The organism is Actinosynnema sp. CS-041913, from assembly GCF_050942485.1.
GTDB lineage: Bacteria > Actinomycetota > Actinomycetes > Mycobacteriales > Pseudonocardiaceae > Actinosynnema.
Genome location: NZ_CP192037.1, coordinates 8018334 through 8249019 on the forward strand (window position 1 = coordinate 8018334; position 230686 = coordinate 8249019).

Sequence of the window (230686 nt, forward strand, 5' to 3'; positions counted from 1 at the left end):
GGGCGGGTGTGCTCGTGGATGGGGTCACAGCACTGGGTGACCAGTCATTGAAGTAGTCCGGTCCGACTGCGTGGAGATCGTCACGCAGGTGCTCGGCGACGACCCGCTCGCCGGTGTCCTTGTACGCCAGAACACGACAGTCCGGTAGGACAAGTAGTCTTTTGAACATCGAACACTTCTCAGAGCGCCGCATGATCTGGCGCTCCACCCTCGTTCGGGCCCGGCAAGTCACTGACGTGACTTCACCGTGACCAGGTGACCGAGCCCTTCGCCCTCGCCGTCGCCCGCATGAAGACGATGCCATGGGCGATCTACCGCGTAGGTAGGCTCTACTACGCGCCAGCCACCGCAGCCCGATCCGTGGATAGCGTGCTGCTCGCTGGACACCGCACCGTCCACACCGCGCTGACCGAAGTCAGCCGACTCGTCGACATCCCGCTGACGAAGAACGAGGAGATCACCGGAGCACCCGCCCGCGATGGTGATCGAGATACCCACCGCCAGCTGTGGCCGTGCAGGCGCGGCGACAAAATCTATCCGGCCCAGGAGGAGTTCTACACGGTCGCGCCCGCCCAGGCACCAGACAAGGAGCTCGACAGAAGGGATCGTGGTCGGACACCTCACCGTGGCCCGGGTCGCCGAAGGGCTCGGGGTCACGTGGAACACCACCAACGACGCCATCCTCACCGACGGCAAGCGGGACCTGATCGACGATCCAGCACGGTTCGACAACGTGTTGGTCGTCGGTGTAGATCAGCACGTCTGGAGGCACACCCGTCACGGCGACAAATACGTCACGGTCATCATCGACCTCACGCCGATCCGCGACGGCACCGGTCCAGCACGGCTGCTCGACATGGTCGAGGGCCGCTCAAAGCAGGTGTTCAAGGCGTGGCTCGCTGCACGCCCAGAGGCGTGGCGCGACGGGATCGAGGTGGTCGCGATGGACGGGTTCAGCGGGTTCAAGACCGCCACGAGCGAGGAGCTGCCTGATGCAGTCGCGGTGATGGATCCCTTCCACGTAGTCCGCCTGGCCGGCGACGCGCTCGATCGGCGCCGGCGCCGGGGTCCAGCAGGCCATCCACGAACACCGCGGCCACAAGGGCGACCCGCTCTACTCCGCGCGCCGGACGCTGCATACCGGGGCCGGGCTACTCACCGACAAGCAGATCCACCGGCTGCGTACTCTGTTCGCCGTCGAGGAGCATGTCGAGGTCGAGGCGACCTGGGGCATCTACCAGCGGGTGATCGCCGCCTACCGCCACGAGGACGCCGCCGTGGCCGGGTTGTAGCTAGGGTTCAAGGTTGACCACTGACCGCTGACTCGGCGGCTTATGAGATGCGCCATGCTGTCCAGTCATGGTCGGTCGACAGCAGCCTCCGTCGCGCGGAGTCCAAATTCCGTTAGTGCTCGTGGGCGTAGTGGTCCTCGGTTTTGCCCTGCTCGTTGGCTGGTCCCTCTTCGCCTGGATCGACGACAGTGAACAGGGGAATCTGGCCAGCGGCCTCACGGCCGCCGTCGCCGCCGTCGGCGCGATCACCAGCTTGATCATTTCGATCCGACAACGGCGTGTCGAAGAGGGAATGGCCTGGCGCGGGAGGAGCGACGCCCAGCGCGCGAACGAGGTGCGTGCTCACTTGTCGGCCGCAACGCGGGTGCTCAAGGAGCTTGAGGGCGAGTTGGGCTTGCGCATCCGGGTGCTGGAGCAGCATCAACGGGATGCCGAGCGGTATGAGCAGTTGGCGTCGTTGAACGCGGAGCAGGCCAAGGCGATCGAGAACCTGGTGGGTAGGCAGTTCGCGCGGCAGTCCCGCATGACGTGGGTGCAGTGGGTTGGGTCGCTGTTGGCGGCGTTTGCTTTGGGATTGGTGGTGAACTGGATCTCCGCGCCGGCTCTGGACTGGGTGCGTCAGTTGCTGTCGTGATGGAGCGAGTGCCGTCTGAGCGTGTGACCTGGTGGTTCAGTGTCGGTCGGGTTCGATCCTGGTGACCTTGGTGGCGGCCTCCAGTTCCCGGCGAAGTTGCCGGTTCTCCAAGGTCAAGCGCATGACGTTCGCTGCGGCAAGCTGGAGGTGTTCCTCAAGTGTCTGCTTGTCCTGCCGCAGCCGGGCGTTGCGCTCTTGCAGAGTGAGGTAGTGCTGAGCTGCCGTCGAGCCTGCGACTTCGAGGCTGTGGGCGGTGCGTCGCAGTTCGCCGAGCTGCCGAGCGATATCGGGGAAGTTCCTGCGGAACGTCGTGTTGGACAGCCCGAGCCGCCGGGCGACCGCCAAGACACTGGGTCGACGACCCGTCTCCTTGGCTTGGTCAGTGATCTCTCGGATGGTCCGACGGACCATGTCCTCGCTGGGCAGGCTCACTGGTTCTCCTGCTGGGAGTGACGGGCGAGGAACGCGATCAGGTCCGACTGACGGTCACGCAACTGACGCTCCAGCAGCGGCGGCGGCGACGGGCGCGCCGCAAGTTCCCGGTCGATGCGGTGTGCCTCTTGCCGGAGGTTGTCGATGTTGTCGGTGGTGAGGGCGACGTTGCGGCAGGCCAACGGCTTGCAACTGGCCTGGTCGGGGCGTGTCTGGCCGCGGCTGTCCGGGCGCTGCTGGCAGAGGGCGGTGGCGTTTTTGTGGACGCAGGTGACGTACTTGCCTGGATAGATCGCGGGGTCATGGCGCCTCATGATCTTGTCCAGTCTGCGCTGGTCGGTCGCGACCATGCCCTGGAATCTGGTTCGGTCGCTGAAGTTCTCCAGTCGGAGGGCTGCCTCGTCGGCGGCAGGGCCGCAGAGGCTCTTGTGCTCGTGCTGGTCGACCATGTCCAGTAGGTGTTCCCCGCGTGCGAGGGCCTGTTCGGACTCGACTTCGGCGCGGAAGCCGGAGTCCGAGGTGCCGGCGTAGCCCTCGAACATCTGAACGCTCAGGTGGCGGAACGCGATGGCCCCGGCGATCGCGCCACCGGGTCGACGAGCGATGAACCACGCGAGCGTGCGACGGAACTGCCGGTTGAACAGCCTCCAGACCTTGCCCGCGACGAGGGGGATGCCGTCGGAGCGGTCGTGGGCGGCGCAGTAGTCGTTGACCCACTGCACGAACTGGTTGAGCTGGCTGTTGGTGGTGCCGCTGGTCAGCGTGCGGGTGTCGGCCGCCGAGCGGGTCTTCGTGCCGTTGCTCGGCCCGTGATCCAACGCGTTGAACAGCAGGTCGACGCCGGCGGGTTGCAGTCTTTCCAGGATCTGAACGGCGCGGCCAGCCGGCGCTCCGACAACCCAGGTCGCTTCGACCCCTCTCGGGTCATCCTCTCCCTTGAACGCCAGGCTCGCGATCTTCCAGCGGTAGGGCCGGTCCTGATCGTCGCGTTGGACCCGTAGGCAACCCCGGCGCAGATGCTTGATCTCGCTGTCGCGCATTCCCGACAGGAAGGCGATCACGGTGTAGGCGGCGACGTGCAGCATCCGAGCCAGACGGCCGAGGCCGTTGGCTGCCGTGTGGTCGGCGACGATCCCGTCGATCCACGGTTCGTCGTCGAGTGTGCCGGTGATCGGGATGTCGAAGTAGGAACACGGACTGAGCCCGACGACGGCGGCAAGTTCCTCGATCTCTGCCCGACGGCGGGTGTAGGCGGTGCGATGGCAACCGATCTCGTCGGCCAGGTGCGAGTAGTTGATCTGGCCCTGGTAGCCAGGCAACGGGCGCTGACGGGCGCGATAGCTGTCCAGGTGTCGAGTGACCTTGCCCGCTGTGGCGTGACGGGTGCTCAGCGTCGCGTGACGCGCCGGGTCGCGTTGGTGGCGCCATGTGCGGTCCGCGGCCAGGATGTCCTCGGCGAAGTCGTCGAGGAATCGCATCGCCCAAGCCAGCATGGGGCCGTGGACGGCTTCGGGGATTCGGTCGGTGGCGTTCTCGGAAGACCGGTGCTTCTTGCTCTCCTCGCCCCAGCCGTCGACGTGGTGCGGATCGAAGGGGAGATGGTCGGCGGTCAACACGGTGCGATAGCGCCAGAACAGGCGGACAACGGCTCGATGACGTTCACGTGTCGGCGGGTGTGGCACGGCAGTCTTGAGGTGCCGCTGATAGGCTGACAGGTCGTCTCCGACGAGGTCGACCAGCGCCGGGCCGTTCGCCCCGGCGCCGGGTCTGTCGTCGAGCCAGGCGAGGAACTTCCGCAGGCAACTGAACATCGAGAGGATGGTTTCCGGCCGAGGTCGCGACTCACCATGAGGCAACTCGCCGGACAGCATCGCGTAGCACAATTCCTTGGCCACCGGCCGATAGCGGGCGGGGAGGGTGTCGAAGTCCAGCGACAGGCGGCGCTGGTGCTTCTGGAACGTGGCCGAGAACAACTCCCACTTGTGGTCACGAAACCGGGATGTCTCGTGCAGGATCGCGCCGTCCCGCAACGGGCGTGCGTGCAACACGAACGTGTTGTCGAGGGCCGGGGACGACGCTTGAACAAAAGTGCTGGTCACGGCTGCTCCCAGGGGTTCTCGACGAGGTCGAGCAAAGCGTCGTCGGGCTTGACCGCCTCAGCGTGCTCGATCTCGGCTGGACTGAACTTGACCAGCACGTCCAGTCGGAGCGCGGCCCAGACGCTGCCGTAGCGGTCCCACCAGTCGTTCTCGGAGAGCAGGTGGCGGCGGGCGGCCAGCGCGTCGAGCAGTCCGAGCAGGTCCGGCAGGTCGTTGCGGGTGATCAGGCAGTTGCCGCAGTGGAAACAGTCCAGGAAGCTCGCTCGGCAGCGGGTTCCGGTGGCGGGGTGGTGATCGTGGTCGACGCATCCGGTCCAGGCGGTTCCCAGTTCGCCGTCTGCGGCTCGGCGTGCGGTGTCCCGGTCGAGGCCCGCCTGGTGCAGGTGCTGCGCGTCCGCTGGTCCGGAAACGACCTTCGGGTGTCCGCCGTTGGTCTGTGCGGCGCGTCGGTGGGCCGCCAATGCCGACTGCTCGGCGTCGGCCAGGGCGTCGCCGACGATGTCCTGTGCCCACTCGACGACGGTGGGGTCGTCGCGCAGGTAACTGGCGAACAGCGTAGGAATGGTGTTGGTGCGGATGGACGAGGGCAGGTGCCCGCCCATCTGCCGTGTGCGACGGACTTCGGTGCTGGTCTTGAGCCGGTTGAAGTCCACCAGTAGCGGGACCGCCTTCGGTGGATCCGCGGCCTGACCGTCCTGGTTCCGCTCGGGGACACCCGGCGGTGGCCGATCGGCGGTCAACCCGTGTCCGGCCGCCCAGTCGCTCGCGTAGAGGTTGCGGGCGAGGGTGCCCTCGAACATGCCGTAGTGCTCCGCGGGACCGCGGGAGCCGGTGTCGAAGGCATTGCGCCAGACCGCCCAGAGCGAGTTCGTTTCGCCGAAGGCGCGGCTGCGGGCCGTCAGCTCAAGGACGAGCAGGTAGAGCCCTCCGGCGGTGTGCAGTTCCCGACCCGGCTTCCCGATCTCCCAGGTCACGGTCTCGTGCCAGCGCCGCTGCCCACGGCGGCGCTTCACGACACGAAGTTCGACAGCCCTGTCTTCCAGGACACGGTGCTCGACCGACAGTTCCTTGATGGTCTCGACATTGCGGTCGGTGACCTCGACGAACAGTGTCAGCAGCGGGGCGAGGTCCGCCCGGCTGAGGAACAACCCGCCGGCGACGGCCAGGCGTTGACGTACCCAATCCTTGGACGGGCCGGCACCCCAAGTGACCATCCCGGTTCGGGCGGCTTGGTCGAGCAGCGCGGCACGATCGCGTTCCGTGGTCTCCAGAGACGACGGGTCCTCACGGAATCGGGCCAGCAACCGCTCCCCCGCGCGGACGCGGTCGCGAATGTTCGCCGCGTCGGACCTCGCGGCGGACACCAACGCGGTGAACTCACGCTCGCTGTAGCCGGGCTTGGACTGCCGGCTTCCGATGCGCAACCGTCGACCGCAGTAGTCCACCACGTCGGTGGGGACATGCTCACGCAGCGGCGACAAGACAAGCAGCCGTTTGAACTCGCGCAATTCGTGCCAGCTCGCGATCTCGCCGATCGAGGCGCCGCGGAACCGCTGGAACGCCTCCATGTGCGAGACAGCCAGCCGCACCGGGGTCGCCGGCGGGGCCGGCAGGGTACTGAGAAACCGCACCACCCGGCCGGCGACGCCCCAGACCGTCGTAGCCGAAAGCCGTGTCCGCCGCCCTCCCGCCGGGCCCATGCGTGCGGCCAGCGCCGCTGCCAGCGGCAGGTGCCAGCCAGGAAGGGGCAGCAGATCGACCCGAAAGGTGATGCTGCGGCGATCCTCGCCATGAAAGCGCACCACCGGCCCGTCATGCTCCTCGACGGCGGGCACGACCAGCGGTGGAGCGTCATAGGCGCCTTCGGGCAGTACCGCCGACCGTCCCGTGCGTGTCGTGCCGCGCCTGCTCACGCTCGCTCACCGGCTTCTTCGGGAACCAGTTCCCGCGGAGGCTCGACGTCGTCGCTGATCGCCTCCAGCGGGGTGTCGCGGGGGTCTTCCCACCGGTCGGGCACCAACGCCATCCGCGTGGCCATCTCCAACTCGGCCAAGGCGTGCAGATAGGTCTGGGTCGTGACGATCGAGGCATGCCCGAGGCGACGACGGACCCAGTCCAACGGGTCACCGAAGATCCGCGTGTAGTGACCCCGTTGTTCTGGGTTCAGCTCCGCCAACGCGGCGATGTGCCCGCGCTGCAACTGCTCCAGAGTGATCACCGCGAAGGTGTGGCGGAGGAGATGGGCGTGAGCCGCGAGCGTCACCCCCTGCCCGCTGCACCGCTTGTTGGCCTCGCTGAACACGGTCTTCCAGGTCGAGATCGCGACCGGCAGGCCGTACTCGGACAGCCAGAACGCGGCCGGCTCCAAGCCGTCCGGGCCGTCGATCAACAACCTCCGCCGTTCGGTGATGTCGAGCTGCGCGACTTTCGTCCGGTGCACCGTCCCACCTGGTTGGCGCCGCATCACCACCGGCCGAGCCGGGTCCTCGACGACCAGCGGCCGGTGAAGCCGCTGGTAGCGGCCGCCGGCGCGTGCCTGGTCGACGACCTCGGCCCGGTCGATCTCGACGTAGTCGATCAGGTCGGCCACGACCGTCGCCGGCGAGTAGATCCATCGCGCCGAGCCGCCCTTGGCGATCATCGGCGGTAGCCAGAACCGCTGGTAGCCGCCCAAGCCGTGGTCCATCGGCACCTCGAACAAGCTCAGCGCCGCCTGCTCGGACAAGCGCATCCCGGTGCGCACCATCAAGTCGCAAAAGGTGGCATTGCGGGCAGCCCATCGGCCCCGGAACTTCGAGTTCGGCAGGCCGTCGACGGCGTATCCCCGCACTCCGATGTCGCGCCAGCGGCGGTAGGAGGCTGCCGGCAGCCACTCGATCCGGTCGCGTCCGGCACCGTGGCTGTAGGTCGCGGGCCGCTCGCCCGGCTCACCCCGCCGTCCCAGATGGGCCGGCATCACGCGGGATTCCCGCTGCGGGATCGGGTTCACCCGGACGTTCCCGGCCTTGACCTGCCACTTGTAGAACCGGTTGACCGCCGCGACCTCCCGGTCCCAGGTGGCGCCGTCCACCCGTGGCCCCCGCTCATCGCGGCGTCGCCAAACCAGGTAGGCGGTGTGGTCGGCCTCGGCCGCGTCCCGCCAGGACTTTCCGCCGCGCGCCGTCCAGAGAAAGGCCAGGAACGCCGCCACGTCCCGTGCGTACCCGGCCTGTGTGTTCCACGCATCTCCGATCATCCCTGCCGACCGGAAGAACGCATTCAACTCGACGTCGTACTCGAACGTCGGCGAGATCAAAAACGGCGTGCGCTCCGGTATGCCATCCTCGGCCAACCACCGGTCCCAGTCGCCGGGCAACTCGGCCACGAACGGCAGCGGCGAGCGCAGCGTGGGCAACTCGCCCGGTACGTAGTGCACCCGCCACCCGGTCTTGACCACCGGCGGACCGTATCCGCCCGACCGCATACCCAGCCTGATGCGGATCCCGCGACGCGCGACAACCACTCGATCCGGTCACTGCCCGGCCGCCGACAATCCCATACCCGGCTCGCGGGAACGGTCCCGACGGACCACTCATTCTCGCTGGCTCGGCGGCATGCGCAACTGTTCGAGCGCCTCCCGCAGAGACCACTGCGGCCGGTCACGCAATCGGGTGCCCAGGATGGCAAGGGCTAGCGCAAGGCCGCCGCAGCATTGCACCAACTCCCTGATGGTGTTAAGGCCTTCGCCGCCTCGATCAGCACCGAGCAGGCGTTGCAAGTAAGTGGCACCCTCGTGCTCACTGAACACGTCCAGCCGGAGGCGTGCGACGTCGGTCAGCGACCCCAGTTTGCGTCTGCTGGTCATCAGCACCATCGACTTCGGGCTGGTAGGCATCAGCAGTTCGACCTGGTCGACGCTTGCCACGTCGTCCAGCATGATGAGCAGACGCCGTCGAGCAGTCAGCGTCCGGTAGAGGACCACACGTTCGTCCAGCGCTGCCGGGATGTGGGCGGCCCGGATACCCAGCGAGCGCAGAAGCAGGCCGAGTACTTCCCACGGAGTCGCCGGCTCAGAGGTTTGCAGACCGATACCCCGTAGCCATACGTACAGATTCCCATCGGGAAACCTCTCCCGATTCCGGTGCGCCCACTGCCGGACCAGGACGGTTTTCCCGACCCCGGGCGCACCAACCACCAGCACCGCCGGTGTACGGTGCCTCGCCGACTTCGTGCGACCGTGCACAAAAAGATGATCACCCAGACACGCGAGCGCTTCCTCACGCCCCACGAACATCCTGGTCTCGGCCCCAAGGTCATCAGGACGTACGTTCAGCGGGACAGGACCTCGTCGAAACATCCGCCTCATCCGCGGGACGACCAGCAGATATCCTAATGCGGCCACCAGCGGAGAAAGCTTGCCGGGCACCTCCTGGAGGTTGGCGACCCATTCCTCCTCGTACCGTGCGCACGCCTGCGGATCCCCCAGCCTCCGTGCACACCACCGGACCAGACGAACCGCCAACCACGGCCACCAGTCCTTGAACTCGTTCACCAACAACGGCAGCAGCACTGCCGCCAGCAACCACGGCACCACCCCGGCGCTCACGACGCACCATCCGTCCGAGGCAGCAACGACCGCCCCTTCCGTATACCCGAGGTACGGTGTCCGGCACGACGCCCATCCAGCATCGTCCTCGCTCCGGCCACTCCGTCAGGGCTCAACCGGTAGAACCGACGCCGCGGACCACGAAGCTCCGGATCCCCCTGCTCCCACTCGCTCACAACCCAGCCGAGGTCCTCCAGCCGGGCGAGAATCGGGAACACGCTGCCCGTCGGCCTCTCGATCATTTTTGCGATCTTCAGCCCGTACAGCTCATCGTCGGGCCCAAGCAGCGCCTCCAACACGTCCAGTGTCGCGTCGGTGGCTCGCAGCGTCCGTCCCATGCGGCAAGTCTAGATGTGTAGAGATAGCGACACAACCAACCGTTTCCCACTTGATCTGGTCATTGACCGGCCATGCACAAGGCGACACCTGCTGACCGCACTGATCGACTCAGTCGGCCATGGTGTCCCGGCCGCTTCTGTCGAGATCGTCACGCTCGGTCGGACACTGAAGAAGCGTGCCGATGACGTGCTCGCCTATTTCGACTGGCCCGGCACCAGCAACGGGCCCACGGAGGCGATCAACGGACGCCTCGAACACCTCCGCGGCTCAGCACTCGGGTTCCGCAACCCAACTACAACGCCAGAAGCCTGCTCGAGACCGGTGGGTTCAGACCACGACTACATCCTCAACCGTGAAAAGCCACATTCCACGGCATCTGATCAAAAGATTACTCACATATCATTTAGGCGCGGAACATGTCATGTTCCTCCGCCGAAACTACACCGAGAATCGAACAGTCGGGCGCGACGCCGCAAGATAGTCATCCCCGTTCCAACGGTAGTTGCTGACCTGGACCGGCTCGCCGAACGTCGGCGCGTGCACCATCTTTCCCGCGCCGATGTACAGGCCAACGTGGTGGACATCGTCGGGTGTTCCGTAGAAGGCCAGGTCGCCGGGAAGCAACGGTTGGCTGGCGGGCACCAGTGGACCTGCGGTGTACTGGGTCTGCGCGGTACGAGGCAGGTTGATTCCGGCGGCGTTGTAGGCGGCTTTGGTGAGGCCGGAGCAGTCGAACCCGGCGTGTCCGCCTGCTGGCCCGTTGCCGCCCCAGACGTAGGGCAGACCGAGTTGGCCGCAGGCGAAGTTGATCGCCATGAACGCCGTCGGGTTGGGTGCCTGGATCTTGTTGCAGTCGCCAGTTCCGACGGTGGCGGTGCCGTAGCGTTTTGCCTGTGCCAGAACGCCGTTGACGTACTCTTCCGAGTGGTTGTACGCGAAGAGGGCCTTGCGGATGTCTTTTTGTGCTCCGGAATCGCACAGGTAGAACGCGGCGGCGTAGATGGCGTCGTGCGGGTTGTAGCGTGACGGCGGGTTCGATCCTCCGGGCGGGATCGTGTGCCGCGCGATCACGTCGTCGAAGGTGGGCTTGAGGAACTGCATGGGGCCGCCGGCCCCCATGTGATTCTCGCCTTCCTTGATGCCCTCGCCGGATCCCCGGCCGTACTTGGATTCGGCTTCGCCGATGGCGGCGAGGATCGTCCAGTCCAGCCCTGGGCACACGGAGGCTGCGGCTCGGTAGAGCGATAGGTAGTCGCTGGGGATCTCGGCGATCGCGGCTTGGCTCGGCTCGGTGCCACCGGTGCCGAACAGCGCACTGACGATGGCTTTGCCGACGCCCCCGATGAGGATGGGGACGGCGATGATGGCCGCGACAGCGGCAACGGCGATCTTCATGGAGTCACCTCCGGAAGCGGCTGGTGGGAAGGGGCGGCGGGAGCGGGTCCGGAGCGACCAGGGCCACGGGCGCTTGCTGGGCTTGGGCGGCGGTCGACGACAGCGCCGCCGTGGACGGGTCGGTGTGAGGCCAGAGCTGGACGAGTTCGACGAGCCGCAGCCGATCCGGCCGTCGCGACACCGAACCGGAGACCGGCAGCCACCGGGGAACGGCGGGGTTGTTCTCGCCGGCTAGGCCCGCGACATCCGCAGTGCTGGTGGCCACGGGCACGAGCGCAGGACGGTCCAACTGGGACAGTGTGTCGGCGAGCGCCCTGCGTGCGGTGGTTTCGCGGCGGTTGGTGGGCAGCCACACCAGGACTGGTGTGGTGATTCCTGTTGCGGTGGCGAGCTTTTCGTAGCCGTGCAGCTTGCGGCCGAGCTTGCCGAGATCCTCGGTGCCGAAGTCGAATTCGAGGAAGAACTCGACCTGGTGACCGTCTTCGCGCCAGCGGCCGTAGGCGTCGGGGCGCACCATGTCGCCGAAAAGCCGGCCGCAGCGCAGCTCGGACCACCACGCGGTCAGTCGTCCACGGGCACCGGGCCGTCGGCTGAGTGCGACGAGGGCGGTGAAGAAGCCGTTGACGCCCACGGTGTACGCGAGGCGCAGAGAGTGGGCGATACCGATGGCGTCTTCGTGGCGGTAGCCGAGTTGCTTGGGGTCGAGACCGTCCTCGTAGGCCAGAGCGACCGCTCCCGCGATGTCGAGCACGTAGTGCATCGGTGCGGTGCCGGAGCTGACGAACGGCTGGAAGCGGTCGACGACGCGCCACTTGAACAGGTCGAGCAGGCGGTGGTTGGCCGCGCGCATGGTCGGGTAGCAGAGTTCGACGATCTGCTGGGTGGTGAAGACCTTGTGCTCGTGCAGCATCCGGGCCAGCCAACGGTCCCGGAGGGTGAGCCGTCCGGCGAGCTGGGCGTGGTGCTCCCCGGTGGTGGCCGCCCGTGGCGTGGGGCGTTGGGGCATGTGCCCGCGCAATGCCCTCTGAGGCGTGGGATTCGGAATCATGGGTCGGCACCTCCCAGTCGTTGGGCCGGAATGGGGAAGGTGAAGGCAATGCATGCGGGATCACCGGAGCGGAAGTGCGCGATAGGCGAGCCCGCATGCGTTGTGGGAGAATGAGATTCGACGGTTCAGACCGCGCGGCGTGGGTCCACAGTGGGCTGACCGGAGCCACCTGCGGCGGTGTCGGCGTCGGTGACGGGCGGGCGTGTGTTGGCCCTGGCCGCTTTGCGGATTTCCTTGGCTCGTCCGGGAATCGCGGGTGGGAGTTTTTCGGTGACCGCAGTGAACGGTGGTACTTCTTCTCCGCCCAGGACGAGCCGGGCGGCGACGTGGTACACGCCGAGATTGGACGGGTCGTGATCACTCAGCCGCGGCATGGTGTGCCGAGCCAGCCTCTTCGCGTCCTCGGGCGAGGCGTTGAAGAAGATCTTGCTGCGGGCGTTAGTGCTGATGCCCTCTTCGAGCTCTTTCGGTAGCTGCCCGAGGTACTGGTGCGCCAACGCCATGGAGAGCCGGTAGCCGCGGGCCTCGGCGAGCATGTCCTCCAACGGGTAGGCCAGGTTCAAGAAGTTGTGGCACTCGTCGACGTACAGTCCGCAGTCGCGGCGTTGACGCTGCGGAACGCGAGCTCGGCGGGTGGCGGCTTGCCAGGTGCGTGCGACGACGATGGAGCCGACCAGCCGCGCGGTTTCCATCCCCAGCGCATCACGAGCGATGCGCACCAGGCAGATTCCGCCGGTGTTGAGCACCTCGTCCATGTCCACAGTGGACGTACCGCCTGCGATGGCGGCGCGGACGAAGGGGCGCAGGAGGAAGCCGCGGATTTTGTTCATCAGCGGCGCGATGACTTGTGCGCGGCTGGCTTCGGACAGGTCGTCGTACCAGGACCAGAAGCCCTTGAGCACGTCGTCGTCGATCTGGTCGCAGGCCCGTTGTCGGAACGCCGGCACGGTGAGCAGCTTGGGCAGGTCGACCAGGGTCGGGGTGCCGGGCATCGCGGTCAGGGTGAGCAGCCCGGCGCGGAGGATGTCGTCGGTGCGCGGGCCCCACGAGGAGGCGTAGATCCGAGAGAAGATCGACACCAGGTTGTCGACCGCGCGGGCCTTGTCCGCGCCCTCCAGGGGGTTGAGCACCGGCGGGCGGGCTCGGGAGTCGGCGTCGAACAGCACGACCTTCTCGCCGAGCTCCTCGGGCAGGCGCATGAGGATGTCGCTGACCAGGTCGCCTTTCGGGTCGACCACGACGACACCGCGGCCGGCCTCGGCGTCGGCCAGGATCATCCGCGCCATCAGCTCGGACTTGCCGGAGCCGGTGGCGCCGAGGATGTGCAGGTGGTGGCGGGCGTCGGCGACGCGCAGGCCGACCGGGCGGGAGTGCCCGGAGTCCGACAGCCCCAGGGGCTTGATCTGCTCGCCGATCGTGGCGATGCCCGGCGGGGGCGGCACAGCCTTCGCGCCGGCCCGCTGCAGGCCGGGGGTGGACTCGTCGATCGGCAGGTGCGCGATCGCGGCCAACTCCGGGATCGAGAGCAGGTCACCCTTGCCGAGCCGACGTTCGGCCAGCACGGCGACCGGGTGGCGGCGCAGCCGGACCCGGCGGTAGTAGTTGTGCTCGGAGTAGGCGGCGAACGCCGAGGCGATCGCGTGCCCGCGACCTCGCAGCACCGCCCGTACCGCCTGGACCTCGCCCGAGGTGGCGTCCTCGGGGACGGTGGTGGCCACGGCGTAGCGGATGCGGGTCTCGAACTGGTTCGCCCGCAGCTTTCCTACGACCGCGCGATCCTGGGCGGCGTACTCCAAGCTGGTCTGCCGATCCAGCCCTGGCGTCCGTGTGCTGGTCGACGGCTTGGGCATCTTGCCGGGCGTGATGACGTCGAGTAGCCGGCCGACCAGGTGGGCGGAGCCACCCGCGTGCACCCGCCGGGCGGCGCGGCGTGCCTTGGTCACCCGGTGGCCGGCGACCGGACGGGCAAGGATCTGCACGCAGGCCCGCTCGTGCGGGCCGAGCCCGACCGGCGCGCCGAGCATGGCCCGGATCGGGTCGGCCGGGTGCTCGGTGCGGATCGGCAGGGCTTCCGAGCGCGCCAACCGCAGCTCCCCGCCGACCGCTTCGACTCGCCGGCCTGCTGCCGCCGTGGTCGGAATCGGAGGCTTGGCGGGGGTGGTGCGGGTGTGTGTGCCGGGCCAGGCGGCCTCGATCGCGCGCTCGACCATGCCGGGTGGCACCAGGCCGGGCACCCAGAGGCGGATCTGCACGCCGTCGTCGGTGAAGGTCAGCTCGAAGGCCAGGTGTGGCTGTCCGCCGAACCGACGCAGCCATCCCGGCCGCAGCAGGCCGACGAGGTTGGACCACACGGTGATCGCGCCGGACGGGTCGACGGTGGGTGGCGCGAGCACGGTGATCAGGCGGGCATCGGTCATCAGGCGTTGGTGGTAGCGGCGGCGCCACCGGCTCCGCGTGATCACCGCGGCGGTGACGGCGATCGTGAGCGCCGGCCCGACGATCGGCCCCCATGTCAGCGCGAGGTCGCGCAGGTGAGCCAGCACGTTCTGGAACGCGCCGAGCGGGTCACGGAGGTAGTCGCCGACCGGAGAGGCGAGCACGTCCACAGCCTGCTCGACACGCGGAGCGACGCAGGTCGACAGGGATGTGGCGGTGAATGGCCAGGACATCGGGAACCTCCTCACGGAAGCGGTCGACGGGACCGACGCGAACTGCGCTCAGGCCGCACGTGGCTGGTCAGCCGGCTCGGCGGTGGGCCGCTCGCTGAGGTCGGGGCGGGTGTAGTCGACGACGAGCCGCAGGTGCTTGCGTTCCCGGCGGTTGGCGTGTTCGGCGTCGACTTCCGCTTGCCACTCGGAGAACCGGCGCCCGGCCTGGCGACGCAGGAGGTGCGGAACCCTGCGTGCGGGCGTTCCGATCCGATGCGGACCGGATACCGCGTCGGTGTCGCATTCCTCCTGCGAGGTCCAGCCGGCCTGAGTGATGCCGGCCTCGTCGGCGAAGACGTCGGTGACGTGATCGCGCTCGGGGTCCAGGTCGGCGTCCTGGGTGCCCCCATAGCTGTAGGTCCAGCGGAAGTTGGCCGGTGGATCCGTCTCGACCAGGCGGCGGAACCTCTCGACTTCCTTGGTGTAGCAGTAGAAGGTGACGTTGGGCCGCTGACGGATGATGCGCAGCCAGGCCAGCAGGTATTCGTCGCTGAAGAAGTCGCCGGAGTCGTGGATACGGACCCACCCGTTGTCGTGCCGCGGGGCGGACAGTTCGGCCAGCATTGCCGTCTCCCAGCCCGCCATGTCGTCCAGTACGAAGGCCAAGTTGGCCTGGTGCTTGGCTTTCACGGCCGGGAACAAGAACCGGCCGGTGTACTGGTAACCGCGGATATTAAAACTTGCGGAATAGGTCGCCGCGTGGCCGAAGGCTGCAGTGACCGATCGCAGTTGGTGGGGTCGAGCAGACGCGGTCGAAGCCAACGCTACCCAGCTTCGCCGCTACTGGCCACTGTCCGCAGCGGCTGATCACAGCTAGGGCAAGTTGGCTGTAGATCGAGGCTGCATAGTTGAACTTGGTTGCCTCCGCGGCCTGGCTAGCCTCGGATCTATGCCTGGCCATCTTTTTATGCGCTCAGCTGTCACTCGCGTCGGCACTCTCCGAAGAGTCAGTCTGCTTTAGTTCGGCTGACGCGATCTCAATGAGATTATTAACAGCGCTATGGAGTGCCAACTTCTCACTTTCGAAATCAAACGGTGCGGGCTTGTGCTTTGATTCAAGGAAGGAACGAGAGCCGAATACGAATGCCGTCGTCGTGCTACGTTCAATGGCCTTAAGTACGGTGCCGTAAAGCGTGGCGGCGTGACGACTCACTTCTTCGATCGCGCTGTTCCTGTTATTTTGGCCATAAAGAATGGTCAAAGTTTGCGTGGATACTGTGATCTGCATGTATTGGCGAGCTAACTCACTTCCTGCCTCTGGTTGCGGGCCAATACGTAAATATTCTGCGCGGGCGCTCTCGGCTGAGTTGGTCAAGCAGTGCGCGTGCTCAACAACTTGTTGAATTGATTTCCAATGGGCCTCGCGTCGATGCTCTGCGCGCTCCTTACGATCCTCGATGAGTTTTTGTTCGGCCACGGCCGTCTGTCGCCTTGCACTGTCTGCTTGGATTCGTGCGTTGCGTGCTTGCCAGCCGGCAATCGTTGCCGATGCCGCCGAGATGACCATCGCCGCAATCGCTAGCCATACAGATGCGTTCATGGAGAGAGTATGGCCTGAGGCTTCAAGCCGCGCAATCGTTAGTGTATTTAACTAGCGAGTTTGTCGAGTCATCGGTTTAAGATGTGTCTAGGTGAAATGTGCGACCTCTCATTGAAAATTCCGCGCAGAGTACTGGAAACCCCGGGTATTGGAACTTGCGGAGTTCGCTCGGCTCCGCTGTCGGCCTCCTTGTAGGCGGCGGTCGTCGGCGAGCGTCGCGTCCCTTGTTGGTGTGACGTTTAGGTTCTACTCGTCAAGGAGTTCGCGAGGTCGGCTCGATATCAAGATTCGAGAGTGCTCGATGTGCGATCCACATGCGAGAGCTTCGTTGCTACTCGGGCAGATCGGCAAACGGGTACTCGTTCCTCACATGTGAGGTGGTGGCTCGAACTCATATTTTCGATTTATTCGCCGCAGCATTGCCTCGGCGTCGACCACCTTTGGCATATAACCGGATTCTCGAAGGAACTCGTGAACGGAGTCCAGGACGCGAAAACATGCGCCCTTATCGATGGCGGCGACGGCTGCGTCGAGATGGCCTTGGCAGATAACGCCGAGTCGGATGAACTCTGAGCTGTCTTCCAGCTCAGTCCAACTCTCTATAGCTTCCGCCGCTCGATAGGCGCTGCGGACTGCTAGGAACACGCCTTGACGGAAGTAGACATAAGGATCCTCATCCCAACCGCATTCGGCCGAATTGAAATCGAGCGGCGCTGCCCGCGCTGCGTGTCGCAATATTACCATGGGAATTTTTGGCGTTGCGAGTGCTTGAACGGCTTGGCCAATTGCGTCGAAGCCTGATCTGACTCGCTCGTAACCTGCATGGTTATCTTTGATCATCTTGCGCCAGCCAATTCGGCATTCTTGCCAAGCATGCAGCAATCTGCCGATTCCATAGTCGAAGGAAACCTCTGCTGGCGTCCCGTAATCTGTTTCATCCGGAGCTTTTAGGCTGCTCGTCCAGGTTGACTCTAGTTCTCGCCAAGCCAGCCTCTCGTCCGAGATGCTCAAGAGCCTATCTTCCGATGGGGAATGGTGCTTGATGTAGTTGCTCATGCTTGAGCCACTCTTGCCGAGTGCGGTTGCTAGGACTCCAGGTGGGACTCCAGCTGCGCGAGCTTCTGCGACTAGGTCCTCCACGAGGGTCGTCGCAGTCGTCACGATGCGTCCTGCGGCGCCGACCATCTGTAGCAGCCTCTCCGCGTCAGGAAGTTCTTGAAGTCCCCGCAGCAAGTGGCCTGAATGCGTTGCGCCAATGCGGCGGACAGTGCGACGGACTTCGAACATCACTTCGTCATCGCAGTGGACCCACCCTGGCCTGGTGGCTGGGTGTGAATGGTCGGACTGGTCCTCGCCGTGTCTCTCAGACATCCGTCAACCATATCGCACTTTTGCGGTTAGCATCTGCTGGGACCGCTTGTCAAGTGGTCGGTTTCATGATCAGTGAAACGTCACGGTTGTGGTGTTCTTCTGTTTGGACAAGACTGCGTGTCGGGCCGGAAATCAGCCGAATTGGCATAATAGATTTGTAGATGATGAGGAGGGCGTTAGTGTTCAGTTTGATTCGCGAAATGGCGCAGATTGTTGTCTGTCACCTTAACCGAGTCTTGGAGTCGGACGGCTCGTGTCTTGCTTCTGATTCTTTCAGTTGCGATTCCCACTTGTTTCATTGCGGCAATTACCTACGGTAGGTGACGAGCGGCTTGCAGCTTGCGGTTCACCAGGCGCGCGGTGAGGTGTTGAATCGGCTGCCCTGCTGATCACATTTTCCGCACCAAAAGTACTTCTGTCGAAGTCGAGCGACTAAGTGGTCGCTTTCGGAAGTTCTTCGGGGGTCGTGACGACCTGATCAGAAGGGGTTGTCCAGGTAGAGGCGGCAGGCGCAGTCGAGGGCTTCTTCGGGGCTGCCGCTGGGGAACCCGGAGGGCAGAATCTGGTTCTCGTAGCGGTCGCTGCTGGCCAGGTAGAGCCCGAAGCCCCAATGCCGGGCCGAGCCGCCATACCGCAACCGGATCAGGGGTTGCACCCTCCCGTCGGGCAGGTGTGCCTCGACATAGACGAACGCGCCGCGGTAGCGGAATTCCAGGTCGCCCGCCTGTGGCCAGTGCGTTGCGGCGTGGGCGCGCAACCGTTGCCCGACAGAGATCTTGGTGGACTCCGGTGGGGTGGCCATGACCGACATCGTGCCCGATCGGCATCCTGGACGCCGCCCCTGACCGTCGATCATGAAACGAGCCGGTCGCGATGCCCGTGGTCCAAGCCTGTCCTGTGACGGTGACCGGTGCGGTGCGGCGGGTGCTGACCCGGCGTGCCCGGGGCCGGAAGACGCCGTATCGGGACAAGGTGCGGGCACGGATGGTGCTGCTGGCCGCCCGCCGGTGGTCCAACGCGGCGATCGCGGCGGAGGTGGGAGTCACGGTGGACACGGTCCGGACCTGGCGGGGCCGGTTCGCGGCGCAGGGGTTGGCGGGGTTGGCCGATCGGGCCCGGTCGGGTCGTCCGACGCGGTTCACCCCGGTGCAGGTCGCGCAGGTGAAGGCGCTGGCCTGTCAGGTGCCGGCCCGCGCGGGGGCGCCGTTGTCGCGGTGGTCGTGTCCGGAACTGGCCCGCGAGGCGGTGGCCCAGGGCGTGGCCGAGGCGATGTCGGCCTCGACGGTGTGGCGGTGGCTGGCTCGGGAGGCGATCAGACCGTGGCAGTACCGGTCGTGGCTGTTTCCGCGTGACCCGGACTTCGCCGCGAAGGCCGGGCGGGTGCTGGACCTGTATGAACGTCGCTGGGAGGGCAGGCGGCTGGGGTCCGGGGAGTATGTGATCTCCAGTGACGAGAAGACCTCGATCCAGGCCCGGTGCCGCTGTCACCCGAGTCTGCCACCCGGTCGGGCGCGGATGATGCGGGTCAACCACGAGTACGAGCGGGGTGGCGCGGTGGCGTATCTGGCCGCCTACGACGTGGAGCAGGCGCGGGTGTTCGGGCGGTGCGCGCCAACGACGGGGATCGTGCCGTTCATGGCATTGGCCGAGCAGGTCATGACGTGTGAGCCGTATGCCTCGGCGAAGCGCGTGTTCTGGGTGGTGGACAACGGATCCTCCCATCGCGGCAAGACCGCGATCGATCGGCTGGCCGCACGGTTCCCGAACGCGGTCATGGTGCACACCCCCGGTACACGCCTCGTGGGTGAACCAGGTGGAGATCTTCTTCTCCGTTGTGCAACGCAAGGTCGTGTCGCCCAACGACTTCACCGACCTGGCCGAGGTCGAGCAACGACTGGCCGACTTCGAGAAGCGCTACAACGCGACCGCCAAGCCCTTCCAATGGAAGTTCACTCGCCGGGACCTGCACGATCTCCTGACCAGGATCAGCGAGCACGAACGCCAGGACGCCCCCGCCGAGCTTCCACACGCGGTATGACCACCCCCGAAGAACTTCCGAAAGCGACCACTAAGGTATTCCTTGCGCGGGGCAACCGCTGCTGCGTAGCTGGGCGAGTGTTTCCGACGGTCCGAGTCCAGCGTGTTGCTCGGTCGACGCTGATGCCCAGCAGTCCACTGATGACGGCGGCTGAATTTCGTTCGCCGGCTCCATCAGGCGCTGTTACGGTCGATAGTGGCAGGAATCCCGATCGTCGATAGTCGGCGGAGAAGGGCTTTCGACTGAAGAGGTTGTCCTCGACGAGGGCCGGGGAGCAGCCATGTTTCCGCGCAGAGTACTGGTAATCACGGGTATTACAACTTGCGAAGTTGTAGCCGGGTGTTGCACGTTCGACCGCTTGGCAAGACCATGAATGGCCGATGCGTGGGACGATCTCGAAGCGCCAGCTACTAATCTTCAACAATAGCGATGATCAAGGCGAGCCGACTGGTCCCAAGATCGAGTCTATGTCTGCTGCCGGCCCGCCTTGACCTGTCGACGCCGGTGTTTGAGCTGTTCATGGTCTGCGGCCCGCCTAGCTCGGCGATCAAGTAACCACAGCGGCACCGACAACTGGAGATCCGAGGTCGTAACGGTTTGTCGGTCTGGCGCGACTAGAAACGTCGAAGGACGCAACTCGCGGAAAACTGTATCTCAGGTAGGCAGGGGGGCAACTGAGATGAGTTGTTGCGGCTGGGCGGACGATTCGACACGTGTCGCACTCGCGAATATCTACAGAGTTGCAGCGCGGCTTGGCCAGATGGCGTCGAGTGTCGATCAGGGAGGCGACTGAATTGAACGCGACACTCATTGCCCTGCTTGGCGCCGCAGCTGGAGCAGTGCTCACTATTATGTTCAGGATCATTGTCGAGCCATATATCGAGGGAAAGAAAGATCAAAGAAAACGCAAGGATAGATGGTTGGAAGATTCCCTTAAGCATTCCGAAGACGTGCTCGCGCGCATGAATGAAGTTCGAAGGGTCAGAACCACGGAATTGGCATTTGATCTAGATAAAATATCGCGCGCCATTCTCCGAACGTTAACGTCCGGTGACGGTCCATCTCCCTTGAAGGCGGCCGCCGAGCATTCGAATTCGGAAGAAGTGAAGGAATCTGCTGCTGCGGCAGAGAAGGCGTGGATTGTGCTGCGAATAGCGACTATGGATGACGAGCACAGTGCCGAAGCTGCAGAGGAAAAATACGAGCCAATTTACGCTTTGCAGCGGTACGAAACGGCCTTACGTAACTTTGCATGGTCAGCAAGGCGTGCCCTGATCTAAATGGTGAATAGCCAACATGGCAGCCGTCCAGGCTGACCACGCGTTGCGAGTCTCGAAAGCTGCGTCGATAATCCGGGACTCGGAACTTGCCTAGTTGATCACTGCGGGTGATCCCTCCGGTATAGCGGTGTGGTGTCGCGGATTGTTGGTAATTTCGGGTATTGAACAGTGCGGAATTCCATCGTGGCTGGTGGATCGCACATGGGTCCGGCATTTCGGGTGAGGTCGGCCTAGAACGTCAAGTCGAGCTCTCCCATCCGCAGACCGATTGCGAATGGGAGTTCACGCTCAGCATGAAGGAGGCCGCGTCGATCTTGGAGTTGCAGGCAAACGGCTTCGTTCTCGGCGCCGATGATCCATCTCTGCCATGGTCGTCTGCATTCCCACCCCTCAGGGCGGCCGGGCAGGGTGGGGAATCGGTTCAACCAACAGATCCACATAGCTGGTTCAGACCCGGGATTGCTGGCCTCCAGTAGGATATTCAATCCAGTGTATGGGTGACATGGGCGTTGTAGGTGAAGGTCGAGAGACCGGATATAAAGGAGCCAGCCGCTCGCTTCCGGTGGCGCTTCACCAACCAGCGGTTGCTCAGGCGCGCATCCTTTGGCCTCGGCGGCATCGAGAAATCGGCGGATCAAGGGATGTAGCTCCGCGACGAGTGCCGTGCGAGCTGCGGCTTCCTCCTGGGCTGCTAGCCGAGCTTCTTCACGCTCGCGTTCTTCGTGCTCCTGCTGCTGTGTAAGTTGCTTTGCTTGCTGCTGCGCCGCCTGTTGGCCAATTTTCATACCAGCACGGATATCGTCTTCAATTCCCATTTCTCTGTCTCCTTGGAGAGTGGTAGTGGTGGTTGCCGCACGAGTGCTCAAGTGTCGCGACGGCCCTCCTAGGTGTCAGTCGAGAAACATTTTTTGCGTGTTATTTAACTCCTCTTTGATCAGCCGGCCGCGAAAGTGCGTCACTGGCGTTTGGGCGTGCAGTAGTCCTGTCGAGTCGATCGACCACGGGCCGATGATGAGATTCTCGCCAAACATGTGTCCGTGGAAAGGTGGAAGACGGTTCCATCGTCGCACCTCGATTTCAACGCCGTGTGAACGTATTAGTGAGTCCTCACTAATCGCCCGCAGGTTCACTTCGAGCCTCTCCTTGAACTTCTGTGCGATCATTTTGTTCACTAGCAGTACTTCTGTTAGTTCGGCGGACAGGCACTTGAAAATAAGTCTCCTGATCTTGGGTGTTGGACCTCTGCTGATCTCGGCGCACCGATACAATCGTTGCAGCCAGGGGACAACGAAGTCCGCTGTTCCGGCGGACACGTAGTAGTCGTCAGGCGCCGAGGTGCGGGTTACCAGCTTGATCAGCGCCTTGTCGCATTCCGCGGTGGACGCGTACGTGCGCCCTCGGTCGCGCCTGAACCAGCTTGACCCTGGGTTGGCTTGAGCGATATTGATCTCGGGCTGAAATTTAACTTCGAGAAGTCCCACTCTTGATCACCTTAGCCCCGTGTAGGCAGGCCTGTTCTGGTGCGTACATCCAACCGCTGCGTGTGTGTCGTCAGGAGTCAAGGATGTGTTACTGCTTGCTGGAAACTCGGCAGATAAGTCGCCCAGATAGAGTAGAGCTGCATTGCCTTGCGATATTCTTGTTTGCTGCTGTCGATGCTGCGATTAGGTGCTGCGAATGTGGTTCCGTCGGGCGACTTCCGCGGCGTAGCCGGGGCGGGTGTTGCCTGCGTCGTGGTTCCATCGGGCCGCTCGGTCGGTGCTGATGCCGAGGAGTTGGCTCAGGACGGCAGCGGGCATCTCGGCTGCGAGGTCCATCAGCGCGGTGTTGCGCCCGACTGTGGCTGGGATTCCGATGGCGTGTAGCCGGCGAATGAGGGTGTTGGGCGTCAATGGGCGGCCGGGTCGGGCGCCCGGAAACAGCCAGTTGTTCGCGCTCATTGCGTACGCGCGGTGGGTGGTGAGCTGGGTGATCAGGTTGCCTAGCTTGTCGGGCAGGTGGATGGGCTGCGCGCCAATGAGCAGCTTGCTGCTCGTTCCGGTGCGAGTGATCTGTTCCGTAGTGAGTTGGGTGATATGGATCGCGCGTTGGGCATAGAGCAGGACCAGAAGGCCTGCGACTCGGTCCATGGTGGCGATGGTGTTGTCGTGTAGGAGCTGGCGGGCCAGCGACCATCGCTTTTCGTGATCGTCGAAGACCTCGCGGGTGGGTTGGTTGTTGTGAGGCGGGACTTTGATGGCGTTGGAGTGGCCGCGGTTGACGGCCCAAGTGACGAATCCGCGTGAGCGGGAGAAGGTGTCGATGGTGAGCCAGTCGTCGATGTCGGCCTGAGTGCAGGTGGCGAGGCGTTGGCCGCGGGCCTGCAACCAGGTGAGTAGGGTGGCCGCCGCCGTGACGGAGTTGCGGGCGTAGTCGACCTGGGTGGGCGTGATCGAACGGCGGTTGGTGAGAGCGCGCAACCTCCGGAGGTGGTGCCAGGTGGCGAAGCTGCGCAGGATCTTGCGTTCATCTGGATCGCTGACGCGTTCGATACGGCGGTCGATGGCACGTTCGAGACCGACGAGGCGCTCGTCGCGGGGCGGAAGCGCGCCGGCGTTCACGAGCAGGGCGCGGAGGTGCGCGGTTGCGCTGGATGGGTTGGTCCGGTCCAGCAGCGAGTGGCTGATCGGTTCGTTGGCGGTGGCCAGTGTGGACAGTAGGGTGCGCGTTCGCGCCCGAGCGGCCCAGTTCAGTCCGGTATGAGGATCTGTGGCGGTCAGTGCGGTGAGAACTGGTTGGAGTTCGGGGCGCATCGTTCCGCTGGACGGGGTGAGCAGCTCGCGGATGACTTCCGGGTAGGCGCAGGTCGGGCAGAGTCCGCGGTGGTGCAGGCGTTCGATGGTTCCGCAGCGCTGGCATTCCGCGTGAGAGCTCTCGTGGTTTTTGTAGCAGGTCTGGCAGAAGCTGCCTTCGTCTGTGCGAGCTCGCACCGGTTGCTGCCTTCCGCAACGGATGCAGATGTCGTCGTCTTGTGCGCACCCGCGGCAAAGCGGGGCACCGGTCGCGGTGCGGCGCGAGACGATACGGTGGTGGCCGCAGTGAGAACAGGATTCGGCGCGCTGCTTGTCGGAACAGGACTTGCAGCGTGGAGCACGCGTGCCGGCACGCAGGCAGGGCTTGCGTCTCCCGCAGATCGAGCAGGTCGTCACCGGTGGTGTGCAGCAGGCTTTGCACAAGACGAGATCGCTGTCGCGACGTGCGGCGACGCGCAGACAACCGCAGCTGCTGCATGGCTCCTGAAGTGACGGCTCCGCACGGCAGCACACTGAGCACAGCCCTCGGCCGTCGAGAGTTCGCCGGTCGATTCTGCCGATCTTTCTGCAACGGGCGCAGGGTGCGGCGTGAGCCGTGTTCCAGCAGCTCTTGCAGCACCGCAGTCCGTCACGACCGCGGGACAGGACAACGAGCCTGGCGCAGAACGGGCAAATCGGGGCCACGACATCAGCCACGCCGTCGGCCAGGAGCATTTCGATGAGCTTGATGACAGCCGGAGTGCCTTGCGCACCCGCTCCGGTGAGCAGTTCCGGCTGGGTTGCGAGCTGTTCGGCCAGCGCCGCTCGGCGTGCTCGCTGGGGCGCCACGTGGACGATCAGGACTGCCAGCCGTGCGTGATCGGCGAGTGGATCGAGCCTGGCGATGGCGTCGATGACCGCGCTGGTGGGATCAGACGATCGAGACGACGGAGGCCGCGTGTCAGGAGTTGTCATTGGTCGGAGATCCGCGCACGCTTGGGTCGGAACTCTCCTACGCCGGACGCGGCTCCGCTCGTTGGGCCGACGGTCTCGCCGACAGCCTTCGGCCTGCGCTTGCCCTGCACGGCAACAGGTTCGATCAGGTCGTCCATCCGGCAGTCCAGGATGTCCATCAGCGCTATCAGGACCTTGAGGATCAGCCGCTCTGGCTTCTCCGTGACCAGTCGCCAGATCTGGGTCGGTGACAGCACGACGTCTCGCTCAGCCAGCAGAGGGCGGATGTCGGTGGTGTTGAACATGCCACGGGTGGCCATGACCTGGCCATGACCTCCCGCGGTTCCACCTATAGTCGAGCTTCGACGTCATGTCTTCTCCTCTTGTGCTGGCTGCAATCCGCGGTCGAGATGCCGGCGCAGCATCGTGTTCATGAAGTCGCCGTTCACGCCTGTGTAGATCGCTGTCGTGCTGGCGAACCGGTGTCCCACTTGTTCCTGGACGAACTTCGGATCGGTTCCGTCCTCGACGAGATGCGTGACATGGCTGTGGCGCAGGCAATGGGGCGTCAGATCGGAGTCCATGCCGAGAGCATCGCGATAGGTGGCGAAACGCTTCTCGATCTCCCGTGGACGCAACCGGCCGCCCCGCTCGGTGATCCACATCGCCGGGTGATCCTCGAACCCGAACCGCGGCCTGATGTTGGCCAGGTAGTCCTCGACTGCCTCCGCGGCCCACGGCATCACGGTGGCAACCATGCGCCGTTTGTGCAGGGAGCCTCGGGAGCGTTTCCCATACCGCACATGCAGCGAGCCGAGCTTGCCCAGTTCCGGCGCTTTCGGGTTGCGGTACCAATCCGTGCGATCCAGCTTGCTCGCCTCTGTGCAGCGCAGACCCCATGCGTAGATCACCTTGAGCACTGTGGCGTCACGGTAGGCGGTGAGTGCCCCCTTGCGCTTCAGCAGGACGGCACGCTCGACATGCTCATCGGCGTAATCGAAGAGCGCCTGACACTCCTCGCGGGTGAGCGGACGCCGGCCAGGCCGTCCCTCGTAGTCGGCCAGGTGAGCAGTGGTGTTCCACTCGTGACAGATCTGCACTGGATGCGTGCCGAACCGGGCCTGGCACTCCTCAGCCCAGTGGTAGTGCGGTGAGGTGATGAAGTCACAGAACAGCCGGATCGCACCCTGGTAGTTGAGGATCGTGGACTTCTCCAGCCGCCGCTCACCGATCAGGTGTGCCATCCACTCGTCCACGTGCGCTGCGGTCCAGTGCCACGGATATTCACTGGTGAACTCGACCAGCCGCCTCACCCGGCTCACGCGAGAGTCGATTGTGGACTGCAACAGCCGCCTGCCACCGCGCTGTTGCTTCCCCCAGCCCACCAACATCGCCTCCAGCACAGCATCTTCGGCGTGCAGGAGCACCAAGCCGCTGACCAGCTCCAGCCGCGCGGAACCTGGCTGCTCCCCGTCCAGCGCGCCCATCAACGCTCCTTCCGTTCGATGAAAGATACTTTCATCGAACGGAAGATCCTCGGCAAGTCGCCTGTTCAGGTGGTTACACTGGCGCCGCCACTGTGGACCGCGATGTTGCTGGTACCGAGGCGAACTGATCGAAAGCCTTGCATCAGACGAAATTCCGCGCGGATCGGGCGTAGCAGACTTCTCGGCAGATTCCCGCGCTGGGGCATGTGTTGTAGGTGCGGCCGTCGGGGAGCCGGCCCGCCCAGGCGGGAAGAGTCCAGTTCCACACGCCGATCCGACGAAGGCGTGAGTTTTGGGTCAACAACCGTTTCGGGCGCTCAGGGTTGACGTGTTCTGCACTGCGTGGAGACATGGGTATACCTCGCTCGGATGTGTGGGGTTGGCCGGAAATGTGATCAGCGGGTGTCCAGTTCGATCTGCGATGCGTCGCCGTCGCCGAACGCGTCCTCGGTTCCGATGCCGTCCGCGGCGATTTCGACGAAGGAGTCTTCGATTTCCGATGAGGTGTCGGAATGCTCGGCGATCTCGGCGGGGCTCGACGTGACCAGGTGGTGCTCGACCGGGGATGCGATCGACTGGAAGGCCACCCGCTGCGTCCCGGTCGACAGGAGCCCCTGGCCGCGGTCGGCGGAGAGCAGGAACTGCCGCTCGCCCATCGAGAGATCGAAGGTGCGGGTGATCTCGTCGATCGCCTGCGAGGCCTGCCGCAGCAGGATCTGCGTGGCGGCGTTCGCCACGACCGCCTTGCCCAGGTCCGAGCCGAGTACGTCAGCGGTGTCCTGGGTGGCCACGCTGAGACCGGCCCACTGCTTCCGTGACGCCTTGGCCATGCGGAACAGGAACTCGGCCCCGGCGGGCTCCCTCATCAGCAGCCACGCCTCGTCGACCACGACCAACCTCGGCTTGCGGATTGCGGGATTGGAAACCTGTCGCCACACCGCGTCGAGTGTGAGCAGGGTGCCGACCGGCTTGAGTTCGTCGGCGAGATCCCGCAGGGAGAACACCACCAGATGCCCCTCGGGACGGGTCGAGGTGGGCCCGGAGAACAAGCCGGAGAACGCGCCCGTGACGTACGGGTGCAGCCGCGCGGCCAGTTCGACCCCGGCGGGATCACCGGTCTCGGGGAGGACCTCGGCGAGGTCGGCCAGCAGCGGCGCCGGGCGTGTCCAGGTCCTTGGGTCAGACGTGATGCCCGCTCGCTGGTAGGTGGCGGTGACCGCTCGGTCGAGCGCCGCCCGCTCGGTCGCCGCCAACTCCGCGCCGAGCAATACCGGGATGACGGTGTGCAGGAACAGACTGCGTCGGATGAGCGCGTCGCGGGGCGCGGTGCGTCGTCCGTCCGGGCGGGTGTGGATGGGCAGGTCCATCGGGTTGAGGCGGACCTGTTCGGCGCCGAGGTGGACGTAGGTGCCGCCGACCGCGTGCGCGAGGCGGGCGTACTCGTCCTCGGGGTCGATGACGTGGATTTCGATGCCGCGGTAGAGCGACCGCAGCAACTCCAGCTTCACCAGGTAGCTCTTGCCCGCGCCGGAGCGGCCCAGGATCACTGAGTTGTGGTTGTCCAGGGCGAACCGGTCGTGGTGGACGAGCCCCTGGCTGCCGACGTTGAAGCCGTACAGCACGCCACTGGGGGCGCCTACCGACGTCGGGTCTGGTGGCGGCAGGTCGGGCGATGTGAACGGGAACGCCGCCGACAACGCCGAGGTGTCGAACGTGCGGCGCATCCCCACCAGGTCCAAGCCCATGGGCAGGCTGGTGATCCAGCCTTGCAGGCTGCGGTACGTGGTTGGTTTGCAGTCCAGCAGCAGTGAGGCGGTCAGCGACCGGATGGCCGCGACTTCGTCTGCCAGTGCGTCCTCGGTCGGGGCGTGCACGGTCAGGTACAGGCCGAGGCGATAGAGCTTGCCTTCGCCGCGGGCGACTCGTGCGGACAGGTCGTAGGCGTCCTCGGTGGCCGCTTCGACGTGCGGGTCGATCAGCCGTCCTTTCTCACTGGCCTGCCGCCGCCCGGACTCCAATTTGGACAGCTGCTTCTTGAGCCGGTTGGCCGCGGTGACGGGGTCGATCGGCTCGATGTGCAGGCTGACGTCGACCCGTCCTGGGTAGGTCAGCAGTGGCTGGAGCCAACCGGGGTGGACCTCGCGTGGGTAGCCGACGACCGCGAACGAGGCGACCCATTCGCCGCCGACCTCCAGTGCGCGGGGACGGACAGAGATAGCGTCCGGCGTGAACGCGCCGGCCCGCCCGAGCGGCGGCTGCACGGCCTGTGTCTTCCGGCTGCGGCGCTTGGCTTTGGTCTTCATCGGCGGTACCTCCCCGCTGTGTTGTCGTAGTCGTCGGGGTCCTCTGTGCTGTTGTCGAAGCCGTCGGCCCAGGTGTCGTCCCCTTCGGGGAACTGGTCGGCGACGGTGAACGCGGAGCGGCCGAAGGCACCTGCGTCCCAGCTTTCGCCCGGGGCGGTGGTGATGACCTCGTCCGCGCCGGCGAGACCGGAGTTCGGCGGAATCAAGGTGTCGGGGTTGCAGGCCGCGGCCAGCACTGCGGTGGCTTGGCCGGCGTCCAGTGGGGTGACCACGATCCCCGAGGGGGAGAGCAGTTCGACCGCCTCGCCGAGCCGGCGGACCAGTCGGGCTTCGGCGGCCCGACGGGTGGCGTCGTCGACGAACGCGGCCTGCTTGGCGGCCTTGCGCCTTGCAGACAGCGCGGCCAGCGGGGACGTCCCACCGAGGCCGTCGACCGGGCGGCCGGCGAGCAGCGGTTCGCGCAGGATCAGCAGGACCTGGCGGCGCAGCAGGTCGGTGGCGCGGCCGAGCTGGTCGAGGTACTCGGCGTGCTCGCGCGCCGCCTGTTCCAGCGCTGGGTGCGGCAAGCCACCGGCCTGCTCGCGAAGCTCGGCGATCTGCCCCGACAGGTCCAGCCGTTCCGCGCGCACCAGTATCTGTACCGGTGCGGTGAGCGAGTGCAGATACCGCCCGAACGAGGCGACCAGGGACTCCTGCTCGGCCGGGGTGCGCAGCCCGAAGTTGACCGTGGAGCAGACCGCCACCACGGCGACGCCGTCCTTGCCGAGGTCGATGACACCGGTATCCGTGACCGCTTCGGCGGGCAGCCGCAGCGCGGCGGGTGACACCGTCGATGCCGCGACCCCCGCCCCTTCCTTTCCGGTGGTGCCGCCCTCGTCGGTGCTCACCGCGTGGGTCAACCACTCGGGGGCGGGGCGGATGCCTTCCGGTGCGGCCACTCGGTGCTGCGGGCTCATCCGCTGCCGCAGCGCCGCCAATACCAACCGGTCGAGGGTGATGCCGTCGCGCTGACCCAGCGCGAGGAACGCGGCGGTCACCCCGATCGGGATGGCGGCGATGAGGGACGCCACCAGCGGGATGAACTCGCGGGTGAGCGTGTACGTCCCGTACAGCACGATCCCGGTGGTGGCGAGGATGAGCAGCTGCCGCGCGGTCAGCGGACCGATCACCCGGTCCTCGCGGTCGACGTCAGCGGGAATCCTTACCGGCCGACTCATTGCCCTCACCTCCCCTTGGGGCGGGTTTCGGTGCGCGGAACACCGGCGGCGGAGCCGACTGGGTGCGCCGGTAGGCGTCGCCGATGCGCGGCTCGGGCTGTGCCTGTCGAAACTTCGGCGCGGCACGAGCGGACGCCGGCTTGGGTGGCGACGGCTGCGGCGTTGACGGCGTGGCAGGTCGGAACTGCAACTGCGGGGGCACTGACGCGGTGCGGAACCGGCGCGCCGGTGGTGGGGTGGCACCGCGTCGACGCAGCCCTCCGGCGGCTTGGAACTGTGGTGCCGATCCCGGCCGCCGGTCCCGCCGTAGGGTGGGCGTGGCGGGCGTGGGTTCGGAGCTGAATTCGGGCACGGTCGGTCCTGGTGTCGCCGGGATGATGGCGGGGTCGTGGGTGGGCTGCTGGGGTTGGGGCTGGAGGAACTGCGGTGCCTGTGAGGGCAGCCGCGACCGACGGGCCGCGCGGGCACGCTCGGCGTCATAGGCGGTCTTGAGTCGCTTGTTGACCATCTCCGGGGTAGGTGCGAGGCGCGGTTGAGCGGGCAACGGTGGGTTCGTCGACCCACCACCGCCGCCGCGGCCAACGCCACCCGCGCCCCCGCCGCTGCTCTTCGCTCCGACGGCGCCGCCGGCTCTGCCGAGCGCACCGGCCTTCCCCGCGACCATGCCGAAGGTCTTCGCCGCGATGTAGGCGCGGGCCAAGCCGCCGAGGAACGAGCCGCCAGAGCCGACCTTGACCGCCTTGAGCAACCAGAACGGGATCTTGAACAGGATGAAGAACAGGGCGATCGCGGCGACCAGCGTGCCCAGTGCGGACAGCGTCGAGCCGAACAGATGCACGCCGCCGGACAGGAACGTGCGCACTGCGGTGATCAGCACCAGCGCCTGCGCGACCTGGATCGCCAGCGTCGCGGTGATCGCCTTCCACCACCAGCGCGCCAGCGGGTCGGTGTGCGGCAGCGCATGGAACATCAGGAACAAAGGGCCCGAGATGATCAGGACCAGGGTGATGACGATCCGGACCACGTAGACGACCAGCAGGCCCAGGCCCACCACGACGAGCACCAGGCCGACCAGGATGATGAACAGCCCACCCGAGGCGACGCCGGCGACGGCGTCCTTGAGGGTGTCGCCCAACGAGGGCGCGCCCACCCCGTCCCCGAGGATGTCCAGGACCAGACCGTTGGCCAGCCGGATGAACTTGTCGGCGAAGAACAGCGACAGCGCCGACGCCAGGAACGCGATCGGGATCCGGGGCCCGATCTCCTTGATCGAGTAGCGCGTCTGGACGCTCTCGTGGCCCATCACCACGATGCCGCCGAGGAGGATGAGCAGGCCGTAGGCAGCGACCACGAGTTCCCACGAGTTGTTCCACAACTCGCCGATGCCGGGCAGGTCACTGATCGTCGGCGTGGACAGCACGGTATGGCCGATCAGCTCCAGAATCGGCGCGAGCGCGGCGTCGACGATGCTGCGGAATGCCGAGTTGACGGCCTCGGTGATGCACGCGCCGACGTCGGTGATTCCGCAGCCCGAGTCGCTGTCGTCGGTGCCGGTGCCGGGCTGCTGCGGGCTGGTGCTCGGTGGCGGTGTGGTCGGCTGCGGGATGCAGGCCTCACCGGTGCACGGCGTGCTCGGCGTCGTCGTGGGCTGGCCGGGCGTGGTCGGCGCCGGCGACGTCGGCTGCGTCGGTGTGGGAGCCGGCGCGCAGGGAATCGGCCGCGGCTCGGGCCCCGAGCAGGGGTCGGGATTCGGCGTGGTCGGCTGCGCCGAGGCGCTCACAGCGAGAACGCCGGACAGGAGCACGACGATGCTCAGCGCCAGCATCCAGCCCGTCCGCCGGCACCGCGGCCGACCAGCCGGCGGTCGGTCGGCACCGGCGCTGTGGACCCGGCAGAGCGTCGCTCGGTCCGCAACGGCAGCGGTCGCGACCGGGCCGCCGGACCGGCGGTACGGGGAAACCGTGGGCAGGGTGCAGGCAGCCATCGGTCAGGCCCCCACAATTCCTTTGAGGATCTCCACGACCAGCGGCGCGAGCGCCGCCAAGGCGTAGCCCCACCCTGCGGACTTGAACGCCGTCTTCGCTTTCTCGACCTCGCCGGGGTCGCCGCCGCCCATCACGTAGCGGACGCCGCCGATGGACAGGAACACCGTGGCCAATCCGGCCAAGATGCCCATGATCCAGTTGCGGATGTTGTTCAGCACGTCGGTCACCGAGCCGGCGATGGCGAGCACGACGGTGTCGGCGTAGGCCGAAGAGGTCGATGCCAGCAGCGCGAGGGCTGCCAGCTCCACGATCAGCGCCACGTGCGCCCAGCGCTTGTGTCGCATCAGGGTCCAAAACTTCCGCGTACGGATCGGAGCAGTGGTCGGCTCGCCCGTTGCGAACTCGGTCGGCTTGCGCGATGCCGTGGCCTCGACCGGCGGCTTCAGGTGGTCGTCGAGGCGGGCGTTACGCGGCCCGCTCGCGGCGGCGAACCATCGATCGATCAGGCGCATTGGGGCACCTCCGAAGGCCGGGCTGAGCGCGGGTGTGTCCCGCAGCCCTGAACTCCCAATTCCGCGTCCGTTTTGGACACGCGACCCTGAACTTTCTGCCCCGATCCGACCGCAGTGACCGACACGGACAGTGACGCCCTGGGGAAGTCGTGAGCCGGTGTCGCCGGGCGCGACAGGGCCACTGCGGTGGCCACCTGATCGGTCAACGGATCGGTCGGATCGGTCTCGGCGGCACCGTCGCGCAGGTAAGCGGCGAGCCGGAACTCGGCGCGTTTGCGCGTCTTGTAGACCGCCCACTCACCTGTCTGGTGCTGCGCGGCCCACTCCGCGACGGGCACCTGTTCCAACCGGGTAGCACCGATCAGCGCGGCCTCGGTCTGGGTCAGGGCTCCGTCCGCGACCGCGCGGGCGAGAACCAGATCCGGGTGTCCCCACGGCGTATGCGGCGGGGTGGACCGGAAGCCCGGGGCGACCGGAGTCGGACCCGACAGCGCCTCGGCGAGCGCGTCGTAGCCGGACCGGTACGCGGCCCACCGCAGCCGCAGCATGATCCGTGGCCGACGCAGATCGATGGTCGACAACGCGGTCAGGAAGCCGCGCAACACCTCGGCGTGAACATCGGCCGGATCGCCGGCGAACCGATCGGACAGGGTGGCCGCGACCGAGGTCAGCGCGGGCAGTGCGACGCCGACCGCGGCGACCGTCCAGGTCGCTCCTTCCGTACGGGAGCGCAGCACCAGATGCGCCCACACCGCGTCCCGCGTCGCCTGCGGGCATCGGCGCGCCAGCAACCGGTCGCGGACCTCGTCCAGCGCGATGTGCCGGTCCGGCAGACCCGGAAAGAGCCGGCCGTTCAACGACACCGGATGCGGCCCGGTCACCAGCCAGGTAAACGTGTCCCGCGCGATATCCAACGAGTTCGGGACAGCATCGTCGCCACCGCGACGAAAAATGGATTGCGCTGCCATGTCGTGACTCCCACGGCGTCGATGCGAACAACAACGACGCCAGGAAACCAAGACCGGTACCATGGAAATACCACGCCGCTACTAGGCACCAACTAGCAAACCGTGCCGGGGCTACTAGCGAACTACTATTTCACCCACCGACGCGGCCCGGAAAGACAACAGGGCAGGCTCGCCGCCAGGACGCTTGATCGACTCTAGTAGTCATTGAGCTATAGTTATAGTCGCTCGCTAGTACAGCGTTAGCCACACAGTGCTTCGACGGGTCGGTACAGAAGATCAACAAAGCGAAGCCGGAAAATCTTGAAGATCTCCGCGACTGATCCAGGAGACGGTTCGCGGCGGTCGAAGTCGACCGAACAAGCGACGCCTCGGCAGAGGCTCTGGCGAAACTGCCCGAATGGCTTCGAGTCGCGATGAACGCGAACCAGCTCGGTGTAGAGAAATCTGGCGAGGCGTGTCCAAAACGGGGTCGAAATACGGAGTTAAGGGGCGTCAGAACGCACGGTGCCCACCTCTCCGGAGGAGACCCGCATGACCCCGACACACGGCAACGACTTCCCAGGAGACGACTCCCAGGAGCACAGCCCGGCCAACCCGCCGACCGTCCCGATCCCGCTACCGCAGAGGTGGCGAACACCGCGCCTGCGCACCCCGCGCCTCACGCTGCGCCACCCCCGCCCCGCCCGGCCGAGCACCGTCTGGCCGTGCGCTCAAGACGACCTCCGCGAAGGAACCGGACTGCTAGCCAACTGGCTGCTGACCGTGGTCATCAAGCTCGTCACCACCTACACCCAGCCCGGCCAGCGAGTGCTCCTGCTCGACCCCGCGCCCTACCTTGCGCCGCCCGCTTCGTGGTCGCCAACCGGGGGCCACAACCAGTCCCGGCCCAGCCCGTATGCCGGACTGCACGAAGCGGGCTGGACCGTGGTCCGACTCGGCCGCGGCGTCCAGATCCAGACCGCCGTCGCCCACCCCGACCCACTCGGCGAACACCCCGGCGACGCGTCGACCGAGTCCGAGTCCGGACCCCGACCGCGCACCGACAGTCCGACCACCGACCAGCCCGCCGGACAGTCGACACACCGCCGTCCCGGACCGGACTCGGCCGCGACCGGTGTCGGTCCGAACCGCTACGACCTCGTCATCACCACGGCCGAACCGCGCGCATTCGACTGGTTCCGTCCGGCCGACTGGGCCGGTCTGCTCACCCCGACCGGCACCCTCGCCGTCATAACTCACAGTGACCGTTCCCGTGATCGGCTCGCCGACCCCGCCGGCTCGCTGGTGCGCGCCGCGCGCCGCGCCGGACTGCGGTATCTCGATCGCATCGCCGTGTTGCGCGTGCCCGTCCGCGACGGCGCGCTCGCCGTCGCGGCCCCGGCCACGCACGTCCGACCTCAGGCTCCAGGGCGACCGCCCGCGACGCCGGCTCGGCACACCCAGGTGCACGACGACCTCTTCGTGTTCACCCGCCAGCCGACCCCGACCGACGCCTCCGACGGGGAGGAGGCCTTCGATGATTGACCGCCTCACGTCGTCCTGGCCGCTCCCCATGCCGCCGGGGGCGGAGCCGCCGAATCCGCCGCTGTCGGTCTGGCCGACCGGACAGCGCGACCCTCTCGCGCAGCTGCGCGACGCCGGCTGTGTGCCCGGCACCGAGACCGACACCGAGCGGATTCCGCCCGCCGTCGCCGCCCACGCGATCGCCACCTACGCCCGTCCCGGCGACCTCGTCCTCGACCCGGATTGCGGTGCCGGCACCGTCCTCGTTGAGGCACTGCGCGCCGGCCGTCACGCGCTCGGACTCACCGCCCGCACCCGGTGGTGGGCGGTCGCTCGCGCCAACGTCACCGCCGCCAAGACCGTGGGCGCGTGGCGCGACGGCTCGGTCCTCGACGCCCGGCCGAAGGTGCTCGCGACCGTCCGGGCCGCCGGGTTGATCGGGCGAGTCGGACTCGTCCTGACCACCCTGCGCACCGCGCCGGACCGCGCGAACGGTCCGGACCGCGACCCGGTCGAGTCCGCCCTTGCCGACCTCGCCACGACACTGCTCTACTGCGAGCCGCTGCTGCGTTCCGGCGGACACGTCGCCGTCATCGCGCCACTTCGCCAGCACCCGGACGGCGCGCTGGTCGACCTGACCACCCCGCTCATCGCCGCCGGAACATCGGCCGGGCTGGCGCCGGTCGAGCGGTGCATCGCATTGACCGCCGGACTGCGCGGCAACCGACTGGTCACCCACGCCTCACTGGCCGAGCGCCGCGGTGGCGCCCGAGCCCGCGCCGCCGGTGCGCCGACCGCGCTCACCGCGCACCACGAGGTGCTCGTCTTCCAACTCGCCCACGACGCCGAACTCGCCGCCGCCGCGGCAACCGGCGCCGCTTGGCCGACCGAGGATGAGGTCATCCGGCCCGCCGTCAACGGCGTCGAGTACCCCGGCTGGAGGCGAGCCGCATGACCGCCCGCCTGTACTGCCGTGAGTGCGGCCGGCACACCGAGTTCCGCCGCAAGCGCGCCGCGCTCCGCGCCGCCGGTCGTCACCACTGCACCGGCACACCGGTGGCCGAGACTTGTCCACCGTGGTGGTCCCGCCTGTGGACAACTCTGTGGGCAATCCCGTCGAGCACCCTCGCCGTCGAGACCGAAATCGACGCGGACAGCCAGACTCCTGACGACGAACTGGCCGACGCTCGCGGCAACCGAATCCAGTGGGCAGCACTCGCCGCGCACCACGCCGAAACCACCCGCCGCGCCCGTCAGGCGATGGTCGAACTCGTCCGCGCCGGCTACCAGATCGGGCCGCCGCCCTACGGCTACCGCGCCCTGCGCATCCGCGTCACCGACCCCAGCGGACACAGCGGACACAGCAAACTACGCGCGGTCCTCGTCCCGGACTGGCAGACCGCCACCGTCGTCAAGCAGATCTTCATCTGGCGCGCCGACCACGGCCTGGCCTTCGCCGTCATCGCCGCCCGACTCAACAGCGACCCGAGCCAGTACCCAGCCCCTGTGCCCAGTGGGCGATGGACCGCCAAGGGGGTTCGGCGGATCGTCACCAACGTCAAGTACACCGGCCGCCAGGTCTGGGCCCGCACCATCGCCGGCCGCCCGACGCCTATCGAGCAGTGGGTCACCTCGGCGTCGAAGGTGCACGAGCCGCTGGTTGACGAGCGCACCTTTCACCAAGCGCAGCTTGAGCGCGTGGCCGAGGAAGGTGGTCATGACAGTGCTGCGTGACCGCTTCCCTGGACATCTCGAAGCGAAGCCCGACCTCACATTCGGCTCGCTCTGCACGGGATACGGCGGCCTGGACCTCGGCGTGGCGACCGCGCTTGGCGGCGGACGAGTGCTGTGGGTGGCGGATCCGGACCCACACGTCAGCAAGATCCTTACCGCTCGTATGCCGGACGCACCCAACCTCGGCGACATCACCACCATCGACTGGCAGGAGGTTGAGCCCGTCGATGTCCTCACCGCCGGATTCCCATGTCAGGACATCAGCGCAGCCGGCCGTCGAGCCGGCATCAGGAAAGGGACCCGCAGTGGAATCTGGCGCCAGGTCGTCGCAGCCGTTCGCCATCTACGACCGACGCTCCTCATCGTGGAGAACGTCGCCGCCCTCCGCTGGTGCCGAGGCGGCCTCGACATCGTTCTCGGCGACTTGGCCGAAGTCGGGTATGACGCGCAGTGGACAAGCGTTCGAGCGTCAGACATCGGCGCACCCCACCGACGCGAACGGGTGTTTCTGCTCGCCTATCCGGCCGGAACCGTCCTCTCCGCGCGGCCGATCGACCAAGACGGCGACCGCGACGGCAGCGCGCCCGAGACGGAATCCGTGCGAGTCCGTCAGGTTGCTCCCGACACCGCAAGCACGGGACGACACGCGCGGCGGATGCTCGCCGGAATCGCGTCTGGCAGGGGGGCACCAGGTAAACCTCCCCGACACGGTGACGACCTTCCTGCCGACACCGGCGAGCAGCAACCCCAACGATGGCGAGGACCCCGAGGGTTGGTTGCAGCGGCAGGCACGGCACCGTGCGCGCGGGATCAACGGCAACGGAATGGGCATGCCCCTGTCGATTGCGGTAAGGCTGCTGCCGACGCCACGAGCGAGCGACACGGGCACAGCCGGCAGGAGAGCCGGGGCAGGTTTCCGTCCTCCCCTGTCCCAGGAGGTCCTCCCGCTGTTCCCCACACCGCCCGAACCGTAGACGCCCGTCAGGCCAAGCCCGAGACCGAGCACGTCGACTGGGGACCGTATGCGCCAGCCATCCGGCGATGGGAACTCACCCGCGGCATAGCAGCCCCGCATCCAACAGAAGCTGGCATGAGGGGGCGTCCCCGCCTGTCACCCCTGTTCGTCGAATGGCTCATGGGCCTCGCCCCAGGCTGGGCGACCTCCGTCGGGATACCTCGGGCCGCCCAGCTGAGAGCACTGGGCAACGGCGTTGTCCCCCGACAGGCAGCGTTCGCCGTCCAACCATGCTGGACGATCTTCTACGTCTCGGTGTGCACGACGACGAGGCTCAAGCCGCATGAAACGGCCACCGCAGCCCTCAATGGGTACTCGTCACCGGCTGGTCGGGGAATCGTTCGTCCCCGGATCGTCGGCGAGCGAGACCTCGCGCGGAGGTCTGACCCCGTACAGCTCGTCCGGCGTGCACCGCAGCGCGGTGCACAACGCTTGCAGGGTCTCGGTCTTCATCTGGACCGGCTCGTTGTTGATCAGCGCGTACACGGACGGCGCGGACAAGGTGAAGTTGGCGCGTCGGGCGAGGAGTTCGCGCAGCTCCTTGCCTGTCCACACTTCGCGGGAGGCCATCACCTGTCTGAGCCGCCATCGAAGCTGCACCGCCACGCCTTCCCACGCTTGCCTGTCTGCGGTACCCCTTCTGGGTACCGATCGCAGCCCAGTCTTCCCGATGGGCGGCATGAACCCGACGGGCCTCACGGCGTGTTCAAGCCGCCGCAGCTTCGGAGGACACATGCCGCCTAACTCAGGTAGGTTGCTCCTAGTTAAGTTAGGAGCTACCTTATTTGAGTGGCAGGCTGCTGTCCGTTGCGCCGCGCGGGAGCGTCGACATGGGCAGCCGCGTAGCGCTCGACGGCGGCCGGTCTTGAGTCGCGCACGAGGTCTGCACAGCGCCCAAGGGAACGAGAGATGAAGCGAACCGTTGACGCAGACGCACTGAACCTCGCTCGACAGTTGCGTCGATGCGAGGAGGTCCTTGATTGCGGTGCCGAGATCGACAGGTTCTTCTATGAGCTGCCCGGCCCCGTCGACGACCTCATGGCACTGGCGGTTCGCGGCGCCGGTGGTTCATCGCACCACGACGGCGGTTGGGATGACCTGGCAGCGGTTCTGCCCGCCGCTAGACACGGCTTCGAGGCGATCGTCTGCGCGCGCGTCGATCGTCTCAGCCGTATCAGCAGCCGGTTCCTCTGGGTACGCGAGTGCGACTACGCCTCAGCTACCGCGATCCTTCCTCGTCCAAGGCGGTGCGCCTGTGGCTAGCGCACGCGACCGCGACCAGAGTTCCGGGCAGCCCAGTCCGGATGAAGCCCCGGACATGATCTTCGAGATCCGGATCGCTGACGGCGCCGAAGCCGAGCGGCTCCGACTGGAACAAGCACAAGTGTTGTGGGAGGTGACGACATGGGTGGCCCAGAAGCGCTCCGAGAATGGGCAGGACCGCGCCGCGTAGACCGCGCGCATCCGCTGGCAGGACCGGCTGCACGCGCGAAGCCCTCGTTCATCCGCGTTGCCTTCGCCGGACGGACCTCGACCTACGACCAGCAAGACCCCACGCTGTCGATCCCGCGGCAGCTGCGCACCTGCCACGGCGTTCTCCCGGACACCGCGGTCGTCGTTGCGCACTTCTACGACATCGAATCCGGCCGCAAGGACCTGTCCGACCGTGGACGCGGGCAAGCACACGAACTGTTCCAAATCCCCGTTCCCCGCGACGGCGGCATCCAGGACCTTCTCGACGAGGCCGAACGACCGGACCGCCGCTTCGACGTCGTGATCTGCGAGGACATCTCCCGCGTCGGCCGCCGCTCGTACGCCTCCACGGAGATCGAGCACCGGCTGGAGAAGGCCGGCGTCATGCTCATCGCCGCGGACGAGCCGTTCCGGCTGGACAACACGGGTCGTCGTACCAAGACCTCGACGCAGGTCCTGACGCGTCGGGTCAAGCAGGGCGTGGCGGAGTGGTACGTCATCGAGATGCTCGAAAAGAGCTGGGACGGCTTCGAGACCCACACCGAGCAGGGCTACAACGTGGGCAAACCGTGCTACGGCTACCGCGCGAACAACATCCCGCACCCCGTTCCGGCCAAGCGCGCGAAGGGCATCAAGAAGACCCTGCTGAAAGTCCATCCAATCGAAGGACCCGTCGTGCGGAAGTCCTTCGGCTGGCGGGTCGCCGAGCGGCTCGGCTACCAAGCCATCGCCGACCGGCTCAACCAGGACCTGGCGACCAACCCGCCACCCACCCCGGTCGAGCCGGACCGGGCCGTCGGCATGTGGACCTACTCCAACGTCCGCGACATGCTCACCAACCCGAAGCACACCGGCCACATGGTGTGGAACCGCCGGGCCCGCAAGGGCACCGGCAAGAACCGCATGAACCCGGTGTCGGAATGGGTCTGGTCGCCCGAACCCACCCACGAGGCGCTCGTCGACCTGGAGACCTACGTCCTGGCCCAGCAGGTCGCGGAACGACGCGAGCGGTCACGCACCACCACCAAGAGCCGGAACCCGCAGGCGAAGCGGATCTACAGACTCCACAGCTACCTCTTCTGCGTGCTCTGCGGCCGGCGCCTGTACGGCAAGTCGAAGTGGGGACGCGCCTACTACGTCTGCGCGCCGAAGAAGGCATGGATCCCGGAAGGACACCCGCCCTCCACCTACTGGGTGCGGGAGAGCAACCTCCTCGACGGCCTCAACGCCTTCCTGGCCGACCACGTCTTCGGCCCCTACCGACGCCAACTGCTCGACGCGAGCCTTCGAATGATCGACCAGAACGCCCGGCAAGAGCACCAAGCCAAGATCATCGCGCTCCGCCGCTCCATCACGGAGACCGAGACCAAGAGCAAGCGCCTCGTGCGCACCCTCGAAGTCGCCGACGACGTCGACCAAGCCTTCATCCGCGACATCAACGAGCGGCGAGCCGACCTCCGGTCCCAGCGGGACGAACTGGCGCGTCAACTCGCCGAAGCCGAGGACGAGGTTCAGCGAGCACCCAACCCGACACTGCTCGACCACCTTCCGATCACCCCGGTCGACCTGGTCGAACTCCCGGACGAACTTTCACGCCGGCTGTTCGAAGCCCTCCGCCTGGAGATCCACTACGACCACAGCAGTCGCACCGCCACGTGCCGGGTGACGCTGCTGGGCGACACCATCAACGCCGTCTCCAGCACGACCCAGGAGGCGGTGGTCATCCTCTTCCCGAAACAGAAAGGCCCCGCCATGGAGATGCAAGATCTCCCCAACGGGACCGTCTGTGTAGTGCCCCCGGCAGGATTCGAACCTGCGCACCCGCCTCCGGAGGGCGACCGCCAGCGGCCACACCATCATCTACCTGCTACAACGCTATCATCGGAGATCACATCAACCTCGTGAACCTCCTCGCTTGACCCTGTTCCGCGTCACGCGCGACGTCACGGCCGCGGTCGCATCGGAGATCGACATCGCCTTGCGAGAACCACCCTTTTGAGTGAGAGGTCCCAACACCAAATCGCCGGTTATGCGGTTCCTACCTGTCGCACAGTGCCAGCGCTGAGGTCCCGGCCGTCACTTCGTGCCGGCCTTGCCGTACGTTGCAGGTCCTCACCGGGGGTGTCCTATGTGGTTGTCAAGCCGCAGCCGGGGCGGGAGTGGTCTCCGGGTGCCGGTAGTAGGTCTTGTTGCGGAGCATGGCGAACAGGACGTCGCAGCGGAGCCGGGCCAGGCAGATCAGCGCGGCGTTGTGTTTCTTCCCTTCGCCGCGTTTCCGCTGGTAGTAGGCCCTGCTGGTGGGGTCGGACAGGGCGGCGATCGCGGCGAGGAAGAACGCCCGCTTGAGCTTGCGGTTGCCGGTGCGGGCCGGGTGCTCGCCCTTGATGGAGGTGCCCGAGCTGCGGGTGACCGGGGCGATGCCGGCGTAGGCGGCCAGGTGGCCGGAGGACTTGAACGCCGTGGCGTCGCCGATCTCCAGCAGGATGCGGGCTGCGGTCCTGACCCCGACGCCGGGCATGGAGGTCAGGACCCCGGCAAGAGGGTGCGCTTCGAGTATCCTTTCGACCTCGGTGGCGACCTGTTTGCGTTGCCGGAGAACGGTTTTCAGGCTGTCGGCCAGGCGGGGCAGGACGGTGTCGGCCGCCGTTGTGCCCGGGACGACGACGGTCTGCTCGTCCAGCGCCGCCAGGATCGCGGTGACCAGCTTGTCGCCCATGCGGGGCGCGTGCGCGGTGGCGATCGCGGTGAGCTTGCGGCGGCCGGCGGCGCGGATGCCGGTCGGGCCGCCGCAGCGGGACAGGATCTCCAGCACCGCCGGGTGACTGATCCTCGGGCCGATCGCGCGTTCGAGCGCGGGGTGGACGCCGGTAAGCAGGCCGCGGATGCGGTTGCCGATCCGGGTGGCCTCGCCGGCCAGGTCGTCGTCGAACCCGGCCAGCACGTCCAGCTCGGCCAGGGCGTCGTCGCCGACGTCGACCGGGCGCAGGGTGTGCGGCAGCGAGCGGGCCGCGTCGGCGATGACGAACGCGTCCCGGGCATCGGTTTTCGCCCGGCCGGGGTAGAGGTCGGCGATGCGGCGCATGGCCAGGCCGGGCAGGTAGGCCACCCGGTGACCGGCCGCGCGGGCACCACCGGCAACGGTCCGTGCGCGGCGAGCTTGTCGAACAGCGCCCCCAGCCTCGGTTCGCTGTTGGGCAATGGCGCGTCGTGCAGCCGCTTGCCCGCCGGGTCCAGGCCGACGGCGTGGTGTTCGCCCTTGCCGACATCCAGGCCGAGGAACACCTCGTAACCGCTGGTCATCCGTCCTGCCGTTCGTTCATCGCGGGTGGTCGCCGGTCGGGCATCGACGGCCGGCACCCACGTTACGACGAGACCTGCCCGGCGGCCGGCCGTGTCCCTGTCAGCGGTCCCTCGATGCCACCAGGCCCGGTGACACCACCCCCCGGGATCATGCGCTCGACTGGCGGCGTCAGTCATGCCGGACCTGGCGACCACGACTCCTTTATCAGGAGCTACGAAAAAGGTAACGGGGGGAGTGCCACCAGTCCGTCCTCCAACAGGTGCAGCGGCCCGCTCAGCCTTGTGCAGCCCATTCCACCGAGGACGCCCGCCCACCGAACGAGCATCATTACGACACCGTGACAACTCGAATCAAAACCGACCTACGGCGTTGTAAACTCGCTGGTCAATAAGTGTCTTCCCCGCGCAAGCGGGGGTGGTCCATGGCCCCCGACTCCCTGTGAACGTACAGCCACGTCTTCCCCGCGCAAGCGGGGGTGGTCCACGAGCGCGAAGCCGTACCGACCGCGCCAGTCGGTCTTCCCCGCGCAAGCGGGGGTGGTCCGAACCACGGCGTGTTCCTCGCCGTCCGCACGGCGTCTTCCCCGCGCAAGCGGGGGTGGTCCCTGGCCGGTGATCTTGTTGTCGATGGCGATCCGGTCTTCCCCGCGCAAGCGGGGGTGGTCCGCGGTGCGCCCTGCTGCTGCTCCCTGAAAGCCGGTCTTCCCCGCGCAAGCGGGGGTGGTCCCGTGGGGCCGTGGTCGTCGTCGTTCCGGTGTCCGGTCTTCCCCGCGCAAGCGGGGGTGGTCCCCCCACACCGCCGTGCAGCCCGCCCGTCCCCCGGTCTTCCCCGCGCAAGCGGGGGTGGTCCCGCCCGCGAGTCCTACGGCCGCGGGTTGAAGGAGTCTTCCCCGCGCAAGCGGGGGTGGTCCGAAGCGGAAGCCTGCCGTGGCGACTGCTTAAATGTCTTCCCCGCGCAAGCGGGGGTGGTCCAAGCGGAACCAAATGCCTTCGGTGATTCTAGCCGTCTTCCCCGCGCAAGCGGGGGTGGTCCCACGGCGCGCAGGTTCGCCAGGTAGTCGCGGGGGTCTTCCCCGCGCAAGCGGGGGTGGTCCGCCGTCCTTGGCTGCCGCCGTACTGGCGGTCACGTCTTCCCCACGCAAGCGGGGGTGGTCCCGCAACCAGAAGCAGCGTGCGGACCTGAGGGACGTCTTCCCCGCGCAAGCGGGGGTGGTCCCCAGGGCCCGGTAAACCCATCACCGCAGGTCACGTCTTCCCCGCGCAAGCGGGGGTGGTCCCGCCACGTGACGGGCGTAGTCCTCGCCCGGTTCGTCTTCCCCGCGCAAGCGGGGTGGTCCCGCCCGGCCCCGGTGGATGGCGACGACGCCGCCGTCTTCCCCGCGCAAGCGAGGTGGTCCCCGGTGCCGGCTTCACCGACATCGAGCCGCCCAGTCTTCCCCGCGCAAGCGGGGGTGGTCCCCAGTTCTGGCGGTTGACCGACCGGTTCGGCAAGTCTTCCCCGCGCAAGCGGGGGTAATCCGAAGTTCCGGCCGCCGATGTCGTCAGTGACGTAGTCTTCCCCGCGCAAGCGGGGGTGGTCCGCAGTCGAGTCCAGAATGGAGTCCTGCTGTTTGGTCTTCCCCGCGCAAGCGGGGGTGGTCCCCAGGCCGGCTCGATCCACAACAACACCGACGTCGTCTTCCCCGCGCAAGCGGGGGTGGTCCGCCCGCCTGCTGGTCGCGATCCGCTCCGCCGGGGTCTTCCCCGCGCAAGCGGGGGTGGTTCCGCGACGTGCCGGACGTACTCCTCGCCGCGCTTGTCTTCCCCGCGCAAGCGGGGGTGGTCCCGCCAGGGCGCTGGTCATCGCCGTGCCCCGTTCGTCTTCCCCACGCAAGCGGGGGTAGTCCGTCGGCCGCGCAGGCGTCGCGCCAGGGTCCTCGGTCTTCCCCGCGCAAGCGGGGGGTGGTCCGTTGTAGGCGTTGATGGTGCAGTCCGGCGCGACGTCTTCCCCGCGCAAGCGGGGGTGGTCCGCCGTTCAAGCTCGGCGAGTCGGCGTCCTGCGAGTCTTCCCCGCGCAAGCGGGGGTGGTCCCTCGTCGACCTGCTTCACGGTGGCGAGTTCGTTGTCTTCCCCGCGCAAGCGGGGGTGGCCCGCCGATACCCGCAGCGGCAGTCACCGAGAGCAGGTCTTCCCCGCGCAAGCGGGGATGGTCCCGAAGGACACCTTCATTCCCGTGGACTCGTCGAGGTCTTCCCCGCGCAAGCGGGGATGGTCCCGGGTCGAGCTACGCGACGCCGTTCGGCAAGGTGTCTTCCCCGCGCAAGCGGGGGTGGTCCTTCGGAGTCGGCGGCGAGGCGTGGCGTCCCTGTGTCTTCCCCGCGCAAGCGGGGGTGGTCCAGCGCCGCGCCCGCCGCGTCACCGCCGCCAGTCTCCCCGCGCAGCGGGGGTGGTCCACTCGTGCCGCGCTGCGGCGGCTTCCCGGTCCAGTCTTCCCCGCGCAAGCGGGGGTGGTCCCCGGTTCTGGACATCTATGCGCAGGTCTCGCGCGTCTTCCCCGCGCAAGCGGGGGTGGTCCCACATCCCCGTCTTCCCACTCCTGGGTCTGCGGGTCTTCCCGCGCGAGCGGGGGTGGTCCGTCCTTGGGTATGGACTTGGCCATGTCGAGCATGTCTTCCCCGCGCAAGCGGGGGTGATCCTCGATCTGTCCCCACGAATATTCAGTCCTCGTCGTCTTCCCCGCGCAAGCGGGGGTGGTCCCTGACGCGCCATGACGGCGGCGGCCTGGACCTCGTCTTCCCCGCCCGAACGGGGGTGGTCCCGCGCCGGAGAAGTCCGCGGCCGTGGTCCGGGCTTCTTCCCCGCGCGAGCGGGGGTGGTCCCGGCAACCCGAAGTTCGCGGTCCCACCCATGGGGTCTTCCCCGCGCGAGCGGGGGTAGTCCGCCAAGCTGACGCAATCGTCCACAGTGCCGCTGTCTTCCTACGCGAGCGAGGGATGGTCTGTGCGGTGCGTATGTACGTCAGCGTCCGGACGGTCGGGCTCCGGTGCGCCTGTGGTGTTCGTGCCGGTGGATGGGTCGTCCGAGCAGGTTTGGCACCGTGGTTCGGATGTTGTCGACGGTCAGCGGAAGTCCTGTGTGGATATCCGGGTGGTGTTCGAGGTCGTCGAGCATGGTGAGGAGGCGGATGAACTCGGTGATCACGGTTTCGGTGTCGGTGTGGGTTGACTGGTGGCTTGGCGCCGCAGGCGGGTGAGGAGTATGAACTGTTGCGGTCGACAGCGGAGCCTGCGTCGTCGGATCGTCGTCGGCGAACACGTGGTTCTCCACGGACATGCTGGAGATCGTTGGAGCCGGTTTTCCTTCTTCGGGGCGTTGTCGCGTCTTCACGTGCTCCACGTCGAGGCGCGGTGAGCGGCAGTGCACCGCAGGGTCGAGCACGCGAGTGCGGTTTCAGCACAGCTCACCTGAGCCGCTTAGACGAGCACACGCCCTGGCCCCGGGTGTCGAGGGCCTGTCGCCCTGTCGGCGGTAGGTGGGGGTGCGCTTGCCGGGCATGTTCGGCAGTGCTGTTCGAACAGGGGAGGTGTCGTGGTGAACGATCTGTCGTTTCTTTGGTTGGAGATCACAGGCAAGTGCCAGTTGCGGTGCACCCACTGCTATGCGGAATCCGCTCCGAGTGGCACCGACGGCGCAATGGCCCTGTCGGACTGGGAAGGTGTCATCGAGCAGGCTGTCGGACTGGGAGCCGGAATGGTGCAGTTCATCGGTGGTGAGCCGACTCTGCACCGCGGTCTACCCGATCTCGTGAACCGCGCTCTCGGCTTCGGTATGCAGGTCGAGGTGTTCAGTAATCTGGTGCACGTGCCGTCGGGGCTCTGGGACGTCTTCGCGCAACAGGGCGTGCAGCTCGCCACGAGCTACTACAGCGACCGCGCCGACGAGCACGAGCACATCACCCAGGGGCGCGGTAGCCACTTGCGCACCAAGGCCAACATCGTGGAGGCAGTACGCCGGTCGGTCCCGCTTCGCGTCGGGGTGGTCGACCTCGGCGACGGGCAGCGTGTCGAGCAGGCGCGCGACGAACTTGCCGCGTTGGGAGTCGTGGGTGAGGTGCGGGTCGACCGTCTGCGCGGTGTCGGGCGTGGAGCACGTACCGCGGCGCCCGACGCATCGCAACTGTGCGGGGCGTGTGGCGATGGCAGGGTCGCCGTCGCTTCCGACGGCTCGGTGTGGCCGTGCGTGTTCTCGCGTTGGCTGCCGGTCGGTAACGTGCGGGTCGACCCACTCGTCGAGATCCTGAACGGGCCGACCATGCAGGCGGCCACGGCGGCGTTGGCCGGGCAGTTCGCGCGCGTGTCGCCGTGCGTGCCGACCATGTGCGACCCGCAGTGCGGGCCGAGCTGCAGCCCGGCGTGCGCGCCGGCGAACAACTGCACACCCAAGGGGAAGTGCGTCCCGACCGAATACTGATCAAGGACACGCCCATGCTCGCCCGCCGCGCGTACATTCCCGACGAACTGCTGTCTCCTGACGTGTCCGACTCGTGGCCGCTCACCGTGCCGTGTGTGGCGCAGTTGGCCGCGGAAGGCATGGAGTTCCAGCGGCCGATCACGTTCCTGGTCGGGGAGAACGGTTCGGGCAAGTCCACCCTCGTCGAGGCGTTCGCCGAAGCGTGGGGACTGGACGCGCGCGGCGGACGAGCGGGGCGCAAGTACGTCAACGACCGGCCGAAAACCCCCCTCGGCGAGCTGCTGCGCTGGGACACCACCACCGCGGGCGCCCGCCACCGGAGCGGGACGCGGACCAAACGCCGCGGGTACTTCCTGCGCGCCGAGACCGCGTTCGGTTTCATGCAGGCCGTCAGCGGGATGCGCGGCTACTGGGAAGAGGACACCAGCGAGATGAGCCACGGCGAGGGCTTCCTCACCGTGCTGTCGTCCATGGTCCGCGAACCCGGCTTCTACCTGATGGACGAACCCGAGGCGGCACTGTCGTTCACCTCGTGCCTGCGGCTGGTCAACCTGCTCTACGACCTCGGCCGATCCGGCGCGCAGGTGATCTGCGCGACGCACTCGCCGATCCTCGCCGCCACCCCCGGAGCCGACATCGTCGAGGTAGGCGACCACGGGTTCCGGCGGACCGCGTGGGAAGACCTCGCACTGGTCGACCACTGGCGCCGGTACATGAACCATCCCGACGCCTACCTGCGGTACACCACCGACCAGTGAAAGGGGGCAACCGTGCCGGTCGACACCAGCGACGCCGACGCACGATTCCGGCAGTGGATGCGCGACAACCTCGTCCGCGCCGCCGAACACTTCGGCGTGGTCGTGACCGGTGAACCGCTGCACGGGTGGCTCGACCGGTCGATCAGCGCGCCCGTCCGCCGCGGTGGCGCCGAGTATTGGCTGCGTGTCGTGTCCGAGGACAAGCAGTGGATCGGCGGCGACTTCTGGACCGGCAACCTCGACGCCAACGGGTTCGCCGGCCTCTCCAAGCCGTACGTGCTCGACGTGTTCGAGTGGGAGCAATGGCGGCAGCAGCGCGCCGAGATCACGACCCGGATGCCGGGCTCCCCCTGCTCACCCACCGACGCGCTGCGCACCGGGATCGACCTGTCCGACCAGTGGTGGGCCGAACTGCGCCGGACCACCGACACCGTCGCCGCCACTCCGACACAGCGCGTCAACAGCAGTCAGGACAAGGTCACCCAGCGCCTTGTCCAACGGTTCGGCGATGCGGTCGACCCCACGGTGCCCGAGTGGGAGACGGTGCACGGCGACGTGCACTGGGCCAACCTGCTACGCCCACGGTTCGGCCTGCTCGACTGGGAACTATGGGGACGCGGGCCGGTCGGCACCGACGCGGCGACCCTGCTGTGCTACAGCCTCCTGGTCCCCGACATCGCGCAGCGCGTGCGCGAGGTCTACGCCGACGTACTCGACACAGACGCGGGTCGGTTCGCGCAGCTCTACGTCGTCGCCCGACTGTCACGCCGAATCGACGGCGGCGAATACCCCGACCTCGCCCAACCACTCGAACAACACACACGAGCACTGCTCGACTCCTGACCACCCCGAGGCGACCCGCACGCCCGACAGCAGTCACATGAACACCAGCACACAGAAGGTGCGCCAGCCCCGCGTTACGTCCACGGTCGACACTGACCACTCGCCCCGTACCTCAGCGCCACCAGCCCGTCCTCCGACACATCCAGCGGTCCCACACCCCATACCGGGTCAAACCTCGCCGTCGCCAAGTCCACCGGACGAACACCAATACGACACCACGGCAAACCGAATCAAAACCGACCTACGGCGTCGTAAACTCGCTGGTCAAGAAGTGTCTTCCCCGCGCGAGCGGGGGTGGTCCGTACGACAAAGAGGCGGGCTCGGGCACCAGGTTGTCTTCCCCGCGCGAGCGGGGGTGGTCCCACCGACAGGTCCGCCGCCGGAGACTGCGCGGCGTCTTCCCCGCGCGAGCGGGGGTGGTCCCGCCTGGGCGCGAGGGCCGTTCGGCCGCGCGCTGTCTTCCCCGCGCGAGCGGGGGTGGTCCGCCGTGACCGCCACCGCCGAGGCCACGCTGCTGGTCTTCCCCGCGCGAGCGGGGGTGGTCCCTCCTGGCTGCCGTCCTCGCGCACCGGGGTGCCGTCTTCCCCGCGCGAGCGGGGGTGGTCCAAGCCCGCGATCCCCTAGAACTTCCTTCAGGCCGTCTTCCCCGCGCGAGCGGGGGTGGTCCCGTCTGGGCGTTGGCGGCGTCCGCGTTGGACACGTCTTCCCCGCGCGAGCGGGGGTGGTCCCCTGGCGATCGTCGGCAGCAACATCGCCCTGTGGTCTTCCCCGCGCGAGCGGGGGTGGTCCGGGCGCGTGGGAAGGCCTGAAGAGTCAGGCCGAGTCTTCCCCGCGCGAGCGGGGGTGGTCCGTCGACTGTGGAAAACGAGGCCACCGGCGAGAAGTCTTCCCCGCGCGAGCGGGGGTGGTCCCGGGTCGAGCCACTGCCCGACCAGGTCGTAGACGTCTTCCCCGCGCGAGCGGGGGTGGTCCGTTCCCGAGGAGCTGGCGGAGCGGCGGCAGTGGGTCTTCCCCGCGCGAGCGGGGGTGGTCCCAGTCCGCCGCGGACCTCGGGCAGCTCCCATCCGTCTTCCCCGCGCGAGCGGGGGTGGTCCCCCACGAGCGTTGGTGATCCAGGTTTCCGGGCCGTCTTCCCCGCGCGAGCGGGGGTGGTCCCGCTCCGAGCACGGTGCCCGTGGCCGAGGTGCCGTCTTCCCCGCGCGAGCGGGGGTGGTCCGCGTGGTCGTTCACTTGCCGAGCCACTTCCGCAGTCTTCCCCGCGCGAGCGGGGGTGGTCCGGGTGACAACGAGTGGCTGGCCGACCACCTGGAGTCTTCCCCGCGCGAGCGGGGGTGGTCCGGAACGCATCCAGCGCTTCACCAAACTCGTCGGGTCTTCCCCGCGCGAGCGGGGGTGGTCCCGCCGCCGCGACCGAGATCACCACACCTGCCACGTCTTCCCCGCGCGAGCGGGGGTGGTCCCCAGGCAGGTCGAGCTTTCCTCGGGTGTGAGCGGTCTTCCCCGCGCGAGCGGGGGTGGTCCCTGCCGGAGTGGTCGATCGCGGTGGTGGTTTGAGTCTTCCCCGCGCGAGCGGGGGTGGTCCCTCTGCGATCGAGCCCCTGAAGTTCTCCCAGGTGTCTTCCCCGCGCGAGCGGGGGTGGTCCCGCGATGTACGGCGAGGCCGCGTCGTCGATCAAGTCTTCCCCACCTCGGCCGCTCCGGAACTCCACCCTTGAACAGCGAGAACATCGACCTTTCCGGGAACTACAGGGCCGTGTTCGAGGTGGCCCCCGCGCTGGAGCGCGTGTTCACCGAGGAGGTCATCGGCAACCACGCCGAGAGCGGGGTGTACGAGCTGTAACACGAAGCCTCGCCCACCAAGACGATCGTCATAGCCCCGTTGACCGCGACTTGCACCGGAGGCGCTGCGGCATCGGCCCGATCCGCATCGCGGCGAACCACTTCGCCGAATCCGGAGCCCTGGAGAAGCGCCTCCGCCAGGAACTCCACCGCGAGCCGGGTACCGCCAGGCAAGCCGGTCGTCCGGCTCACCTGGCGACGTAGCAAGCCGGAAACCGGCAGGGCTCTCAGGGACGTTGCTGTGGTCAGTCGCGTTTGCGCAGTGCCGTGGACGGGAGGAGTTGGTCGGCGAGTTGGACGTGGGCGCGTCGTCCGTCGGCGTAGCGAATCGGATAGTTGACGACGCCGTACCAGTCACCGTCAACGCTGCGGAACCAACCCGACAACACCCCGGGCACCGAACCGGTCATGTCCAGGCCGTCAGCCACCACCCGGCGCGGGACGCCGGACGGTCTGGGAAACGCCGCGGCGAGGTCGACCCACACACCGGTCAGCACCGGATAACGTCCGTGCAGGACGTCGCCGTCGTAGCGCGTGTAGGGACTGTCCAGCACCAGACCGCTCCCCCTACGGTGCCGGTGTTCGCCGCAGCGTAAAGGCGACCAGGTCCCGGTACGGTGCGTCGTCGAGTTCGGCGCGATCGCACGCGGGACCGTCGGTCGTCAGCCTCCAGTGGGGCGCGGCACCGTGCTCGGCGGTGCAGGCGGTGCAGACGACGTCCAGCACGCCGTCACGGAGCACCGCTCGATACCCGGTCGCCGCCAGGGCGTGCCGTTGTGGCCGGCAGGTGGCGGGCAGGATCGCGACCCACGTGTTGGTGCTGTCCAGGCGGCGACGCAGCGGGCCCTGCGGTTCGGCGGTCGGCAGTTGCGGCACGTCCATGACCCGCAACCTAGCATCCCTTCGCACACATGTTCGAGTCGACGTGGAATCGTCACACAGGTCGGGCAGCGTGTCCGGACTTCGGTCCAGGGCCGGCGACTCGGTTCCCGCCCCGACGACGCCGGTCACGATCGTTCCCGGCGCCTCGGCCGCCGTCGTGCTACTTGATCCAGAAGAGTTGGTTGAACCTGCGTGGGCCGAGTGTCGCCAGTGCCGCCGCGATGAACCTGTTGCCCGGACGCATCCGGCCGTCGAGCACTCGTTGCACCGTCGACCGGTCGACGCCCATCGCCTCGGCCAGTGCGTAGTCGGAGTCGTATCCGGCCTCACGCGCGACCCTGCGGAAGCTGTCCCGGACCGCCACACAAGGATCACCACCCACAGTGATCCTTCTTTCACCTGGATCCGCAGTCACCGTCGAGATCCTCCTCAAGCACAAGCGCGGAGGCCCCCGCGCGACACGCAGCCCTACCGCCACCATCGGCACGCGCCGTCGGACGCTGACGACAGACAGCCGCCTTCGAGCGCCATCTCGAAGCACGGCGCCGACCGTGGCGGCGAACCGTTGCCTCCCAGTGCCACTTCCCGACCAGACCGTTCTCAGACGGGCAGCCAGGCGACGGCGCGGACTCGGCATCATCCGGCCGGCATCGCCGTCGCCAGGTCATCCAACCCTCATGCGCCGGCACCCTCTCAGGTGCTGCCGGCACCTCACCAAGTCGGTTATGGGTGGTCCTACTTCGTCGTGGACGTCGTCGGCGTCCACACCGCAGGTGCTTCACCGAGGAAGTCCGACGCTGCGAGCGGCTTCGTGTGGTGGTCGGGGTTGACCGGGTGCAAGTGGACTTCGGTGTTCTCCATGCGGCCGATGGCCGCCAGTGCGCTGGTGGCGTCGCTGGTGACGTAGGTGGATGCGCCGTCGTCCATGGCCAAAACGACCTGGGACGGGTACTGCGTTCCCCAGGCCACGACCTCCGGAACCCCACGGGGCACACCGGTGCCGGGAAGGTCCTGCCTCACGTACCGGACTATGGCGAACCGGGGAGGGGCGCTCGCCGTCACGTACCAGTTGACGGCATGGTCGCTGTTCCGGGTGGTGTCTTCCTGGTCGGCGGTGGTCATCGCTCCTCGAATCTTCATGGGGCCATTTGTCGGAATAGTTGGTGAGTAGCCTGGTGTGTAAGGCCGACGCGTTCCATGTGTTCCCTCACTCCAGGGCCAAGGAACGCCACGCGATCACGGTCCCGGGTGACGCTCGGGGTGTTCAATTGCGGTCACTGCGGTGACGACCACCCCGGACAGTCGGGTGCCGAACATCTCGTCGGCGTAGTCCTTGCCCATGGCCTGTGCGACTGCGGCATGCCCTTCGGCCAGGACCTGATCGGTGCCGAGGAAGAAGTCGGTTTCCTCCGGAACACTCGGAAGGTCGGGCTCGGGGCCTACAGTGAGGTATCGCGACGCCGCGGCTGTCAGGTTCTGCGCCTCGCCGAGCTTGATCGACAACAGGTGCAGTGCCCGGTCGAAGGGCACCTCGTAGTCCACTGTGTCGTGTCCGCTGATCTCGTCGTTCACCCTCCTGATCACGCGGCTGAGGTCGTTGGAGAGTTCGATCAGCTGCTTGCGGAAGACTCGGAACTCCGTGTCCATGGCGGCTCCACTCACATGACGGCAGGGGTATGGAAGGTCCGTGGGTGGCGAGCCCGGAGAGTCGCCCTGCCGGTGGGCCGTCCTCCGGCCTCGCCACCCCGGAGGCGTGCGCACTGCGGAGCACCGCGTCCGACTGGACGCGTGCTCGAACACAGCCGCCCGCCGCCAACCCCGACGCGTACGGTTCGCCGGGGATGGCACAACACGGCCTCGCGGGCGATCACGCCCCCTGACCGCACGGTTCGCGATGCCTCACAACCGGTGGAGCCGAATCCCACAACGCGACGCCGAACTCCCCCACCCGCAACACACCCGGCTCCGGCAACCCGCCGACCCCCGGCACCCGCATCACCGCCAGCAGGTCACGCCCCTCGACATCCGCGCCGTCCTCGGCGCCGTCCAACGCCTGGACCGCCTGGGCGACAAGACGCCGCGCAGCCTGGTGATCGCGGCCCTCGGCCCAATAGGCACGGGCCTGCAACACCCAGCACTCCGCACGACACCGGGCAACCTCCGGGCCAAGCTCCAGCCGCGTGTAGAACTGGTCCGCGCGGCCCGCGTAGTACACCGCCCTGCCATACCGACCCGCCTCCGACATCAACGCGGCCAACTCGCGAAACGCCCACGCCGCACCCTCTTCGTGACCACGGGCGAGCAGCATCTCCACCGCCTCGTCCAGACAATCGATCATCCGATGCCACCGCGGACCCTGCGCCCGATACACCGACGCCAACGAACTCAACGCCGACACATACCCCTCCCGCGTCCCCTCCGTCCAAGCCTCCGTCGCCTGCTCACACCGGTCCCGGTTCCTCCACACCGCCAACCCGCAACGCCCCGACCACAAGGCGTCCCGGAACGCGCCACGGCGGGCGAAGAACGACACGGCGCACTGGAACATCACCGCCACCTTCTCCGAGCACGGCCCCAACGCCAACAACCGTCCCGCCAACGACCTCGCCTCCACCAGCTCCCGCCGCTCCACGTCATCAGGAACCTTCATCCACACACCGGACAACGACCTCGCGCCGACATCCACCCGCCCACACGCCACCGCCTCACGCACAGGCACCAACAACTCCCCGAACGCCGACACGATGATCACCACTCGTCCAACGGCAATACGACCGGCTCGATGGTCAGAATGTCGACTACTGCGGTGAACCCGATCCGGCCATCCACCTGGTCGCCGGGCACCCCGCGGTCGACCGCTGTCCGCCAGAGCGGGTGGCCTCGTTTCCGGCAGTACCGCGCAATGTCGTGGCGCAACGCCTCCACCGTGATGTCGGAGTCCACGACCTGCTCGTTCCGCGCGTGGCGGACCACGCGAGAACGACCACAACCTCGGCTGCTCCGTCGCGACGGAGCGGTCACGAGGATCGCCACCTGTTGCCTTGCCAACCGGCTTGTGCCGGATTGCGGTTTCGGGGCCCTACCCATACCCGGCACCCCATCGCGCGATGGGCTGTGACTTAGCCGGAGGTCCGTGTGATCGAGTGGTGGAGATTGCAGGGCGAGGTTGGCCGTCAGCGTCATGGTGTCTCCGTCAGGCCCGAGCGGGGGTTGGTTGCTCCCACAGAATCCATGGGCGATGCAATGGGCCCGATTAGTTGAACACCGCGGAAGCGACCGAGGTACCAGCCAGCGCCCCTCCATCGACCCTCCAGATGCCGTCGACCGTCGACAATGGTCAGACGTCTGGCCCCGTAGGCGACGCACGCACCGACGTCCGGCACCATGACAGGCGGTGGCAGGTTGACGGAGGGAACTGAGCGTGGCGAAGCTTGAGGCGGTCTTCTTCGATGTGGGGGAAGTCCTGGTCGACGAAAGTCGTGAGTACGGGACCTGGGCGGATTGGCTCGGCGTTCCCCGGCACACGTTCTCCGCTGTATTCGGAGCCATCATCGCGCAGGGGAAGGACTATCGCGAGACGTTCCAGGTTTTCCGGCCGGGATTCGACCTCGCGGAGGAGCGTGAGCGCCGTGCGGAAGCCGGGCAGCCGGAGAGCTTCTCCGAGGAGAACTTGTACGCGGATGCGCGTCCCTGTCTTCGCGAACTCCGTGACTTGGGTCTGCGCGTGGGTGTGGCCGGGAATCAGACAGCCAGGGCGGAACGCATCCTGAAGGCGTTGGCGCTACCGGTGGACGTGGTCGGCACGTCCGACGGGTGGGGGGTGCAGAAGCCCTCGCTCGCCTTCTTCGACCGTGTCGTCCGTGAGGCCGGAGTGCCCGCGGAAGCGATCCTCTACGTCGGGGACCGGTTGGACAACGACATCCGACCTGCTCAAGAAATGGGTATCGCGACCGCTTTGATCCGCCGAGGGCCCTGGGGACACATCCTCAGCGCGGCCGAGGTCGAGGACCGCTGCCTGTTCAAGCTCGACGGACTGTCCGACCTTCCGGCGCGCGTGGCCGAGCACAACGGCCGAAGCTGATTCAGATCATGCCCACGGTGCTCTTCAATGCATGGACCTGCTCGCCCAGCTCGGCCGCGTATCGGGTTGTGCTCACGGCCTGCTGGACGGCGGGAACCCGCTTGAGCGCGGTCGCGTAGCGGTGGTCGACAAGCACATCGCACGCCTGACGGGCAGTGGCGCATGCCTGTTCCGCGTCGGTGGGCGCCTGCGCCGCGGCGAGGTCGAGCAACAGGACGGCTCGTTGCTTGCCCGCGTTGTCGGCCAGGCCGCCGAGGGAACCCTGTAGCCGAAGCTCCGCTGCGCGTGGCCGGCCGGCCAGCAACAGGGTGGTGCCGGCGAACCCGTCCAGTCGCGAAGGGTCGAAGAAGTCGAGCCACACGGGGTCGGTTCCGGTCGTGGTCAGGGCGTCTTCGGCGGACCTGATGCGAGCGACGCCCGTCTCGGTGTGTCCGATCCGCACCGACACTTCGCTGTCGACGCAGTACAGCCATGACCTCAGCAGCGGTCCGGCGTTGTAGCGCGCGTGCGCGTGGGCCGCCTTCAGGAAGGCACGCGCGTCCTGCTCTCGTCCGGCGAATCCGGGAACGAACGCGCGGTGTGCCAGCACGGCCGCCGTGAGGGTGTGATCACCGGACAGGTCGGCTGCGTCCTGGGCGAGTTGGAAGAACGACTCCGCCAGGTCGGTCTGGTCCAAGTCGAAGAAGGCGAGCCGCGCTGCGAGCAGGGCGCTCTCGGCTACCGCCGCGCCGAGCCGGCGCACCGACTCGTCGGTGCCGGACGTCGCCTTGAGCAGGTTCTCGCCGAACTGCGCGTGGGACACCACCGACGGCAGGAGGCCGACGGCCGGACTCGACCAGTACAGGTCGCGGTGGGACGCCACGATCATCGAGAAGGCATCCACGCCGCCGGGATCGAGTCGGTTCCGATGCGGTCGGGTCAACGCCTCGACACCCTCCGGGATCGCCATCCCGCGCGAGAGCAGGGGCGCGAGGCTCGCACCGAGCAACCCTGTCAGGAACAGCTTCCGGTTGAACTCACCACCGGCACCCAGCAGCACCATCGTCACCTTCCTCACGATCGCGTCGACGAGTTGTTCGTCCAAGGCGCTCGGCGTCGCAGTCGAGGTGGGACGCAGCACCATCTCCTCCGACGAGAGCAGACCCAGCTCGCTGGCCGGCAGCTCGAAGACCAGCACCAGGTGCTTCTGGTATCGCGGCTCGGGTTTGCGGTCACCGGACTCCCACCGCCGAACGACTTCGACGTTCAGGCCGGACGCGGGCTCACCCGCATCCTGCATGCTCCGCTTGATCTGCTGCACCAGTTCTTCGCGACTCCAGCCCCGCTGGAGCCGTTCCCAGGTGAGACGTGCGTTCGGCGAGTGCTTGGGCGGCGAACTGCGGCGTGGTCCCACGCGGTCCTCCTCGTCCGACCATGTGGCGTCCACAAGACCGAGGGTAAGGCTCCACACGCCGAGCGCGGCATTGGCAGGGCAGTGGAGGGCTTGTGGAGGGTGTGTTCCGGGCGTGTGTCGGGGTTTGATCAGTTGACGACGCCGACCAGCGGGAATACCAGAGGCGCGGAGAACGGTGACCAGCGATCGCAACGGTTGGGCGATGGGGCGACGGTTGGGCAACCGCCGCCCAACTGCCCTACTGAGCGCCGGGCAACCGGAAGCTGCCGGACACCACGCCGCGGAGGAACGCCTCCCACTCCCCGTGGGTGAATACGAGGACCGCGCCGGCGGGCTTGGTGCTGTCCCGCAGGCCAACGGCGTTGCCGGTGATGCTGACTTCGACGCACTGGTTGTCCGGGGGCCCGCTGAAGGGCGACTTCTGCCATTCGACGAAGTTGGTGTCGAGGTCGCCCTTGTGGGCGTTCTGGATGTTCATCGACTGCCTCGTGCCCTTCTGTTCTCCTGCCACGGTCTGCCTACAGTGAAGCTGCGAGGTCGAGCAGGAGTCGTCGGCTCTGCTCGGGACCGTTCGCGGCTGCCCTCTGGTAGTCCCAGCGCGTCAGGTACCGCGTTGTTCGCTTGCTGTTGTCGACGTACTCGCCGCCCTCGTCGTGCTCCAGGTAGATGATGTCGACTGCCGGCTTCGTGTCATAGCCGAAGATCGTGTAGTCCCGCCCCTGGCCCATGTAGAAGCCGACGCCGAACGGCACCACCTGGAACTCGACGTTGGGTCGGTCGACGATGTTCTCGACGAGGTGCAGCAGCTGTTCCTTCAAGACGCCCGGATCCGCGGTGCGACGCAGGGCCGCCTCGTCGACGATGAACCAGAAGTGCTGGTCCTCGCTGTCCAGAACACCTTGACGGGCCAACCGGTTGGCGGTGTTCGCGTCGGCCTGCCTGGGCGTCAGCGAGGGCCTCCACGCGCGGAGGTTCATCCGCATGTACGCCTCGGTTTGCAGCAGACCCGGTACGAACAGGGTCTGGTACGAGGAGTACCGGTTGCAACTGGGCTCCATGTCGACCAGCAGGCGAAGGTGCTCGGGGAACCTGGTGCTGAACGCACCCTTCTTCCTGCGGTTGTCGCTCTCGGCTTGCAGCGCCCGCGCGTAGCTGCGGTCCCCGTCGTCGGCGCTGTAGCGGTCGAGCAATGCGTTCAACTCCAGCAGCGAGATACCGCTGCCGCCTTCGATGTGCGAGATCTTCTTCTGGGTGCAGCCGAGCACCTCTGCCGCATCGTCCTGGGTGGCGTCCGCGTCTTCCCGGAGGCGTGCGAGTTGCCTGCCCAGCACGACCTTCATCACTGCCGGCGGCAACTGCAGCCTCGGGTGCTCCGTCACGGCGTCCTCCACGTTGACAGGGTGACGTGTCACGCAGCGTATCTACAGTTCACCCGTTCGAACACGGCCATAACTTGTCTACTCAGATTATCGTAGGCCTTGAGTTTGAACAAACTCGCAGGCCAAGGGGAGCGTGGAGCGATGTCTACTCAAGTTAACGTCGCCGCTGCGGTGGCCGCGCTCGATCCCAGTGTCATTGATGCCCCCTCGTCGATGATCTGGAGGTCCGGGTTGGCGGTCGCAGCGACGCTCCTTCTCATGGTGGGCTGCGTGGCTGGACTCGGTGCTGTTTGGTGGTGCTTCGGCGAACGACGTCGCATCGCGCGATGCCGCCAGGAGCCCCCAACACGCCCCGAAGCACCGAGGATGTCGGACCGTCCGCCCTCCGCGCCCCAGGGTGTTGACGGTTCCGGCGCCCCAGCCACGCAGCCCCCGATAACGAGCGCGCATTCCCGACTCGACGTCCAGCCCGGCTCGACTCCCCAGGAACGGTGCGCCTTCTACCGTCAGGAGTACGGGCTTCCCGCCTGCGTTGATCCGGTTGGTCAGCGCATCCTCCTGTCCATCGGCGGGCTCATCGGTGCTCTCACCATGCCTCTGGCTCTCGGTCACCGAGTGCTCGCGGGCCCGGAGGTTCGGATGATCGCCGGCCCGGTGGTCGAGCGCCTTCCCGCCAAGCGCTGAACCTTCATCACCGGCCTCGGCCACACCCCTTTGGAGGGGTGGCAGCCGACCTTCTCCGACTCAAGGTGCCGGTAACCACACCGGGCAACAGATCGTTCTGCCCGCTCTGAGTTTTCTCCGGCATCCGTGGCGAGCCTCCATCTATCCGGACTTGGTTAAGGAGCGATCATGATTTCCGTTGTGCGGGAACAGATGTCAGCAACAGGCGATCGTTGGTGCGTCACGGGAACGTCCCGTCGGCCCGTGCAACGGTGGCGGGACGCCTCGGTCGGTCCGCCCAGGCTGTTCGGCGGAGCCTGGCTGGCTCGGCTCGTGGCGCACGTCGGCCTGCCTGTCCGGCCATCGGGTGCGTGGTGGTGAGAGATGGCGACAACGCGGACGGTCCGGACGGTAGCGACCGGTGTACCGAGGTCCACGGATCGATGTCGTGACGTGCACTTCGAGGTGATGCCTCCGAGGCAACGCGGCCGTGACCGCGGTCGCTGCGGCGACGACATGGCGTTCCGTTCCGCGCGTGGCGTCGTGCATGGGCTGGCACACGGGTGGGTGCGGTGAGCGTGATGTCCGTCGACCAGCTCCCACGCTTTCGTTGGGTTGAGGTGTTGCAGAACCGCCACGCGGTCGCGTTCGTGATGTGCCCGGGTCAAAGCGGCAGGACGCTGTGCGGCCGGTTCGTCACGCTTCCGTATGTCCTGCGGCGCCTGGGGTTCGCCCCGGAATGCCAGGTCTGCGACGACGCATGGCGTCGCGAGATCGGCGTACGCACGCGTGCCGAGGTGCTCGCCGGTTCCCCGCGTCGATGCCACGGACGCACCGCTCGGCCGACACCTCGTGCGACACCGTCAAGCGGGAGCGGGTGATCAGGATGCCGTCTCATACCGGGCTGAACGCTGTCGCGACCAGCGCCCTCGCGAGCGGCTTCCGGGCCCATCTCGACGCCCTTGCACGCATACTGAAGCAAGGAGACGACAAGACGTGGGCGACGGTGGCTGCATCCGAGATGCCGCCCCTTCTCAGGACGCTGAACGTGCTGCTCGACGGGCACCAGCCGGATGACGGCGGCCGGTGCGCGGGCTGCCGCGATCGCGGTGTCTGGCGCATCGGTCTGGGGAAGTGGACCATGCGGCTGCGGTTCGCGCGTCGCGAACCGAGCCCGTGCAGGGTCGTGGTATCTGCGTGGATAGAGCTCAACCCGTTTGGTCGTCAGGAAGTGAGCGGCCGGCATCACCTGAGAGACGTGCCCTGCTCATCGGCACGGACAGCACCACAAGCCTCGTCTCGCCGTCATCGCCGATCTTGAGCGTCCACGCCGAGGCGCGCCAGCAGCGCCTCGCTGGCGGACAGGATCTCCGCGTCGACGGTGACCGGCGCGGGCCAGGACGGCATCGGGCTTCGGCCTGTTCCATCAAGTTGACGCATTGTCAACTCTTGAAAAGAGTGCGTACACCGAAAGAATGAACCATCCCCCGACCAGGGAATCATATGCCAACATCGATACTTCGCCGCCGATTCCACCTATGATCAAATTCTCGGATGTGTTGCCGGAAGGGACCAACGTGACGCCACCGGAGCCGTCTGGGATACGACGAGGGGGCGGTGAAGTCGGGTGGAAGAGACTACGAGTACCAGTTCGGCAACACATGCGGACCACGGGTCGTTCGCGGAGGCGTTGCGCAGGCAGCGGGGGCGGGAGTCTCAGGGCTCGGTGGCACGCCGGATGGGGTACAGCCCGAGCCACTATTCCAATGTGGAGAATGGTCACAAGCCTCCTACCGAGGGCTTCGCACGAGCGTGTGACGTGGCGTTCGGAACCGACGGCGTCTTCGTGGCGCTGTTCCTCAGTTCGGTCGGAACGAGTTCCAGGGTGACGGTGAAGCCTGCCCAGTTGCCGCCGTCGCCGCACCTGGTCGGCCGTGTCGCCGTGCTCCAAGAGCTGGATCGGTTGCTGGATGGGAAGCGCGACAACCCTTCGGCTGACGTGGTCGCGCTCGACGGTGAAGCGGGTGTGGGTAAGACGACACTCGCCGTCGCGTGGGCGCACCGGATCAAGAGCCGCTTTCCCGACGGCACGCTTTTCGTGGATCTGCATGGTTATGCGGCGAATGGTGATCCTGTTGGTCCCGGAGAGGTGTTGGAGGACATGCTCAAGGCCCTGGGCGTGCCGGCCCAGGACATCCCCACGACGCTGGACTGGCGCGCGGCGTTGCTTCGCACGGTGCTGAACGGCACGCGGATGCTTCTCGTGTTCGACAACGCCGCGCGTATCGAGCAGGTCCGCTCGCTCATTCCGGCGTCGCCCGGTTGTCTGGTGATCGTCACGAGCAGGCGGCGCCTGTCGGGGCTCGCCGTGCAGTACGGGGCCCGCTGTCTGACGGTCGACAGGTTCGGCCAGGACGACGCCGTCGCCCTGTTGCGCGACGTCGTCGGGTGTGAGCGGGTGGATGCGGAGCGCGAGGCCGCAGAGTGGATCGCGAGGTTCTGCGGCGGCTTGCCATTGGCGGTCCGTGTCGCCGCTGAACGTGTTGCGGCCAGCCGACATCTGACTCTCGCGGGTCTGGCCGAGGATCTGTCCACGGCCGATCATCGGCTGGACGCCCTGTCGCCCTATGACGCGGATGAAGCGGTGCGTGGGGTGTTGTCGTGGTCGTTCCGCGCGCTGGAGCCCGCTGCCGCACGGCTGTTCCGGCTGCTGAGCCTGCATCCTGGACACGAATTCGGTGTCGACGCGGCGTCGGCCCTGGCCGGCTGCGAACGGTCCGTAACGTGTCGGCTGTTGGACATGCTCGCCGGCGTCCACCTTCTGCACGAAGCGGGTCGTCGGCGGTACCGGTTCCACGACCTGGTGCTCGACTACGCGGTCGAGCTTGCAACTACCGAAGAGTCGCCCGCCGACATCGAGAGCGCGTCTCGACGCCTTCTCTACTGGTATCTGCGCACAGCGGCTACGGCGAACCTGGTGATGTCCCCCAACCGGCCGCAGGTTGCCGTCGAGGGCCTGGTCATGTTGTCGATGCCGCAGCCCATGTCGTTTTCCACGGTCGACGAGGCCGTCGCGTGGTGCGAAACCGAACTGGCCAACCTCGCCGCGGCGACACAACATGCGGCTCTGCACGGTATTCACGACGTCGCGCTCGGTCTGCCGATGGTGCTGTCGGACTACCTGTACTGGCGTCACCCCTGGCGGGTCTGGATCGGCCCGTTGGAACGTTGCCTGGACGAGGCACGGCGATGTGGCGACCGTGCCGCCCAGGGCTGGATCCTGAACAACCTGGGGAACGCGCACTTGGCACAACACCGTCTGGTCGAGGCCGGGAACTGCTTCGGCGAAGCGATGGCGCTGCGTACCGAGGACGGCGACCGCGCCGGCCAGGTGTGGAGTCTGTTGGGGGTCGGGCGGGTCCTGCAAGCCCAAGGCGGTTACGAACCGGCCGCCGACAAGTACGACCATGCGCGGACGTTGTGCTCCGAACTCGGGGACGAGTGGTCTTGGGCCATCGTCACGGCCTATCTCGCCGACGCCCATCGGGCGCTCGGCGACCACCGATATGCCCTGGACCTGCTGGCGCAAGCGATCACCGTGTTTCGTGCGCGTGGCGACCGGCAAGCCGAGAGCTGTGCGTTGGACAAGGTCTCCGACGTCTACCGCGACCAGGGCGACGAGGTCGCGTCGCTGGACCACCTCAACCGTGCGTTGGCCGCCAGCTCGGCCGTGGCCGACCGGTGGAGTCGGGCCGAACTGCCGCGCAAGCTCGGTCACCGCCACCGGGACCTGGGCGACTGCGAACGTGCACACCGGGCGTGGACAGAGGCGCTCCTGCTGTTCGAAGCGCTCGGCGACGTCCGGGCCGCCGCGATTCGCACCGAACTCGATACGTTGGAATGGAAGGCCGTTCCGGTGCCTCGGCGGGCCGGATGACCGGACGCGCAGACCCCTGAGGAGACGAGTTGCCCTCCGGAATCACCTGCTTCGACCCCGCGCAGCGTCGTTTCCTCAGCGGCCCACCCCAACCCGATCACATTCCGGTGCCGCCGCTGGACGGAGTGCTGTCGACCGACGACGCCGACCTCACGTGGGCGGCCGAGGACTTCGGTCGCGTGGTCCGCCACCGGCCGCTCGCGGTCGCCCGTCCGCGGTCACTGCGCGACGTCTGCGCCATCCAACGCTTCGCCCATCAACACGCGATCCCGGTCGTGCCTCGTGCCGAAGGCCACTCCACCGGTGGTCAGGCCCAGTCTCCCGACGGGATGGTCCTGGACATGCGCGGTTTCGACACAGTGGGGCCCGTCGCCGCGGACCACGTCACGGTGGAAGCCGGAGCGCGCTGGAGCGACGTGCTGACCGCGACCCTGGCCCACGGCCTCACGCCCCCTGTCCTGACCGACTACCTCGAACTGTCGGTGGGCGGCACCCTGTCCGTCGGCGGACTCGGCGGCACCAGTCGACACCACGGCGCCCACACCGACAACGTGCTGCAACTGGACGTCGTCACCCCCGACGGCAGCCACCGCACCTGCTCCCCCACCGTTGAACCCGCACTGTTCGACGCCGTCCGGGCAGGCCGCGGCCGGCACGGCGTCATCGTCCGGGCCACCCTGCGCCTCATCCCGGCCCACACCCACGCCCGCAGACACATCCTCCGGTACAACCGCCTGTCCGACCTGCTCGCCGACCAACGCCGACTGGCCAGCGACCGCCGCGTCGACTACCTCGAAGGCAAGGTCAAGCCAGACGACAGCGGCACGTGGACCTACCAACTCGAAGCCACCACCTACTTCACACCACCGTCCACACCAGACAGCCCTCGTCTTCTGGAGGGTCTCGGTCACATCACGGGCGGCGACACCGTCACCGACACCGGCTACCGGGACTTCCTCGACCGCATGGCCGACGACGTCGCCCTGCTCCGCACCCTCGGACCGTGGCAACACCCACACCCGTGGAGCAACACGCTCCTCGCCGATCACACCGCCGAAGAACTCATCACCCGGACACTGTCCGAACTGGACCGACAAAGCCTAGGCGGCACAGGCCTGGCCCTCGTCTACCCGATCCTCCGCACGCGACTCGCCACACCCCTGCTCAAGGTGCCCGACACACCGATCGTGTTCCTGTTCTCCGTACTCCGAACCGCCGACTCCCCCGACACCCTCACCGGCATGGTCGAACACAACCACCGCATCCACGACCGCGTGACCGCCTCAGGCGGCGCCACCTACCTCGACCCGATCCCGGACACCGAGCAGTCCCCGACGACGTCTATTCCTTAGCATTCGAAGCCTCGACATCATTCCCGGCGACCGTCGCCCCGACCGATGCTCGTGACCGCAAGCCTTGTCCCAACGTGAGGCGGTCACCATGCAACACAGAAACCTATGCCCTGCAACGATGTCCAGCGTCATCGTCGCCACACTCGCGGCGGCGCTCATGACAGTGGCACCACCGTCGGCGTCAGCCAATGACGACCGACTTGCCTCCGGGTGCGGCTTCGTCCACGTCAACCCGGACCACAACAACGGAGCAGTCTCCCGCTACAGCCACTGCGTGGACTCGTTCATCCTCATCCGCGTCGACATCGCCAACGGCAAGCGCTACGGCGCCTGTGTCGGACCATGGGGCACGAAGTACTACTGGCCACAAGAACAGGTCGCCAACGCCTACTACGTCACGACACCCCCCAGGCTCCTGGTCGTGGAGGGCCGCGTGATGTGCTCACTGACCCAACCCGAGGTGTAAGGGCACGTCCATCTCGTACCGAGCGCGGCCTGCGCCCCATCTCCTGTCCCAGGAGAGGTCACCGGCCGCGCTCGGTCCACGCTGCGTATCAGGCTGTACGTCCGCTGGTACGCCCCAACATCGGCAGATAGGTGTCGATCTCAGAGAGGAACTGATCGCCCTCCTTGTGGTCGGCAACCATGTCGAGGGGTGCTGGGCACGGGCATGACAAGATCGCGACACTGACCCCCTGCCCCAGTGCCACCAGCCCATCCTCCGACAGACAGATCCAGCGGCCACGCACCCCGTGTGGGGGCCGGCCCACCCCACCGTCGCAAGCCCACCAGACGAACACCCATACGACACCGTGATGAACCGAATCAAAACTAGCCTATGGCGTTGTAAACTCGCTGGTCACGAAGTGTCTTCCCCGCGCGAGCGGGGGTGGTCCCCACATGCGGAACATCGACAGCAGACCCACCATGTCTTCCCCGCGCGAGCGGGGGTGGTCCCTCCACCGCGAGCGGTCCGGGCTGGCCGGCCAAGTCTTCCCCGCGCGAGCGGGGGTGGTCCGGGCAGTCCGAGGAGTCCATTGCGAACATCTCGGTCTTCCCCGCGCGAGCGGGGGTGGTCCCAGCCACCTGGTCGCGAACATGGACCTGGCGGCGTCTTCCCCGCGCGAGCGGGGGTGGTCCGTGCTGCCGGTTCGTGGCGACGCGGACGGTGTCGTCTTCCCCGCGCGAGCGGGGGTGGTCCCACGGGGGCCGGCGGAGACGTGCCGCCGGACCGGTCTTCCCCGCGCGAGCGGGGGTGGTCCCTCGTACAGCGCGTGTGCGCGTTTGCAGTCGGGGTCTTCCCCGCGCGAGCGGGGGTGGTCCCAGGCCGAACTCGTACGACGTTGCCCCGCCCTCGTCTTCCCCGCGCGAGCGTGGGTGGTCCGGGCCGGCCGGCGCTGCGGGCAAATCTGTGGGTGTCTTCCCCGCGCGACCGGGGGTGGTCCTGGGCCAGGCCGGGAGGTTACGTCCGCATTTGTGTCTTCCCCGCGCGAGCGGGGGTGGTCCGTGGGATCCCGGCTATGCCGACGGCCGGACCATGTCTTCCCCGCGCGAGCGGGGGTGGTCCCGGGATCTGAGGGGCTTTCGTGGCGAGGTGGTGTCTTCCCCGCGCGAGCGGGGGTAGTCCCAGTCCGACGCCCGCGCCTACCCTTCATCCGGGGTCTTCCTCGCGCAAGTGGGAATGGTTCCTGGGGCCGGACCGCGGGGTCGTCATGATGCGTCGTTGCCGGAGTCGTCCGGTTCGGTGATCAGGGCGACGAGGCGTCCGCCAAGCAGGTAACGCCGCCTGTTGTCTCGTTGCAGGACTCCGGTTTTCCACAGTGCCACCAACAGCCTGTGGACAGTGGTCATCGGCAGTGACAGTTCCCGGCATATTTCGGAGAGGGTGAGTGGCCGGCGAGCTTTGGCGACGGATTCCAGTACCTGGAGGAGGCGGTCGAGGTAGTCGCCGCGCGCCGGGGCGTCGTGGCCGTCCTGGTGTTGATCCAAGTGGTTGGTGGGAACTCTCGGCTGCACGACGTGTCGACGGGGCCAGGCGGCGGGGCTGAGTAGTCGGATGGGCGTTCGTGGGTCTGGGTTGTTGCCGTTGTGTGGGTGGTTTGGCATGTCCTCGACTCCTTCGAAAGCTCGTCCGGGCGCCGGTCGCTGTCTCAGTGTCAGGATTGATTGCCGGGTCGGACAAGGGGGTGGGTGTATTCGAATGAGTGGAATGAAGAATACGCGATTCAGGCGGCCTGGGCGTGCGGAGATGCGGCGCGGCGGGATGCGAGGAAGGCTGCGGAGACGATCTCGGGGTTGGTTCGGAGTGCGCGGGCAAGGCGGTGGGCGAGGGGTACGGGTAGTTGGCCGGTGTGTTCGTAGTCGCGGACGGAGGCATCGCTGATGCCGAGTAGGGCGGCGAGCAGTGGTCCGTGTTCTGGGCCGAGGTGTCCTCGTTCCCAGTGGGCTAGTCGTTGGGGTTTGACGGCGAGTCGGCGCGCGAGTTCTGTGGGTGTGATGGCGAGCAGGCTCCTCAGGTCGGTCAGTGTCGGTGGGCTGTCGAGTGGGCGTTGTAGTTGTGCTGGGACAACTCGCAGTTCCCTGGCCACTCGGCGGAGGTCGTCGGCGGCGATGGGGGTGATGCCCTTCTCCCAGCGGTAGATCTGGTTATCGTGTACGCAGAGGCGGCGACCGAGTTCGACTTGGGTGATCCTGGCTCGTCGGCGGTGGTGGATCATCGCGTCGGGGTCGAACCTCGGAACTTCCCCGTTGTAGGTGCGCATGGGTTCCTCCGGTGGGTCGGGCCGTCTCACGGCGAGCCGCGGTGACGGGAGCGGGTGAAGTGATGGGCGGCACCTGCCTTGAGTCGGGCGTCGGGCAGCTGCGTCGCGATACCCGGCTACGAGGCGCACCGCAGGCGGTCCGACAGCACTGTGGGAGGTATTCGGGGAATTTCTTGGAGCCGGTCGGTGTCTCTCATACACCCTCCCTGCGTCAGTTCAGAACACCGAGGCGAGATGACATTCGGCGGATCGATGAGGTAGTTCGGCGATAACAGTGACCCTAACCCGATAATGCCGGGTGGTCCATTTTTACCAGGACACGGAAACCATCTGTCCGCACTACGGAAAGCTGACGCACGCCATTGCTGTCTGCTTCCGCAAATCGGGAAACCCAGTAATCGGGCTGGCGATCGACTGCATAGCCCGTTTGTGGAGTCATTCTCGTCTCTCATCGGTTACTTCGAGAGGGGCGGTGCGGGATGAAGGCTCCGGCGATCGGACGGCGTGCGGTTCGGCTGGTGGTGATCTGCCTCGGGCTCACGGCGTGTTCGCCTGCACCTCAGGTTTCGTCGACGTACCAGGCGGCGGTGCCACCGAGTGCGGTCCCGTTGTCCTCGACCGTCGGGGCGGGCGGTGTGCTCGTCGTCTCGGCGCGGGTCGTCGCCAAGGTCGGTTCGGATGGTGCGGCCGGTCGTGGGTTGGCCGCAGCCGGCGGGGTTTTGGTCGAGGCCGTCGATACGGCGTCGGGCAGTGCGGTGAGGGTGGTCCGTCCTGACAGTGGCCGGGTGGTTCACCAGGTCGATCTGCCCGGTGGGATGCGTGCCGGCGGGCTGGCGCTGGTTCCGGCGGGTCTGTGGCAGTCGACCCTCGATGGTGGCGTGGCGGTTCTGCGTGATCCGGTGACGTTGCAGGAGACGCGGCGGGTCGGGTTCGTCGGTGAGGGTTGGGGGTTGTGCCACACCGGGGAGGTCCTGGTCCACAGCGACGGGGCGAACCGGTTGGTGTTGCGGCATCCCGAACGCTTCGTCGAGGTCGGTTCGGTGAGGATCACCGGCCATTGGGCGGCGGCGCAACGGTTGGGCGGGCTGGCGTGCGTGCACGCTGACGGGCGTCCGCAGGTGTGGGCGTTGGTGTCGGGGTCGGACTGGGTGGTCCGCGTCGAACTCTCCGGTGGTCGGGTCACCGCGGTGGCGAGCATCGCCCGTATCCGCGCCGAGGTACCGGGTCTGGCCGGCACGGCTTCCGGGATCGCGCCCGCCGGTGAAGCGGACCTGTTCTGGGTCTCCGGCCCGTTCCCGTATCGCTTCAAGATCCGGTTGCGAGCGGGCTGATGAAAACCTTCTCGATGGTCGTCGTCGCCCTGCTCTTGACCGTGATGGTCGGTGGAATGCTTGTGGTGTATTGGAAAGCGGACGCAGTCTCCGGACCGCTGTCCTGTGTCCTGGCCGCCTCCGACGAAACTGCCGGGAGCACAACTAGCGTGCGCCTGTCGGCGTCCCAGATGGCCGTCGTGACCGCGATTGTGGCTACAGCCAGGGGAATGGGCACCGAGCGGCGCGGCGCGACCATCGCGTTGCAGACCGCGATGCAGGAGAGCACCTTGCGGGCCGAGGTCGTTGTCGGTCAGGCGGTCGGTGCGTTCCAGCAGATCGCGCCAGGCCCGGATCACGCATACGCCGGGTATGACCGGACCGACCCGGCGGCAGCGGCGAAGGGCTTCTTCTCCGTGCTGCTCACGCGGGTGCCGCGCTACGCGGTCGATCCGCGACCGAATCACGAGCTGGCACAGGTGGTGCAGGCCAGCGGCGCGGGAGCCGTCGAGTACGCCAAGCACCAGAGTTGGGCCGAGGCTGTCACCGCCACGATGTTCGACCGCGCGACGGCGTGCGAGGAACAGTCGGTCCCGGGGCCGGTTCCGGTGCGTGTCAGGGGAAACACCGTGGAGCTTCCGCCGGAGGCGAAGGTCGTCGGGACGGTGGTCGCTGCCTCGCCGCGGATCGCGCAGGCGATCGGTGCGGCGTTGGCGTGGCTGGGCACGACGTATGCGTGGGGTGGCGGCGATGAGCACGGCCCGACTCAGGGGGCCAGGGATCACGGTGTCGCCGACGCGCACGGTGATTTCGCCAAGGTCGGGTTCGATTGCAGTGGCCTGACGTTGTACGCCTACGCGCAGGCGGGGGTGCGGCTCACCAGGCCGTCGGACGCGCAGTTGACCCGCGCGACGTCGGTGGTGGCGTTCGCGCAGGCACAGCCGGGGGATCTGCTGTTCTGGGGGACTCATCACGTGGCCATGTACCTCGGTGTGTTCGACGGGGTGCATCGGATGGTCGAGGCACCGGCGTCGGGTGATGTGGTGAAGGTGTCGTCGGTGCGGCTCGGCGGCGACTTCCGTGGCGTCGCGGCACGGCCCATCCCAGCGGGTAGCTGACGGTCGACGACAGGAGGTTTCCGGTGTCCAGTCCGGAGTTCGGCGAGTTCGCCGGGGTTGACGGTGCTCGGGTGACGGGTGCGCCAGTGGTGACGCCTCCGTGGGGTGGTCGGCCTGTGCCCGTTCCTGCGTCGTCTGCTGTCCTCGGCGAGATCCACCAGGTGCCGGAGCCGCCACCACCCGTCCCGGTGCTGCCGCCCGGCGGAGATGCCCTGGGTTTGTTCGCGTCCCCGGTCAGGCTTCGTAGTCGTTCGGCGGCGACGGAGATCCTTCGTCGAACCTCTACCACCAGCCATGTGGTCGCGGTGGTCGGGGTCGCAGGTGCGGGGCGGTCGACCGTGACGGCGCAGTTGGCGGTCTCTTCTGCTCTCTACCATCCGGGACCGGTGGTCGCGGTCGACGCGGCGGCGTCGTTGTGGCCGGGCCTGGCGCGGCGGCTGCCCTTGCGGCAGGCGGGTCGCGAGGTGGACTGGTGTCAGCTCTGGCGGCTGCTCGATGCCGGTGATGGTGTCGCGGTTGTGCGTTCGATGCTCCATGAGACCCGCCATGTCGAGTTCGGCCGCTCGCTGCCCGGTCGGCAGTCCTGGATCACCAGGCTCGGCGGAAGTGCCCATCCGCAGCCTTTCGCGACGATCAGTCCCGACGAGCTGTTGCGCGTGCTGCACCTCAGCGCCCAGGCGTGTCGGGTGACCTTTGTGGACTGTGCGGCGGACATGCACGTCCTGACGAGGGTCTGCGCGACCGTCGCCGATGTGCTCGTCGTGGTGTGCCGGGCCGATGCGGATGAGCTGCGCCGCTGTGCTTGTCTGGTGGAGCTGCTGGCGGTCGACACCCGCACGGACCTGTCGTCCAAGGCCGTGATCGTCCCGGTCCAACACCGTCCTGGGAAGTGGCCGCATGCCGCTGCGGCGGCGGAAGCCGCGGCCGGTGACGCGGTGGCAGGCGTGATGCGGATGCCCTACGACAGCAGGCTGGCCCGCTCCTGCCATTCGGTTATGGGCAGCCGTACCGCCCGTCACACGGCGACGCAGCTCGCCGCGACAGTGGCTTTGCTTGCGCGGCAATCGCATTGGAGGAGTGTGTGATGAGGATTCTGTCCGTACGGTGGCGTCCTCGGCAACCGAGCGTCCCGCCCGACGGTCCCCTCGCGCCGATCGACATCGAGGACGGCCGCAACGCTCCGGGTTTGGACGCTATGGAGTCGTTGGTCAACTCGATCGCGATGTACGTGTTGGTGGGCGGGTTGGCGGCCGTGGTGATCGGTATCGGGATCGCGGTGGTCGGCCCTCGCCTCGGTTTCCAGCATGCCAGGGCGATCGGTATCGGTGGCGTGGTGGGCGGAGTGTTCCTCGGCGCTGTCGTCGGAGCGGCGGCGATGCTGGTCAACTTCACCTACTCGGTCTTCTCCGGTTGAGAAGGGACGTCGTATTCCGATGGTCGACTACACCACCTCGCACCGATCCCGCACCGCAGTCACGATCGTTGTGTCCACTGTGGCTATTGCTGCTGTGTTCGCCTCCGGCGTCGTGGTCGGACGTCAGGCACCCACGGACCGGCCTGTCGAGGGCCCCGATCTGGCCTGCGAGCGTGGAGATGAGGCGCTTGCCGCTGCGGCTGCGGCCCAACTGGCTGTCCTGGTCCCCCAGCGAGTCGCCGGCAGGCAGGCTGCACGTGACGCGGCACGGGCGTTGGGTGCGGCGCTGGAGGTCGCCGAGCGGTTCGGGCAGTGGGCGGAGCAGGAGAACCCTGTGTATCGGCACGCCTTGTTCGGCGCGACGGCGGTGAAGGTCGGAGAGCGGGACGGAGATCGGGCGCAGGTGACGGTCGACGGATACTGGTTGCGGTCGGCGGACGCGGCGAACGGTGCGGGTGAGTTCGCGAATGCCCTGTGGACGTATTGGTTGGTGTGGCGGGACGGACGTTGGGTGCCGTCGTCACCGCCGGAGGCGACGACGTTGCCCGGCGACCACACCGGCAAGGCCGCCGCGTTCATCCGGATCAAGGACGGGTTCGCGGGGGTGCCCCATGTCCGCTGCTAGCCAGGCTCGCCGGATCGGCTGGACGGTCACGGCGGCGCTCGTGGCGTGGCCGCTGGTGGCGGTGACGCTGATGTCGCCGGCGACCGCCCAGCCGGGTGGGCCGCAGGAGACCGAGGACATCGAGCTGGTCCGGATCGGTGATCGGCACCATCCGCGGCTGAAGGTGTCGGACGGGCGCTGGTGGTATCTCGCGCCGAGCTGTCCCTGGCCGCCGGCTGACGTTCCCGTCGATGCCGTGTGCGGTGGGGATCAAATCATCCTGCGCGACGACGCCGACCTGCGTTGCACCTTCGTGGTCAACCACCGCAGGGAACTCACGCCACCGCGTGCGACGTGGCGGTTCTGCTTGACCCGGCCTCCGTTGTCTCCGGCCTACCACTGGGACGAGAAGCAGAACCAGGCCCGGATCAGTCAACTGCGGTATGCGGTCGGTGCGTGTGTCGGCACCGACAAGGGTTGTATGCCGATGCAGTGGTGGCCGCGCAACGGCGACGGCACCATCGACTGCGCCGCGATCCCCCGTGACAAGCTCGGCGACTCCTTGGCCGCCGCGAGCAGGCAGGGCAGCGACAAGGCCGTCCTCGACCGGACCTGCGCGGTGCTCAACGCCTACCTCGCCGACCGCCCCTTCCCGCCGGGTACGTCGGCGGCGGATCTCAACCTCGCCGGGCGGACCGTAGCCGACGGGATCCCGATCGGCACCTCCACCGCGCCGACCGTCGCGGTGGTGGACTGGGACAAGGTCGGTGACAGCGTCCAGGCCCTGTGTTCGATACCGGCGAATCTGGCGACGATGGGGGCGCTGTGCGTCGGGGCGTCGGCGATGCGGGCGGGGGTGAAGCTGTGGGGCGCGATGGACTGCGCCACCGAGTTCGACAAGTGCCTGGCGGAGGCGGCGGCCCGCGCGATGCTCACCGGCCTGGAACTGACCCTCGCCGCGATGCGCCACCCCACCTCGATCGACTTCGACGACCCGGGGCTCCGGTCGGTCCTGGGTGCGATCGGCACGGTCAGCGCCTACCTGATCCTGACCCTGTTCCTGGTCAACGCGGTGATCGCGGCGGTGCGGATGCGGACCCGCGAGCTGGCCGAGAGCGGGCTGGGTGTGGTGCGGTGGGCGTTCGGTCTGGGTGTGGGCTTGACCTTGGTGGCGTTGGCGATCTTCATCTCGGATCGGGTCGCCGACTGGTTCGCCGGCGAGACGGCCCGGACTTCGGAGGCGGTGTACGCGAAGTTCTTCTCGCTGATGCACACGCTGGCCGCGTCGGGGCAGGTCGCGCAGACCAACGGCTGGTTGTTCGTCATGGTGGTGTGTTTCGTCGGGGCGTTGTCCTCCGGTGTGGCCTACCTGCTGTTGGTGTTCCGCAAGGGGGCCATCGTGTTGGCGGTCGCGTTGATGGTGCTGCAACTCGCCGGCGGCGCCGGGCCGCCCGGCACCCGCAAATGGGCGCGCAAGGGCGCGTCGATCCTGTGGGCGTGTGTCATCGCCAAGCCGTTGACGGTCATCGTGTTCCGGCTCGGCGAGAGCTGGATCGGCCAGAGCCGGGGCCTGGGTGATCTTCTGATCGGGGTCGGCACTCTCGGCATCGCGGCAGTCGCGCCGTTCGTGGTGGTGAAGTGGTTCCCGCTGCACGGCGACCACACCGGCCCGGCACGCGGATCGTTCGCGATGACCACGGCCGCCGCGTTGGCCATGATGTCCTCCCGCAGCTCCACGACCAGTGCGACCGTCCGGGCCAACGCCCCATCCACAACCGCAGGCACCGCTACGTCCACGTCGGGCGACAGGACGGCACCGACCTCGGCCGGGAGCAGGCCCCCGTCGACCCACGGCACCGTTCCGCCGCAGCAGGGCGCACCGGAGCAGCACACGGGCCGAAGGACACAGCCGGCGTCGTCCACTGGTGGTGTGCGGTCGGTGCTGACCGGCGCCGCGATCGCCGGGGCGGTCGCGGGCCAGGTCGCCATGGACGGGGTGACCACCGGTGGCGCGGACGACAGCCCCTACCCCGACCACCTCCCCTACCTGCCGCCCGCCGGCGGGTCCGGTTCCCAGCCGCCGGTGAAGACAACCGCACGTCGCCGCCCGAACAGCCCGTCGGGTCCGGCGGCAGGAAGGGGGCGGTGGTGACCGCGTCCGAGATCCGCGTGCGCTTCTCCAAGCGGCGCAACGAAGGAGTTCTCTGGGGCAAGACGCCCGCCCAGCTGGTCTGCCTGGTGGCGGCGCTGTTCACCGCGGTCGGCGGCCTGAACACCGCGGGTGTGGCCAAGGTGATTCCGCTGGGTGTGGCCGGGCTTCTGGTCGCGGCGGCTGTGGTGCCGGTGTTCGGGCGGCCGTTGGTGGACTTCGGTCCGGTCCTGCTGGGTCGTCTGGTCACCAGGCTGCTGGGCGAGCACGAATATCGTGGCGGGCCGTTCCGCCTCGGCCGCCACGAGTTCGTGCCCGACGGGCCCCGTCTGCCGGGGGACTTGTCGCGGCTGCGGTTCCAGACCTACCAGGTCGGCGAGGACCGCACCCGGGACCTCGGGGTCGTGAAGGACCTGATGGACGGCAGTTTCGTCGCCGTGCTGGAGGTCCGCGCCGACACGTTCACGTTGCTCGACTCCGCCGAGCAGGCGCAGCGCGTGGTCGGGTTCGGCGCGGTGCTGAACTCGTTGTGCCGCTCGGACAGCCCGCTGTCGCGGGTGCAGATCCTCCAGCGGGTGATCCCCGAGTCCGGTGACCCGGTGCGACGGGAGTGGAACGTCCGGGGCAGCCACGACAACCCGGTCGCCGCAGCCGCCTACGAGGAACTGATCAGCACCCAAGGCCGCACCGGACAACGCCACGAGTCGTTCCTGGTCCTCAAACTCGACCCACGGCGGGCCGCCGCGCGGATCACCGCGTCCGGCGGTGGTGACGACGGCGCGGCGGCCGTGCTGTTCTCCGAGATCACCAGGGTCAACCGGGGTCTGCGCGCGGCCGGCGTCGCCGTGCGCGGCTGGCTTCCCCCGCGCGGCCTCGCCTACGTCATCCGCACCGCGTTCGACCCCGCTGCGACCGCGATGCTCGACCGACGCGGCGGCGGCCAGGGCGACCAGCTCGGCGGCGACCCGGGAGCCCCGTCCGGGGTGGATCCGGCGGTGTGCCACCCGATGGCCACCACGACCACCCGCACCCACTACGCGACCGACTCCGCGGTGCACCGCACCTGGTGGATCGCCGAATGGCCGCGCGCCGACACCGGCGTGCCCGTGGGATTCCTGGAACCGATGCTGCTGCGGCTGACCACCCGCCGGACCCTGTCGCTGATCCTCGAACCGCTGCCCGCCAAGAAGGCCCAGACCCGGATCGACGTCGAGGCCAGTGCCGACGACGCACGCGAGACGCTCAACCGCCGCATCGACCGACGCACCAGACGCGCCGACCGCCGCGAAACCGAGGATCTGCACCGCCGCGAAGCCGAACTCGTCGAAGGGTTCGCCCACTTCCGCTTCCTCGGATTCGTCTCCGTCACCGCCACCACCCCCGAGGAGTTGGAAGTCCACGCGGGTGCGGTCGAAGCCGCCCTCAACGAGTCCACAGTGGAACCGCAAGTCCTGCAATGGGAGCAGGACCAGGGGTTCTGGGCCGCCGCCCTGCCGCTGGCACGAGGCCTGCGATGAGCACCCGACGCCAGGCATCCGTGGGGTGGGCCCTGCCGGACCGCGTGCCCCGGCCGTGGCTCGGGCCTCCCGGTCGGCGCGCGGGGCGGGTCCTGCACCGGATGACGCTGCCCGCACACGTCGAGTCCACCGCGCAACTGCGCGGCATGTTCCCGTGGCTGGCCGGGGTCGGGCTGCCGACCGCAGGCACCTACATCGGGCAGGAACGCTTCTCCGGCAGCCCGTTCTGCTTCGACCCGTGGCGGCTGTACTCGCTCGGCCTGCTGCACGACGCGGGGATCTTCATCGCCGGCGTCATCGGCAGCGGCAAATCCGCCCTCGCCAAATCCCTGTGCACCAGAGGCGTGGCCTTCGGCCGCAGATTCGCCGTACCCGGCGACATCCGCGGCGAATGGGTACCCGTCGTGCAAGCCCTCGGCGGCCGGGTGCTGCGCCTCGGGCCCGGCATGACCGAACGCCTCAACGCCCTCGCGATGCCCCCGAAACCCGACGGCATGACCGACGACCGGTGGTGGCCCATCGTCCGGTCGCACTGGGAAGAACTCCTCGTCGCCCTGGTCCGCACCCTGCTGCCCGAACAACGCGCCCTGACCATGGACGAACGCACCGCCCTGGAAACCGCCCTCACCACCGCCACCCGCCGGCACGACGTCGGCGGCGACCTGTCCCGCCTGCGCCCGATCCACCTGGGCCTGCTGGTCGACCTGCTACTCGACCCCACCCCCGACATGGCCGAGCAACACCACCTCGACCCGGCCACCCTGCGCGACCGCACCCACGACATCGGCCTCGCGATCCGCGCGCTGACCCGGGGCAGCCTGGCCGGACTGCTCGACGACGACCGTCCCGACAACCAACTCGACTGGCGCGACGCGGCCACCGTGGTCGACATCAGCCGCGTCAAGACCAGCGACACAGCGGTGGCCCTCGTCATGGCCACCACCCAGTCGGTCATCGAACTGGCCTTCGCCCACCGACCGGGCCACCGGTTCACCGTCTACGACGAAGCCTGGCGCCTCAACCGCTTCCCCGCGCTCATGGCCCGCACCAACGCAGGCCAGAAAGTGTCCCGCGCCACCGGCAACGCCACGCTCCTGCTCTGCCACCGCGCCACCGACATGCTCGGCGGCACACCCGAATCGCAGTTCCACGGCCGCGCCCTGCTCGCCGACTGCGGCACCCGAATCCTCTACCGACAACGCTCCGACCAACTCGCCGTCACCGCCGCCGAACTCCACCTCGACGACAACCAAGCGTGCCTGCTTCCGCTGCTGGAACAGGGAACCGCGCTCTGGAAAGTCAACGACCAGCCCTACCTGGTCGACCACCTGGTGCTGCGCGGCGGACGCGAATGGCACTTGATCGACACCGACCAGACCATGCGCGACGACTACCCCGAACCGACCGGAGCGGCACCGTGACACCGCGACGCGACCCACACGGCGACGACCAGCTGCTCACCCTGGCCCTGACACTCGTACTCACCGCGTCGACGGCAGGCGCGGTGACCGGGCTGGTTCTCGGAGGCGCGCTCACCGCGCTGCTCGACGGCCACGGCTGGACCTGGCGACCCACCGGCTGGATGCCCGCACTCGCCAGCCTGCTCCGCAACCCCGGCCACCCAGGCCGGGCATTCGGCCACCCCGACTCCGACCCTTTGCTGTGGTGGACCGTCACCGGCGTGGTCGAACTGCTCGTGGTCGCTTCGATCGTCACCGCAGTGGTGTTCTCCGCACGGCTCCTGAGCCACGACACCACCCTCGCCACCCGGCAGCAACTCCGCCGCACCCTCGGCGCGGACGCCGCCCGAGCACGGGCCCGACGCACCCGCCCCTCACTCGCCGGCACCGAACACCACCGCCCGATGGCGGACATCGCGGTCCACATGGGCCGATCAGTGCACCACCGCATCGAACTCTACGGACAACACGAGGACGCCGAACTGGTCATGGTCGGCACCAGACAAGGAAAAACCAACCGCCGCATCATCCCCCGCGTCCTCGACGCCCCCGGCCCCGTCGTCACCACCTCCACCAAAGGCGACGTCCTGGCCGCCACCGTCGGCATCCGCGAACAACTCGGCCCCGTCCACGTCTTCGACCCCGAAGACATCACCGGCTGGCCACAACCCCTGCGCTGGAACCCCATCAGCGGCTGCCACGACCCCGACGAAGCCATCCGCCGAGCCCGCGAACTCGTCGCCGCCAGACCCATGGACGGCACCGTCACCAACACCGGCTTCTTCACCGACTCCGCCGCCCGCGTCCTGCGTGCCTGGCTCCACGCCGCCGCCCTTGCCGGCAAAACCATGCGCGACGTCCTCGTCTGGGCGTCCCAATGGTCCGACGACGAACCCGTCACCATCCTCCGACACTCGCCCACCTCGACCCACTGGGCCACCACCCTGCGCGACCTGACCACCAACACCGCAGGCGAAATGCTCGGCGGCATCGCCCAAACCCTCAACCTCGTCCTGGACCCACTCAACTCACCACGCCTGCTCGACGCCTGCTCGCCACCACCCGAACTCGAATTCGACGTCGAAACCTTCCTCCGCTCCCAGGCAACCCTCTACATCATCAGCGAAGGCGGCGTCGGCTCCGCCGGACCACTCGCCTCAGCCCTGGCACTTCACGTCCACCACCAAGCCAAACGCCTCGCCACCCACTACCCCGACGGACGCCTCGACCCACCCCTGCGCTGCCCCTGGGACGAAATCGGCAATGTCGCCGCACCGGAAAACCTCAGCCAACTCGTCTCCGACTCCGGCGGCCGAGGCATCCACATGATCCTCGCCTGCCAAGGACTCGGCCAACTCCAACGCCGCTGGGGCAAAGACCAAACCCGCGAAATCTGGAACTCCGTCACCACCCGCCTCATCCTCGGCGGCGTCGCCGAAGCCGACACCCTCGACGACCTCTCCCGCCTCGTCGGCGACCACAAAACCCTGCACACCAGCGCCAGCACCGGCGAATTCCGCCGCACCCGCTCCACCACCTACAACTGGGAACGAGCCCTCCGCATCGACCAACTCCGCACCCTTCCCGACGGCCAAGCCCTCCTGCTCTACCGCAACACCCCCGCCACCCTCGTCCACCTCGACGCCTGGTTCGAACAACCCGACGCCCACCACCTACAAACCCTCAAACACCAAGCCGAAACACGCATGGGCCGGACGTCAACATCATGACTACCCCGCCACCACACGACCCCGCCGCGGAACTGGCACACCTCCGCGCCGCCCACGATCAACTCACCGACACCGTCGAACACCTCGTCAACGCCATGGAAACCCTCCACCACCACACAACCCACACCACACCCGGCGACTGGTCCTGGCAACACATGAACGCCGACCGAGCCGCCACAGTCTGGAACTGGCTCAACGACTTCGTAGACCACCTCAACACCCGAGAAGAACTCAACACCCGCCACCGCATCCCACCCTGCTGGCACCTCCACACCCGAACAATCGAAGACCTCACTGCCCTCCTAGCCGCCTGGCAGGACGCCTACCACAACACCACCGGCCCCACCCAAACCCTCATCAACTACCGCGACCGCTGGCTCTGGCCCACCCTCAACCGCCTCACCGAACAAAACACCCCACTCCGCCGCTGCATCGACAAAAACCAACACACCCCCTGGACCGAACCCACCGACAACACGTACCTCGACCCCCAAGGCCAACCCCTCGACCGCAAAACCCACCTCGCCCAACACGCCGCCACCGACACCCACCAACGACCACCCAAACACGACAACACCTAAACCCACCGCCCCACACGGACCGACCGAGCCCCCAGCCTCCACAGCGACAACATCGCAGAGTCGTCCACGGCGCAGCCAGCAGCTCCTGCCACCACATGCACAGGAACATCACCCACTCCGCGCACAAGTCGAAGCAAAAACGGCCCAGGACGCTGTAAACTCCCTGGTCAAGAAGTGTCTTCCCCGCGCGAGCGGGGGTGGTCCCAAGAAGAACTCGGAGAACCGCAACCTGCGCAAGTCTTCCCCGCGCGAGCGGGGGTGGTCCTCCAACTGGAACACCATCAGCCTGTACTACAAGGTCTTCCCCGCGCGAGCGGGGGTGGTCCCGCTCCAGGGTGCCTGGGGTGAAGCGGCAGCCCGTCTTCCCCGCGCGAGCGGGGGTGGTCCCGAGCGGTACCCCACGGGGTTCCGACAGCCGCTGTCTTCCCCGCGCGAGCGGGGGTGGTCCCAGGTCGAAGGCCTGGACGACGACGAGCACCAGGTCTTCCCCGCGCGAGCGGGGGTGGTCCGTCCGGCTGCTTCTCCGGCCAGGCGTAGCGGTTGTCTTCCCCGCGCGAGCGGGGGTGGTCCCGCGCGCCGGGGATAGCGCCGTACTGCTCGGCGGTCTTCCCCGCGCGAGCGGGGGTGGTCCCCCCCACGATCTCGCCGCCGCACTCCAGCACGAGTCTTCCCCGCGCGAGCGGGGGTGGTCCGCCGGTCGGCATGCGCGGTTCGCTGATCCCGCAGTCTTCCCCGCGCGAGCGGGGGTGGTCCGCCCGGATCCGGACCGAGGTGGAGGAACGCATGGTCTTCCCCGCGCGAGCGGGGGTGGTCCCCAGGTCAACCGGCTGATCCCTGCCGACTTGGCGGTCTTCCCCGCGCGAGCGGGGGTGGTCCAGCTCAGTCTCAGCCGCCGGGGGTTGGACCCGGGTCTTCCCCGCGCGAGCGGGGGTGGTCCGGGCGTTCGCCGACCAACCTGGCGGGCGCCCTTGTCTTCCCCGCGCGAGCGGGGGTGGTCCGTCGTCCGAGCTGTCCGCCGGTGCTTGTTGGATGTCTTCCCCGCGCGAGCGGGGGTGGTCCCGCACCGACCAGCACCAGCACCGGGAACGCGGAGTCTTCCCCGCGCGAGCGGGGGTGGTCCGCACCTCGTGCCCGGCGAGTTCGACAAGCAAGAGTCTTCCCCGCGCGAGCGGGGGTGGTCCCAGCCCGAAGCGCTTCACCGCCATCACGCCTCCGTCTTCCCCGCGCGAGCGGGGGTGGTCCGCCCCCACCGCCGGCTGGCGTGGCTGCACGGCGTCTTCCCCGCGTGAGCGGGGGTGGTCCCGTACCGGTGACCTCGATGAGGTCCACGTTGCCGTCTTCCCCGCGTGAGCGGGGGTGGTCCGCGCGGGCGGTCGCACGGGACAGGGCCGCCATGTCTTCCCCGCGTGAGCGGGGGTGGTCCCTCGCCGCCACTCTGGGGCTCCAACGACAGGTCGTGTCTTCCCCACGCGAGCGGGGTGGTCCTGCTCCGATCGGGTGATGCCAGTCGTTGTCGGAGTCTTCCCCACGTGAGCGGGGGTGATCCCTAGCCGTCCAGTTCTGTGATGCCTTCCTCGCACACGCCGGGGTGAAGCGCGACCGCAATTATCGGAATTCCACGCGACGTGGCCACACGCAGAGAAAGGGCCGCCTTCTCGGATAACCAGGTACGCCAGAACTTCAAACTAACTCTAGCGTCGGTAGCAACATGTCCACATACGATACCGCCCTGTTCCCACATGCGCTGCGGCAAGCCGCAAACTTGCGGGCTAACGCTCATCGCTGGTCTGTTCGAGCGAACCTTCAGGCTGATGGCTAACGATAGTCAGATCCGTACGTATGTCCCCGCAGTGGTGTAGGCGGTTCGACTGTTCGCAGGAAGGGTTTCATGTCGGACGGGTTCGACTTGGATGTGGTGTGGGGGAAGTCCGACCCGCAGGTTTGTCCCACGCATTGGTTGCCGCTGTACCAGCACTTGGCGGATGCGGAGGCTGTTGCGGGTGCGTTGGTGGACCGGTGGGTGTCGCCGCAGGTGTCGGCCCGGATCGCGCGTGATCTTCCTCATGGGCTCGACGGTGTTCGGGCGTTGGTGTGCTGGTTGGCGGCTGTGCACGACGTGGGCAAGGTGAGTCCGGCGTTCGCGGTCCAGGTACGTCGGTTGGCGGACCGGATGCTTGACCACGGGTTGGGTGCCAGTCCGCAGTTGCAGTTCGATCAGAATCGGTCGAAGGTTCGGCACGAGCTGGTCGGGCATCTGGCGGTGCGCAGGTACCTCGTGGATCACCACAGGTTTGATCGGGTGGCTGCGGAGCAGTTGGCGTGTGTGGTGGGCAGTCACCATGGTGTTCCGCCGGAGCATCGGCAGCTGAAGTTGGTCCGCGAGGAACACGCGTTGCGTGGTCAGGGTGTATGGGAACAGGCTCGGACGGAGTTCCTGCGGCGGGCAACGGCGGGAGTGGATCTCGGTCGGTACCGCTCTGTTCGGTTGAGCAAGCCGAGTCAGGTGTTGTTGACGGCGATCGTCATCATGGCTGACTGGATCGCGTCCAGTGCCGAGTTGTTTCCTTTGTTGGAGTTGCACGAGGAGCGTGGCGGGTTCGACACGTCGGCTCGTGTGGAGCGTGCGTGGCGGAAGCTGGCGTTGCCGGAGAGGTGGCGTGCGGGTCCGGTCGGGACGGTGTCGTCCGATGTGGACGCTGCTTTTCGTGCCCGCTTCGGGATCGAGGGTGCGTGTGCGCGGCCGGTGCAGGTTGCGGCGGTCGAGGTGGCGGCCGGGCAGGGGTGTCCGGGGCTGATGATCGTCGAAGCGCCGATGGGAGTGGGGAAGACCGAGGCCGCGTTGTTGGCCGTCGAGGAGCTGGCTGCGCGGTCGGGTGCGGATGGGTGTTTCGTCGCGTTGCCGACGCAGGCGACGACGGACGCGATGTTCGACAGGGTTCGGCGCTGGGTGGAGGCGCTGCCTGGTCGTGACGGTGCGGTGAGCGTGACGTTGGCGCACGGCAAGGCGTCGTTGAACGACGAGTTCGCCGGGTTGGTGCGTGAGGGTTGGTTCCGGTCGATCGGTGAAGGGTCCAAGGAGGAGCAGGACGCCGCGGCGGCGGTCGCCCATCACTGGTTGAGCGGTCGTAAGAAGGGCGCGTTGGCGGCGTTCGTGGTCGGCACGATCGATCAGGTGTTGTTCGCCGGGTTGAAGAGTCGCCATTTGATGCTGCGGCACTTGGCGTTGGCCGGCAAGGTCGTGGTGATCGACGAGGTGCACGCCTACGACGTGTACATGTCGCAGTATCTGCATCGGGTCCTTCATTGGCTGGGGGCGTACAAGGTTCCGGTGGTGTTGCTGTCGGCGACGTTGCCGGCTGATCGCCGTGCGGAGTTGCTTGCCGCCTACGAGGGTGGGCAACCGTCGGTGTCGAGGGACCTGGGGTATCCGGTGGTCGTGGCGTCGGGTGGTGTGGATCCCCGTCCCGTCCCGGCGCCGGACGGTGTCGGGCCTGTGGTGTTGGACCGGTTGCCGGATGATCTGGACTCGCTGGTGGGGTATCTGCGGAAGCACTTGGTCGAGGGTGGTTGCGCGGTGGTGGTGCGCAACACGGTGACCCGTGTGCAGGAGGCCGCGCAACGGTTGGAGCAGGAGTTCGGTGCGGAGGGGGTGACAGTGACGCATGCCCGTTTCCTGGCGTGTGACCGGGCGCGGAAGGACTTGGAGTTGCTGCGTCGGTTCGGCCGTGCGAAGGGACACCGGCCGGAGCTGCATATCGTGGTCGCCTCCCAGGTGGTCGAGCAGTCGTTGGACGTGGATTTCGACGTGATGGTGACCGATCTGGCGCCGACGGATCTGGTGTTGCAGCGGCTGGGCCGGTTGCACCGGCATGAACGCGGGCGGCCCGGCCCGCTGGCTGTTCCGCGGTGTGCGCTCGTGGGTGTGGACGACTGGGCGGCGCATCCGGTCCGGGCCGTGGAGAAGTCCCGCCGCATCTACGGTGATCACCTTCTGCTGCGGTCCGCGGCTTTGTTGTTCGAGGCGGAGTCGGTACATCTGCCGTCGGACATCGCGCCGTTGGTGCAGCGCGCCTACGGTGACGAACCGCTCGGCCCGACTTCCTGGCAGCCGGCGATGCGCGAGGCGGAGCAGGATGCGCGGACGCGGGCGACGCGTCGGATGGAGGAAGCCCGAACGTTCCTGCTCGGTGAGGTCGGAACGGACACGGATTCGTTGACAGCCTGGGTGCGTGCCGGCGTCGGCGATGTCGGTGACACCGAGGACCGGCACACGGGTGCGGCGCAGGTACGTGACGGCGAGGAGTCGTTGGAAGTGCTGGTGGTGCAGCGTGACGCCCATGGTGGGCTGTTGACGCCGCCGTGGATCGAGCGTGGCGGCGGCGAACAGATCCCGCTGGACATGTCGGTCGATTCCAGGCAGGCCAAGGTGATCGCGGCATGTGCGCTGCGGTTGCCGGTGGCGATGTCCCAGCCCTGGGTCATCGACGACGTCATTGCCGCGCTGGAGCGCAACGTTTTCACGAGTTTCAGCCTCGCTCCCCTGCTGAAGGGACAACTGGTCCTGGTGCTCGACGAGAACCGCGAGGCGGTGGTCGAGCACGGCGTGACGTGCTTCCGGTTGCGCTACGACGAACACAAGGGGTTGACACATGAGCGGGGATGAGCCGCTGTCATTCGACCTGATCGACCGCCCCTGGCTGCCGGCGCGGACGCTGGACGGTCGGGAGCGGGAGCTGTCCCTAATGGAGGTGTTCCGCCAGGCGCACCACCTGTCGGGTCTGGCCGGTGACGTGCCAACGCAGGTGTTCGCGTTGACCCGGCTGATGCTGGCCGTCCTGCACAGGGCGGTCGGGGGGCCGTGCGATGTGGCCGCGTGGGAGCGGCTGTGGCGGGCGCGGACACTTCCGGTCGGCGAGGTGGAGAGCTACCTGTCCGGGCATCGTGCGAGATACGACCTGTTCGACCCGGTCACGCCCTTCTTCCAAGTCGCCGGGCTGCGAACCGACAAGGGCGAGACGTCGGAGCTGAGCAAGCTGATCGCGGACGTGCCCAACGGGCTCCCGTTCTTCACCAACCGGCTGGGTGGCCGGCTGTCGCTGTCGTTCGCGGAGGCCGCCCGGTGGCTGGTGCACTGTCAGGCGTACGACCCGTCGGGCATCAAGTCCGGCGCGGCCGACGACACGCGCACCAAAAACGGCAAGGGATACCCGATCGGCGTCGCCTGGTCCGGTCAGCTCGGCGCGGTGCTGCCCGAGGGGCGCACGCTGCGGGAGACGCTGTTGCTGAACCTGATCCCGTGCGGAGTGGGGGTGATCGATCGGCGTCACGAGACCGATCTGCCGTCCTGGGAACGCGCGGAGGCCGCCGTCTTTCACGACGAGTCCCTTCCCGATCGGCCGCCGACGGGCCCGGTGGATCTGTACACGTGGCAGGCGCGGCGCGTGCGGCTGTTCGCTGACGGTGGCCGGGTCACCGGGGTGCTCATCTGCAACGGCGAGCGCATCACCCCGCAGAACAAGCAGACCGCCGAGCCTCACACGGCGTGGCGGCGCAGCGGCGCCCAGGAGAAGAAGTTGGGGGCGCGGACGGTGTACATGCCCCGTGAGCACGAGCCGGAGAAGGCGGTGTGGCGGGGTTTGCAGTCCCTGTTGCCCGGTGGTGTCGACCGTCCCCAGGATTCGGATGCGGCGGCTTTCCTGTCACCGGAAATCCTGGAATGGCTGGCGCAGGCCGAAGAGGTGATCGGCGACGACTACATCGTGCGGTTGCACACCATCGGCATGGTCTACGGCAGCCAGAACTCCACCACCGCCGACATCATCGACGACGTACTGTCCGTGCACGCCGTGCTGTTGCGGCACGACGCGGCACATCTGGCCCGCACGGCCGTCAGATGTGTGGAGGCCTCCGAACGTGCGGCGAGTGCGCTCGGCAAGCTGGCGCGCAATCTCGCGGCGGCAGCGGGCAGCGGCAAGGACGAACGCGAAGCCCCACGGACCCGCGCCACGGAACTGGCGTACGCCGAGCTGGATACCCGTTTCCGTGCGTGGTTGGCGTCGCTGACGGCCGACACCGATCCGGAGTCGGCCGAGAGCCGGTGGCACCACACGGCGGCCCGTGCGGTGCGCACGCTCGGCCAGGAGCTGGTGGACGCGGCCCCGATGACCGCGTGGGCCGGCCGCGTCGGGGACAAGCGTCTGATCAACACTCCGTTGGCCGAGACATGGTTCCACTTCGAGCTGAGGAAGGCGGTGCCCATGGCATACCCACAGGAGAGCGTGGCGATTCCGTGACAGCCGTGGAAGAGACCCGAAAAGCCGCACCGGCGCAACCCCGGTGGAAGGAGCTGACCGCGGTCGGTACCGAAGTGCACAAGCGGATCGTGTCGTTGCAGGCGAGGGTGATCGCCGACGAGTCCACCGCGGTCGCCACGTTGGCGAAGCTGCGACGTGGAGTCGGGAAACCGGCGGGCAGCGTCAACGAGATCCTGCAATACACGGTGTCGGAGGTCTTCGCCGGACCGGACGCCGACGACGGGCCGACCGCGGCGGAGACCGCCGCGCACATCGCCCTCACCCTGTACGCGTTGCACCAGCAGTCCCACCGCACTCGCGTGCACCTGCGCGGCTACGGCCTCGGCCGATCCGTCCGGCTGCTGCTCCCCGAGGAGCCGCAAACCACCCTCTCACCGGTGGCACGCCGTTTTCTCACGCTGGGGACCTCGCAGAGCCTGGACGAACTGGTGCATCACCTGCGCGGCATGGTGCAGCTGCTGCGGGCCAAACCGGTACCGCTGGATTACGGCCTGCTCGCCGACGAACTCACCCGTTGGCCGCAGCCCGACAGCGCCAACCGCATCCGGCTGCGGTGGGGCCGCGATTTCCACCGCACCACGCACCCGACCGATTCCACCACCGACGACCACTGACCTGCCTCGCCCCGAAGGACGTCATCCATGCCTCGCACCATCGTCGACATCCACGTCATCCAGACCGTGCCGCCGAGCAACATCAACCGTGACGACACGGGCAGCCCGAAAACCGCCGTCTACGGCGGGCGGCGGCGGGCGCGGGTGTCCAGCCAGTCGTGGAAGCGCGCCACGCGGGACGCGTTCGGGCAGTTGCTCGACCCCGACGAGTTGGGCGTGCGGACCAAGCGCGTGGTCGAGCTGCTGGCCGGGGAGATCACCCGGCAGGACAGCGGGCTGGCCGAGCGGTCGACGCAGTTGGCAGAGATCGTGCTCAACGCGGCCGGCATCAAGACCAAGGTGCCGCGCAAGGAGGAGGCGCTGCCCGAGTCCGGCTACCTGTTGTTCCTCAGCCGCCGCCAGATCGCCGCCTTGGCCGAACTGGCCGTCGAGGCCGCCCGAGCGGCCGGTGACGGCAAGCCCGAGGTGAACAAGCAGGACGCCAGGGCCCGCGCCGACCGGGAGCACTCGGTGGACGTGGCGTTGTTCGGCCGGATGGTCGCCGACGCGACCGACCTCAACGTCGACGCCGCCGCCCAGGTCGCCCACGCGCTGAGCGTGCACGCGGTGGACAACGAGTACGACTACTTCACCGCCGTGGACGACCAGAAGAACACCAGCGAGGCAGAGGACTCCGGAGCCGGTATGATCGGCACGGTGGAGTTCAACTCCTCCACCCTCTACCGCTACGCCACCGTCGACGTCGACCGGCTCCAGGACAACCTGGGCGACGTGAAGGCCACCCGCCGCGCGATCGAGGCGTTCGCCCGCGCGTTCGTCACCAGCATGCCCACCGGCAAGCAGAACACCTTCGCCAACCGCACGCTCCCCGACGCCGTCCTGGTGGTCGTGCGGGAAACGCAGTCGATCAACCTCGTCGGGGCGTTCGAGGAAGCCATCGGCGACGACGCTCCCGGCGGCCGGCTGATCGCCGCCATCGAACGCCTGGCCGCGCATGCCAGGGAATTGCACGAGGCGTTCGACGAGCAGCCGGTCGCGGCCTGGGTCTTCGGAGTCGGCGACAAGCGTGTGGCGCCGTTGACCGAGCTGGCACGTCGTTGCACGCGCGACTCGGCCGTCACCGAAGTGGGCGCGCTGGTCGCCGATCGGCTGGCGGTGCAGGCGTGACCACCCTGCTGCTGCGACTGGGCGCCCCACTGCAGTCCTGGGGCACCAGCAGCCGCTTCGTTCGCCGCAACACCGATCGCGTCCCCAGCCGCAGCGGCATCATCGGACTGCTCGCCGCCGCTCAAGGCCTCGACCGCACCACACCGCTGCGCACCCCACCCGACCAGCGGCCCGTCGACCCGACCGAGGATCTCCTCGGCCTGCGCATCGGCGTGCGCATCGACCAGCCAGGACGCCTGGAACGCGACTTCCAGACCGCACACACCCGCGACGGCGCGAACTCCATGCCCCTGTCCTACCGGTTTTACCTCGCCGACGCCGTCTTCGCCGTCGCCCTCGAAGGCCACCCCCAACTGCTGGACACCCTCCACCACGCCATGCGCAACCCGAAATTCCCGCTCTACCTCGGCCGACGCTCCTGCCCACCAGCCGGAAAGCTCCTCCACGGCATCCGCGAAGGCACCCTCCGCGACAGGCTGGAGACCGAACCCTGGCTCGCCTCCCCCTGGGTGCAACGCCAACACCGCAACGCCACGAAGGACCTCGAAGCCGTCGTGGACTGCGACCCCACCGAACCCGACGCCGAACTCGTCCGCGACGAGCCGATCAGCTCCGACCCCCGCCACCGCCAATACGGCTGGCGCACCGTCCACCGCATCCCCGTCACGGTGCCCAACCTCAGCCACCGCGACCACCCGGCGACGGTCGACCCACTGGACCCGTTCGCCGCGCTCGTCGAGGAAACCCTGTGATGCACCTGACCCGCTTCCAGTTCAACACCGCACGCCGCGCCACCCGCGCCTTGCTGGCCTCACCGCAGAAGATCCACGCCGCCGTCATGAACGCCTTTCCCACCACCTCCGGCGAGGGCGAGGGCCGAATCCTGTGGCGCATCGACCACCGCGAACACCAGGTGATGCTCTACCTGGTCAGTCCCCACCGGCCCGACCTCACCCACCTGGTGGAACAAGCAGGATGGCCCACCACCCACACCTGGGACACCCGCGACTACCAGCCCCTGCTCAACCGCCTCGACCTCGGCCAGGAATGGGCTTTCCGACTCAAGGCCAACCCCGTCGCCACCCGTCGCAAGACCCCCGAGTCCTCGCGCTCGCAACGCTTCGGCCACGTCACCGTCACGCAACAGACCGACTGGCTGCTCACCAGAACAGACAAGTGGGGCTTCACCGTCCCCACCGGCGAGCACAAGGAACCCGATGTCGCGGTCCGCGGCAGGGAGAACCTTCGATTCCAGCGCGAAGGCCGCGACGTCACCCTGAGCACCGCCACCTTCGAAGGCCGCCTGGAGATCACCGACCCACACGCACTGCGCGCCGCACTCATCAACGGCATCGGCCCCGCCAAAGGCTACGGCTGCGGACTGCTCACCCTGGCACCGGTCCGCCGTGCCTGACATCCCCGGCGCCCGTCCCGTCCCCCTGTCCCAACTCCTGCGCGCCCAGGACCGCATCTCGTTCCTCTACCTGGAACACTGCATCGTCCACCGCGAAGACAACGCCATCACCGCCACCGACAAACGCGGCACCGTCCACATCCCTGCCGCCACCCTCGGCGCGCTGCTTCTCGGCCCCGGCACCAATGTCAGCCAACAGGCCATGGTCCTGCTCGCCGAGAGCGGTTCCACCGCCGTGTGGGTCGGCGAACACGGCGTCCGCTACTACGCCCACGGCCGATCACTGGCCCAGACGTCCCGACTGTTGGAGATCCAGGCCAACCTCGTGTCCAATCAGCGCACACGTCTCCGCGTCGCTCGCGAGATGTACGCCATGCGCTTCCCCGGCGAAGACACTACAGGCCTGACAATGCAACAACTCCGCGGACGCGAAGGCGCACGCATCCGACGCCTCTACCGCGACCACGCCCGCCGAGTCGCCATCGACTGGGACCGCCGGGACTACGACCCCGATGACTTCGACGCCGGCACCCCCATCAACCAAGCCCTCTCCGCCGCCAACACCAGCCTCTACGGTGTCGTCCACGCCGTCATCGTCGCCCTCGGCTGCGCCCCCGGACTCGGCTTCGTCCACACAGGACACGTCAAGTCCTTCGTCTACGACATCGCCGACCTCTACAAAGCAGAGATCAGCATCCCGGTCGCCTTCGACATCGCCGCCCGCGAAGTCGCCGACATCGGCGCCGAAACCCGCCGAGCCGTCCGCGACCGCATGCGCGACGGCACCTTCCTCGAAACCTGCGTACGCGACATCAAAACCCTCCTCACCGAAGACGACGGCCTCGTCGAATACGGCCCAGAGGCGTTCGACGAAGCCTTCGACTCCCGCAACGTCGTCATGCTCTGGGACGACAACGGCCGCGCCGTCGCAGGCGGCACCAACTACGACGAGGACGACCTGTGACACCCCCTGTGTCAACCTCACGATCGAAATCAGGCCGCGGCAGGTGTGGCAGTGGCGTTCTGACGGGCTCCGCCGTGGAGTTCAGGGTCGTAGGGCGTGTTGTTCTGCCAGCAGCGCCAGATGACGCGGGTCCAGGCGCGGGCCAGGATGCGGATCGCGTGGGCATGGTCCTTCCCGGAGGCGCGGGCCCGGGTGTAGATGTCGGCGGCCCAGGGGCTGGCACGGCGGCTGTTGTCGGCGAACGTGGTCAGGGCCTGGCGCAGGCGTTTGTTGCAGGCCCAACGGAAGGACACGCCGCGTTGCCTGCCGGACTCCTTGGTCACGGGGGTGATGCCGGCCAGCGCCGCGACGGCGTCGGGATGGGTGTAGGCGGCGCGGGCGTCGCCCCACTCGGCCAGGACCTGGGCGGCGTTGACGGTCCCGGCACGGGGCAGGGACCGGAAGACGGCCCCGTCGGGGTGGGTGTCCATCTTCTCGCCGATCGAGCGGTCCAACGCCTTGATCGCGGTGTTGAGTGCGGTCAGGACGCCGACCTGGGCGAGCACGGCGTCACGGACGCCCTCGGACAGTGCCGGGTCGGTGACCCCGGCCGGGGCTTGACGCAGACGGGTGAGCAGGTCGGCGGCCGGTTTCTTCCCGGAGTAGTGCTGCCGCCGCAGGAACGCGGCCAAGCGTTTCTCGGTCAGTCCGGCGGCGGAGGCGGCGGTGGGGTACTCGGTCAGGAACGCCAGGGCGATGCCCGAGGTGAGACGCGCGAAGATTTTTCCGGCGCCGGGCCAGTGGGCATCCAGCAGGGCGGCGAGCTGGTTGGTCGCGGCGACGCGGGCGTGGACCAGGTCGGTGCGGGTGCGCACCACCGCCCGCAGCGCCTTGGTCGCGCCGGTGTAGGGGGTCGCGGGTCGCAGTCGGTGGTGACGAACGCGCAGGTAGTCCGCGATCACGGCGGCGTCACCGCGGTCGGACTTGGCCCCGGAGAGCACCTCGGACTCGCGCCAGGTCTTGATCGCGTTGGGTTTGACCGGCATCACCGGGTGCCCGGCGGTCAGCAGCGCGTCGACCAGGCGGCCGTCCGGGCGCTCGATGGCCACCGCGACATGTTCGGGCTCGGCGAGCCGGCCCAGCCTGTCCGCCAACGACCCGAACCCGGCGGCGGTGTGGCCGACCGTGAACGCCGTCACCCGCCTGCCTGCCCGGTCCAGGACGCACACGGCGTGCTCGGCCGTGGCCCAGTCGATCCCGACGAAGAACAACGGCTCGTTCTGCAGCGACACCCCGGTCGCCTTCCTGCTCGCAGCGCGAGGCGGTCACCAGGCGGAGGCGAGGGAACCGACAGTCGAGTGGTCACTAACCGGCGCTCTGCGGCGCGTCCCTCTGTCATCGATCAACGGTTCCGGGGAAGCCGGGGGCGGCAGTGTCACAGAGGCCCTCGAAGGGCGACCGACATGGGCCGTCACCCCGACTTCCGCCTGGTTCCTACCACAAACGCCATCCAGGCGCCTGCATGGAAGAGGGTGCACTAGTGACCGTCCTCGTCGTCGCCGCCTGCCCCGTCGGCCTCCGCGGCCACCTCACCCGCTGGCTCCTGGAAATCTCCCCCGGCGTCTTCGTCGGCACCATCAACGCCCGCGTCCGAAAACTCGTCTGGCTCCGCGTCATCGAAATGGTCCGCACCGGCCGAGCGATCATGGTCCACCGCGCCGACAACGAACAAGGCCTCGACTTCACAGTCCACGACCACAACTGGAAACCCGTCGACTTCGAAGGCATCCAACTCATGCTCCGCCCCAACCACGACCCAAGCGACGACACAGCCTCCGCAACACCCGCAAAAGGCTGGAGCAACGCCGGCCGCCGACGCCGCTACGGCAAACGCTGACCACCACACCCCTGCGCCTTCCGAGCAACCCGACACCACCGGAACCGGCACATCCGAGACTCGACAAAGCCGAATCAAATACCACCCCGACGACTGGGAAACGCCTGGTCAACAAGTGTCGTCCCCGCGCGAGCGGGGGTGGTCCCGCCCCGTCGAGCAGCACCGTCCACTCGGGCCGGGTCGTCCCCGCGCGAGCGGGGGTGGTCCCGTCGTGATCTCGTCCGCCGGCTGTCCGTCCAGGTCGTCCCCGCGCGAGCGGGGGTGGTCCCGGTGCGCTTGCCGGAGCGCCACTCGCGCAGCTCGTCGTCCCCGCGCGAGCGGGGGTGGTCCGCCCTTCCACACCACCGTGTACGGCACGCCGCCGTCGTCCCCGCGCGAGCGGGGGTGGTCCCTCCACCAGCAACGCCGGCGCGGCCGGCAGGTTGTCGTCCCCGCGCGAGCGGGGGTGGTCCCGGCCTCCACGGCGTGTTGGCGGCGGGGAGCGGGTCGTCCCCGCGCGAGCGGGGGTGGTCCGTCGTGATTCCGATGGCCGACGAAGAGGCCCCCGTCGTCCCCGCGCGAGCGGGGGTGGTCCCGACCTGTGGACAGACCTGCTCGACCAGATGCGGTCGTCCCCGCGCGAGCGGGGGTGGTCCCGGCCGCCAGTTCGTGTTGTGGCTCCGCGAGGAGTCGTCCCCGCGCGAGCGGGGGTGGTCCCAGGGTCGTCGCGGACACGTCGAGGTCGCTGTCGTCGTCCCCGCGCGAGCGGGGGTGGTCCGTCCTCGGCGAACGCGACGGCTTCGGCGAACTCGTCGTCCCCGCGCGAGCGGGGGTGGTCCCGCCGTGGTGACCATCACGGACCGCCTGGTGGGGTCGTCCCCGCGCGAGCGGGGGTGGTCCGGGCGACGACGGTCGTCGGCCCGCCGCCGATTTGTCGTCCCCGCGCGAGCGGGGGTGGTCCCTGCTGTATCCACGGTTACGCGGATGTCGCCAAGTCGTCCCCGCGCGAGCGGGGGTGGTCCGCCGCCGAGCTGTCCCAGGCCATCCGCCGCGAGGTCGTCCCCGCGCGAGCGGGGGTGGTCCGTCGGTCAGGTAGTCGTTCGCGCGTGCGGAGGTGTCGTCCCCGCGCGAGCGGGGGTGGTCCCGGGTTCGTCTACGACGTGGTGGTGGCGATCGGGTCGTCCCCGCGCGAGCGGGGGTGGTCCCCAGGCACTGCTCTCGACGGCCCGGTGCCCGTGGTCGTCCCCGCGCGAGCGGGGGTGGTCCCTCGCCCGTGCGCATGGCCACCCACCGGTTCACCGTCGTCCCCGCGCGAGCGGGGGTGGTCCGGTCGATTCCGCGTGGAGGCGCGTGGCGGAGTCGTCGTCCCCGCGCGAGCGGGGGTGGTCCCTCGCCGCGCTCTTGCGGGCCGCGCCACGGCATGTCGTCCCCGCACGAGCGGGGGTGGTCCCCCCCGCGTGTGGAAGGTGGGCGATACCCGCCCGTCGTCCCCGCGCGAGCGGGGGTGGTCCCCGGAACTCCGCAAGCGCCTCGTCCGCTGGCACGTCGTCCCCGCGCGAGCGGGGGTGGTCCCGAGGCCCGTGGGCCCGGCCCGGCCTTGGTCGTCCCTGCGCGAGCGGGGGTGGTGCCAGGAACAGGCCCAGATCGGGAGCGTCCGCGAGGTCGTCCCCGCGCGAGCGGGGGTAGTCTTGCGGCCAGGGCGAGGCTGGCCACGCCGAACGCGTCGTCCCCGCGCGAGCGGGGGTAGTCCCTTCCCCCGAACCGCAGGCGGGCACAGCCCGGGTCGTCCCCCGCGCGAGCGGGGGTGGTCCTAGAGCGAGCCGTTCACCGATGGCCTTCGGGTCGTCGTCCCCGCGCGAGCGGGGTGGCACGGCCCAACGCGATAACCGTTAGTGAGCCGTCCGGTCGTCCCCGGCGCGAGGGAAATAATCCGACGTTGGCTGCGCTTTCGGTCGGCTATGGGTTTGCCGTCCCTGACATAGGGTCGGTCCTGGCGTGGGTTGCCACCGAGGCCCGTTTGTATGCGAGTCGCCGCTTCGATCAATTTCACATCGGTAGAAAGTCTATTAGATCAGTGTCGCATGCGGGGCCCTTGGTTTGGGTCGTCGTTTCGTCGTGCGACTCTCTGGTAGTCGTGAGGGCGATGTTCCGGCAGTGAAGCGTCTTGGCGTTGTCGATTCAGTCCTGCAGCCCGGGACAGAAGGTCGACAAGCCGTGCGCGGACTGCGGTGGCGGGTTGGGTGTTGTTGTCTAGTTGGTTGACGGAGTTGAGGTTGGGCTCGATGCCTTGACGGGAGAGGGATGGGTTTTTCCGTAGGTCTGCTTGTCCGTTTCGAGGTGTTCGAGGTTGTGTTTCGGTGGCTGTGGCTGATGTGGGGTTGACTTCGGTGGGTTTTTTCAGTCCCAGGTGGTTTTGGAGCCAGTGGTGGGTGCGTCGTTGGGTGCCGCGTCCTTGTGGGCCGAGGGGTGTGGTCTCGGTGTCGGGGATTTGCCAGCGTTCGCGGTAGGCGGCGATCTGTCCGAGCTTGTGTAGCCAGGTTTCGTGTTCGGTGGGGTTGTCGGGTGGCGGTCCGAGGTGTGTGGTCCATGGGGGTTGTGTGTGGGCGGCGCGTTGCGCGAGTAGGTGTATGCGGTTGGCGATGGAGTGGGCTTTGTGGTGGAGCCAGTCGTGTAGTTCGGCGTGGGCGGCGTCGGGTTCTTGTTCGCCTGGTGGGGGTGGGCTGGGGATCCAGTGCGGGAATCCGTCCGGTCTACGTCCATCCAGGTCGGCACCGATCTGGTCGTGTGGGAGTGGGTCGAGGGTGTCGAGGTGTTGGGTGATGCGGTGGTGGAGGACTTTGGTGATGCTGTGGGCGGTGTCGAGTTCGCGTTCGTTGATGCTGTTGGTGAGGATTGTGACGGGGTCGTGGCCGAGGTCGTGGGTTTCTTGGAGTGCGTCGAGTAGGGCGGGCCAGGCGTCGTCGGTGAGGATGGTGTCGGCGAGGTGTGGGGCGGCGTCGCGGACCCATTGTTCGGCGTGTTCGCCGTATTCTTCGCCGCGGTGGAGGCGGAGTGCGTGTTCGTATTCGGGGATTTGGTGGTCGAGCCTGTGTGGAAGTTCGAAGGCGTCGCGGAGTTCTTCGGTGGCGGTTTTCTCGGTGCCTTCGTGGCGGAGGATGGCGGCGAGGGCGTTTGCGGCGGCTTGGGTGTTGCGGTGTTTGTGGAAGAGGTCGCCGGGGAGGGTGTGGGGTTCGTCGAGGTTGAGGGTTTCGGTGGTGTCGAGGTAGAGGTGGTTTTCGTGGGTTCCGCGTGAGACGGCGACGGTGGCGAGTTCTCGGGTGGCGTGGGGTGAGAGGGCGGCTCGGCCGATGTCGACGGTCATGCCTTGGGTGCGGTGGATGGTGGCGGCGTAGCCGAGTTCGACGAAGTGGGTGACGTAGGTGGCGGGGAGGGTGATTTTGCCTCGGTGTTTGAGGTGGCGGGCGGTGAGGCTGCCGTCGGGGTTGCGGTGTAGGACGGTCCAGAGGTCGCCGTTTTTGACGTGTTCGTTCAGGCGGGGGCGCATGGTGCGTTTGTTGAGGCGGGTGACGATGGTGTCGCCTCGGCCGGCGTGGTTGCCGTCGCGGAGGAGTACGCCGGTGTGTTCGACCTGGCCGGTGGTGCGGAGTTCGGTTTGGGCGCGGGCGGAGAGTTCGGCGGCGATGTCTGCCCGGTCGGCGGACATGATGCTGGTGTGGCCGTTCTCGCGGTCGGTGCGCCATGCTCGGTAGAGCTGGTCGAGGACGGCTGCTTGGGGGCCGCCGTGGAGTCTGTGGTGGGTGGCGTACCAGCGGGTGGCGCGGAGGTCTCCGACGCGGACCTGGAGTATGGCTCGGGCTTCGTCGGGGTCGGTGAAGCGGTGGAGTTCGGTGAGTTCGGTGCCGCCTGCTTCGGTGTGGATGAGGCGTAGTGCGCCGCCTGCTTCGACGGCGGCGAGTTGGCGGTAGTCGCCGACCAGGCGGACAACGGCGCCGCGTTCGGCGGCGAGTGCGCGGATGCGGTCGAGCATGCGGGTTCCGGCCATGCCGGCCTCGTCGACCAGCAGCATGTCGCCGCGTCGGACGTCGATCGCGTGGTGGGTGTCGTAGGCGTGGACGAGGCTGTGGAGGGTGTCGGCGCCGATGCCGAGCACGTCGCCGAGGACGCTCGCTGCGGCGGCGGAGGGGGCGAGGCCGATGACGCGTCCGCCGGTGGTTTTCCAGGCTGCGGCGACGGCTTTCATCGCGGTGCTCTTCCCCGCTCCGGGTGGTCCGATGGCCACGGCGAGCGCACGTCCGGAGGACACAAACGAGCGGACCAGGTCGCGTTGACCCGGGTTGAGGATGGTGCGCTTCTTCTTCGGGATGGTGCGTCGTAGACGGCGTAGGACGTTATCGAGGGTCTGCTCGGTGACGACGGGGCCGTGCCGGATGCGGGTGGCGTGGACGAGTCGGTGTTCGGCGTCGAGGATGTCCTGGCTGGTGTAGCGGGTGAAGCCGCGGCATCGGAATACCGGCTCGCCGGTGGCGCGCTGCAGCATCACCGGGTGCGGTTCGGCTTCCTGGTCCAGCCGGACGGAATCGTGTCGGAGTGCGTGTCGGGTGATGGTGTCGGCGAGGATCTGGTGCTGCTGCTCGGACACGGTCCGCACGCCGCGCAGTTGTCGTTCCACTTCGCTGCGGACGTGGTAGACGGTCCAGGTGGCCCGGTGCTCGGAGACCTGGTCGATGACCCGTGCCGACACCGCGGCGAGGTCGAGATCGGCGGCGGACAGTCGTGTCGGGGCGGCGTGGGTGGCGGCGTGGACGACTGCGGCGATGTCGAGGTCCGGTCGCATCCGCTGGGCCCGGTCGGCCCAGTCGGCGAGTTGTTGGCCCAGGCTTTTGAGGCCGTCCTTGCTGGGGCGGTCGGTCACGGCGGCTTGCTGCGCCAGCTTGAGTTGGACGGTGCGGGGTGGGGTGACGCCGTACTGCCTGACGTACCGGGCGATCAGCGTGTCGTAGATGTTCTCGACCTGGGTGCGGCGTTGGGCGAAGCCGACGATCCACTCGTCGGGTAGTCCGGCGATCTCGCGCACCGGGCGTTTGCCGGGGCCGCGTCGGGCGAGTTCCCAATGGACGTCCAGGCGTCGGCTGACTCCGCGTTCCCAGGCCGCGTTGTAAACCTCGGAGGCGGAGACCGCGACGGTGTGCAGTTGGCGGGAGTCCAGGGTGCGCCATCGGCCGTCGGTGCCCAGGGCGGTGTTGGCGACTGCGACGTGGGTGTGCAGGTTGGGGTCTCCGGCGCGGGATTCGCGGTGGGTGAAGGCGGTGGCGATCAGGCCGGTGGTGTCGACGTGGGCGATGCCGGCTTTGCCGGTGCGGCTGAACGCGGCTTCCTGTTCGAGGTAGGCGATCGCGGTGTGGACTGCCTCGTGGTGGGCGTGTTCGAGGGCGGTGCGGACGCGGTGGTCGCCCAGGGCCCACAGGATGTCGCCGGTCTTGGTGGGTTGGCTGAACACGAGGTCGAAGCCGGAGACGGGTTGGCGGGCCTTGCCGAGTTCGTTGGTGATGTAGGTGCGGATCTCGGTGTCCGACCAGGTGCGGTCGGGGTCTTTCAAGGTCAGCAGGGCGGCTGCGGTGTGTTCCTTGATGCGGCGGCGTTCCTGGATGCCGGGGCGGCGGTGGTGTTGCTGTTCGAACCGGTCGTAGGCGGCGCGGAGTTCGTCGAGCAGCGGGATGTCGTTGTCGTACTGGGCGAGTTTGCGTCCGAGTCGGACACCGGTGAGGGCTTCGGTGAAGCTTTTGCCTTCGGCGATCGCGGCGGCGATGAGGCGGTTGGCTTCGGGGTGGAGGCGTTCTCCGTAGAGGGCCTGCATCTGGTCTTCGCGGACGTGGCCGCTGACGCCGAGTGCGGTGGTGCCGGAGCCGATCCATTCGCCGGGTGGGTTTCCTTCGGCGTGGTAGTAGGCGGTCAGCGGGTCACGGCCTTGGCGCGGTGCGTCGCCGGTGACGACCTGCCGCATCAGGTACTGGTAGCCGTCACCGGCGTGGAGGACCTTGAGCGCCATCACGGCGTGCTTCCCGCCATGCCCGGACGCTAGGCGGCCGGGGTGAGGGAAGTCGTTGTTCTGGCGGTGGATTCACGGGTCGGTGGGCGGGCCGCGCACTGCGTAGTGCCAGAGGTGTCTCTTGTTTCTTGTGCCTTCCTGGGCCTCAAGATCATAAGTGGGTGGGTACGGGTTGGCGGATGGGTTGGCCCGTGAATCTGTGGCCTGGGAAGGGGGTTGTGTCAACGTGGCGCTTAGCGTGGGGTTATGAGTGGTACGTCGGCGAGGGTTGAGGCGCGGCGGCGGGCGCGGCTGGCGCAGGCGCGGCGGCGTGAGGTGTTGCGGGAGCATGAGAAGCGGGTTCGGCGGTGGGCTGATGCGTTCTACGAGCACGAGGAGTTCCGGGCGCGGCACGAGCGTGCGTGTGCGGCGTGTGTGGCGGAGCTGCTGGGGCTCGGGGAATCGGTCGACGGGGTGGCGGCGTTGCTCGGGGTCGACGTGGGTCGGGTGCGCGCGTTGAAAGCGTTGGCTCGCCTGGACGCGCCGCACGAACCGGATGGGCAACCAAAGGTGACCTGATGGTCCGCACCGGATCGGTGACGTGGTGCCGGTGGTCGCCGATGGCGGGCGGGGGCCCTGGTTGCCGGTGCGGCGATGAGAAAGAGTGCGGTGTCCGTGAGGAACGAGCGGGCGCGGCTCGATGTCCGGCCGGCCACGGCCGGGCGGGTGCGCGAGGGCGGCAGCTCTCGCCGAGGTGGGCGGCGCTCGATGCGCCGGCCGCCGAGGCTGCGCGCGCCGCGCGCCCGGCGGCGGCCGAGACGGCGCGCCGCCGGGGGCGGGGCGTGGTCAGGTGGTGGTCACCATCTGTTCGACTTCGCGGCAGTCGGCGCACAGTTCGGCGGTGGTGTCGCGCGGGTCTCCGCATTGGGCGCACTTCGTCGCTTCCTCGGGCCGGTGGTCAGGCTTGGCCGGTGGCGCGGTGGCGGCGGGTGGTTGTGGGAAGGGGTTGCGGTGCACCCAGTCGGTGATCACGGCGCGGTCGGCGGGGGTGGCGTAGGCCTTCCACCAGCGGGCCAGCAGGCCTCGGGCGTTGGTGTAGGTGGCGGTGATGAACGCGCATCGGGCTTCGACGGCGTCCGCGCGGGTGTGGCCCTCGGGGAGTGCGGGGATGCCGGGGCGGCCCTTGTCGCGGCATTCGCCGCACAAACCGTCGTCGCTGATGGCGCGGTGGTCGGCGGGGACACGTTCCAGCCAGCAGCGCACGCACGGGGTTCCGCGCAGTGCGGGGACGGCGGCGCGGTCGTAGTCCAGGCCACCGGCGTAGACGGTGTCCGGTGGGGGTTGGTCGTCGACTCCGGCGCGGTCGGCGTAGTCGGCCACGACGGTGTCCTGTCGGTCCTGTTCGCGTAGCCGGGCGCGGCGTTGGGGCGTGAGGACACGGCGGGCGTCGGGCCTGATCTCGGTGCGCAGGTCGCGTGGTGCGGTCTCGCCGGTGCGCCCGAGGTGAGGGTCAGGGGTGCGGCGGGGGGCGCGTTGGACGAAGGCTTCGCCGAACGTGGCGATGAGCGACCGGTCGGTGTCGCTGGTGGCGGACTTCCACCGGGCGCGTAGGTGGACGTCGGCGCGGTCGGGGTAGCGCTCGATGGTGTTCACGCAGTCGGCGACGATGCCGAACGTGTGCGGATCGAGCTCGGCCAGCAGGTGGCCGGCGTAGCGCTTCGCGGTCGTGATGTCGCCACCCTGGACGGCGTTGACGATGTTCACCAGACAATCAGAAAAGCTGGAATTCTCGGCCATGGGTTTCGGCTTTCTCGATACGGTTCGATGGTGCCGGGCTTGACGTTCCCGGCGTTTCCTGCTATTCGATCGTATCGAGCATTCCACTGTGGTGCAACCATTCGGAGCAACCCCTTCGGGTGCTTCCTACTTATTCCTTTCTTTGCTTTTCGGTGACCATTGTGGAGGGGATTCCGGGAGGGGCGGCGCGACGACAAGGGCAGGCCCCCGGCCTGCCCGCTCTTGCCTGTCCGCGGGTCGGTGTCGTCATGTCAAATCGCGCGTTTTGGCCGAAAGAATTTCAGCAAAATCCTTGGGGTGGGGGGCCCCGAGGATTTTGTGCGCTGTGAAATTGTTTCGGACAGCGATTTGACATGACGACACCGACCCATACACTGCGCCGCCCCTCCTGGGATCCCCGGAGGCGAACCCGACCGACCAGGTCCGGAACACAAAAGTTCGTGGAGCACGTACGACGACGGGCCGCTGCACGGGTGGGATCGGCTGGGGGCGACCGGGGTGCCGGTCGCCCCCAGCTGTGCCGAGGCGGAAGCCCCGAGAGGCTAGCCGCACGCCGAAGCGGACGGTCCGTCAAGACCGCCTGGACACCGGAGCCCGGTGCCCATCAAGGCCGTATCGATCCTTAAACACCCGGCTCCGACGCCAGTTTAGCCGCAGGTCGGATCAAGAGGCGGTTGCCACTCGCTCACGACGAAAACTCGTCCGCGGCTGTATCAGCGGTGCCTCCGCCGGATGCGGCCGTGGTGCCGTTGCCGTTCTTGGTGATCTTCACGGTGGCATAGCGGAGGGCGGCGCCGATCTCGTCCACTTCGAACTCCATGGTGGTGCGTTTTTCGCCGTCCTTCTCGTAGGACCGCTGCCGTAGCCGTCCTTGGGCGATGACCCGTGCGCCGCGTCCGATCGATTCGGCGACGTGGTCGGCGAGTTGGTTCCAGCAGGTGCAGCGCAGGAACAGGGTGTCGGCGTCCTTCCACTCCCCCGCCTGCCGGTCGAAGGTACGCGGGGTGGAGGCGATGGTGAAGTTCGCGACCGACGCGCCCGCCTGGGTGTGCCGCAGTTCGGGGGCGGAGGTCAGGTTGCCGATGATGGTCAGTGTCGTTTCGCCGGCCATGTCACATTCTCCTTGTTCGTACCGTGTTGTCGCGGTCGACCTGCGTTACTTGCTCGGGCGGTGGTGGACGGCTTCGCGTGAGGCGTCGTGCTGGTCCCCTACGGCGCGTTCGGCGATTCCCCGGATGGTCGCGGGTGGCATCCCCAAATCCATCGCTCCCCGGACCATCGAGGCCAGTCGGTGGTGGGGATGAGCGGCTTCGGCGCGGTCGAGTGCGAGGGCCGCGAGCGTCCCGTCCCCGCGGAGGTAGGCGGATATCGCCAACAGGGTCGCGGCCTCGGCACGTTCGGGTGCGGGACTCTGCCTGGTCAGCTCGGTCCACAGGCGTTCGGCGGCCGGGGCGTGCTCGCCGAGTGCGAAACCCAGGCACCGGTCGCGCACCCACAGGTCGGCCAACGCGATGGACAGTTCGGCGATCTGCTGGTCGGTCAACGGCTCGGTCCGGTCCGGTACTTGTTCGACCTGTCGTCGGACAAGGTGGAAGGACTGTTCCGTTTCCGCTTGCATCGTTCCCGGGTCGGCGGAGGAAGGGCGGGCTGCGAGGGTGTCCATCAGTGCTTCGCGTCGCTTGAGGACGTCGTCGGGGTCGGGTTGCAGCGTCGCGGCCAGAGCGTCACGGTCCGGGTAGGTGACCAGGCCCCGGGCGACCGCCGCCGCGTGCATCGGGGAGTTCTCCGGGTCGGGCACGGTGCCGGTGCGCTCGGGAAAGCCGTAGTCGAACCAGCGCGCGCCTTCGGCGATGGTCGGGACACCGTAGACGTCGACGACGAGGCCGTGGCGGGCGAACGCGTCCCACAAGTGCACGGCAAGCCGGTGACGTTCGCCGCGTCCGTTCCCGTCGGCGTCGTCGCCGACGAGGAACGCGATGGCGTCGACGTCGGCGTACTGGCGCACGTCGTTGGCGACCTGTGCCGCGAGCTGCTCGTCGTGCAGGGTGGAGGTGGGCAGGTCGATTCGTTGCGTGAGGAACACGAGGTTGTTGCGGACGAGGATGAGGACGATCGAGTCGGTCGGGTAGAACCCGAGCAGGTGCGGTATCGCCGCGATCAGTTGTCCGTGGTCGGACAGGCGCATCGGCCTGCCCGGCGCACTCTGGCCGGGCCGCGCGTGCCGGTCGGTGCTGCTGTCGTCGGTCATCGAGGATCACCCCTTCACGAATGGGCACGGTCGAGAACCGGACGACCTTCGGGCCTGGTTCCTCGACCGGGTGCCATTGCCGGTCGGCGCGGGCTGGGTGTTGTGCCCGCCGCCTGGGGTGCGAGGACAGGAGGGGAGGGGGTGGGGCAAACGCTGTTTGTTTGCGCCACCCCCTCCCCTCCTGTAGACCCCTGGCGGGCGGCGGGCACAACACCCCGACACGAACCCCACCAACCCCGACCCGGCTACTCGCGGTCGCCCTGGTGTTCCGCCAGGAAATCCCGGCGTGCCGCCTGCGCGCGTTCCGCGAGGTGCCGCACGGTGGTGGGTGGCAGTCCCTGGGTCAGCGAGGTCCGTAGTAGTGAGGCCAGTTTGTGGTGGGGTAGTGCGGCCTCGGCGCGGTCGAGGGCGAGTGCTGCCAGTGCCCCGTTGCCCCGGAGGTAGGCCGATATCGCGAGCAGGGCGGCGGGCTCTGCGCGTTCGGGCGCGGGGGTCGCCCGGGTGAGTTCGGTCCACAGCCGCTCGGCCGCGACAGCGTGCTCGCCGATCGCAAAGGCGATGCACCAGTCCCGCACCCGCAGGTCCACCAACGCCAACGCCAACTCGGCGACCTCCCGGTCGGTCAACGTCCCGCTACGGTCGGCCGCCCGTTCGATCTGCCCTTCGACCAGCCGGAAAACGTGCTCCACCGCCGCCGTGGACAGCGGGTCCAGATCGAATGGGAACTGCTCGGCCGCGGCGGCGATCAGGGCCGCCCGCCGATCCAGCACGTCGGCAGCGTCGGGTTCCAGCGTCGCGGCGACCGCCGCCCGGCTCGGGCGGGTGACCAGGCCACGGGTCACCGCCGCCACGTGCGACGGCGAGGACTCCGGGTCCGGGACGACACCGGTGTGGTCGGCGACGCCGTACTCGAACCACCGCGCACCGACCGCGATCTCGGGCACCCCGTAGACGTCCACGATCACGTCCAGGCTCAACGCGAACGCCACCGCCAAGTGCGCGGCCAACGAACTGTGCACACCCACCCCGTTCGCGCCGAGGTCATCACCGACAAGGAAGGCGACCACACCCGCAGCGCCGCAGCCGGCTACCGAGGCGACGGCCTCCGCCGCCACCCGCCGGTCGCTCCTCGCGTCGGCGGGCAGATCGAGCCGTACTGTCACCACCAGCGAATCGGCCTGCCGCACCACAAGGATGATCGAGTCGGTCGGGTAGAACCCGAGCAAGTGCGGAATGGCCGCGAGCAGCTTCCCCGGATCGGACACCACGATCGGCGGATGCGGCCCGGACCCGCAGTGCGCCGGCTCCCGCCCGGTACTGTCGTCATCGGTCATCGGTGATCACCCTTTCGTGATTGGTTGGGTCGCAGGGTGTGGCGGATCGTCCGCTCTACAGCGTGAGGCGGCATCCATTGTCCTTTATGGACCATGCCTGGGAGCCTCCGTGCGAACGTCATCTGGAAAGGACGGCAACATGGGTGAACAGAAAGATCGGATGCTGCGCGGTGACTGGTACCTCGACGAACCAGATCTGGTCGCGGAACGACGGCGCTGTTGGCGAGTACTCGACAGGTTCAACGCGACCGGAGCGGACGACGACGTCGAGCGCCGCCGGATCCTGGAGCAACTGCTCGCCGGGTTCGGCCCCGGCGCTTGTGTCCTGCCACGTTTCCAGTGCAGCTACGGCTCGCTGATCAGCATCGGCGCCAACAGCTTCGTCAACAACGACGCCGTTTTCATGGATGACGCCCCGATCACGATCGGCGACGACGTCCGGATCGGCCCGCGGACACAGTTGCTCACCGCGCTGCATCCCGTGGAAGACCACGAACGCCGCCGCGCCGGCTGGGAACGACCCGCCGCGATCACCATCGGCGACAACACGTGGCTCGGCGGCGGCGTGATCGTCTGTCCAGGCGTGACCATCGGCGAGAACACGGTGATCGGCGCAGGCAGCGTGGTCACCCGGGACATACCGGACCACGTGTTCGCCGCAGGCAACCCGGCACGGATCATCCGGCGGCTCTGACTCATCCCGAGCCACTGCGGACCTTAACCCTCGACTTCGCCAGTGAAATCCGAACAACTCGGCTCGGGGCTTGTCCGGATTCACCCGGCTCCCAGCCCGCGCTGTCCCTGCCGGATCACCTCGTCGTATCGGCGACGATAGGCAGCGTTTCGGATCGCTGTCCTCCTCTACGGGAAGTGACTGCCTATCCTTTCCGGACCGCGCTCACCGTCAGTTGGAGCGAATGTCAGCAGTCGCGGATGTTCGCGTCCCCACGCAATGCCGTCGGCGATGGCGCGTTCACGTTCGGTGAGGCTGTACGCGCCGTCGGCCACGTGCCGGTCGGACGCCGCGCGCAGGGCGCTGGTGATTACGGCGTCGCCCAAGCCCGGTAGGCGTCCCATGCGGCAAGCCGCGCGCAACAGCGAGTGGCGGCGGGTTCCCGGCGGGGCCGTGCGCACTCTGCGGGTCTCGTCTGCGAGAGCAGCTCGCAGGTAGGCATCGCTGTGAGTCGCTTCCACCGTCGTTCGCGTGTCGAGGTGGAGGCGGGGTGCCAACGCGTCGACAAGCCAGTCGGGCAGCGCCTGCACCGGCACGTCGTCGATGATCTCGTAGTGGCCTTGGCGGGTCTCCGCCCCGGCGGCGAGGACGTAGCCGCCGTGGGCACGGGTGTCGATCAGCGGACCCAGGCGGGACTGCGTGTTGTGCAGCTCGACGCCGGCGGGTGCGGCGAAGTACAGGTGCATGCCGTTGTTGGGTGTACGGACGGTGAACGTGCCCTCCGACACCTGCGTCGCCGCGTTCTGCGAAAGCTGCGCGAAGGCGTCCTTCCCGTGCCGCACAGTACTGGGTTCGCGAGGAACGATGTGTCCGTGCCGCACGGCGTCGTCCAGGTCCAGCACGACCAGACCGGCCGGTCCGGTGGCCACGGCGGGGTTCGCCGTCGGCCGGCGCGTCCACCACCGCTCGATCCGGTCGATGTCGGTGCTGGCGCGTTGCTCCCACTCCGTGAGGGCGGGTCGTTTCGACCTCGGATGCGCAGGAAAGACCGGCCACCCGCGGCAGGCGGCGGCCATCGCGGCGTCCCGGAAAAGGTGTGTCGCCATGACGCTCCAAGTCCTCGGTCGAGCGACGGTCAGCGGCCGTGTCGGCGCAGTGCGTGCCGGATTGCGTTGGCGATCGCCCGGCCGTTGCAGTGCGGCGACGCACCCGGATAGAGCGGCCAGGACCACACGCGGTCGCGACCGTCGCGGATGATGCGGATTCATCCGTCCTCCCGTTCCTCGGGCACCATCCGTTGAGCCTTTCCCTCGCCTGGCACGCCTGAGGTCCGCCTGTGCGGACCTGGTTCCAGCGCGGCGACGGCTTGTGTGCCGGGCAGGCTGACGCGGTGAATGGCGGGCCGGCCGGTCTGCTGCGGCCAGTGGTCCCGTGGGTGATCGCCGCAGAGGGGCCTTGGTGAGGTTGGTTGCCACCTGCTGGACGACGTCGTCCCATGTCGCATCGTCGGCGGTCCGGTAGCACAGGTCTGCTTGCATGCAGTTCCGGCAGGGGAAATCGGGGCTGTGGAGACATCCGTTGCCCCACAGGAGGTTGCCGTCGCCGTCCTCGATGCCGTCGATCTCCACCCCGACGGGGTCGATGTGGTGGAAGGTGCTGTCGACCAGGACGATGGTGGCGTTGGGGAATCGGTCGCGCAGCAGGTATGCGGCGGTGAGCAGGCGCGCTCGGGGGGTGAGGGCATGGGCCGCCTCCCGGGCCTGGTCGGCGTGGTCGAGCAGTGCGGCAAGTGCCCCGTCCGGGATCAGCGTGATGGACATGGCCAGAGGATTCCTTCCCTGATGGGTCGAAGACAGCGGTGCGGTCACGGTTCACGCCCCGCTGGTGGGGCGGGGTGAGCCGTCGGGGACGTCGATGTGCCCGGCGGTGGTGGCGATGGTGGCCTGGCCGGTGCGCAGCAGTTCGTGGACGCCGCCGGACAAGGCGGAGGTGACCGGGCCCGGCACGCCGTAGACGGGGCGTCCGAGCGAGGAGGCGACCTGCGCGGTGAACAACGTCTTGCTGCGTTTGCCCGCCTCCACGAGCAACGTCGCCGAAGCCAACCCGGCGAGCAGCCGATTGCGGGCGTAGAACCGCCTGCGGGCAGGTACCGTGCCGACCGGGTACTCGCCGACGACCAGTCCGCCTCGCTCGACCACGGACTCGAACAAGTACCCGTGCTCACGGGGGAAACGCTGGTCGATACCGCACGGCATGACCACGACGGTGGCGCCGTCACCGGCCAGCGCGCCCCGATGCGCGCAGCCCTCGATGCCGTACGCACCTCCACCCACCACCGTCACCCCGCGACGCGCCAAATCCGCGGCGAACTCGGACGCCACGAACGATCCGTACTCGGTGGCCGCACGCGCACCGGTGATCGTCACTGCCGTGCCAAGCAGTTCGGCAAGCGACGATCGACCGCGCACCCACAGCGCCAACGGCACACCGAGACCGTGGACCGCCATCGCGTCGAACCGATCCCGCGGCCACTCCCGGTCCTGCGGGGTGACCAGCCGGGCCGTACCGGCGTCCAGCGCTGTCAGGTCGCGGGCGATGTCGACGTCCGGACGGACGATCTCGGCGAGAACAGCCGATGGCGCACCGCCGCTGCGGATATGGGCCACGGCCTCCACCACACCGCACACGGCCACGTAGTCGTGCAGGGCCGGAGACGGTGCTTCCGCCGCACGGAGCAGATACAGCAGGGCACGCAACTCGGCTGATGTCAGCGACATGGTGAACTCCTGGAAGTGTCGGGTGGTTCGGTTGTGGCGCAGGCGTTTCCTTGACGGGCGTCACACGGGCGGACTCGTGGTAGTCGGTCATGCGGTGAGCAGGTCGAAGGCGTGCTGTTTGCGGCGCAGAACCGTCGTGCTGGTCAGCACGCGTCCGGCACGGGCGGCTTCGGAGGTGGCGGGCTGGTAGTGGTCCAGGTATTCGGTGACGGCCTGGAGACCGGCCCAGCGGCTACCGCGGATGGAGGCCTGGGTGGGTGCGTCGGTCCACAGGCGCAGCAGGTGGGTGCGGCGGCGTTCGGCGTTGGCCCGGGTGCGTGGCGGGGCGTTGTGGCCGACGGGCCAGAGCGTCTCGACGAGGTCGCGGAACCCGTCGGTGGTCAGCTCGGCGTGGATCATCCGCTGCGCCTGTGCTTCGAAGGCGTCGGCGTAGTCGTACATCAACCGCAGCTTCGAACGGATGCCGGCGACGTCGATCCGGGAGTTGCGGGTGTGGCGGATCGCCACCGACGACACCGCCGTGGCGACGGCCAGGTCGAGCTGGTTGGCGCACGCGACACGGAACGGCACCAGGCCGACCCGGAAAGCGGCGGTGCCGTCGTGGGAGTTGAACGCCACCAGGTACAGATCGACCGGGTCGGTGCCGGCGACCGTCATCGTGGTCGGCAGCTTCATCGTCACGAACGTCCGCCGACCGTCGTCGATCGCCCCGGCGTGCGCCAGGCCAGGCGCGCCGGCTTCCGCGACCAGTGCGTCGAGCACACCGGCCTGGTCCTCGTTCTGCTTGACCCCGTACCCCTCGCCGACCGAACTCAGATAGCGGGTGCGACCGGTGCGCGGGTCGGTGCGCACCAACATGACCTGGTCGGGGTTGTCCACGGCGGTCACACCATCGCCGGTGATGTCCATGCCGGTCTGACGGACTTTGCGGATGTTCCACCCGGTCAGACCGGCGGCCCTCATCGCCGACAGAGCATCACCCCGGCCGGCGACAGCGGTACCTGCCAGTTCCCACGCGCTCCTGCGCCGGGAGTACAGCGAAGTGGATGAATCAACGAGGTCGGTCATGGTCTTCTCCTTGCACAGTAGAAAAGGGTGTGACCGGACAAGGGTCCGGTCACGCCCTCGGGCGGGTGTCGTGGCTGACGGGGTCAGCCGGCGCGCGGGATCTGCGGAGCGGGTTCGGTGTCGGTGCTGCCGCCGGGGTCGGCGGTGAGATCGACCTCGACACCGACCCCGGCGTCGGCCGCGGGGTCGTTGACGAGTCGCTCCACCCAGTGCAGGCGTACGCCCCAGTCGGCCAGTGCGGCGAAGTAGCGTTTCTGCTCCTCGGTGGGGCTGCGCCAGGTCTCGGTGCCCGTGGAGGCTTCGAACGCGGCCAGCAGGACCGCAAGGCTGATCATGGTGGCCTGGTTGGCGTTGGCCTTGCGCAGCCTGTCCGCCAACGGGTGCGGCTTGCCGTACTGGGGTTCCTTCAACCCCAGCAGCGTGCACGCCAGCCGGTGCCGGCGCTCCATCGCCCGCCGCAGCTCCTGGCCACCGGCCACCAGACTGTGCGCGATGAACTGCCCGGCCAGACGCGGCGGCGTCCTACGAGCCAGCAATTCCCGAAGCTTCTTGTGCCGCGCCGTCTCCGCAGCACGCCACGCCTTGTTGTTGCGCACCACCCGGGCACGCGCAGCACTCTTCTCCCCGGTCCACGGCTCCGGCGCGGCCGACGAGCGCACACTCCACACATCGACATGGCCGTGCTTGGCCCATTCGCGACACACGTACACGGCGGTCGCAGCGCCCTCGGCGTTGTCCGTGGTGACCATCGCCGCGTGACCGGGACAGGACGCGTGCGCCGCCGGGTCGTCCATCCGGGTCCGGTTCTTGTCGCTGCGGTACAACCGATCCAACCGCTGCGTCCCCACCGGCAGCACGTCACCCACGACCGCGACACCGGACTCGCGCAGGGTGCGGCTCAGCTCCTCACGCTCCTCGCGCAGCCGGAACTCCAGCTGCCACTCGGCCAGCTCGTGGTCGAACGCCTCCGGATCGTCGGCCAACGTGTTCACCAAAGCCTGGTAGACCTGCTCGTCGTCCTCGAACGCGGCAAGCTCGGCGGCGTGCGCCAGCGACAGCTGCGGGAAGTCCTTCAACGTCCGGGCGACCGCCGTGCTGCGCCGGGCCGTCAGACCCGCTTTCACCGTGGCCACGTCCACACTGAGCTCGGTCGCCACGTCCTGAGGGCTGAGCCCGAACAGCGTCATCTGCTCGAAGATCCGGATCGTGTCGGCGGTGGTGTAGCCGCTGCGCACCTCGTTGGCCACCCACTGATCCCGCAACCACGCCCACTGCTCCTCGTCCTCGGACCCGGTCACGATCGCCGGAACCACCGGATACCGGTCCACCAACGGGATCGCGATCAACGTGCGGCAATGCCCGTCCCTCACCCGATAGCCGCCGTCCTCGGCAGGGTTGACGATGATCGGGACACGGACACCGTGCGCACGGATGCTCGCGCACAACGCCGGATTCTCCACCTCCACATCCGTGATCGTCCGCGAATTCCGATCCATCACAAGCGAACGCGGATCGAGCAACTCGATACGCGCGTTCCTCCACGCCAGAGCGGTCACTGGAGATTCCCTCCCACTGGTTCCGGCCGCCGGGCCACTCCGCTCCACAGCCTCCTGACACTCGACCGAGCACCTCAGCCGATGCCGATGGCATGGCTGAAACGCGAGCGGACAAGTGCCCGAACCGGGCGGTGACTCCGGCGGTTCTGAATGCGCCCCAGCCGAAACGGTGTTGTGGTCCGTTCCGGACGGGGCTCACTCGTCCCGGGTGGCGGCGGGGACCGTGTCACACCGCACAGGCGCGGTAACGGGTTCTGCCCGACCGAAGGGAGGAACAGCAGAACCCGTTACCGCGCAGCGGTTTGACACGGGCACCGACGTCGCCCAGAGTGAAGAGCCCCGCCCGGCACGGACCACGACAGAGCGCTAATACGAGGACTTCTGCTGCAACTGGCTGCCGTCGTCCCGCACGTCGTCGATTCCACCTCACCACCGGGCGGAAGCCGCGTGAACCACGCCCGCAGCGTGTCCTAGTGCCGACGATCCCGGATCGCCTGCCCCGCAGACCCGCCCCAAGACCCAACAGCGCGACCACCGGGCCACCCCACACCCACACCAGCACCGCCCACACCGCGCGGCCTTCACCCCGGCAGAACATCCACCATCACCTCGTGGGGTGTCATCCGGAGGAAGCTTGTACAACCGGAAGAACAGCGCGCACGGAAGTGGTCTCTTTGTCACCCATTACGAGCACATCGGGTCGCTATCGGTAAACTTGATCGAGAGGCAACTTCGTTTGGGGTGTACGGCGCGATCAGTTACCTACAGGTTCCTCCACCCAGACACGAGCGCGGCACGTTTCCGCAGTATTGCGGTTGTCGAGCTATCGTCATCTTGCGGTCGTCAGTCGAACAACGGACGGCCTACTGTGGTTTGCTAAGCGCATCCGTTAAGCGCGCCAGCAGAGATCGTGTCGACCAGTAGGCGCCAAGATCGCTATTAGAGGTGCGAGTGTCGATCACTACGAAGAGTCCCGGCTGGTTGCGGCACATCTGGACGCTCATGCTCCATAGACCGTTACTGGTTGGACTTGGTGCAGTAACGCTCGGTGTTGCAGGGCTTCTTTTCAACCTCGACCGGTATCTGGCCGGGGCACTGGTCCTGACTGTCGGTGGACTGATCAGCGCCTTTGCCGAGAGAGGCACCAAGCGGACGGCGCCTGCGCTCGACGAGGCTTCACCAGCAGTCGTGTCGTGGGCTGCCGGGGATGAGGGCACGACCGGCGCACGGGTCTGGAACATCCCGCAACCGGTCAGAACGTTCATGGGACGTTCTGCAGAACTGACACGGCTTCATCGGCAACTGTCACGCGACTCCCGGTCGGTGGCGGCGGTGGCGCTGCACGGCCTGCCGGGATTGGGCAAGACCCAACTCGCCATGGCCTACGCCGAGCGGCATCGGGACAGCTTCGACATCGGCTGGTGGATCACCGCCTCTGACCGCCTGTGGGTGGTGGCCGGCCTCGCCGAGCTCGCCCGACGCCTGGGCGTGGCGCGAGCCGACCAGGAACAGGAACTCGCAGCCCAGGCGGCGGTGTCCGAACTGGGGCAACGAGGCCGATGGCTGTTGGTCTTCGACGACGCGGCCGAGCAGTCGACCCTCGCCGGGCTCATTCCGAACGGCGAAGGCCAGGTCGTGATCACTTCTCGCAATCCTGTGTGGGACACCGTGGCGGACACGACCGAGGTGCCGTCGCTTCGCGAACGGGACGCGGTCAAGCTCCTGTTGGCCCACAGCGGTGACACCGACACGACGGCGGCGAGCGCACTCGCTGCGGAGTTGCACGGTCTGCCCTTGGCGGTCGCCCAAGCCGGAACCTACTGTCGCTTCCGAGCCGTGACTTTGGCCGACTACCACCACCGGTTCCTGGAAAGCCAGGCTCGCCTGATGGCCGAAGGGACCGCCGGCCCGTATCCGGTCCCAGCGGCTGTCACCGTCGGTCTTGCGGTCGAGCAGCTTCTACTGCGCAACGTCGCGGCCGTGCAACTGCTGCGGATGCTGGCCTTCCTCGCTCCTGTGGCGACACCCCGTGACCTGCCGACGTATGGCTGCTCCGTGTTGCCGCGCGAACTTGCGCTCGCGGCGCGCGACCCACTGGGCCTGGACGACTTGGTCGAGGCCCTGGTGGGCACCTCGCTGGTGAGTCTCGATCAGCCAGGCTTCATCCGTACGCACAGCCTCGTACAGGCGATCGTGCGAGACGCGGTGCGCCACCGACGAACCACCTGGCCCCTGCGATTGGCACGACTGTTCCACGCCGGACGCGACAGCAGTGCGGACTGGACCGAGACGCACTGGGCGGACTGCGTTGGTGCCGTCCTGGAGCGCGCTTTCCCGGACGATCCGGGAGACCTTCAGGTGTGGAGCAGGTGCGCGGCACTGTCCACACACGTAGACGCCTACATCACGCACGCCACACGCCTCACAGGTGATGCGGTCATTCTCGACGCGGTCAGCAGCAAGATTGTCACATTCCTTCACGACCGCGGCGAGTACGCCGCCGCTCAAGAACACTGCGAACGGATTCTGTCGAACCGGGTAACTGCGCACGGGCCAGACCACCCAAGCCTGCTCGCGCCAACACACCAGCTTGGCCTAATGGCCTACAGGCGTGGCGAGTTCCTACGCGCTAGGAGCCTCTTCCTTCAAGTCACGTCGTCGGCGAGGATTATTCGTGGTCACGACCACATGGAGACGCTCGGTGCCGAACTGTGGCTCAGTTTCGTGTTATGTGAGCTCGGTGAACTCGACTACGCGAAGCAATTAGCCGAGCGCGCGTTGGCGATCCTGGTACCTACCTCGGGTCAGGATCACCCGAAGACACTTCGCGCCAAAGCGACTCTGGCCTTCGTGATGTCTGAATTGTCCACAGATCGCGGCGAAGTCCTTGACCACTTCACCCAGGCATACGAAGGTCACCTTCGCAGGTTCGGGCTGGCACACCGCAACACCCTGAGAGCCTGGCACAACTTGTGCCGAGCCCAGGCGGAAGCCGGCAAGTTCGACGAAGCCAAAGCCGGACTACAGGTCATCATCGAGAACACGATGGATACCTACGGACTCCATCATCCGTTCTCGCTGTTCGCGCAACACAACTTGGCCAGGGCCTTCTGGCTGGAGGGCGTGGATCTGTCCACGGCACGGACCCGTTTCGAGAACGTCCTCGCCACACGCCGGCGAACCATCGGCGCCGACCACCCCAAGACACTGACGACTTGCCATTACCTGGCACGCGTCCTTGCCAAGCAGGGCCACACCACGGCTGCGGAACACCATCTCCGTACCGTTATCGAAGCCCGCACCCGCACCCTCGGGGCCGACAATCCACAGACGTTACTGGCACATGAGGACTTGGCCCGGCTGATGACCGACGGCACCACGAGCCTGCACGGGCAGGACGCCGCCCGACGACTCCGACCCGATCTCGCCTCCGCCCACCGGCGGGTGCCTGACGGCCCGTCGCCATTCCTTCAGACACCCTGACAACGCAAGACCATCACGTCGGTACTTGAAGCCCTGCCCAATGCGCCGATCACACTCGCGCACAGCGCAGCGGCCAGACGAGCACGGTCAGCCGCATCCATTCCCCGGACAGGGAGCATGTCGGATCCGCATGTCCGATTGAATGTTCTGTCAAAGTTCCGGGTGGTCTTCGCTTCTCGTCGAGAACACCGTGCCGGCAACGGCCGCAGCGAGCCGACCGAGCTCGGCCGGTGCAGCAAGTCGTCCAAGGCGGACCATGGCCGACGGCGTCGAGCCGACATGTATCCCAGCCAGCCGAGAGAGCACAGTACTCAGCCGCCTTCGACCCTCATCTATGACGGTGGCGTCAGGCGACCGCACCGGGCACCCACGCGGCGGCGTTGACGCAACTACCTTGTGATAGCGCCTGTTCAGCCATCTCCTCGACGGCCCGTGCCGGGACGATGATGCGCGCCCGGACTCGGATCGCGGGGAACTGTTGCGCCTCGATGGCGCGGTAGAGGGTCATCGTCGACATGCGAAGCAGTGCTGCCGCTTCGGCCACGGTGTAGAACCGCGGGCTGACCGAGGGTTCGGATCGGATAGTGGAGTCGGAGCCGTTCAATGCCATCAGCGCACCTCCGGTCTCAGGACTCCATTGTGGACCCCATACGATCCTGCCGTCAAAGTTCCCATGGCACGGAGGATTTAGCCCGACCCCGACGTGGTGAGTCCCGACTCGGCCTTCGTGAGCAGTGGGCTTTGGTCCTCGTCTGTGTCTGTGACGGGAGCCCGCTAGGTGGCTCAGGCGACGAATGTCAGGAGGAGGTCGTCGGTTCCGAGGATGCGCACGTTCATCTCGAAGTCGCCATGGGAGTCGTCCTGGTATCCCCTGCGACGCAACGCTCCCGCGAACAACCGGCGCAACTCGTCGAGGTTCGCCGGATCGGCGGACGTGACCACCTTGGTCAACGCCGCCCCGGAAGGGCCGATGATCTCCAGCTGCAACGGACGGTTCCCACCCGGGACAGCGGTCGTTCCGATGAAGACGGGAGGCTCTGCGGCTCCGGACGGAATGGGGATCACGCTCGCCGGCGGCTCTTCGTAGAGCGGCACACCCTCGTCGTCGCCGTCCGCCCGGACGATGACCGGCTGCACACCGCGTCCGGTGCGCGAGACGAGGCCCCACTCCTTGAGCAGCCCCAGTGCGCGGTGGGCGGTGCCGACCGAGACGGCGTGGCGGTCGGCGAGTTCCTTCACGGTGGGAGCGGGTGTGCCGTCGGGGATGTCGTCGGTGACGATGCGGGTGCGTTCCAGGGCGGCAATGGTCTCGTAGGGGCTGCGCGGGGCGGCTTTGGGTCTGTCACGTGGTTCCGGGATGGGGGCCGGGGTGGTGGGCATCCGGGTCATCAGGGTCTGCGAGGCGCGCTGGTCGGCTTCCTCGACCCACGCCGCGTACATCTTCAGCGTGGTGGTGCCGCCGCCGGAGTGGCCGAGGCGACCGGCGACGGTGCGGATGTCCACGCCACCGCTGATGAGGTCGGTCGCCGAGTAGTGGCGCAGTTTGTGGAAGGTGGTGTTGATGCCGAGTGTGTCGACCATGCGTCGGTAGCGTTGGCTCACCGCGCGCGGCTTGAAGGCCACCAGCCCGTCCGGGGAGGCCGCGAAGATGAACGCCTCCGGCGACAGCTCTACACCGAGTTCGCGGGCACGGTGCTCGCAGCATCGCTTGAGCTGGGACAGGATCGCGGTGGTTTCGGCGTCCAGGGCGAGGATGCGGTGTTGGTGGCTCTTGGTGTCCTTCTCCCAGATGTCGGTGTTGCCCTGGGCGATCGACGCCTCGACCCGGAGCCGCTGCAGGCCGGGCTGGAAGTGACGCCAGCGCAGCGCGCACATCTCGCCGCGTCGTGCGCCGGTGGTGGTCGAGGTCCACACCAGAGCCCCGAAGTCGAGGTCCCGGCGCCACGCCTCGTCCAGTATGGTCGCGATCTGCTCCGGTGACGGAGGGCTCGGCTTCGGCGGCGGGGGCGGTGGCGGGTCGGCATGGGCCATGGGGCTGCGGGTCACCCAACTCTTGCGGCCCGCCCGCTTGTACGCGCCCGTCAGGATGAAGTGGATCTTGCGGACGGTCCACGCGGCCAGGGGCTTGCAGACGTGGCGGCGGCAGCGGCGGTCGCAGGTGTGCTCGCCCGGTGTGCGGTGGTCGATCTCAGGGCCGCCGGAGCAGTGCTCGCGGCAGCGCTCCAGCTCCTCGTAGTAGGAGTCGAGGACGTCGACCGACAGCGATTCGGCTTTGAAGTGGCCGATGATCGGGTAGATGTGCTTGCGGGCGTAGCCGTCGTAGCCCTCGCGGGTGGTGCGTTCCAACCGTGCCGCGGTGATGTGGGTGGCGACCATGAAGCCGACGGTCGCGTTGGTGCGGGGGTGCGAGCGTTCGTCGATCTCGCGGAGGAAGCGGTCCCGGGTCTCCTCGGCCGTGCGCTCGGCACCCGGGCCGGGCGGGACGACCTCGGTGAGGTAGTGCCGCTTCTTCGTGATCACGTCCAGCCCGGCGTACACACGCACACGCAGAGCGCCACTGGGCAGCGTGTCGATGCTGCCGCGCTCCCTGCGCGTTGCGCCGTCCGGACGAGTCACGAGACGGACGATAAACTGAAACCCGCGTCACGTGTGATGTCACGGCGCGGGTTTCACGGGACGCTCGAATCCTCGAAGCGCCTGGTCAGACGGTGGTGCCCCCGGCAGGATTCGAACCTGCGCACCCGCCTCCGGAGGGCGGTGCTCTATCCCCTGAGCTACGGGGGCCGTAGCTATGGCTGGAAGCTTAGCAGGGCTGTCCGGACAGGATCGCACCCCCTACCCTCCGGTCTATGCATCCGGCACGCGAGCGTTTCGTCCAGGCTGGTGACCTGCGGATTCGGGTTGTCGAGGGTGGGTTGAGCGGGGCGCCTGTGGTGGTGTTGGCGCATGGGTTCCCGGATGACCTGCGGGTGTGGGATGGGGTTGCCGCTCGGCTTGGTGAGAGGTTCTGGGTTGTTCGGTTCGATCTTCGTGGGGCTGGTGGGTCGGAGCGGCCTTCCGGGCGGGGCGGGTATCGGATGGAGTGGTTGGTTCGGGATGTGTTGGCCGTTGTCGGGGATCGTGGGCCGGTTCACCTGGTCGGGCACGACTGGGGGTCGGTGATCGGCTGGCAGGCCGTCGCCAGGCACCCCGACGCGTTCCTGTCCTTCACCAGCATCTCCGGGCCCGACCTCGATCACGTCGGCGCCTGGGTTCGGCGTCACCCCCTCCAGGCACCGAACCTGGTGCGGAAGTCCTGGTACATCGCCGGGTTCATGGTTCCCCTCGTCCCAGAGTTGGTGTGGCGGCTCCCCCACGTCCGCCGCCGGCTCCGGGCGAACCACCGCGAGTTGGTCAACGGGCTGGAGTTGTACCGCGCGAACATCGGACGGGGTGGGGCTCCGCTCAAGGTGAGGGTCAAGGTCCACCAGATCGCCTTGCGGAACGACCCCTACGTGTCCGAGAAGCACCTCCAGGCCGCCGAGCCGTGGACCGACGACCTCACTCGCAGCCACCTGTTCGCCGGGCACTGGGCTCCTCGTACCCACCCTGACCAGGTCGCGAGCCTCATCGAGGACTTCATCGCCGGCACCACCCGCCGGAAGCTGGTCGTCGTCACGGGCGCGGGCAGTGGCATCGGCAAGGCCACGGCGGTCAGGTTCGCGCGGGAAGGTGCCGAGGTGGTCGCGCTCGATGTCGATCCCGTGGCCGCCAAGAAGACGGCGGCCGAGGTGAACGGGCACGCGTACGCGCTCGATGTGGCGGACAGCGTGGCCACCCACGAGGTGGCCGCGCTGATCAAGGAACGGCACGGCGTTCCCGACGTCGTCATGGCCAACGCCGGGGTCGGGTTGGCCGGGTCGTTCCTCCGCACCTCCGAGGACGACTGGCGCAAGGTGGTCGACGTCAACCTCTGGGGCGTCGTCCACACCCTCCGCGCCTTCGCTCCCCAGCTCGTCGAACGCGGCCAGGGCGGTCACCTGGTCGTGACGGCCTCGATGGCCGGCTTCTTCCCCACCCCCGCCCTGCCCGCCTACTCGACCACGAAGGCCGCCGTCCTCATGCTCGCCCAGTGCCTCGCGGCCGAGTTGAAGCCGCACGGGATCGGGGTCAGCGCGATCTGCCCCGGTGTCGTGGACACCAACATGGCGGCCACCACCCGGTTCGCCGGGTCGGATGACGCCGAACAGGCTGAAAAACAGCGGAAAGCAACCACCGCGTACCGGCTGCGGGGTTTCGGGCCGGAGAAGGTGGCCGATCAGGTCTTCCGGGCCGTCGAGCGGAACGAGGCCGTCGTGCCGGTCACCGCCGAGGCCAGGTTCGTCCACCTGCTGAGCCGGGTCTCGCCGCGGCTCGTCCGCCTGTTGGGACGGGTGGTCAACCCCACCTGACGGCCGGTTGCACTCATGCGCATGTGACTATATGTTCCGTCGTATGGGTCACGGTCACGGCCACGGGGTCTCGTCGGGGAGCGCCAAGCACATCGGCCGGTTGTGGGTCGCCTTCGTCATCGGGGCGGCGTTCATGGTGGTCGAGTTCGCGGTGGGCATCGCGACGCAATCGCTTGCGCTCATCTCCGACGCCGCCCACATGCTCACCGACGTCCTGGGCATCGGCATGGCGCTCACGGCGATCCTGCTGGCCCGCCGCGCGTCGTTCAAGGGCAGCCGCACGTTCGGCCTCTACCGGGCCGAGGTGCTGGCCGCCCTGGCGAACGCCGTGCTGCTGTTCGGCGTGGCCGGCTACGTGGTGGTGGAGGCGGTCGGGCGGTTCGGCAACCCGCCTGCCGTGCCCGGTCTGCCGGTCGTGCTCGCCGCCGCGGCCGGGCTGGTCGCGAACGTCGTCTCGTTCCTCATGCTCCGCGAAGGCGCCAAGGACAGCATCAACGTGCGCGGCGCGTACCTGGAGGTGCTGGCCGACCTGATCGGCTCGGTCGGCGTGCTCGTCAGCGGCGCGGTGACGCTGGTCTTCGGGTGGCGCTACGCCGACCCGATCATGGGTGTCGCGATCGGGCTGTTCGTGCTCCCCCGCACGTGGAAGCTCGCGGCGGGCGCGTTGCGGATCCTGTTCCAGCACGCCCCGGCACGGCTCGACATCGACAAGATGCAGGCCGAACTCGGCCGGCTGGACGGCGTCGAGGAGGCGCACGACCTGCACGTCTGGACGCTGACCTCGGGCATGGAGGTCGCCTCCGCGCACCTCACCACCCGGTCGGACGCCGACCCGGCCCAGGTCCTCAAGGCCGCCCAGGCGCTGCTCGCCGACCGGTACCACATCGAGCACGCCACGCTTCAGGTCGAGCCGCGCGACTCCGCCGAACGGTGCCGCGAGATCTCCTGGTGATACCGCCCGGCGTAGCAGGTCGGGGTCTCCCCGAACATCGCCGTGAAGTCCCGGACGAAGTGCGCCTGGTCGGCGTACCCGAGTTCGGCCGCCAGCACCGCCCAGTCGACCCGCCCGCCGGCCGCCATCCGCTCGGTGACCTCGTGCAGCCGGTAACGCCGGATGACCCACTTCGGACCGACGCCCACGTGCTCGGCGAACAGCCGCTGCAGTTGCCGCGGACTCCGCCCCGTCTCCTCGGCCAGCGCCGACACCCTGGTGATGTCCGGCCGGGCGATGATCGTCTCGACGGTCTCGGCGGCCGACTCCGCCGCCGGGTCGGGCTCCGGCAGGCACGCGCGCAGCATCGCCTCCACCGCGGGCACGTCGACCTCGTCCGGCAGCTCGGGGAACATCGACGGAACGCTCCGGTCCGTGATCGACCGGACCGGAGCCCCCAGGAACGCCCGGAAGCGCCCCGGGCGGAACGCCACGCCGAAGACCCGGCCGTCGCCGTCGAGTTCCCGGAACACGTGCCGGCTGGACACCCCGCTCACCGTCGCCACCCCCTCCCGGAACGTCAGGTGCACGTTCGGATAGGGCACGATGAGCTGCCGGTACGGCCGGTCGTACGACCAGTGCACGATCCAGTACCGCGCGACGTACGGCGCGAGATCGGGCGACGGCGCCGGGAAGGCGTGCCACTGGTGCCTCCGCCAGTCCAATTCCCGCTCGTCCCGCACCGCCCCAGCGTATGTCGCGTTTGTTCAATACAGCCGGCGCGCCCCGCTCGTACGGTCGCGGCCATGCACACCGAACAGCTCGTGGCACGGGCCGTCGCGCCCGTACTGGAGATCATCGACGACATCAAGCCCGACCGGCTGGACGCACCCACGCCGTGCGCGGAGTTCGACGTGCGCCGGCTGATCCGACACCTGTTGTTCTGGGGGCCGTCCCTGGAAGCCGCCGCCCGCAAGGAACTCGTCACGCCCGCCGGCGCGGAGGCCGAGACCGACCTGGACGACTGGCAGGCCCGGCTGACCGCGCAGCTCGAACGCACGGCGTCCGCGTGGAGCGCGCCCGACGCGTGGACCGGCGTGACGAGGTTGGGCTCGCCGCAGGAGATGCCGGCCGGGGTGATCGGTGGCATGACGGTCGGCGAGATGTTGGTGCACGGCTGGGACCTGGCCACGGGCGTCGGCCGGCGCGTGGAGTGGGACGACGACGTGCTGGCCTTCGTGCACCACGACCTGCTGGGCAGCGCCGAGATGGGCCGCGAGATGGGCCTCTTCGGCCCCGAGGTCCCCGTCCCGGCCGACGCGCCGCTCCTGGACCGGATCCTCGGCCTCACCGGACGCAAGGCGTAGCGCGGCCCGAGCTGACCCGGGCCGCGCCGGGAGCCTCACAACTTCGCGCACTGGCCGGCCTTCGGCCCACGCACCTCGTTCGCCCATCCGTTGTTCACCGGCGGCGGGTTGCTCGTCAGGCAGGACAGCGGCCCGCCGACGGTGTTCGCCGCGACGGCCGTGCCGCCCTTGTTGGCGACCAGGTTGACCGGCCCGCCGACGGTCGTGTGCTCGACCGCCACCTCGCCGGACGTGCCCGTGACCGTCACCGGACCGCCGACCTCGGTGTCCACCAGCACGACGGCCGCCGCGCCGGCCGCGGACACCGGGCCTTGGAGCTTGCCGCCGAAGACGTACAGCGACGCGCCCGCGGTCACCACCACCGGGCCGGTGACCGTGCCGCCGTCCACGCACGTGACACCGCGGACCTGCAACGGCCCGCTGTGCTTGTCGGTGATGGTCGTGCCGCAGGTCGTGAACGGCTTGGCGAGCAGTTCGACCTCGGCCACGGTCGCCGCCGACGGGAACTCCAGCCGGTAGTGCTGGTAGTGCCCGGCCCGGGGGATCTTGAAAGCCCTGGTCTGCTGTCGCCACTGGAACGTCTCACCGGACCGCTCGTCCACAGTGGACCAGTGCGTGCCGTCGTAGGAGCCCTTCAGCACCCAGGAAGTCGGATCACCGGAACCCTTGCCGGAGGTCAGCGTGTAGAACTCCGCCTTCTCCTTCTTGTCCTTCCGGTCGACTTGGAGCCACGACACGCTGCCGGACGTCTGGGAAGTGTCGTCCAGCAACGAGGTCACCGGCCCGGAACCGGTGACGGTCGACGACGAGGTCACGTCCCGCAACGGCTTGGCCGGTTCCGTGCCGGTCGTCAGCGACGGCGGCGCGGCGTCCGCCCCGGTGGCCCACCTGGACGGCGTGGGGCCCATCTCGAAGTCCAAGGTCCCACCGGCGGCGATCTCCGCGTGCGGCAGGTAGGCCTTGTCCCACTTCTTCCCGTTGACCTTCAACGACTGCACGTAGATGTTGCGCGCGTTGTTCTTCGGCGCGTTCACCACCAGCTTGCGGCCGTTCTCCAGGTTCACCGTCGTCTTGGTGAACAGCGGGGAGCCGATCGCGTAGGACGAGTTGCCCATCTGCAACGGGTAGAAGCCCAAGGCGCTGAACAGGTACCACGCCGACTGCTCGCCGTTGTCCTCGTCACCGGGGTAGCCCTGGCCGATCTCGCTGCCCAGGTACAGCCGGGACAGGATCTCGCGGACCTTCTCCTGCGTCTTCCACGGCTGCCCGGCGTAGTCGTACATGTAGGTGATGTGGTGCGACACCTGGTTGCTGTGCCCCAACTGCCCCATCCGCACGTCCCGCGCCTCGGTCATCTCGTGGATGATGCCGCCGTACGAGCCGGGGAACTTCGCCGTCTCCGGCGTGGCGAAGAACTCGTCCAGCTTCTTCGCCAGCGCTTCCCGCCCGCCGTACAGGTTCGCCAGGCCCTGCCCGTCGTGCGGCACCGAGAACGCCATGTTCCAGCCGTCGGTCTCGGTGTAGTCGTGGCCCCACTCGCGCGGGTCGTACTTGTCGGCCGGCGCGCGCCACGTGCCGTCGGGCTTGCGGCCCTGGAAGAACTTCGTGTTCGGGTCGAACATGTGGATGTAGTTCTGCGCCCGGTTCGCGAAGTACTCGTGCTGCGCCAGGTAGTCCGCCTGACCGGTCTGCTCGTACAGCGCCTTGGCCATGTTGGCGATGCCGTAGTCGTTGACGTAGCCCTCGATCGCCCACGACATGCCCTCGCCGGTGGCCGTCGACGTGTAGCCGGTGAAGATCGAGGTGTCCAGGCCCTTGCGCCCGACACCCGCGTTCGGCGGCGCGACGGTCGCGTTCTTCACCGCCGCGTCGAACGCCGACTTGACGTCGAAGTCCTCGACACCCTTGACGAAGGCGTCCGCGAACGCCACGTCCGAACTGGTGCCGGTCATCAGGTTCGCGTAGCCGGGCGACGACCACCGCGAGATCCAGCCGCCGTCCCGGTACTGCTGCACGAACCCGTCCGCCAGCTCGCCCGCCTTCCGCGGTGTCAGCAGGCTGTACGCGGGCCAAGTGGTGCGATAGGTGTCCCAGAACCCGTTGTTGACGTAGACCTTGCCGTCCACGACCTTCGCGCCGGTCTCCGTCGGCGTGGACGGCCCGGCCGCCTGCACCGGCGACGCGTACCGGTACTTCGGCTCGGCGGCGGTCCCGACGTTCTCGAAGCCCGAGTTCGGGTACAGGTAGAGCCGGTACAGGTTCGAGTACAGCGTGGTGAGATGGTCCTCGGTCGCGCCTTCGACCTCGACCATCCGCAGCACCTTGTCCCAAGCGTCCTGCGCACGGTCGCGCACCGACTCGAAGGTGTCCGAAGTGGACACTTCCAGTTCAAGGTTGCGACGTGCCTGGTCCACGCTCAGCAGCGAGGTCGCGATCCGCAACGTCACCGTCTTGTCGACCGACGTGTCGAACCGGAGGTAGCCTGCGACGTTGTCCCGACCGGCGCCGGTCAACCGCCCGCTGTCCGTGACCGGCCGGTCCACCACGCCGTACACGAACAACCGCGTCGCGCCGGTCGACAGCCCGCTCTTCACGTCCGAGAACCCGGTCACCACACCGGAAGCGGGGTCGAGCGTCAGACCACCGCTGTTGTTCACGTTGTCGAACACCAGGTTCGACGCGTCCTCGGTGAACGTGAACCGGAACAGCGCCGCGTGGTCGGTGGGCGCGATCTCCGCACGCATCCCGTTCTCGAACTTCACGCCGTAGTAGTGCGCCCGCGCGGTCTCGTTCTCGTGCTTGAACGGCAACGCGCGGATCGCCCGGTCCGCGGTGGGCTTGCCGGTCGACGGCATCACCTGGAACGTCTGCCGGTCGCCCATCCACGGACTGGGCTCGTGGCTCGCGGTGAAGGCCTGCAACGTGGGCAGGTTGTCCCGGTTGTTGGCCTTGGCGTACTCGTAGAGCCAGCTCGTCGAGCCGGCGTTCGTCATGGGCGACCAGAAGTTGAACCCGTGCGGCACCGCCGTGGCCGGGAAGTTGTTGCCCCGCGAGAAACTACCGCTGGAGTTCGTGCCCCGCGTGGTCAGCACGTAGTCCGTGGGCCGCGCCCGGTCGACCACGGCCGGCGCGGACTTCACCGCGATGTCGTCGACCCAGCCGTTGAACGAGGTCGGCCCCTTCGGGTTGTCGTACGCCACCAGTATCCGCTTGACGGTCTTCCCCGCCGCGACCGAGCCCACCACCGAGGCGACCCGGTTCCACTGGTTGGTGTACAACGACTTCGCCAACCCCTGCCCGCGCGGCGACAGCTCGAACCCGTGCTGGTCACGGGCGCCCAGGTCGCTCAGGTAGGTGCCGTCCGAGAACGCGAGGTCGACCGAGACGTACGTGCTCGGGTAGTTCAGGTCATCGGTGACGAACGACGGGAACACCAGATACGACAACTCGGTGGAGGCCGTCACCGGGATGTCGACCTCGAACACCTTGTTGTACGAGTACCCGCGGTCGCGAGCCACGTGCGTCCCCTGATACCGCAACGCTCGGACGCCGGTGAACCCCGCGCCCGCCTTCGCGTTGTACCCGCCGGTGGCGCCCTTGCCCACCACGGTGCGCATGTTCTGCGCGGGCGGCGTCGTCGAACCGTCGGAGAACTGCACCTCCGCCAACTGGATCAGGTCCACGCCACCGAAGGTCGCCGTGATGTCCAACTGGTAGTAGCGATAGGCGACGTCGTTCGAGGTGTCGTAGACCTTGGTCTGGAACCGCGACCCGAACGCCTCACCCGCCCGTGTGTCGATCACCGCCCACTCGGACTTGTCGTTCGAGCCGCGCAACGTCCAGTTCTTCGGGTCGCGCACCGGCTCGTCGTTGGCCGAGGTCAACGCGTACCGCTTGACCGCGACCGGCTCGGGGAAGGTGAACCGCGCCCAGCCGGTCGGCGTGAACGCCAGCCACTTGGACGCGGTGCTGCCGTCGACCAGGTTCTCCTTCACCTCGCCGGCTTCGGCGTGCTCGGAGTTGGCCTCCACGTCGACGACCCGGTCCGTGACGTTGCCGGGGAGGCCGGTCGAGTCCGTGCCGTCGACGCCGGCGGTCTTCGGCGTGCCGCCCGCGTCCGTCTCCACCGTGCTCAGCCACTTGGGCTGCGGCTGCCCGTCCTCGAAGGACGAGCCGAAAAGCGTCTCGCTCACGGTCTGCTCCCCCGGTGCGGCGGTCGCGGACGACCAGCCTGCCACGCAGCCCAGCACCACCGCCGCGCTCGACAGGACGACCAGGCATCTCCGACCTCGCATGTGCCCCATTGCGCACGCCTCCCGCATTGACCAGCCGACTCGCGGCCAGCGAAACTGCAGGCTGACATCGTTGTCAAGGCCGACGCGCCGGCTTGTCCGCAAGCCTGTCCGATCGCTGCTCCAACCGATCTAGACTCACTCGCTGTGACGGTCCGCAAGTCGCCCCAGGTGGGCACCCCCGCTGGTATGCGCGTGCTCAACCAGCGCGCGGTGCTCGACCGCCTGCGCCGGGGCGGCCCCGCGACCAGACCACAGATAGCGAAGGACACCGGACTGTCCAAACCGACCGTCGGCCAGGCACTGCTGGACCTGGAGCAGCACGGCCTGGTGCGCCCCATCGGCCGCACGACAGCAGGCCCAGGCAGGTCGGCGATGGTCTACGAACCGAACCCCGCCGCCGGCCACGTCCTGGGCATCGACATCGGCCGCCAACGGATCCGCGCCGCCGTAGCGGACCTCGCCGGCTCGGTCATCGCCCGAGTGGACGAACGCAACCGATGCCGAACAGCCGGCGCGGTGGTGCGCACAGTCCGCGAACTCGCCGCCCGGACCGTGTCCGACGCGGGCCTGTCCCTGGACGACCTGGTGGTCAAGGTCATCGGCACCCCGGGCGTACCCGACCCGCACAACCGCACCCTGTACCACGCCCCCAACCTCCCCGGCTGGGAACGACCGGGCCTGCTGGACGACCTGGCGGCCGAACTCGGCCCGGACCTGGTGATCGAGAACGACGCGAACCTGGCGGCAGTAGGCGAACGCGCGTACGGCGCGGCACGGGACGTCGACGTCTTCGTGTGCGTGATGGTCGGCACCGGCATCGGCATGGGAATCGTGGTGGACGGCCGCCTGTTCCGAGGCGCACACGGCGCGGCAGGCGAAATAGGCTACCTGCCCTACGGAGGACAGTCCGAAGTGGATGGTCCACCACGCGGCCAACTGGAAGCCGCCGCAGCAGCGGAATCCGTTGTGGCACTGGCAAAGACCAGAGGAATCAACACGGCGAAGTCGGCCCGCGAGGTATTCGCCCTGGCCAAATCGGGCGACACCCGAGCTCTCTTGGCAGTGCAGGACGAGGCCGAACGCCTGGCCTTCGTCGTCGCCTCGGTAGCCGCCGTGATCGACCCGGAACTGGTCGTCCTGGGCGGCGGCATCGGCAGCAACACCGACCTCCTGCAAGCCCCCTTGGAGGCGGCACTACGCCGAATGACCCCACTGACACCACGAGTGGTGGCCGGCGAACTGGGCGATGGGGCGGTACTCAGCGGCGCCATCGCCATGGGCCTGCGCTCAGCAAGAGACCTGGTATTCGACCGCAGAGGAGCAGTCACTCTCTGAGAGTAGTCGAGTGGCCATCAGCAGGTAATTCACTCAATCGTCGTAGGTGTTAACCGGCCAGTAGTGGCATAGCGTTACCACAACCTCCACCTGGAGGGTGTGTGTCCTTCCGTTGTTGCAAGGGGAGCCGGACGGGGAGTACGGGGGACGTGGTCCCCTCCGGCCGTACACGGGGCAGGTGCCGCGCCCGCAACACACCTGCCTCGTGTAACAACGACCACACCTCCCATCCAAGGTCGAGACGAACCCACGCGCGCGCGTCCCCCACGCCCTTCGCAGTAGGCGCGCGCAGCGCGCACACCCCCGGTTGGGCTGCGTGTCATCCCCGTATGGCCTGCCCGAGTCCTGCTTTTGTGATCATCCTTGGCGGCCAGCCCAGCGGCGAGCGCCGCTCTTCGACCCAGAGCCCGCGCGAGACCGCTCTTCGACCTCACCCAGCAGCGACCGCCGACAACCACCCCACCCACCGGGGATAGATTCCCAGAAACGCCGCTGGAGGACCGAACCCCGATGATCGACTCGTTGGCCATAGCGCTGACCACGCTGGCACTGGCAACAGCCGCCTGGGCACTACTACTGGCAGTGCTGAACAAACCCCTGACCCTGGAAACCAAGCTGACCCTGGGCATCGCCGGCGCAGTAGTACTACTGGAAGCCGGCCTACTGACCCAAGCCGTGATCGGATTCATCAAGCTGGCCGGCGAAGACCGGGACATCGAAGGCCCAACCTTCATCGGCTACCTACTGGGCCCAGTACTGGTACTACCACTGACAGCCTTCTGGGCCCTGGCAGAACGCTCCCGCTGGGGCGCGGCGGTCCTGACGGTCGGCTGCCTGAGCATCCCAGTAATGATCCTGAGGCTGAACCAGATCTGGGCAGGCCATGGCTGACACCCGCTCCGGCCCAGGCAGACTGCTGATAGCCATCTACGGAATCTTCGCGATCGCAGCGACATCAAGATCCGCCGTGCAGATCGCGACGCGCTTCGACCAAGCCCCAGCCGCCTACCTGCTGTCCGCCACAGCCGCCGTGGTCTACCTCCTGGCCACCATCACGCTGGCGATCGGCAACCAAACCTCGCGCCGAGTCGCCTTCCTGTCGTGCACGGTGGAACTGGCAGGCGTCCTGGTAGTAGGCGCGATCAGCCTCCTACAACCATCGTGGTTCCCAGACGCAACGGTGTGGTCCAACTTCGGCAGCGGATACGTCTTCATCCCGCTCGTGCTACCGGTACTGGGCCTGTGGTGGCTGCGCAAGACCCAGCGACATGAGCCGATAAACCCGGCTCAGCCCTGAACGTCGCCAAGTGACTCCAGCACAACCCGCAACGTGCCGGCGAGCGCATCCCGCTCAGCCGGACCCAACGCCGCGAGCAGCCGATGCTCGGTGGCCAGATGATCGGGCAACGTCTCATCGACCAAGGTGTGCCCGTCAACAGTCAGCGCGACAACCACTCCCCGCCCGTCGACCGAACTCGGCTCACGGCTCACCAGGCCGCGTGCTTCCAGCCGGTCCAGCCGCTGGGTGATCGCGCCGGACGTGACCATCGAGGAGCGCATCAGCTCGGTCGGCGTCAGCCGGTGCGGCGGAGCGCTCCGGCGCAGGGTCGCCAGCACGTCGAACGACGCGCGGTCCAGCCCGTGCCGCGCGAACGTCCTGCCCAGCTCACCGTCGACCAGCCGGGCCAGCCGCGACAGCCGCCCCAGCACCGCCATCGGGGAAACGTCCAGGTCGGGCCGCTGCGCGTGCCACTGGTCCAACACGAGGTCGACGTGATCAGCCACGGCTTCGTACCTTAGCGGTGAGGCAAATCACCCACCACTTACCTTAGCGGTGAGCTAGTTTGACTTAGTGCTAAGCAACCGCCTCGTCACCGCGCTGGCCCCGGCCATCTGGGGCACGACGTACTTCGTCACCACCGAGTACCTGCCGCCGGACCGGCCGCTGCTGGCGAGCCTGATCCGGTCGCTGCCGGCCGGTCTGCTCCTGGTCGCGGTCACCCGGCGGCTGCCCGCCGGCGACTGGTGGTGGCGCTCGCTGGTGCTGGGCGCGCTGAACATCGGCGCGTTCCTCCCGCTGCTGTTCCTGGCCGCGTACCGGCTGCCCGGCGGGGTGGCCGCGACCGTGGGCGCGGTGCAGCCGCTGATCGTGGCCGGGCTCGCCGCCGGCCTGCTCGGCCAGCGCATGACGCTGCGCGTCGCGCTGGCGGCGATCGCGGGCGTGGCCGGGGTGAGCCTGCTGGTGCTGCGCGCCAACGCCCAGCTCGACTGGCTGGGCGTGGCGGCGGCCCTGGGCGGCGCGGCCGTCATGGCGGCCGGGACCGTGCTGGGCAAGCGCTGGCGCTCCCCCGCGCCGCTGCTCGCGTCCACCGGCTGGCAGCTCGTCGCCGGCGGGCTGCTGCTCCTGCCGGTGACGCTGCTGGTGGAAGGCGCGCCGCCGGCCCTGACCGCGACGAACGTGGCCGGCTACGCCTACCTCACCACCATCGGCGCGGCACTCTCCTACAGCCTGTGGTTCCGGGGGATCGGCCTGCTGCCGGCCACCGAGGTGACGTTCCTCGGGCTGCTCAGCCCGATCGTCGCGACGGCCGTCGGCTGGCTGTTGTTGGGACAGGACTTGACCGTGGCGCAGGCAATCGGCGCCGTCATCGTGCTCGCGGCGCTCGTCGTCGCGCAGAGGCAAGGAGGAAAGACCGATGCGGATCACCGTGTTCGGAGCGGCGGGCGGCGTCGGCAGCCGGGTGGTGGCCGAAGCCGGGCAACGCGGGCATGAGGTCACGGCGGTCTCCCGCGGGCCACGTCCCGGGTTCGAGGTCGGCGACGCGAGCGTGGCCGCGGACGTGGCCCGGCTCGCCACCGGCCGCGATCTCGTGGTCGGCGCGACCCGACCGGCGCCCGGCCGGGAACGGGAGCTGGCCGTGACCGCCAAGGCGTTGCTGGACGGCCTGCGCGGCACCACGACGAGGCTGATCCTGGTCGGTGGAGCGGGCAGCCTGATCACGCCCAACGGCGTGCTCGTGCACGACGAGCCGGACTTCCCGCCGGACCTGCGGCCGATCGCCCTGGCCTGCACGGAACAGCTTGACGTGGTCCGGGCCGAGTCCGAAGTGGACTGGACGTACCTGAGCCCGCCCGCGGTCCTGGAGCCCGGTGAGCGGACCGGCGGCTACCGGCTGGGGCGGGACGACCTCATCGTCGACGCCGAGGGGAAATCCGCCATCTCCCTGGAGGACTTCGCCGTGGCGCTGCTCGACGAGGCCGCCCTGCCCCGACACCGCCGGACCCGGTTCACCGTCGGCTACTAGTCCGCTAGCCCAGCTCGGAGCACTTCCGCGCATCCGGGTCGAGCGCCGCCTTCGGCGCCCACCGCACGTTCGCGAGCGACGCCTGGAACGCCCCGTCCGTGTACACCAGGAACGGCGTGTTGACGTTCTCCAGGTCCAGTCCCCCGGCCGCGAAACACGACACCGGGATCTTCACCGTCGTCTTGGCCCCGGCGGGCAGACCGCTGAACAGGTTGGTGGCATTGACTTCCGCGAAACACGGGTACACGCAGTGCGCGCTCACCACCGTCCGGTTCACCGGGGCCTGGTGCACGATCACGTCGAACACCAGCGCCCCGTCGGCGTTGAGGTAGCCCCGGAGATCACTGCCACCAGCCGTGTTCTGCAGGTAGACCTGCCCGGGGCCACTCCCGGTCCACGTCGTCTTCAACGCGTCACCCTGCACGTTGACGTCCGACGGCAGCACAGTGAGCGCGCTGTGCGCCGCCTCGCCGTCGGGGCCGATCTCCGTGCCGCCCCAGTTGTCCGCTGATCCGATGAATCCCTTGTAGGGAGCGATGTCCTGACGGTTGAACAGCTCCAGGTCCTCGGTGGCCGTGCCGCCGCCGCCGTCGCCCGAACACCCGTGGTCCGGCGAGGTCTCGTCCAGCCGGCCGACCTTCCCGGTCTGCCACGAGCGCAACCCGTAGCCGGGCTTGAACAACGGGTGGTAGCCCTCCATGCCGGGGTTCAACGGCGTCTGGCAGGCGCCGCGCGGCCACGAGTACGACAGCGTGCCGGTGAAGCCGGGGTACGTGTGACGCCCGCGCACCAACAGGTCCGCGACCCCGCCGCCCTCGGTGCCCGGCAGCCACGCGGCCACGAAGGCGTCCGACCGGTTCAGCTCCCTGTTGACGTGCAGCGGACGCCCGGACACGAAGACCGTGACCACCGGCGCGCCCTTGCCGCTCACCTTGTCCAGCACCGCCAGGTCCTGGGGGTGGAGCTTCGCGGCCTCCAGCGTGCGCTTGCCGAGGTCACCGACACCTTCCGCGTACGGGGTCTCGCCGATCACGGCGATCACCGCGTCGAACCCGGCCGGGTCGACGTCCCCGGTCTCGGAGAACACCACGTTCGCCGCCCCCAACGCCTCCCGCAGACCACCGAGGATGGTGGTGCCGTTGGGGAAATCGGCGTTGGTGTTGCCCGTGCCCTGCCAGGTCAGCGTCCACCCGCCGGTCTGGTTCTGGAGGCTGTCCGCGCTCTTGCCGACCACCAGCACCCTGGACCGCGGCTTGAGCGGCAGCACCCGGCCGTTGTTCTTCAGCAGCACCTGGGACTTGCGCACCGCCTCACGGGCCAGCTTGCGGGCCTCCAACGCGCGCGCCGAGCCCGCGTGCTCCCGCGAGGAGGGCTTCTCGCCGTCCAGCACGCCGCTGCGCAGCTTCACCCGCAGGATGCGCGTCACCGCGTCGTCGATGCGGGCCGGCGGGATCTGACCGCTCTCCACCTGCGCGACGGTGTTGGCGATGAACGCCTTCCAGTCGTTGGGCACCATCACCACGTCGATGCCGGCGTTGATCGCCTGCGGGCAGCTTGCGTTCGTGCAGCCCGGGACCTGCCCGATGCCGTTCCAGTCCGACACCACCAGACCGTCGAAGCCGATCTTGCCCTTGAGGATGTCGTTGAGCGCCAGTGTGCTGCCGTGCAGCTTGCCTTCGTTGATGCCCAGATCGTCGTTGGTCCAACTGTTGAACGACACCATGACGGTCTGTGCGCCGGCGGCCAGCGCGCCGTAGTACCCCTGGCCGTGGATATTGATCATGTCCGCGACGGAGGACGGGTTGACGCCCTGGTCCTTGCCGCCGATCGTGCCGCCGTCGCCGATGAAGTGCTTGGCCGTGGCCAGCACGTCCACCCGGCGGCGGCCGTCGCCCTGGAGGCCCTTGACCGCCTCGTACCCGTAGGCGCGGGTGATCCGGGGGTCCTCGGAGTAGCCCTCGTAGGTGCGGCCCCAGCGGTCGTCCCGGACCACCGCCAGCGTCGGCGCGAACGCCCAGTCCTGCCCGGTCGCCCGGATCTGCTCGGCGGTGGCGTCGTGGACGTCCCGGATCAGGCACGGGTCGTGCGCCGCGCCCAGGCCGATGTTGTGCGGGAAGACAGTCGCGCCGTAGACGTTGTTGTTGCCGTGCACGGCGTCGATGCCCCAGATCACCGGGACCTTCGTGCGGGTGGACGTGGAGGCGTTCCAGTAGGCGTCGGCGAGGTCCAGCCAGGCCCGCGGGGCGGCGTGCTTGTCACGGCCGGGCCACGACCCGCCGCCGTTGAGCACGGAGCCGATGCCGTGCTCGCGGACCTCGTCGGGGGTGATCGCGGCGATCTCCGGCTGGGTCATCTGGCCGACCTTCTCGGCCAGGGTCATCGACGCGACGATCGTGCGGATCCGCCCTTCGTCGGCCGGGTTCGACCCGACCCGGCTGCGGACCTCGGGCCAGTCGGCGAGCGTGGGCAGGCGGTGCTCGATCCGCGCGCAGCCGTGCTCGGTGCGGGGCTCCCCGATGACCGGCCGGCGCGGTGACGCGTCGGGCGCGGCGCTCGCGACCCCGGTGACCAGCCCGGTGGCGAGCAGCACGGCCAGCGCGGTGCTCAGGTGTCTGCGGGACATCTCTGGGCCCTTTCCTCGGCGGGTGCGGCGGCGTTGTCCCGCCCGATCCTGACCGGGCGCACCCCCTCGGTCAAGGACTTCGTGGAAGCGCTTCCACGCAGGTCGGCGGCAACGACCCGGCCGGGGTGGCGGGGACCGGACCGACATAGCCTCACCACGCAGGCAACACTTCCGCCCCGGCTGGACACGAAGAGGCATGACGACCGAAGACCCTGACGACCGCGCGCTGTGGTCCCAGGCCGCGGCGGGCAGTGGGTTCGCCTTCGGGGTGCTGTTCGACCGGCACGCGAAGGCGGTCTACAACCACTGCTTCCGGCTCACCGCGTCGTGGGCCGCCGCCGAGGACCACTTGCAGAACACGTTCCTGGTGGCGTGGCGCAAGCGGGACCGGCTGCGGCTGGAGCGCGACTCGGCGCTGCCGTGGCTGCTGGCCGTGGCCACCAACGTGGTGCGCGGCGAACGGCGCACGGCGGCGCGGCGGCTGCGGCTGTTCCACCGCGTGCCGGTGGAACAGCCGGTGCCCGACCACGCGGACCTGGTCGCCGCCAGGGTGGACGACCAGCGGCGGATGAAGGAGCTGTTGGCCGCGGTGGACCGGTTGCCGCGCAACGAACGCGAGGCGCTGGCGCTGTGCGTGTGGTCGGGCGTGTCGTACTCCGACGCGGCCGGCGCGCTGGGCATCGCCGAGAGCAGCGTGCGGGCTCGGGTCAGCAAGGCCAAGGCCCGGCTGACCAAGCTGCTCGACGCGCGCCGCGAGGTCGTCCCGCTCACCGCGCTCACCGTGGAGGACCGATGAACAGCACGCTGCCCCCGGCCCGCGACCTGCCGCCAGGCCGCCAGGCCGAGATCCGGGCCGAGGTCGAACGCGCCGTCACCGCCCGCCGCGCCGTCCGTCAGGCGCCGCTGATCACCGCCGCGGTCGCCGCCGTCGCAGTGGTGGCCGCGGTCGTATTCCTTGCGCCGTGGCAGCGGAACAACACCGTCGCGCCCGCCCAGAGCACCACCACGACCGCGCCGACGATCTCGACGGTTCCCACAACGACCAAGCCGGTGATCCGTGGCCTGTCTCCGCAGCGGGTCGTGGAGATCGAGGAGGGCTGCCCGACCGTCGCGGGCGTGTCGAAACAGGCCACGCTGTATCAGTACATCGAGGACGAAGCGGGCAAGTTCGGTCTGCTCTACACCGACGACACCGTGCTGGGCTGCACGATCGACGGCCCAGCGATGCCGTACAACTCCGGCTTCGGCTCCGGGCTGCCCCTGGACTGGCTGCCGGGCCACTTCTCGGTGGACGACAACAGCAGCGTGGCCGGCGGCGACAGCCCGGGGAACAAGGACGTCTACCGGGGTCGACCCGGCCTGCGGTCGGTGTCCGGCCGGATCAGCTCGAACGTCGCCCGCGTCACCTACACCCACGACGGCCGGACCGTGGAGGCCACCATCGCCAACGGCACCTACGTGGCCCGCATCGCGCACCCGACCACGTGGACCATCCCGGACCACGACGCCGCGGGCGTGGTGCGCGTGTACGACACCGTGAACCGGGAGATCGGCTCCAGCGACGATCTCTACGACCGCTGCTTCGTCACGCGGGACAAGCAAATCGTCTACGGCGCGCGGACGGGAGTGGACCCGGCCACCTGCCTGCCCGCGAACCCCTGGCGGTGACGGGGATCAGGAGGGCCGCTCCGGCGGCCTTCCGCCCACACCCCGATACGGCAGCGTCTGGCTGTAGACGATGCTGGTCGTGGTGCTGCCGAACGCCGCCAGCTCGTTGACGACCTGCTCCAGGTGCGGCATCGAGGTGGCGGCGATCTTCAGCGTGTAGCAGTCCTCGCCGGTGGTGCGCAGGCACTCCAGGACCTCGGTCCGCTCGTCGAGCAGCCTCCGCAACGGCTCGTGCCGGCTGCCGGGGTATTTCAGGCGCACCACGGCCAGCACGCCGAACCCGACCTTGTCCAGGTCCACGGCGGCGCGGTAGCCGGTGATCACCCCCGCCGACTCCAGCCGTTTGACGCGTTCGGTGGTGGCCGAGGCGCTGAGGTTGACCCGGCGGCCGAGTTCGGTGAGCGCGACCCTGCCGTCCCGTTGCAGCTCGACCAGGATCGCCCAGTCCGTCGCGTCCAGGGTCTCGGTCATCCGGCCAACCTACCGGGGAATCCGTGGCGCGACACGCCCGATGCCGTGAGGAATCCCTTCAGCGGCGGAGCGTTCGGGCCTAGCCTTGATCACGTGCTGATCGGTGTGAACGTTCCGAACTTCGGGCCTGGCACGTCGCCGGGCGTGCTGCGCGACTGGGCGCGGACCGTGGAGGGGCTGGGTTTCGACCTGCTGATGATGTCCGACCACGTGGCGGTGACGCCCGATGTGGCGGAGCAGTACCCGGCGCCGTTCTACGAGCCGTTCACCACGCTGTCGTGGCTGGCCGGCGTCACCGAGCGGATCACGTTGGGCACCACGGTGCTGATCGCGCCGTACCGGCATCCGCTGCTGGTCGCCCGGATGGCGGCGAACCTCGCCCAGCTCAGCGGCGGGCGGTTCGTGCTCGGCGTCGGCGTCGGGTGGGCTCGGCAGGAGTTCGAAGCGCTCGGAGTCCCCTTCCGGCAACGGGGAAAGCTCACCGACGAGCTGATCGTCGCGGTGCGCTCGGCGTGGGAGGCCGAGGCCGACTACGGGCCGGCGCGGACCCCGATCTGGGTAGGCGGGCACAGCGATGGCGCACTGCGGCGGGCGGTGCGGCACGGGGACGCGTGGCACAGCCTGCGACTCACGCACTCGTCGTGGCGCGATGCGTTGGCACGCCTGGAAACCATCGCCGCCGAGGAACAGAAACCGGTGCCCGCCTTGACCCCGCGCATCCTGCTGCGGCTCACCGACCGACCGCTGGAGGACCGGCGGATAGGCGAGGGATCGGTCGAGCAGGTGGTCGGCGATCTGACGGAACTGCGTGCGCAGGGCGCGCAGGCCGTGGTGCTGGACCCGTACGCGGGTGATCCGGACGAGACCCTGCGCCCCGAAGTGGCGTGGCACGCGCTCGCCACCGTGCGAAAGGAATTCCGTTGAACGAACAGCATCTTCGCCGCGCGATCGCACTGGCCGCCGAGGCCCGCGCGGGCGGCAACCCGCCGTTCGGGTCGCTGCTGGTGGGCCCGGACGGGACGGTGCTGGCGGAGGAGCGCAACTCCAGCCTCACCGACGGCGACATCACCGCGCACCCGGAACTGAAGCTGGCCCGTTGGGCGGCCCGCGAACTCGACGCCGAGACCGCCGCCGGCACCACGATGTACACCAGTTGCGAGCCGTGCGGGATGTGCGCGGGGGCGTTGGCGCGCTCCGGGCTGGGGCGGGTGGTGTTCGCGCTGTCGGTCGAGCAGCTCAACGGGCTCAAGACGACCGGCGGGTTCCCGGAGGTGCCGGCGGAAGGCCCTGCGCTGTACGACGAGGCACGCGTGCCGGTGGAGGGCTACTACGTGTAGCCGAAGCCGGCCGCCGGACCGTTCTGCTACGTTCCCGAGAATGCGTGGAGGCTCGACGCACGGCCGTGCCATGGTCGCGATCGGCAAGGCGTTCGCGGCGCTCGTCTACCTGGTGGTGGTAGCGCTTTTCGGCTCAGGGGCGGTCGCTCACGCGTCCGAGGCCCGGAGCTGCGAGTGCGCGACCCCGTCGATCGACCGTTACCAGCAGTGGCTTGCGTCCGGCGAGGGCACCACCGTGCCGCCGACCGGCAGCCTGCTCGTCCGCGAGCGCCACGGGTACGCGGCCAAAGTGGACTTCCTGAACGCCGAGTGGCACGTGGTCGTCCTGTGGCTGGGCAACAAGTTCGAGGCGCAGGCCGACCTCTCCCGGTCGGCCGGCTTCTGGCTGACGTACAGCGCGACCGACGACCTCTACGTCCAGTTGCGCCCGGCCTCGCACTGGAGCGGCGGTGACAAGTGGCTCACGCTGGTGCCGTCGACCGGCGGCAGGCTGGTGCGGAAGTTCTTCCGCTTCGCGCCGGACAAGTGGACGTGGCTGCCGGAGTTGGGCGAGCCGTCGCACTCGTTCGCTTCGGCGTTGAGCGAGGCGCGCGGTCTGGTCTTCGTCGGCAAGACGCCGAACAGGCTCGACTTCCGCGGACTGCGCGTCGACCGGTACCGGCCGCCCTGCCTCTGAGCCCACCCGCTCATCCTGCGCGGAGAGCGCTTGGTTCACCGCCAGCTTTCGCGCTTTCGCTGTAGCCCGTCGAGGATCAGGTCCAGCCCGACGTCGAACTCCTCGGTGTACGCGTAGCCGGGCTTCAGGACGCGGTCGGCGATCATCTCGGTGAGGTGTGGGAACTCGCCGCCGGGCAGCTTTTCCAGGATCGAGCCCGCCACGTTCGCCAGGTCGGCGGGTGACGCGAACGGCAGGCTGAGCTCCTGGAGCGTGAACCCGTAGATGTAGCTGTCCAGCACGGAAAGCGCGTGGGCCGCGCCCGGGATCGAGAAGCCTCCTGACCGGAGGCGGCCGATCACGGCGTCGTGGTGGCGCAGGGTCGCGTGGCCGGGGTTCGTCCGTGAGTCCATCAGGCTGATCGCCCACGGGTGGCGGGTCAGCGCGCCGCGCATCGAGCCTGCCCGCTGCCGCATCGCGGTCCGCCAGTCGACGTCGTCCGAGGGGAGTTCGATCTCGCCGAAGACGAGGTCGACCATGCCGTCGAGGATCACGTCCTTGTTGCGGAAGTGGTGGTACAGCGACATCGCCTCGACGCCGAGCCGCTCGGCGAGCTTGCGCATGCTCGGCACACCGGTGCCGGCTTCGTCCGCCATCGCGACCGCCGTGCGCAGCACCGCCTCCTTGCTGAGCGAGTTTCGGCGGGGCGGGTCGGCCGGCTCCGGGGCCACGCGGTTCTCCTGTCTGCGGTGCTTGCGCTACTTGACAACCTTACACTGCAAGGTTGTACCTTACGGCGTAAGGGCAGGCCGTCGCGAGCCGAGGAGATGGTTGTGGAACCGATCGTTGTGGACGGAACCGGGGCGTCGGGCACGGGGAAGCGGCTGTGCGTCGTCGGCGCGTCCGGGAAGCTCGGGCGCTACCTGGTGCGGCACGCGTTGGACCGCGGGTACGAGGTCGTCGGTGTGTGCCGGGAGCAGAGCGTGGCCAAGCTCGCCGAGTTCGAGGGACGGATCACGGTGATCCCCGGAGCGACCGACGGCCGCGCGGCCATCGCCCGGGCGGTGACCGGGTGCGACGCCGTGCTGACCGTGCTGGTGCCGTGGGGAAGGAACCACTACGCCTCCGGGACCGCCCAGGCGGTGCTCGACCACGCACGTCCGGGCGCCCGTCTGGTGTTCTCCTGCGGCTGGCACATCACCCGTGACGGGAAGGACGTGTACTCCCGGAAGTTCAAGGTGTACGCGGCCGTGTTCGGGTGGCTGGCGAAGGCGGTCCGCGTGGTGGACGTGGACGACCAGGTGGAGGCGTGCCGGAGGATCTTCGCCAGCGACACGGACTGGACGGTCGTGCGCGGCAGCGACCTGGAGGAAGGCGACAGCCAGGGCCTGCCGGTGTGGAGCAGGCACGTGGGCGACCCCGTCCTCGCGAGCAACCTGACCCGTCGCGTGGACTACGCCCGGTTCATGGTCGAGGCGGTGGAGGACGACGCCCTCATCCGCGAGGCCCCGGCCATCGTCGGCCGGCAGACCCCGTCGGCTCTCGCCCACGCCGACCGGCCGGCGTGACGGTCCGACCCGCCGACGCCGGCCCAACCGGTTGTGACGAGCCGACCCCGCTGCTCGCCGACCTGCGACACAGGCGTGCCGCCGGCCGGATGCATCGATCCACGATTCGGTTCCCGATGGAATTCGACCACTTCGCGGAAGCGCTCTACTCGATTGGTCGTCCGCCGATCGAGTTAAGCGTTTCCGTATGGCAGACAACCGCGCCGCGTTAGCCCTATCCAGGGCGGATGTCGCTATCCGCGCCGACCGCGTACCCCAACCGGTTATATCTCCGCGAAATCCGCAGAAGGTCGGACGACTTCTCCCCCCGCCACTGCCAATATGGCTCCCGGCCGAGGGGGAAGGCGGGGTTCCCGGGTGGCGAGGGAGATCGTGTGTTCATTCGCCGAATTGGACGCGATCGGCGAGGCGCTGCGCATCGACGTGCGCCGGTTCCCGTTCACCATCGGCCACCACGGATCGACGCGCGACGAGCGGTTGGCCGTGGTGGCCGCCGTGCACCGTGACCTGGTGGCGCGCGACCTGGTCCGGGGCGACGAGTTCGCGCCCGAGCTGGTCGAGTCGCTGCGCCTGTTCGCCGGGGGGCGCGTGGCCGTCGCGCTGGTCGGCACGTCGGGAGGCAGCGCGCCGGTGGCGCTGGCCGTAGCCGACGACCGGAACGGTGTCCTCGCGGTGCGGCGCGGTGAGTCGATCGCGTTCCAGCAGCGCCACCCGGACACCGTCGTGCGGGCGCTGGTGGACCTGCTGCCGCCGGTCCCGCCGGGCCCCGGCTCGTCGGTCACGGTGTCGGCCACGGCTCCCCCGGCGGACGAGGACTTCTCGGAGTTCCGCTTCACCACCAGGCTCAAACCCGCGGCCCGCCCGTCTCGGGCAGTGGTGGACGACATCCTGCGCCGCCCCCGGCTCGGCGCGGGCTACTTCGCCGTGACGTCGGGCCGGACGGACCTCGGCACGCTGAACTACCTCGACACGGACGTCGGGCGGTACGCGGTGATACCCGGCGCCGACCGGAACGGCCTGCTCTCCGCCACCTACACACCGGCCGACCAGGCGACCTTGACCCGGCACCTGGCCCGTCTCGTGGATTCACCCGAATGACGGGGAACGGGCGTTGGGGGCCACGCATCCGACCCACCGGACCGCGCCATCACGCTTTGTCACAAGCTCTGTACCGAGCGTCAGATCAGGTGTCCTCCAGGGGAGTGAGATCACCATGGCGGTAAACGGGTTCTTCGCCGGCCTGAGCGGCATGTCCACCGCGGTCGACGGCTTCCGCGCGGCCACCGCGGCCGGCTTCGTCATCAGCCCGAGCGGTGGCGCGGCCCTCCTCGGCGCGATCGACGAGATGTCACTGGCGACGGAACTGGCGCTGGCCGATGCCGCCGTGCTCAGCCAAGAGCCTCCGCTGGGAACGACACCCGCGGCGGAGGTCTACAAGCCGTTCCTCGCAACGATCGCCAGCGACCCCGTGCAGGGGTTCCTCCCGGCGGTCGAGAAGTTCGCGAAGGACCTGGCCCGACTCCGCACCGACGTGCAGCAGGCCATGGACCGCTACCAGTCCACCGACGAAGACCGCGCACAAAGCCTGAAAACCATCGGCGGCACGACCCTCAGCGCTTGACCGACCGGGGAGCACCAGTGAACTCTCGACGGGGCCTGGCCGGCCTGATGATCGCGCTGCTCGCCGTCACCGCCTGCGGCACAACGGTTTCCGGCGTAGCCCGGCGTGCTTCGACCACCTCCGTCAGCGCCACCGGCAGCCCTCCCGGCGGCGTCACCGGAAGCACGTCGCGCACTGCCGACCCGAGCGAGTTCCTGGAGCGCACCGATCCGTGCACCCTGGTCACGAGGGCCGAAGCCGAAGGTGCTCTGGGAACGCTGCGCCAGGAACCCCTGGCGCGTCGCCTGGGAACGGCGACGACGTGCGCGTTCTCGCCCAGAACCGCCACTTTCATCCTCGCCATCCGCACCAACGTGGGGCTCGCCGGCGTGCTGCCCAACGGCGGCACGATCAAGGAGATCACCGTCGGCGACCGGCCCGCGAAGGAACTGCCGGACGCGAGCACCGGAAGCTGCGGCGTCTACCTGGGCGTCACCGAGCAGTCGCGAGTAGACGTCGTGGTCAACGCGACCAGCAGCGGCGAGGACCCGTGCCCGATCGCGTTGCGGGTGGCCCAGTGGGTCGAACCGAGACTGCCGTAGCACCGAGCCGGAAGGGGCAGGGAGATGAACCAGGGACCTCCGGGGAAGCCGTCGGACGTGTACGGCCGCTACCACCTGGACCGGCACACCGAGGCCCGCACGGGTCGCGAACTGCAGGAGCGGGTCGATCGCGAGCACGAGGTCCAGTACGGGCCGTTCGGCCCCTACATCGGCGAGTTGATAAATCCGGGCCGAGTCGACGACCTGCTGGACCGGCAGGCGGCGCAACTGAAGGACGGAGTGCTCACCCGGTCCGCACCGGACCAGCCCGCCGTCTACTACCAGGCGATCCCGCACCAGGACCTGTACGACGGCGTGCACCACGGCGTCGATCCCGGCCAGGTCGGCGACATGGGCACCGTGTGGACCGACCTCGGCAACAAGCTGGCCACGTTCAACCAGGCCATCGCCACCGCCATCGGCAACAGCGAGGCCGACTGGGTGGGCAGGGCCGGCGACGGGGCGCGGCAGGCGTTGGCGGACATGGGGAACCGTGCCGGCGAGACCGGTGTGTCGGCGCAGTTGGCGGGCACCTTGTTCACCCAGCAGTCGCGGGCGCTGACGGACGCCAAGAACACCGTGCCTCCGCCGCCCGCCGTGCCGTTCGACGTGCGGGCGGCCAACGACCGGCTGATGTCGATCACCGATCCGATCCTGCTGACCCAGCAGGCGGCTGCCGACCGGGCCGCGTTCGAGCAGCAGCAGAAGGACCACCGGGAAGCCGCACGGGTCGTGGAGACCTACGACCGGACCGTGGCACAGACAGCAGCCGCCCAACCCGCCTTCGCCCCCGCGCCCGTCGCCCCGGCACAACGTGTCGAGCCCGACCCCGTCACGCCGCCGGGTTCGGGTGACCCGAGCGGCCGGAAGTCCGCGCCGGTCCCGGCCGTCGGCGGCACCACCGAGACCTCCACGACCACCGCGCCGCCCGGTGGTCACAAGGCGGAGGTCGGGCCGACCGGCGGCAACACCGGTGGCACAACGCAGACCAGCGGCACCGGCGTCGGGCAGGTCGGTGGCCACGCTCCTTCGCCCGGCACGGGAAACGGTCCGGGTGGGCCGTTGCCGACTGCCGTCCCCGCCTCCGGCCGAGCCGGGCTCGGCCTTCCAGCGAGCAGGGTCGGTGGCGGCAAGGCCGGCGGCGGCCGGTCGGGCGGCATCCCCGGCGGCGCGGCGGCGGCCAAGGGTTTCCGTGGCGGCGTGCCCGGACCCGGTGTACCGGGTGGTGGGGCCGGATCCGGTGTCCCGGGCGGTGGGGCCGGGACAGGTGCCCTGCCGGGCGCCGGGTCGACCACAGGCGGCACGGGACGCGGTGGTCCGGCCGGCGCGACGACGGGTGCCGGCCGTGGCGCGCCAGGAGGACCGGGCGGCATCCCCGGCATGGCCGGCGTGGGGCCAGGCGGCGCACGGGGCGAGGAGGACATCGAACACCAGACCCCTTCGTACCTGGTGGAAGCCGACCCGGACGAAGTCTTCGGCGCCAACGAAACCACCGCACCACCAGTGATCGGCGACTGGAGCCAGTGAGCGCCCTCTGAAGCTGCGTCGACGCGACCGCTCGGTCCGCGCTGAGCCATGGGCTGGTGCGCGACGGGCTCGCGCCGGCAGTCGACGGCGACCCGCAGCCAGCCTGCCCGCCGAGCGGATCGTGTTTCTCAGTACCTCGCTGACCTGCGGAAACAGAAACTTTGAAAAAAGTTCGAGGTCCGTGTCGATCCAGCGGTCCCCCCGATCGTCGCGTTGGCAAGACGACCGAGAAGGGACCGCAGAGATGACCACCACCACCGTTCCCCAGACCGCCGCCGACCGCGCCACCGACAAGACCACCCGCCGCAACAACCTGGTGCTCGCCGCCTTCCGCGTCGTGGTGTCCTTCCTGTTCGCCTGCCACGGCCTCCAGGGCTTCGGTCTGCTCGGCGGCATCGACGGGCAGGGCACAGCGGTCCCGTTCGGGTCGTTCCCCGGCTGGTGGGGCAGCGTGCTCGAACTGGTCTGCTCGGTCCTGGTGCTGGTCGGCGTCGCGGCGCGGCCCGCCGCCGTGCTGTGCTCCGGCGCGATGGCCTACGCCTACTTCGTCGTGCACCAGCCGACCGGGCTGCTGCCCCTGCACAACATGGGCGAGCTGGCGGCCGTCTACTGCTGGGCGTTCCTGCTGATCGCGGTGCTCGGGCCGGGGTCGTTCACGCTGGGCCGCGCGTTCCGCCGCTGACCCCCGAACTGTCTGACAAATCCTCACCGCCGAGTAAAGATAAGCACGTCAACACTCCGAAAGGGACACGAAGATGCGTTTCATGGTGATCGTCAAGGCCACTCAGGACTCCGAGGCCGGCGTCATGCCCAGCGACGACATGCTCCGCGAGATGGGCGCGTTCAACGAGGAGCTGGTGAAGGCGGGCGTGATGCTCGCCGGCGAAGGCCTGCACCCCAGCGCGAAGGGCGCCCGGGTGTACTTCAACGGCGACCAGCGGACCGTGGTGGACGGTCCGTTCACCGAGACCAAGGAACTCATCGCGGGCTACTGGCTGCTGGAGCTGAAGTCCCTGGAGGAAGCGGTCGAGTGGGTCAAGCGGGTGCCGAACCCCACCGGCGAGGAGTCGCAGATCGAGATCCGCCAGGTCTTCTCCATCGAGGACTTCCAGGCCCCGCAGGACATCGTGGACCACGAGGAGAAGCTGCGGGAGCAGGTCGCCGCCCAGCGGGGCGAGTGACCGGCGGACACCCCGCCTTGCCGACGCGCGTCGGAAGCTGATCTGATGACAGATCATGACAGCTTCCGATGCGCGTCGTGCTGTCGAGGCGGTCTGGCGGATCGAGTCGGCACGGCTGATCGCGGGTCTCGCCCGGATGGTGCGCGACGTGGGCACGGCCGAGGAACTGGCCCAGGACGCCCTGGTCAGCGCCCTGGAACAGTGGCCGGAGACGGGTATCCCGCGCAACCCGGGCGCGTGGCTGATGACCGCCGCGAAGAACCGGGCCGTCGACCAGATCCGGCGCAGGCAGAACTACCAGCGCAAGCTGGAGGAGATCGGGCGCGGCCAGGAGCAGGACCACGCTCCCGACGCCGGCTCGGCGGTGGGCGACATCGACGACGACCTGCTGCGGCTCGTGTTCACCGCGTGCCACCCGGTGCTGTCCACCGAGGCGCAGGTCGCGTTGACCCTGCGGATGCTGGGCGGCCTGACCACCGACGAGATCGCGCGGGCGTTCCTGGTGCCGGAGTCGACCGTGGCGCAGCGGATCGTGCGGGCGAAGAAGACCCTGGCCAAGGCGAACGTGCCGTTCGAGGTGCCCGCCGAGAACGAGCGCGACGCCCGCCTGGCCAGCGTCCTGGGCGTCATCTACCTGATCTTCAACGAGGGCTACTCGGCCACCGCCGGCGACGACTGGATGCGCCCCGCGCTGTGCGCGGACGCCCTCCGGCTGGCCCGCGTGCTGGCCGGCCTGATGCCCCGCGAGCCCGAGGTGCACGGCCTGGTGGCGCTGTTGGAGATCCAGGCGTCCCGGTCACGGGCCCGGATCGGCCCCAACGGCGAGCCGGTGCTGCTGATGGAGCAGAACCGGGCGCGCTGGGACCAGTTGCTCATCCGGCGCGGCCTGGCGGCGCTGGAGAAGGCGGGCGGCGGGCCGTACTCGCTGCAGGCGCGGATCGCGGCGTGCCACGCCCGTGCCCGCACGCCCGAGGAGACCGACTGGACCCTGATCGCCGGGTTCTACGAGGCGCTGGCGCTGGTGGCGCCGTCCCCGATCGTGGCGCTCAACCACGCGGTGGCGATCGGCATGGCGTTCGGGCCGGAGGTGGGCCTGGAACTGGTGGACGAGCTGGTGGACGAGCCCGCCCTGAAGGGCTACCACCTGCTGCCCAGCGTGCGCGGCGACCTGCTGGCGAAGCTCGGCCGCCCCGCCGAGGCGCGTGAGGAGTTCGAGCGGGCCGCCGCCATGACCCGCAACGAGCGCGAGCGCACCCTCCTGCTGGACCGCGCCGCCGCCTGCGGCTGAGGCACTATCGGGAGGTGGATCTCCGCTACCGCCCGATGACGCCGGCCGACCTCCTCGCCCTGGACGACTCGTTCACCACGGACACCGTGTTCGACGTGGTGTCGAACCCGCTCGGCTTCGCGTTGGAACCCGTCCCGGTCGACCCTCCGCTGGTCAAGGTGTACCCGCCGGACGAAGATGATCTGCCGACAGACGGTTTCGTCGCCGTGGACGACGAGCTGCGCGGATTCGTCTCGCTGGAGATCGTCGGCTGGCACCGCAGGCTGGTCCTGCGGCAGGTCACGGTCGCCCCGAGCCACCGCGGCCGAGGCATCGGCCGCAGGCTGGTGGAACTGGCGCTGGACTACGGACGGGCGAACGACGCCCGCACGGCGTGGCTGGAGACGTCGAACGTCAACGTGCCGGCGATCCGGGCCTACCAGCGGATGGGTTTCGCCCTCTGCGGCCTGGACACCACCCTCTACCGGGGCACGCCCGCCGAAGGCGAGATCGCCCTGTACCTCGCCAAGGCGCTCTGACCGGGGCAGCACGCTCCAACAAGTGGCGAGGGCGCTCCAGCAAGGCTGAGCGTCGGGGAAGCGTCCGACCGCGAACGCGCCGGGCACGACGCCCACCGCGCAGAACCTCCGTATGCCGACCGATGTCTCCGCACCAGTGCGGAGAGCACCGTAGAACCATGACCGACCAGTGGAACGCCTCAGAGCGCAACGAGACCCCTGCCCAGCGCAACGACCGGAACTACGCGGAGATCCTCCAGGAGATGCGGGTCGCGCAGACCGGTGTGCAGTTACTGCTGGCGTTCCTGCTGACGTTGGCCTTCACCCCGCGGTTCGGCACGCTCAGCGCGTTCCAGCTACAGATCTACGTGCTGAGCCTGGTGCTCGGCGCGACCTCCACGGCCCTGCTGATCGCGCCCGCGCCGTTCCACCGGCTGGTGTTCCGCCGCCGCCTGAAGAACGAGCTGGTGCGCACGTCCAGCCACCTCCTGCTGGCGGGACTGGTGCTGCTCAAGCTGGCCCTCGCCACCGCGCTGCTGCTGATCCTGGACGTGGTGCTGGGCCTGTGGCCGGCGGTGTGGATCACCACGGGACTGGTGCTGTGGTTCGGTTTCTGGTGGTTCCTGCTGCCGCTGCGCTACCGCTCGCGGTCAGCCCACGCGGTGCCGGACCGCCTCGCGGGCGATGTCGGTGCGCGACCGGACGCCGAGCTTCGCGAGCACGTGTGACACGTGGGTGGCCACCGTCCGGCCGGACAGGAACAGGCGTTCGCCGATCTGCCGGTTGGACAGGCCGGTGACCACCAGCTCGGTGACCTTCAGCTCCATCGGGGTGAGGCTGTCCCAGCCGTGCGTGGCCCGCCGGTGCTTGGCGTGCGGGCCGCGCCGGATGCCGAGTTCCCGCAGCCGCGCCAGCAGCAGGGTCGCGTCCCAGTCCGCCCCGAGCGCCGTGTGCAGGTCGACGGCGTGGCTCAGCGCCGCGCGGGCGGACGTGCGGTCGCCCGCCGAGGCGAACACGACGGCCGCCGCACCCAGCGCCTTGGCCCGCGGCAGCGGACGGCCCGCCACCCGGTACTCCTCGGCGGCGTGCAGCAACCCGACCGGGTCGCCCGCCACGAGCGCACGGCAGTAGGCGGCGGACGCGCGGCGGTGCGGCACGTCCATCTCGGCGGCCAGCCGCTCGGCGCGGGCCACCGCCGCCGACGCGTCCTCGCCCAGCTCCACGGCCAGCCGCACGGCGTCGGGCAGCAGGTCCTCCACCGACGCCATGCCCTCGACCAGCACGGCCAGCGCCTCGCGCGGCCGGCCCGCCTGCTCCAGCGCCATGCCGGTCGCCAGCGCCAGCGGGCCGACGACGTGCCCTTCCACGCCCGCGCCCGCCGCGTCCAGGTGCCGACGCGCGCCCTCGGCGTCGCCCCGGTGCAGGTGGATCAGGGCCGCCACGCCGTGATCCAGCGGGACACCATGGGGTGCTTGAGGTCGTCGGCGAGCAGGTCGACGTCGACCAGCGCCTCGTCCCACCGGCCCGCGTCCAGCAGGAGCTGCCCGAGGGCGCTCTGCGCCTGCGCGAGCCGCACGATGTTGCCGACCTGGTCGGCGGCGTGCCGGACGACGCTCGCGGACGCGATGGCCTCCTCGCCCCGGTCCAGCTCGCCCAGCGTCACGGCCTGGTTGATCTGCAACAGCAGCCGGAGGTCGGCCGTCGCCGGGTCGCCCATGGCCACCGCCAGCGCCCGGTCGAACAGCGGCAGCGCCTCGGCCATCCGACCGCGCGCCATGGCCACGATGGTGCGGACGTGCAGCGCCCAGCTCGTCGCCCAGCGGTCGCCGATCTCCTGCGCCGTGTCGGCGAGCCGTGCGGCGGCGTCCAGGTCGCCCTCGTGCCAGTGCGCGCGGGCGGCGAGCACCAGCAGCCGCGCGCGATCGCCCTCGGTGAGGTCGGGGCCGGTCAGGGCGCGGTCGAGGTCGGCCAGCGTCTCGGCGGACCGCCCGGTCATGGCCCGGCACTGCGCGAGGGTCCAGTGCAGGTCCACCAGGGTGCCGTGTTCGAGTCCGGCCAGCGCCACGGCTTCCGCGCCGTGGTGGTCGCCGAGCCGGAACCGGGCCTCCGCCAGGTGTGCCAGCAGCACACCGCGCCGTGCGGTGGCGTTCGGCGTGACGACGACCCGGCCGAGCAGGTCGACGGCGGCCTCGGGGGCGTGCGCGACGAGCGTCGCGCCGTGCTCATCCAGCCACCGCCCCACCCAGTCGGGCACGTGGTCGTCGGCGGCGAGGAGCTGCCGGGTGACCCGGTCGACGCCCGCGCCGCTCTCGGCCAGCGCCCGCGCGGCCTCGCCGTGCCAGGCGCTGCGGGCGGACTCGGGCACCTCGTCGTACAGCGCCGCCCGCACCAGCGGGTGGCGGAAGCACAGGCCCGCCGGGCGGTCCTCCAGCACGCCCGCGACGGTCGCGTCCTGCAACGCGGGCAGCAGGTCGACCACCCGGCGGCCGAGCACGGCGGCCAGGTCGGCGACCGGGAAGCCCACCCCGAGCAGGGCGGCGGCGACCAGCACGCGGCGCACGTCGTCGCTGAGGAACCCGATCCGGTCGGCGATCGCGGCGGACAGCGACGCGGGCAGGTCGGTCTCGGTGAGCCGGGCGGTGCCGGTGGCGTCGACCTCGATCGCGTTGCCCCGGACCAGGGCTTCCACCAGCTCGACCAGGTAGAGGGGGTTGCCGCCGGCGTCGGCGGCGAGCGTGGCGAGCGCTTCGTCCGGTGTGCCGCCGGCCAGCACGCCGACCAGTTCGGACACCGCGGCGTCGGGGAGTTCGGGCACGGTGAGGCGTTCGACGCCGTGCCGCAGCGCGGACAGGTCGTCGCGGCGCGGCAGCGGCCGGAGAATGCCGATGAGCAGCAGCGGTAGCTGCGGAACGAGCCGGGCGAGCCGTTTCCAGACAGCCACACTCGCGGCGTCCGCCCAGTGCAGGTCGTCCACCACGAGCACCACCGGGCCGATCGCGCACAAATCGTCCACGCGGGCCAGCAGGCGTTCGGCGGTGGCGTTCGCGCCGGGGTCGGAGCGGGCCGTGGACAGCGCGTCGAGCAGCGGCAACAGCGGCAGCGAGCGGCCGAGTTCGTCGCCCGCACCCTTGCAGACCCGGAACCCGCGCGCGGCGGCGGCCTCGCAGACGGCTCTGACCAGCGCGGTCTTGCCGATACCCGGCTCGCCCTCGACGACCAGCGCGGCGCCCCGCCCCTCGGCCAGGTCGTCGACCCGGGTCAGGAGGCGGGCCAGCTCACGCTCGCGGCCTACGAGTCGCAGGGTGACGGCACGCACACGGAGAGAATACAAGGCAAACAGCAGGTTAACAAGATGTTTCGCTATTTCAAATCAACCAGGCGTTCGCACAGTTCGCCGGTTGTTCACCGCAATCACTTCCGCGTTTCACTCGCCACTGCCACGGTAGCCGCGGCGCCGAATTTGCCTGAATTCCCTCCGACTCCGTGACTGGAGCGCACATGCGAATCGGACGAGTGCTCATCGCCGTCCTGGTGGTGGCCTTCTTCACCACCGCCGCCGGGATCGCGTCCGGCCCGCTCGGCGGAATGCCCTACGACTAATCCGCTACCGAATTATTCCACTCGATGCGGTGTCGGTAGAACGACCCCGCGCCGGTCGCGAGGATCTCGCCGCGCGCGAATGGTCCCCGCGACCGGCGCGGTGTCGTGGCCAGGTCGAGCACGCGACCGACCGGACCGGACCCGACCGCCGTTAATCACGTGGAGCGGGCGGGCGGGTCGGGCTACCCTGCGCCATGCCTTTCGGTTGACGCCCTGTTCCGCCCCCGGCCCGGCCGCTGTCCCGACTCGTCGTCGGATGGGCGCTGCTGGCCGACATCGTGCCCATCTACCCGATGTACGCACTGCTGTTCGCGGACACGGGCATGTCCGACGGGCAGATCTCCGCGCTGTTCGCGATCTGGTCGACGGTCGCGGTGGTCGCCGAAGTGCCGTTCGGCGCGCTCGCCGACCGCTTTTCCCGCCGCTGGGCGCTGGTCGCCGCAGGAGTGGCCCAGGCGTTGGGCTACGCGCTGTGGACGGCGTCCCCCGGCTTCTGGGCGTTCGCCGGCGGTTTCGTGCTGTGGGGATTGGGCGGCGCGCTCGCCTCCGGTGCGCTGGAGGCGTTGCTGCACGACGGCCTGACGGCGGTCGGTGCCGCCGACTGCTTCGGCCGGGTGCTGGGGCGCGTGACGGCGGTCGGCCTGCTGGCGCAGATCCCGGCGGCCGTGGCGGCGACCTTCCTGTACTCGTCCGGTGGCTACGCCCTGGTCGGGTGGGTGAGCGCGGCGATGTGCCTGGGTGCGGCGGTGGTGGCGGCGCGGCTCCCGGAGACCCCGCGCGGCGAACCGGAGAACTACCTGGCGGTCCTGCGTTCGGGCCTGCGGGAGACGGCTGCCGTGCCCGCCGTGCGCCGGGCCGTCCTGGTGGTCGCCTTCCTCACCGGGGTGGACGCGCTGGAGGAGTACTTCCCTTTGCTGGCACGGGAGTGGGACGTGCCGGTCGGACTGGTCCCGTTGGCCGTGCTGGCGATCCCGTTGGCCGGCGCGGCGGGGGCGGCGTTGGGTGGCAGCCGGCTGCCGCTCGGCGGTCTGCTCGCGGTGTCGGCGGTGTTGCTCGGTGCGGCGGGTCTGCTCCGCCACCCGGCGGGTCTGGCGGCGGTCGCGGTCTTCTACGGGCTGTACCGGCTGGTGCTGGTGGTCGCCGAAACCCGTTTGCAGGAGCGGATCACCGGGCCGGCGCGGGCGACCGTCACGTCCGTCGCGGGCTTGGGCAGCGAGGTCGCCGCGTACGGCGTATATGCGGCGTGGGTGTTCGGCGGTGTGTCGCTGGTGTCCGCCGCGATTCTCGCGCTCGCACTGGCGTTGCCCCGGGCCCTGGGTCGTCGCGGTCAGCTCCCGGCCAGCCCCTGCACCTCGTCATAACCGGGCACCTCGCCCACGGGCTCACCGTCACGCACCGCGCGGGCGGTCGTCACGGTGGCCTGGAGGGCGGCCCGGAACAGCAAGGAACCGGTGCTGACGCGCCGCACGCCCAGTTCGGCGAGCCGGTGGATGTTCAACTGTGCCAACACGTTCAACGGCACGGGCACCGCCGCGACGACCTGCGCGATCTCGTCTTCCGGCAGGCCGGGCACGAAGATCCCGTCCGCGCCCGCGTCGACGTACCGCGCCGCCCGCTCGATCGTGCTGCCCTGGTCGACGTGGAGCCAATGCGTGTCGACGCGGGCGTTGACGAACAGGTGCGGCGCGGTCTCCTTGAACGCCCGCACCAGTTCCGCCTGCTCCACGGGATCGGCCAGCCCCTCGCCGCGGCCGTCCTCGATGTTCACCCCCGCGACGCCGAGGTCCGCCAGTTCCGCCGCCACCCCGCGCACATCGCCGAACCCGGCCTCGACGTCCACCGTCACCGGCACCGGCAGCCGGACCAGTTTCCGTGCCAGGGCAAGGGTTTCCTCGCGCGCCAACCCGGCCGCGTCCGGGATGCCGTTGGCCGCGGCGACGCCCAGGCTGGACGTGCCGATCGCCGCGAACCCGGCTCGCACCAGCGCCGCCCCCGACGCGAAGTCCCAGGCGTTGGGCAGCAGCAACGGTCCCGGGCCGTCGTGGAGGCAGTGGAACGTCCCTTCGGCCAAGGCCGACGCGTGGGCCCGCGCCGGGCACTCGTGCCGCCCGGCGCCGAACGGCGCCGCGTCCAGCGCAACCTCGACCAGGGCGCCGTCCGGCGCGATCCGGCGGGTCACCGGCACCGGCGGAACCCGTCCGGCGATCATCGCCTCGGTCGCCGCACTGGCCTGCACCAGCAGCCCGATGCGAGCCGCCGTCACCTCGTCCCACGCGCCACCGCACGCGGCCACCAACCGGGCCACGGCGTCGTCCGCCGCCGCGCCGGCCGACGTGTGCGGCTGGTAGGACCGGGCGATCACCGACACGTCCGCGACGACCGTCCGGGGCAGTCCCAGCTCCTCGGCCAGCTTCGCCACCGCGTTGCCTGGCCGGCGCAGCGCATCCAAGTCCACAGTGGACAGCAGGTCCAGGGTGAGCGCCCGCCGGCGCTCGCGGTCGGCGCCCTCGCTGAACCGCACCACGTGGGAACGCAGCCAGGCCACGCCCCGTGAGGCGTAGGGCACGGCGGGAACGGTGTAGGCCGGGTCGAGTAGCACGTCGTGGTCCATGCGGCCCACGCTAGCCGCCGGACGGTTCGGCGCACGCCGAAGTGTCGAGAGCGCACAATGGGCCTCATGGCCGCCGACGAAGTAGCGAACCTGGCCGCGCTGCTGGCCGACCGCACCCGCGCCCTGTTCTGCCTGTCCCTGCTGGACGGCCGGGCGTGGACGTCGAGCGAGCTGGCCAAGGCCGCGCGGGTCTCCCCCTCCACCGCCAGCGAGCACCTGACCCGCCTGGTGGAGGGCGGGCTCCTGCGCGAACGCCGCCAGGGCCGCCACCGCTACCTCCAACTGGCCGGGCAGCGGGAAGCCGACCTCCTCGAACACCTGCTCGGGTACGTCGGCCCGACCCCGTCCGGGCACTCCCTGAGGGCGTCCACGGCGTCGGCCGCGCTCGCCCGTGGCCGCACCTGCTACGACCACCTGGCCGGACGCCTCGGCGTGGCCATCACCGAAGCCATGACCGCGCGGGGACTCCTCGAAGCCGACGCCTTGACCGTCACCCCGGAGGGCATCGATTGGCTCGCCGACAATCTGCGGGCGGACTTCACCGGAACCCGCCGCCCGATCGGCAAGGCGTGCCTGGACTGGACGGAACGCCGCTCGCACCTCGCCGGAGCGGCCGGGGCGCACATCCGCGCCCATCTCCTCGATCAGGGCTGGATCCGCAAGGTGGGCACGGGACGCGCCGTGGCGCTCACGCCGACCGGCGGGCAGGCGCTGGACGACCTGCTGGGCCTCTCAGCGGTGTAGCCGACTCAGCGCTGGAGCCACTTCGGCAGCCACGCGGAGTTGCCCGCCGGCACCACGTCCACCAGCACGCACGTGATGTTGTCCGGCCCGCCCCGCGCGTTGGCCGCCGCGATCAGCGCCCGCACCGTCTGGTCGCCGTCCGGTTCGGCGGTGAGCAGTTCGCCGATCTCCGCCGAGGTCACCACGTCGGACAGGCCGTCCGAGCAGATCAGGTACCGGTCGCCCGCCTCGACCTCCTGGAAGAACAGGTCGGGGTCGTGCGCGCTGCCCGCCTGCAACGCCCGCATCAGCATGGACCGGCCGGGGTGCTCGGCGGCCTGCTCGGCGGCCATCCGCCCGTCGTCCACCAGCGCCTGCACCATGGTGTGGTCGCGGGTGAGCTGGGTCAGCTCGCCCTCGCGCACCAGGTAGCAGCGCGAGTCGCCGATGTGCCCGACCGCGAACCGCTCGCCGTCCCACAGCAGCGCGGTGAGCGTGGTGCCCATGCCGCGCATGTCGAAGTTCTCCTCGGCCAGGTCGGTCAGCCGGATGGCGATCTCCCTGGTCGCGCCGGCCAGCGCGGACAGCGGGTCGTCGGCGTCGACGTCGAGTTCGGCCAGCACCGCCACCGCGATGGAGCTGGCCACCTCCCCGTACGCGTGACCGCCCATGCCGTCGGCGACGGCGTACAGGCGCTCGTTGAAGTACACCGAGTCCTCGTTCGCCTCACGGCGCTGGCCGGGGTCCGTCCCGACGGCGTGGCGGAGCGCATACATGACGGATAGTGAATCACCCGCACGGGTGCCGGCGAGCGGCGCTGTCCCAAATCGGTTACCTGGGGCGTCCGTAGAACTCGCTCAGGACGAGCATCGCCGCCCCGGCCGCGACCACGTCATCCGCCAACGGGGTGATGCCCACGTCCACCGGCAGCCACTCCGCGGTGGGCAGCTTCGCGCGCACGCCGGCCAGGTACTCGGCGGGCGCGGCGAGCACCGCACGGCCCGCCAGCACCACGTGGTCCACGTCCAGTAGCTGCACGAGGTCGGCCACCGCCGTGCCCACGACGGACGTGGCGGCGGCGAGGTCGCCGGCCCGCGCGGCGGCGTTGTGCACGGCCTCCACGCACCCGGTCCGCCCGCACACGCAGCGCGGCCCGTCGAGCTGGATGGTGGTGTGCCCGAACTCGCCCGCGTTGGTGCGCGCGCCCCGGTAGACCTGCCCGTCCAGCAGCAGCCCCACGCCCAGGCCGGTGCCGACCAGGACGAGCACCGCGTTCCGCAGCTCCTCGCCGCTGCGCCACGCCTCGGCGAGGATCGCGGTGTTGGTGTCCTTGTCGACCACGACCGGCAGCCCGAGCTGCTGCTCGGCGACCTCGCGCAGCGGCACGTCGTGCCACTTCCGCAACGCCGTGGCGTCGTGTATCACGCCGGTCCGGTGGTCGAGCGGCCCGACGAACCCGATGCCGACGCCGAGCAGCCGGTCGTTGCGCATCTTGTCGACCAGCCGGGTCAGCTCGGCGACGAACGTCCCGGGGTCGAAGTCGGCCGGCAGCGGCGCGACCGCGCGGTCCAGCACGCCACCCGCGAGGTCGGTGAGCACGACCCGCAACTCGTCCCGCTCGACCTGGGCGCCGAGCGCCAGCCGGCTGTCGGCGACGAGCTTCAGGAGGGTGCGCGGCTTGCCGACGCCGACGTTGCGCGTGCCGGTCTCGGCCAGCAGGCCGTCGGCGATGAGCCTGCCGACCACCTTGGACACCGCCTGCGGTGTCAGTCCGCTGCGCTCGGCGAGGTCGACCCTGGTGACGGCGCCCGACCTGGCGAGGCCAAGCACCACCGCGTCGTTGTATCCGCGCAGGAAGCGCAAATTCGGCACGTTCGCATGATGGCACGACCCGTCATTACTAAACACTGTTGATTTAACGCTGCGCCTCTCCGCACTGGGACTGCCGGGGGCCTATGCGGAGTTCTACCGGCTCCCGGGGGAAGCTCTGACCTCCGGCGGCCCCGTGCCCGTCGACCCGGAGTCGGCGGTGTGCGCGCTGGAAGTGATCAAGGCGGCTTTCACATCCGCCCGGACCGGACAGGTGGTGACGGTATGAGCCTGCTGGAGGCGTTGGCCGAGCAGGAGGAGCGGTTGGTGTTCACGTCGTTCACCAACGAGGACGCGCTCGCACTGGGCACCCTGATGGTCGACGCGGCCAGGGAGCAGGGCCTGCCCGTGGTGGTGTCCGTGCGCCGGGGCCGGCAGCGCTTGTTCCACGCCGCCCTGCCGGGGACGTCGGCCGACAACGACGGGTGGATCGAGCGCAAGAGCCGGGTGGTGGACCGGTACGGGCGCAGCTCGTTCTGGGTCGGCGAGAGCTTCCGCGCGCAAGGCAAGTCGTTCGAGGCGGACTCCTACCTGGACCCGCGGGAGTACTCGGCCCACGGTGGTGTGTTCCCGGTGAACATCGCCGGGGTGGGCCTGGTCGGCACCGTCGGGGTGTCAGGGCTGCCGCAGGCCGACGACCACGCGTTCGTGGTGGCGCAGGTGGAGCGGTTCCTGACCACGGCCGGCCAGTGATACCCCAAGGCACACTTCACCGGGTCTGCGATACTGAACCGCCGGTTAGGTAGCACAAGCGGTGTCGAATCGGAGTTGAGTAGCACTGTTCCGCGATGGATTCTCGGCAGCCCAACGATCACACGTCGTACGTTCGCTGGGCGGCTTCGACGCGTTCGTCCCACCGCCGCTCCCACCAGCCGTGACGTTCAATGGTGACCTCGTTCGAGCGCTGTCGGCCGCCGACCGGGCGTTGGGTGAACTTGCCGGCGTCGGCCGGACCCTGCCCAGTCCTCGTCTGTTCACACGTGCGCTGCTCCGCCGCGAAGCGGTGTTGTCCAGTCGCATCGAGGGGACTCAGGCCACCTTGTCGGATCTGGTGCTGTTCGAGATCGAACGCTCGGACCACCCGGACAACGACGACGTGCGCGAGGTCGCCAATTACGTCAAGGCCATGGACTACCTCTTGGTCGACACCCACCAGGACGCCCGAGTCGGTTTGTGGGCGCTGCGAGAGGCCCATCGCATCCTGCTGACCGGTGTGCGAGGCGAACTCGCCGATCCAGGCCGGTTCCGCGACTCGCAGAACTGGATCGGATCGCCCGGCGACCCGGTGGAGAACGCGTCGTACGTCCCACCGCCGCCCGAGCGGCTGCGCGACTGCCTCGACGCCTTCGACAGCCACCTCGACGGCCCGCACGACCTGCCGCCGTTGGCGGAGATCGCCTGCCTGCACTACCAGTTCGAGGCGATCCACCCGTTCCGCGACGGCAACGGGCGGGTGGGGCGGCTGCTCGTGTCGCTCCTGCTGGTGAGATGGGGTCTGCTGCCGGGTCCGATGCTCGACTTCTCGGCCTACATCGAGCGCCGACGACAGGACTACTACACACGGCTCCTGATGGTGTCCACCCGCGGCGACTGGGAGAACTGGATCGCGTTCTTCCTCGAAGTCGTCGCCGCGCAGGCAAAAGACGTGCTGCGGCGCGCGAACAGGCTGCAAGAGCTGCGTGAGCGGTACCGGGCGAAGGTCACCGGAGTCCGTTCGTCCAGCCTGCTGCCGAAGCTGGTGGACGCGCTCTTCGAGACCCCCGCGCTCACGATCGGCACCGTGCAGGAAGTCCTCGGCGTCACCCACCGCGCCGCCACCGTGAATGTCGAGAAGCTGGTCGAGGAAGGCATGGTGGTCGAGTTGGCGCGCTCCAGCCGGGTGCGTCGGTTCCTCGCCGACGAGATCATCGCCGTGGTCAACGGGACCAAGCGGTGAGGGGGCTCCCCGAAGTCCGGAAAGCCCCCTCGCCCCGCACATCCGATCAGCAGAAGACCTCGTTCAGCAGGTCCTCAAGCCCGGCGCCGTTGCCGCCGTCCGGAGAAGTCGTGAGCGAGCCCTCCAGGCGCGTCTTCGTGTCCTTCGTGCTGCCCAGGTACGTGTTGTAGCCGGGGATGGAGCCGCCGTGGCCGTACACCTTCACGCCGCACGGCAGCTCGACCTCCTCGAAGCCCAGTCCGTACCCGCCGGTGAACGGCAGGGTCCGGGTCAGCTCCGCCTGCTGCGCGGGCGCCAGCAGGCGGCCGTCCAGCAGCGCGTCGATGAACCGGTCCAGGTCAGCGGCGGTCGAGATCATCTCGCCCGCCGCCCACGCGACCGACGGGTTGATCTTCGTGACGTCCACGACCTTCCCGTCCACGCGGTAGTAGCCGTGCGCGTGCGGGCCGGGCACGGGCACCCGGTCGCCGGGCACCGACGTGTCGCGCAGGCCCAGCGGGCGCAGGATGCGCTGCCCGATCGCCGCCTCGTACGGCCGCCCGGTGACCTGCTCGATCAGCATGCCCGCCACGATGTAGTTGGTGTTCGAGTAGTTCCACGACGTGCCGGGCGGGAAGTCCAGCGGCTTCGCCGTGGAGATCGCCACCATCTCGCGCGGCTCCCAGTGCTTGTACCGGATGCCCTCGAAGCCTGCCGGGTCGAGCGGCAGTGCCGCCGTGTAGTTGTACAGCCCGCTGGTGTGCTGCAGGATCATCCGCACGGTGATCTTGTCGCCGTCCGGCAGCAGCCCCGGCAGGTACTCGCCGACCGGGTCGTCCAGCCCGACCTTCCCCTCCCCGACGAGCTGCAACACCACGGTCGACACGAACGTCTTGGTGACGCTGCCGACCCGGAACCGGCCGTCCAACGGCACCGGCCTGGCCTTCTCCCACTCCGCGACCCCACTGCGCGCGGTGAACTGCTGCCGCCCGTCGGTGATCCGCACCTGCGCCCCGGCGGCGCCGCCCTCGGTGGTCAGCCTGTCCAGCGCCCGCTGCACGACCTGGCGGTCGATCCGGCCGTCGGCGCCCACCGGCTCCGCGACGGCCGTGCCGCCGATCCCGAGTGCCGCCAGACCGACGACGGCGACTAACGCGATTCCCCTCTTGCGCATCAACGCTTCCTCCCTGTCAGACGTTGAGGTGTCCGAGTCTGACCTTTCCCCGGGCGCCCGGCGACCCCCTCTGGTGGGACCGCGAAGGCGACTTTCGGCGAAGCGCACCCCTAGTGGTCGACCGCTGGTGAAAGCGCTTTCACAGGCCGATCCATTAGTCCATTCGAGTGACACAAGTGGTCTAGACCTTGACCGTCAAGTGGTCTGAACCACATGTTCTTCTCAACCCTGCACTCCTTCCCTGACGAGGAGCACGATGTCCAAGATCCGATGGCATCTCACAGCGCTGGTCGTGGCGGTCGCCACGATGGTCCTCGGTCTGGTCCTGGTGCCCGCGGCGAGCGGCGCGGGCGGACTGTCGGCCACCTTCACCAAGGGCTCGGACTGGGGCTCCGGCTACGAGGGCAAGTACACGATCCGCAACGCCTCCGCCGCGGCCATCTCCGGCTGGACCGTGGAGTTCGACCTGCCCGCCAACCACAAGGTCAGCTCCCTGTGGGACGGCAGCTACACCACCAGCGGCCAGCACGTCACGGTGAAGAACACGTGGAACGGCAGCCTGGGCGTCGGCGCCAGCCTGAGCTTCGGCTTCAACGTCGTCTACTCCGGCGCGTTCTCCGGTCCCGCGAACTGCAAGCTGAACGGCGCCTCCTGTGACGCCGGCGGTGGCACGACGACCACGACGACCACCACCACGACCACCACGAGCACGTCGACGTCGACCAGCACGTCCACGACGACCACGACGCCGACCACGTCCACCACGACCACGACCCCGCCCAGCGGCTACAAGAACCTGGGCTACTTCGTGCAGTGGGGCGTCTACGGCCGCAACTACCACGTCAAGAACATCCACACCTCCGGCTCGGCCGCGAAGCTCACGCACATCAACTACGCGTTCGGCAACGTGACCGGCGGCCGGTGCACCGCGAACGACGACACCTACGCCGACTACGACAAGTTCTACGGCGCGGACACCAGCGTCGACGGCACGTCGGACACGTGGGACGCGGGCGCCCTGCGCGGCAACTTCAACCAGCTTCGCAAGCTGAAGAAGATGTACCCGCACATCAAGGTGCTGTGGTCGTTCGGCGGCTGGACCTGGTCCGGCGGCTTCGGCCAGGCGGCGCAGAACCCGGCCGCGTTCGCGGAGTCCTGCTACAAGCTGGTCGAGGACCCGCGCTGGGCGGACGTGTTCGACGGCATCGACATCGACTGGGAGTACCCGAACGCCTGCGGCCTGACCTGCGACACCAGCGGCCCGGCGGCGCTGAAGAACCTGGCCCAGGCGCTGCGCAGCCGGTTCGGCTCCACCAACCTGGTCACCGCCGCCATCAGCGCGGACGGCAGCGACGGCGGCAAGCTCGACGCGGCCGACTACGGCGGCGCGGCGCAGTACTTCGACTGGTACAACGTGATGACCTACGACTTCTTCGGCGCGTGGGCGGCGCAGGGCCCGACGGCCCCGCACTCCCCGTTGACGTCCTACGCGGGCATCCCGACGCAGGGCTTCACCACCGAGGCGGCGATCCAGAAGCTGAAGGGCAAGGGCATCCCGGCGTCCAAGCTGCTGCTCGGCATCGGCTTCTACGGCCGCGGCTGGACCGGCGTCACGCAGTCCGCCCCGGGCGGCACGGCGACCGACGGCGCTCCGGGCACGTACGAGAAGGGCATCGAGGACTACAAGATCCTCAAGTCCAAGTGCCCGGCCACCGGCACCATCGCGGGCACCGCGTACGCGCACTGCGGCAACCAGTGGTGGAGCTACGACACCCCGGCGACCATCAACAGCAAGATGCAGTGGACCAAGCAGCAGAACCTCGGCGGCGCGTTCTTCTGGGAACTGACCGGCGACACGACCAACGGTGAACTCATCACCGCCATGGGCAACGGCCTGAAGTAACACCTCCCCACCGGAAGGGCCCCTGCGGGCGTCTCCCCCGCAGGGGCTCTCCCCTTCGTCAGTCCTCGGCTCCGCAGCACCGCCTGATCAGCTCGGCGGTCAGCGGACCGTGCCGCACGACGGCCCGGAACCCGTCGTCCCGCGCCAGGTCCCGCAGGTGCTCGGGGAAGCACTCGGACACCCACAGCGAGTCCACGATCCCGCGCAACGCCTCCGGGTGGGCCTCCAGGTGGTCGGCCATCGCGGGCCACCGGACCCGCAGGATCGACCACAGCGCCAACGCCTCGCTCGGCACGGTGTTGTTCTCCAGCACCCGCACGGACCGCAGCACGCTGTAGGTGTTGAGGAACTTCTTGACGTTGCGCGGGTTCGCGTCCAGCAGCGGCACGAACCGGCGCAGGGCGTGCTCGGTCCGGACGCGCGTCCGGGTCGACGCCAACGCCACCGCCGCGTCGCCCACCAGGTCCTCGCGGGCCGCCTCGCTCGCCTCGTCCAGCACCCGCAGGATGCCCGCTTCGTCACCGGCCGCGATCCGTTCCCGCGCCCGGCCCACCTCGGCCTCCAGCCGCTCGTGCTCGTCGGCGGGCCCGACCTTGAGCAGCCGGTCGAGATACGCGGCCCGCAACCGCGTGGTCGGCGCCGGGACGGGGACGGTGAGCTGGAAGAGCTTGTCCAGGAACAGGTGCCCGAGCGGGTAGCCGGGCGACGCGACGGCGTCCCCGAACGTCCGGTAGGCGATCTCGTAGCTGGTCCGCAGCCACACCCCGTCCGCCGCGACCACGAAGTAGGCGGCCGTGCCGGAGTCCCGGACGAGCGTCTGCACGGAGTCGAGCAGCTCCACGACGTAGGTGTCCTGGCAGCGGTCCAGGTCGTCGATGAAGAACAGCACGGGCTTGCGTGACTTGCCGAGCATCCACCCGAAGTGCGCCGCGACCTCGTCCATCGGGTTGGCGGTGGACTGCTCGAACAGCCGCGCGCCGCGCGCGGAGTCCCACAGCAGGAACCGGCTCACCACCCGCGACACCGCCCACAGCGCCCCGACCGCGGCGACCGCCGCCGTGACGCCCTTCGCCACCGAGCCGACCGGGTCGCCCGTGCCGCGCGGCCACCACAGCACCACGGCCGTGGCCGTGGCCGCCACCAGCACGAGCGCCAGCAGGTACGGCGCCCCGGTCCGACGGGCCCGGAAGAACGTCTCCTCCAGCCGCAGCCACCACGCCGTCCACGGCCCGCGCTGCCGCGTGATCTCCTTGCGGGTCGCGCCGAGCAGCGTCCACCACGGCGGCGCGATCCGCGCCTGCCGCCACGCGTCGAACCGCACCAGGGTGAACTCCCCGGCCAGCCGCTCGCCGAGGAAGTTGAGCAGGCTGGACTTTCCGGCGCCCCACGGCCCGTCGAGGTGGACCAGGAACGACGTCCCCGGCTCGTCCCGCCGCACCTCCCGCAACCGCGCCGCCATCACGTCGGCCAGCGCCACGCGGTTGAGGTGGTCCCGCCGCGCCGGCGCGTCGGTCGCCCACTCGACGTCCGCGTCGGGCTCGTCCACCTCTTCCGCCGGTTCGTCCGGTAGTGGCTCAGGCCTGCGCGCCGGCACAGGGTCGACAGCCAGAGTCGGGTCGTCTATGAGTATGCGCCCATGCAGCTCTCGCAGAGCCGAGCCGGGATCGAGGCCCAACTTCTCGGCCAGCAGCTTCGCGGCATGGCGGTACCGCTCCAGAGCATCGGCCCGCCGGCCCAGGCGGTGCAGCGCCAACATCAACAGCCCCGCGAGCCGCTCCCGGAGCGGGTATTCGGCGGACAGACCGCGCAGTTCTGACAGCACCTCGGCGTGTCGCCCGGCCTCGACCTCCGTCTCCAGGAACAGCTCGCGCACCGCCAACTGCTCCTCCGCCAACGCCTGCCGGACGTCATCCAGGCCGGGGACATCGGCCAGCGGAGCACCCCTCGGGATCTCCAACGCCCGTCGGAGCAGCGCCGTCCGCGCGTCGCCGGATGCCTGGCGGGCCGCGGCGACCAGCGACCGGAACCGGTACAGGTCGACCTGTTCCGGATCCACGTCCAGCAGGTAGCCGGAAGCCGTGTGCGGCAGGCCGACACTCGGGTCCGGCCCCAACAGCCGCCGCAGACCCGCCACGTGCGTCTGCACCACGTTCCGCGCGGTCGCCGGCTTTTCCATGGGCCACAACTGGTTGATCAGGTGATCCGACCCCACGGGCCGGCCGAGGTTCAGCAGCAGCGACGCCAGCACGCACCGCTGCTGCGCGCTGGTCACCGGGATCTCCTGGCCGTCACGCCGGACCGTGATCGGCCCGAGCACCCCGAACTCCACCGCGCTGCGCTCCACGCCCGGAGATCAGACCCGCTCCCGACCGGTGAAGCAAGCCCAGTCGCCCGTTGGGACGGACACGAAGAGGCCCCGCAGGCGGCAAGCGCCTGCGAGGCCGGTTTCGAGAGGGGCGGAGCCGGGACTACAGCGTCAGGCTCCAGGTATCGATGTACCCGCTGTCCGCCGCGTACACGTCCTGCGCCTTCAGCTTCCAGGCGCCGTTGCGCACCTCGCTGGACACGTCGGCCGTGTAGGTGGTGTCGATGTTGTCCGCCGACTCGTTGTTGGACGGCTTCAACCGGTACGCGGTGCCGTCCGGGGCCACCAGGTCCAGCACCACGTCACCGCGGTAGGTGTGCTTGACGTGCACCTCGACCTGCGAGGTCGCCGAAGCGTTGCCCGTGCAGCCGGCGATGGTGATCGTGCTCGTCACGGCCGCGCCGGCGTCCGGGATGGCCACGTCGCCGTCGTTGGTGGCCTTCGGGCACGGTCCGGGCTGGTTCGCGCCGCCGTACGGGTTGGACGCCTTCTTGGCCGAGTACAGCAACATGGACTTGACCTTCGGCCAGAACATCGACGTCTGGCACGAGTACGCGGGGAGGAACCCGCTGCACGTGCCGGACCCCGGACCGATCTCCCACACGTACGAGGCCACGCCGAGGTCGTCGTAGACCCAGTCGTCGGTCGCGCCGGCCGCGTTGTACAGCACCTCGCCGGGCTGCCCGTACTGCCAGCCGCCCGCCAGTTGCGCCATGTCCCGCGCCATGCCGCGCAGCGCGGCGTCGTTGCCGGTCTTGTACTGGGTCGTCCAGCCCCACGGGAACAGCACCAGGTTCGAGTAGCTGTGCATGGAGACCACGAGACCGGTCGTGTCGGCCGGCGCGGCGTCGGTGTTGCCGGTGCCGCGGCGGTCCTTGTACAGGTTGCGCCACAACGCCTGCAGCGAGCGGGTCTCGACCTCGGAGTTGGCCGACGGGCCCTTGAAGGTCTGGTCGCACGGGTTGGAGGACGTGCCCTCGCCGCCCCAGTGCGAGTTGGTGTTGCGGTTCAGGTCGATGCCGACGTGCGACGCCGACGTGCCCGAGCAGCTCGCCCCATGCGTGGTGTTGGCGTTCTTGCGCTGGTAGCGCGGCGAGTTGCCGCCCTGCTGCACGATGTTCACGCCGTCCGGGTTGGCGATCGGCACGACCCACACCTCGGTGGTGTCGAGCAGCGCCGTGACCTCGGCGTCGGTGCCGTAGCCCTGGGTCAGGTGGTCGATCCAGCGGTACGCCACGTCGCCGGTGGTGATCTCACGGGCGTGCAGTTGGCCCATCACGAAGAACCGCGGCTTGGGCGCGGAGGTGCTCAGCGCGCAGTCGCCGGCGTTCTTCTTGGTGATGCAGATGGCGCGCAGGTCGTAGCCGCCCGAGCCCTGGGTCTTGCGCCACGAGTCGCCGTAGTCGACCACCGAGGTCAGGTTCGGGTACTGCGACGACACCGCGTCCAGGTGCGCGTACTGCGCGTTGATCGTGCGGTAGCCGCCGTAGTAGGTCTCCTCCAGGGCGGCGGCGTCGAGGGACTGCGACTTGCGGGCCGGCGGCTCCCACTGCGGCGCGGGCAGCACCTCGTCGATGACGGAGGTGAACCCGTCGGTCTTCAGCTTCAGGCCGGTGGCCTGATCGCCGAGGACGAACAGGTACTCCCCGTCCCGCTGTTCCAGGACGTCGAAGCCACGCTTGAGCAGGTCTTGGGCGGCTTTGCCGAGCGGCGCGTGCACCTTGTAGACGTACGTCGGGCCGGCTTGGACGGCGGTCACCTCGGGTGCGGGGCCCGCGGTGCCGGGAACGCCGCCGTGGATCACCGCGGCGGCTGTGACACCCGCTATCGCGAGTGTCACTAGTGAACGTCTTGTCGACTTCACGGTTGTTTCCTCCTAGGCAGGGTTGAGCAGGAGGATGGGGCAAAACCGTGGCGGTGCACACCCTCCGACCGGCCATACCTGGAGCTTATGGGCGACAGTTGTGCCGCGCGCATCAAGCGCGGGCGGACATCCGGCGCAACCCTTGACCCTGCCCTTGGGGCACGCCTCAGGGTCGACGGCGTGGAGGAGGTGTGGATGGACCGACTGTTGCGGATCGGCGAATTCGCCCGCCGGTCCCGGCTTTCGCTGAAGGCGCTGCGCCTCTACGAGCGGCAGGGTTTGCTGAAGCCGGCCGTGGTGGACCCGGCGAACGGCTATCGCCGATACCACGAGGACCAGTTGGCCGACGCGCGGCTGGTGCGGTCACTGCGCAGGCTGGACATGCCGTTGACCGTTGTCAGTCAGATCATCTGTGCCGACACAGAGGACCGGGCCGGTCTGCTGGCCGTCTACTGGGACGCAGTCGAGCAGCGCATCGCCATGCAGCGGGACCTGGCCGCACACCTCCACGCAGTGATGACCGGAGGAAAGGGACTGTCGAAGATGTTCGAGGTCAAGCAGCGGGACGTGCCGGCGCAGGTCGTGCTGACCGAACAGCGGCACGTGGTGCAGTCGGCACTGGTCGAGTGGATGGCCGGCGCGATGGACCGGGTGGAGAAGGCCACCCACAAGTACGGCGGCATGTCCGCGCCGGGACTGGTGATCTACCACGGCGAGGTCAGCGAGGACAGCGACGGCCCGGTGGAGGTGGCGCTGCCCATCGCGGCGGACGCCCCACCCGCCGGGTCGGCCGCGCGGATCGAACCGGCCCACCGCGAGGCTTACGTGCGGTTGAAGAAGCGCGAGGTCCAGTACCCGCAGATCCTGTCGGCGTACGACGCGGTCGCCGTGTGGTTGAAGGAGAACGGCTTCGCTGAAGCGGGCGCGCCGCGCGAGGTCTACTTCCGGGAGTGGGAAGGGGCCGGGCCGGAAGACGAGGTGTGCGACATCGCGTACCCGATGAAGTAGCCGGGGCGGTGAGCTAGCCGGAGGGGAGCACGAAGCCCGCTGGGCCACCCAGCGGGCTACCCCCGCAAGGCCTGGAGGAAGGCCCGGAACGCCCGAGCCGGCACCCGGACCTGCCCGCCACCCCGGTTCTTGGTGTCCCGCACCGCATAGCACCCCGACACCACACCGACCTCGACACAGGTGCCGTTGTCCTGGGTGTAGCTCGAAGTCTTGAAGGTGGCAGCAGAGAAGTCCGGAGCCATGGCGGGGACCACCTTTCACGATCACGCGTACTGCCGGGCAACGCCCTTGATGAACCTCCTCGATTGTTCCAGGCCGAGCGCGTCAGCCGTAAGACGGCTCCACAGGTTCCCGTAGTCGGCCACCTCGGGCAGGCCGTCCAGGTAGTCCGCGTCGTGCAGGTTCTCGACGTAGACCATCTCCAATGGCGGCGCGGAGGTGGGCGCGGGGATCCGCAACATCGTGAAAGCGAAGGTGTTCCCGCCTCCTGGGGAGTCGAACGGCAGGATCTGGAGCCTGACATTGGCCCGCTTGGCGACCGCGTCGAGGTGAATCATCTGCTGGTGCATCACCGCGTTGCCACCGAAGATCCGCCGCAGGCAGCTCTCACTCAACACAAACCCCACTTCGGCGGGCCGTTGGCGAAAGATCACCTCCTGCCGCTCCAACCTGGTCGCCACGATGTCATCGATGGACGCCGGGTCCACCCGCGAGCTGCGTTCGAGCATGGCCCGCATGTAGGCCTCGGTCTGCAACAGGCCCGGCACCAACTCGGCTCCGTAGTGCTGGATCAGGTTCGAGTCGACCTCGAAGTCGTAGTAGGGCCGCTGTTCGAGCGGCACCGTGGCCCGATGCCCCAACCAGCGCCCGCGCTGGCTGCGCGTCCGAGCGAGTTCGACGATCTCCGCCTTCTGCTCCTCGGTGTGGACGTCGTAGCGGTCCAGCAGCATCTTCGCGTCGCCCGGTGTCAGGCCCTCGCGGCCTCTCTCCATCTTCGTGACGCGGGTGGTGTCCCGGCCGAGCAGCTTCGCGACCTCCTTCGGGTCAACCTCTGCCTTGATCCGTGCCTCACGCATGTACATCGACAGGAATTTCAGCCGCACCGTAGGGGTCAAGGGCATGAGGGTCATCCGATCGTGTCATTTGCTTTACAGCAGTTGCAAAGTAGCTCCGCCTGGGTCCAGGCTAGCAACCGATCACCCGAAACCGACCTGGTTGACCTTCAGACCACTCAAAGGGGGACAACAATGTCCGCGCCCATCCCCGACAGCATCCCCGGCAACAGCCACGACCTCTGCCATCCGCCACGCGAATGGCTCGTGCGCTGCTCCGACGACAACCACCATCCAGCCGTCTGCTCGATCGCCGTCACCGACGGCCACCTCGAAATCTGGCTGGACGAAAAAACCATGATCAGCCTGGAGGGCATCGAGATCGCCCAGTTCGAAGCCGCCTACACCAACGCCACGGCCCTCGCGACCGAAGACCGCGCTCGCGCTCTGACCACCGAGCCCGGACCGCCCAACCCCTGACCCCCGACCCCGGACTCAGCCCTGCCTCAACCGGTGGTCCAGCGCCGTGTGGCGTCGTCCGGCGCTCACGGTGCGGACCGCCTGCCCGATCGCCTTCCTGGACCCGACCAGCACTACCAGCTTCTTGGCCCGGGTCACCGCCGTGTACAACAGGTTCCGCTGCAGCATCATCCACGCGCTGGTCGTGATTGGAATGACCACGCACGGGTACTCACTGCCCTGTGAGCGATGAATCGTCATGGCGTAAGCGTGGGTCAGCTCGTCGAGTTCGCCGAACTCGTAGTCCACTTCCTCATCCTCGTCCGTCTTCACAGTCACCTTCTGGTCCACCGCGTCGATCGCGGTGACGACTCCCAGCGTGCCGTTGAAGACGCCGTTCTCGCCCTTGTCGTAGTTGTTCCGGATCTGCGTCACCTTGTCGCCGACCCGGAACACCCGTCCGCCGAACCTGCGCTCCCGCAGGTCCTGTCTGGACGGTGTCAGCGCCTCCTGCAGCAGGACGTTCAACCCGCCCGCCCCGGCCGGTCCGCGGTGCATCGGGGCGAGCACCTGCACGTCGGTCCGCGGGTTCAGGCCGAACTTGCGCGGGATGCGTTGTGCGACAACGTCCACGGTCAGGGTCGCAGCTTCTTCCGCTTCCTCCGCCGGGAACAGGAAGAAGTCCGGCAACCCCTGCACCAACGGGTAGTCGCCGGCGTTGATGCGGTGCGCGTTCGTCACGACACCGGACTGCTGCGCCTGCCGGAAGATGTGCGTGAGCCGGACGTTCGGGATCGGGCTGCCCTCCGCCAACACGTCCCGCAGCACCTCGCCGGCGCCCACCGACGGCAACTGGTCGACGTCGCCGACCAGCAACAGGTGCGCACCGGGCGCAACCGCTTTCACCAATTTGTTGGCCAGCAGAAGGTCCAGCATCGACGCCTCGTCCACCACGACGAGGTCCGCGTCCAACGGCCGGTCCTTGTCGTAGGCGGCGTCGCCACCCGGCTTCAGCTCCAGCAGCCGGTGCACGGTCCGCGCCTCGTGCCCGGTCAGCTCGGTGAGCCGTTTCGCGGCCCGGCCGGTCGGGGCGGCGAGCACCACCTTGGCCCGCTTCGCCACCGCCAGTCGCACGATCGACCGCACCGTGAAGCTCTTGCCGCACCCCGGTCCGCCGGTCAGCACCGCGACCTTCCTGGTCAACGCCAGCTTGACCGCGTCCCGCTGCTTGTCCTCCAGTGACGCGCCCAGCCAGGCGAAGGCCTGGTCCCAGTCGACGTTCCCGAACGCCGGCATTCGTTCGACGCCGGTGTGCAGGAGTCTCAACAGTTGGTTCGCCAACGCTATCTCCGCCCGGTGGAACGGAACCAGGTAGACGGCCGCCTCGCCGTCCGGCATGACCTCCCGGACCACGCCCTCCTCCGCCACCAGCTCGGCCAGGCACTCGATGACCAGGCCCGTGTCGACCTGGAGGATCTTGATGGCCTCGCCGATGAGCTGGTTCTCGGGCAGGAAACAGTCGCCGTTGCCGGTCGCCTCGGACAGCGTGAACTGCAACCCGGCCTTGACCCGCTGCGGGCTGTCGTGCGGAATCCCGACGGCCTTGGCGATGGTGTCCGCCGTCCGGAAACCGATCCCCCAAACGTCTGTGGCGAGACGATATGGCTCCCGACGAACGACGTCGATCGACTTCTCGCTGTACTGCTTGTAGATCCGCACGGCCAGCGACGTGGACACGCCGACGCCCTGGAGGAAGACCATCACCTCCTTGATCGCCTTCTGCTCCTCCCAGGCGTCCGCGATCAACTTGGTCCGCTTGGGCCCGAGCTTGGGCACCTCGATGAGCCGTTCCGGCTGGTGCTCGATGACGTCGAGCGCGTCGACCCCGAAGTGCGTGACGATCCGGTCGGCGAGCACCGGCCCGATTCCCTTGATCAACCCGGACCCCAGGTAACGCCGGATGCCCTGGATCGTCGCCGGCAGGACGGTCGTGTAGTCGTCGACGTGGAACTGCTTGCCGTACTGCGGGTGCGACCCCCACCGCCCGCGCATGCGGATCGACTCGCCGGGCTGCGCGCCGAGCAGCGCGCCCACCACCGTGACCAGGTCCCCGCCCCGGCCGGTGTCCACCCGGGCCACTGTGTAACCCGTCTCCTCGTTGGCGAACGTGATCCGCTCCAACACCGCTTCCAGGACCGCCTCCGCCACGGGGACACCGTAGCCTCCACAGGACGTTCACAACTCTCACCAGGCCTCTCCACCGGGGGCACATAGAGTCGGTCGCATGACACGCCGGGTTCTGGTGGTCGAGGACGACCTGACCATCGCCTCGTCCGTGGCCGCACGGCTGCGCGCCGAGGGGTTCGAGGTCGAGTTGGCGCACGACGGTCCGTCGGGGGTGGCGAAGGCCGCGGACGCCGACCTCGTGGTGCTGGACGTGATGCTGCCGGGGTTCGACGGCCTGGAGGTGTGCCGGCGGATCCAGGCGGACCGCCCGGTGCCCGTCCTGATGCTGACCGCGCGGGGTGACGAGACCGATCTCCTGGTGGGCCTGGCGGTCGGGGCGGACGACTACCTGACCAAGCCGTTCTCCATCCGCGAACTCGCCGCGCGGGTGCACGCGCTGCTGCGGCGGGTCGACCGGGCCGCGACGCCGTCCGCCCGGATCACCCTGGCCGACCTGGAGATCGACCTGGCCGAACGACGGGTCCTGCGCGGCGGAGAGGAGGCGCATCTCACACCGACGGAGTTCGAGCTGCTGGTGCACTTCGCCGAACGGCCGCGGGCCGTGCAGTCGCGGGAACGCCTGCTCAACGAGGTGTGGGGCTGGCACGAGGGAACGGGGACGCGGACCGTCGACAGCCACGTCAAGGCGTTGCGGCGCAAGCTGGGCACCGACCTGTTCCGGACCGTGCACGGCGTCGGGTACGCGCTGGAGGTGCCGCGGTGATCGTGCGCTCGGCGTTCGACCGGACCATGGAGTTCCTGCCGCGCCCACTGGACCCGGTGCGGTCGATCAAGCTGAAGCTCGGCATCCTGCTGGTGGCGTCCGGCGCGGTCGGCTACACGTACTTCTGGTCGCAGATCGGCTGGCTGCCCGTCGGCACGACGACCGGCGCGCTGCTCTCCGCGCTGGTGACGTCGCAGGTCCTGGCGCACGGGATGACCAAGCCGCTGCGCGAGATGACCGCCGCCGCGCGGGCGATGCGGCGCGGCGACTACAGCCGCCGGGTGCGGGCCACCGCCCGTGACGAGGTGGGCGAGCTGGCGGGGGCGTTCAACCAGATGGCGGCCGATCTGGCGGCGGCCGACCGGCAGCGGCGGGAGCTGATCGCCAACGTCTCGCACGAGCTGCGCACGCCGATCACCGCGTTGCAGGCGGTGTTGGAGAACGTCGTGGACGGCGTGGCGGAGCCCGACGCGAACACCATGCGCACGGCCCTGGCGCAGACCGAACGTTTGGGGCGCCTGGTCACGGAGCTGCTCGACCTGTCCCGCATCGACGCCGGCGCGCACCGGCTGACGTTGGCCGAATTCCCGGTCGCGCCGCTGTTGGCGGACGTCGTGGCAGAGGCTTCGGTAGCCGCCCGGGGGGTGCGGTTCACCGTCGACGTCCACCCGCCGGACGCCTCCGTGGTCGCCGACCGCGCCCGGCTGCACCAGGTGGTGGTCAACCTGCTCGACAACGCCGCCCGCCACGGGCCGGCCGGTGGTGAGGTCCGGGTCACGGCGCGGGTCGGCGCCGAGTTGGTGCTGGAGGTGTCCGACGACGGGCCGGGGATCGCGCCGGAGGACCGGGAACGGGTCTTCGAGCGCTTCACCCGGGGTGAACGGGCAGGTGACGGAGGCACCGGGCTCGGCTTGAACATCGCCCGGTGGATCATCGACCTCCACGGCGGCACCATCGCGGTGGTGGACGCGCCGGGCTGCCGGATCCGGGCCACCCTGCCCGCCAGTCCTGCGCCGACTCAGGCCGCCGCGCTCCACCCCGGCTTGGCCGCGCCGAGGACCGAGGCGACCCCGGCGGCGACTTGAGAGTTCGAGCCGGACCTGACCGGCTGGTCGCGACGGGTGTTGCGGGAGGTCGGGCTCGGGCGCTCGAAACAGCCCCGATTACCTTCTTTTCGGGTCGGGCGTTCGGAGCAGCCCCCAATTCCATCCTTCCACGGGGCACCGACAGTTTCATGAGCAAAAGCTGAGACACGGACACCGGCTGAGCGGTCGGCGCGGTTGTCTGTTTTGGCGCAAACCATTCGTTTACAGATCGTCGGCCTGGCAAGTCGGCGTGATGGCGCATGCCCTGGAGGCCAAGTCGATGTCACCGAACCGTGTGCTGCTCACCGCCGTCGGGGCTGGTGGGGCGGCTGCCGCCCTCTTGCCGCTCGACCGGCCCGGTATGGGGTGGGGGTTGACCGCCTTGGTCGTGTTCGGGCTGGTCAGGAGGGTTCGGTGGGGGTGGGCCGGGTTGTCCGTCGCGCTCTTCGCCACGGGAACGTTGGTCGCGTCGCAGTGGTTGTTCGGGTTGTGCGCGATTGCCGGGTGTGCTGCCGCGTCGCTTGCCGTCGCGGGTGGTGTTACCGCGAACGGGGTGGCTTTGGGGGCGGTTGCCGTTCCCCTTGCGACTATTCGGGGGGTTCCTTGGTTGGCCAAAGGTTTGCGGGCCAATGGTGCTCCGCCGATGGCTCGGCCGGTGGTGGTCACCGCGTTGCTGCTGGTGATTTTCGTGCCGTTGTTGGCCGGGGCGGATGCGGCGTTCGCCGGAATGCTCGGGGCCGCTCTGCCGGACGGGTCTGTTGGGCAGCCGATCGTCTTGTTCTTGATGGTTGGGGTGGCGACGGTTGGTGCCTGCCACCTCATTGCCACGCCCCGCACGCCCGAGGAGGTGTCCTCGCTGCCCCGCACGTTCGCCCGGCGTGACTGGGTGTTGCCGGTGGGTGCGCTGGTGGCGTTGTTCGCCGCGTTCGTCGGGGTGCAGGTGACGGCTCTCTTCGGCGGCGACGACTACGTCCTCCGCACCGCCGGCCTCACCTATGCCGAGTACGCCCGGCGCGGGTTCTGGCAGTTGCTGGCGGTCACGGTGCTCACGTTGGGTGTCATCGCGGTCACCGCCCGGTTCGCACGGGTGGAGAACGACTCCGATCGGCGCTGGCTGCGGGGGTTGCTCGGGGCGTTGAGCGTCCTCACGCTGATCATCGTCGCGTCCGCGCTCGCCCGGATGTGGGCCTACCAGCAGGCCTACGGGTTCACCGTGCTCCGCGTCCTGGTCGCCACGTGCGAACTCTGGCTGGGCGTGGTCTACCTGCTGGTGCTCGCGGCCGGCGTCAAGCTGCGGGCGCGGTGGTTGGCTCGGGCCGTGGTGGGGACCGGGTTCGCGGCGTTGATCGGGTTGGCGTTGCTCAATCCCGACCGGTTCATCGCCGAGCGCAACATCGCGCGGTGGCAGGCCGGTGGGCCGATCGACCTGGGTTACCTCTCCCTGCTCTCCGACGACGCCGTGCCCGCCATCGCCACGTTGCCGGACGGTATGCGCACCTGCGCGTTGCAGTACCGCAAGGTCAAGGACGACGACTGGAGGTCGTGGAACCTGGCGCGGAGTGAGGCGCGTGAGGTCCTGGGGTCGGCGCGTCCGTCGTCGTGTGAGCGGTGACGTGGTTGGCGACGACATGGTCGGCGACCAGCAGGGCCAGCGGCCGGGCGTGGGTGACCGGGGCCCAGTGGCCCGCGTCGAGCACTCGGCGGCGCAGGTTCGGCGCCCAGCGTTCGACGTCCTCCAGTGTGCCGGCGGTGACGTACTTGTCCCTGAGCAGTTGGACGAGCAGCACCGGGAGGTCGGTGCGACGGTCACGCGGCGCACGGATGCGTGGGATGAAGTTGGCCCGGTACAGGGACATTCCGCGCACACCATCGTCCACAACGGAGGGTGCCACGTGTGACCGGGCGCCCTCCATCCTGCGCAGCAACCGGCCCCAGCGCGGGCCGAGGACCCGCCGCCACACGAAAGGCGCGACGAACGGCAGGTGGAAGGCCACGATGTACCAGGAGTGCAGCAACTGCTTCAGGTGCGCGAGCGTCGGACGCCGCCGCACCCAGTGCCCGACGTGGTCCAGGCACGGGCCGGAAACCGAGGTGTACGAGGCGATCCGCGCGCCCGGCGTGGTCACCGCCTCCCAGGACTGGATGGACCCCCAGTCGTGCGCGACGACGTGCGCCGGCCCGTCGGGGCTCACCGCGTCGATCACCGCGAACAGATCCCGGGCCAGCACGGGCAACCGGTAGGCGGCGAGCCCGCTCGGCTTGTCGGACGCGCCCGCGCCGCGCACGTCGTAGGTCACGACGTGGAACTCCTCGGCGAGGATCTCCGCGATCCCGTCCCACACCCGGTGCGTGTCCGGGTAGCCGTGCACCAGGACGACAGTCGGCGCGGACCGGTTTCCCCGCTCGTGCACGGACAGCCGCACGCCATCGGATTCCACGAACACGATTCCTCCGCTACAGGTCGAGCGCTACAGGTCGGGCACGAGTGGGCACGGTCGGCCGCAAGCCCTCGGGCACGTCCGACGCCGAGCGGTCGGCCGGCACCGGCAGCTCGACCCCGCCGCGCCGGAACACGACCTGCATGCGGCTGCGACACGAGGTTGTCCGGCTCCATCGCGACCCCCGCCGATTACTACGCCAGCGTAGCTTTGTGAAAGCTACGCCACCGTAGCAAGATGGCCTGGTGAGCACAACGCGCCGGAAGTACGCCCCGCGCCTGCCTCCCGCGCAGCGGCGCGACCAGCTACTGGACGGCGCGCTGGCGCTGATCGCCGAAGGCGGGTTCGACGCGTTGACCATGGAGGCCGTGGCCCGGCGGTCCGGCGTCACCAAGCCCGTGGTCTACGAGCTGTTCGCCAACCGCGCCGAGGTCATCTCCGGTCTGCTCGCCCGCGAGGCGGAACGGGCGACCGCCCAGGTCCTGGAGGCCGTTCCGCCGGGCCTCGACGATCGGTCGCCAGAAGATCTGTACACCGACGCCGTCCACGCGTTCGTCCACGCGGTGGTCGAGAGCCCGGACCGCTGGCGGCTCGTCCTGCTCCCGCCCGAAGGCACGCCGGTCGAGTTCCGCCGGCAGGTGGAACTGGTCCGCGCGCAGGTGACCGAACAGGTCAACGCCTTGGCGGACCTCGGTTTGCAGGCCATGGGCGGCCCGGAGCTGGACGCCGAGCTGCTCGGCCACACTATGCTCGCGCTGGCCGAGATGGCGGGCCGGCTGGCCATCACCGACCCGGAACGATTCCCCCCGGACCGCCTGGTGGCGTTCGTCGGCAAGATCGCGCACTTCCTGCCGAACGGCTAGTTCCCGCCACCGGCCGGTCCGGTCGGGCGCGTCGGGGCGGCACGCGCACGCCGTGAGGAAAGTCGCCACACGAATGGCCTAGCCGTCCCACGGGTACGGGTGGGGGACGTGTCCCGAGACGGAGGAGGTGCCAGTCCGTGCTCGTCGCAGCTCTCACGTTCGCCGGGTCGGTCCTGGTCGCAGTGGTGGCCGTGACGCTCGTGCACCGCGTGGTCCAGCGGATCGGGAAGCGGTCCGCGCTGTTCGCGGGCCTCGCCCGGCACGCGCACCGGCCCGCGCTGGTCGTCGCGGTGCTGGTGGCGGTGCAGTTCTCGATCGGCGTCGCGGCCCGGGGCGAGTGGCGGCCGGTCGCGCTGCACGTGGTCGGGATAGCGCTGATCCTCGCCGGGGCGTGGCTGCTCGCGGCGCTGCTGGTGGTCGCCGAGGACGCCACGCTCGCGCGGATCAGGGTCGACGTGTCGGACAACCGGCACGCGCGCCGCGTGCACACGCAGATCACGCTGGTGCGGCGGGTGACCGTGGTGGTGGTCAGCGTGCTGGCCGCCGCGGCGGTGCTGATGACGTTCCCCGGCGCGCGGGCGGCCGGGACCAGCCTGCTCGCGTCGGCCGGTGTGATCGGCGCGATCGCGGCGTTGGCGGCCCAATCATTGCTGGGCAACGTGTTCGCCGGGGTGCAGATCGCGTTCAGCGACGCGCTGCGGCTGGACGACGTGGTGGTCGTGGAGGACCAGTGGGGCCGCGTCGAGGACATCACGCTGACCTACGTGGTCGTGCACCTGTGGGACGACCGGCGGCTGATCCTGCCGACCGCGTACTTCCTCAAGACCCCGTTCGAGAACTGGACGCGGACGCAGTCGGCGCTGCTCGGGACGGTCGAGCTGGACCTGGACTGGACCGTGCCGGTGGAGGACCTGCGGCAGGAGCTGCGGCACGCGCTGGAGTCGAGCGACCTGTGGGACGGCCGGGTGTGCGTCGTGCAGGTGACCGGGGCCACCGGGGCGTTCGTGCGGGTGCGGGCGCTGGTCAGCGCCACCGACGCCGGGCGGCTGTGGGACCTGCGGTGCGTGGCGCGGGAGCACCTGGTCGGGTGGCTGCGGTCCCGTCACCCGGGTGCGCTGCCGCAGGTCCGGGTGCGGGACATGCCCCAGACCCAGGCGCGCGACCCGCACGTGCCGGTGTCCGGATCGGACAACCGCGTGTTCGGGGAGAGCGCGGACGGGCAGGAGCGGGTCCAGGCGTTCAGCGGGCCCGACCAGCGTTCCGACCAGCGTTCCGACCACTGACGCAACCTGCCGGCCCGGTCGCTCCGTCCTGGTGTCGGACGGCTCGGGAGGGATACCGGATGAAGCGGATCGTGGTGGTGTGCCTGTGCGTGCTGGCGACCGGTTGCGCGGCGCGGGTCGACACCGCGGACGACCTCGCGCACCCCGTCCTGTCGGCGAGCCTGCCCGCCCCGACCACGCGCGTCGAGGCGACCCTGCCGTCGGTCTCCGAACCGACCGCGCCCACGATCCCGGTGTCCGCGAAGCTCAGCCCGCACGGCAAGGAAGTCCTGGCGAAGGCGCGGCAGGACGGTGTGACGAGCGTGGTGCTGGTGCTCTCCACCGAGACGGGGGCCGCGGAGCAGGTGGCGTCGGCGGTGCGCGGCCTGGGCGCGACCGTGGAAGCCACCGACAGCTCCATCGGGTACGTCCGGGTGTCCGTGCCGCCGGGTGACGTCGAGCGGGTGGCCGCTGTCGACGGGGTGCGGCAGGTGGACGTGGACGAGCCGCTGAGCCGGATCGACCCCACCCCGTAGTCCCGCGTAAACAGGAACAGGGCCACCCCCGGCGAACCGGGGATGGCCCTGCCGACCGGAAGGACGTCAGACGACGTTCTGCACGATCACCGCGCTGCGGCCCACCACGGCGCCCTCGGCGGTCTGCACGGTCAGCTCACCGCGCAGCACCCGGCCCACACCGGCCTGACCGGTGGCGGTGACCACGCCGGGCACGTTCCACGTGGCGCCGGCGACCCGGTCCGCGTCGGTGTCCGTCACGGCCACGGTGCCGAGACCGGCCACCGCGTACACGTCGATGTAGTCGTACTCCGTCGTGCCCGAAGGCACCGCGTAGCCGTCCACCTGCACCCGCCACAGACCCGCGGCCGGGTTGTTCAGCGTCACGGACTCCTCGGAGTCGCCGTCCGCCGCCTGACCCGCCGGCAGGCACGAGCCGGAGGTGCAGTCGTAGAGGAACAGGTCCAGGTCGGCCGAGATGTCACTCGGCCGCCCGATGGTCGCCCGCAGCGACGTGGTGCCCGCGGGCACGGTCACGTCGTAGGTCTGCGACACGCCCTCGGCCACGGACGGACGCGCGATCTTCGCGCTGCCCAGCGCCCCGCCCACGAGCCGGCCGTTGAACGCGGCCAGGGTGTTGCTCACCGCGTAGGTGCGGTCCAGGCCGACACCGGCCTGCGCGGACGGGATGGTGTCCGGGTCCGGGCTGACCGACGTGCCCAGCACCGACGCCGTCAGGGTGTACGGGGCGGCGTCCGCGTCCGAGGTGCGACGCGCCTCGACCACGATCTCCCACACGCCCGGCACGGGGTTGCCGACGGTGCGGCTGGTCGGGGAACCACCGGCACAGCCGGCGCCAGCGTCCGGGTTGTAGCAGTTGGTGGAGGACGTGGTGTCCGCCGGCACGCCGTACGGGTCGTAGCGCAGGAAGCGCACCTGGCCCTTGCCCGCCTCCGCGCCGCCGCCGGCCAAGTCGACCTTCAGCGCGCTGGTGCCGACCGGCACCCGCACGAAGTAGCTGTGCGACTGGTTGCGCGGGATGGTCCCGCTCTTCGACACCGCGTGCTTGCCGACCGCCGTGAACTCCTCGCCCGCGAACACCGTGTTCAGGGTGAACACGTCGATGCCGCGCGTGCCGGGGTTGTCCAGCCTGAGCACCGCGGAGTGCACGCCCGCCTTGGTGGGCTTGACCTTCACGTCGAACTTGACCGGCGTGTTCAGCGGCAGGCTGACCAGGGACTTGGACGAGAACGTGCCGTCGTTGCCCTTCCAGTTGACCATGAACTGCTGGTTGCGGTTCGGACCCGTGGTGCGGGTCAGGGTGTAGGTCCGCACGTACTCCTTGCCGATGGTGACGCCCTCGCGGTCGTGGATGCCCACGCCGGTGTTCGGGGTGGCCAGCAGCGGCGACAGCGCGGTGTTCACGGTGACCGACGTGGTGACGGCCTGCGTGTCCGGGTGCGCGTTGAGCTGCTCCCACGAGCGCTTGACGTCGAACAGTCCCGCGCCCTGCTCGTAGGCCTTCAGCGAGGACACCCACTTCGCGCCGGAGTGGATGGCGTTGCGCAGCTCCTGCACGGTCGGGCGCTCGCCGTTGTGCTCCGCCTTGAACGCGCTCACCAGCAGCGCGGCGGCGCCGGTCGCCTGCGGGGCGGCCATCGACGTGCCGTTGAACATGGCGTAGCCGGCGGGCAGGTCGTACGTGCCGGCGACGGGGCCGGGCACCTGCCACTGCGGCACGGTGGAGATCGCCGAGCCGGGCGCGACGATGTCCGGCTTGAAGCCGCCGTCCTCACGCGGGCCGCGCGACGAGAAGCCGTGCAGGCTCTCGCGCTGCGCGGTGGCCGAGCCGTAGTTGGACAGCCAGGTGTCCTTGGTGATGTACGAGCCGACGCTGATCGCGTCCGTCGCCACCGAGGGGTCGCCGACGGTGTTCGCGCCCGCGCCGCTGTTGCCCGCCGAGATGAAGATCTGCATGTTGTACTCGGCGATGGTGCGGTTGTAGAGCTCCGCGCGGGCGTTGTTGCCGTCGTTGAGGGCGGGCAGGCCGCCGATGGAGATGTTCACGACGTCCGCGCCGTTGCGCGCCGCGTACAGCACACCGTCGATCAGGCCGGACGAGGTGCAGGACGGCGTCGACAGGCAGACCTTGACGGCCATCAGCTTCGCGCCGGGCGCCGCGCCGGCCATCTTGCCGCCGAACATCTTGTCGGCGGCGGTGATGCCCGCGACGTGCGTGCCGTGCGCGGCGGCCGAGATGCCGATGTTGACGTACGCGGTGCCCGCGTTGTCGTAGATCGAGCGGTCGGTCTGCACCACGAACGCCACGGTGTCCAGCACCGGGGTGGCCGGGTTGTCGGCGCCGAAGTGGCCGACGTCCTTCTTGTACTTGTAGTCGATCATCGCGGTCTGGTCGGTGAAGTCGCCGTCACCGTCCACGTCCACGCGGACTTCCTTGGTGGTGATGTCCTGGAGGACGCCGAACCCGTCGACCTTGTCGCCGTCGCGGTTGATGTCGCCGCCGGTCTCGCTGTTCGCCAGGCCCAGGTCGCCCGCGGTCTCGCGGAACAGGCCGAAGCTGAACGGGCCGCCGGTGGCCGGCGCCCGGTAGGTCGCGCCGCCGCTGGTGAACGTGCCGTTGTACCGGCCGGCGACCTGGATCCACGTGCCGTCACCGGAGTTGGTGGCGTTGGCGTTGTACCAGTCGACGATCTTGCGCTCGCCGGTGGACGTGGTGGCCAGCGCCGGGTGGTCCAGGTCGATGCCGCTGTCCAGGATGGCGATCGTGGTGCCGCGGCCGTCCCACTGGCGGTGCTCGTCGGTGAACTGCGCCGCCTTGGTGTCCTGGATCGGCATGTACGGGTTCTTCTTGGGCGTCTTCGCGCCCGGGGCCGTCTGCGGCTGCGGGGCGGTCGCGCCTTCGGGGCGCGGGTTGTCCAGCGCCACCAGGCCGTCGACGTCCACCGCGGTCACGGTCGCCAGCTTGGCGGCCTTCTCGGCGTTGTCCCGCGGCACGGAGACCTTGAGGTACTCGACGTCGCGCTCGGTGGACTCGACCACACCGCCGAGGGCCTTGAGGTCGTCGACGGCGGAGTCCAGCTTGCCCTCTTCGGCGGCGACCAGCAGCGTGACGTTGTCCCGGCCCGCCCGCTCGGCCTCGTTGACGCGTTCCCGGTCCTGCTTGTCGAGGCCCTTGTCGGCGGTCCCGGGCGCGTTCGGCGCCTCCTGCGCGACGGCTGGAGCGGCGGCGAAGCCGAACCCAGTCGTGCCCAGCACGGCGGCGAGCAAGGCCGCACTGGTGCGGTGTCTCCACCGACTTCCTGAGTTGATCACGGCGCAAACCCTTCGTGGGGAAAGATTGGCGCAAGCACATCTCCCCGGGTCTTCCCGGACAATCATGCGAACAGCCCAATAGGCGGGTCCACATTGGACTGAACGGGGTATTGCGCGCACGCGCGAGGGGTGCCGCGTCAGTGCGATACCGGCGCGACAGTTCCAGTCAAGAGCCGACCGGCCGGTTTGTCAAACACTGTCAACGGTGAAACCCCGGACGCTGTCTTGAATCGGTAACAAATCGCACATCAACACGATGTCGAGCACACTGGTGACATCGTGGACGCCGCGCCGATCGATCGGATAGCCGACGAGCTGTACGCCCTGCCGCCGGCGCGGTTCGTCGCGGCCCGCGACGCCCACGCCCGCGCCGCCCAGGACCGGGGCGACAAGGCGCTGGCGAAGGAGGTCGCGGCCCTGCGCAAACCGACGCTCGCCGCGTGGGCGCTGAACCAGCTCGCCCGCTACCGCTCGGCGGAGCTGTCCGAGGCGGTGGCGCTGGGTGAGCAACTGCGGGCCGCGCAGGAGGAGCTGAAGGGCAGCGTGCTGCGGGAACTCGGCGCGCGGCGGCGGGTGGTGGTGGCCGCGCTGGTGCGGCTGACCGAGGGGCTGGCGGTGGACTGCGGCACCCCGTTGGGGCCGGACGCCGTGCAGCAGGTGCGCAGCACGCTGACCGCCGCGCTGGCGGACGCGGTGCTGGCCGCCCGGATCCGCGCGGGACGGCTCGTGCGGCCCGTGGAGCAGTCCGGTTTCGGGCCGCTGAGCGAGACCGCCACACCCGTCCGGGACGACCTCGCGCCACGCCGCGAGCAGCGCCGGGAGCGGAAGCTGGCGCAGGCGCGGGACGACATCACGGCCGCCCAGGCCGAGGTGAAGGCGGCCGACGCGGCGGTGGCCGAGGCCGAGTCGGCGCTGGTCGAGCGCGAGGAGCACGCGGAGCAACTGCGGGCCGAGCTGCGGCGGGCGCAGCAGGCCGAGCAGGAGGCGGCGACCCGGGTGGAGCGGGCGAAGCGCCGGGCCACCGCCGCCCGGACCAAGCTGGCCGGCGCGGAGACCCGGATGACCGAACTGCGCGGCGACTCTGTGTAGTGACCCTGGACACGCCGGGAACACCTGTGGTATGCCGCTCGTTCTACTGCTGGTCGGCTCGTGGATGCCGCCCGGACGTCAGGACCACCAAGCGCTCACTCCCCCCTGGGCGCGGGGCAGGCCCTCTCCCCGAGACGTCGCTGGGCGCCCGCGGCGGTCGGCCGCCGTCGGCCGGACGGGACTCCCCCTCACCGAACGGCCGGCGGCCTCAACAGCGGGCTGTGCGCGCGTCCCGATCAGACCATGTGCTGGTCGTGGCGCGCGTACAGCTCCGTCCACTCCTCCGCCGACAGCCGCCGGCCCGTTTCGCCGATCTCGGCGAGTTCTCGGAAGTACTCCTCACGGGGCGCGCCGGGGGCGAACAGGATCAACATCGAGGCCGGGTCGTCGGAGTCGTTCCGGAAAGCGTGGATGCCGCCTTCGGGGACGAACAGGAAATCGCCGGCCGATGCGTTCACCCAGTTGTCGCCGTTGAACAGCCGCACGGTTCCGGAGATGACGTAGAACGACTCCGAGAACGTCTTGTGGAAGTGCGCGCCCGGTCCGCCCGCCCGCGGCGCCATGTTCCACTCGAACAACCCGAACTGCCCATTCGTGACATCTCCCGGTGCGACCAGGCGGGCCTGCGTGGCGGGTCGGTCGATGGTCGGCACGTCCGCGACCGGCCGCCAGACCGCGCTGACCTCTCCCGTCGAGCCCGTGTAGGCGGTGTAGCTCATCCCCCGAACCTCCTAAAGTGAAACTTGTTCAACTCTCGTGTGCGACCACGAGTTGGATCTAGACTCGCCCGATGACACAGGACGCGGACGTCGTCGTCGTCGGCGGGGGTCTCGCGGGGCTCGTCGCCACCGCCGAACTCGCCGCGGCGGGTCGCAAGGTCATCCTGCTCGACCAGGAGCCGGAGTCCTCGTTGGGCGGCCAGGCGTTCTGGTCGTTCGGCGGCCTGTTCCTGGTCGACACCCCCGAGCAGCGCCGGCTCAAGGTCCGCGACTCCGCCGAGCTGGCCCTCCAGGACTGGCTGGGCTCGGCCGCGTTCGACCGGGACAGCGACCACTGGCCGCGCCGGTGGGCCGAGGCGTACGTGCACTTCGCCGCCGGCGAGAAGCGGAGCTGGCTGCACGCCATGGGGATGCGCTGGTTCCCGTTCGTGCAGTGGGCCGAACGCGGCGGGTACCTCGCGGACGGCCACGGCAACTCCGTGCCCCGCTTCCACGTCACCTGGGGCACCGGCCCGGCCGTGGTGGAACCGTTCGAACGCCGCGTCCGCGCCGCCGTCGCGGCCGGCCTGGTGCAGCTCAGGTTCCGGCACCGCGTCACCGGGCTGACCACCACCGGCGGCCGGGTGGACGGGGTGCGCGGCGAGATCCTGGAGCCCAGCACCGCCCGGCGCGGCGAGCCCAGCTCCCGCACCAGGACCGACGACTTCGAACTGCGCGCGCAAGCCGTCGTCGTCACGTCCGGCGGCATCGGCGCCAACCACGAGATGGTGCGCCGCAACTGGCCCGCGCGCATGGGCACCCCGCCCGAGCACATGCTGTCCGGCGTCCCCGACTACGTGGACGGCAGGATGCTCCAGGTCGTGCAGGGCGCGGGCGGCGGGATCATCAACGAGGACCGCATGTGGCACTACCCCGAGGGCATCGCCAACTACGCCCCGATCTGGAGCCGGCACGGCATCCGCATCCTGCCCGGCCCGTCGTCGCTGTGGCTGGACGCCACCGGGCGGCGGCTGCCGATCCCGCTGTTCCCCGGCTTCGACTCGCTCGGCGCGCTGGAGCACATCGTGAAGACCGGCCACGGCTACTCGTGGTTCGTGCTCAACCAGCGGATCATCGGCAAGGAGTTCGCGCTCTCCGGCTCCGAGCAGAACCCGGACCTCACCGGCAAGGACGCCAAGCAGGTGCTCAAGCGCGCCCTGCCCGGCGCCGTCGCCCCCGTGGAGGAGTTCGCCAAGCGGTCGGACGAGTTCATCACCGCCCGCGGCGCCGCCGAACTGGCCGCCCGCATGAACAAGCTCACCGGCGACGACCTGATCGACGCCGGCGCGCTGGAGAAGCTGATCCGGGAACGCGACCGGCAGGTGACCTCGGGCCTGGGCAAGGACATGCAGGTCAACGCCATGCGCGAGGCCCGGAGGTTCCTGACCGACAAACTGATCCGGGTGGTCGAACCACACCCGCTGCTGGACCCGAAGGCAGGCCCGCTGATCGCCGTGCGGCTGTCCGTGCTGACCCGCAAGACGTTGGGCGGCCTGCACACCGACCTGTCCGGCCGCGTGCTGAAGGAGGACGGCACGGTGTTCGACGGCGTCTACGCGGCGGGCGAGGCAGCCGGTTTCGGCGGCGGCGGCGTACACGGCTACCGCGCCCTGGAAGGGACTTTCCTAGGCGGCTGCCTGTTCTCCGGCCGAGTAGCCGGCCGCGCCGCGGCCCAGGCGGTCGGGTAGCACGACCACGCTCCCGGGCACTCCGCTAGACGGCGAGCACGTTCGGGTCCAGCCGACGCGCCAGCTCGTCCGCGTCGGCAAGCCGCAGGTCCCGGTAGAGCTGGAGCGCGGTCAGCCAGTGCGGCACGGCGGCGTCCACCGCCTCGGACTGCTCCAGCACGTCACCGATCGCCCGGTGGCACAAGGCTTCCTGGTACCGGTCACCCAGCCGTTCGGCCAGCGCCAACCCGGCCCGGTACGACTCCAGCGCCGATTCCAGCCACCCCAACTGCTGCAACGCCGCGCCCACGGTGTGCAAGGTCGCGGTGTGCGCCTTCGACGGCGCGGCGGAGGTGAACAGGCTCAACGCCTCCGTCGCGTGCCGCAGCGCCTCCTCGGGCCGGTGCTTGCGCAGCAACACGTTCGCCAGGTTGTTCTGCACGCCGGCCTGCGAACGCGCGTCGCCGACCTCGCGCGCGACCTCCAGCGCCTCCAGGATCGTCTCCTGCGCCCGGTCCAGCCGGTCGTCGGCCATCAGGCAGTACCCGAGGTTCGCCAGCGCCGCCAGCTCCAGGTGCCGGTCGCCGCCGGACAGCTCCGCCGCCCGCGTGCACGCCTCGATCGCCTCGTCGATCCGGCCGAGGTCGGCGAGCGTGGAACCCAGGCGCAGCAGGAAGGTCGCCTCGACGTGCGCGTCGCCCAGCGACCGCGCCGCCGCCAGCCCGATGCGGCACAGCGCCAGCCGGTCCGCCCGGTTGCCGCGCCGGAAGTGGAACGCGTCCAGGCACAGCGCCAGCCGCCAGGTCCGCTCCCGCTGCCCGCTGTTGACCGCGATGTCCAGCGCCGGCCCCAGGTTCGCCTCCTCCAGCGTGAACCAGTCCAGCGCGGCGGCGTGCGAGGCCAGTTCCGGGAAGCTCGCGGGCGGGTGCTCGGGCGGGCCGAACGGCCGCACGTGGTCGGACAGGTGGGCCCGCGCCGAGTCCGCCACGCACAAGTAGTAGTCCAGCAACCGGTTCGTCGCCACCGAAGTGTCCACTTCGGACTCACCGACCGCGAGCCGGTGGGTGAACAGCCGCACGAGGTCGTGCCGCGAGTACCGGTCGGGCGTCGACTCGTGCAGCAGGTTCGCGTACGCCAGCGTCCGCAGGTGGGTGCGCGCGCTCACCACGTTGATGTCCAACAACGCGGCGGCCGTGTAGCTGTCCAGATCGGTCCCCGGGTGCAGCCCCAGCCTGCGCAGCAGCCGTGCCGCGCCCTCCGGCAGCTCCCGGTAGCTCACCGCGAGCGCCGCGTGGATGCCGCGCCCGGCCTCGGGCAGTTCCAACGCCGACAGCCGGTGCTGCTCGTCGCGCAGCTCGTCCACCAGCGACTGGATCGTCCAACGCGGCCGGGACGCCAGCCGCGCGCCCGCGATCCGCAACGCCAGCGGCAGCCGGTCGCACAGCTCCGCCAGCTCGGCCACGGCGTCCGGCTCCTGCTCGATGCGGTGCCGCCCCAACACGGCGGCGAGCAGGTCTTCCGCGCCTTCTTCCGGCAACACCTGCACGTGCAGGGCGGACGCGCCCTCCATCACCACGAGGTCGTCCAGCCGGTGCCGGCTGGTGACCAGCACCAGGCACCCGGCGGACCCCGGCAGCAGCGGCCGGGCCTGCTCGGCGGACCGGGCGTTGTCCAGGAACACCAGCACCCGCCGCCCGGCCAGCAGCGACCGGTACTGCGCGGCCTGCGCCTCCAGGTCCACCGCGATCTGCGAGTCGGTCAGCCCCAGCGCCCGCAGGAACCCCACCAGCGCCGTGCGCGGGTCCAGCGGCTCGGTCTCGTCGAACCCGCGCAGGTTCACGAAAAGCTGCCCGTCCGGGAAGTCCGCCGCCACTCGGTGCGCCCAGTGCAACGCCAGCGCCGTCTTCCCCACCCCCGCCGGGCCGACCAGCAGCCCGATCGCCGAGTCGCCACGCAGGCTCTCCGCGAGGTCGGACAGCTCCGACTCGCGCCCGACGAACCCCCGGTGCTCACGGGGAAGCTGCGCCGGCGCGGGGCCGCGTTCCACCGGCTTCGGCGCGGTGTCGCCCGCCAACACGGCCTGATAGGCGTCCCGCAGCTCCGGACCGGGGTCCACGCCCAGCTCGTCGGCCAGGTGCTCACGCGTGCGGTGGAACACCTCCAGCGCCTCGGCCTGCCGCCCCGTCCAGTGCAGGGCGAGCACCAGCCGTGCCACCAACGGTTCCCGCAACGGGCACGCGCCCACGGCATCCCGCAGTCCGGGCACCGCGTCGGCGGCCCGGTCGAGCCGGAACAACCGGGTCGACAGCTCCTGCACGGCCACCAGCCGCAGCTCCTCCAGCCGCCCGGAGACCGCCTCGCGCACCTCCTCGCCCGGCACGTCCGCCAGCAAAGGCCCGCGCCACAACGCCAACGCGCCGGTCAACAGCCCCACGGCGGTCTCGTCGACGGCGTCCCGCGCGGCGGCGACCAGATCCTCGAACCGGAACACGTCCACCGCGTCCCGGTCGCCGGTCAGCACGTAACCGGGCGCACGAGTGATCAACGCGACACCGCCCGCGAGCACTTTGCGGAGCTGGGCGATATGCCCCTGAAGGGCCGCTTTCGCTTGCGGCGGCGGTGATCCGTCCCACACCAGCGACAGCAGCCGGTCGCCCGACACCACCCGGTTCAGCTCCAGCGCCAACGCCGCGAGGACCGTCCGCCGCTTCGCCGCGCCCAGCCGGACGGCCACACCGTCTGCGGAAACGAGCTCAACAGGGCCGAGCAGGTTCACCCGCATCCTGAAACCTTTCGGCGTTGTCCCCCCTTGCCCGGGGAGTTTCGCATAGTGGTGGGCGGCGTCCGCTCCGCCGAGGAGGCGGCGGCTCGACAGTGGCGTTGGCGGGGCGTTGGACGGGCGTTGGAGACGAGGGTGAACCTGGTTTTCGTCCAGCAGGCTGCCTTCGCGAGGGAATCCGATGTACATCGCCGAAGCAGGGAATGAACAAGAGGCCGCGCAGCGGCAAACCGCGCGGGTCGCCACTGCGGCCCCGTCCGTCGGCGGGTCGGTGCCGGCGTTGCGGGAGACGGTGGACTCCGGCCGGGTCACGCTCGACCCGGCGACCGGCGAGGAACTGCGCAGGATGCTGCTCGAACAGATCGACCAGGTCGACTCGTGGCTGGAGCGCGCGGGCAGGCTGGCCCGCCCCGCGCCGCTGGGCGCGAACCCGGTCGGCGACAAGATGGCCGCCAAGTTCGAGTCCCGCGCCGAGGGCGAGGAGATGTCGTTCACTTCGGTGATGACCGCCTACCGCGAAGTGCTCCAGCAGACGCACGACTCGGTGCGGAGCGCGATCCGCAACTTCCGCGCCGTCGACGAGGAACACGGCGACGAGCTGACCCGTCTGAGGGGCGAGTGAGATGGCCGACCAGCAGGAGATCGACCTGGTGCTGACGGACACCCAGAACTGGGCGTCCCGTTCCCACCGCGAGCTGTACGACGCGGTCCACACCAACAACGACCCCGGCCAGACCGGCGAGATCGGCGCGGAGTGGGGGCAGTTCGGCACCGAGCTGACCGAGTCGGCGCGGGTGATCAACGAGCGCGTCGCCGCCACCGAGACCGGCTGGACCGGCGAGGCCGCCGACGGCGCGAGGTCGGCGATCAAGCTGCTGGCCGACTGGATCACCGAGACCGCCGCCAACGCCGTGGAGGTCGGCAAGCGCGTCGAGGACCAGAGCCGGATCATGGAGAACGCCAGGGCGAGCATGCCCGAGCCGGTCGAGTTCGGCTGGGACCAGGCCACCGGCGCGTTCACGGCCGGCGGTCTCCGGGGCTTCGCGTCCTCGGCGGCCGACGTGCAGGCGGCCAACGACCAGGCCCGTGCCGCCCACGAGCAAGCCGTCGCCGTCATGACGACGATGGAGGACGAGTCCCGCACGGTGGACGAGACCACCCCGCGCTTCACCCCGCCGTTCAACCCGGTGACCGGCCGCGTGGAGGAAGCGCAGCCGATGATGCTCGCCACCGCCGGCGCACCGGCGTTGAGCGAGGCCCAAGCGGCGTCCGCACCCAGCGGCACCACCCTGACGTCCGCCTACCAGACGCAGACCGCCGCGACCCCCGCCACACCCGCCTACACGCCATCCGGCGGCAGCGGCGGCGGTGGAACCCCCATGGTCCCGGCCGCGGCCTACCGCCCCGAGGGCACGACGGCCGCGGCGGCGGCGGCCCAGGTCCCGGTGGCCAACAAGTACACCCCGCCCGCCTACACGCCCCCGTCCGGCAACGGCTACACCCCACCGGGCGGCGGCTACGTCCCGCCGAACCACATGCCGCCAGGCGGCACGTCCGGCAAGCAGAAGCCACCGCCGTACAAGCCCGCGCCTCCCGGCACCGTCATCCCCAAGTCCCCGACCGGCTACGGCAACCCGCCGCCGTACGTTCCCGCCGGCGCACCCGGCACCCCGCCCGCTCCCGGCACTCCGGGTGGCGCAGGCCGCTTCCCCGGTGGCGGCTTCCCCGGTGGCGGCTTCGGCGGTAGCGGAGGTGGGGGCGGCTTCGGCCCCACCGGCGGAGGTGGCGGCTTCGGCCCGACCGGCGCGGGCCAACTGGCCGCGGGCGGCGCGTCCGGCGCGGTGAACCAAGGCCCACGGCCTCCCATGCCCGGCTTCACCCCGAACGCTCCCGGCGCGGGCGCGGCGGGCGCTCCCATGGGCGGCGCCCCGATGGGCGGCGCGGGCGGCCAGGGCGACGAGGACAAGGAACACCGCGCCGCGGCCTATCTCCGAGGCGAGGACATCTTCGACGTGCCCGGCGACAACCTGCCCCCGTCCGTGATCGGCGGCACGAAGCCGAAGAAGAAGGGCGGCGACCAGTGATCGAACCGGATTTCCTGCTGACCCCGCGCGAACTGGACGTGCTGTGGCACGACCAGGGTCTGGGCCGCCTGCCGTACCCGCTCGACGTGCCGAGTCCGGGCACGACCGGCGAGGAACGCGCCCGCCTCCGCGCCCAGGTCCTGGCCGAACACGGCGAACCCGACCCGCGCCTGGTGGACCTGCTGCACGTGCTGGCCGACCACGACCTGTCGGTGGACGCGGTGGCCCACGTGGACCGCCCGGTGCGGGCGGTGGCGGCGTCGAACGGCCGCCGAGCCGTGCTGGCGATCATCGACAGCGGCAAGGTGGGCCTGCTGGAGATCCGCCCGACCGCCCTGGCGAGGTCGATCGTGGCAGTGCTGCCGGAAGGTTCGGCCGGACCGGGCACCGCCCTGTCACTGCGGTTGGAGGCGCTCAACACAGCCGTTGCCCTGCAACAGGAACAGCACGACGACGAGGAGAACGACGACCCGTGGGGCAGCGGCGGACTGGACGAGCGTGAGGCACTGCGGAAGGCAGGCCTGTCCCGCGAAGACGCGACGGTGGTCAGCGAACTGGCCACCTCCCGAACCGCCGGCGGCCAGTTCGGCGTCAGCGTAGGCGGCGGCCACCGGGCGACCAGGGCAGGCGTGCTCATCACGTGGTTCGACACCCGCCAGGGCAGATACCTGATGGTGCACGAGAACGGCTGGCTCAGCCTCGCGCCGTCCGACAACGACCGCATCGCCACCAGGATCGCGTCGGTCCTCTCGACCGTGGCCTGACCTGCCACCGCCACAACGAAAATCCGAACCACGACACTTGACCTTCGGCCCCGAGCGCGGTCAGGCCACCGAAGAATCCAGGGCACCAGCCGCCAGAAAACGCAGCACCGCCCGAGCCACCTGATCGTTCTGCCGAAACGAAGGAGCATTGGTCCGAGGCCGGGCAAAAGCGGCATAAGCCTTGTCAGTCGTATAAGGCCCGACCGCGAACCGTCGAGCATGGGGAACCCCGGCGGCATCCACCACCCGACTGTCACCGGGCGACACCCGGACCAACCCGGAATCCCCACGAACATCCCCGGCCGCCCGCAACGACCGCAACAACGGGTCAGCCGTACGCGACAACGTGTGCACCGGCAACCGGGCCTCGATCAACCCGCACCCCCGCACAACATGCCCCGGCACACTGGCACTGCCAGCCAGGAACACGCCGTCGACCGCCTCCACCCACATATCAGCACCTAAAAACCGAACCACCCCGGCACGGGCCAACGCCGACAACTCCTCCAACCGATCCGGCGGAGGCCCACTGGCCAAGTAGCTGAAGAACCCGTGCCACCACCCGTCCTCCCCGGTCAACCGCCCGGAGGCCGCCAAAACAGCCAACTCCCCATAAACCCCCAACAACGACAGGAACGCACCCAAATCGGCACTGTAAAAAGAAGACGACCGCCGAGCGACATCCCCGGAAACATACGACAATAAAAACGCCTGAAACCCTTCGGCAGACCCGAACGCCAACCCGGAGATCGGCCGATCCAACCGCTCGAAGTCAATCCGATCGGCCATCCCGGGAACAGCGGACCGTTCCAGCGAACGCATCTCCTCGCTGTACCAGTCCAACGAGGCGAACAAGGCAGAGAACGACTCCCAGGACTGCCGAACCCGCGAAGGGTGCCCGGTGAACAACTCCCGGTAGTACCCGTAGGCGATCTCCTTGGCCATCAACGGCCAGGCGTGCAGCCGAAAGTCGATCTCCCCCGGCACCTCCAACAACGTGGAAGCCACGAAGAACCGAGGCCGCCCGGGAGCTTCCCCCACCAACCGGTACCCGGTCTTGGAGTGATACGGCACCCCACGCCGCGACCCGACGTGCAACCGAGGCTCCCGCCCCGAAGGCACATAATGCAAAACCCCATCCATCCGGACGAACGCCCCACCCCGCCCGGAAGTCAACAACACCGCGAGATCGACGAACGCCAACCCCATCCCCCGCACCACGATGTCCGAACCGGCGGGCACCGCGGACAGATCGACATCAGCCGTGTAGGCGGGCGGCAGGTACACCAACCCGTTGGAGGCGGCGTAAGCACCCAACGCAGACTCCTCGGGCGAAACCTCGACATCCAAGTGCCCCAACGCGAGCACCACGACGTCAGCCACCAACGGCTCAGCCCGATCGGCCAGCCACACCCGCTGCCGCATCTGCGAAGACCCGGTCAGCCGCACAGCTTTCGTCGGATGCACATGGACCACACTCCCCGCCGGCAACGAAGCAACGGCCTGCTGGTGGAACCACTTCAGATACGCGCTCTGCACCCGCCGGCTGGGAAACGACGTGGGCGACATCGCAGCCAGCTCATCCCGAACGAGCGGGTCAAGCTCCACAGTGGACGGATCAGCGGCCCACTCCGCCAACGAAGGCCCAGGCCGCACGGGCCCGTCGCACACCACCGAGGAGTCGGTGAACATCGTGACGTCCTCGGCCATGGAGTTCATCCGCAGCAACGGCGACTGCTCGTGCCGCCACACCCGCCCGGCCCCGACCGCGAACGGGTCGACCAAGTGCACCTCAACCGGACCGACCGACAGAGACGCGGCATTGGCCCCGATCCGCTCGATCAACCCGGAAGCCCGCGGACCGGCCCCGACCAGGACGATGACGCTCATCGCACCCGAGCCAGGAACACGACCGCATTCGCCGGTAGAAGCGCTCATCAGGGCGGCTCCAGAGCACGAGGGAACACGGGAGCGTGCCGCGTCCCTCAACGCCGCACCGCGATCGAAGCGCCCACGCGCGGGACAAGTCAAGGGAGTCCGGCATTTGGACACGGGCCCAACCACCGTTGACGCCCGCGCCCACCGCTGCTGCACTGGGATCGTGGATTCCGTGCGGCTGGTCATTCGTGGCCACATCGACTTCGGTCGGGTGTGGTCCGCTTCCTGTTCGGGCTGACCGGCCCGCCGACCCCGCGCGTCTCCCTCAACGTCGTCGGCGCGTCGGCGTTCCCCTCCTCATCGGTGGCGTGAGCGCCACCTGACCCGAGTACCACCACGTGGAAGGTACCGACGTGCCTGTTGAGTTCCTGGGGATCGGCGGCACCAACGACGGCTCCGAGACGAGCACGCGCAGCGGCGCGTCGTTCGACAAGGAGTACACGCTGCGCCTGGCCCGCGCGCACGAAGAACACGGCTGGGACCGGGTGCTGTTCGCCTACGGCGCCGGCTCGCCCGAGCCCGCGCAGGCCGCCGCGTACATCGCCACGAAGCTGGACAAGCTCCAGATCCTGTTGGCGCACCGGCCGAACGTCTCCTACCCGACGTTCGCCGCGAAGACGTTCGCCACGCTGGACCAGATCAGCGACGGCCGGCTGACCGTGCACTTCATCACCGGCGGCACGGACCACGAGCAGCAGCGCGAAGGGGACTACCTGACCAAGGACGAGCGCTACTCCCGCACCCGCGAGTACATCAAGATCGTCAAGAAGGCCTGGACCAGCCGGGAACCCTTCGACCACGAGGGCGAGCACTACCGGTTCGCCGACTTCGTCAGCGACGTCTTCCCCGTGCAGCACCCCCGTCCGAACGTGTCCTTCGGCGGCTCCTCCCCCGCCGCGTACCGGGCGGGCGGCGCGGAAGCCGACATCTTCTGCCTGTGGGGCGAACCCTTGGCGGACACGGCGGCCCAGATCGAATCGGTCAAGCAGGCCGCCCGCGACGCCGGCCGCGCGGACGTGCCCCGCATCCAGGTCGCGTTCCGCCCGATCCTGGGCACGACCGAGGAACTGGCCTGGGAGAAGGCCTACCGCACGGTGGACACCATCAAGGCACGCACGGCGGGCGGCAAGACGTCGACCCGCAGGCACTCCCTGACCAACCCGGAGAACACCGGCTCGCAGCGCCTGCTGGAGATCGCCGCGCGCGGGGAGCGCTTCGACCGTGCACTGTGGACAGTCACGGCCGCCGCGACGGGCGGCGCGGGCAACTCCAACGCACTGGTCGGCACACCGGAAACGGTCGCCCAAGCGCTGCTGGACTACTACGACCTCGGCGTCGACATCATCTCGGCTCGCGGCTACGACATGCTCGGCGACACCATCGACTTCGGCCGGCACGTCATCCCGATCGTCCGCGAAGAGGTCGCCAAGCGCGATCGGGCGGCGAAGCCCGCACATCTGTCGGGACGCCGGTAAACCCGGCTATGAGGTGTTCGGCTTCGCCGAGAACGCGGCGGTTTATCCGGGACTCCGGCAACGGCAATCGAGGTCATCATGAGCACGATCAGCGGTTTGCGACACGCCGCCGCGAACCAGCCGAACTCGAAGTCCCCCCGGCAAGTTCGAGCGAATCGACAGGGGATTCGCGTTCCGGAAGGACTCGCCGCGCGCATTCCAAGCGGCCGTGGACAGGCTCCTCAAGGACGGCACCTACCAGCGGATTCCGGAGTAGCGGGCACCCGGGACTCGGCCCTCGCCGAGTCGCTGATCAGCCCGCCGGAACACGCCGGAGCAGGTGCGGAACGGGTGGACCGGGGCACTTCGCCGGTCCCGGTCCACCCACTCGCCGGAGTGGACCTACCCGCCGGTAGCGAGTCGGTGCGCGCCGACTCGGCACCGGCCCAGTAAGCTCAACGGCCACCAGTGGACACCTGGCATCCATTCGAGTGACATCGGACTTGGAATGCGCCTGTCGGGCTATCGCGGTGATCTGATCTCGCGATAGCCGACGCCAGGTCGGCACTCAGACGATTGGCCCTGTAGAGCTGAATGAAGATGGTCGAACACGCAGGCGCCGCGTCAAGCGGTGGACTCGGGGCGGGCGCACTCGCCGCGGACGGGTTCGCGCGCCGGTGGGCGGACGCCGTCGGCTCGGCGGTCGTCGGCGACCAGGCCGCGCTGCGGGACGCGCTCGCCCGCCTGACCGGCGAGTTGCGCGCGGCGCTGCTGTGCGAGCCGTACCAGGCGACCGCCGTGCACGGGGTCGGGCGGGCGCTGGTCGAACAAGGCTTCGTGTCCGCCGCGTCCCTGGAGCGCTCGCTGGCGTTCCTCGGCGAGCACCTGCCGAGCCACGTCGGGCTGCCGGTCGAGCGCACGCACCGGCTGATGGCGGTGCTCGGCGGGGTCGCCGCGGGTTTCAGCGACGCCCTGCGCGACCGCACCCTGGACCAGCAGGAACTCACCAAGTCGGCGGCCTTCAACACGATCCGCGAGGCCGAGACGGCGTTGCGGGCCAGCGAGGCCAAGTTCCGCGCGGTGTTCCGCACCTCCGCCGTCGCGATCGCGCTGACCGGGATGGACAGCGAGATCCTGGACTTCAACGACGCCCTGCTCACCATGCTCGACTACACCTCCGACGAGGTGGCCGACCTGTGCGCCTACGACCTCATCCACCCCGACGACCGGGCCGGGCTCGCGGAGATCGCCGAGCTGCTGCGGGCCGGGGTGCGCGAGCACGTGCGGACCGAGCTGCGGCTGGTGCGCAGCGACGGCGAGACCATCGAGGTGCTGATCGCCGGGTCGCTGGTGCGCGACGAAGCGGGCGAGCCCGCGTACTTCATGACCATGATCGAGAGCCTGGACGAGCTGCGGGCGCTCCAGTCGCAGCTCCTGCGGCAGAGCCTGAACGACGTGCAGACCGGGCTGGCGAACCGGGCGCAGTTCCTGGGCTGGCTGGAGGGCGCGGTCGGCATGAAGGGGCCGGACTCGCTGGCGCTGGTGGTGTTCGACGTCGACGGGTTCCGGGTGGTCAACGACGCGTTCGGGCACGAGCTGGGCAACCGGATCCTCAACGTCGTCGCCGGGCACCTGCGGACGGTGTTCGGCGGGATCGGCCAGCTCGCCCGGATCGGGCCGGACGAGTTCGGCCTGCTGATCCGCGACCCGGCCGACATCCCGACCGTGGTGCGACTGGTCGAGGAGGCCGTCGACCTGCTCGCCGAGCCGGTGTGGGTGGGCGACCACGGCATCGGCGTCACTGCCAGCGTGGGCATCGTCGTGCACCCCGCGCGGGGCGCGGACGCGGCGGAGCTGCTGCGGTGCGTCGACGTGACGCTGCGGTGGGCCAAGGACGACGGCAAGGCGCAGTGGGCGCTCTACGACAAGGCCCGCGACCAGCGCAACCGGCAGCAACTGGTGCTGGCGGCGTCCATCTCGGGCGGGCTGGAGCAGGGCGAGTTCCGGGTCGACTACGAGCCGGTGCACTCGCTGGAGGACCGTTCGCTGATCGCCGTGGAGGCCCGGCTGTGCTGGGACCACCCCGAGCACGGCCCGCTGGACCCGCGGTCGCTGGCGTCGCTGTCGGCGTCCACCGGGATGGCGGTGCGCCTGGGCCGGTGGGCGATGGAGCAGGCGTGCCGGCACGCCGGGGCGTGGCACGCGGAATTCGGGCCGCTCGCGCCCGTGCTGACCATGGACCTGACCGCGCGGCAGTGCCAGGAGCCGGAGCTGGTCGCCGAGGTGCGGCGCATCCTGCGGGAGAGCGGGCTGCCGGCGACGATGCTGCGGTTCGAACTCGGCGAGCAGCTTCCCGCGCTGATCAACGAGGACCAGGCGGAGGAGCTGGCCATCCTGGCCGAGCACGGCGTGCGGTTCGTGCTGGACCAGGTGGGCGGCGGCAACATCGCGGTGGACAAGCTGCGCCAGATCCCGCTGCACGGCGTGAAGTTCCAGGGTTCCCCGCTGTACGGGCTGGTGGAGGGCGCGGACCGGGTGGACGAGAGCGCCGCCGTCGCTTTACTCACCTGGTCGCGGACCCTCGGCATCCCGCTGTACGCGGCGGGCGTCGGCACCGCGTTCGAGGCGGGGCGGCTGTTGGAGCTGGGCGTGACCGGGGCGCAGGGGCCGTTGTTCGGGAAGGCCCTGCTCACCGCCGACGAGGTGCGCCGACTTCTTGGCAAGTCCTAGGCGGGCGCTCAGCCTCCTCATAGCCGCCGGGGCTTTCCTGGGTGCATGACACAGGACTTCCCCGCCGTGCGCGGGTCTCTGGACGAGCCGAGGCCGTTCTGGCGGCGGACCGGCACGGTGGTGACGTCGGCGGCGTTGATCGCCGCCCTGTTCGGCGGGGCCACGGGTGGGGTGATCGGCGCCCTGAACGCGCCCGGATCCCCGGTCGGCACGTCGACCACCCCGGTGGCCTTGCAGTCGTCGTCGTCCACTGTGGATGTGAGCGGGATCGCCGCGAAGGTGCTGCCCAGCGTGGTGCAGGTGAACGTCGCCGCCGCGCAGGGCGAGGGCATCGGGTCGGGCGTGATCCTGTCGTCGGACGGCCGGATCCTGACCAACAACCACGTCGTGTCCGGCGCGCAGCATGTCACCGTGACCTTCGACGACGGCCGCACGGTGAACGCGAAGGTGCTGGGCGCCGACACCGGCAGCGATCTGGCCGTGCTCCAGGCCGAGGGCGTATCCGGCCTGACCCCGGCGACATTCGCGGATTCCGACGATGTGCGCATCGGTGACCAGGTGGTGGCCATCGGCTCGCCGGAAGGCCTGCAGGGCACCGTGACGTCCGGGATCGTCAGCGCGCTGGACCGCACGGTGACCGTGCCCGGTTCGACGCGCCGGTCGAACCCCGTCAGCTACCAGGCGATCCAGACCGACGCGTCGATCAACCCCGGCAACTCCGGCGGGCCGCTGATCAACGCGGCCGGGCAGGTCGTCGGCATCAACTCGGCGATCTACTCGCCGACGGCCGAGAGCGGCCAGGCGGGCAGCGTGGGCATCGGTTTCGCGATCCCGTCCAACCAGGCCGAGCAGATCGCCGACCAGCTCGCATGACACTCGATCGATTCCGGTCGACCACCCTTCCGTGTGATGACGGGGACCACCTGTTCGAATAGCGTGGTCGGCATGATCACTTCGCCTGCGCTGCTGTCCGACGATGGCCTCTACGACGCCATCGCGGAGACCGAGGCGCGGGCGCGGGAGGTCCATGCGCGTCGTCTGGCGTTGCTGTCCGAGTTCGTGGCGCGGGGTCTGGACGTGGCGGACTACCGGCAGATCACCCGCGCCGATCCAGGCGAGGTGAAGCGCTGGACGCTCCAGGCCCGGTGGTTCCTGCCCACGCAGAGCCCGACCGGGCAGCCCGTGGCCCCGCTGTACCCGACGACCGCGGCCGTCGTCACCGAGTTGTCCGAGGGGCACCTGCGGGAGATCGCCCGCGCCTTGGACAGGCAGCTACCCGACGGGTCGGAGGAGATCCTGGTGCAGGCGGCGTTGTCGGTGGAGCCCCGGGCGGTGCGCCACCTGGCCGACCGCATCCACCTGCAGGCGGTCGCGGACGCCGCCGACGAGGTGGACGAACCCGCCGCCGACCCCGGCGACCTGCTGTGGCTGCGGGACCTGCCCGGTGGCCGGGTGGAGTTCTCCGGCGAACTGTCGGTGGAGTCGGGGGCACAACTGCGGGCGGTGCTGGAACCGCTGTCCCAACCCCGCGCCGACGACCCCCGCGACCTGGCCCACCGGCAGGGCGAGGCGTTCGCCGACCTCGTAGCGCTGGCCATGCGATCCGGCGGGCTGCCCTCCGAAGCCGGGGAACGCCCCCACATCAGCATCACCCTCGACTACGGCACGCTGCGGCGCGGCACCGGGCACGCCGTGCTCGACGGCGGCCGGTACCTGTCCGCCGCCCAGGCCCGTCGCATCGCCTGCGACGCCAAAACCATCCCCGCCGTGCTCGGCGACCGCTCCGAAGTCCTCGACCTCGGGCGCGCCCGCCGCACCGTCAGCCTCGCCCAACGCCGCGCACTGCACACCCGCGACCGCGGCTGTGCCTTCCCCGGCTGCCCGCGACCGCCGAAGTGGTGCGACGCCCACCACATCCGGCACTGGGCCGACGGCGGCTCCACCGACCTGGACAACCTCGTCCTGCTGTGCCGGCACCACCACAGCCTGGTCCACCACTCACACTGGCGGATCACTCTCAGCGGCGGGGTTCCGGCGTTCATCCCACCCCGCCACATCGACCCCGCCCAGCAACCCCGTCAGAACCTCCTCCACCGACAACCCACCGACCCCGCCACCACACACGCCGACGCGGCATGAGGGTGCGGAACCGGACTGGGCTCTCCTAAGCCCAGTCCGGGCGCAACGGCATCCCGGACCTCGTGCCGTCCAGCTTCACGCCCAGCACCTGGTGCAGTTGGATGTTGTTGCGCTCGAACCCCAGCCGTGACGCGGCCAGGTACAGGCGCCACACCCGGGCCCGCCCGAGGCCGACCTCGGCGACGGCGTCGTCCCAGTGCCGGTCGAGGTTCGCGCACCAGGCCGCGAGCGTCATGGCGTAGTGCTCGCGGATGTTCTCCTCGTGCCGCACCTCGAAGCCGGTGTCGTGCATCAGCGACACGATGTGCCCCGGCCCGACCAACTCGCCGTCGGGGAACACGTACCGGTTGATGAACCCGCCGGTGCGGGCGCGCTGGCGGTTGTCCGGGCGCGTGATGCAGTGGTTGAGCATCCGCCCGCCCGGCTTCAGCTTCCGGTACAGCGACCGGAAGTACGCGGGGAGCTTGGCCTTGCCGATGTGCTCGGTCAGGCCGATGGAGCTGATGGCGTCGAAGCCGTTCTCGCGGACGTCCCGGTAGTCCAGGTAACGCACCTCGGCCAGTTCCGAGAGGCCTGCTTCGGCGATCGCCTTCTGAGCCCACTCGGCCTGGTTGCGGGACAACGTGACACCCAGCGCCTTGACGCCGTACTCGCGCGCGGCGTGCATCACCATGCCGCCCCAACCGCAGCCCACGTCCAGCAGACGCATTCCGCGCTTCAGTCCCAGCTTGCGCGCCACCAGGTCGTGCTTGGCGAACTGGGCTTCTTCCAACGTGGACGTCTCGGTGGGGTAGACGGCGCACGTGTAGGCCATCGAAGGGCCGAGGACCCATTCGTAGAACGTGTTCGAGACGTCGTAGTGGTGCGCGATCGCTTCACGGTCCCGTGCCTTGGAGTGCCGCAGGCCGTGCAGTCTGCGCTCCTGCGGCGGGATCTCGACGCGTGCACTCAACCGCTGCCGCCCCAGCGTGCGCAGCAGTTCGAGCCGTTCCGGCCACGGCACCGCGCGCAGCGACATCTCCGACAGGTGCACCAGAGCGCCGTAGACGTCTCCGATGATCTCCAGGTGCCCGGTGACGTAGGCGCGCGCCAGCCCCAGCTCGCCGGGCGCGGACGCCAGGTACGACAACGCTTCCGGTGATCGCACCTCGATGCGCACGCCCGCGTCGGCCGGCCCCGCGTGGCTGCCGTCGTATGCGCTGAACTCCACGGACGAGTCGCTTCCGACCGCCCGTTGGAACACCTCGGCCAACCGCATGGACCCTCCATTCACTTACAGAGATCAGCTACCGAGATCAACCGCGGAGAACACACTTGGTGTACAGGTCCGGGAGCCGGGAGTCCGCGTCGTAACGCTTCTTCAGGTTCCGGTAGGTCGGACCGTTGTAGTTCGCCCAGAACTCCTCTTCGCCGTAGTAGGAGTCCGAGTACAGCGACTTGTGCCCGCCCAGCTCGGACACCTTGTCCTCGATCAGCCTGTTGCGGCTGCCCATCTCCTCGCCGGGCCGCAGGTCCACGGTGGACCAGAAGCCGACGTTGACGTACAGCACGTCCGGATCCATCGGGTACAGCGGCCAGCCCGTCCGGTCGCGCAGCCGCACCGGGCACAGCCACACCGGTTCGATGCCGATCTCGCGGTGGAAGAAGTCCAGGAACTCGGCCAGCTTCGACACCGGGATCTCGACGTCCTGGATCACCGGTTCCTGCACGGCCTTGCTCAGCTTGGCGCTGAAGCCGCGCCGGCGGTCCCAGGCCACGATCTTCCGGTACACATCGGACCGCAGGTAGCGCTTGGGGACCAGGCTGCGGACGACGGGGTGCTGCACGCCGAACGCCCGCGAGCACCAGAACCAGTCGGTGTCCCACCGCCACAGGTAGTCGCGCACGGTGAGGTAGTCCGTGCGCCGGCGCTGGATCGACCGGTAGTAGATGTTGCGGCCGGTGTAGTCCGAGACGTGTGGCGCGGTGTCCGCCCAGTCGGCCAGGGTCAGGTACTGCTCGTGCGCGGAGAACACCGTGCCGTCGATGAAGTCCACCGGCTCGCCCTGGTAGGAACGTTCCGCGCAGACCGCCTCGATGACCTCGGCGCACTCCTCGGCCGATCCGAACGGCACGTGCCGCAGCCGCACGAACGGCTTGACCGGCTCCAGCTCGATCTCCAGCCGCAGCGTGTAGCCGAGCGTGCCGTACGAGTTGGGGAAGCCGCGGAACAGGTCGTCGTCGGGATCCACCACGACGACCTCGCCGTCGCCGGTCAGCACCTCCAGTTCGCGCACGGACTCGTGCGGCAGGCCGTTGCGGAACGAGCTGGACTCGATGCCGAGCCCGGCCACCGCGCCGCCCAGGGTGATGGTCTTGAGCTGCGGCACGACCAGCGGCATCAGGCCGTGCGGCAGGGTGGCGTCCACCAGGTTTTCGTAGGTCGTCATGCCCTGCACCTGTGCGGTGCGGGCGCCCGGGTCGACGGAGAGCACCCGGTCGAATCGGGCCACGTCGAGCCCGCCGGGCTGGTCGGCGCGGAACCTGAACAGGTTCGACGTCGGCTTGGCGAGCCGGACGGGGGAGCCCGTCGGGATCGCCGCGTATTGGCCGCGCAGCGCGGCCACCGCCTGCCTGTGATCGCTCACGCGTCCGACGTTAGGCCGCTACGCGATGATCAGCACCCCCAAATTCCACCGGCCGCGAAGTTACCCACCGGTAGTACCCTGGCGGCTATGACCCACGCCACGCACGAGGTGACCAACCAGGTCCCCTCGCTGGACGGCCACGACGTCTCCGCGGACCCGGCGCTGCTGGCCGGCCTGCATGGGGGCGGCGCCGGGTGGGCCGAGGCCGAGCTGCGCGAACTCGGGCTGGCAGCCGGTTCGGCGCACGTCCAGCAGTTGGGACGGCAGGCCAACGACCACCCGCCGAAGCTGCACACCCACGACCGGTACGGGCACCGGATCGACGAGGTGGAGTTCCACCCGGCCTGGCACGAGCTGATGACCACCGCCGTCGCGCACGGCCTGCACGCCACGCCGTGGCGGGACGACCGGCCGGGCGCGCACGTCGCCCGCGCGGCGAAGTTCTACGTGTGGAGCCAGGCCGAGGCCGGTCACGGCTGCCCGATCTCCATGACCTACGCCGCGGTGCCCGCGCTGCGCGCCACGCCCGAGTTGGCGGAGCGGTTCGAGCCGCTGCTGGCGTCCACCGAGTACGACTTCGGCCTGCGCGTCCCGGACGGCAAGCGCGGGCTGATCGCGGGCATGTCGATGACCGAGAAGCAGGGCGGGTCGGACGTCCGGGCGAACACCACCACGGCGACCAGGGCGGGCGACCACTACCTGCTGACCGGGCACAAGTGGTTCACGTCGGCGCCGATGTCGGACCTGTTCCTCACCCTCGCCCGGACCGGGCGCGGCCTGTCCTGCTTCGTGCTGCCGCGCGTCCTGCCCGACGGTTCGCGCAACGCGATGTTCCTCCAGCGGCTGAAGGACAAGCTGGGCAACAGGTCGAACGCCTCCGCCGAGCTGGAGTACGACCGGGCGGTGGGCTGGCTGGTCGGCGAGGAGGGCCGGGGCGTGCGGACCATCATCGAGATGGTCAACATGACCCGGCTGGACTGCGTGCTGGGCAGCGCGGCCGGGATGCGGGCCGGGCTGACCCAGGCCACGCACCACGCCGCGCACCGCAAGGCGTTCGGCCGAGAGCTGATCGACCAGCCCGCGATGCGCAACGTGCTGGCGGACCTCGCCGTGGAGTCCGAGGCCGCGACGACGGCCGCGCTGTGGCTCGCGGGCACGCGCAGCCGGCTCGGGCTCGCCGTGACCAAGTACTGGGTGTGCAAGCGCGGCCCGACGCACGCCGCCGAAGCGCTGGAGTGTCTGGGCGGCAACGGGTACATCGAGGACTCGGGGATGCCGCGGCTGTTCCGCGAGTCGCCGCTGATGTCCATCTGGGAGGGCTCGGGCAACGTCGCCGCGCTGGACGCGTTGCGCGCGATGGCGAAGGAGCCGGCGGCGGTGCAGGAGTTCTTCGCCGAGCTGGACGCCGCACGTGGCGCCGACCGGCGGCTGGACGCGGCGGTCGACGCGTTGAAGACCGAGCTGGCGGATCCCGTCGACCTGGAAGTACGGGCCCGCGGGCTGGTGGAGCGGATGGCGTTGGCGTTGCAGGGTTCGCTGCTGGTCAGGCACGGTCACCCGGCGGTGGCGGACGCGTTCTGCGCGTCCCGGCTGGCCGGCGACTGGGGAGTCGCGTTCGGCACCCTGCCGCGCGGCGTGGACTTCGGGGCGATCATCGAACGGGGGCTGCCGAAGCTGTGAGTTCGGTGCGGGTGGAGCGGTCCGGGTCGGTGTGCACGGTGTTGGTGAACCGGCCCGCCGTGCGCAACGCGGTGGACGGGCCGACCGCGCACACGCTGACCGAGGTGTTCCGCGAGTTCGACGAGGACGAGTCGCTGTCGGTGGCCGTGCTGCACGGCGAGGGCGGCACGTTCTGCGCCGGCGCGGACCTCAAGGCGCTGGGCACGGAGCGCGGCAACGACCCGCTGTCGCCGACCGGCCCGATGGGCCCGACCCGGTTGCGGCTGTCCAAGCCGGTGACCGCGGCGGTGTCCGGGCACGCGGTCGCGGGCGGCCTGGAGCTGGCGCTGTGGTGCGACCTGCGGGTGGTGGACGAGGACGCGGTGTTCGGCGTGTTCTGCCGGCGGTGGGGCGTGCCGCTGATCGACGGTGGGACGGTGCGCCTGCCGCGGCTGATCGGGCAGTCGCGGGCGATGGACCTGATCCTGACCGGGCGGCCGGTGCTCGCCGACGAGGCGCTGGCGATCGGACTGGTCAACCGCGTGGTGCCGGCCGGGACGGCGCGGGCGGCGGCCGAGGGGCTGGCGCGGGAGACCGCGGCGTTCCCGCACACCCGGCTCAACACACCCTGGTCAACACACCCGGAGCAATCCGGCGATCTGCGGCCAGAGTCCGTCGAGGAGGGCGGGGTCGTTGTCCAGCTTCGCGAAGAGCACCATGCCTTCCAGGTGCGCGAGCACGGCGCGCGCATGCGGGCGGGTGGCGCGCTCCACCGGCAGGTCGCCTTCGGCCTGCGCGTCGACCAGGACCTGGTGCACGAGGTCGACCTGCTCGTCGAAGATCGCCTTGAGGCACGCGGCAACGGCCTCGTCCCGGTTGCCGAGTTCCAGCGTGAGGTTGCCGTAGAGGCAGCCGCGCACCGCGCCGACCTCGCGCTTGGCGCGGTACTGCGCCTCGGCCTGGGACCGGAGCAGCCGCTCCAGCCGGTCGAACGGGTGCTCGGCCGCGCCCAGGATCTTCCGCCAGACCGTGCTCTCGGCCGCCCACGCCGCGTGCAGGGCCTCCACCGTGAGGGTCTGCTTGGAGTCGAAGAAGTGGTAGAAGCTGCCCTTGCGCACGCCCGCGCGCTCGCAGATCTCCGCGACGCCGATCGCGCTGTACCCGCGTCCGCGCATCAGCTCGCATGCCGCGTCCAGCAGCTTCTCCCGTGCCTCACTGGTTCGCCCCATGCGCCAGAGGGTAGACGACCGGTCAACTATTGCGATGTAGTTGACCGGTCGTCTACGTTTCGGCCATGAGTCTCACCGCGCTGCTCGGCATCGAGCACCCGATCGTCCAAGGTCCGTTCGGCGGCGGGCTCTCGTCCGTGGCGCTGGCCTCCGCCGTGTCCGACGCGGGCGGCTCGGATCGTTCGGGGCGCACGTCCTGCGGCCCGACGGCATCACCGCAGTGGTCCGCGACCTGCGTGGGGCGACGAGCAGACCGTTCGCGGTCAACCTGTGGGTGCCGCACGACGGCGAGGACGACCCGGTCGACCTCGCGCCGCACCTGGCCCGGCTCGAACCGTTCTACCGGCGGCTCGGGGTGGAGCCGCCTCGGCCGGCGGCCCTGCCGAAGTTCGCCGACCAGGTCGACGCGCTGCTCGCCGCCGCGCCTCCGGTGATCAGTTTCGTCATGGGCGTGCCGCCCCGGTGGGTGCTGGAGTCCGCCCACGCCAAGGGGATCGCGGTCATCGGGACGGCGACCACGGTGGACGAGGCGGTCGCGCTGGAGCAGGCCGGGGTGGACGCCGTGGTGGCGTCGGGCAGCGACGCGGGCGGCCACCGGGGCGCGTTCCTGCGGCCTGTCGAGCAGTCGCTGGTCGGGACGTTCTCGCTGGTGCCGCAGGTCGTGGACGCGGTGCGGGTGCCGGTGATCGCGGCCGGCGGCATCGCGGACCGCCGGGGCGTGCGCGCGGCCCTCGCGCTGGGCGCGGACGCCGTGCAGATCGGCACGGGGTTCCTGGCGACCCGCGAGTCCAACGCCTCCGACGTCCACAAGGCGATGCTGCACAGCGACGCGGCGAAGGTCACCGTGCTCACCCGGCTGTTCTCCGGTCGCACTGCACGGGGTATCCGCAATGGACTGATCCGTGAACTCGCCGCGCACGAGGGCGAAGTGCCGCCGTACCCGGTCCAGAACGCGTTGATGCGGCCGTTGCGCAAGGCGGCGGCGGAGCAGGGCCTGGCCGACTACGTCAGCCTCTGGGCGGGCCAGGCGGCCCCGCTCACCGAGCCGCGCGCCGCGCGGGAGTACTTCGCGGAGCTGGTGCGGCCCTGACACCTGGTGCGGCTCTGACTCCTGGCGCTGCCCTGACTCCTAGTGCAGGCCCAGCTCGCGGGCGATCAGCATCTTCTGCACCTCGCTGGTGCCCTCGCCGATCTCCAGGATCTTGGCGTCCCGGTAGAACCGGCCGACCGGGTACTCGTTCATGAAGCCGTAGCCGCCGAAGATCTGGGTGGCCTCGCGCGCGTTGTCCATCGCGGCCTCGGACGACACCAGCTTCGCGATCGCCGCCTCCCGCTTGAACGGCTCGCCGCGCAGCATCTTCGCCGCCGCCTGGTAGTACGCCAGGCGCGCGGTGTGGGTGCGGGCCTCCATCTCGGCGATCTTGAACTGGATCGCCTGGTACTCCCCGATCTTGCGGCCGAACGCCTCGCGCTCGCGGACGTAGCCCAGGCACTCGTCGACGCAGCCCTGCGCGAGCCCGACGCCGATCGCCGCGATGGCGACCCGGCCCTCGTCCAGCGTCTGGAGGAACTGCGCGTAGCCCCGGCCCTGCTCGCCGAGCAGGTTGGCGGCGGGCACCCGGCAGTCCTGAAAGGACAGTTCGCGGGTGTCCGAGGCGTTCCAGCCGACCTTGGAGTACTTGCGGGACACCGAGAAGCCGGGTGTGCCGGAGGGCACCAGGATGGCCGAGATCTCCGGCCGCCCGTTCTCCTTGCGGCCGGTCACCGCCGCCACGGTCACCACTCCGGTGATGTCCGTGCCGGAGTTGGTGATGAACGCCTTGGTGCCGTTGAGCACCCACTCGTCGCCGTCGAGCCGGGCGGTGGTGCGCAGCGCGCCCGCGTCCGAGCCGCCACCGGGTTCGGTCAGGCCGAACGCGCCCAGTTTCGTCGCCGCGCACAGGGCGGGCAGCCACTCGGCCTTCTGCTCGGCGCTGCCGAACCGGTAGACCGGCATCGCGCCGAGGGAGACGCCGGCTTCCAGCGTGATGGCGACCGACGAGTCGACCCGCGCCAGTTCCTCCAGCGCCAGGCACAGCGCGAAGTAGTCGCCGCCCATGCCGCCGAACTCCTCCGGGAACGGCAGGCCGAACAGGCCCATCCGGCCCATCTTGGCGACGATCCCGTACGGGAACTCCTCCCGCTCGTAGAACTCGCCGATGACCGGGGCGACCTCTTCCCGCGCGAACTCCTGCACGGTCTTGCGCAGCGCCTCGTATTCCTCGTCAAGCCGGAAGTCCAACATCGCTCACTCCTGGTGGGGCACGACGACGGCTAGGGGCTCGTCCAGCGCGACCTGTTGGCCCGCCCGGACGTTCACTTCGGCGAGCACGCCGTCGGTGGGTGCGGTGACGGTGTGCTCCATCTTCATGGCCTCGACCACGAACAGCGCCTGGCCCGCGGTGACGTGGTCACCGGGCGCGGCGCGCACCAAGAGCACGGTGCCGGGCATGGGGCTGGTGACCGGTCCCGCGCTGCCTTCGGCCTCGTGCGCGGAGATCTCGGACTGCTCGGTCTCGGTCAGCGCCCACGTGCGGCCGTCCGCGCCGAGCCACAGCACGTTGCCGGACCGGGCCATCGCGTACCGGCGGGCGCCGACGACCAGGTCGCCGTCCACCACCTCGGCGGTGAGCCGGCGCGGTTCGCCTTGGCCCACCACGACTTCGTCGCCGCGCACCCGGACGTCCACGTCGTCCACGCGCCAGGTGGTCCAGGCGTGTTCGCCGACCCGCCAGCCGCCCGGCTGGTCCCAAGGGTCGTCGCCGCGCGGCGCGAGCTGCCGCTCCAGCGCGGCGGCGGCGTACACCTCGTCCGGGACCTCGTGGCGCACCAGCGCGTCCAGCTTGCGTTCCACCAGGCCGGTGTCCAGCGCGCCCGCGCGGACGTCCTCGTCGTCCAGCAACGCCCGCAGGAACGGGATGTTCGTCGTCACGCCGAGCACGACCATCCGGCCGAGCGCGGCGTTCAAGCGCCGCAACGCCTCTTCGCGCGTGTCGCCGTGCGCGATGACCTTGGCCAGCATCGGGTCGTAGTCGCTGCCGACGGTCAGGCCGACCCGCAGCGCCGAGTCGACGCGCACGTCCTCGGGCTCGTGCAGGCGCAGCACCGTGCCGCCGGTCGGCAGGAACCCGCGCGCCGGGTCCTCGGCGTAGACGCGTGCCTCCACGGCGTGCTTCGTGGGCGTCACGTCGTCCAGCAGCAGGTGTCCGCCCGCGGCGACGCGGAGCTGCCACTCCACCAGGTCGACGCCGGTCGCCAGTTCCGTCACCGGGTGCTCGACCTGGAGGCGGGTGTTCATCTCCATGAAGAAGTAGTCGCCGGTCGCACCGTCGACGATGAACTCGACGGTGCCCGCGCCGACGTAGCCGACGGACTTGGCGGCGTCCACGGCGGCGCGGCCCATCGCCTCGCGGACCTCCGGGGTGAGCAGCGGCGACGGCGCTTCCTCGATGATCTTCTGGTGCCGGCGCTGGAGGCTGCACTCCCGTTCGCCGAGGTGCACCACCTTGCCGTGCGCGTCCGCCAGCACCTGGATCTCGATGTGCCGCGGGTTGGTGATGAACCGCTCGATCAGCAGCGTGTCGTCGCCGAACGAGCCGCGCGCCTCGCGGCGGGCCGACTCGATGGCGTCGCGCAGCGCCGCGGCCTCGTGCACCAGCCGCATGCCCTTGCCGCCACCGCCGGCGGACGGCTTGAGCAGCACCGGGAAGCCGATCTCGCCGGCCGCGTCCACCAGGTCGTCGTCGGTCATCCCGGCTTCGGTGCGGCCCGGCACCACGGGCACGCCGGCCGCGCGGACCGTGAGCTTGGCGCGGATCTTGTCGCCCATGGCGTCGATGGCGTCGGCGGGCGGGCCGATGAACACCAGCCCGGCCTTCTCGCACGCCCGCGCGAAGTCCGTGTTCTCGGCCAGGAACCCATAGCCGGGGTGGATCGCCTGCGCGCCGGTCTCCCGGGCGGCGTCGATGATCCGTTCCGCCGACAGGTAGCTGTCGCGGGCCGCCGCCGGGCCGATCCGGACCGCCACGTCGGCCAGCCGCACGTGCAGCGCGTCGGCGTCGGCGTCGCTGTAGACCGCGACCGACCTGATCCCGAAGCGCCGCAACGCGCGGATCACACGGACCGCGATCTCGCCTCGGTTGGCCACCAGAACGCTGTCGAACATCGCCATCACATCCGGAAAACGCCGTAGGCGGGGCCGTCGTCGAGCGGCGCGTTGGCCGCCGTGGACAGCGCGAGCCCGAGCACCGTGCGGGTGTCCTTCGGGTCGATCACGCCGTCGTCCCACAGCCGGGCCGTGGAGTAGTAGGGGTTGCCCTGGTCCTCGTACTGCTGACGGATCGGGGCCTTGAACGCCTCTTCGTCGTCCGCGGACCACGAGTCGCCGAGTTGGTCCCGCCGCACGGTCGCGAGCACCGACGCGGCCTGTTCGCCGCCCATCACGGAGATCCGGGCGTTCGGCCACATCCACAGGAAGCGCGGCGAGTACGCCCGGCCGCACATCGAGTAGTTGCCCGCGCCGAACGAGCCGCCGATGACCACGGTGAACTTGGGCACCCGCGCGCACGCCACGGCCGTGACCATCTTCGCGCCGTGCTTGGCGATGCCGCCCGCCTCGTACTCGCGGCCGACCATGAACCCGCTGATGTTCTGCAGGAACACCAAAGGGATGGCGCGCTGGTCGCAAAGCTGGATGAAGTGCGCGCCCTTCAGCGCCGACTCGCCGAACAGGATGCCGTTGTTGGCGACGATCCCGACCGGGTGGCCGTGGATGCGGGCGAACCCCGTGACCAGGGTCGCGCCGTACTCCTTCTTGAACTCCTGGAACCGGCTGCCGTCGACGATCCGGGCGATCACCTCGCGCACGTCGTAGGGCGTGCGGCTGTCCGTGGGCACCACCCCGTACAGCTCGTCCGGGTTGACCGCCGGCTCGACGCTCGGCTCGACCCGCCACGGCCGTTCCGCGCGCGGCCCGAGGGTGCTGACGATGGAGCGGACGATCCGCAGCGCGTGCGCGTCGTCGTTGGCGAGGTGGTCGGTCACGCCGGAGGTGCGCGAGTGCAGCTCGCCGCCGCCCAGCTCCTCGGCCGTCACGACCTCGCCGGTCGCGGCCTTCACCAGCGGCGGGCCGCCGAGGAAGATGGTGCCCTGGCCGCGCACGATCACGGCCTCGTCGCTCATCGCCGGGACGTACGCGCCGCCCGCCGTGCACGAGCCGAGCACGGCGGCGATCTGCGGGATGCCCCGGCTGGACATGGTGGCCTGGTTGAAGAAGATCCGGCCGAAGTGCTCGCGGTCCGGGAATACCTCGTCCTGCCGGGGCAGGAACGCGCCGCCGGAGTCGACCAGGTAGACGCAGGGCAGCCGGTTCTGCAACGCCACTTCCTGCGCGCGCAGGTGCTTCTTGACCGTCATCGGGTAGTAGGTGCCGCCCTTGACGGTGGCGTCGTTCGCGACGATCACGCACTCGCGGCCGGAGACCCGGCCGACGCCGGTGATGACGCCCGCCGCCGGGGCCTCGTCGCCGTACAGGCCGTTGGCGGCCAGCGGGGACAGTTCGAGGAACGGCGAGCCGGGGTCGAGCAGCGTGTCCACCCGGTCGCGGGGCAGCAGCTTGCCGCGCTCGACGTGGCGGGCGCGGGACTTCTCCGGGCCGCCCCTGGCGGCTTCGGCGAGCTTGGCGCGCAGGTCGTGGACGAGGGCGGTGTGCTCGTCGGTGTACCGCCGGAAGGCGTCGCCCGACTTGTCGGCGGCGCTGCGCAGGACGGGCGCGTCCATGGGCTCCTCGCGGTTAGCAGTCGTTAACCTGAGGAGATGTTAGCGCTTGTTAACTCGCCCGTCCACCGTTGCCGTGGGCAACGGGAAGAGGGCCGCCGGAGCGACCCCCTTCCCGATCGGGCGTGGTCAGCCGGTGACGGCGGTGAGCTGCGGCAGGTAGCCGAGGCGCTGCCCGTTGCGGTTCGGGTGGTAGGACTCCTCGACCGGCCAGGACAGGCTGTTCAGCCACCAGTCGGCCGAGCAGATCTCGTGCCCGGTGAACGCGCCGCGCAGGTCGCGGTAGGGGAACGACTTCGCGGCGGCCCGCCCGGAGATGACGGTGTGCAGGGTGTCGGCGGCGGAGTTGATCGCCGACCGCTTGGTGTCGCTCAGGCCGACCGAGCAGGAGCCCGGCACCTTGTACAGGCGCGGGTAGCCGAGCACCACGACCCGCGCGGACGGGGCACGGGTGCGGATCTGCGCGTAGACGTTGTCCAGCAGGCCCGGCAGGGTGGTCGTGGCGTAGGTCTTGGCCTGGTTCACGCGGTTCACGCAGCTCTGGTCGGAGCCGAACGTGCAGGTGGTGATGACGTCGGTGAAACCGGCGTCGTTCCCACCGATCGAGATGCTGGCCAGGGTGGTGGTGGCGCTGAGCGCGCCGATCTGGCTGTTGAGGACGTCACCCGTCCGGGCGCCGGAACACGCGACGAACTTGAAGCTGGCCGGGGCGTGCGACGCGGCCCAGAGCGCCGGGTAGGCGTACTGGCTGCGTTTGCAGGAGCCGCTGTCGCCGTAGTACGAGCCGGTGCCCGTTCCCGAGGAGTAGGAGTCGCCGAGCGCGACGTAGTGCGCGCTCGCTTGGGCCTCGGCTGGTATCACGGTGAGCAGCGCCGCCGCCGCGGCGAGCGCGGCGCTGAGCAGGGTTCGGACAGGGCGCATCGGAGCCTCCCGGAGGGAAACACGCAGGGTTGTGATGCGGAGCACAACAAGAGCTACCAGCAGGTAGGCCTATATAAAAAGCCTGCGTCAAGAGTTAACCCCGGGTTTCACCCGCCCGGCGGGTGAGCCGCCGGAGGAGCGCCGGTTAACGCTCGTTTACGTTTCCCGGCGGGCTGTTTAGGATGGGCCCGTGCCGGCCGACGAAGTGAAGCAGACCCGCCGCGACCAGATCCTGGACGCCGCCGCCGAACTGTTCGCGCGGCACGGCTTCCACGGGGTCGGCATCGACGACATCGGGGCGGCCGTCGGGATTTCCGGCCCCGCGCTCTACCGGCACTTCCGGAGCAAGGACGCGATGCTCGGCGAGATGCTGACGTCCATCTCCGAACGCCTGCTGGACGGCGGCCTGTCCCGGGTGTCGGCGTCCCCCGACGCGACGTCGGCCCTGCACGCCCTGGTCCGCTGGCACGTCGACTTCGCGCTGGACGACCCGGCGCTCATCACCGTCCAGATGCGCAACCTGGCCAACCTGACCGACCCGGACCGCCGCCGCGTGCGCGCCCTCCAGCGCCGGTACGTGGAGGTCTGGGTGTCGACGTTGCAGGAGACCGTGGCGGTGGACGAGCCGACCGCCCGCGCCGCCGCGCACGCCGTCTTCGGCCTCATCAACTCGACGCCCCACAGCGCCCACCTCGACCGCGACCAGATGGCCGCGCTGCTGACCCGGATGGCGCTGGCCTCGCTGACCACCGCCGGGGTGCTGGCGACCGCCTGAAGCCGGCCCGGACGGCGGTCGATGTGGTGGTCATGATCACCGGAGCACGCCGCCGGCCGCACTCCCCCCGACTCGACCGACGTTCGCTCCGCCGCCGCCCGGCCGCGGTCCGGGCCTGCCCCCGGTGCCGGCGCGCCCGGCTGCGGGGCCGGAACTGGGCGCAGTTCGGCAGCCTCGTCACCTCGGTCGTCGCGGTCACCGCGCTGGTGTTCACCGCGCTGTCGCTGCGGGAGACCCGCCGGCAGGTCGACGTGGCCACGGCGGCCCAGTTGGCCGAGCGGTTCACCAAGGCCGTCGACCAGACCGGCCGCGACCAGCTCGACATCCGGCTGGGCGGCACCTACGCGCTGGAGCGGATCGCCCACGACTCGCCGCCGGACCGCGCGACGGTCGGCCGGGTGCTCTCCGCCTTCGTCCGCCACCACCGGCCGCTCCGCCGGGAGGGCGGCCTGATCCAGTGCGAGGCGGGGTTCCAGCGCAGCCGGCTCGACGTCGCCGCCGCGCTCGACACGGTGCTGGGCATCGGCGCCGCGGTCGACCTGGCGCGTAGCTGCCTGGACGGCGCCGAATTGCCCGGCGCGGGATTGCGGTGCGCGAATCTCAGCGGGGTGTCGTCGAGGGAGCGGAATGCGCGACAATCACCGTGGGGGCGAGGGCGGCCCGTTCAATTCACCACCGGCGACCGGATTCCGACGGACAACGGGAGACGCTACTACCGGTGGGTCGATCCGGACACCGGGGACGTGGGCGCGTACGAATGCCTGGAGCCGGGCGGCACGTTCGGCACGCGGCGCGGCAAGTCGGTCACCTGGACCGACGTCGGCGCGTGCCCCGGCGATCCGGCCTGAGGTCCGCCGGTCGGGGTAGGGGCAGCACCCCGTTGCCCGGTGGGGACGACCGGTTGGCGTCACGCGTTGCCGATCCGTAACCTGGCGTGCCAATGAGCGACGCCACGGTGAACAGCGTGAGCGGGTGGCCCGGGGCGCGGTTGCTGACCCGGCTGCCCGCCTGGTTCCGGGTGCTGCTGGTCGCCTTCGCGGTGTTCTTCTGCGGGGTGATCGCCTCCCGGCCGGCCGGGGCCGCCGACGACCGGCCGCTCACCGGCGACATCGCGGTGGCCGCCGCGGCGGTCGGGGCGCTGGCCCAGCCGTCGGCGGGCGGCTCGCCGCTGACCGGTTTCCCGGCCGACTTCAACGCCGTCACCGGGCGGTCGCCGATCGCCGTGACCGCGCCGGACGGGACCACCCGCGCCATCGACCCGAACGGCGGGTGCTCCGGGCCCGCCGGGGACACCGAATGGGATTTCGGCGTCGGCTGCCGGGCCCACGACCTCGGCTACGACCTGCTGCGCTACGCCGAGCACAAAGGGCGCCCGCTGCCGCCGGAAGCCCGGAAGTCGCTCGACGCCCGGCTGTCCGCCGACATGCACGGCCAGTGCGACCTCAACCCCCGCGGCAGCGCCGGGCAGTGCCACGCCGTCGCCCGGCTCTACGCCGCCGGGCTGGAGTTCAACTCGTGGCGGCAGCGGTGGGGTCCTCCCGGTCACGAACCCGTCCTGGCTTGGGGTTTCGGCAGCGCGGTCGTGGTGTTCCTGATCATCGCCCGGCTGCCCCGGCGGCGGGCCGTGGCGTCCGGGGCGAGCGTTCCGGCCGCCGGCGAGGAGGACCGGTACGCCGCGTTCCTCCGGCTGGCCAGCCTGGGCCTGGTCGTCGTCGGGCAGTCCCTGCTGACCGTCCTGCACTGGGCGGGCGTGAGCGCGGACTGGCTCTGGCTGCTCACCTGGGCGTTGCAGACCGTCCCGATCTTCTACTTCGCCGGCGGCCACGCCAACCTGAACCGGTGGCTCGCGGTGAAGGCCGACGGCGGCGGGTACGGGCGGTACCTGGTCAGCCGGATAAGCTGGCTGTTGCGGCCGGTCCTGGCGTTCGTGCTGGCGTGGCTGGTGCTGCCGCTGCCGCTGGAACTGCTGGACGTGCCGAAGACGCGCGTCGAGATGTTCGGCCGGCTGATCGCGCACCCGCTGTGGTTCCTCGGGCTCTACCTGGTCGCGGTCGCGGCCACGCCGGTGATGGCCTGGCTGCACCGCAACGCCCGCCTGGCCACGCCGGTCGCGCTGGTCGCCGTCATGATCGTGGTGGACGCGGTGCGGATCGGCTTCTCCTGGCGCACCGGGGGCTACCTGAACCTCACGCTCGGCGCGTTGCTGTTGCAGCAGTTGGGTTTCTACTACGCCGACGGCAGCCTGCCGCGCGTGTCCCGCCGGGTGCTGGGCGCGCTGGCCATCGCGACCGTGCCGGGACTGCTCGCGCTCATCACGTTCGGCGGGTACCCGCGCACGATGATGGCCGTGCCCGGCGAGCCGGGCTCCAACCTCAGCCCGCCCACGGTCTGCCTGCTGGTGCTCGGCCTGGGCCAGGTCTGCGCCGTCCTCCTGCTGCGCGACCGGGTGTCAGCGTGGCTCGCGGGGCGCCGGCAGTGGCGGGTCGTCGACTACGCGCGCTCCGCGCCGATGACCGTCTACCTCGGCTACCTGACCGTGCTGGCCGCCGTGGTGGGCCTGCTCGGCCTGCTGGACGCGCCCGTCGCGTTCGACTGGGTCGTGGTCCGGCCGCGCTGGCTGTCGGTCCTGGTGCTCCTGCTGCTGCCCGTGCTGCTGGTGTTCCACCGCTTCGAGCGGACCGCCGCGCTGCTCACCTGCGACACCAGGGAGACCCACCGCACCAGGCTGGCCGCCACGCTCGGTGTCGGCTACGGCGTGCTGGGCGTGCTCGGTTTCGTCGCCACGGGCTTCGCCGGGGCGGCGGCCACCCTGGTGGTGTTCAAGGTCGACCCGTTGCAGAACCTCATCCACCTGCTGCTCGGCTGGTACCTGCTGCACACCGCCCGCGCCGGCACCTGCCACGGCCGGCGGGCGTGGCTGCTGACCGCGCTGGCCTGCGTCCCGCCGCTACTGGTCCTGGAGCCGACCGGCGCGATGGTCGTCCTGCACGGCGCGACGATCGCCGTGGCGCTGCTGGCGGCGATGACCAAGCAGGACCAGGGTGACGCAGGTGAACACGGGCAGCCAGGTGAGCCGTTCCAGCAGCCACAGCGCGTCGTCGGGCACGGTGTGCAGGCCGGGTAGCGGGCCGAACACCGCGCCGGCCAGCGTGACGGCCAGCAGCGCGCTCTGGTGCACGAGGAAGATGGGCAGGGCGCGGGCGTTCAGCCTCCGGGCGCGGAACGTCGGCCGGATGAGCATCACCAGCCCGATCTGGGCGAACGCCAGCGCCAGCGCGGCCGGTGAGGGCGGGAACAGGTTCGACTGCTCCGCGCCCGGCACGCCCACCGCGCTCATCGGATAGCCGTTGTGCACCGACACCGCGAACGCACCGGCCCCCAGCACGAGCAGCGCCGCACCCCACGAACGCCGCTGCCCGTGCCGGGCCACCAGGACGCCGAGCTGCCACGGCGCCCACCACACCGCCAGGACGTTCACCCAGCCGACGTCGAGTGCCACCAGGGCGATCGGGATCACCAGGCCCCACCCGCCCAGCCTGCGCAGCAGCGGGGTGAGGGCCAGCAGCACCACGTGCACCGCCAGGAACCACAGCGGTGTGACGACCAGGTACCCGACGGTCGACACGGTCTGCTGCGGCAGCCCGCGCAACGACAGTCCACTGAGGACTATGGTCCAGCCGCCGAGCAACACCGCCACCGGCACGACCAGCCGCCGGACCCGCCGCGACCAGGGGGTGCCCGACCGCGCCGCCGCGAAGCCGCCGGTGAAGAAGAACAGGCCCAGGGTCTGGAGGAACCAGCTCACCGGGGCGAACTCGGGCAGCCACCGCAGCGGGCTGTCCACCACGAAACCGGTGTCCGCCAACACCACCGACGTGACCAGCCAGTGGCCCAGCACCACGCCGCCGATCGCCAGCGCCCGCACCGAGTCGATCATCGGATCACGCTTCACGGTGTCCCTCCCACGACGATCCGCGCCATGGCGCGCAGTGACGCCGTGCCGGGGTCGAAGTACTCGTCATGCCTGCGGGCGCTCCCCGCGTCGAAAACCCACGCGCCGAACGCGGGATCGGTCGGATCGGCGCCGTGCCCGAGGTCGCCCACCCGGATCTTGGGCACCCACCGCGTCCAGTCGTCGGCCCCGCGCGCGGCCCACACCCGGGTCGGGAGGTCGGCGGCCGACGAGACGCGCACCCCAGGGCTGCCGAGGAACACCATGTCGGCGACCGGCGCGCGGGTCTGCGCGCACACCACCGACCCGTAGCTGTGGCACAGCAGGTGCACCTCACCCGGCAGGCCGCGCACGAACCGGCCCAACGCCTCCGCGCCGGCACGGGCGAGCCGGCCGCCCGCCGCGTCCACCCCGACCCCGGAGGGCGTCTGGTAGCCCAGCCACGCCACCACCGCGAGGTCGTCCCGCCCGGCCTCGGCGTGCACCGCACGGGCCATCCGCCCCACCGTGGCGTCGAACCGGGCATCGTCCACATCGGACCCGGGCACCACGACGGCCACGTGCCGCGCGTGCGCCAGGTCCCCGTACACCGCGACACGGTCGACCGGCGACGGGTCGCCACCCGGCGTCACGAGCACCAGCAGCGCCGCCAGCGCCGCGATCGTCTTCCCCATACCTCGGAAGCTAGGGAGACGACACCCGCCGGATCGTCACACCGGAGTCGTGGAAATAGGGTGCTACCCCGGTACCACGAGCCCCGACTCGTAGGCCGCGATGACCGCCTGCGCCCGGTCGCGCAGGCCCAGCTTCATCAGCACCCGGCTCACGTGCGTCTTCACCGTCTGCTCGGCCAGCACCAGGTGCGCGGCGATCTCCGTGTTCGACAGCCCGGTCGCGATCAGCAGCAGCACCTCGGTCTCCCGCTCCGTCAGCGCCGCCAGCCGCGCCGGCTTCACCACCCGCACCGGCTGCGCCTTCACGAAGTCCTCGATCAGCCGTTTCGTCACGGACGGGGCGAGCAGCGCGTCGCCCCGCGCCACGACCCGCACGGCGTCCAGCAGCTCCCGCGCGGGCGAGTGCTTGAGCAGGAACCCGCTGGCGCCGGCCCGCAACGCCTCGTAGACGTAGTCGTCCAGGTCGAACGTGGTCAGGACCAGCACCTTCACCGGGTCGTCGGCCAGCAGCCGGGTGGCGGTGAGCCCGTCCGTCTCCGGCATCCGGATGTCCATCAGCACCACGTCCGGCCGCAGCCGCCGCACCTCGGCCACCGCCGCGGCCCCGTCCCCGGCCGCGCCCACCACCGTGATGTCCGGCTGGGCGTCCAGCAGGGCCGAGAACCCCTCCCGCACCATCTCCTGGTCGTCCACCACCAGCACCTTGATCAAGATTCCCCCAACGGAATCCTCGCCCGCACCGCGAACCCGCCGTCCTCAGTGGACGAGGCGTCCAGCGAGCCGCCGTGCACGGCGACCCGTTCCCTCATGCCGACCAGGCCGTGCCCGCCGCCCCCGCCCGACGACGGCCCGCCCGCGCTGTTGCGCACGAACACCTCCAGCGCGCCGTCGACCAGCGACACCACGACCGACACCGACGATCCCGGCGCGTGCCGGCCGGCGTTGGTCAGCGCCTCCTGCACGATCCGGTACGCCGTCAGCCCCACCGCCGAGGGCACCTCCGCCTCGGCCACCGACGCCTGCGGGGCGAGCGCCCGGATGTCGGCCAGCCCCGGCTGCGGCGCGCGGTCGGCCCGCTGGTCGGCGGCCCGCAGCACGCCCAGCAGCCCCTGCATGTCCACGATGGCGGCCCGCGCGGCGTCACCCAGCTCGGCGAATTCCCGCAGCCCGGCCTCGGGCAGCCCGGCGATCCGGTAGGGCGCGGTCTCGCAGCGCACCGCCACCATCGACATGTGGTGCGCCACCACGTCGTGCATCTCCCGCGCGATGCGGGCCCGCTCGACCAGCGCGGCCTTCGCGTCCTGCTCGTCGCGGAACCGCCGCTCGGCCCGGCCCCGCGACCCGAACGCGTAGCCGAGCAGCAGGAACAGCAGGAGGATGGCGGCGGTCGTCGGGAAGTAGTCCATGTTTCCCATCGCGGCCACGAGGTACAAGACCCCCGTGGTGAGCAACGCGACCAGGACCACGACCCGGCCGCTGTGCAGCAGACCCACGACGACCAGCGCCGGGAGGTACCAGCACCACTGCCAGGACCCGAGCACGCCGGGCTCGGACGTGTACAGCACCCTCATCACGACCAGCCCGGCCGTGGCGAGCCGCCACGCGTTGAGCGCGGACGACAACATCAGCCCGTAGGTGCCGGCGACGATGCCGAACAGCACCGGCCACCAGCCGTCCGGTTCCTCGTCCTGCACGTAGCCCGCCGACACGCCGATCGCGAGGATCAGCCCGTAGAGCAGCACGGCGGCCTGCGCGTACCGGCGGAAGCGGAAGTCGCCGAAGACCCGCGTGCGGTCGGGCAGCAGCACGACCTGGAGGAAGGTGCGGATCACGGACGTGATGCTAGGTGCCCGCGCCGTGCGGCACATGCCGCCACGGTGTGTCATACCCGGGTAGCACCCCGGTGGTCGGTACGGCAAGCCGTTGCGGCACCCGAACATCACCGGGTAGGCAATAGGACAGAGCTGTGCGCCCCTACTCCGTGATGGAAGATGGCCGAATGCACCCGCAGCAGGATCCGGATCGCTGGGCACGGCTCACCGCCGTCGCCGGTGAGGCCCTGACCGCCGCCAAGGTCGGGGAGGACGCTGTCGCGGTCGACCTGGTCACCGGCTACCTCAGCGGGTCGCCGGAGGGCAACGAGGAGATCCGGGAGCTGGTGCTGCTGCTGTTCTCCGAGTGCAGCGACATGGTCGCGGCGCTCGGGTCGGGCGGCGCGACACCGGTGAAGATGCAGGTCTTCGACGAGGACGGCCAGGAGGTCCCGATCGACGACGCGGACCCGCCGGTCCGCACCGCGATCCGCACTCTGCTGGCCGAGGTCCACGGCGACCAGGAGGCGGCGGCCGAGCAGATCGAGATCGCGCTGGCCAACGGCCGGCCGCAGGAGCTGGCCACGGTCGTGCTCCAGGCGCTGCGCTGGACCGTGCGGCTCGCGCTGGAGTGCGAGGTGCGCGAACTGGCGGTCGCACCCTGGATCGAGGCAGCGTTGGACGAGTAACGACCATTGACAGATGGCTGTGGTCTAGACCAGTCTCCCCGGTGGGCGCGATTACCCTGCCAATCCGCCGAGGAGTCCCGCATGAAACCACGATTGGGCGCGCTGCTGGCGGCAAGCGCGCTGGCCATCGGATCTCTCGCGATCGCCGGGCCGGCCGCGTCGGCCGCACCCGGCGTCACCGCCACGTTCGCCAAACCCCAGGACTGGGGCAGCGGCTTCGAGGGCAAGTTCACCATCACCAACGGCGGTCCCGGCTCCGTCACGTCGTGGAAGGTCGAGTTCGACCTGCCCGCGGGCACCGCGATGGGGTCGTACTGGGACGCGTTGATCACCCGTACGGGTAACCACTACGTGGCGACCAACCGCGAGTACAACGCCAGCATCGCGGTCGGCGCCACCCGGACCTTCGGCTTCGTCGGCACCGGGCCCGGCGTGCCGGCGAACTGCACCGTCAACGGCGCCTCCTGCAGCGGTGGCGGCGGCGACACGACGGCGCCGAACGCGCCGGCCAACCTGCGCGTCACCGACACCACCGCGAACTCGGTGGCCCTCGCGTGGGACGCGGCCACCGACAACGTGGCCGTGACCGGCTACGAGGTCCACCGCGGCGGCGCCGTCGCGGCCACCGTCACGGGCACGACCGCAACCGTGTCCGGACTCGACCCGAACACCGCCTACCAGTTCACCGTGCGGGCCAAGGACGCGGCGGGCAACACGTCCGACCCGTCCAACCAGGTCACGGGCACGACGAAGGACGGCCCGACCCCGATCAACGGCCGCGGCGCGCCGTACCTGTTCCTCGGCTGGGGCAACCCGCCCGCACCGCAGACCGTGATGAACGCGACCGGCGTCAAGTGGTTCACCATGGCGTTCGTCCTCGCGTCCGGCGGCTGCAACCCGGCCTGGGACGGCAACCGCCCCCTGACCGGCGGCATCGACGCCAACGCGATCAACCAGATCCGCGCGGCGGGCGGCGACATCGTCCCGTCGTTCGGCGGCTGGAGCGGCAACAAGCTGGGCCCGAACTGCTCGACCCCGCAAGCGCTTGCGGGCGCGTACCAGAAGGTGATCGACGCCTACCGCCTGAAGGCGATCGACATCGACATCGAGAACACCGACGAGTTCGAGAACGCCGCCGTCCAGGACCGGATCCTGGAGGCGCTGAAGATCGTCAAGCAGACCAACCCGGGCATCCAGACCATCGTCACCATCCCGACGACGAGGACCGGCCCGAACTCCTGGGGCAACCGCCTGATCGAACGCTCGCAGGCCCTCGGGGCGAACATCGACGTCTACACCCTGATGCCGTTCGACTTCGGCAGTTCCGACATCCGAACCGACACCATCAACGCGACCACCGCTTTGAAGGACAAGCTGAAGGCCGTCTTCGGCTGGTCCGACGCGGTCGCGTTCAACCACTCGGGCATCTCCGGCATGAACGGCCTGTCCGACCAACGCGAGACCACGACCACGGCCACCTGGACCCAACTGCGCGACTGGTCGAAGTCCAACGGCCTGGGCAGGTTCTCCTTCTGGGCGGTGAACCGCGACCGAGGCGGCTGCGACGGCCAGGTGTCGTCCAACTGCTCCGGCATCCCCCAACCGGACTGGGAATTCACCCGAATCACCGCCGGCTTCTGACCTACCGATAACCGAACACCAGTCACACAGCCACACCGGGCCCGCAGGCACCAGCACCACGCCTGCGGGCCCTTTTGCTCAAAGCAACCTGCGCGAACACACAGCCAAGACCTACGCGAGCACAGCAGCAAGAAGCCTGCGCGAGCACAACAACCCGAAGCCTGCGCGAGCACACAAAAGGGGCCTCGTGTTCTCCCCGTATGGCCTGCCCGCAGGGCAACCGCGCTTGTCAAGGAGGTGCAAGCACGCTTTTCGCTTGCGCCTCCTTGACAAGTGTGGTGGTCTTTGACCAGGTCATACGGGGAGAACACGACGCCTTGGCATTTCCTCCCCGGAGGCCTGCCAAGCGGCGAGCGTCGCTTTTCGCTTTTCGTCTAAAAACTAAAAGCGTCCTCGCCGGACAGGCAGGCCGCCAAGGATGTACACAAAAGCAAGACTCGGGCGTCGTGCCATCCCCGCATAACCTGGTCAAAGACAACCACCCTTTTCCTGGGAACGCAAGCGAAAAGCGTGCTTGCATTCCCAGGAAAAGCGCGGTTCCCTGCGGGCAGGCCATACGGGGATGACACGCAGCCCACCGACGGGTGTGCGCGCTGCGCGCGCAACTGCAACCGCAACCGCAACCGCTCAAAGCGTGGAGCGTGCGTTGTCAGGACTGGATCGGGCGTCAGCGAGCACCTCACCCGCACCCACATCCGCGTCCGCGCCCGCGCCCGCCAGCAGTTCGGTCACCAGCGCTCCCACCTGCTCGACCTCGATCAAGAACCCGTCGTGCCCATAAGCGGACTCCACCACCCGCAAATCGACCCCGATCCCGTCAGCGATCTCCGCCTGCTGACCCAACGGGTAGAGCCGGTCGGAGTCGATCCCCGCGACAACGGTCCGAGCGGTCACCCGGCTCAACGCCGCGCGCACGCCGCCACGCCCGGCCCCGACGTCGTGACCGTTCATCGCCTCGGTCAGGACCACGTAGCTCTCCGGGTCGAACCGTCGGATCAGCTTCTCCGCGTGGTGGTCGAGATATGACTCGACGGCGTACCGCCCGTCCGTCTGCCGCTGCCGCCCGAACCGGGCCTCCAACTCCGGCTCACTCCGGTAATTAAGATGAGCGATCCGCCGGGCGACGCCCATCCCGCGCACCGGATCGAGCCGGATGGCGTGCAGTTGCGCCGAAGCCGACGCGATGTGTTCGGCCGTGGAGGCGGCCGGCGCGGCGAGCACCAGCATCGACTGCACCCGATCGGGCACGGAGATCGCCCATTCGAGTGCGCGCATCCCTCCCATCGAGCCGCCCAGCACCGCTGCCCACGAGTCGATTCCCAGCGCGTCGGCCAGCAGGATCTCGGCCGCGACCTGGTCGCGCACCGAGATCCGGGGGAACCTCGTCCCCCAGCGCCGGCCGTCGGGTGCGACCGTCCCGGGGCCGGTGGTGCCCTGGCACCCGCCCAGCACGTTGGGTGCGACGACGAACCACCGTGACGGGTCCAACGGCCGGCCGTTGCCGATCAGGCCGTCCCACCACCCCGCCGTGGGGTGACCGGGCTCGGCCGGGCCGGCCGCGTGGCTGTCGCCGGTGAGCGCGTGCAGCACCAGCACGGCGTTCGACCGTGACGGGTTGAGCGTTCCCCAGGTCTCGTACGCGATCCGCAGCGGCATCCCGGGCAGCGCGCCGTGGAACCACTTCCGGCGGCCGTTCGGGCCCCCCTCCCGCCACCCGCCGGCGGCGGGAGGGGTCTCCCCGACAGTGGACCCGTTGCTCACTGCACGGACTTGGCGGCCCGGAATCCGGCCTCCAGGTCGGCTTTGAGGTCCTCCACGCCCTCGATGCCCACGGACAGCCGCACCAGGCCGGGCGTCACGCCGGCGATCGCCTGTTCCTCCGGCGTGAGCTGGCTGTGCGTGGTGCTGGCCGGGTGCACGATGAGGCTGCGCACGTCGCCGATGTTCGCCAACTGGCTGAACAGCTCGACACCGTCGACGAACGCGCGGCCTGCCTCCGCACCGCCGCGCAGTTCGATGGACACGACCGCGCCCGCGCCCAACGGCAGGTACTTCTGCGCGAGCGAGTGCCACGGGCTGGACGGGAGGCCCGCGTAGTGCACCTTCTCCACCTCGTCGCGCGCCTCCAGCCACTCGGCCAGCGCACGCGCGTTGGCCACGTGCTTGTCGATGCGCAACGAGAGTGTCTCGATCCCTTGCAGGATCAGGAAACTGGTGAACGGGGCGATCGCCGCGCCGGTGTCCCGCAGGCCCTGCACCCGCAGCTTCGCGGCGAACGCCCCGTTCCCTAGCACGGGCCAGTACTGCAGCCCGTGGTAGCTCGGGTCCGGCTCGTTGAAGTCGGGGAACTTCTCCGCGTCCCCGAAGTCGAACGTGCCGCCGTCGACGACCACGCCCGCGATCGCGCTGCCGTGGCCGCCCAGGTACTTCGTGGCCGAGTGCACGACGATGTCCGCACCGTGCTCCAGCGGCCGGAGCAGGTACGGCGTCGGCACGGTGTTGTCCACCACCAGCGGCACGCCCGCCGCGTGCGCCACCTCGGCCACGGCCTCCACGTCGAGCACGTTGCTGCGCGGGTTGGCCAGCGACTCGGCGAAGAACAGCTTGGTGTTCGGGCGCACGGCCGCGCGCCACGCCTCCAGGTCGTCCGGATCGTCCACAAAGGACACTTCGATGCCCAGCTTGGGCAGCGTGTAGTGGAACAGGTTGTAGGTGCCGCCGTAGAGCGAGGCGCTGGACACCAGGTGGTCGCCCGCTCGGGCGAGGTTCAGGACGGTCGCGGTCTCGGCGGCCTGGCCGGACGCGAACGCCACGGCGGCCACCCCGCCCTCCAGCGCGGCGACCCGTTGTTCCAGCACGTCCTGGGTGGGGTTGTTGATGCGGGTGTAGATGTTGCCCGCCTCGGCGAGGCTGAACAGCGCCGCGCCGTGCGCGGTGTCGCGGAAGACGTACGAGGTGGTCTGGTAGATGGGCGTGGCACGGGCGCCGGTGGCCGGGTCGGGTGACGCTCCGGAGTGGACCTGCTTGGTTTCGAAGGACCAGGACATGCCGGGGGCTCCTGTCAACGGGGCTGCAAGGGTTTTTCGGGCACGACGAAGGGGGACGACGCGCCGGGGAGAGGTCGATCAGCCGAGACGACAGGCCATGCTGGTGACGCGCACGTAGTCCACGTGCCGGCGCGTCACCAGGAGACTCATGACGCTGAAAGTAGCGCTGGGTGACGAGTCACGACAGGGCGTCCACGACGTGGGACGCTTAGGGTTCCACTTATGCGCACCGCACTCATCGGGTACGGGCTCGGCGGAGCCGCGTTCCACGCCCCCTTCATCGCCGCGGAACCGGGTCTGACGCTGGCCGCCGTGGTCACCGGCAATCCCGAGCGCCAGGCCGAAGTGCGCTCCAAGTACCCCGACGCCGAGATCATCGCGTCGCCGGAGGAGATGTGGCGGCGCGCCGACGAGTTCGATCTCGCGGTCGTCACCACCCCCAACCGGCATCACGCGTCGCACGCGCGTTCGACCTTGGAACACGGCCTGGACACGGTGGTGGACAAGCCTTTCGCCGGTTCGTCCGCCGAAGCGCGCGCGCTGGCCGACCTGGCGGACCGGCAAGGGCTGCGCCTCGTCCCGTTCCACAACCGGCGCTGGGACGGCGATTTCAAGACCGTGGCGAAACTCCTCCACGAGGGCGCGCTGGGCGACGTCCACCGCTTCGAGTCCCGGTTCGAACGCTGGCGACCGGAGGTGAAGGGCTCGTGGAAGGAGTCCGGCGACCCGGCGGACCTCGGCAGCATCGTCTACGACCTCGGCACCCACCTCGTGGACCAGGCGGTGGCCCTGTTCGGGCGACCGTCGTCCGTGTACGCGGAAGTGCGGACGCTCCGCCCGGACGCCGAGGCGCACGACGACGCCTTCCTGGCGCTCACCCACACCAACGGCGCCGTGTCGCACCTCTGGGCCTCGGCTCTGGCGGCCGACCCGGGCCCGCGTTTCCGCGTCCTGGGCAGCCGGGCGGCCTACGTGAAGCACGGCATGGACCCTCAGGAGGAGCTGCTGAAGGCGGGCGCGATCCCCGGCGGCACCGGCTGGGGCGCGGACCGGGAGGAAGCCTGGGGCGCCCTGTCCGGCACCCCGGTGGAGACCGAACGCGGCTCGTACCAGGACTTCTACGCGAGCATCGCCGCAGGTGGCAGCCCGGTTCCGGCATCCGACGCGAGCACCGGGCTGGAGATCGTGGAGGCCGCCTTCGAGTCGGCCCGGTCACATCGGACCATTCCTCTTGCAATCTAAGTCTCTTAGTTTCTAAGATTCTTCCATGCAGGAGGACAAGCGTGTTCAGGTACTGGTGGTGGGAGCAGGGCTCGGCGGGCTGACGGCCACGCTGTTCCTCGCGCGGGAAGGCGTCTCGGTGCTCGGGATCGCGAAGCACACAAGCACGTCGCCGCACCCGAGGGCGACCGGGCAGTCGAACCGGACGATGGAGGTGTTCCGGCGCGGCGGCGTGGCCGACGAGGTGGCGCGGGGCAGCGAGGGCGTGTCCTCGGGGATCGTCGTCAAGGTGGCGGAGAGCCTGCGGGGCAAGGTCTTCCACACGATCGTGCACGAGGAGGACGAGCTGGACGTCGGGCTGAGCCCCGAGCCGTTCGGCATGGCGAGCCAGGACCACGTGGAGCCGGTGCTGCTGGCCGGGGCGCGCGAGCACGGGGCGGAGGTCCGGTTCGGCCACGAGCTGAGGTCGTTGAGCCAGGACGGTTCCGGTGTCACGGCGGAGGTCCTGGACCGGGCGACCGGCGAGGTCTACCGGGTGCGGGCGGACTACCTGGTCGCCGCGGACGGCCACCGGTCGTTCGTGCGGGAGTCTCTGGGCATCGGGCGGCAGGGCCGCGGACCGTTGTCGCGCCACGTCGGAGTGGTGTTCGACGCGGACCTGGAGCACCTGGTCGCGGCGGACAAGGGGACGCTGTACTACCTCCGGAACGAGGCGTTCACCGGCGCGTTCGTGGTCACGAACACGGTGCGGCGCAACGTGTTCACCGTCGAGTACCACCCGGAGCGCGGCGAGTCCCCGGCGGACTTCCCGGCGTCGCGGTGCGTCGAGCTGCTCCGGATCGCCACCGACGTGCCGGATCTGGAGCCGCACATCGTGGACATCACGTCGTGGGAGATGGCGGCGTGGCTGAGCGACAGCTTCCGGTCCGGGCGGGTGTTCCTCGTCGGCGACGCGGCGAAGGTGACGCCGCCGACCGGCGGGATGGGCGGCGACACCGCCGTCGGCGACGGCTACGACATCGCCTGGAAGCTCGCGGCGGTGCTGAAAGGCGAGGCGGGGCAAGGACTGCTGGACAGCTACGAGCCCGAGCGGCGGCCGTACGCGCGGTACGTGGTGGACGGCTCGTTCGCCAACTACGTGCAGCGCATGGCGCCGCACCTGGCGGGCCCGGACGTGCCGGAGCCGGTCGACCACCTGCAACTGATCTTCGGCTACCGCTGCCGGTCGAACGCCGTGCTCGCGGACGACGACGACCCGTCGCTGCTGGAGAACCCGCTGGAACCCAGCGGCCGGCCCGGTTTCCGCGCACCGCACGTGACGGTCGAGCACGACGGGGTCGCGAAGTCGACGATCGACCTGTTCGCCGGCTGGACGCTGGTCACGCTGGACCGGGCCTGGGCGGACGCGCCGGTCGACGTGCCGGTGCTGGCCGACCCGACCGGCGAGCTGGCCAAGCGCTACGGCATCGGCGGGCACGGGGCGAGCCTCGTCCGCCCGGACGGCGTGATCGCGTGGCGCGCCACCGAACTGCCCGCCGACCCCGCGACGACCGTCGCCCGGGTGCTGGACAAGGTCCTGGCGCTGTCCTGATCCGCGTGACGGAACGGCGGCCCGGCTAGCGGGACGCCTCGGCACCCTCCGGAGTCCGCGGACTCCGGAGGGTTTCGCCGATCGCCACCAGCGACACCGCGCTCACCAACGCCCCGAACACCAGGTACACGGCCACCGGCCAGGACTCCTGGGTCGACGTCAGCCCCAGCAGCCACACCGCGATCAACGGCGACAAGCCGCCACCGAGCACCGCGCCCAACTGGTAGCTCAACGACACCCCGCTGTACCGGACGCGGGTGCCGAACAGCTCGGCGTAGTACGCGGGCATGGGCCCGAACACGGCGGCCGACCCGGCGAACCCCACGACGACCGCCACCAGCACCAGCGCCGGCGAACGCGTTTCCAGCAACCAGAACAGGGGGAACGCGAACAGCCCGAGGAACGCGGCCCCGCCGAGCATCACCGGCAGCCGGCCGATCCGGTCGGACAGCCGCGCGAAGACCAGGATCGCGACCGCCTGCGCCGCCGCGCCCACCAGCCCGGCGTTCAGCAGCTCCGAGCGCGGCATCCCCAACTGCCTGGTGCCGTAGGAGACGACGAACGTGGCGAGCACGAAGATGAACATGTTGAACCCGAGGTTCACGCCCGCGCCGAGCAGCACCTTGCCCCACGACCGGCGCAGCACCTCGGCCACCGGCAGGCGCGCGGTGCCCCGCTCGGCGCGCACCGCGCGGAACTCCGGGCTCTCCTCCACGGACAGCCGCACGTACAGCCCGACACCGACCAGCACCAGGCTGAACAGGAACGGCAGCCGCCAGCCCCAGGACAGGAACGCGTCGCCGGAGACGGCCGTGGACGCGGCCATCGCGCCGTTCGCCAGCAGCAGCCCGAGCGGCGAGCCGAGGAACGTCCAGCTACCGTACCAACCCGTGCGGCCCGGCGGGGCGTGCTCGACGGCCATCAGCGTCGCGCCGCCCTGCTCGCCGCCGAGGAAGAACCCCTGCACGATCCTCAGCAGCACCAACAGGATCGGCGCGGCGATGCCGATCGAGTCGTACGTCGGCAGCACGCCGATCAGCGCCGTGCACAGGCCCGTCGCGGTCAGCGTGAGGACGAGCATCGAGCGCCGCCCGATGCGGTCGCCGAAGTGGCCGATCACGACGCCGCCCAGCGGTCGGGCGAGGAAGCCCGCGCCGAACGTCGCGAACGCCAGCAGCGTGCCGATCCGGGGGTCGAAGGTCGGGAAGAAGAGCTTGTCGAACACCAGTGCGGTCGCGGTGCCGTAGAGGAGGAAGTCGTACAGCTCGACCGCGTTGCCCGCGGAACTGGCCAGCGCGACCCTGCGCACGCCAGAAGTCCGGTTCGCCATCCGACCACCCTGGTCCCCTTAAGAGTGAAGCGGACTCGACAGTGACCCAGGTCACAAACGCCGATCCGGACGACCGCACTTACCCGCAGGTAGCAAGGGGCGGGCGCGAACCGTCGGGGGCGCGCGTCGCCGATCCGGTGAAGTGTGCCGACTGGGAAACCACACGATGTGGTGACATGACTGGAGGACGTGCCGTCGGGCACGCCACTGTGAGGGCATGGCACCACTCCCCCTACTCGCGGCCATCGCCGCACTCATGCCCGTCTTCGGCGTCCCGGATTCCACGTTCGAGCTGAGCGTGACCCGCGGCGAGGTGGTGCAGGCCATCGCCCTGGTCTGCGAGCCGGCCGGCGGCGACCACCCCAAGGCCGAGCAGGCCTGCGCCGCGCTGTCCACGGTGGACGGCGAGATCTCCCGGCTGACCGAGGACAACGTCGCCTGCACGATGGAGTACGACCCGGTGACGGTCACCGCGACCGGGCTCTGGCACGGCGAGATCCGCGGCTTCACCGCCCAGTACTCGAACCCGTGCGTGATGCGCGCGGCGACCGGACCGGTGTTCGACTTCTGACGCCGGCTCCACGAGAAGAGGAGTTTCCCCAGGTCACCGGCCTCCACGGGGAGGTCCGACGCACCAGGGCGACCCGAGCGGTCGCCGCCGGGTCCGTCGTCTCAGCTTCGCCGATCTATCCTCCGCGCGAAACGGGTGGGGGAGAGACATGGGCGATTTCCTGGTGTACACGGTCGGCGTGCCGCTGACCTTCCTGGCGATGATCCTCGGCATCGCGCTGGCCGCGCGGCGCATCCTCGGTCTGCGGGTGGGGCTCGTCCGCACGGCGTTGGCGTGCATGGTGGGACTGTCGCTGACGGCGGGCGTGCTCAGCGGGATGCCCGAACCGGAGACCACGGGTGCGCTGGGCACCGTCCAGTTCGGCATCGCGCTGCTGCTGATGATCGCGCTGCTGACGTTCGCCGAGATCATCGTGCCGACCGGGTCCGTGCCGCCGCCGACCGAGTGGTGGCGGGCGGTCCGCGGTCGGATCTCCCGCGCGCGGCGGTACTCGCGGATCACCGCCATCGCGTTCCGGCACGGCCTCGGACCGTACCTGCGCGGCCGGGAGCGCACCGACACCCGGCTCGCGCGGTCGCTGCGGCTCGCGCTGGAGGAGGGCGGGGTCACGTTCGTCAAGCTCGGCCAGGTGCTGTCCACCCGGCCGGACCTGCTGCCGCCGGAGGTCGTGGACGAGCTGACCCTGTTGCAGGACAAGGTGCCCGCCGCGCCGTGGGGGTCCGTGCGGGAGGTGCTGGTGGCCGAACTCGGCGCGCCCGAGGAGGTGTTCGCCGAGTTCGACGAGACGCCGATCGCGGCGGCGTCGGTGGCGCAGGTGCACCGGGCGCGGCTGAAGTCCGGCGAGGACGTGGTGGTGAAGGTGCAGCGGCCCGGCGTGCGTCGGGTCGCGGACGGCGACCTGGACATCGTGAACCGGCTCGCGGCGACGCTGCACGAGCGGACGCGGTGGGGCAAGGCGCTCGGCGTGAAGGACCTCGCGGCGGGGTTTTCCGCCGCGCTGCGCGAAGAACTCGACTTCCGGGTGGAGGCGCGCAACCTGCTGGCGGTGCGGGCGGCGTCCGCGGACACCGCTGTCGTGCTGCCGCGGGTGCACGAAGACCTCTGCACGGCAAGGGTCCTGGTGATGGAACGGCTCGACGGCTCACCCGTGCGGTCGGCGTCGCTGGACTCCGTGGACCGGGACGCGCTGGCCCGTTCGCTGCTGGACGTGCTGCTGCGCCAGGTGATGCTCAACGGCGTGTTCCACGCGGACCCGCACCCCGGGAACATCCTGCTGCTGCCCGACGGCCGGCTCGGCATGCTGGACTTCGGCTCGGTGGGCCGGATCGACGCGCAGCTCCGCTCCGCGCTGGGGAAACTGCTGCTCGCCATCGACCACGGCGACCCGGCCGGCCTCCGGGACGCGCTGCTGGAACTGGTCGCCCGGCCCGACGAGATGGACGAGCAGCGACTGGAACGGGCGCTCGGCCAGTTCATGGCACGGCACCTCGGCGCCGGGATGCGGGCGGACGTGGAGATGTTCGGCGACCTGTTCAAGCTGGTCTACCGGTACGGGCTGAGCATCCCGCCGGAGATAGCGGCCGTGTTCCGGGCGCTGGCCACGGTGGAGGGGACGCTGGGCGCGCTGTCGCCGGGGTTCAACATCGTGGTCGAGTCGCGGGCGTTCGCGGACCAGCAGTTCAGCGAGCGCCTGACGCCGGAGTCGTTGCGGCGCACGGTGACCGAGGAGCTGTACTCGATGCTGCCGATGATCAAGCGGCTGCCCCGGCGGGTCGAGCGGATCTCCAGCGCCCTGGAGCAGGGCCGGCTGGGCCTGAGCATGCGGCTGTTCGCCGACGAGCGGGACCGGCACTTCGTGGTCGGCCTGCTGCACCAGGTCATGCTGACCGTGCTCGGCGCGACGGCCGGCCTGATGGCCGTGCTGCTGCTCGGCGCGGACGGCGGCCCGCAGGTCGCGCCGGACATCTCGCTGTACCAGGTGTTCGGCTACAACCTGATGGTGATCAGCGTGCTGCTGGGCCTGCGGGTGGTCGTCACCGTCTTCCGGCCCCGCAGCGGCACGTAGGCTGGGCGGCATGAGCATCCACGACATCGCCGTGCACACCCTGTCCGGCGAGCCGAGCAGCCTGGGATCGTTGCGCGGCAAGGCGTTGCTGGTGGTCAACGTCGCCTCGCGGTGCGGGCTCACCCCGCAGTACGCGGGCCTGGAGCGGCTCCAGGAGCGGTTCGGCGGCGCGGGCTTCTCGGTGGTCGGCTTCCCGTGCAACCAGTTCGCGGGCCAGGAGCCGGGCACGGCCGGGGAGATCGCCGAGTTCTGCTCGGCGACCTACGGGGTGACGTTCCCGATGTTCGAGAAGGTCGAGGTGAACGGCCCCGGCCGGCACCCGCTGTACGCGGAGCTGGTGTCGTTCGCGGACGCCGACGGCGCGGCCGGCGACGTGGCGTGGAACTTCGAGAAGTTCCTGGTCTCGCCGGCCGGCGAGGTGGTGGCCCGCTTCCGCCCGACGACCGAGCCCGAGGACGGGTCGGTCGTCAAGGCGATCGAAGCGGTGCTCCCCTAGCCCTGCGGCACACCGGGCCTAAACCCTGCGGTACACCGAGACGTCGTCCCGCCACACGCCTTCGACGTCGGGTGAGGACTGGACGATCGTCATCTCGTCGGGCGCGCCGAGGATCCGCCACGCCCTGGCGGCCTCGGCCTGCCCGTCGAACAGGATGGTGCACAACGCGTTCGGCTCGACGATCGTCCGGACGCGGTCGTAGGTGCCCTCCAGCGCGGTGTCCCCGCCGGGGTTCAGCCGGTACTCGATGTGGATCGGCTCCCCCGTCCCCCGCACGCCGTCGATGACGGCCACCAACTGGTCGCCGTCGAGCCGCAGCTCGTACCGCCCCTCTTTCGGCGGCACACCGCCGGAGTAGGCGGTGCGGCCCGGGTCCAGGACCCACCGGCCGAGGAACGGTTCGAGGTGTTCACGCATCGGCTTCCCCCTGGCGAGCGCTCAGCATTCGATGACGTTGACCGCGAGACCGCCGCGCGCGGTCTCCTTGTACTTGCTCTTCATGTCCTTGCCGGTCTCCCGCATGGTCTTGATGACCTTGTCCAGCGACACGAAGTGCGAGCCGTCGCCGCGCAACGCCATCCGCGCCGCGGTGATCGCCTTGATCGACGCCAGCGCGTTGCGCTCGATGCACGGGATCTGCACCAGTCCGCCGATCGGGTCGCAGGTCAGCCCGAGGTTGTGCTCCATGGCGATCTCGGCCGCGTTCTCCACCTGCTCCGGCGTGCCGCCCAGCACCTCGGCCAACCCGCCGGCGGCCATCGAGCACGCGGAGCCGACCTCGCCCTGGCACCCGACCTCCGCGCCGGAGATCGACGCGTTCTCCTTGAACAGCACGCCGACCGCGCCCGCCGTCAGCAGGAACCGCACCACGCCGTCGTCCGACGCGCCCGGCACGAACCGGGTGTAGTAGTGCAGCACCGCCGGCACGATGCCGGCCGCGCCGTTCGTCGGCGCGGTCACCACCCGGCCGCCGGCGGCGTTCTCCTCGTTGACGGCCAACGCGAACAGCGTCACCCAGTCCATCACGCGCAACGGGTCGGTGGCGTAGTGCTCGGCCGCCATCCGCCGGCGCATCTCGGCCGCGCGCCGCCGCACCTTCAGCCCTCCCGGCAGCACACCGGTCGTACCGCAGCCGCGTTCGACGCACTCCTGCATGACGCCCCAGATGTGCAGCAGGCCCGCCCGCACGTCCTCCTCGGACCGCCAGGACGTCTCGTTGGCCAGCATGACCTCGCTGATGGACAGCCCGGTCTCGCGGGTCCGCGCCAGCAGTTCGTCGCCGGTCCGGAACGGGTGTGCGACCGGCGTCTCGTCGGGCTTGATCCGGTCCGCGCCGGTCGCCGTCTCGTCGACCACGAACCCGCCGCCGACCGAGTAGTACACGGCCTCGTCCACGACCTCGTCGCCCCGGTACGCCGCGAAGCTCATCCCGTTGGGGTGCAGCGGAAGGGACTTGCGGCGGTGCATCACCAGGTCGGTGTCCTCGCGGAACGGGACCTCGTGGACCCCGCCGAGCAGCAGCCGGTCGGTCGCCCGGATCTCCGCCACCCGCCGGTCGGCCTCCGTAGGGTCGACGTCCTCGGGCCGGTGGCCCTCCAAGCCGAGCAGCACGGCCTTGGGGCTGCCGTGGCCGTGCCCGGTCGCGCCCAGGGAGCCGAAGAGCTGGACGTGCACCCGGTCCACCGACGAGACCCGCCCGCCCAGTCGCGCCACGAACATCGCCGCCGCGCGCATCGGGCCGACCGTGTGCGAACTCGACGGCCCGATACCGACGGAGAACAGGTCGAAGACGCTGATCGCCACGGCGCTCAGTCCCCGGTGAGTTCCGCGTACTTGGCGGCCGTCAGCAGGCCCGAGGCGTCCTCCACGAGGACCTTGAACAGCCAGCCCGCGCCGTACGGGTCGTTGTTGACCAGCGAGGGGTCGTCCGCCGCCGCCGTGTTGACCTCCACGACCTCGCCGCTGACCGGCGCGTACAGGTCGCTCACCGACTTGGTGGACTCCAGCTCGCCGCACACCTCGCCGGACTTCACGCGGTCGCCCACCGCCGGTAGCTGCACGAACACGATGTCGCCCAGGGATTCCGTCGCGTAGGACGTGATGCCGATCGCCACGGGGTCCTGGGTACCCGGCGTCCAGTCGACCCACTCGTGCTCGGGGGTGTAAAGCAGGTTGTCCGGAAATGTCACGTCAGCTCCTCGGTCCACGCGTCCAGGCCCCCTCTCTGTCCTGGGACCTGAGAGCTTCGCCGCGGCGTCACGACGGCTGTGCCGTCGATCGGACCCGGCTTGCACCGTGGGTGCGCGCGCGAGCACGCTTTCCAGAGTCGCCTCACCCGAGCGGTTCTCGTTGCCTGAGAGTGTGCGGGGTACTTGCTCCTTCGGCGCTCCACAGTCGCTGGAGGCTCTCCCGCTCGGGTTCCGGTGTCACGGGACACCGCGGCCGATGTTCAGTTGGGCGAACGCACGCAAGCTAAGTCCCCGGCGGGACGGGTGTCAACGCGGGCCCGGGGAGATGTCCAGGGCGGTTCGGGCACACTTCGTTGTGCGGGCCGCACAACCGCACGGGGGCCCGTTCGTGCGGCCGGAACGATGACAGCCGGATGGCGGTACCGGAGCTTTGGCGGTAACAACGGCCGAAGGAGCCCCACCGTGCGGATCTCAGTTCCCCGCGAGATCAAGAACCACGAATACCGCGTCGCGCTGACCCCGGCGGGCGCCCACGAGCTGACCCTGCGCGGTCACGACGTGTTCGTCGAGGCGGGCGCGGGCCTCGGGTCGGCCATCACGGACGACGAGTACCTGGCGGCCGGCGCGAAGATCCTCGCCACCGCCGAGGAGGTGTGGGGCGAGGGCGACCTCGTGCTCAAGGTGAAGGAGCCCATCGCCCGGGAGTACCCGCTGCTGCGCAAGGGCCAGACGCTGTTCACCTACCTGCACCTGGCCGCCGACCAGCCGCTCACGCAGGCCCTGCTCGACTCCGGCACGACCGCGATCGCGTACGAGACCGTGCAGACGACGAACGGCGCGCTGCCGCTGCTGGCCCCGATGTCGGAGGTCGCGGGCAGGCTGGCGCCGCAGGTGGGCGCGTTCTCGCTGATGAAGCCGTCCGGCGGCCGGGGCGTGCTGCCCGGCGGCGTGCCCGGCGTGCACCCGGCGCGGGTGGTCGTGATCGGCGGCGGCGTCGCGGGCCTGAACGCGGCGACCATCGCCGTGGGCATGGGCGCGGACGTCGAGATCCTGGACACCAACGTCGACCGGCTGCGCCACATCGACGCCCTCTACCGGGGGCAACTGCGCACCGTCACGTCCAACCGCTACTCGGTCGAGCAGGCCGTGCGCGAGGCGGACCTGGTCATCGGCGCGGTGCTGGTGCCCGGCGCGAAGGCGCCCAAGCTGGTCAGCAACGCGCTGGTGGCGGAGATGAAGCCCGGCTCGGTGCTGGTGGACATCGCGATCGACCAGGGCGGCTGCTTCGCCGACTCCCGGCCCACCACCCACGCCGACCCGACCTACCAGGTGCACGAGTCGGTGTTCTACTGCGTGGCGAACATGCCGGGCGCGGTGCCGCGCACCTCCACCTACGCGCTGACCAACGTGACGCTGCCCTACGCCGTGGCGCTGGCCGACAAGGGCTGGCAGGCCGCGCTGCGGGCGGACAAGGCGCTCGCGCTGGGGCTCAACGCGCACGAGGGCCTGCTGACCAACCAGCCGGTCGCCGAGGCGCACGGCCTCACCCACACCCCGCTCGAAGTCTGACCACCACCGGAAGAAGGGGCGGCCACCGCGTCGGGTGGCCGCCCCTTCTCGCCTGTCCGGAGAACGACTCGCCTGTCCGGAGAACGAAAGGCGGCCCGCTCAACCAGCCTGGGGGTCACTGGGAGCGGGCCGCACGGCCAATTCTAGCCGGGAACCGGCCGCCGTGCCCAGCCGCCCCGCCCACTTGACGCACAGATCTTTACCTCGTGCACCACAGCCCGTGGCCGGCCTCAAGCAAACGAGTGAATTCACCGCGTAACGGGTAAGTCACGACGCCCGGTCGGCCGATGGACAGAGCGGGACACCCGCCGCCGCACCCGCGGGTTCGTCCGACCGCGTGGCGCTGCCCACGCGTCGCCGCCACCCTCCGATCGGAGCGCACATGGCTGAAGCACAGGGCTGGATCGACTGTCACGACCCGTTCGGACGGGACCGCTCGATGACCGTGCTGGTCGAGGACGACCGGGTGTTGCTGGTGTCCCCGCCCGGCGAATCGGCCGTGATGTCCGTCACACAGACCCGCAGGCTGCACCGCCTGTTGGACCAAGCCGCCGACAGGATGTGACGTGGACGAGACTCTGCGGGCCGCCGTGCTGCACCGGCTCTCCCAGCTCGACGAGGTCGCCGAGCGGGGCGCGGCCGAGGCGCTCGTGCCGCTGGCGCGCGCCGAGATCAACCGGCTCGCCGACGGCTGGCGGCTGCTGCTCACGGTGCACCAGCCCGATTCCGACAGCCGCTGCCGGGTCTGCCCCGGCGTGCTGCGGCACAAGAAGTGGCCCTGCCAGGTGTGGACGATGGCGCACCAGCACCTGATCGGCGAAGGCCTCCCGCACCGCGAACGGCGGCACCCGCTGCGCAGCCCGTTCAGCCGGCTGCACGACACGGAGCGGACCGCCGAGATACCCGCCGTGGTCTCGAAACCGCGACACGCCCTTCCCGACTGACCCTCCTAGGGCAGGATGGCGCCCGAAGAGCATTCGGGAGGGACGCGTGCACGACGGCAGTGGCCGCATCGTGGTGCAGAACTTGACCAAGCAGTTCGGTCCGGTCGCAGCGGTGCAGAATCTCAGCTTCACGGTGGAACCGGGGTCGGTGACCGGCTTCCTGGGACCTAACGGGGCGGGCAAGACGACGACGCTGCGCATGTTGCTCGGGCTGGTGACGCCCACGGCGGGCATCGGCCTGATCAACGGCCGGCCGTTCACCCAGCTCGGCAACCCGGCGCGGGTGGTCGGCGCGGTGCTGGAGGCGCAGGGCTTCCACCCGAAGCGCTCGGCGCGCAACCACCTGCGGGTGTACGCGGCGGCGATCGGCGTGCCGGACTCGCGGGCCGACCAGGTGTTGCAACTGGTGGGCCTGGGCGCGGCGGGCGACCGCCGGGCGGGCGGGTTCTCGCTGGGCATGAAGCAGCGGCTGGCGCTGGCCACCGCGCTGCTCGGCGATCCCCAGGTGCTGGTGCTGGACGAGCCCGCGAACGGCCTGGACCCGGAGGGCATCGCGTGGCTGCGGACGTTCCTCCAGTCCTACGCCCGCAGCGGGCGCACGGTGCTGATCTCCAGCCACCTGCTGGCCGAGGTCGAGCAGACGGTGGACCAGGTGGTGATCATCTCGCGCGGCCAGACCATGTACTACGGGCCGTTGGACAACCTGCGCGACCAGCAGCAGAGCCGGGTGCTGGTGCAGCCGTCGGACACCGGCGCGCTGGTGGCGGCGTTGCAGGCGGAGGGCATCACGTCCATCGAGCAGGTGCCGGACGGGCGGATCGCCGTGGCGGGGGTGGAGGCCAAGCAGGTCGCCGACACCGCGCTGAAGGCGGGCGTGTCGATCTACGGCATCCAGGAGGAGAAGGCCGACCTGGAGCAACTGTTCTTCCGGCTCACCAACGGCCAGTACGCCGCTTCGGGCCCGAACCAGTACGCGGGTCCGCAGCAGGGCAGCGGCTACTACGCGCCGCCGCCGGGCTACCAGCAGGGTTACCAGCAGGCCGGGCCGCCGCCGGCGGTGCCCCCGGGCTACCAGCAGCACGGCTACCAGGCCTCGCCGCCGCAGGGCTTCCCGCAGCAGCAGCCCGGCTACCAGCAGCCCCCGCCACCCGGCTACCAGGACCCGCCGTCGGGTTACCAGCAGGGACAGGGCCAGGGCGGTCTGGGGGGCGGTGCGTGATGCTGGGCAACCTGATCAAGGCGGAGTTCCGCAAGACGACCACCACGGGCCTGTGGTGGGGCCTGATGATCCCGACCGTGCTGATCGC

189 protein-coding genes, 1 tRNA gene, 8 pseudogenes, 5 CRISPR repeat arrays and 1 riboswitch (1 of these 204 running past the window's edge) are annotated in these 230686 nt (G+C 69.4%); of the genes and pseudogenes, 106 read left to right on the plus strand and 92 right to left on the minus strand.

Features of this window, described 5'->3' with window-relative positions:
* Positions 1-592: 592 nt before the first annotated feature.
* Together ACQPZF_RS36075 and ACQPZF_RS36080 are read left to right on the plus strand one after the other, a co-directional pair.
* Positions 593-1271, plus strand: a pseudogene (locus tag ACQPZF_RS36075) (ISL3 family transposase); the annotation flags it as partial.
* A gap of 142 nt (positions 1272-1413) precedes the next feature.
* Positions 1414-1926 carry a hypothetical protein gene (locus ACQPZF_RS36080; RefSeq protein WP_433264786.1) on the plus strand — a complete coding sequence of 171 codons (513 nt, stop codon included), beginning with the start codon at positions 1414-1416 and terminating at the stop codon, positions 1924-1926.
* Positions 1927-1962: 36 nt separating this feature from the next.
* Here ACQPZF_RS36080 and ACQPZF_RS36085 read toward each other — a convergent pair whose 3' ends face one another.
* The 6 genes from ACQPZF_RS36085 to ACQPZF_RS36110 form a co-directional block, all read right to left on the minus strand.
* The gene (locus ACQPZF_RS36085) at positions 1963-2358 is read right to left on the minus strand and encodes a hypothetical protein (RefSeq protein WP_433264788.1); all 396 of its coding nucleotides are present in this window, start codon (positions 2356-2358) and stop codon (positions 1963-1965) included.
* The gene (locus tag ACQPZF_RS36090) at positions 2355-4457 is read right to left on the minus strand and encodes a hypothetical protein (protein WP_433264790.1); all 2103 of its coding nucleotides are present in this window, start codon (positions 4455-4457) and stop codon (positions 2355-2357) included. The genes ACQPZF_RS36085 and ACQPZF_RS36090 overlap by 4 nt, the downstream gene beginning before the upstream one ends.
* Positions 4454-6370, minus strand: a complete 1917-nt coding sequence (locus ACQPZF_RS36095; RefSeq protein ID WP_433264792.1) for a hypothetical protein — start codon at positions 6368-6370, stop codon at positions 4454-4456. Before ACQPZF_RS36095 ends, ACQPZF_RS36090 begins: the two co-directional genes overlap by 4 nt.
* Positions 6367-7893: a tyrosine-type recombinase/integrase gene (locus tag ACQPZF_RS36100; RefSeq protein ID WP_433264794.1), complete on the minus strand. Its 1527-nt coding sequence runs from the start codon at positions 7891-7893 to the stop codon at positions 6367-6369. Before ACQPZF_RS36100 ends, ACQPZF_RS36095 begins: the two co-directional genes overlap by 4 nt.
* Positions 7894-8028: 135 nt before the next feature.
* The gene (locus ACQPZF_RS36105) at positions 8029-9042 is read right to left on the minus strand and encodes an NB-ARC domain-containing protein (protein ID WP_433264796.1); all 1014 of its coding nucleotides are present in this window, start codon (positions 9040-9042) and stop codon (positions 8029-8031) included.
* Entirely contained in the window at positions 9039-9380 is a 342-nt protein-coding gene (locus ACQPZF_RS36110) for a PadR family transcriptional regulator (RefSeq protein WP_433264798.1), read from the minus strand. Before ACQPZF_RS36110 ends, ACQPZF_RS36105 begins: the two co-directional genes overlap by 4 nt.
* Positions 9381-9471: 91 nt before the next feature.
* On the opposite strand from ACQPZF_RS36110, the pseudogene ACQPZF_RS36115 reads away from it, so the two are divergent.
* Positions 9472-9737: pseudogene (locus tag ACQPZF_RS36115) on the plus strand (transposase); the annotation flags it as partial.
* Positions 9738-9819: 82 nt separating this feature from the next.
* Here ACQPZF_RS36115 and ACQPZF_RS36120 read toward each other — a convergent pair.
* From ACQPZF_RS36120 to ACQPZF_RS36150, 7 genes are all read right to left on the minus strand, one after another.
* Positions 9820-10776, minus strand: a complete 957-nt coding sequence (locus ACQPZF_RS36120) for an NlpC/P60 family protein (protein WP_433264800.1) — start codon at positions 10774-10776, stop codon at positions 9820-9822.
* Positions 10777-10780: 4 nt separating this feature from the next.
* On the minus strand, positions 10781-11824 hold the full coding sequence (locus ACQPZF_RS36125; protein WP_433264802.1) for a replication-relaxation family protein: 1044 nt from the start codon (positions 11822-11824) through the stop codon (positions 10781-10783).
* A 125-nt stretch (positions 11825-11949) separates the two neighbouring features.
* The gene (locus ACQPZF_RS36130; RefSeq protein WP_433264804.1) at positions 11950-14493 is read right to left on the minus strand and encodes a type IV secretory system conjugative DNA transfer family protein; all 2544 of its coding nucleotides are present in this window, start codon (positions 14491-14493) and stop codon (positions 11950-11952) included.
* A gap of 48 nt (positions 14494-14541) precedes the next feature.
* Positions 14542-15294 carry a GP88 family protein gene (locus tag ACQPZF_RS36135; protein ID WP_433264806.1) on the minus strand — a complete coding sequence of 251 codons (753 nt, stop codon included), beginning with the start codon at positions 15292-15294 and terminating at the stop codon, positions 14542-14544.
* Between the two features lie 151 nt (positions 15295-15445).
* Entirely contained in the window at positions 15446-16072 is a 627-nt protein-coding gene (locus ACQPZF_RS36140) for a hypothetical protein (RefSeq protein ID WP_433264808.1), read from the minus strand.
* 366 nt (positions 16073-16438) lie between these two features.
* Positions 16439-17128, minus strand: coding sequence for a hypothetical protein (locus ACQPZF_RS36145; RefSeq protein WP_433264810.1), 690 nt, complete (start codon positions 17126-17128; stop codon positions 16439-16441).
* Between the two features lie 793 nt (positions 17129-17921).
* A complete protein-coding gene (locus ACQPZF_RS36150) occupies positions 17922-18245 on the minus strand; it encodes a hypothetical protein (protein ID WP_433264812.1) in 324 nt (107 codons plus the stop codon).
* Between the two features lie 182 nt (positions 18246-18427).
* Here ACQPZF_RS36150 and ACQPZF_RS36155 point away from each other — a divergent pair.
* The 3 genes and pseudogenes from ACQPZF_RS36155 to ACQPZF_RS36165 form a co-directional block, all read left to right on the plus strand.
* Positions 18428-19171, plus strand: a pseudogene (locus ACQPZF_RS36155) (IS630 family transposase); the annotation flags it as partial.
* Between the two features lie 76 nt (positions 19172-19247).
* Positions 19248-19481: a hypothetical protein gene (locus ACQPZF_RS36160; RefSeq protein WP_433274994.1), complete on the plus strand. Its 234-nt coding sequence runs from the start codon at positions 19248-19250 to the stop codon at positions 19479-19481.
* A gap of 770 nt (positions 19482-20251) precedes the next feature.
* On the plus strand, positions 20252-20761 hold the full coding sequence (locus ACQPZF_RS36165; protein ID WP_433264814.1) for a hypothetical protein: 510 nt from the start codon (positions 20252-20254) through the stop codon (positions 20759-20761).
* Positions 20762-20991: 230 nt separating this feature from the next.
* On the opposite strand, the gene ACQPZF_RS36170 is transcribed toward ACQPZF_RS36165, so the two are convergent.
* The 11 genes and pseudogenes from ACQPZF_RS36170 to ACQPZF_RS36220 form a co-directional block, all read right to left on the minus strand.
* Positions 20992-21576: a hypothetical protein gene (locus ACQPZF_RS36170; protein ID WP_433264816.1), complete on the minus strand. Its 585-nt coding sequence runs from the start codon at positions 21574-21576 to the stop codon at positions 20992-20994.
* Between the two features lie 75 nt (positions 21577-21651).
* Positions 21652-22242, minus strand: a complete 591-nt coding sequence (locus ACQPZF_RS36175; protein WP_433264818.1) for a hypothetical protein — start codon at positions 22240-22242, stop codon at positions 21652-21654.
* A gap of 183 nt (positions 22243-22425) precedes the next feature.
* On the minus strand, positions 22426-23730 hold the full coding sequence (locus ACQPZF_RS36180; RefSeq protein WP_433264820.1) for a hypothetical protein: 1305 nt from the start codon (positions 23728-23730) through the stop codon (positions 22426-22428).
* Between the two features lie 773 nt (positions 23731-24503).
* Positions 24504-24806, minus strand: a complete 303-nt coding sequence (locus ACQPZF_RS36185) for a helix-turn-helix domain-containing protein (RefSeq protein WP_433264822.1) — start codon at positions 24804-24806, stop codon at positions 24504-24506.
* 48 nt (positions 24807-24854) lie between these two features.
* Entirely contained in the window at positions 24855-25973 is a 1119-nt protein-coding gene (locus ACQPZF_RS36190) for a tyrosine-type recombinase/integrase (RefSeq protein WP_433264824.1), read from the minus strand.
* Positions 25974-26136: 163 nt separating this feature from the next.
* Positions 26137-26325 (minus strand): annotated as a pseudogene (locus ACQPZF_RS36195) (GP88 family protein); the annotation flags it as partial.
* 43 nt (positions 26326-26368) lie between these two features.
* Positions 26369-28276, minus strand: a complete 1908-nt coding sequence (locus ACQPZF_RS36200; RefSeq protein ID WP_433264826.1) for a VirB4 family type IV secretion system protein — start codon at positions 28274-28276, stop codon at positions 26369-26371.
* Entirely contained in the window at positions 28273-29493 is a 1221-nt protein-coding gene (locus tag ACQPZF_RS36205) for a PrgI family protein (RefSeq protein WP_433264828.1), read from the minus strand. The genes ACQPZF_RS36200 and ACQPZF_RS36205 overlap by 4 nt, the downstream gene beginning before the upstream one ends.
* Entirely contained in the window at positions 29465-31318 is a 1854-nt protein-coding gene (locus ACQPZF_RS36210) for a hypothetical protein (RefSeq protein ID WP_433264830.1), read from the minus strand. Before ACQPZF_RS36210 ends, ACQPZF_RS36205 begins: the two co-directional genes overlap by 29 nt.
* 162 nt (positions 31319-31480) lie before the next feature.
* Entirely contained in the window at positions 31481-31822 is a 342-nt protein-coding gene (locus tag ACQPZF_RS36215) for a pilin (protein WP_433274869.1), read from the minus strand.
* A 158-nt stretch (positions 31823-31980) separates the two neighbouring features.
* Positions 31981-32958 carry a hypothetical protein gene (locus tag ACQPZF_RS36220; RefSeq protein WP_433264832.1) on the minus strand — a complete coding sequence of 326 codons (978 nt, stop codon included), beginning with the start codon at positions 32956-32958 and terminating at the stop codon, positions 31981-31983.
* A 531-nt stretch (positions 32959-33489) separates the two neighbouring features.
* On the opposite strand from ACQPZF_RS36220, the gene ACQPZF_RS36225 reads away from it, so the two are divergent.
* The 4 genes and pseudogenes from ACQPZF_RS36225 to ACQPZF_RS36240 form a co-directional block, all read left to right on the plus strand.
* Positions 33490-34482: a hypothetical protein gene (locus ACQPZF_RS36225; RefSeq protein WP_433264834.1), complete on the plus strand. Its 993-nt coding sequence runs from the start codon at positions 33490-33492 to the stop codon at positions 34480-34482.
* Positions 34475-35416 (plus strand): DNA methyltransferase, encoded by a 942-nt coding sequence (locus tag ACQPZF_RS36230; RefSeq protein WP_433264835.1) that lies wholly within the window; start codon positions 34475-34477, stop codon positions 35414-35416. The genes ACQPZF_RS36225 and ACQPZF_RS36230 overlap by 8 nt, the downstream gene beginning before the upstream one ends.
* Positions 35413-36195 carry a recombinase family protein gene (locus ACQPZF_RS36235; protein WP_433264837.1) on the plus strand — a complete coding sequence of 261 codons (783 nt, stop codon included), beginning with the start codon at positions 35413-35415 and terminating at the stop codon, positions 36193-36195. Before ACQPZF_RS36230 ends, ACQPZF_RS36235 begins: the two co-directional genes overlap by 4 nt.
* A pseudogene (locus ACQPZF_RS36240) lies at positions 36179-36724 on the plus strand (DNA cytosine methyltransferase); the annotation flags it as partial. The gene ACQPZF_RS36235 and the pseudogene ACQPZF_RS36240, both read left to right, overlap by 17 nt.
* 804 nt (positions 36725-37528) lie before the next feature.
* Here the strand turns inward: ACQPZF_RS36240 and ACQPZF_RS36245 are convergent.
* A complete protein-coding gene (locus tag ACQPZF_RS36245; protein WP_433264839.1) occupies positions 37529-37816 on the minus strand; it encodes a helix-turn-helix domain-containing protein in 288 nt (95 codons plus the stop codon).
* Positions 37817-38119: 303 nt separating this feature from the next.
* Here ACQPZF_RS36245 and ACQPZF_RS36250 point away from each other — a divergent pair, with 303 nt between their 5' ends.
* The 3 genes from ACQPZF_RS36250 to ACQPZF_RS36260 are packed head-to-tail and all read left to right on the plus strand — an operon-like array spanning position 38120 to position 40588.
* Positions 38120-38473 (plus strand): hypothetical protein, encoded by a 354-nt coding sequence (locus ACQPZF_RS36250; protein WP_433264841.1) that lies wholly within the window; start codon positions 38120-38122, stop codon positions 38471-38473.
* Between the two features lie 55 nt (positions 38474-38528).
* The gene (locus ACQPZF_RS36255) at positions 38529-38663 is read left to right on the plus strand and encodes a hypothetical protein (RefSeq protein ID WP_433264843.1); all 135 of its coding nucleotides are present in this window, start codon (positions 38529-38531) and stop codon (positions 38661-38663) included.
* Entirely contained in the window at positions 38615-40588 is a 1974-nt protein-coding gene (locus ACQPZF_RS36260) for a recombinase family protein (protein ID WP_433264845.1), read from the plus strand. The genes ACQPZF_RS36255 and ACQPZF_RS36260 overlap by 49 nt, the downstream gene beginning before the upstream one ends.
* Positions 40589-40820: 232 nt before the next feature.
* Here the strand turns inward: ACQPZF_RS36260 and ACQPZF_RS36265 are convergent.
* Both ACQPZF_RS36265 and ACQPZF_RS36270 read right to left on the minus strand, forming a co-directional pair.
* Positions 40821-41983: pseudogene (locus tag ACQPZF_RS36265) on the minus strand (IS110 family transposase).
* 394 nt (positions 41984-42377) lie between these two features.
* Positions 42378-44360: a CRISPR direct-repeat array (repeat unit 28 nt; unit sequence GTCTTCCCCGCGCAAGCGGGGGTGGTCC).
* 620 nt (positions 44361-44980) lie between these two features.
* Entirely contained in the window at positions 44981-45295 is a 315-nt protein-coding gene (locus ACQPZF_RS36270; protein WP_433264847.1) for a hypothetical protein, read from the minus strand.
* Positions 45296-45553: 258 nt separating this feature from the next.
* On the opposite strand from ACQPZF_RS36270, the gene ACQPZF_RS36275 reads away from it, so the two are divergent.
* The 4 genes from ACQPZF_RS36275 (at position 45554) to ACQPZF_RS36290 (ending at position 49873) form a co-directional block, all read left to right on the plus strand.
* Positions 45554-46432: a radical SAM protein gene (locus ACQPZF_RS36275; RefSeq protein ID WP_433264849.1), complete on the plus strand. Its 879-nt coding sequence runs from the start codon at positions 45554-45556 to the stop codon at positions 46430-46432.
* 14 nt (positions 46433-46446) lie between these two features.
* Positions 46447-47190, plus strand: coding sequence for an AAA family ATPase (locus ACQPZF_RS36280; protein WP_433264851.1), 744 nt, complete (start codon positions 46447-46449; stop codon positions 47188-47190).
* 12 nt (positions 47191-47202) lie between these two features.
* The gene (locus ACQPZF_RS36285) at positions 47203-48033 is read left to right on the plus strand and encodes a phosphotransferase (RefSeq protein ID WP_433264852.1); all 831 of its coding nucleotides are present in this window, start codon (positions 47203-47205) and stop codon (positions 48031-48033) included.
* A gap of 273 nt (positions 48034-48306) precedes the next feature.
* Positions 48307-49676: a CRISPR direct-repeat array (repeat unit 28 nt; unit sequence GTCTTCCCCGCGCGAGCGGGGGTGGTCC).
* A gap of 68 nt (positions 49677-49744) precedes the next feature.
* Positions 49745-49873, plus strand: a complete 129-nt coding sequence (locus tag ACQPZF_RS36290; protein ID WP_433264854.1) for a hypothetical protein — start codon at positions 49745-49747, stop codon at positions 49871-49873.
* A gap of 244 nt (positions 49874-50117) precedes the next feature.
* Here ACQPZF_RS36290 and ACQPZF_RS36295 read toward each other — a convergent pair whose 3' ends face one another.
* The 7 genes from ACQPZF_RS36295 to ACQPZF_RS36325 form a co-directional block, all read right to left on the minus strand.
* Positions 50118-50426 (minus strand): hypothetical protein, encoded by a 309-nt coding sequence (locus tag ACQPZF_RS36295; protein WP_433264856.1) that lies wholly within the window; start codon positions 50424-50426, stop codon positions 50118-50120.
* Positions 50427-50439: 13 nt separating this feature from the next.
* Entirely contained in the window at positions 50440-50754 is a 315-nt protein-coding gene (locus ACQPZF_RS36300; protein ID WP_433264858.1) for a hypothetical protein, read from the minus strand.
* Between the two features lie 160 nt (positions 50755-50914).
* Positions 50915-51118 (minus strand): transcriptional regulator, encoded by a 204-nt coding sequence (locus ACQPZF_RS36305; protein WP_433264860.1) that lies wholly within the window; start codon positions 51116-51118, stop codon positions 50915-50917.
* A gap of 371 nt (positions 51119-51489) precedes the next feature.
* Positions 51490-51876: a hypothetical protein gene (locus ACQPZF_RS36310; RefSeq protein WP_433264862.1), complete on the minus strand. Its 387-nt coding sequence runs from the start codon at positions 51874-51876 to the stop codon at positions 51490-51492.
* Positions 51877-51990: 114 nt separating this feature from the next.
* Complete coding sequence (locus ACQPZF_RS36315) at positions 51991-52401, minus strand: hypothetical protein (protein WP_433264864.1); 411 nt, start codon at positions 52399-52401, stop codon at positions 51991-51993.
* A 220-nt stretch (positions 52402-52621) separates the two neighbouring features.
* Positions 52622-53404 (minus strand): tetratricopeptide repeat protein, encoded by a 783-nt coding sequence (locus tag ACQPZF_RS36320; protein ID WP_433264866.1) that lies wholly within the window; start codon positions 53402-53404, stop codon positions 52622-52624.
* A gap of 98 nt (positions 53405-53502) precedes the next feature.
* Positions 53503-53697: a hypothetical protein gene (locus tag ACQPZF_RS36325; protein WP_433264868.1), complete on the minus strand. Its 195-nt coding sequence runs from the start codon at positions 53695-53697 to the stop codon at positions 53503-53505.
* A 478-nt stretch (positions 53698-54175) separates the two neighbouring features.
* Here ACQPZF_RS36325 and ACQPZF_RS36330 point away from each other — a divergent pair, with 478 nt between their 5' ends.
* Positions 54176-54835 (plus strand): HAD family hydrolase, encoded by a 660-nt coding sequence (locus tag ACQPZF_RS36330; RefSeq protein WP_433264870.1) that lies wholly within the window; start codon positions 54176-54178, stop codon positions 54833-54835.
* Between the two features lies 1 nt (position 54836).
* On the opposite strand, the gene ACQPZF_RS36335 is transcribed toward ACQPZF_RS36330, so the two are convergent.
* The 3 genes from ACQPZF_RS36335 to ACQPZF_RS36345 form a co-directional block, all read right to left on the minus strand.
* Positions 54837-56261: a helix-turn-helix domain-containing protein gene (locus tag ACQPZF_RS36335; protein WP_433264872.1), complete on the minus strand. Its 1425-nt coding sequence runs from the start codon at positions 56259-56261 to the stop codon at positions 54837-54839.
* A 205-nt stretch (positions 56262-56466) separates the two neighbouring features.
* On the minus strand, positions 56467-56739 hold the full coding sequence (locus tag ACQPZF_RS36340) for a DUF397 domain-containing protein (RefSeq protein WP_433264874.1): 273 nt from the start codon (positions 56737-56739) through the stop codon (positions 56467-56469).
* Between the two features lie 7 nt (positions 56740-56746).
* Positions 56747-57619, minus strand: a complete 873-nt coding sequence (locus ACQPZF_RS36345; protein ID WP_433264876.1) for a DUF5753 domain-containing protein — start codon at positions 57617-57619, stop codon at positions 56747-56749.
* 1232 nt (positions 57620-58851) lie between these two features.
* Here ACQPZF_RS36345 and ACQPZF_RS36350 point away from each other — a divergent pair.
* From ACQPZF_RS36350 to ACQPZF_RS36365, 4 genes are all read left to right on the plus strand, one after another.
* The gene (locus ACQPZF_RS36350; protein ID WP_433274871.1) at positions 58852-59151 is read left to right on the plus strand and encodes a zinc finger protein; all 300 of its coding nucleotides are present in this window, start codon (positions 58852-58854) and stop codon (positions 59149-59151) included.
* A 746-nt stretch (positions 59152-59897) separates the two neighbouring features.
* Positions 59898-62207 (plus strand): tetratricopeptide repeat protein, encoded by a 2310-nt coding sequence (locus ACQPZF_RS36355; protein WP_433264878.1) that lies wholly within the window; start codon positions 59898-59900, stop codon positions 62205-62207.
* A gap of 29 nt (positions 62208-62236) precedes the next feature.
* Complete coding sequence (locus ACQPZF_RS36360; protein ID WP_433264880.1) at positions 62237-63559, plus strand: FAD-binding protein; 1323 nt, start codon at positions 62237-62239, stop codon at positions 63557-63559.
* 118 nt (positions 63560-63677) lie between these two features.
* On the plus strand, positions 63678-64025 hold the full coding sequence (locus ACQPZF_RS36365; RefSeq protein WP_433264882.1) for a DUF6355 family natural product biosynthesis protein: 348 nt from the start codon (positions 63678-63680) through the stop codon (positions 64023-64025).
* A gap of 402 nt (positions 64026-64427) precedes the next feature.
* A CRISPR array of direct repeats spans positions 64428-65186; the repeat unit is 28 nt; unit sequence GTCTTCCCCGCGCGAGCGGGGGTGGTCC.
* A gap of 83 nt (positions 65187-65269) precedes the next feature.
* Here the strand turns inward: ACQPZF_RS36365 and ACQPZF_RS36370 are convergent.
* Both ACQPZF_RS36370 and ACQPZF_RS36375 read right to left on the minus strand, forming a co-directional pair.
* Complete coding sequence (locus ACQPZF_RS36370; protein ID WP_433264884.1) at positions 65270-65548, minus strand: helix-turn-helix domain-containing protein; 279 nt, start codon at positions 65546-65548, stop codon at positions 65270-65272.
* 236 nt (positions 65549-65784) lie between these two features.
* Positions 65785-66321, minus strand: a complete 537-nt coding sequence (locus ACQPZF_RS36375; protein ID WP_433264886.1) for a helix-turn-helix transcriptional regulator — start codon at positions 66319-66321, stop codon at positions 65785-65787.
* Positions 66322-66956: 635 nt separating this feature from the next.
* Here ACQPZF_RS36375 and ACQPZF_RS36380 point away from each other — a divergent pair.
* From ACQPZF_RS36380 to cas1e, 17 genes are all read left to right on the plus strand, one after another.
* On the plus strand, positions 66957-67652 hold the full coding sequence (locus ACQPZF_RS36380) for a glutaminyl-peptide cyclotransferase (protein WP_433274873.1): 696 nt from the start codon (positions 66957-66959) through the stop codon (positions 67650-67652).
* Complete coding sequence (locus ACQPZF_RS36385) at positions 67652-68749, plus strand: C40 family peptidase (protein WP_433264888.1); 1098 nt, start codon at positions 67652-67654, stop codon at positions 68747-68749. The genes ACQPZF_RS36380 and ACQPZF_RS36385 overlap by 1 nt, the downstream gene beginning before the upstream one ends.
* Before the next feature lie 338 nt (positions 68750-69087).
* Positions 69088-69834 carry a hypothetical protein gene (locus tag ACQPZF_RS36390; RefSeq protein WP_433264890.1) on the plus strand — a complete coding sequence of 249 codons (747 nt, stop codon included), beginning with the start codon at positions 69088-69090 and terminating at the stop codon, positions 69832-69834.
* A complete protein-coding gene (locus ACQPZF_RS36395; RefSeq protein WP_433264892.1) occupies positions 69834-70163 on the plus strand; it encodes a hypothetical protein in 330 nt (109 codons plus the stop codon). Before ACQPZF_RS36390 ends, ACQPZF_RS36395 begins: the two co-directional genes overlap by 1 nt.
* Before the next feature lie 79 nt (positions 70164-70242).
* Positions 70243-70788 carry a hypothetical protein gene (locus ACQPZF_RS36400; protein ID WP_433264894.1) on the plus strand — a complete coding sequence of 182 codons (546 nt, stop codon included), beginning with the start codon at positions 70243-70245 and terminating at the stop codon, positions 70786-70788.
* Complete coding sequence (locus tag ACQPZF_RS36405) at positions 70775-72919, plus strand: hypothetical protein (protein WP_433264896.1); 2145 nt, start codon at positions 70775-70777, stop codon at positions 72917-72919. Before ACQPZF_RS36400 ends, ACQPZF_RS36405 begins: the two co-directional genes overlap by 14 nt.
* Positions 72916-74433, plus strand: a complete 1518-nt coding sequence (locus tag ACQPZF_RS36410; RefSeq protein WP_433264898.1) for an SCO6880 family protein — start codon at positions 72916-72918, stop codon at positions 74431-74433. The genes ACQPZF_RS36405 and ACQPZF_RS36410 overlap by 4 nt, the downstream gene beginning before the upstream one ends.
* Entirely contained in the window at positions 74430-75854 is a 1425-nt protein-coding gene (locus tag ACQPZF_RS36415; RefSeq protein WP_433264900.1) for a hypothetical protein, read from the plus strand. Before ACQPZF_RS36410 ends, ACQPZF_RS36415 begins: the two co-directional genes overlap by 4 nt.
* Positions 75851-77623 (plus strand): type IV secretory system conjugative DNA transfer family protein, encoded by a 1773-nt coding sequence (locus ACQPZF_RS36420; protein ID WP_433264902.1) that lies wholly within the window; start codon positions 75851-75853, stop codon positions 77621-77623. Before ACQPZF_RS36415 ends, ACQPZF_RS36420 begins: the two co-directional genes overlap by 4 nt.
* On the plus strand, positions 77620-78204 hold the full coding sequence (locus ACQPZF_RS36425; protein ID WP_433264903.1) for a DUF4913 domain-containing protein: 585 nt from the start codon (positions 77620-77622) through the stop codon (positions 78202-78204). Before ACQPZF_RS36420 ends, ACQPZF_RS36425 begins: the two co-directional genes overlap by 4 nt.
* A 176-nt stretch (positions 78205-78380) precedes the next feature.
* A CRISPR array of direct repeats spans positions 78381-79627; the repeat unit is 28 nt; unit sequence GTCTTCCCCGCGCGAGCGGGGGTGGTCC.
* Positions 79628-80092: 465 nt separating this feature from the next.
* Complete coding sequence (cas3, locus tag ACQPZF_RS36430) at positions 80093-82867, plus strand: CRISPR-associated helicase Cas3' (RefSeq protein ID WP_433264905.1); 2775 nt, start codon at positions 80093-80095, stop codon at positions 82865-82867.
* Positions 82854-84497 (plus strand): type I-E CRISPR-associated protein Cse1/CasA, encoded by a 1644-nt coding sequence (gene casA / locus ACQPZF_RS36435; protein ID WP_433264907.1) that lies wholly within the window; start codon positions 82854-82856, stop codon positions 84495-84497. The genes cas3 and casA overlap by 14 nt, the downstream gene beginning before the upstream one ends.
* A complete protein-coding gene (gene casB / locus ACQPZF_RS36440; RefSeq protein WP_433264909.1) occupies positions 84494-85132 on the plus strand; it encodes a type I-E CRISPR-associated protein Cse2/CasB in 639 nt (212 codons plus the stop codon). The genes casA and casB overlap by 4 nt, the downstream gene beginning before the upstream one ends.
* Before the next feature lie 27 nt (positions 85133-85159).
* Positions 85160-86299: a type I-E CRISPR-associated protein Cas7/Cse4/CasC gene (gene cas7e, locus ACQPZF_RS36445; protein ID WP_433264911.1), complete on the plus strand. Its 1140-nt coding sequence runs from the start codon at positions 85160-85162 to the stop codon at positions 86297-86299.
* The gene (gene cas5e / locus ACQPZF_RS36450) at positions 86296-87051 is read left to right on the plus strand and encodes a type I-E CRISPR-associated protein Cas5/CasD (protein ID WP_433264913.1); all 756 of its coding nucleotides are present in this window, start codon (positions 86296-86298) and stop codon (positions 87049-87051) included. Before cas7e ends, cas5e begins: the two co-directional genes overlap by 4 nt.
* Positions 87051-87713, plus strand: coding sequence for a type I-E CRISPR-associated protein Cas6/Cse3/CasE (gene cas6e / locus ACQPZF_RS36455; protein ID WP_433264915.1), 663 nt, complete (start codon positions 87051-87053; stop codon positions 87711-87713). The genes cas5e and cas6e overlap by 1 nt, the downstream gene beginning before the upstream one ends.
* Entirely contained in the window at positions 87706-88677 is a 972-nt protein-coding gene (cas1e, locus tag ACQPZF_RS36460; protein ID WP_433264917.1) for a type I-E CRISPR-associated endonuclease Cas1e, read from the plus strand. The genes cas6e and cas1e overlap by 8 nt, the downstream gene beginning before the upstream one ends.
* Before the next feature lie 29 nt (positions 88678-88706).
* Here the strand turns inward: cas1e and ACQPZF_RS36465 are convergent, their stop codons facing one another.
* Positions 88707-89948: an IS110 family transposase gene (locus tag ACQPZF_RS36465; RefSeq protein WP_433263303.1), complete on the minus strand. Its 1242-nt coding sequence runs from the start codon at positions 89946-89948 to the stop codon at positions 88707-88709.
* A gap of 248 nt (positions 89949-90196) precedes the next feature.
* On the opposite strand from ACQPZF_RS36465, the gene cas2e reads away from it, so the two are divergent.
* Positions 90197-90553: a type I-E CRISPR-associated endoribonuclease Cas2e gene (gene cas2e / locus ACQPZF_RS36470; RefSeq protein WP_433264919.1), complete on the plus strand. Its 357-nt coding sequence runs from the start codon at positions 90197-90199 to the stop codon at positions 90551-90553.
* 117 nt (positions 90554-90670) lie between these two features.
* Positions 90671-92404: a CRISPR direct-repeat array (repeat unit 28 nt; unit sequence GTCGTCCCCGCGCGAGCGGGGGTGGTCC).
* Between the two features lie 199 nt (positions 92405-92603).
* Here cas2e and mobF read toward each other — a convergent pair.
* On the minus strand, positions 92604-96578 hold the full coding sequence (mobF, locus tag ACQPZF_RS36475) for a MobF family relaxase (protein ID WP_433264920.1): 3975 nt from the start codon (positions 96576-96578) through the stop codon (positions 92604-92606).
* Between the two features lie 246 nt (positions 96579-96824).
* Between mobF and ACQPZF_RS36480 the strand changes: the two genes are divergently transcribed.
* Positions 96825-97136 (plus strand): hypothetical protein, encoded by a 312-nt coding sequence (locus ACQPZF_RS36480; RefSeq protein WP_433264922.1) that lies wholly within the window; start codon positions 96825-96827, stop codon positions 97134-97136.
* Positions 97137-97403: 267 nt separating this feature from the next.
* Here ACQPZF_RS36480 and ACQPZF_RS36485 read toward each other — a convergent pair whose 3' ends face one another.
* From ACQPZF_RS36485 to ACQPZF_RS36500, 4 genes are all read right to left on the minus strand, one after another.
* Positions 97404-98321 (minus strand): hypothetical protein, encoded by a 918-nt coding sequence (locus ACQPZF_RS36485; RefSeq protein ID WP_433264924.1) that lies wholly within the window; start codon positions 98319-98321, stop codon positions 97404-97406.
* 718 nt (positions 98322-99039) lie between these two features.
* Positions 99040-99465: a single-stranded DNA-binding protein gene (locus tag ACQPZF_RS36490; RefSeq protein ID WP_433264925.1), complete on the minus strand. Its 426-nt coding sequence runs from the start codon at positions 99463-99465 to the stop codon at positions 99040-99042.
* A 45-nt stretch (positions 99466-99510) separates the two neighbouring features.
* A complete protein-coding gene (locus ACQPZF_RS36495; protein WP_433264927.1) occupies positions 99511-100602 on the minus strand; it encodes a DUF4192 domain-containing protein in 1092 nt (363 codons plus the stop codon).
* A gap of 245 nt (positions 100603-100847) precedes the next feature.
* Positions 100848-101936: a DUF4192 domain-containing protein gene (locus tag ACQPZF_RS36500; protein ID WP_433264929.1), complete on the minus strand. Its 1089-nt coding sequence runs from the start codon at positions 101934-101936 to the stop codon at positions 100848-100850.
* A gap of 139 nt (positions 101937-102075) precedes the next feature.
* On the opposite strand from ACQPZF_RS36500, the gene ACQPZF_RS36505 reads away from it, so the two are divergent.
* Positions 102076-102630, plus strand: a complete 555-nt coding sequence (locus tag ACQPZF_RS36505; RefSeq protein ID WP_433264931.1) for a sugar O-acetyltransferase — start codon at positions 102076-102078, stop codon at positions 102628-102630.
* 167 nt (positions 102631-102797) lie between these two features.
* Here the strand turns inward: ACQPZF_RS36505 and ACQPZF_RS36510 are convergent, their stop codons facing one another.
* The 4 genes from ACQPZF_RS36510 to ACQPZF_RS36525 all read right to left on the minus strand — a co-directional run bounded on the left by ACQPZF_RS36510 (position 102798) and on the right by ACQPZF_RS36525 (position 107920).
* A complete protein-coding gene (locus ACQPZF_RS36510) occupies positions 102798-104429 on the minus strand; it encodes a bifunctional DNA primase/polymerase (protein WP_433264933.1) in 1632 nt (543 codons plus the stop codon).
* A 51-nt stretch (positions 104430-104480) separates the two neighbouring features.
* Positions 104481-105386, minus strand: a complete 906-nt coding sequence (locus ACQPZF_RS36515) for a DNA-processing protein DprA (RefSeq protein WP_433264935.1) — start codon at positions 105384-105386, stop codon at positions 104481-104483.
* Positions 105387-105473: 87 nt separating this feature from the next.
* Positions 105474-106454 carry a DUF932 domain-containing protein gene (locus ACQPZF_RS36520; RefSeq protein ID WP_433264936.1) on the minus strand — a complete coding sequence of 327 codons (981 nt, stop codon included), beginning with the start codon at positions 106452-106454 and terminating at the stop codon, positions 105474-105476.
* A gap of 83 nt (positions 106455-106537) precedes the next feature.
* Positions 106538-107920, minus strand: a complete 1383-nt coding sequence (locus tag ACQPZF_RS36525) for a ParB/RepB/Spo0J family partition protein (RefSeq protein ID WP_433264938.1) — start codon at positions 107918-107920, stop codon at positions 106538-106540.
* A gap of 1041 nt (positions 107921-108961) precedes the next feature.
* Between ACQPZF_RS36525 and fxsT the strand changes: the two genes are divergently transcribed.
* Positions 108962-111493: an FxSxx-COOH system tetratricopeptide repeat protein gene (gene fxsT / locus ACQPZF_RS36530; RefSeq protein ID WP_433264940.1), complete on the plus strand. Its 2532-nt coding sequence runs from the start codon at positions 108962-108964 to the stop codon at positions 111491-111493.
* 346 nt (positions 111494-111839) lie between these two features.
* Here fxsT and ACQPZF_RS36535 read toward each other — a convergent pair whose 3' ends face one another.
* The 3 genes from ACQPZF_RS36535 to ACQPZF_RS36545 form a co-directional block, all read right to left on the minus strand.
* Positions 111840-112103, minus strand: a complete 264-nt coding sequence (locus ACQPZF_RS36535; RefSeq protein WP_433264942.1) for a helix-turn-helix domain-containing protein — start codon at positions 112101-112103, stop codon at positions 111840-111842.
* 173 nt (positions 112104-112276) lie between these two features.
* On the minus strand, positions 112277-114109 hold the full coding sequence (locus ACQPZF_RS36540) for a tyrosine-type recombinase/integrase (protein WP_433264944.1): 1833 nt from the start codon (positions 114107-114109) through the stop codon (positions 112277-112279).
* A 93-nt stretch (positions 114110-114202) separates the two neighbouring features.
* Positions 114203-114277 (minus strand) — tRNA-Arg (locus tag ACQPZF_RS36545).
* Between the two features lie 65 nt (positions 114278-114342).
* Here ACQPZF_RS36545 and ACQPZF_RS36550 point away from each other — a divergent pair.
* Complete coding sequence (locus tag ACQPZF_RS36550; protein ID WP_433264946.1) at positions 114343-115923, plus strand: SDR family oxidoreductase; 1581 nt, start codon at positions 114343-114345, stop codon at positions 115921-115923.
* Between the two features lie 43 nt (positions 115924-115966).
* Positions 115967-116875, plus strand: a complete 909-nt coding sequence (locus ACQPZF_RS36555) for a cation diffusion facilitator family transporter (protein ID WP_433264948.1) — start codon at positions 115967-115969, stop codon at positions 116873-116875.
* Here ACQPZF_RS36555 and ACQPZF_RS36560 read toward each other — a convergent pair.
* A complete protein-coding gene (locus tag ACQPZF_RS36560) occupies positions 116824-117597 on the minus strand; it encodes an AraC family transcriptional regulator (RefSeq protein ID WP_433264950.1) in 774 nt (257 codons plus the stop codon). The genes ACQPZF_RS36555 and ACQPZF_RS36560 overlap by 52 nt on opposite strands.
* 63 nt (positions 117598-117660) lie before the next feature.
* On the opposite strand from ACQPZF_RS36560, the gene ACQPZF_RS36565 reads away from it, so the two are divergent.
* Positions 117661-118221, plus strand: a complete 561-nt coding sequence (locus ACQPZF_RS36565) for a TIGR03086 family metal-binding protein (RefSeq protein WP_433264952.1) — start codon at positions 117661-117663, stop codon at positions 118219-118221.
* 35 nt (positions 118222-118256) lie between these two features.
* Here the strand turns inward: ACQPZF_RS36565 and ACQPZF_RS36570 are convergent, their stop codons facing one another.
* Positions 118257-122525 carry a GH92 family glycosyl hydrolase gene (locus ACQPZF_RS36570; RefSeq protein WP_433264954.1) on the minus strand — a complete coding sequence of 1423 codons (4269 nt, stop codon included), beginning with the start codon at positions 122523-122525 and terminating at the stop codon, positions 118257-118259.
* Between the two features lie 177 nt (positions 122526-122702).
* Between ACQPZF_RS36570 and ACQPZF_RS36575 the strand changes: the two genes are divergently transcribed.
* From ACQPZF_RS36575 to ACQPZF_RS36585, 3 genes are all read left to right on the plus strand, one after another.
* Positions 122703-123851, plus strand: coding sequence for an ROK family transcriptional regulator (locus ACQPZF_RS36575; RefSeq protein WP_433274875.1), 1149 nt, complete (start codon positions 122703-122705; stop codon positions 123849-123851).
* 510 nt (positions 123852-124361) lie between these two features.
* A complete protein-coding gene (locus ACQPZF_RS36580; protein ID WP_433264956.1) occupies positions 124362-124742 on the plus strand; it encodes a hypothetical protein in 381 nt (126 codons plus the stop codon).
* A complete protein-coding gene (locus tag ACQPZF_RS36585; protein WP_433264958.1) occupies positions 124735-125148 on the plus strand; it encodes a hypothetical protein in 414 nt (137 codons plus the stop codon). The genes ACQPZF_RS36580 and ACQPZF_RS36585 overlap by 8 nt, the downstream gene beginning before the upstream one ends.
* Here ACQPZF_RS36585 and ACQPZF_RS36590 read toward each other — a convergent pair.
* Complete coding sequence (locus ACQPZF_RS36590) at positions 125139-125636, minus strand: MarR family winged helix-turn-helix transcriptional regulator (protein ID WP_433264960.1); 498 nt, start codon at positions 125634-125636, stop codon at positions 125139-125141. The genes ACQPZF_RS36585 and ACQPZF_RS36590 overlap by 10 nt on opposite strands.
* 67 nt (positions 125637-125703) lie before the next feature.
* On the opposite strand from ACQPZF_RS36590, the gene ACQPZF_RS36595 reads away from it, so the two are divergent.
* Together ACQPZF_RS36595 and ACQPZF_RS36600 are read left to right on the plus strand one after the other, a co-directional pair.
* Positions 125704-126624 carry an EamA family transporter gene (locus tag ACQPZF_RS36595; RefSeq protein ID WP_433264961.1) on the plus strand — a complete coding sequence of 307 codons (921 nt, stop codon included), beginning with the start codon at positions 125704-125706 and terminating at the stop codon, positions 126622-126624.
* Positions 126548-127156 (plus strand): NAD(P)-dependent oxidoreductase, encoded by a 609-nt coding sequence (locus ACQPZF_RS36600; protein WP_433264963.1) that lies wholly within the window; start codon positions 126548-126550, stop codon positions 127154-127156. Before ACQPZF_RS36595 ends, ACQPZF_RS36600 begins: the two co-directional genes overlap by 77 nt.
* Positions 127157-127160: 4 nt before the next feature.
* Here ACQPZF_RS36600 and ACQPZF_RS36605 read toward each other — a convergent pair whose 3' ends face one another.
* A complete protein-coding gene (locus ACQPZF_RS36605) occupies positions 127161-129779 on the minus strand; it encodes a glycoside hydrolase family 3 N-terminal domain-containing protein (protein ID WP_433264965.1) in 2619 nt (872 codons plus the stop codon).
* Between the two features lie 196 nt (positions 129780-129975).
* Between ACQPZF_RS36605 and ACQPZF_RS36610 the strand changes: the two genes are divergently transcribed.
* A complete protein-coding gene (locus ACQPZF_RS36610; protein WP_433264967.1) occupies positions 129976-130575 on the plus strand; it encodes an RNA polymerase sigma factor in 600 nt (199 codons plus the stop codon).
* Positions 130572-131447 (plus strand): hypothetical protein, encoded by an 876-nt coding sequence (locus ACQPZF_RS36615; protein ID WP_433264969.1) that lies wholly within the window; start codon positions 130572-130574, stop codon positions 131445-131447. Before ACQPZF_RS36610 ends, ACQPZF_RS36615 begins: the two co-directional genes overlap by 4 nt.
* 6 nt (positions 131448-131453) lie before the next feature.
* On the opposite strand, the gene ACQPZF_RS36620 is transcribed toward ACQPZF_RS36615, so the two are convergent.
* Positions 131454-131918, minus strand: a complete 465-nt coding sequence (locus ACQPZF_RS36620) for an Lrp/AsnC family transcriptional regulator (RefSeq protein WP_433264971.1) — start codon at positions 131916-131918, stop codon at positions 131454-131456.
* Between the two features lie 93 nt (positions 131919-132011).
* Between ACQPZF_RS36620 and ACQPZF_RS36625 the strand changes: the two genes are divergently transcribed.
* The 3 genes from ACQPZF_RS36625 (at position 132012) to ACQPZF_RS36635 (ending at position 133931) form a co-directional block, all read left to right on the plus strand.
* Entirely contained in the window at positions 132012-132842 is an 831-nt protein-coding gene (locus tag ACQPZF_RS36625; RefSeq protein ID WP_433264973.1) for an LLM class flavin-dependent oxidoreductase, read from the plus strand.
* Positions 132839-133255, plus strand: a complete 417-nt coding sequence (locus ACQPZF_RS36630; protein ID WP_433264975.1) for a nucleoside deaminase — start codon at positions 132839-132841, stop codon at positions 133253-133255. Before ACQPZF_RS36625 ends, ACQPZF_RS36630 begins: the two co-directional genes overlap by 4 nt.
* Positions 133256-133325: 70 nt before the next feature.
* Positions 133326-133931 (plus strand): hypothetical protein, encoded by a 606-nt coding sequence (locus tag ACQPZF_RS36635; protein WP_433274877.1) that lies wholly within the window; start codon positions 133326-133328, stop codon positions 133929-133931.
* 35 nt (positions 133932-133966) lie between these two features.
* On the opposite strand, the gene ACQPZF_RS36640 is transcribed toward ACQPZF_RS36635, so the two are convergent.
* Positions 133967-134641, minus strand: coding sequence for a TetR/AcrR family transcriptional regulator (locus ACQPZF_RS36640; protein ID WP_433264977.1), 675 nt, complete (start codon positions 134639-134641; stop codon positions 133967-133969).
* Between the two features lie 102 nt (positions 134642-134743).
* On the opposite strand from ACQPZF_RS36640, the gene ACQPZF_RS36645 reads away from it, so the two are divergent.
* The 10 genes from ACQPZF_RS36645 (at position 134744) to ACQPZF_RS36690 (ending at position 142901) form a co-directional block, all read left to right on the plus strand.
* Positions 134744-135478, plus strand: coding sequence for an NAD(P)-dependent oxidoreductase (locus ACQPZF_RS36645; RefSeq protein ID WP_433264979.1), 735 nt, complete (start codon positions 134744-134746; stop codon positions 135476-135478).
* 357 nt (positions 135479-135835) lie between these two features.
* Entirely contained in the window at positions 135836-136576 is a 741-nt protein-coding gene (locus ACQPZF_RS36650; RefSeq protein WP_433264981.1) for an ESX secretion-associated protein EspG, read from the plus strand.
* Positions 136577-136691: 115 nt separating this feature from the next.
* A complete protein-coding gene (locus ACQPZF_RS36655) occupies positions 136692-137099 on the plus strand; it encodes a hypothetical protein (RefSeq protein ID WP_433264983.1) in 408 nt (135 codons plus the stop codon).
* A gap of 17 nt (positions 137100-137116) precedes the next feature.
* Positions 137117-137680 carry a DUF3558 domain-containing protein gene (locus ACQPZF_RS36660; protein WP_433264984.1) on the plus strand — a complete coding sequence of 188 codons (564 nt, stop codon included), beginning with the start codon at positions 137117-137119 and terminating at the stop codon, positions 137678-137680.
* A 24-nt stretch (positions 137681-137704) separates the two neighbouring features.
* Positions 137705-139207 carry a hypothetical protein gene (locus ACQPZF_RS36665; RefSeq protein WP_433264986.1) on the plus strand — a complete coding sequence of 501 codons (1503 nt, stop codon included), beginning with the start codon at positions 137705-137707 and terminating at the stop codon, positions 139205-139207.
* A 244-nt stretch (positions 139208-139451) separates the two neighbouring features.
* Positions 139452-139889, plus strand: coding sequence for a DoxX family protein (locus ACQPZF_RS36670; protein WP_433264988.1), 438 nt, complete (start codon positions 139452-139454; stop codon positions 139887-139889).
* 73 nt (positions 139890-139962) lie between these two features.
* Positions 139963-140388, plus strand: a complete 426-nt coding sequence (locus ACQPZF_RS36675) for a YciI family protein (RefSeq protein ID WP_433264990.1) — start codon at positions 139963-139965, stop codon at positions 140386-140388.
* 55 nt (positions 140389-140443) lie between these two features.
* Complete coding sequence (locus ACQPZF_RS36680) at positions 140444-141676, plus strand: RNA polymerase sigma factor (RefSeq protein ID WP_433264992.1); 1233 nt, start codon at positions 140444-140446, stop codon at positions 141674-141676.
* A gap of 14 nt (positions 141677-141690) precedes the next feature.
* Positions 141691-142194: a GNAT family N-acetyltransferase gene (locus ACQPZF_RS36685; protein WP_433264994.1), complete on the plus strand. Its 504-nt coding sequence runs from the start codon at positions 141691-141693 to the stop codon at positions 142192-142194.
* Positions 142195-142352: 158 nt separating this feature from the next.
* Positions 142353-142901, plus strand: coding sequence for a DUF6328 family protein (locus ACQPZF_RS36690; RefSeq protein WP_433264996.1), 549 nt, complete (start codon positions 142353-142355; stop codon positions 142899-142901).
* On the opposite strand, the gene ACQPZF_RS36695 is transcribed toward ACQPZF_RS36690, so the two are convergent.
* Both ACQPZF_RS36695 and ACQPZF_RS36700 read right to left on the minus strand, forming a co-directional pair.
* On the minus strand, positions 142824-143615 hold the full coding sequence (locus tag ACQPZF_RS36695; protein WP_433264998.1) for a LuxR C-terminal-related transcriptional regulator: 792 nt from the start codon (positions 143613-143615) through the stop codon (positions 142824-142826). The two genes, ACQPZF_RS36690 and ACQPZF_RS36695, sit on opposite strands and share 78 nt — an antisense overlap.
* Positions 143603-145489 carry an ATP-binding protein gene (locus ACQPZF_RS36700; protein ID WP_433265000.1) on the minus strand — a complete coding sequence of 629 codons (1887 nt, stop codon included), beginning with the start codon at positions 145487-145489 and terminating at the stop codon, positions 143603-143605. Before ACQPZF_RS36700 ends, ACQPZF_RS36695 begins: the two co-directional genes overlap by 13 nt.
* A 577-nt stretch (positions 145490-146066) precedes the next feature.
* Between ACQPZF_RS36700 and ACQPZF_RS36705 the strand changes: the two genes are divergently transcribed.
* On the plus strand, positions 146067-147134 hold the full coding sequence (locus tag ACQPZF_RS36705; protein WP_433265002.1) for an MFS transporter: 1068 nt from the start codon (positions 146067-146069) through the stop codon (positions 147132-147134).
* Here the strand turns inward: ACQPZF_RS36705 and ACQPZF_RS36710 are convergent.
* A complete protein-coding gene (locus ACQPZF_RS36710) occupies positions 147101-148384 on the minus strand; it encodes an isocitrate lyase/PEP mutase family protein (RefSeq protein ID WP_433265004.1) in 1284 nt (427 codons plus the stop codon). The two genes, ACQPZF_RS36705 and ACQPZF_RS36710, sit on opposite strands and share 34 nt — an antisense overlap.
* Positions 148385-148450: 66 nt before the next feature.
* Between ACQPZF_RS36710 and ACQPZF_RS36715 the strand changes: the two genes are divergently transcribed.
* Positions 148451-149128, plus strand: coding sequence for an ArsR/SmtB family transcription factor (locus ACQPZF_RS36715; protein WP_433265006.1), 678 nt, complete (start codon positions 148451-148453; stop codon positions 149126-149128).
* Between the two features lie 5 nt (positions 149129-149133).
* Here ACQPZF_RS36715 and ACQPZF_RS36720 read toward each other — a convergent pair whose 3' ends face one another.
* Both ACQPZF_RS36720 and ACQPZF_RS36725 read right to left on the minus strand, forming a co-directional pair.
* Positions 149134-149883 (minus strand): PP2C family protein-serine/threonine phosphatase, encoded by a 750-nt coding sequence (locus tag ACQPZF_RS36720; protein ID WP_433265008.1) that lies wholly within the window; start codon positions 149881-149883, stop codon positions 149134-149136.
* Between the two features lie 55 nt (positions 149884-149938).
* The gene (locus tag ACQPZF_RS36725) at positions 149939-150979 is read right to left on the minus strand and encodes an ROK family transcriptional regulator (protein ID WP_433265010.1); all 1041 of its coding nucleotides are present in this window, start codon (positions 150977-150979) and stop codon (positions 149939-149941) included.
* 222 nt (positions 150980-151201) lie between these two features.
* Here ACQPZF_RS36725 and ACQPZF_RS36730 point away from each other — a divergent pair, with 222 nt between their 5' ends.
* Together ACQPZF_RS36730 and ACQPZF_RS36735 are read left to right on the plus strand one after the other, a co-directional pair.
* The gene (locus ACQPZF_RS36730) at positions 151202-151669 is read left to right on the plus strand and encodes a heme-degrading domain-containing protein (protein WP_433265012.1); all 468 of its coding nucleotides are present in this window, start codon (positions 151202-151204) and stop codon (positions 151667-151669) included.
* Between the two features lie 181 nt (positions 151670-151850).
* Entirely contained in the window at positions 151851-152912 is a 1062-nt protein-coding gene (locus ACQPZF_RS36735; RefSeq protein ID WP_433265014.1) for a Fic family protein, read from the plus strand.
* Between the two features lie 46 nt (positions 152913-152958).
* Here the strand turns inward: ACQPZF_RS36735 and ACQPZF_RS36740 are convergent, their stop codons facing one another.
* The gene (locus tag ACQPZF_RS36740) at positions 152959-154065 is read right to left on the minus strand and encodes a serine hydrolase (RefSeq protein WP_433265016.1); all 1107 of its coding nucleotides are present in this window, start codon (positions 154063-154065) and stop codon (positions 152959-152961) included.
* Positions 154066-154321: 256 nt separating this feature from the next.
* Between ACQPZF_RS36740 and ACQPZF_RS36745 the strand changes: the two genes are divergently transcribed.
* Positions 154322-155968, plus strand: coding sequence for a glycosyl hydrolase family 18 protein (locus ACQPZF_RS36745; RefSeq protein WP_433265018.1), 1647 nt, complete (start codon positions 154322-154324; stop codon positions 155966-155968).
* A 58-nt stretch (positions 155969-156026) separates the two neighbouring features.
* On the opposite strand, the gene ACQPZF_RS36750 is transcribed toward ACQPZF_RS36745, so the two are convergent.
* Positions 156027-158312: a BTAD domain-containing putative transcriptional regulator gene (locus ACQPZF_RS36750; protein WP_433265020.1), complete on the minus strand. Its 2286-nt coding sequence runs from the start codon at positions 158310-158312 to the stop codon at positions 156027-156029.
* 124 nt (positions 158313-158436) lie between these two features.
* Positions 158437-160173: a M14 family zinc carboxypeptidase gene (locus ACQPZF_RS36755; protein WP_433265022.1), complete on the minus strand. Its 1737-nt coding sequence runs from the start codon at positions 160171-160173 to the stop codon at positions 158437-158439.
* Positions 160174-160392: 219 nt separating this feature from the next.
* Between ACQPZF_RS36755 and ACQPZF_RS36760 the strand changes: the two genes are divergently transcribed.
* On the plus strand, positions 160393-161205 hold the full coding sequence (locus ACQPZF_RS36760) for a MerR family transcriptional regulator (RefSeq protein ID WP_433265024.1): 813 nt from the start codon (positions 160393-160395) through the stop codon (positions 161203-161205).
* Positions 161206-161261: 56 nt separating this feature from the next.
* On the opposite strand, the gene ACQPZF_RS36765 is transcribed toward ACQPZF_RS36760, so the two are convergent.
* Both ACQPZF_RS36765 and ACQPZF_RS36770 read right to left on the minus strand, forming a co-directional pair.
* Positions 161262-161447 (minus strand): DUF397 domain-containing protein, encoded by a 186-nt coding sequence (locus ACQPZF_RS36765; RefSeq protein ID WP_433265026.1) that lies wholly within the window; start codon positions 161445-161447, stop codon positions 161262-161264.
* A gap of 21 nt (positions 161448-161468) precedes the next feature.
* Complete coding sequence (locus ACQPZF_RS36770; protein WP_433265028.1) at positions 161469-162326, minus strand: helix-turn-helix domain-containing protein; 858 nt, start codon at positions 162324-162326, stop codon at positions 161469-161471.
* Between the two features lie 126 nt (positions 162327-162452).
* On the opposite strand from ACQPZF_RS36770, the gene ACQPZF_RS36775 reads away from it, so the two are divergent.
* Positions 162453-162737: a hypothetical protein gene (locus ACQPZF_RS36775; RefSeq protein WP_433265030.1), complete on the plus strand. Its 285-nt coding sequence runs from the start codon at positions 162453-162455 to the stop codon at positions 162735-162737.
* 15 nt (positions 162738-162752) lie between these two features.
* Here the strand turns inward: ACQPZF_RS36775 and recD2 are convergent, their stop codons facing one another.
* The gene (gene recD2 / locus ACQPZF_RS36780) at positions 162753-164924 is read right to left on the minus strand and encodes an SF1B family DNA helicase RecD2 (RefSeq protein ID WP_433265032.1); all 2172 of its coding nucleotides are present in this window, start codon (positions 164922-164924) and stop codon (positions 162753-162755) included.
* A 76-nt stretch (positions 164925-165000) separates the two neighbouring features.
* On the opposite strand from recD2, the gene ACQPZF_RS36785 reads away from it, so the two are divergent.
* The 3 genes from ACQPZF_RS36785 to ACQPZF_RS36795 all read left to right on the plus strand — a co-directional run bounded on the left by ACQPZF_RS36785 (position 165001) and on the right by ACQPZF_RS36795 (position 168363).
* Entirely contained in the window at positions 165001-165666 is a 666-nt protein-coding gene (locus ACQPZF_RS36785) for a response regulator transcription factor (protein ID WP_433265034.1), read from the plus strand.
* A gap of 26 nt (positions 165667-165692) precedes the next feature.
* A complete protein-coding gene (locus ACQPZF_RS36790; RefSeq protein WP_433274879.1) occupies positions 165693-166751 on the plus strand; it encodes a sensor histidine kinase in 1059 nt (352 codons plus the stop codon).
* A 361-nt stretch (positions 166752-167112) separates the two neighbouring features.
* Positions 167113-168363: a DUF4153 domain-containing protein gene (locus tag ACQPZF_RS36795; protein ID WP_433274881.1), complete on the plus strand. Its 1251-nt coding sequence runs from the start codon at positions 167113-167115 to the stop codon at positions 168361-168363.
* On the opposite strand, the gene ACQPZF_RS36800 is transcribed toward ACQPZF_RS36795, so the two are convergent.
* Together ACQPZF_RS36800 and ACQPZF_RS36805 are read right to left on the minus strand one after the other, a co-directional pair.
* Positions 168272-169195 (minus strand): alpha/beta fold hydrolase, encoded by a 924-nt coding sequence (locus tag ACQPZF_RS36800; protein ID WP_433265036.1) that lies wholly within the window; start codon positions 169193-169195, stop codon positions 168272-168274. The two genes, ACQPZF_RS36795 and ACQPZF_RS36800, sit on opposite strands and share 92 nt — an antisense overlap.
* Before the next feature lie 10 nt (positions 169196-169205).
* Positions 169206-169334, minus strand: coding sequence for a hypothetical protein (locus tag ACQPZF_RS36805; RefSeq protein ID WP_433265038.1), 129 nt, complete (start codon positions 169332-169334; stop codon positions 169206-169208).
* Between the two features lie 100 nt (positions 169335-169434).
* Here ACQPZF_RS36805 and ACQPZF_RS36810 point away from each other — a divergent pair, with 100 nt between their 5' ends.
* The 3 genes from ACQPZF_RS36810 (at position 169435) to ACQPZF_RS36820 (ending at position 171850) form a co-directional block, all read left to right on the plus strand.
* Positions 169435-170052 carry a TetR/AcrR family transcriptional regulator gene (locus ACQPZF_RS36810; RefSeq protein WP_433265039.1) on the plus strand — a complete coding sequence of 206 codons (618 nt, stop codon included), beginning with the start codon at positions 169435-169437 and terminating at the stop codon, positions 170050-170052.
* A 137-nt stretch (positions 170053-170189) separates the two neighbouring features.
* Positions 170190-171335, plus strand: coding sequence for a mechanosensitive ion channel family protein (locus tag ACQPZF_RS36815; protein ID WP_433265041.1), 1146 nt, complete (start codon positions 170190-170192; stop codon positions 171333-171335).
* Positions 171336-171394: 59 nt separating this feature from the next.
* Positions 171395-171850, plus strand: coding sequence for a hypothetical protein (locus ACQPZF_RS36820; protein ID WP_433265043.1), 456 nt, complete (start codon positions 171395-171397; stop codon positions 171848-171850).
* A 66-nt stretch (positions 171851-171916) separates the two neighbouring features.
* On the opposite strand, the gene ACQPZF_RS36825 is transcribed toward ACQPZF_RS36820, so the two are convergent.
* Positions 171917-175162, minus strand: a complete 3246-nt coding sequence (locus ACQPZF_RS36825; protein ID WP_433265044.1) for a S8 family serine peptidase — start codon at positions 175160-175162, stop codon at positions 171917-171919.
* A 279-nt stretch (positions 175163-175441) separates the two neighbouring features.
* Here ACQPZF_RS36825 and ACQPZF_RS36830 point away from each other — a divergent pair, with 279 nt between their 5' ends.
* Positions 175442-176251, plus strand: a complete 810-nt coding sequence (locus ACQPZF_RS36830) for a hypothetical protein (RefSeq protein ID WP_433265046.1) — start codon at positions 175442-175444, stop codon at positions 176249-176251.
* A gap of 236 nt (positions 176252-176487) precedes the next feature.
* Here ACQPZF_RS36830 and ACQPZF_RS36835 read toward each other — a convergent pair whose 3' ends face one another.
* Positions 176488-176970 (minus strand): cupin domain-containing protein, encoded by a 483-nt coding sequence (locus ACQPZF_RS36835; protein WP_433265047.1) that lies wholly within the window; start codon positions 176968-176970, stop codon positions 176488-176490.
* A gap of 71 nt (positions 176971-177041) precedes the next feature.
* On the opposite strand from ACQPZF_RS36835, the gene ACQPZF_RS36840 reads away from it, so the two are divergent.
* A complete protein-coding gene (locus ACQPZF_RS36840) occupies positions 177042-178697 on the plus strand; it encodes an FAD-binding dehydrogenase (protein ID WP_433265049.1) in 1656 nt (551 codons plus the stop codon).
* 25 nt (positions 178698-178722) lie between these two features.
* Here the strand turns inward: ACQPZF_RS36840 and ACQPZF_RS36845 are convergent, their stop codons facing one another.
* Complete coding sequence (locus ACQPZF_RS36845; protein WP_433265051.1) at positions 178723-181458, minus strand: BTAD domain-containing putative transcriptional regulator; 2736 nt, start codon at positions 181456-181458, stop codon at positions 178723-178725.
* Between the two features lie 178 nt (positions 181459-181636).
* On the opposite strand from ACQPZF_RS36845, the gene ACQPZF_RS36850 reads away from it, so the two are divergent.
* From ACQPZF_RS36850 to ACQPZF_RS36860, 3 genes are read left to right on the plus strand one after another with little or no spacing between them, the layout of a single operon-like run.
* Positions 181637-182077 (plus strand): hypothetical protein, encoded by a 441-nt coding sequence (locus ACQPZF_RS36850; protein ID WP_433265053.1) that lies wholly within the window; start codon positions 181637-181639, stop codon positions 182075-182077.
* Position 182078: 1 nt separating this feature from the next.
* Positions 182079-183539: a PPE domain-containing protein gene (locus ACQPZF_RS36855; RefSeq protein WP_433265055.1), complete on the plus strand. Its 1461-nt coding sequence runs from the start codon at positions 182079-182081 to the stop codon at positions 183537-183539.
* On the plus strand, positions 183536-184303 hold the full coding sequence (locus tag ACQPZF_RS36860; protein ID WP_433265057.1) for an ESX secretion-associated protein EspG: 768 nt from the start codon (positions 183536-183538) through the stop codon (positions 184301-184303). Before ACQPZF_RS36855 ends, ACQPZF_RS36860 begins: the two co-directional genes overlap by 4 nt.
* A gap of 60 nt (positions 184304-184363) precedes the next feature.
* Here the strand turns inward: ACQPZF_RS36860 and ACQPZF_RS36865 are convergent, their stop codons facing one another.
* Positions 184364-186193, minus strand: coding sequence for an FAD/NAD(P)-binding protein (locus ACQPZF_RS36865; RefSeq protein ID WP_433265059.1), 1830 nt, complete (start codon positions 186191-186193; stop codon positions 184364-184366).
* A 401-nt stretch (positions 186194-186594) separates the two neighbouring features.
* Here ACQPZF_RS36865 and ACQPZF_RS36870 point away from each other — a divergent pair, with 401 nt between their 5' ends.
* The 4 genes from ACQPZF_RS36870 (at position 186595) to ACQPZF_RS36885 (ending at position 192564) form a co-directional block, all read left to right on the plus strand.
* On the plus strand, positions 186595-187716 hold the full coding sequence (locus ACQPZF_RS36870) for an LLM class flavin-dependent oxidoreductase (protein WP_433265061.1): 1122 nt from the start codon (positions 186595-186597) through the stop codon (positions 187714-187716).
* 579 nt (positions 187717-188295) lie between these two features.
* Positions 188296-190425, plus strand: a complete 2130-nt coding sequence (locus ACQPZF_RS36875) for a putative bifunctional diguanylate cyclase/phosphodiesterase (protein ID WP_433265063.1) — start codon at positions 188296-188298, stop codon at positions 190423-190425.
* Between the two features lie 45 nt (positions 190426-190470).
* The gene (locus tag ACQPZF_RS36880; protein ID WP_433265065.1) at positions 190471-191298 is read left to right on the plus strand and encodes a S1C family serine protease; all 828 of its coding nucleotides are present in this window, start codon (positions 190471-190473) and stop codon (positions 191296-191298) included.
* Between the two features lie 72 nt (positions 191299-191370).
* Positions 191371-192564 (plus strand): DUF222 domain-containing protein, encoded by a 1194-nt coding sequence (locus tag ACQPZF_RS36885; protein WP_433265067.1) that lies wholly within the window; start codon positions 191371-191373, stop codon positions 192562-192564.
* 25 nt (positions 192565-192589) lie between these two features.
* Here the strand turns inward: ACQPZF_RS36885 and ACQPZF_RS36890 are convergent, their stop codons facing one another.
* Positions 192590-193822: a class I SAM-dependent methyltransferase gene (locus ACQPZF_RS36890; RefSeq protein ID WP_433265069.1), complete on the minus strand. Its 1233-nt coding sequence runs from the start codon at positions 193820-193822 to the stop codon at positions 192590-192592.
* A 37-nt stretch (positions 193823-193859) separates the two neighbouring features.
* Positions 193860-195191, minus strand: coding sequence for an FAD-binding oxidoreductase (locus ACQPZF_RS36895; protein WP_433265071.1), 1332 nt, complete (start codon positions 195189-195191; stop codon positions 193860-193862).
* Between the two features lie 87 nt (positions 195192-195278).
* Here ACQPZF_RS36895 and ACQPZF_RS36900 point away from each other — a divergent pair, with 87 nt between their 5' ends.
* Both ACQPZF_RS36900 and ACQPZF_RS36905 read left to right on the plus strand, forming a co-directional pair.
* The gene (locus ACQPZF_RS36900; RefSeq protein ID WP_433265073.1) at positions 195279-196871 is read left to right on the plus strand and encodes an acyl-CoA dehydrogenase family protein; all 1593 of its coding nucleotides are present in this window, start codon (positions 195279-195281) and stop codon (positions 196869-196871) included.
* Positions 196868-197506, plus strand: a pseudogene (locus ACQPZF_RS36905) (crotonase/enoyl-CoA hydratase family protein); the annotation flags it as partial. The gene ACQPZF_RS36900 and the pseudogene ACQPZF_RS36905, both read left to right, overlap by 4 nt.
* Here ACQPZF_RS36905 and ACQPZF_RS36910 read toward each other — a convergent pair.
* Positions 197483-198079, minus strand: a complete 597-nt coding sequence (locus ACQPZF_RS36910) for a TetR/AcrR family transcriptional regulator (protein WP_433265075.1) — start codon at positions 198077-198079, stop codon at positions 197483-197485. The pseudogene ACQPZF_RS36905 and the gene ACQPZF_RS36910 overlap by 24 nt on opposite strands.
* 220 nt (positions 198080-198299) lie before the next feature.
* Here ACQPZF_RS36910 and ACQPZF_RS36915 point away from each other — a divergent pair, with 220 nt between their 5' ends.
* Positions 198300-199169 carry an NAD(P)H-dependent flavin oxidoreductase gene (locus ACQPZF_RS36915; protein ID WP_433265077.1) on the plus strand — a complete coding sequence of 290 codons (870 nt, stop codon included), beginning with the start codon at positions 198300-198302 and terminating at the stop codon, positions 199167-199169.
* 39 nt (positions 199170-199208) lie between these two features.
* On the opposite strand, the gene ACQPZF_RS36920 is transcribed toward ACQPZF_RS36915, so the two are convergent.
* The 4 genes from ACQPZF_RS36920 to ACQPZF_RS36935 all read right to left on the minus strand — a co-directional run bounded on the left by ACQPZF_RS36920 (position 199209) and on the right by ACQPZF_RS36935 (position 204814).
* Entirely contained in the window at positions 199209-200363 is a 1155-nt protein-coding gene (locus ACQPZF_RS36920) for an acyl-CoA dehydrogenase family protein (protein WP_433265079.1), read from the minus strand.
* Positions 200364-200366: 3 nt separating this feature from the next.
* The gene (locus ACQPZF_RS36925) at positions 200367-202283 is read right to left on the minus strand and encodes an acetyl/propionyl/methylcrotonyl-CoA carboxylase subunit alpha (protein ID WP_433265081.1); all 1917 of its coding nucleotides are present in this window, start codon (positions 202281-202283) and stop codon (positions 200367-200369) included.
* A gap of 5 nt (positions 202284-202288) precedes the next feature.
* Entirely contained in the window at positions 202289-203896 is a 1608-nt protein-coding gene (locus tag ACQPZF_RS36930) for a carboxyl transferase domain-containing protein (protein WP_433265083.1), read from the minus strand.
* A gap of 126 nt (positions 203897-204022) precedes the next feature.
* Positions 204023-204814: an SGNH/GDSL hydrolase family protein gene (locus ACQPZF_RS36935; RefSeq protein WP_433265085.1), complete on the minus strand. Its 792-nt coding sequence runs from the start codon at positions 204812-204814 to the stop codon at positions 204023-204025.
* Between the two features lie 190 nt (positions 204815-205004).
* On the opposite strand from ACQPZF_RS36935, the gene ACQPZF_RS36940 reads away from it, so the two are divergent.
* From ACQPZF_RS36940 to ACQPZF_RS36950, 3 genes are all read left to right on the plus strand, one after another.
* The gene (locus ACQPZF_RS36940; protein ID WP_433265087.1) at positions 205005-205589 is read left to right on the plus strand and encodes an SACE_7040 family transcriptional regulator; all 585 of its coding nucleotides are present in this window, start codon (positions 205005-205007) and stop codon (positions 205587-205589) included.
* Between the two features lie 32 nt (positions 205590-205621).
* The gene (locus tag ACQPZF_RS36945) at positions 205622-206437 is read left to right on the plus strand and encodes a hypothetical protein (protein WP_433265089.1); all 816 of its coding nucleotides are present in this window, start codon (positions 205622-205624) and stop codon (positions 206435-206437) included.
* Between the two features lie 92 nt (positions 206438-206529).
* Positions 206530-208713 carry a phospholipase A2 gene (locus ACQPZF_RS36950; RefSeq protein WP_433265091.1) on the plus strand — a complete coding sequence of 728 codons (2184 nt, stop codon included), beginning with the start codon at positions 206530-206532 and terminating at the stop codon, positions 208711-208713.
* Here the strand turns inward: ACQPZF_RS36950 and ACQPZF_RS36955 are convergent.
* From ACQPZF_RS36955 to ACQPZF_RS36970, 4 genes and pseudogenes are all read right to left on the minus strand, one after another.
* A pseudogene (locus ACQPZF_RS36955) lies at positions 208684-209526 on the minus strand (acyltransferase family protein); the annotation flags it as partial. The gene ACQPZF_RS36950 and the pseudogene ACQPZF_RS36955 overlap by 30 nt on opposite strands.
* A gap of 11 nt (positions 209527-209537) precedes the next feature.
* Entirely contained in the window at positions 209538-210215 is a 678-nt protein-coding gene (locus tag ACQPZF_RS36960; RefSeq protein ID WP_433265093.1) for an alpha/beta hydrolase, read from the minus strand.
* 63 nt (positions 210216-210278) lie between these two features.
* Entirely contained in the window at positions 210279-210926 is a 648-nt protein-coding gene (locus ACQPZF_RS36965) for a response regulator (protein ID WP_433265094.1), read from the minus strand.
* The gene (locus tag ACQPZF_RS36970) at positions 210923-212047 is read right to left on the minus strand and encodes a sensor histidine kinase (RefSeq protein ID WP_433265096.1); all 1125 of its coding nucleotides are present in this window, start codon (positions 212045-212047) and stop codon (positions 210923-210925) included. The genes ACQPZF_RS36965 and ACQPZF_RS36970 overlap by 4 nt, the downstream gene beginning before the upstream one ends.
* Before the next feature lie 167 nt (positions 212048-212214).
* On the opposite strand from ACQPZF_RS36970, the gene ACQPZF_RS36975 reads away from it, so the two are divergent.
* On the plus strand, positions 212215-212715 hold the full coding sequence (locus ACQPZF_RS36975; RefSeq protein ID WP_433265098.1) for a hypothetical protein: 501 nt from the start codon (positions 212215-212217) through the stop codon (positions 212713-212715).
* A gap of 81 nt (positions 212716-212796) precedes the next feature.
* Positions 212797-214356 (plus strand): cellulose binding domain-containing protein, encoded by a 1560-nt coding sequence (locus ACQPZF_RS36980; RefSeq protein ID WP_433265100.1) that lies wholly within the window; start codon positions 212797-212799, stop codon positions 214354-214356.
* Between the two features lie 627 nt (positions 214357-214983).
* Here the strand turns inward: ACQPZF_RS36980 and metX are convergent.
* Positions 214984-216117, minus strand: a complete 1134-nt coding sequence (gene metX, locus ACQPZF_RS36985) for a homoserine O-acetyltransferase MetX (RefSeq protein WP_433265102.1) — start codon at positions 216115-216117, stop codon at positions 214984-214986.
* Positions 216114-217403, minus strand: a complete 1290-nt coding sequence (locus ACQPZF_RS36990) for a bifunctional o-acetylhomoserine/o-acetylserine sulfhydrylase (RefSeq protein ID WP_433265104.1) — start codon at positions 217401-217403, stop codon at positions 216114-216116. Before ACQPZF_RS36990 ends, metX begins: the two co-directional genes overlap by 4 nt.
* A gap of 222 nt (positions 217404-217625) precedes the next feature.
* Here ACQPZF_RS36990 and ACQPZF_RS36995 point away from each other — a divergent pair, with 222 nt between their 5' ends.
* Positions 217626-218645: a Gfo/Idh/MocA family protein gene (locus ACQPZF_RS36995; protein ID WP_433265106.1), complete on the plus strand. Its 1020-nt coding sequence runs from the start codon at positions 217626-217628 to the stop codon at positions 218643-218645.
* A 25-nt stretch (positions 218646-218670) separates the two neighbouring features.
* Positions 218671-220215, plus strand: coding sequence for an aklavinone 12-hydroxylase RdmE (gene rdmE, locus ACQPZF_RS37000; protein ID WP_433265108.1), 1545 nt, complete (start codon positions 218671-218673; stop codon positions 220213-220215).
* Positions 220216-220240: 25 nt separating this feature from the next.
* Here the strand turns inward: rdmE and ACQPZF_RS37005 are convergent, their stop codons facing one another.
* A complete protein-coding gene (locus tag ACQPZF_RS37005) occupies positions 220241-221545 on the minus strand; it encodes an MFS transporter (RefSeq protein ID WP_433265110.1) in 1305 nt (434 codons plus the stop codon).
* Between the two features lie 217 nt (positions 221546-221762).
* Here ACQPZF_RS37005 and ACQPZF_RS37010 point away from each other — a divergent pair, with 217 nt between their 5' ends.
* From ACQPZF_RS37010 to ACQPZF_RS37020, 3 genes are all read left to right on the plus strand, one after another.
* Positions 221763-222116, plus strand: a complete 354-nt coding sequence (locus ACQPZF_RS37010) for an SSI family serine proteinase inhibitor (RefSeq protein WP_433265112.1) — start codon at positions 221763-221765, stop codon at positions 222114-222116.
* 148 nt (positions 222117-222264) lie between these two features.
* Complete coding sequence (locus tag ACQPZF_RS37015; RefSeq protein ID WP_433265114.1) at positions 222265-224181, plus strand: ABC1 kinase family protein; 1917 nt, start codon at positions 222265-222267, stop codon at positions 224179-224181.
* A gap of 10 nt (positions 224182-224191) precedes the next feature.
* Positions 224192-224677 (plus strand): glutathione peroxidase, encoded by a 486-nt coding sequence (locus ACQPZF_RS37020; protein WP_433265116.1) that lies wholly within the window; start codon positions 224192-224194, stop codon positions 224675-224677.
* A gap of 18 nt (positions 224678-224695) precedes the next feature.
* On the opposite strand, the gene ACQPZF_RS37025 is transcribed toward ACQPZF_RS37020, so the two are convergent.
* From ACQPZF_RS37025 to gcvH, 3 genes are read right to left on the minus strand one after another with little or no spacing between them, the layout of a single operon-like run.
* Complete coding sequence (locus tag ACQPZF_RS37025) at positions 224696-225094, minus strand: hypothetical protein (RefSeq protein ID WP_433265118.1); 399 nt, start codon at positions 225092-225094, stop codon at positions 224696-224698.
* 21 nt (positions 225095-225115) lie between these two features.
* Positions 225116-226480, minus strand: coding sequence for an L-serine ammonia-lyase (locus tag ACQPZF_RS37030; protein WP_433265120.1), 1365 nt, complete (start codon positions 226478-226480; stop codon positions 225116-225118).
* A 5-nt stretch (positions 226481-226485) separates the two neighbouring features.
* The gene (gene gcvH, locus ACQPZF_RS37035) at positions 226486-226866 is read right to left on the minus strand and encodes a glycine cleavage system protein GcvH (protein ID WP_433265122.1); all 381 of its coding nucleotides are present in this window, start codon (positions 226864-226866) and stop codon (positions 226486-226488) included.
* A 141-nt stretch (positions 226867-227007) separates the two neighbouring features.
* Positions 227008-227099, minus strand: a riboswitch (glycine riboswitch).
* Positions 227100-227328: 229 nt separating this feature from the next.
* Here gcvH and ald point away from each other — a divergent pair.
* The 5 genes from ald to ACQPZF_RS37060 all read left to right on the plus strand — a co-directional run.
* On the plus strand, positions 227329-228435 hold the full coding sequence (gene ald, locus ACQPZF_RS37040; RefSeq protein ID WP_433265124.1) for an alanine dehydrogenase: 1107 nt from the start codon (positions 227329-227331) through the stop codon (positions 228433-228435).
* Positions 228436-228817: 382 nt separating this feature from the next.
* Positions 228818-229000 carry a hypothetical protein gene (locus ACQPZF_RS37045; protein ID WP_433265125.1) on the plus strand — a complete coding sequence of 61 codons (183 nt, stop codon included), beginning with the start codon at positions 228818-228820 and terminating at the stop codon, positions 228998-229000.
* Between the two features lies 1 nt (position 229001).
* The gene (locus ACQPZF_RS37050) at positions 229002-229379 is read left to right on the plus strand and encodes a hypothetical protein (protein ID WP_433265127.1); all 378 of its coding nucleotides are present in this window, start codon (positions 229002-229004) and stop codon (positions 229377-229379) included.
* Between the two features lie 46 nt (positions 229380-229425).
* Positions 229426-230598: an ABC transporter ATP-binding protein gene (locus tag ACQPZF_RS37055; protein ID WP_433265129.1), complete on the plus strand. Its 1173-nt coding sequence runs from the start codon at positions 229426-229428 to the stop codon at positions 230596-230598.
* Positions 230598-230686: the 5' end (the start) of a hypothetical protein gene (locus tag ACQPZF_RS37060; protein ID WP_433265130.1), read on the plus strand. The gene runs 787 nt beyond the window's last position; 89 of the gene's 876 nt are visible here — the first part of the coding sequence; it begins with the start codon at positions 230598-230600; the stop codon falls past the right edge of the window. Before ACQPZF_RS37055 ends, ACQPZF_RS37060 begins: the two co-directional genes overlap by 1 nt.

Coding starts and splice junctions, on each gene's coding strand:
- ACQPZF_RS36110 (WP_433264798.1), bottom strand. CDS start 9,380: ATGGGACGGACGCTGCGAGCCACCGACGCGACACTGGACGTGTTGGAG.
- ACQPZF_RS36120 (WP_433264800.1), bottom strand. CDS start 10,776: ATGAAGATCGCCGTTGCCGCTGTCGCGGCCATCATCGCCGTCCCCATC.
- ACQPZF_RS36125 (WP_433264802.1), bottom strand. CDS start 11,824: ATGATTCCGAATCCCACGCCTCAGAGGGCATTGCGCGGGCACATGCCC.
- ACQPZF_RS36130 (WP_433264804.1), bottom strand. CDS start 14,493: ATGTCCTGGCCATTCACCGCCACATCCCTGTCGACCTGCGTCGCTCCG.
- ACQPZF_RS36140 (WP_433264808.1), bottom strand. CDS start 16,072: ATGAACGCATCTGTATGGCTAGCGATTGCGGCGATGGTCATCTCGGCG.
- ACQPZF_RS36145 (WP_433264810.1), bottom strand. CDS start 17,128: ATGAGCAACTACATCAAGCACCATTCCCCATCGGAAGATAGGCTCTTG.
- ACQPZF_RS36150 (WP_433264812.1), bottom strand. CDS start 18,245: ATGGCCACCCCACCGGAGTCCACCAAGATCTCTGTCGGGCAACGGTTG.
- ACQPZF_RS36170 (WP_433264816.1), bottom strand. CDS start 21,576: ATGGGAATTGAAGACGATATCCGTGCTGGTATGAAAATTGGCCAACAG.
- ACQPZF_RS36185 (WP_433264822.1), bottom strand. CDS start 24,806: ATGGCCACCCGTGGCATGTTCAACACCACCGACATCCGCCCTCTGCTG.
- ACQPZF_RS36190 (WP_433264824.1), bottom strand. CDS start 25,973: ATGGGCGCGCTGGACGGGGAGCAGCCAGGTTCCGCGCGGCTGGAGCTG.
- ACQPZF_RS36200 (WP_433264826.1), bottom strand. CDS start 28,276: ATGAAGACCAAAGCCAAGCGCCGCAGCCGGAAGACACAGGCCGTGCAG.
- ACQPZF_RS36205 (WP_433264828.1), bottom strand. CDS start 29,493: ATGAGTCGGCCGGTAAGGATTCCCGCTGACGTCGACCGCGAGGACCGG.
- ACQPZF_RS36210 (WP_433264830.1), bottom strand. CDS start 31,318: ATGCTGGCGCTGAGCATCGTCGTGCTCCTGTCCGGCGTTCTCGCTGTG.
- ACQPZF_RS36215 (WP_433274869.1), bottom strand. CDS start 31,822: ATGCGACACAAGCGCTGGGCGCACGTGGCGCTGATCGTGGAGCTGGCA.
- ACQPZF_RS36220 (WP_433264832.1), bottom strand. CDS start 32,958: ATGGCAGCGCAATCCATTTTTCGTCGCGGTGGCGACGATGCTGTCCCG.
- ACQPZF_RS36225 (WP_433264834.1), top strand. CDS start 33,490: ATGACCCCGACACACGGCAACGACTTCCCAGGAGACGACTCCCAGGAG.
- ACQPZF_RS36230 (WP_433264835.1), top strand. CDS start 34,475: ATGATTGACCGCCTCACGTCGTCCTGGCCGCTCCCCATGCCGCCGGGG.
- ACQPZF_RS36235 (WP_433264837.1), top strand. CDS start 35,413: ATGACCGCCCGCCTGTACTGCCGTGAGTGCGGCCGGCACACCGAGTTC.
- ACQPZF_RS36250 (WP_433264841.1), top strand. CDS start 38,120: ATGAAGCGAACCGTTGACGCAGACGCACTGAACCTCGCTCGACAGTTG.
- ACQPZF_RS36255 (WP_433264843.1), top strand. CDS start 38,529: ATGATCTTCGAGATCCGGATCGCTGACGGCGCCGAAGCCGAGCGGCTC.
- ACQPZF_RS36260 (WP_433264845.1), top strand. CDS start 38,615: ATGGGTGGCCCAGAAGCGCTCCGAGAATGGGCAGGACCGCGCCGCGTA.
- ACQPZF_RS36270 (WP_433264847.1), bottom strand. CDS start 45,295: ATGTCCGTGGAGAACCACGTGTTCGCCGACGACGATCCGACGACGCAG.
- ACQPZF_RS36280 (WP_433264851.1), top strand. CDS start 46,447: ATGCTCGCCCGCCGCGCGTACATTCCCGACGAACTGCTGTCTCCTGAC.
- ACQPZF_RS36300 (WP_433264858.1), bottom strand. CDS start 50,754: ATGGACGTGCCGCAACTGCCGACCGCCGAACCGCAGGGCCCGCTGCGT.
- ACQPZF_RS36310 (WP_433264862.1), bottom strand. CDS start 51,876: ATGACCACCGCCGACCAGGAAGACACCACCCGGAACAGCGACCATGCC.
- ACQPZF_RS36315 (WP_433264864.1), bottom strand. CDS start 52,401: ATGGACACGGAGTTCCGAGTCTTCCGCAAGCAGCTGATCGAACTCTCC.
- ACQPZF_RS36320 (WP_433264866.1), bottom strand. CDS start 53,404: ATGAAGGTTCCTGATGACGTGGAGCGGCGGGAGCTGGTGGAGGCGAGG.
- ACQPZF_RS36350 (WP_433274871.1), top strand. CDS start 58,852: ATGTCCGTCGACCAGCTCCCACGCTTTCGTTGGGTTGAGGTGTTGCAG.
- ACQPZF_RS36365 (WP_433264882.1), top strand. CDS start 63,678: ATGTCCAGCGTCATCGTCGCCACACTCGCGGCGGCGCTCATGACAGTG.
- ACQPZF_RS36375 (WP_433264886.1), bottom strand. CDS start 66,321: ATGCGCACCTACAACGGGGAAGTTCCGAGGTTCGACCCCGACGCGATG.
- ACQPZF_RS36385 (WP_433264888.1), top strand. CDS start 67,652: ATGAAAACCTTCTCGATGGTCGTCGTCGCCCTGCTCTTGACCGTGATG.
- ACQPZF_RS36395 (WP_433264892.1), top strand. CDS start 69,834: ATGAGGATTCTGTCCGTACGGTGGCGTCCTCGGCAACCGAGCGTCCCG.
- ACQPZF_RS36405 (WP_433264896.1), top strand. CDS start 70,775: ATGTCCGCTGCTAGCCAGGCTCGCCGGATCGGCTGGACGGTCACGGCG.
- ACQPZF_RS36415 (WP_433264900.1), top strand. CDS start 74,430: ATGAGCACCCGACGCCAGGCATCCGTGGGGTGGGCCCTGCCGGACCGC.
- ACQPZF_RS36425 (WP_433264903.1), top strand. CDS start 77,620: ATGACTACCCCGCCACCACACGACCCCGCCGCGGAACTGGCACACCTC.
- cas3 (WP_433264905.1), top strand. CDS start 80,093: ATGTCGGACGGGTTCGACTTGGATGTGGTGTGGGGGAAGTCCGACCCG.
- casA (WP_433264907.1), top strand. CDS start 82,854: ATGAGCGGGGATGAGCCGCTGTCATTCGACCTGATCGACCGCCCCTGG.
- cas7e (WP_433264911.1), top strand. CDS start 85,160: ATGCCTCGCACCATCGTCGACATCCACGTCATCCAGACCGTGCCGCCG.
- cas6e (WP_433264915.1), top strand. CDS start 87,051: ATGCACCTGACCCGCTTCCAGTTCAACACCGCACGCCGCGCCACCCGC.
- mobF (WP_433264920.1), bottom strand. CDS start 96,578: ATGGCGCTCAAGGTCCTCCACGCCGGTGACGGCTACCAGTACCTGATG.
- ACQPZF_RS36480 (WP_433264922.1), top strand. CDS start 96,825: ATGAGTGGTACGTCGGCGAGGGTTGAGGCGCGGCGGCGGGCGCGGCTG.
- ACQPZF_RS36490 (WP_433264925.1), bottom strand. CDS start 99,465: ATGGCCGGCGAAACGACACTGACCATCATCGGCAACCTGACCTCCGCC.
- ACQPZF_RS36495 (WP_433264927.1), bottom strand. CDS start 100,602: ATGACCGACGACAGCAGCACCGACCGGCACGCGCGGCCCGGCCAGAGT.
- ACQPZF_RS36500 (WP_433264929.1), bottom strand. CDS start 101,936: ATGACCGATGACGACAGTACCGGGCGGGAGCCGGCGCACTGCGGGTCC.
- ACQPZF_RS36505 (WP_433264931.1), top strand. CDS start 102,076: ATGGGTGAACAGAAAGATCGGATGCTGCGCGGTGACTGGTACCTCGAC.
- ACQPZF_RS36510 (WP_433264933.1), bottom strand. CDS start 104,429: ATGTCCATCACGCTGATCCCGGACGGGGCACTTGCCGCACTGCTCGAC.
- ACQPZF_RS36515 (WP_433264935.1), bottom strand. CDS start 105,386: ATGTCGCTGACATCAGCCGAGTTGCGTGCCCTGCTGTATCTGCTCCGT.
- ACQPZF_RS36520 (WP_433264936.1), bottom strand. CDS start 106,454: ATGACCGACCTCGTTGATTCATCCACTTCGCTGTACTCCCGGCGCAGG.
- ACQPZF_RS36535 (WP_433264942.1), bottom strand. CDS start 112,103: ATGGCATTGAACGGCTCCGACTCCACTATCCGATCCGAACCCTCGGTC.
- ACQPZF_RS36550 (WP_433264946.1), top strand. CDS start 114,343: ATGCATCCGGCACGCGAGCGTTTCGTCCAGGCTGGTGACCTGCGGATT.
- ACQPZF_RS36555 (WP_433264948.1), top strand. CDS start 115,967: ATGGGTCACGGTCACGGCCACGGGGTCTCGTCGGGGAGCGCCAAGCAC.
- ACQPZF_RS36565 (WP_433264952.1), top strand. CDS start 117,661: ATGCACACCGAACAGCTCGTGGCACGGGCCGTCGCGCCCGTACTGGAG.
- ACQPZF_RS36570 (WP_433264954.1), bottom strand. CDS start 122,525: ATGGGGCACATGCGAGGTCGGAGATGCCTGGTCGTCCTGTCGAGCGCG.
- ACQPZF_RS36575 (WP_433274875.1), top strand. CDS start 122,703: ATGCGCGTGCTCAACCAGCGCGCGGTGCTCGACCGCCTGCGCCGGGGC.
- ACQPZF_RS36580 (WP_433264956.1), top strand. CDS start 124,362: ATGATCGACTCGTTGGCCATAGCGCTGACCACGCTGGCACTGGCAACA.
- ACQPZF_RS36585 (WP_433264958.1), top strand. CDS start 124,735: ATGGCTGACACCCGCTCCGGCCCAGGCAGACTGCTGATAGCCATCTAC.
- ACQPZF_RS36600 (WP_433264963.1), top strand. CDS start 126,548: ATGCGGATCACCGTGTTCGGAGCGGCGGGCGGCGTCGGCAGCCGGGTG.
- ACQPZF_RS36605 (WP_433264965.1), bottom strand. CDS start 129,779: ATGTCCCGCAGACACCTGAGCACCGCGCTGGCCGTGCTGCTCGCCACC.
- ACQPZF_RS36610 (WP_433264967.1), top strand. CDS start 129,976: ATGACGACCGAAGACCCTGACGACCGCGCGCTGTGGTCCCAGGCCGCG.
- ACQPZF_RS36615 (WP_433264969.1), top strand. CDS start 130,572: ATGAACAGCACGCTGCCCCCGGCCCGCGACCTGCCGCCAGGCCGCCAG.
- ACQPZF_RS36620 (WP_433264971.1), bottom strand. CDS start 131,918: ATGACCGAGACCCTGGACGCGACGGACTGGGCGATCCTGGTCGAGCTG.
- ACQPZF_RS36635 (WP_433274877.1), top strand. CDS start 133,326: ATGGTCGCGATCGGCAAGGCGTTCGCGGCGCTCGTCTACCTGGTGGTG.
- ACQPZF_RS36655 (WP_433264983.1), top strand. CDS start 136,692: ATGGCGGTAAACGGGTTCTTCGCCGGCCTGAGCGGCATGTCCACCGCG.
- ACQPZF_RS36665 (WP_433264986.1), top strand. CDS start 137,705: ATGAACCAGGGACCTCCGGGGAAGCCGTCGGACGTGTACGGCCGCTAC.
- ACQPZF_RS36670 (WP_433264988.1), top strand. CDS start 139,452: ATGACCACCACCACCGTTCCCCAGACCGCCGCCGACCGCGCCACCGAC.
- ACQPZF_RS36675 (WP_433264990.1), top strand. CDS start 139,963: ATGCGTTTCATGGTGATCGTCAAGGCCACTCAGGACTCCGAGGCCGGC.
- ACQPZF_RS36680 (WP_433264992.1), top strand. CDS start 140,444: ATGACAGCTTCCGATGCGCGTCGTGCTGTCGAGGCGGTCTGGCGGATC.
- ACQPZF_RS36690 (WP_433264996.1), top strand. CDS start 142,353: ATGACCGACCAGTGGAACGCCTCAGAGCGCAACGAGACCCCTGCCCAG.
- ACQPZF_RS36705 (WP_433265002.1), top strand. CDS start 146,067: ATGTACGCACTGCTGTTCGCGGACACGGGCATGTCCGACGGGCAGATC.
- ACQPZF_RS36710 (WP_433265004.1), bottom strand. CDS start 148,384: ATGGACCACGACGTGCTACTCGACCCGGCCTACACCGTTCCCGCCGTG.
- ACQPZF_RS36715 (WP_433265006.1), top strand. CDS start 148,451: ATGGCCGCCGACGAAGTAGCGAACCTGGCCGCGCTGCTGGCCGACCGC.
- ACQPZF_RS36720 (WP_433265008.1), bottom strand. CDS start 149,883: ATGTATGCGCTCCGCCACGCCGTCGGGACGGACCCCGGCCAGCGCCGT.
- ACQPZF_RS36730 (WP_433265012.1), top strand. CDS start 151,202: ATGAGCCTGCTGGAGGCGTTGGCCGAGCAGGAGGAGCGGTTGGTGTTC.
- ACQPZF_RS36740 (WP_433265016.1), bottom strand. CDS start 154,065: ATGCGCAAGAGGGGAATCGCGTTAGTCGCCGTCGTCGGTCTGGCGGCA.
- ACQPZF_RS36745 (WP_433265018.1), top strand. CDS start 154,322: ATGTCCAAGATCCGATGGCATCTCACAGCGCTGGTCGTGGCGGTCGCC.
- ACQPZF_RS36760 (WP_433265024.1), top strand. CDS start 160,393: ATGGACCGACTGTTGCGGATCGGCGAATTCGCCCGCCGGTCCCGGCTT.
- ACQPZF_RS36765 (WP_433265026.1), bottom strand. CDS start 161,447: ATGGCTCCGGACTTCTCTGCTGCCACCTTCAAGACTTCGAGCTACACC.
- ACQPZF_RS36770 (WP_433265028.1), bottom strand. CDS start 162,326: ATGCCCTTGACCCCTACGGTGCGGCTGAAATTCCTGTCGATGTACATG.
- ACQPZF_RS36775 (WP_433265030.1), top strand. CDS start 162,453: ATGTCCGCGCCCATCCCCGACAGCATCCCCGGCAACAGCCACGACCTC.
- ACQPZF_RS36785 (WP_433265034.1), top strand. CDS start 165,001: ATGACACGCCGGGTTCTGGTGGTCGAGGACGACCTGACCATCGCCTCG.
- ACQPZF_RS36790 (WP_433274879.1), top strand. CDS start 165,693: ATGGAGTTCCTGCCGCGCCCACTGGACCCGGTGCGGTCGATCAAGCTG.
- ACQPZF_RS36795 (WP_433274881.1), top strand. CDS start 167,113: ATGGGGTGGGGGTTGACCGCCTTGGTCGTGTTCGGGCTGGTCAGGAGG.
- ACQPZF_RS36805 (WP_433265038.1), bottom strand. CDS start 169,334: ATGCAGGTCGTGTTCCGGCGCGGCGGGGTCGAGCTGCCGGTGCCGGCC.
- ACQPZF_RS36820 (WP_433265043.1), top strand. CDS start 171,395: ATGAAGCGGATCGTGGTGGTGTGCCTGTGCGTGCTGGCGACCGGTTGC.
- ACQPZF_RS36835 (WP_433265047.1), bottom strand. CDS start 176,970: ATGAGCTACACCGCCTACACGGGCTCGACGGGAGAGGTCAGCGCGGTC.
- ACQPZF_RS36840 (WP_433265049.1), top strand. CDS start 177,042: ATGACACAGGACGCGGACGTCGTCGTCGTCGGCGGGGGTCTCGCGGGG.
- ACQPZF_RS36845 (WP_433265051.1), bottom strand. CDS start 181,458: ATGCGGGTGAACCTGCTCGGCCCTGTTGAGCTCGTTTCCGCAGACGGT.
- ACQPZF_RS36850 (WP_433265053.1), top strand. CDS start 181,637: ATGTACATCGCCGAAGCAGGGAATGAACAAGAGGCCGCGCAGCGGCAA.
- ACQPZF_RS36855 (WP_433265055.1), top strand. CDS start 182,079: ATGGCCGACCAGCAGGAGATCGACCTGGTGCTGACGGACACCCAGAAC.
- ACQPZF_RS36865 (WP_433265059.1), bottom strand. CDS start 186,193: ATGAGCGTCATCGTCCTGGTCGGGGCCGGTCCGCGGGCTTCCGGGTTG.
- ACQPZF_RS36875 (WP_433265063.1), top strand. CDS start 188,296: ATGGTCGAACACGCAGGCGCCGCGTCAAGCGGTGGACTCGGGGCGGGC.
- ACQPZF_RS36880 (WP_433265065.1), top strand. CDS start 190,471: ATGACACAGGACTTCCCCGCCGTGCGCGGGTCTCTGGACGAGCCGAGG.
- ACQPZF_RS36885 (WP_433265067.1), top strand. CDS start 191,371: ATGATCACTTCGCCTGCGCTGCTGTCCGACGATGGCCTCTACGACGCC.
- ACQPZF_RS36890 (WP_433265069.1), bottom strand. CDS start 193,822: ATGCGGTTGGCCGAGGTGTTCCAACGGGCGGTCGGAAGCGACTCGTCC.
- ACQPZF_RS36900 (WP_433265073.1), top strand. CDS start 195,279: ATGACCCACGCCACGCACGAGGTGACCAACCAGGTCCCCTCGCTGGAC.
- ACQPZF_RS36910 (WP_433265075.1), bottom strand. CDS start 198,079: ATGGGGCGAACCAGTGAGGCACGGGAGAAGCTGCTGGACGCGGCATGC.
- ACQPZF_RS36920 (WP_433265079.1), bottom strand. CDS start 200,363: ATGTTGGACTTCCGGCTTGACGAGGAATACGAGGCGCTGCGCAAGACC.
- ACQPZF_RS36925 (WP_433265081.1), bottom strand. CDS start 202,283: ATGTTCGACAGCGTTCTGGTGGCCAACCGAGGCGAGATCGCGGTCCGT.
- ACQPZF_RS36930 (WP_433265083.1), bottom strand. CDS start 203,896: ATGGACGCGCCCGTCCTGCGCAGCGCCGCCGACAAGTCGGGCGACGCC.
- ACQPZF_RS36935 (WP_433265085.1), bottom strand. CDS start 204,814: ATGCGCCCTGTCCGAACCCTGCTCAGCGCCGCGCTCGCCGCGGCGGCG.
- ACQPZF_RS36945 (WP_433265089.1), top strand. CDS start 205,622: ATGATCACCGGAGCACGCCGCCGGCCGCACTCCCCCCGACTCGACCGA.
- ACQPZF_RS36950 (WP_433265091.1), top strand. CDS start 206,530: ATGAGCGACGCCACGGTGAACAGCGTGAGCGGGTGGCCCGGGGCGCGG.
- ACQPZF_RS36960 (WP_433265093.1), bottom strand. CDS start 210,215: ATGGGGAAGACGATCGCGGCGCTGGCGGCGCTGCTGGTGCTCGTGACG.
- ACQPZF_RS36975 (WP_433265098.1), top strand. CDS start 212,215: ATGCACCCGCAGCAGGATCCGGATCGCTGGGCACGGCTCACCGCCGTC.
- ACQPZF_RS36980 (WP_433265100.1), top strand. CDS start 212,797: ATGAAACCACGATTGGGCGCGCTGCTGGCGGCAAGCGCGCTGGCCATC.
- ACQPZF_RS36990 (WP_433265104.1), bottom strand. CDS start 217,403: ATGTCCTGGTCCTTCGAAACCAAGCAGGTCCACTCCGGAGCGTCACCC.
- ACQPZF_RS36995 (WP_433265106.1), top strand. CDS start 217,626: ATGCGCACCGCACTCATCGGGTACGGGCTCGGCGGAGCCGCGTTCCAC.
- rdmE (WP_433265108.1), top strand. CDS start 218,671: ATGCAGGAGGACAAGCGTGTTCAGGTACTGGTGGTGGGAGCAGGGCTC.
- ACQPZF_RS37005 (WP_433265110.1), bottom strand. CDS start 221,545: ATGGCGAACCGGACTTCTGGCGTGCGCAGGGTCGCGCTGGCCAGTTCC.
- ACQPZF_RS37010 (WP_433265112.1), top strand. CDS start 221,763: ATGGCACCACTCCCCCTACTCGCGGCCATCGCCGCACTCATGCCCGTC.
- ACQPZF_RS37015 (WP_433265114.1), top strand. CDS start 222,265: ATGGGCGATTTCCTGGTGTACACGGTCGGCGTGCCGCTGACCTTCCTG.
- ACQPZF_RS37020 (WP_433265116.1), top strand. CDS start 224,192: ATGAGCATCCACGACATCGCCGTGCACACCCTGTCCGGCGAGCCGAGC.
- ACQPZF_RS37025 (WP_433265118.1), bottom strand. CDS start 225,094: ATGCGTGAACACCTCGAACCGTTCCTCGGCCGGTGGGTCCTGGACCCG.
- ACQPZF_RS37045 (WP_433265125.1), top strand. CDS start 228,818: ATGGCTGAAGCACAGGGCTGGATCGACTGTCACGACCCGTTCGGACGG.